The organism is Phyllobacterium sp. 22552 (assembly GCF_052044585.1).
Lineage (GTDB): Bacteria > Pseudomonadota > Alphaproteobacteria > Rhizobiales > Rhizobiaceae > Phyllobacterium > Phyllobacterium ifriqiyense.
Map to the genome: position 1 here is coordinate 115344 of NZ_JBQENG010000004.1, position 227335 is coordinate 342678.

A 227335-nucleotide genomic window follows, 5' to 3' on the forward strand; every position below is an offset into this window, starting at 1 on the left:
GGCCCGTCGCTACTACGAACAGGATGATGAAACAGCGCTGCCACGCGCTATCGCATCCTTTGCCGCCTTTGAGAACGCGATGACGCTCGATATCGCGATGGGCGGTTCGACCAATACTGTTCTCCACCTGCTTGCGGCGGCGCATGAAGGCGAAGTCGATTTCACCATGAGCGATATTGACCGGCTTTCCCGTCGCGTTCCCGTACTGTGCAAGGTGGCTCCTGCTGTTGCCAATGTGCATATGGAAGACGTACATCATGCGGGTGGCGTCATGGGCATTCTTGGCGAGCTTGATCGGGCAGGTTTGCTTGATACCTCAGTTTACTCCGTTCATGCAGCAAATCTCGGCGCAGCGCTTGATCGCTGGGATGTGATGCGCAGCAAGAACCAGTCTGTCCATGATTTCTTCAAGGCAGCGCCGGGCGGTGTTCCTACCCAGGTTGCATTCAGCCAGGATCGCCGCTTTGCCGATGTTGACCTGGATCGCGAAAAGGGCGTTATCCGCAATGCGGAACATGCCTATTCCAAGGATGGCGGTTTGGCTGTGCTTTACGGCAATCTTGCCGAAGATGGCTGTATCGTCAAAACGGCAGGCGTTGATGAGTCAATTCTGAAGTTCTCCGGTCCTGCGCGCATTTTTGAAAGTCAGGATACCGCCGTTCTTGGTATTTTGAACGGCGGCGTAAAGCCGGGCGATATTGTGCTGATCCGTTATGAAGGTCCTCGCGGCGGCCCCGGCATGCAGGAAATGCTCTACCCAACCAGCTATCTGAAATCCAAGGGCCTCGGCAAAGCTTGTGCCTTGATCACTGACGGGCGTTTCTCCGGCGGTTCGTCAGGACTTTCCATTGGCCACGTTTCTCCGGAAGCAGCCGAAGGCGGATTGATCGGTCTGGTGCAGGAAGGCGATGTAATCGACATCGACATCCCGAACCGCAAGATTCACCTTGCCGTCGATGATGCGGTCATTGCCGATCGCCGTGCGCATATGGAAGCCAAGGGCTCAGCCGCCTGGAAGCCTGAAGAAAAGCGCAAGCGCAAGGTCACAACTGCACTGCGTGCTTATGGCGCAATGGCAACAAGCGCTGCACGCGGTGCTGTAAGGCAGATTCCCGACCATTGGGAGTGAGATGATTGGCAGTAATATTGTGCGTGGTTCGAACCACGCACAACAAAAATGCAGCCCTTTTACCAAGGGCTGCATTTTTGACTTTTACTTCGCTGCATCAGTAACTTTTGTTGTCCAGGCACCTTCCGGCTTCTTGGTAATAACCGGGTCTGAACCACCACCAAGCAAGGTTTCCACAGTCCGGTCGGCAGCTGCCGTATCAAGCACGCCGTCTGAACCTTCCGTCAGCTTATTGATTTCAGCAACCATGCGCTTCTGGTGCTTCTCTGTCTGGGCCCCGCTGGCATCATTCTCAAGCACAATTTCAGCAGCTTCGTCCGGATTGGCCCGTGCATATTCCCAGCCCTTCATTGAAGCCTTGACGAAGCGGGCCAGCTTTTCGACCATTGCCGGATCGTCGAGACTCTTCTGGAGCACATAAAGACCGTCTTCCAGCGTTGCTACTTTTTCATCCTCGTACTTGAAAGTGACGAGCTGATCTTCCGGAATGCCCGCATCAATTACCTGCCAATATTCATTATAGGTCATAGTGGAAATGCAATCGGCTTGCTTCTGGATCAGGGGATCAACATTGAAGCCTTGTTTGAGAACTGTGACGCCTTCCGGCCCGCCATCGGTCTTCAGGCCAAGATGGTTCATCCATGACAGGAACGGATATTCATTTCCGCCGAACCAGACACCCAGCGTCTTGCCCTTGAAGTCTTCAGGCTTGGTAATGCCCGTTTCCTTGCGGCAGGTCAGCATCATGCCGGAGCGCTTGAACGGCTGGGCAATATTGACAAGAGGAAGACCCTTTTCACGCGTGGCAAGCGCGGAAGGCATCCAGTCCACCACGACATCTGCGCCACCACCAGCAATGACCTGCGGCGGCGCAACATCTGGGCCGCCTGGCTTGATCTCGACGTCCAGATTGGCCTCTTTAAAGAAGCCCTTATCTTTAGCCACATAATAGCCAGCAAACTGCCCTTGCGTGACCCATTTGAGCTGAAGCGTCAGTTTATCGGCGGCCAGCGCCGAGCCGGCCATCAGGGTGCTGATGGCGAGTCCCAACGAGAGTGCAATGGTCTTCTTCATGTTTCAGTTCTCCTCTGTTCTTGTTTTTAAATGTTCAGGATCGGTAGGAAGGATGCCAGAAAGTGACGGCCCTTTCGATAAGGGTAATCAGTCCATAGGAAAGTGAACCAGCAAGGGCGGCAACAAAGATTTCCGCCCAGACCATATCGACATTCATGCGGCCAACTTCTGCGGAAATGCGAAAACCCATGCCGACAATGGGGGAGCCGAAAAACTCGGCAACAATTGCGCCGATGAGCGCCAAAGTCGAGTTGATTTTAAGCGCGTTGAAGATGAACGGCATGGCAGCGGGTAGACGCAGCTTGAGCAATGTCTGACCATAGGTTGAACCATAGGTGCGCATGAGATCACGTTCCATGGCGCCCGATGCGGCAAGCCCGGCAACCGTATTCACCAGCATCGGGAAGAACGTCATGATAACAACAACAGCGGCTTTGGACTGCCAGTAGGAACCGAACCACATGACCATGATCGGAGCAATGCCAACGACGGGCAGCGCTGCCACCAGATTGCCAATGGGTAAAAGCCCCTTGCGCAGAAAGGGCACGCGATCAACGACAATCGCGGCCAGGAAACCCGAGCCGCAACCCATGACATAACCGGTAATCGCGGCCTTCAGATAAGTTTGCTGGAAGTCTGCCCAGAGCGTCGGCACCGAAGCCGCGATACGCGCGGCAATCATTGATGGTGGCGGCAGAAGGATTGCAGGAACACCGAAGCCGCGCACCACCACTTCCCAAAGGATAAGCAGCCAAGCACCGAACAGCACCGGCAATGCCAGATTGATCAGACGCTGACCATCTGGCGATGAGACACGCCAGCTTGCAAGCCGCTGCACTGTCAGCCAAGCCAACAGCCATGCCGCCACAACCATGCACCAATAACCAAGCAGCGCTCCTGCCGGACCCATGAAACCGAGGAGCGTTATCAGGCACCAAGCCGCGACATGGATCAAAATGAGCAATGCAATTGTGGAGGAGACCGAGGTCGAGGCGAACAGCGCCACCGCGGCAGCGACAAAGAGCATGATCGGCGTTGCATAGGATAATGTGGTTTGAACATCCGCGCCTGTCGGGACCACAAGAACCGCAGCGGACAAGACAAAGGCAGCAATGGCCAAAGGAGAGCGCGAAAACCTCATGGCCGCACTCCCATTCGCCGGTTAACAAGCGTCGAGATAATCCCTATGAGGCTGACAAGAACGGCCGCCATGAGTGCGGCAGCGATAAGAGCAGCCCAAATTTGCACGGTCTGACCGTAATAGGAGCCGGCAAGCAGGCGTGCCCCGATACCCGCCACAGCTCCAGTGGGCAATTCACCGACAATGGCACCAACCAGACTGATGGCAACGGCAATTTTCATTGAGGTAAAAAGATAAGGCATGGAGGCGGGCCAACGCAGTTTCCAGAATATCTGTGCCTTCGACGCGTTATAGGTGCGCATCAAATCAAGGTGCATGATTTCGGGTGAGCGAAGACCTTTGACCATACCAACAGCCACCGGAAAGAACGACAGATAGGTCGAGATCATTGCCTTTGGCAAAAGCCCGGTAATATTGACCGCGTTGAGCACGACGATAATCATCGGGGCAATGGCGAGGATCGGCACGGTTTGCGAGGTGATGATCCAAGGCATCAGGCTTTTGTCGAGCGTGCGCGAATGCACAATAGCGATCGCCAGAAGAATACCAAGCAAAGTGCCGAATGCGAAACCGAGCAGCGTGGACGATAGAGTGACACCGCCATGATAGATCAGGCTACGCTTTGACGTTGGTGCAATATCGAAAACCGTCTTACGAATTTCAGCGGCAACTTGATGCGGAGCAGGCAAAACCGGCCGTTCCTGCGCCATCGTATTGGCAACCAACTGCCCTGTGGAAATGGTGGTATTGGCACGCGCTGCCTGGTCGCGTTCGAATGGCGCGTTGAGAATGATGGCAAAAACATACCAGAGTGCGATGATAACCAAAAGGATGGTTCCGACCGGGATCACCCTGTCGTGGAGCACGGCTGCAAGGCCTTGACGCTCCTTCATCACAGATGAGCCTCATCATAGGAATGACCGTGCCGCAAGCCTTCACGTACGCGGTGAGCGATTTCCAGAAATTCCGGTGTTTCGCGAATATCCAACGTCCGCTCAGAGCCGAGATTGCAATCGATGATTTCGTGTATCCGGCCCGGACGCGGACTCATCACAACGATTTTTGTCGAGAGAAAAACTGCCTCGGGAATCGAGTGCGTTACAAAGATGACTGTCTTTTGCGTTTTAGCCCAAAGCTTCAGTAATTGTTCGTTGAGGTGATCGCGGACAATTTCATCCAGCGCACCGAAGGGCTCATCCATTAAAAGCATATCGGGATCAAAAGACAGGGCGCGGGCAATGGATGCGCGTTGCTGCATACCGCCTGATAATTGCCATGGAAACTTCTTGTCAAAACCTGCCAGATTAACCAGCTCGAGATTCTTGGCGATCCGCGCCTTGCGCTCCTCCTTGGGTATGCCCATCACTTCCAGTGGCAGGGAAATATTGCCGCCAATGGTGCGCCAAGGATAGAGCGCGGCCGCTTGGAAAACATATCCATAGGCACGTTTTTCGCGCGCCTGCGATGGCGTCATTCCATTGACCGATATGCTACCCGAGGTGGGCTGCTCCAGATCGGCAATCACGCGCAACAAGGTGGTCTTTCCGCAACCGGAAGGGCCGATAAAGGAAACGAACTCGCCGCTGTTAACTGCAAGGTCGATGTTCGACAAAGCATTGACGGGGCCATCATTGGTCTGGAAGACCAGCGAAAGGTCTTTGACATCAATTACATTTTTTGGCGCCGCATCAGCCATTATTTTCGCCTTGGGTCGGAGCGCGACGACTGTCATCATACGCCTGCCGGAATGTTCTTCGGATCGCGATCCACTCTACGCGGTGCGGTTAGTTCCTTCCAAGTGGAAAGTGCGCGGCTGGCAGAGGGGTTGGCCTCACGCTCGACAAAGCGTCCGCTGCCCGTCGGCGCAAGCACTTCGCCATCCCTATAGGCAATCTCTCCACGCGAAATAGTGATGCGCGGCAGGCCCGTCACTTCAATGCCCTCAAAGACATTATAGTCGATGGCCGACTTCTGCGACTTTGCAGAAATGACCTTGGTTGCATTGGGGTCCCAGATAACAATATCCGCATCGGAACCCGGCAAGATCGCTCCCTTGCGCGGGTAGATATTGAGAATTTGGGCGATATTGGTCGACGTTACCGCGACAAACTCATTTGGCGTCAGGCGGCCGGTACGCACGCCTTTGGTCCAAAGCACGGGCATGCGATCTTCCAGACCACCAGTGCCATTTGGGATTTTGGTAAAGTCGCCGACACCAAAACGCTTCTGCTCGGTGGTAAAGGCGCAATGGTCTGTCGCCACGACCTGAAGACTTCCCGATGCAAGGCCAGCCCACAATCCATTTTGGTTGATCTTGTCACGGAAAGGCGGCGACATGACCCGGCGCGCGGCATAGTCCCAGTCCTCATTTTTATATTCACTCTCATCCAGAACAAGGTGTTGAATCAGAGGTTCGCCATAGACGCGCATACCCTTGGCACGCGCGCGGCGAATGGCTTCATGGGCCTGTTCGCAGGAAACATGCACGATATAGAGCGGCACGCCTGCCTGATCGGCGATCATGATGGCGCGGTTAGCCGCCTCACCTTCTATTTCGGGCGGGCGCGAATAGCCGTGAGCCTCCGGTCCGGTATTGCCTTCGGCGAGGAGCTTCTGCTGGAGATGGGCAACCACATCGCCATTTTCCGCGTGGACAAGCGGCATGGCGCCGATCTCGGCACAGCGCAGAAAGGAGGCGAACATTTCATCGTCGTCCACCATCAATGCGCCCTTATAGGCCATGAAGTGCTTGAACGTATTGATGCCGCGTTCAACGACTTTGGGCATTTCGTCGAAGATCTGCTTGTTCCATCCGGTTATCGCCATGTGGAAGGAATAGTCGGTGCGCGCCTTGCCAGCCTTCTGGAACCAGTCCTGCAAGGCGGCAAGCAACCCGTCTTCGCCGGGGAGCACAAAATCGACAACCATCGTTGTTCCGCCTGCCAGCGCCGCGGCGGTGCCGGTGTCAAAATCATCGCTGGAATGGGTGCCCATGAAAGGCATTTCAAGATGCGTATGCGGGTCGATACCGCCGGGCATGAGAAAGCAACCGGTTGCATCAATAATTTCGCAATTGGCGTCCTGGCCGGAAAGATCTGAGCCGATGGCAGCGATCTTGTCGCCATCAATCAGCACATCCGCTTTATAAGTGCGGTCAGCGGCAATAATTGTTCCGCCTTTGATCAGTTTCGCAAGCATTGTGTTCGTTCCCCTTTTTGGTCTTTTGCCGAACATGTTGCATATGTGGTTGCTAGGTCAGGCTTGAATCTCCGCCGTCTCCAGAACCGCATGCAACAGGACATCCGTACCGGCAGCAGCCCATTCCTTCGAAATCTCTTCATCCTCATTGTGGCTGAGGCCATCCACGCAAGGGCACATTACCATCGCCGTCGGCGCAACGCGGTTGATCCAGCAGGCATCATGTCCGGCGCCGGAAACAATATTGCGGTGACTGTAGCCAAGCCGCTCCGCAGCATTGCGCACGGCAGTGACGCAGCCTTCGTCGAAGGTAACGGGATCAAAATGCCCGGCTTCTTCAATCTCGATGCCGAGGCCAAGCTCCTTGGCAATCTTTGGTGCCTTCGCCTCAATTTCCGCTTTCATTGCGGAAAGCGTTGAAAGGTCTGGCGAGCGGATATCAACCGTGAACACGACTTTGCCCGGAATGACATTGCGGGAATTGGGATAAACATCGACATGGCCGATTGCCCCTACCGCATTTGGCTGGTGGGCCATAGCGACGGCGTGAACCAGTTCGGTAATGCGCGCCATGCCGAGGCCCGCATTCTTGCGCATAGGCATTGGGGTTGAGCCTGTGTGGCTTTCCTTGCCCGTCAATGTGATCTGCAACCACCACAGGCCCTGACCATGGGTGACAACGCCGATATCCTTGCCCTCAGCTTCCAGAATGGGTCCCTGCTCAATATGCAGTTCGAACAGCGCATGGATCTTACGGGCGCCGACTTTCTCGTCACCCTTCCAGCCGATTCGCTCCAGTTCGTCGCCAAACTTCTTGCCCTTGGCATCTTCGCGAACATAGGCCCATTGCTCATCATGGATGCCGGCAAATACACCGGAGGCCAGCATGGCAGGGGCAAAGCGAGTGCCTTCTTCATTGGTCCAGTTGACAACGACAATGGGATGCTTGGTCTTTATATTAAGATCATTGAGCGTGCGGATCAGTTCCAGCCCGCCGAGAACGCCCAGCACACCGTCATATTTACCGCCTGTCGGCTGTGTGTCGAGATGGCTGCCGACATAGACCGGCAGCGCATCCGGGTCTGTTCCTTCACGCGTGAAGAACATGTTGCCCATGGTGTCTACGCCCATGGTCATGCCGGCTTTCTCACACCAGGATTGAAACAGCCTGCGGCCCTCGCCATCCTCATCGGTCAGGGTCTGGCGATTATTGCCACCGCGCAGACCCGGCCCGATTTTGGCCATCTCCATCAGGCTATCCCAAAGGCGGTCGCCATTGATCCGAAGATTTCCCGTCAGCGACATTTGCCCGCTCCTATGCCAAGTTCTTCAACACATCGGCGAGCGTATCGAACAGATGATCGATCTGTCCTTTGCTGATTGTCAGAGGCGGAGACAAGGCGATGATGTCGCCAGTCGTGCGGATCAGCACGCCCTTTTCGTATGCATTGAGGAAAGCCTGGAATGCCCGTTTTGTCGGGGCGCCGTCGATGGGTTGAAGTTCGATGGCGCCGATCAACCCGAGATTGCGAATGTCTATGACATTCGGCAGTCCCTTCAGCGCATGCAGAGCATTTTCCCAATAATCGGACAGTTCCGATGCGCGGGTCAACAAGCCTTCTTCCTCATAGGTGTCGAGCGTTGCGAGAGCCGCTGCGCAAGCGACCGGATGGCCGGAATAAGTGTAGCCATGGAAAAGCTCTATCAGATTTTCCGGACCATTCATGAAGGCCTGATAGATGTCCGACGAAGCGAAAACCGCGCCCATCGGAATAACGCCACTGGTGATACCCTTGGCGGTTGTCACCAAATCAGGCACCACGCCGAAATAATCTACCGCAAATGGTGCACCAAGACGGCCGAAGCCGGTGATTACTTCATCGAAAATCAGGAGAATATCGTGCTTAGTGCAAATCTCGCGCAGGCGCTTGAGATAGCCCTTTGGCGGAATGAGAACGCCAGTCGAACCCGCCACCGGCTCTACAATGACGGCCGCAATATTTGACGCGTCGTGCAGCGCAATGACCTTTTCCAGATCATCGGCAAATTCAACGCCATATTCAGGCTCGCCGCGCGTATAGGCATTTCGCGCCAGATCATGCGTATGGCGAATATGGTCAATGCCACTTAAAGCATTGCCAAAGGTCTTGCGATTGCCGGAGATACCACCAACGGAAATACCGCCAAAGCCAACGCCATGATAGCCGCGCTCGCGGCCAATCAGCTTGACCTTGGTGCCATTGCCTTTAGCGCGATGATAGGCTAGCGCGATCTTCAGCGCCGTATCAACCGATTCAGAACCGGAATTGGTGAAAAACACATGGTCAAGCGGCGATGGCAGCATGGCAGCCAGGCGCGCGGCTAGTTCAAAGGCCTTGGGGTGCCCCATCTGGAATGCAGGCGCATAATCAAGCTCTGCAACTTGCTTTTGAACGGCTTCGACGATCTTGGGGCGGCCATGGCCCGCATTGCAGCACCAGAGACCGGCAGTTCCATCGAGGATCTCGCGTCCATCATGAGACTTATAGTGCATGTCTTTAGCACTGACGAGAAGGCGGGGATTTTGCTTGAACTGCTTGTTTGCCGTAAAAGGCATCCAGAACGCGTCGAGATTGTTTGTCCCCATTGCCGTTTTAGACATGTGACGAAGCCTCCTGATTGCGGATATTACCGCTTGTTTTGTGTTCCCGAATGATTGAACCTTTAAGGGGATTCAAAAACCAATTGCCAAAAACTTGACTAGTTGGTCAAAATGCAGGCTAGAAGAGCATAGTTAGGTGGTCAAGCGCTTTATAGGCATTTCAACCCGTTGCCGGGACAAGCGGAATTGCCATTTTGTCGCGGGTGGGTGGAGCAATTAGCAAATGGCGAAAGCTGCGAAGCAGAAAACGAATGGCGGCCCGGAACGAACAACCCGTATCCAGGAAATAAACCGCCGTTTGATCCTTGATGCGGCGCTTGATGTTTTTTCCACTTATGGGTTCCGCGGCACGACTATCGACCAGATTGCCGACAAGGCCGGCATGTCAAAACCCAATCTGCTTTATTATTTTCCACGCAAGCAAAATATCTATGTGACGCTGTTGGAAGAAACGCTGACGGAATGGCTTGCCCCGCTCGCTGATATTGATCCGGCGGGCGACCCGATCGAGCAATTGCGCAAATACATCACGCTCAAAATCAAAATGTCCGAAAGCCATCCGGAAGCATCGCGTTTGTTTGCCAATGAAGTGCTGCATGGCGCACCGGCAATCAGTGACTTTCTGGCCAAGCATTTGAAACCGCTGGTCGACGAAAAGGCCGTCGTCATTCGGCGCTGGGTTGGCGAAGGCAAACTTGCTCCGGTTGACCCCTATCATCTGATTTTCATGATTTGGGCAACCACCCAGCATTATGCGGATTTTGACGTACAGGTTCGCGCTATTATGGGTAGCCAAGTTGGCCGTCCAGGCTTTCGCGAACAAACCGCGCAGGCAGTTCTGAGCATAATTCTCAACGGCATCCGCCCGCGCGATTGAAATAAGATGGTGCCGCGTTCGATTGCATTGCTCTCCTGCGTGGTTCGACAAGCTCACCATGAGGAAAGTTGTAGGTGCTGCAAAGCCAGCCCTCATCGCAACAGAGCTGGGCTCCCTTGCCAATTACGACTTTCCTCATGGTGAGCTTGTCGAACCACGCACAAACTGGGTTGCCATAAGTTTAAATAGAACTACGGCTAACCCATCACTCCGCCGCAACTTTTGCCATTGGATTGTTAGGGTGCGTCGTCCAGTTGGCATAGTCTGGCTGAACCGGTGTTTTGGTGCGCGGATCGACTCCCGAGAGCATAGGCACCATATCGATGCAGTTCTCTACAGGGCAGACATTCACACACAGATTACATCCAACACACTCTTCATCAATGACTTCGAAGTGCCTCACACCATCGACCATGGATGTAATCGCCTGATGCGATGTGTCTTCGCAGGCGATGTGACAACGACCACATTTGATGCATAGGTCCTGATCGATCTGTGCCTTGGTGATGTAGTTCAGATTCAGATATTGCCAATCGGTGACATTGGGCACAGCCATACCGCGGAAATCTTCGATGGAGCGGAAGCCGCGTGAATCCATCCAATCGGACAGGCCCGAAATCATCTCCTGCACAACCTTGAAGCCATAGGTCATGGCAGCGGTGCAGACCTGAACATTGCCGCAACCCAGAGCGATGAATTCTGCCGCGTCGCGCCACGTTGTGATGCCGCCAATGCCGGAAATCGGCAGGCCGCGTGTTTCCGCATCGCGGGCGATTTCCGCAACCATATTCAGGGCAATCGGTTTGACTGCCGGGCCGCAATAGCCACCATGCGAACCGCGTCCATCAATGGAAGGGTTGGGCGCAAATGTATCAAGGTCAACTGAAACAATGGAGTTGATCGTATTGATCAGCGAGACGGCATCGGTTCCGCCAGATTTGGCAGCACGGGCTGGCTTACGCACGTCGGTGATATTTGGCGTAAGCTTGGTGATGACGGGCATGCGCGTATATTGCTTGCACCAGCGCACCACCATCTCGATATATTCCGGTACCTGCCCAACCGCAGCGCCCATGCCACGCTCGGACATGCCGTGCGGACAGCCGAAATTCAACTCAATCCCATCGCATCCGGTTTCTTCGACACGTGGAAGGATGGCCTTCCAAGCCTCTTCCTCACAAGGCACCATAATGGACGCGATCAGCGCGCGATCCGGCCACTTCTTCTTGACCTCGGTCATCTCGCGCAAATTGACCTCCAGTGGGCGGTCCGTGATCAGTTCGATATTATTGAGACCAAGCAAGCGCCGGTCGGGACCATGGATTGCGCCATAACGCGGGCCGTTGACATTGACGACAGGAGGCCCTTCTTCACCAAGGGTTTTCCAGACAACACCGCCCCATCCTGCTTTAAAGGCGCGCTCGACATTATATGCTTTGTCCGTCGGTGGCGCAGAGGCCAGCCAGAATGGATTTGGAGATTTGATACCAAGGAAATTCGATGAAAGATCAGCCATGATGGTTTCCTTTAGCCGCTAATGTGGCCTGGATTGGCAGTGTGTTGCGCAGAGGTGGTCGCGGGTTCGGAATTACCGGCAATGACTGCCTCAGCAAAGCCACTGACCTTTTCCGGCTGCATCGATAAAGCGCGATGAATCGACTCAGCCGCGAGCTTGCCATCCTGCACACCTGCAACGGTCAAATCCTGACCACCGGCAATACAATCGCCGCCCGCCCAAATTCCTGGAATTGATGTACGGCGCTCCTCATCGACACTGATACGGCCACGCGAAAGCGCCATACCTGCTTCGGCAAGAATTTTTTCCGCGGGCATTTGGCCAATCGCCTTGAAAATCTGATCGCTGGCCAATGTGACGCTTTCGCCGGTTGTTTCCAGCCTGCCATCATTCATGGTCGTGTAGTCGAGGGTGATGCCGCAAACCTCGCCACGTTCATTGCGTGTCAATGCGCGCGGCTGCAGCCAATGGCGGATAATCACGCCATTCTTCAATGCAAGTTCCTGTTCGAACTCGCTGGCATTCATGCTTTCCGGACCGCGTCTGTAGGCAATGATGACGTTCTCCGCGCCGAGCAGCTTCGTCTGGACTGCAACGTCGATGGCAGTCATGCCACCACCGATGACGACGACATCCCGTCCAACGGCGATTTCCGAAAGGTCGTTGCTCTGACGCAGAACGGAAATGTAGTCCACAGCGTCGATGCAGCCTGCCGCATCCTCGCCATCAAGGCCAAGCTCATTGACACTCGGCAAACCCACTCCAAGGAAAACAGCATCAAAACCGGCACGCAACGCATCAAGGCTGATATCCCTGCCAAGTGCCTTGTCGTTCTGAATGGTGATACCGCCAATCTCCAGAATAAAATCCAGTTCTTTCTGGGCGAAATCATCGACGCTCTTATAGGCGGCGATACCATATTCATTGAGGCCGCCAGCCTTTGGGCGGGCCTCGAAAATCGTCACATCATGGCCATGCATGGCCAGACGATGAGCGGCAGAAAGCCCTGCCGGACCTGCGCCGACCACTGCCACAGACTTGCCGGTAGGAGCCGCGCGGGTGAAAGGGTGCTGGCCGTTTTCCATCAGGTAATCTGTTGCGTAACGCTGCAGCAGGCCGATCTTTACAGGCTTTCCTTCGGCCACTTCACGCACACAGGCCTGCTCGCAAAGGGTCTCTGTCGGACATACGCGGGCGCACATACCACCAAGAATATTCTCGCTCAGGATAGTCTTGGCCGATCCGGTGGGATTTCCCGCGGCGATCTCGCGAATGAAAAGCGGAATGTCTATCCCCGTGGGGCAGGCATTCATGCAAGGCGCATCGTAGCAGAAGTAGCAACGGTCAGACTCAACGAAAGCCTCATGCCGCGAAAGCGGCGGATGCAGATCGGAAAAGACCTCGCTATACTCACTGCTCGCGAGCCGGCCAGCCCTGACGTCACGGATTCCTGAATCCATCGATCCCATGAAATGGCATCTCCCATATCTGTGGCAGCGTCCGGTTCCCGTGGATCACAGCCATTTGCAGATGAGCCGGTTCGTCCGGCTCCGTTATTGAAAGAATGGCATATTTTTACAAAAGGTCAAATTTTTTATCAAATGGTCAAGAATCATATTCTTATGAGGGTGTTGTCGGTCTCACTACACTCCTACTGTGCGTGGTTCGACAAGCTCACCATGAGGAAGATAATATATGTTAAGGAGCCAGGCTCGGCGAGCTAGCGACTATCTTGCGAGCAACACATTCCTCATGGTGAGCCCGTCGAACCACGCACAACGCCATCCTGCAGTCAGAGTTAAAGTTTGTGGGCACTGGACGAAATATTTACTCGGCAGGGAGTTGTGCTTTTGTACTGACCTGCAGCAATTCACGCTGGAGCCTTGCCTCTTCCTCGGCCTTTGGCTTGGAGAACCCCGCCAGAAGAAGATAAGCGACTGGTGTGAGAAACAGCGTTGAGGCTGTAGCCAGACCAAGGCCACCGACGATGACCCAACCGAGCGCAATACGGGCTTCCGCGCCGGCACCGCTGGCGAGAACCAGCGGGACACCGCCAAGAATCGCGCAGAGCATTGTCATGACGACGGGGCGAAGACGGATCGTTGCCGCTTCCTCAATGGCCTGCCGGACATTGCGGCCCTGATCACGCAGATGGTTGGCAAACTCGACGATAAGAATACCATTCTTTGCCATGATACCGACAAGCAGCACCAAGCCGATTTGACTATAGACGTTCATGCTGGTCCCGGTGATCACCATGGCAAACACCGCGCAGGCAAGCCCAAGCGGAACTGTGGCCATAACGATCACAGCGCTGATGAAGCTTTCGAACTGGGCGGCGAGCACCAGAAGGATGATCAGGATGGCGAAGCCAAATGTGATGATCATGCTTGAGGAATTTTCGCCAAGTGTGGCAGCTTCGGCCAGAGGAATGAGACGATATCCAGCTGGCAGCAATGGCTCGGCAATTGCCTGCGCCTGCGCATAGGCATCGCCAAGGGCGAAAGAAGGCGACAGGCTTGCCGTGATGGCTACGGATCGCATTTGCTGTTCACGGGTCAGTGCGGGCGGCACAGCGACTTCCGTCAGTCGCGCAATCGTCGACATCGGTACAAAGCGGCCATCCTGGGTTCGCAAGAACACATTTTCCAGATCGGTTGGATCATTGATCGGATCAGTGGTGGAGACGAGTTTGACGTCGAAGCTGCGATCCTCGATGTATACGGAACCGATCTTGTAGCCGTCCAGTACCGACTGCAATGCTTGTGCCAGACCTGTGATGTCTATGCCCAGATCCGAGGCCCGTTCGCGGTCTATCGTAACAGCCAATTGCGGCTGGGTTGGTTCATTAGTCAGACGCGGCCTGTCAAATCTTGGATCTTTTTCCAGTTCGGAAACGATCTTGGCGGCAGTCGTGCCCAATTCGGCGTAGCTGGTTCCCACGACAGCAAACTGGAGACCGTTGCCTGCGCCGCGAATACCGAGCGAATTGGGTTGCGAGGCAAAAACCTGAATGCCCGGCACTGCGCGCACACGCTTGGAAACATCGGCCACGATCTCTTGCTGCGTCCTTGTACGCTCATTCCATTTGGCAAGGCTGAGCACCATGAAGCCGCGATTGGTGTTGCCATTCTGCCCGGCAATGGAGAACGTATTCTCGATTTCTCCCGAATCACGCAAAGGCTGGATCAATGTTTCGATCTGGCGCATCTCATCATTGAGATATTCGAGACTGACACCTTGGGGCGCCGTTATGCGCAGGAAGGTCGCCGCACGATCTTCTGTCGGCGTCAGCTCCTGTTTGAGCAGGGAGAATGCACCAAAGGCGGCACCGGCAAAAAGGATCGACACGATGACCACGATCCAGGGCGCAGCAAGACAGGCATGCAGCAACCATTTGTACCAGCCGCCAAAGCGATTGCCCATACGGCCAACCACACCCGGTGCATGGGCAACTTCATGATGACTTGCCTCGCTCGCGCTCAGCAGACGCGATGCGAGCATGGGACACAGCGTAAGCGCCACGACCGCCGAGAGAAGCACGCAGATGGCCAAAACAAAGCCGAATTCGCGAAACAGACCGCCTGTCTGGCCGGGAAGGAACGACAATGGCACAAACACCGCCGCCAATGTGACCGTTGTCGCGATGACCGCGAAGAACACTTCCTGCGTGCCAAGAACAGCAGCGGCGCGTGGGCCCATGCCCTGATTACGGCGGCGGACAATATTTTCCAGCACGACAATCGCATCATCCACCACAAGACCTGTCGCCAGAACCAGAGCCAAAAGCGTAAGAATATTGATGGAAAAACCTGCCAGATAGATCGCCGATATTGTGCCGATCAATGCAACCGGCATGCTGACCGCCGGAATCAAAGTCGCCCTGATGTCCCACAGGAACAGGTAGATGATGGCGATAATGATGATAACCGAAACGCCCAGCGCTATTTCCACCTCATGGACAGCGCCGTTGATGAAATCTGCATCATCGCTGGTAACGCGAATATCAACACCTTCCGGCAAGGTCTGCTGAAGCTGAGCGACTGCAGCGCGGACACCTGTCGAAATATCCAGCGTATTGGACTGTGCCTGGCGGATAATACCAAGGCCGATACCGGTCTTGCCATTGGCACGCAAACTTGACGTGCCAATGTCGGGGCCAAGTGTCACCGTGGCAACGTCACGTATTTTCGTGCGGCCTTTAATGATGATGTTTTCGAACTCTTCAGGCGTGGTAACGGGTGCGGTCGCCCGCACAACAATGCTTTGGTCATTGCTGTTCAGCTGGCCTGCCGGAGTATCAAAGGCCATGGTCGTCAGCGCATTGCGGATGTCGGCGACGTTCATGCCAAGGCTTGCAAGCTTGCCCTGATCGATATCGATCCGGAAAATCTTGTTGCGATCGCCGTTGATTTGCACATCGGCAACGCCGGGGACAGAGGCCAGTACATCTTCGATCTGATCTTCGACCAGCACTGTCATATCCTCAACCGCCATCGTATCGGACGTAACAGCAAGCCGCATAACTGCATCGGAATTCGCATCCGCCTTGACGATCTGCGGAGGATCGGCCTGTTCGGGCAGCGTGTTGGTGATACGGCTGATGGCGTCGCGCATGTCGGCAGCGGCAACGTTCAGATCAACGCCATCATTGAATTCGACGGTGACGCGGCTGCTACCAAACGAAGAACTCGAGGAGATGGATTTAACACCGGAGACACGTGACACGGCGCCTTCGATTGCAGAGGTCAGTTCCCGGTCAACTGTTTCGGCGGCAGCCGATTCAAATATTGTGGAGACGGTGACCACCGGCCTGTCCACATCGGGAAGCTCGCGGACGTCAACGCCATAATAGGCGGCCAAACCAGCCACCACGATCAAAGCATTGAGCACCAGCGCCATGACGGGACGGCGGATGAAAAGGGCGGTAAAACTTGTATCGAGATTGTCGTTCTGTTTTGTCATGACGTCCTCAGCCAGCTTTGCCGGCGGAGGCGAGAGGACCTTCTTCGCTGTTTTGTTTGGGCGCAGGTTGCCCTTTAATGTGAACGGTGCCACCTTCGCGGACCGACTGGACACCTTCGGTAACAATCGCGTCGCCCAGCTTAATATTCGCATCAACCAGAACATTGGCGGCATTGCGCTGGACAATACGAACCGGAACGCGGCTAGCTTTGTCGTCTGCAATCTTCCAGACATAGGCACCGTCAGTGCCCCACTGGATCGAGAGTGGGTCCACCGCAGCATAAATGTCGCCCGGGAATGCAATGGATATCTGGAAAGCCATGCCTTCGCGTAGCGTATCTTTCGGATTGGTGATGCGTGCCTGCACGTGCAGAGTACGGCTGGCGGGATCAACCCTGCTGTCGATCGCGCTTACCGAGCCTTGAAATGTTTCGCCGGGGCGCGCAATTGAGTTCGCAGATACGGGAGCGCCAACGGCAATCAACGGCGCAAAACGCTCCGGAACCCAGAAGTCGACAAGAACTTCTGAGCGGTCGTCAATCGTAGCGACCTGCGTAGAAACGGTAATATAATTGCCCGCATTGACAGGTAGAATACCGATTATGCCGCTGATGGGCGCCTTGATATCGCGCCGGTCCAAGGCCAGCTCTGCCTCGCGCAAATCCAATGCCGCGTTCTCCACCGCAAGTTCGGCATCAGAGACCTGAACGGCTGACACCGTATTGGTTGTACTGAGGTTTTCAGCGCGCTTCAGCTTGTTTTGCGCATCTTTGAGCGCACTTCTAGCCTTTTCCGCAATAATCGTCTCAGCTTCTGAATCAAGCTTGGCGATGACGTCACCGGCCATGACTTTTGACCCGGACTGGACAAGCAATTCCGTCATTCTGCCAGCTGCAAATGGTGTAACTGAAACGGAGCTTTTGGCTTTTCCGGTACCGATTGCTGAAAGCCGGTCATTGATCTTGGCTTCAGTTGCCGTTTTCACAACGACAAGCGGCAAACTCTGTCCGCCACCCCGCCTGCCGGAGCCTGCTGCGGTTTCGGCGGTTACATTGGAGGGCGGAACAACTCCCGCCTTCTTTAACAGCTCATTGGAACCTGGGGAAAAATACAACCAGCCAGCTCCAGCACCAACCAGAACCAATATGGCAATCAGAATTTGTTTCCAGGCCTTCATCCAACACTCCAAGGCCGGTTCCGGTAAGGAGCCAGCGAATACTTTCGTCAAGTGCATCTGCGATCCGCAGAGAGCAACTCTATCTGTTGCAGAGAATAAAGCGCTTTGATGTCGCCGTTAATGACAAATCGGTGAGATTACAAAGATTTAATTGAACGGTCCAAATCAACTTTGCCCGTGAAATGAAGTTTCTCCGTCGCTCTTCTTGATGAGTGGGGTCTGCCGTGCAACATGGCGGGCGACATATTCGTAAGGATGGCATTCGATGGCGACCAAAACCGATATAGCGCGGCGTGTTTTCAACCATACGTGGAAATTGGACCCCATCGTCCGCAGCCTGCTCGACACGGATTTTTACAAACTCCTGATGCTTCAGATGATTTGGGGCGTTTATCCCAAAGTGGATGCCACCTTCACGCTCATCAACCGCACCACTAAAGTGCGGCTGAGTGACGAGATTGACGAGCAGGAATTACGCGAACAGCTTGATCACGCGCGGGAAGTGCGTTTCACAAAGAAAGAGATGATCTGGCTCGGCGGTAACACGTTCTACGGCAAGCGCCAGATATTCGAGCCGGATTTCCTGAGTTGGCTGGCAAATTTCCAACTACCCGAATATGAGCTGATCAAGCGCGATGGCCAATATGAACTCAATTTTCACGGGCCGTGGATGTACACCACCATGTGGGAAATTCCCGCGCTTACAATCATCAACGAATTGCGCTCCCGCGCGGCGATGAAGCGTTTGGGGCGGTTTGAGCTTGATGTGCTTTATGCCCGTGCGAAGGCCAAAATGTGGACTAAGGTCGAGCGCTTGCAAGCTCTCCCCGACATCAGAATTTCCGATTTCGGCACCCGACGCCGCCACTCATTTCTGTGGCAGCGCTGGTGTGTTGAGGCATTGAAGGAAGGCATTGGCGCTTCATTTACCGGCACGAGTAATGTGTTGATGGCGATGGATAATGATCTGGAAGCGCTTGGAACAAACGCTCACGAACTACCGATGGTTCTGGCAGCACTGAGCAAAACCAAAGAAGAACTTCTGGCATCGCCCTATAAGGTGCTTCAGGACTGGAACCGCTATTATGGCGGTAATCTTTTGATAGTACTTCCCGACGCCTTCGGTACAGCGGCGTTTCTGCGCGATGCGCCGGATTGGGTTGCAGACTGGACGGGCTTTCGACCCGATAGCGCGCCGCCCATTGAAGGCGGCGAGAAAATCCTTGCTTGGTGGAAAGCCAAGGGTAAGGACCCGCGCGAAAAATTGCTGGTGTTTTCCGATGGGCTTGACGTCGATACGATTGAGGAAACCTATCGCCACTTCGATGGGAAAGTGCGTATGAGCTTCGGCTGGGGCACCAATCTCACCAATGATTTCGAAGATTGTGCGCCACGGTTCAACGACCAGTTAAATGCGATTTCGCTGGTGTGCAAAGTCAGCTACGCCAATGGCCGCCCGGCTGTAAAGCTTTCGGATAATCCCAAGAAAGCCACTGGCGAGCCTGCGGAGATAAAACGATATTTGGAGATTTTTGGCGCGGAAGATCGCGTGGAGCAGACTGTAAAAGTCTGACCCACGCGATCGGTTGGCTTTGCAAGCTCGAACGGAAAACCGGTGCCCACTTTTCCTGAGCTTGCTTTTACAACTACTGCAGCATCACCGTGCGCAATTCATGCTCCTGCGCGCCGACAAGAACGTTTTCGCGTTCATCGGAAAGCACAATAGGATCTCCATTGGCTGCAAAGAGCGCCCAAAGCTCAACACCAGGCGCCATCGGCGGAAGAGCCGGAAAGCTGGTGGCGAGATCATCGGTCTTTACCTTGCGCAGATAAGCTACCTGACCGGCGCCGAGACGGGAGAATTCAAGTTCGGTAAAAGGATTCGTTTGCATTATAGCCTCCTTATTTGGACAGTCTCTGGTGAGCCCTGTCCTGTTAGAGCCCTGATCAGTCTTCGACCGCAATATTGATGCGCTTGACCAATCGTTCAGGTTCCGGCCGGTCGAGGTCGATCGACAGTAGCCCATTCTTCAAAGTGGCATTGCTGACCCGCATTCCATCGGCAAGAACAAATATGCGCTGGAACTGGCGGGCCGCGATGCCGCGATGCAAATATTCGCGCGTTTCTTCATCGGTCTGGCGACCGCGAATAATCAGCTGGTTATCTTCAGTGGTAACTTCGAGATCGTCGCTGGAAAATCCCGCCACGGCGAGAATAATACGCAACTGCTCACGATCGTTATTGCAACGGATACGCTCGATATTATATGGCGGGTAGCCGTCGCCGGATTTGGCGATACGCTCCAACGTCTTTTCCATCGAATCGAATCCAAGCAGCAATGGGCTTGAAAAAGGTGTCATTCGTGTCATCCAAGCAGTCCTTTAGTAAAGCGACCTAAAGCAAAACCCGTAATTCAACAGCATTTCGCTCCTGTACTCAGATATGGTCTATCGACCTTGAGACTTCAAGAGAGTGCGGCATATAGATGAGAGAAACCGACAAATGGCACGTAAAATCATAATCGATACAGATCCGGGGCAGGACGACGCTCTCGCGATTCTTTTGGCTTTTGCCAGCCCGGAACTGGATGTGCTGGGTATTACAGCCGTTGCCGGCAATGTGCCGCTTGCCTTGACCGAGGTGAATGCGCGTAAAATCTCCGAATTGGCCGGGCGCTCCGATATGCGTGTCTTTGCCGGTGCGGATCGTCCGTTGATGCGCCCCTTGATCACGGCCGAACATGTTCACGGCAAGACCGGCCTCGATGGTCCCGACCTGCCTGAACCGTCCATGCCTTTGCAGGATCAGCATGCGGTCGATTTCATTATCGAGACTTTACGCAGTGAACCGGCGGGAACTGTCACGCTTTGCGTGCTTGGACCACTTACCAATATCGCCCATGTTCTGTTGCGCGCGCCAGAACTTGCACCGAGGATCAAGGAAATCGTCCTGATGGGCGGTGGCTTTTTTGAGGGTGGCAACATAACGCCGACTGCCGAGTTCAATATCTATGTCGACCCACAGGCTGCGCAAATCGTGTTGCAGTCAGGCGTTCCAATCGTAATTCTGCCGTTGGATGTGACACACCAGGCCCTGACCACTGCTAAACGCATCGATCGGTTCCGCGCTTTGGGCACCAGATGCGGCGACGCATCAGTCGCCCTGCTTGAGTTTTTTGAACGTTTCGACGAAGAAAAATATGGCAGCGATGGCGGACCTTTGCATGATCCCAATGTGATCGCCTATTTGCTCAAGCCGGAGCTCTATACGGGGCGTCACTGCAATGTCGAAGTGGATGCAGCTAACGAATTGACGTTCGGCATGACGGTGGTTGACTGGTGGGGGATTACTGACCGCCCGAAGAATGCTTTTTACATTCGGAACGTGGATTCTGATGGCTTCTTCGAGCTTTTGACCACCCGCATAGCAACGCTGCCATAAATCAGGCTGCAACGCTGTCCTTCTGAGTGCCTGGAGCGAGAGTAATCTCCAGGCCATTCAGTTCTTCCGTCATGATCAGCTGGCATGAGAGGCGGGAGTTCTCCTCGACGTGAAATGTCACGTCGAGCTGATCGATTTCTTCATCCAGCGGTGCAAAAAGCTTCTCAGTCCATTCCTCCTCGACATAGCAATGGCAGGTGCCGCAAGCAGCAGCGCCGCCGCATTCCGCCTTGATGTCGAGGCCCCAATCCCGAATGACTTCCATGACACGGAAGCCTTCCAAGGCCTCCAGCGTATGACGTTCGCCCTTCTGATCGGTGACGTGGATGTAAAGAGAATCAGACACTCAAGCTGCTTTCAGTTTCTTCTGGAGGGATGTTGAGGACGTCGTATACTGGAAAACGATACGTTCGCCAGGGGCCACGATCCGTTTTGCTGCATGGGACATCAAAGCCGCCTCATGGAAACCTGACAGGATAAGCTTCAGCTTTCCCGGATAGGTATTGATGTCGCCAATCGCGAAAATACCGGGCTCTGATGTCTCGAATTTCTCCGTATCGACCGCGATCAGATTCTGATCGAGGTTCAGGCCCCAATCCGCGATTGGACCTAGCTTCATTGTCAGGCCAAAAAATGGCAGCAAACGGCTGGCCTCGATAATTTCTTCCCCGGCTTCGCCGCCCTTCAGCAGCACCTTTGATATCTGGCCATCCGCGCCCTCAAGGCTACCAAGTTGCCCCATGCGGAATTTTACACGGCCTTCTTTTTCAAGCGCCCACATCTTGTTGACACTGTCGGGAGCGGCACGGAATTCCGGGCGGCGATGCACCAGCGTGACGGACTTGGCAACGGGCTCAAGATTTAATGTCCAATCAAGCGCAGAATCGCCACCGCCAACAATGACAACGTCATGGCCGCGGAAAGCCTCGATCTTGCGAACAGCATAGTGGACGCTGACGCCTTCATAATGTTCGATTTCCGGCACAGGCGGGCGCTTGGGCTGGAACGATCCACCACCAGCTGCAATGACAATGACCTTGGTCAGGAAAACTTCATCCGCATCGGTTTCCACACGGAATCGACCATCTTCAAGACGCGTAAGGGCAGTGACCATTGTGGAAAAATGGAATTGCGGATCAAAGGGAGCAATCTGCTTCAAAAGATTATCGGTCAGATCCTGCCCTGTCACTTCCGGCAGACCCGGAATGTCATAAATCGGCTTTTCCGGATAGAGTTCGGCGCATTGGCCGCCCGGACGATCAAGAATATCGATGACATGGGCGCGCAGGTCCAAAAGGCCAAGCTCGAATACGGCAAAGAGGCCAACAGGACCGGCACCGACGATAACGACATCTGTTTCAATAAGTTCTGACATATAAGTGCTTTCCAACAAACCGAATTGAATTTTATTGTTTCAGGCGCCCGGAACCCGGCGCCAGCTATAGGCGCCCGGTACGGTGTGCGAACCTCTACCGGGCTGATAATAGCCGGGTGCATCATGCAGATTGTGCTCCGCAAGGCGTGTCAGCGTTACGGCATGTGTAACCTTCATCGTATCGAAACCGGTACGCAACATGTAGGCGACCTGATCGATCAGCACATCGCCCACCGCACGCAGCTCTCCCTTGAACTGATGTTGGTTTTTCAAGATGTCCGCCTTCGAATAAGAGCGGCCATCGTTGAAAGCCGGAAACTGCAGCGCAATAAGCGGTATTGTATCCAGCAATGGCAGAAGAGGGTCGATACTTTCGCCCGGCGCGACCGATACCCCGATCTTGCGGTTGGTATTGTTGCGGATGCTCTCATCCAGGCCTAGCCATGCAGCCAGAGGAAGAATTACAGCCGGCGCATCACCTGTTTCTTCGAGTGTCTCAGCGGCAATGTAAGGATCTTCACGAAATCCTTCGCGACCCCAAAGTTCACCAGCTACGCTTTCAGAAATGTCACTCATAGGCTCGAATCCGTCAGGGAAATATTGCTCAATTGATCGGTAAGTCCCGTCAGGTGGATACCGCATTCTGTTTTGCCGCTGCCAGCCCAACGACCGGAACGCGCATCTTCACCTTCTTTCACCGGCTGCGTGCAGGGCATGCAGCCGATCGAACGATAGCCTTCTGCCACCAGCGGATGCGCAGGCAAGTGGTGCGCGACCATATAGTTTTGCAGATCAGCCGATGTCCATTGGGCCAGCGGGTTGATGCGAATACGCTCACCCACCGATTCAAACACAGGTAATGCATTACGCGTCGATGCCTGAAACTGTTTGCGACCGGTCATCCATGCCCGATAAGGCGCAACGGCCCGGGCCATCGGCTCCACTTTACGGATATAGCAGCAGCGATCCTTATTGGTCATCGACATGGCGCCATAGGGATCCTCATCCTTGAGCGTCTGCTGCAAGGGATGAATGTCATGAACATCTGTCATGCCCAATTCGCCAACAAGCTCGTCACGATAACGCAAGGTTGCCGGAAAATGTTTGCCGGTTTCCAGAAACAGAACCGGCGTGGCACGATCCACCTGCGCGATCAGGTGCAAAAGCACAGAGGATTCCGCGCCAAAAGAGGAGACAACAGCAATTTCTTCATTGAACAAATGATCAATGGCCAGCTCGATAATATCGGCCGGTTCAAGATTCCCATAGCGGGCTTGAAGCGCGCGCGCTTCGTCCGCCACGGTACGTTCATTTGTCTCAAGCAGCATTTGCAGTCTCGTTATAAAGCGCGTCCTTGAACGGTGCAGCGCCCAGACGGCGATAGGTTGCAAGGAAGTTTTCTTCCTTGTCCGTCCGCACCTGAAGATAGCGGTCAACTATGGTTTCCACCGCATCGACGATTTCTTCGGAAGAGAAGCCGCGACCGGTAATATCGCCAATCGTGCAAATCTCATCACCGGAGCCACCGAGCGAAATCTGATAAAGCTCTTCGCCCTTCTTCTCAACGCCGAGAATGCCAATGTGGCCGACATGATGATGCCCGCAGGCATTGATGCAGCCGGAAATCTTGATCTTGAGCTCGCCAATATCCGCCTGACGTTCCGGCTGGCCGAAACGCTCTGAAATGCGCTGTGCCACCGGAATGGAACGGGCATTGGCCAAAGCGCAATAATCAAGGCCGGGGCAAGCGATGATATCCGTGATCAGCCCGGCATTGGCTGTTGCTAGGCCATCGGTCAGCAGCAGATCATAAACAATGGGCAGATCAGCAATGGCGACGTGCGGCAGAACGAGATTCTGTTCATGGCTGACGCGGATCTCATCATTCGAGAACTTCTCGGCGATATCTGCCACCAGATCCATCTGCGCGTCTGTTGCGTCGCCTGGAATACCACCAATCGGCTTCAAGGAGATCGTCACGACCCCGTAGTCCGGATTCTTGTGCGGCGTTACATTTTGATCGACCCAGCGCGCAAAGGAAGGATCGGCCTTACGCGAGATCGCAAGCTGCGACCAGCCTTCGGGACGCTGCGGCAGGTTTGGCATGCGGAAATAATTGTCGATGGCATCAACATCCTGTTGCGGCATCTTCAAGTCGGTATCCTTGATTGCCTGCCATTCAGCCTCGACCTGACGGGTAATTTCCTCGGTGCCGGTTTCATGCACTAGGATTTTAATACGTGCCTTGTATTTGTTATCGCGGCGGCCATGCAGATTATACACACGCACGATTGCCGTCGTGTAGGTCAGCAAGTCCTCAATGGGCAGAAAATCCCGGATCTTTTTGGCAACCATCGGCGTGCGGCCCTGGCCGCCACCAATATAGACAGCAAAGCCAAGTTCTCCGGCTTCATTCTTTTTCAGATGAAGCCCGATATCATGGACCTGAATGGCTGCGCGATCCCGATCAGCACCGGTGACTGCGATCTTGAATTTGCGTGGCAGATAGGAAAATTCCGGATGCATTGACGACCACTGACGGAGAATCTCCGCATAGGGACGCGGATCGGCAACTTCATCAGCGGCGGCACCGGCAAAATGATCGGCTGTGACATTGCGGATGCAATTGCCCGATGTCTGCAAAGCATGCATTTCGACAGAGGCCAATTCATCAAGCACCGCTGGCATATCGCTCAAAGCCGGCCAATTATACTGGATATTCTGTCGTGTGGTGAAATGGCCATAACCGCGATCATAGTGGCGCGCAATATGCGCCAATTTATGCATCTGCCGACCTGACAATGTGCCATAGGGGATCGCAACACGCAGCATATAGGCATGCAGCTGAAGATAGACACCATTCATCAAACGCAGCGGGCGGAACTGCTCTTCAGTCAGCTCGCCAGCAAGACGCCGCTCAACCTGATCCTTGAACTGCTCGACGCGGGCAGAGACAAACGCGTGATCAAACTCATCGTAACGATACATTCTATGCGGACCTTCAGAAATTAGGCGGCGTTGGCGCTGGTTTTCTCGGCTTGCTTGCCAAGATCAAGACGGATTGTCGGGCCGAGCTGGCGGATACGTTCGCGCAGACGTAGCGGATATAGGTTTGTACCGCGTTCCTCAACATCAATGACATTAACGTCGATGACGAGATTGGACTTTATCGCGGCTTTACCGGCTTCCTCAAGCGCTGCCACAGCCTCGGCATGACGTGCGATAAGGGCACCATCAATAAGGTCGAGCCACTCACCATTGGCACCAAGCCAAACTGCTTCGCCATCGGTCAGGCGGTTCGCTGTTAAAACTTTGACACTCATGATCATCATCCTTGCGGTTCAGACAGCTTGCGCTGCCATGTGGCGCTCAGCCACGAAATCTTCAAACTTTGTCTTCGTTGCAGAAAGCGGTTCTGCCAGATGAATGGCGGCACCGGCGACAGCGTCGCCAATAACAACCATGACCGGCCCTTCCAGATCGCTGCGCTGTTCAAGTGCTGGCAAATCCTTCAATGTCCCGTGGAACATGCGACGTTCCGCACGTCCGGCATTTTCAATCACAGCAACGCCGGTATCCGCATGAAGGCCAGCCTCAATCAGGCGATTGGCAACGGAAGCGGCAACACTTCGGCCCATATAAACGGCGATGGTTGCACCGGAAATAGCCAGGCGTGCCCAATCCGGCAGTATATCGCCCGTCATATCGTGGCCAGTGGTAAAGACCAGCGAGGATGCAACGCCGCGCAATGTGAGCGGAAGCTGCATATCTGCTGCGGCAGCGAAGGCAGATGTAATACCAGGCACAATCTCAAAGGCGATACCGGCATCGCGCAAAGCGGCCATTTCTTCGCCAGCGCGACCATAAACCAGCGGATCACCAGATTTCAATCGAACGACGCGCTTGCCTTCGCGGCCAAGCGTTACAAGAAGATCATTGATCTCGCTTTGGCTCTTGGAATGGCAACCCTTGCGCTTGCCCACAGACAGTCTCGTGGCATCGCGGCGGCCCATGGCAACAACAGCCTCCGGCACCAGCGCATCATAAACAATCACATCAGCTTCCATCAGGACGCGGTGCGCACGCAAGGTCAGCAAATCCTCAACGCCGGGCCCCGCCCCTACCAACCAGACATAGCCTTTGGGAGAACCCTGATTTTCGAGCAGATTTGCGGCGGCGTCATGGGCTCCGGTCAGATCATTCTTATAAACATTGCTTGCTACATCGCCCGAAAAGAATGAGCGCCAGAAAATGCGCCGCGACAGTCCCTTTTTCACCAGCCGTTCAACGGCAGGCCGATAGGCATTGGCGAGACGGGCCAGATCCCCGAGACGCGGGGAGAAAGCCGCATCAATGCGTGCACGGATGAGCTGGGTCAGTACAGGGCCCGTACCCTCAGAGCCTATGGCAATGGCGATAGGCGCGCGATTGACAATGGCAGGTGTGTAGAAGTCACACAGATCAGGACGGTCAACGACATTAACAGGAATATTCTGGCGGCGCGCTTCATCGGCAATGGCAATATCCTGACCTTCATCGCCAGTGGCGACAAAGACCAGCTTTGCGCCGGTCAAATGCTTGGGAGCAAATTTTTCTACAATATGGTCGTAATTGCCGCTCCGCAAAAAGGCGGCAAGTTCTGGTTCCGGTTCGGCAGCGACTATGCGGATGGTGGCACTGGTTTGTGTCAGAAGACGGGCCTTGTTCAAGGCCTCTTCCCCATTGCCTATAACCACAAGCACCTCGTTCCGAACACGGAAGAAGGCTGGAAAGACAGATAGCTGGTTGGAACGAATAGGCATGAATCGTGGGTATCCCAATGGCTATGGGAATTATCCGATATCAATGACCTGATTATAAGAAACAGAAATGCGCCGTTTCACGCGCAGGAGCATATAATTTCTGAAAAACCGAAGGTAATCGGATTCTCTTTCTGCGCCATACATAGTTGCACCTCCCCTCGCTCCATAAAAGGAGGTGGGAAAGGCCAAAGGAACGCAGCCGCAAATGAACGGCGCTCGATACACGACCATTCTTATCGGGTTTAAATTCGATTGCAAGTTGTTTTTTATTTTTTCATGACTGTCGGGATCTGACAATTCTATTCGTCATTCGGAAGTGAGTTATCAAACAGAGAGGATTTTATCCCGATGCGTATGATTTTCGTAAACCTGCCGATCAAGAATCTTGCTGCTTCAAAAGCCTTTTTTGCGGCTTTGGGGTTTAGCTTCAATCCGGACTTCTCTGACGAGAAAACAACCTGCATGATTATCGAAGAGAATATTTTTGCAATGTTGATGGAAGAAGACCGCTTCAAGGACTTCATCAATAACGGCATTAGCGACGCAACGAAATCTCAGGAAGTGCTTATTGCGCTTTCGGCAGCAAGCAAGGAAGAAGTCGATGAGACTTTTGCAAAGGCGATTGCTGCGGGGGGCAAGGAATGGAAGCCAAAGCAAGACTATGAAGGCTTCATGTATGGATGTAGCTTTCAGGATATTGACGGCCATGTCTGGGAAATCGTCCACATGGTGCCGCAAGCCCAATGATGCTCAGGCGGTAAATATAGCCGGAACATGAACGGGCCAACGCCAAGGCAAGATCGCAACCAGATCAAAGCGAAGCGAAAGGCGGTCATGACCCGGCTGACGGGCCAGCCATTGGTCAGCGGCAGCCTCTATTCGGCGCATGGCGAGCGGATTGACCGAATCCATCGCCTGCTGAAGCGTACGCCGCGCTTTGACCTCAATGATGAGGACAATATTGCCGCGTCGCGCAATCAGATCGATTTCTCCGAGCTTCGTGCGATAGCGGCGATCCACAATCCGATAGCCTTTCAGAACCACAGCAAATGCAGCGAGGCGTTCGGCAGAGTGGCCGCGACGGTAAGCTTTATGACGCTTGTCCTTCGCGCCCATCGGCATTCCTACTTCATCGCCAGCAAACGTTGGTAAAGCTCGCCTTTTGGGCGGCCTGTCATGCGGGAGGCTTCCCCCGCCGCCTTTGCAGGCGACATTTCCTGACTGAGGGCTTTCAGCAATGCGTCAATATCCTCATCGCTGCGCGCCACATGTTCATCTTGCCGTGGTGGTCCGATCACCAGAACAACCTCACCGCGAATACGGTCTTCACCATCGAACTCCGCAGCAAGTTCTTTTAAAGGCAATGTAGTCACCGTCTCATATGCCTTGGTCAACTCGCGGCAGAGCGAGCCTTGGCGCTCAGGTCCGAAAGTCTCAACCATATCGGCCAGGGTCGCTGCGGCGCGATTGGGCGATTCGAAGAACACCAGCGCGGCATCCAATGTCTTCAACTGTTCCAGCTTTGCCCGGCGCTGGCCCTGTTTGGAGGAAAGGAATCCGGCAAAGTAAAACGCATCCTTGAACAGGCCAGAAGCAGTCAAGGCTGCAAGGACAGAGGATGCGCCAGGGATTGGCACGACACGAATGCCAGCCGCTTTGGCTTCAGGAACAAGCCGCCCGCCTGGGTCTGAAACCAGCGGCGTACCGGCATCGGAAATGAGCGCAACGCTCTTTCCGGCAAGGAGTGCCTCGATAATTTTGGGCCCTGCCATCTCGGCATTGTGCTCGTGATAGGCGTAGGGACGGCGGGAAATACCATAGCGATCAAGCAGGACGCGGCTGACGCGCGTGTCCTCGCAAGCGATAATGTCGGCTGCCGCCAAGGTCTCAATACCGCGAAGGGTCATGTCGCCAAGATTGCCTATGGGTGTCGCCACGATGTAGAGCGCAGGCTCAAGAGGCCGCGCACGATAGGACGAACTGCCAATCTGGTAGCTCCGGTCCTTTTCATCAGATTGGTGGGCCTCAGACACGCTTTATCCTCAAGCTGCGAGATCAGCGATAACGGCATTGAGCACGATAGCGCCTTCGGGTGTTGTGCGGATGCGACTATTACCGATATATTCGATAAGCCCCTGTTCCGCCAAAGAGATTACACGGCTTTCCTTGACACCATGGCCGGTCAGGCGCTCATAACGGGAAAGATCAATACCCTCTACCAGACGCAGGCCCATCAGCAGAAACTCGTCTCCCTCCTGCTCGCCCGTCAGAAACTCTTCTTCGACAATGCCATGGCCATCCGCCTCGACCTTCTGCATCCATGTTTCAGGATGACGCTCGGTGATGGTTACAGCACGCGTACCATTTTCGATAAAACGCCCATGGGCGCCTGGACCAACTCCAACATATTCACCATAGCGCCAATAAACGAGATTATGCTGGGATTCTGCGCCCGGCGCGGCATGGTTTGAAATCTCATAGGCTGGCAGACCATGCTTTGCAGTGACTTCTTGCGTTTCAGCGTAAAGTGCCGCCGCGTGGTCGCCGTCGGGCGTTATCAGTTTTCCTGCCTTCCATAGATTGTAGAAAGGCGTGCCCTCTTCAATTGTCAGCTGGTAAAGCGACAGATGATCTGCCGCATAGGAAATTGCTTTGGCAAGCTCGTCCCGCCACGCTTCGATGGTCTGGTCCGGTCTTGCATAGATCAGATCAAATGAGAGCCTTGGAAAAATCTCCCGCGCAAGCTTGATCGCAACCAGCGCTTCGTCAACATTATGCATGCGGCCAAGACGACGCAGATCAGGATCATTCAGCGCCTGAACCCCCAAGGACACCCGATTGACACCAGCCGCGCGATAGCCACGAAAACGATCCGCCTCAACGCTGGTTGGATTAGCCTCCAGCGTAATTTCGATATCGTCCGGCACATGCCAGTTGCGCGCGATCTCGTTCAGGACAGAGGCTACGGTTTCCGGCTGCATCAAGGATGGTGTGCCACCACCCAAAAATATGCTGGAGACTTTGCGCTGACCCGTACGCTCGCGCATGGTTGCCATTTCGCGGGCAAATGCCGCTGCAAAGCGTGGCTGGTCGACAGCTTGATGCCGGACATGCGAGTTGAAATCGCAATAGGGGCATTTCGCCATACAAAAGGGCCAGTGGACATAGATCCCGAAGCCGGATTCGGACCTATGGTCGCTATGACTCATGCAACGTCCAGACAATCTTTGGCAAATAGCTGAAAGGCGCGGGCACGGTGGGAGAGCGCCAATTCATCGCCGGGTTTCCAGCCATGTTTTTGTTCTGCGGTCATTTCACCGAATGTTGTGTCGTAGCCTTCCGGCCTGAAAACGGGATCGAAGCCGAAGCCAGCTGTGCCACGCGGCGGCCAGACGATTTCGCCTTCCACTTCACCGCGATAATAATTTGCTTCGCCATCGGGCCAAGCAAGGCAAATGACAGAAACAAATCGACCGCTACGGTCTTCAGCCTTGGTCACACCCGCATCCTGAAGCGCCGTTTCGACCTTCTGCATACCATGCGCAAAGTCGCGCTTGCCATCCGGCAATTCAGCCCAATTGGCCGTGTAGACGCCGGGATTGCCGTCCAAAGCATCGACACACAGGCCGGAATCGTCAGAAAGCGCCACCAGCCCAGTGGCTTTGGCAGCGGCAAAGGCCTTGATATAGGCATTCTCTTCAAAGGTCGTGCCTGTCTCATCCGGCTCGGGCAGACCTAGCTCTGCGGCAGAGACGACCTCAAAACCAAAAGGACCAAGCAGATCAATCATTTCGTTGATCTTACCCTGATTGTGGCTGGCAACCAGCAGCTTGCCCTTTTCGAGTGTTCTCATTTCAGATTCCATAATTTTGGTTCGGCGAACTCGACCGAATTACCGGCGGGGTCACGAAAATAAAGCGAATGTGCGCCACTTGGCCAATCGAATTCGCTTTCGATGGCAATGCCATGTTTCTCGAGATGGGATTTCCATGCAGCAATTTCATCCCGTGTGGCGCGAAAACACACATGACCCGGACCTTCCGCTCCATGCTTTGGAATAGGCAGCCCACCAGCGGGGCGCTGTTTCAGCTTTTCCGCGTTGAAAACGATGAGTACACCTGCCCCGCAGACGAAGAATGCAGATTCTTCCCCTGCCCGCAAAATGCACTCAAGCCCGAGAACGCCACTATAGAACTGCGCCGCAGCCTCGACGTCATCAACATAAAGCGCTGTTTCCAGAATAGATGATGGCTGCATGGTCATTACTCTTAGCTAACCGCCATTTTTTGCAGTGAGACCAGCCGCGTAATGCCATTACGGGCCAAATCCATCAGCGCCAGCAATTCTTCCTGTGAGAACGGTTCACCTTCGGCAGTACCCTGCACCTCAACAATTCCACCCTTGCCGGTCATGACAAAATTGGCGTCAGTCTGTGCCGTGGAATCTTCCAGATAATCGAGATCAATGACGGGCGTTCCGTTGGATATACCGCATGAAATCGCGGCAACATGATCCTTGAGAACCTTGTCAACTTTCAGCATCTGGCGTGTCTCCATCCAGCGCAAGCATTCATGCAAGGCAACCCAGCCCCCGGTGATTGCCGCAGTTCGCGTGCCGCCATCGGCCTGAATCACATCGCAATCAACCGTAATCTGCACTTCGCCCAGCGCCTGCAGATCAATGACTGCACGCAAGGAACGCGCGATCAGCCGCTGAATCTCAAGCGTGCGGCCGCCCTGTTTACCCGAAGATGCCTCACGGCGCATGCGATCACCCGTCGAACGGGGCAGCATGCCATATTCCGCTGTCACCCAGCCCTTGCCGCTATTACGCATCCAACCCGGTACTTTTTCCTCAAGGCTGGCTGTGCACAAAACATGGGTATCGCCAAATTTAACCAGGCACGAGCCCTCGGCATGTTTTGAAATGCCGCGCTCAAAGGAAATGGCGCGCATTTCGTCGGGGGCTCGTTTGGAGTGACGCATGGATAGACCTCTTGTTGATAAGCTTTCCGCCTTTTAACCGCGATGATGTTATGAAGCAAAGGCTTTGATGATTGCTCTAACAATGCTTATATCTATGGCACAGTCATGAGATAGATGAGGCATAATGAACAAAGCAGTCGCCCCGGAAGCACTCCAATCGCTCGATCAGAGATCACGCGATATTTTCCGGCGCATCGTCGAAAGTTATCTGGGCGACGGTGAACCTGTCGGATCGAGAAACCTGTCCCGCATATTGCCCGTCGCCTTGTCGCCGGCAACGATCCGCAATGTGATGAGCGATCTTGAACATCTCGGTCTCGTTTATGCGCCGCATATTTCCGCAGGACGCCTGCCCACACAGCTTGGGCTGCGTTTTTTCGTAGATGCCTTCATGGAGGTCGGCGATCTTTCATCTTCCGAACGCAATTCCATTGAGGCGCAGGTTCGTGCCGGTGATGCGCAGACCGCCGAGAACGTGCTGACACAAGCCAGCCAGATCCTGTCCGGCATGTCGCGCGGCGCGGGCCTTGTGCTCGCGACGAAGGTGGAAGGCGCGTTGAAACACATCGAATTTGTGCGGCTGGAACCAACCAAAGCCCTGGCGGTTCTCGTGACGCAGAATGGCGATGTGGAAAACCGTGTCATTGACCTGCCAATCGGTGTCACGCCCTCACAACTGATCGAAGCATCCAACTTTCTCAATGCGCATATTCAGGGGCGTACCATTACCGAGGCAAGGCAGGAAATCGCCCGCCTGAAGGATGAGACGCAACAGGCTCTCGATAGTCTTTCGCAGCATCTGGTGCAGCAGGGTCTGGCTATCTGGGGTGGTGACGGAGCTGGCCAGCCGGCACGCCTGATCGTCCGGGGCCGGGGTAATCTGCTCGATTCCATCCATGCGGAAGCCGATCTGGAACGTCTGCGCCATCTTTTCGATGATCTGGAAACCAAGGAAGGCACGCTGCAACTGCTCGATCTGGCCGAAGCCGGACCTGGTGTGCGTATTTTCATCGGTTCAGAAAACAAGCTGTTTTCGCTATCCGGCTCCTCTTTGGTAATTGCGCCCTATCGGGATTCCGAACAGCGTATCATCGGTGCGCTTGGTGTCATTGGTCCGACCCGGTTGAACTATGCCCGCATCGTACCGATGGTGGACTATACGGCACAACTTGTCTCAAGACTCTTGCGTTAGCGCGGTTTGCACTTGATTTTCGGACGCTAAACCTCGATATCCAGCGCAACTTACGAATATAGGACGGACTGGATAGATGACTGACGAAAAGAACAATCACGACACACCTGATCTCGATCAGCGCGATCTGAAAAATCCGCGTGATCGCGATGCGCTGAAACGCGCTGCCGATGATTTTCTGAAATCGCGCAAGGCCGAGGAATATGCTCTGGCCAATGAAGACGAAGTCGAGACAAATGCTCAAAACTGGGCCGAGCTGGACAAGCTGCGCGCGGAAAATGGCGACCTGAAAGATCAGCTTCTCCGCCTTGCCGCCGACATGGAAAATTTGCGCAAGCGCACCGCTCGTGACGTGCATGATGCGCGCAGCTATTCGGTTGCAAACTTTGCGCGTGATGTACTCTCGGTTTCAGACAATCTGAAGCGCGCGCTGGAGGCGATTCCCGCTGATGCGCTGGCGCAGGGTGATGCTGGCTTCAAGGCACTGGCTGAAGGCGTGGAAATTACCGAACGCTCGCTGATGTCGGCTCTGGAGCGCCACGGCGTCAAGAAGATTGAACCGCAGGGCCAAAAATTTGACCCGAATTTCCATCAGGCAATGTTTGAAATCCCAAATGCGGATGTTCCGCACAACACAGTGTTGCAGGTAGCACAGTCCGGTTTCGTTATTGGCGACCGCATGCTGCGCCCGGCTCTGGTTGGTGTTTCCAAAGGTGGCCCCAAGCAGGCCGCGGCTGAAGGTCAACCTGAACCCGGCCCAATTAATCCACAAGCGGAAAAAGACGCCTGAGCCAATCTGAGTGATTGAAAGAGCCGCATCCCCAAGGGACGCGGCTCTTTTCATTTTGGCCGCTGCGTGCTGTATCTTCCAGCCAGATAAATGCGCGGAGCACTGCCCATGACCATGATTCAGATATTCAATTATGCGGGCGTGTTTGTGTTTGCTGCCACGGGCGCGCTTGCCGCTTCCCGGCGACAACTCGATATAATAGCCTTTATCTTTCTGGCTGCTGTTACCGGGATCGGCGGCGGCACGTTACGCGATCTCATTTTGGGCGTTCCGGTGTTTTGGGTTGAGGACCCGGGCAATTTGCTCGTCTGCATGGCAGCTGCCTTCATTGTCTATTTCTCGGCAAACTTACTTGAGTCGCGCTATCGCTTGCTGTTGTGGCTCGATGCGATGGGCCTTGCGGCCTATAGTGTTCTTGGTGCTGCCAAAGGACTGGCTCTGGGCTTCGATTCCACAATCGCAGTTGTAACGGGAATTTTGACCGCAACCTTTGGTGGTATATTGCGTGATATCGTTTCTGGCGAACCGTCGGTGCTCATGCGCCGCGAGATTTACGTCACGGCGGCGTTGGCTGGCTCCAGCGCGTATACGCTTTTGTACAAACTCTCCGTTGCTCCCGAGATCGCAGCAGTTGCAGCCGCGCTCGCCGCTTTTGCCGTTCGCGGCGGAGCGCTATATTTCGGCTGGATATTACCCAACTATCACAAGCCCGGCCGCACCGATGAGGAACTCAAGCGGGACGGTTATATCCGCTCGGAATAGGTTTATAGCAACCCCGCCTGTTCAGCTGCCGTCTTCAGATTTTGTTGAGGGCGAGGACCGATCTGCTGGATTACGAGTCCAGCTGTCAGCGAGCCAAGTTTTGCACAGTCGGTCAATGACCGGCCACTGGTATAACCAAACAGAAAGCCCGCAGCATAAAGATCACCTGCCCCGGTTGTATCCACCAGTTCTTCAATTGCTATTGCCGGAACTGAAACGGTTACATCCCCCGACACGACGACCGAGCCTCTTTCGGAGCGTGTGATCGCAGCCAGCTTGCAATCCTTGCGGATCAACTCCAAACCGGTTTCGAAATCATCGGTTTGGTACAATGATTTCAACTCGGCTTCGTTGGCAAAGACTATGTCGACCGTGCCTGAACGCATCAAATCAAGAAATTCGTCACGATATCTGTCTACACAGAATGGATCCGAAAGCGTCATCGATACTTCGCGGCCATATTCGTGGGCGATTTTTGCGGAAAGCCGGATCGCTTCCTTCGCGCGGGGCGGGTCCCACAGGTAGCCTTCGAAATAGGTTACCTTTGCTTCAGAAACTTTCGAGCTTTCGACATCTTCCGGTCCAAGCTCAATGCAGGCGCCGAGATAGGTATTCATCGAACGTTCGCCATCGGGCGTTACAAAGATCATGGATCTGGCCGTGGGGGGCGGCGCCTGTAACACGCGCGTGTCGAATGCTACGCCTTGCGAGCGGATATCATGGGTAAAAATATGGCCAAGCTGATCATCGGCAACCTTGCCAAAATAAGCAGCACGGCCTCCAAGGCTAGCGATGCCAGCGGCGGTATTGCCGGCACTTCCGCCCGAAGCTTCGATCGCGGGGCCCATACGCCCGTAGAGAAATTCCGCACGCTCGGCATCAATGAGGTTCATTGCATTTTTGATGATGCCGTTCTTCACGATGAAATCGTCATCGGTGCGGGCAATGATATCGACAATAGCGTTGCCGATGCAAAGCACGTCATAGCTGGACATGAATTCTCCGGATTGCGAGGCCTTAGCGGCGATTACACCTTAAGTGAATATTCCGGAGCACTTGGTAGCGCGTCAGCAACGGCTTTACCACCCCCTCCGTTGCATGTTGCCTTGTCATCAACCATTACCGAACCTATGTCCCCTATATAGGAACAACTGGAGCACGGAACGCCATGATACTCGAAAGCGCTCGCGCTGCTGCTGGGCATCTATTCAGGCCGGAGTTCCGCTCCGTGCTGTGGAAATCGATCGGACTGACAGTTCTGCTGCTTGCTGGGGTGTGGTTTGGCTTGCGCGAACTCTTTGAAATTCTGGCTTGGCCATTTGTTGACCAAATGATGCCGGACCTGCCTTCCTGGGCTGGCTGGATCGGTTTTATCGCTGGGATTCTGGCAAGTCTGGGACTGGCTCTCGGACTGGCCTTGTTGATCGCGCCAGTGACCGCCATCGTTGCAGGCCTGTTTCTCGATGATGTTGCTGAAGTCGTGGAAAAAGAAGATTACCCGCTTGATCCCAAGGGAAAGCCTCTTCCGGCATTGCGCTCTTTTATTCTTTCGGCAAAGTTTCTGGGTGTCGTCATCGTCGGCAATTTCGTTGCATTGCTTCTGCTGCTGATCCCTGGCGTCAACATTATCGCGTTCTTCATGGTGAACGGCTATTTGCTGGGCCGAGAATTCTTTGAATTTGCCGCCATGCGATTCCGCCCTGAAATGGAAGCAAAGGCTTTGCGCTCCAAACATTCGACCACGGTATTTCTGGCAGGATTGGTGATTGCAGCTTTCATGGCCATTCCGATTTTGAACCTGCTGACACCCTTGTTTGCAGCAGCAATGATGGTGCATCTGCACAAGGCCGTTGCACAGTCCGAGCCTCCTGCGGCGGTGAGTTAAAAAACCTGAGGCGGCAGAGGCACCAGGGGCGCGGGTATTTCCGACGTCTTTTCGGCGGCCTTGCAGATATCGGCGATGACACAGGCAGGGCATTCCGGTTTGCGGGCCTTGCAAGTGTATCGCCCGTGCAGAATAAGCCAGTGATGAGCATGATAAAGATATTCCGCAGGAATAATCTTCATCAGTTTGTCTTCCACCTGTTCAGGGGTTTTGCCGGGTGCCAGACCAAGGCGATTGCCTATGCGGAAAATATGGGTATCGACCGCCATCGTTGCCTGACCGAAAGCCATTGAAAGCACGACATTAGCGGTTTTGCGCCCTACACCCGGCAGCTTGACCAGTTCATCCCTGTCATTCGGAACAACACTGCCATATTTGGTGATCAGCGTTTGTGAGAGCGTAATGACGTTCTTTGCCTTGTTACGCCAAAGGCCTATTGTTCGGATATATTCGCCGACTTTTTCTTCGCCAAGCGCCAGCATCTTTTCAGGCGTATCGGCAATTTTGAACAGCGCACGCGTCGCCTTGTTTACACCGACATCCGTCGCTTGTGCCGAAAGCACCACAGCAACAAGCAGCGTAAAGGGATTGACGTGCTCAAGCTCCCCCTTTGGTTCTGGCCTCTGAACCGCAAACCGCCTGAAAATTTCATGGATTTCCGCTGCAGTATAGCTCGTACCAGCCACGCGGCGAGGCTTGGGTGATACAGGGCTACTCACGCTAATCTGATCAATTTTATGCTTGGGATTTTCCATTTGCCTTCTATACTTATACACCATGAGCCAAACAATCGACCCAATTGACGCTGGCGCCCACAACGAAGAAGAGATTTTTCGCGCTCTTCTGGTGCCGCACCGTTCGCTCGGAAAAATGGGGTTTCTCGTGGTTATGGGAGCGCTGGGGATCAGCAGCTTTGTAACCGGTATTTTCTTCCTGATGCTGGGCGCTTGGCCGGTATTCGGGTTTTTCGGGCTTGATGTTCTGCTCGTCTATATTGCGTTCCGTCTGAACTACCGGTCTGCGCGTGCACATGAGGAAGTGAGCATCTCGCGCATCGCTTTGCAGGTCCGTCAGGTTGCGCCATCAGGGCGGAGCAAGTTGCATGAGTTCAACCCCTTCTGGACAAGGTTCCTCGTGTATCGTCACTCGGAGATTGGTATTACATCGATGCGGGTCGAGAGCCGTGGTAAAGCTCTGACCATAGGCTCATTCCTTAATCCGGATGATCGCGAAAGCTTTGCTTCCGCTTTTCAAAGGGCGCTGGCGACCGCCAAAAGCCGGTAGTGCAGAGCGTGCAAGAATCGGGTGGCGGCAAAGGCTTATCAATGGTCATATAGCCTCAACAACGAGGTACAGAACCATGAAACCACATGCCATACTTCAAAAGGACATCACGCCGGGCGGCGATGATTATGCCATTGTGAGCCATATCATCGAACGTATCAGCAAGGATTATCGCGATCAGCCTTCCCTTGAGACACTGGCGCGCGACACTGGCCTCTCACCAACGGGACTGCAAAAGCTTTTCACGCGATGGGCAGGCCTCTCGCCAAAAGGGTTTCTGCAGGCGGTAACAATCGATCACGCCCGGCGCCTGCTTGATGAGGGCATGCCTCTGCTGGAAACAGCTTATGAAACCGGCCTTTCAGGACCAGGTCGCCTGCATGATCTGTTCGTAACCCATGAAGGCATGTCGCCCGGTGATTACAAATCGCGCGGTGCAGGACTTACCATCCGTTACGGTTTCCTCATCTCACCCTTTGGTCAGGCTCTGATCATGGTGACCGAAAGGGGATTGGCCGGTCTGGCCTTTGCCGATCCTGGCAAGGAACGGGATGCTCTCGCCGATATGTCTTCGCGCTGGCCCAACGCCACCTATGTGGAAGACCTTGCCGCGACGGCCCCATATGCGGCACGTGTTTTCAATCCGTCAGAATGGCGCGCCGACAAACCCCTAAAGGTCGTAACCATCGGTACGGACTTTCAACTTCGCGTTTGGGAAGCGCTGTTAAAGATTCCCATGGGCAAATGCGTTGCCTATTCCGACATTGCTGCCGATATCGGATCACCCAAAGCATCGCGCGCCGTTGGCGCGGCGGTAGGAGCTAATCCGGTTTCCTTCGTCGTGCCTTGCCATCGGGCAGTGGGGAAATCCGGAGCTTTGACGGGTTATCATTGGGGCCTTACCCGCAAGCGGGCAATTCTTGGCTGGGAGGCAGGGCAGCTTGGCACCGGAGAAGAGATAAGCCAAGCAGGATGACGAATTAAGCAATTCCCGGTCATCCTGCCCTTGACCTTCCAGTTACTGGAAAGATTATCTTTGATGCACTATCTGGTTTCTAACCGAAAGCTGCATCATGAAACACGATCATAGCCATCATCATAATCACTCCTGCTGCGGAGGATCTCAGCCTCCATTGGATGCGGTTATACGCGATCCCGTTTGCGGAATGATTGTGGACCCGAATGCTGGCAAACTGTCGGCCACGCATGGCGGACGGGTGTTTCATTTCTGCTCCGCATCTTGCCATGCAAAATTCACAAAAGAGCCGGCAAACTATCTTGAAGCCACAGACCCTGTTTGCGGTATGAAGGTCGACCGCGCCAGCGCCAAACATTTTCTGCGGCATGAGGGCGAGAAATATTATTTCTGCTCAGCCAGCTGTATGGCGAAGTTTGAAAAGGCCCCGCAAGATTATCTTGGTGACCGCCCTGCGCCGAAGCCAATGCCTGCCGGAACGCAATATACCTGCCCTATGCATCCGGAAATCATCAGCGATGTTCCCGGCTCTTGCCCGCTTTGTGGAATGGCTCTGGAGCCAATGGGAATACCGACGGGTGATGAGGGACCCAATCCCGAACTTGTCGATTTTACCAAGCGCTTCTGGATCAGTGCACTTTGTTCAGTGCCGCTTTTGCTCATGACAATGGGACCAATGCTCGGACTGCCCTTGCGTTCGTGGATTGGAGAGGAACTTGCGATCTGGCTGGAATTTGCTTTAGCAACGCCAGTCGTCCTTTGGGCGGCAATCCCCTTCTTCGAACGCGCCTGGTCGTCCTTCGTCCATCGCAGCCCGAACATGTGGACGCTTATCGCCATTGGCGTTGGTGCGGCCTATGCGTTCAGTGTCGTTGCAACATTTCTGCCGGATATTTTTCCCCATTCCTTCCGCATGCATGGCGGTTCGGTGCCGGTTTACTTTGAAGCGGCAGCGGTTATCGTTACGCTTGTTTTCCTTGGTCAAATTCTTGAGTTAAAGGCGCGCGAGCGAACCGGCTCGGCGATCCGTGCCCTGCTTGACCTTGCGCCAAAGACTGCCAGACGCCTTGCCAAGGATGGCACGGAAACAGATGTCCCGCTGGATGACGTGATGGTGGGTGATCGTCTTCGTGTTCGCCCCGGCGAAAGCGTGCCGGTGGATGGCATTGTTGTTGAGGGCCGTTCGTCAATTGACGAATCCATGCTGACCGGCGAACCGCTTCCAGTTGAAAAGAACGTCGAGGACACTGTCACAGGCGGCACGCTCAATCGGAATGGCACTTTGCTGATCACGGCGGAAAAGGTGGGGGCGGATACTGTTCTGTCCCAGATCGTTGGCATGGTCGCGTCGGCACAGCGCTCGCGTGCGCCGATTCAGGGCATGGCAGACCGTGTCGCCAGTTACTTCGTTCCTGCCGTGGTTGTTGTTGCTCTCGTCGCATTCGCTGTCTGGGCTCTCATCGGACCAGAACCTGGCATGATCTATGGCCTCGTTGCAGCCGTTTCGGTGCTTATCATAGCCTGTCCCTGTGCGCTTGGGCTGGCAACGCCAATGTCAATTATGACTGCCACAGGGCGCGGTGCCCAGGCCGGCGTTCTCATCAAAGACGCAGAAGCGCTTGAACGCTTTGCCAATGTTGACACGCTCATTGTCGATAAAACCGGAACACTGACGGAGGGGAAACCGAAATTGACAGATATTGTAACCGTCGGTGGCATTTCCGAAAATGATTTGCTCGGCTTTGCGGCAAGCCTTGAAAAGGGCTCCGAGCATCCTTTGGCCGAAGCCATTATTGAAGGTGCAAAAGCACGAAATCTGACGGTTCAGAACGCGGCTGACTTCAATGCTGTCACCGGCAAAGGCATATCGGGCAAAATCGGCACCAGCAATGTTGCGCTTGGTAACCTTGCCATGATGCAGGATATTGGCGTCGATATCGCTGCCCTTACCCAACAGGCTGATGCCCTGAGAGCAGCGGGCAAAAGCGCGCTCTTTATTGCCGTCGACGGCAAGGCCGCTGGTATTCTTGCGGTCGCCGATCCCATCAAATCAACGACCATCGAGGCCATACGAAAACTGCATGATGCAGGACTTCGCATCATTATGGCGACGGGCGATAACAAGGTGACAGCGCTGGCGGTCGCCAAAGAGCTAGGCATTGATGAGGTTCGCGCCGATATGCTGCCCGAGACCAAAAAACAGTTAATCGACGAATTGCATGCCAAGGGATCGAAGGTCGCCATGGCGGGTGATGGCGTGAATGATTCTCCTGCGCTGGCAGCCGCCGATGTTGGCATCGCAATGGGAACCGGAGCAGATGTCGCAATGCAAAGCGCCGGAATAACCTTGGTAAAAGGAGACCTCAACGGTATAGTTCGCGCCCGGACGCTGGCTACGTCCACCATTCGCAATATCAAGCAAAACCTGTTCTTCGCCTTCATCTACAATGTGCTTGGCGTACCTGTAGCGGCCGGCGTGCTCTATCCGGTTTTCGGCCTCCTATTATCGCCGATGCTCGCTGCCGCAGCGATGAGTCTTTCCTCTGTTTCCGTAATCGCCAATGCGTTGCGGTTACGCACTATCAAACTGTGAGGTTTCCATGAATATTGGCAACGCTTCCGAACGCTCCGGCCTGCCGGCAAAGACAATCCGGTATTACGAGGATATCGGCCTGCTAAAACCAGACCGAGCCGATAATGGCTATCGCGACTACTCAATGTCCGATGTCCACAAGCTGCGCTTTTTGCAACGTTCGCGAGGGCTTGGATTTTCTGTGGAAGAGTGCCGCCAGTTGCTGGCATTATACGAGGATAAGGATCGTGCCAGCGCCGATGTCAAATCAATGGCGCAATCCAAACTTCAGGAAGTTGAGCGTAAGATCACTGAACTTCGTGAATTGCAGCATACGCTGAACCATCTGGTCGCCCATTGCCATGGCGACCAGAGGCCAGACTGTCCGATACTCGAAAATATTTCAGGCGAAGCTTAAAGCTAAAGCGTCGACACGACATCCGCAGAGATGCGCAGCTCGCGCATGGGTTTTACCAGCGCGGTCGTTGCCGAATATATGGGGTGGGCCTTGTAGGCTGCGAGCGCGGCGGCGTCCTCAAACTCGCCATAGACGACGACATCGATCTCATCGGAAACCGGATCTACCTTTGTGTTCTTCATCACCTCGAAGGCGGTTGAGTGCGGTATTTCACCAAGCTGTTTCAGCCCGGTGATGATTGCTTCAACATCATCTTTGTTACGGGCGCTGAAGAATACAATATGGCGGATCATAGCTGTTTCCTGATGCAATGGATTGCGCAGGACTTTTCATATCTGACCCCCGCCCGTCAATAGATGCGCTGTCGCAGGTTGGTCTCAAAGTTGATGGAGTGGGTCACGACTTCGTTTGCACGATGCTCGCCGTGACCCCGATAGGTTCTAGGGTCCGGACCCTAGCCCAAGGTTGAGTTGAACGCCCCGCCATCCAGCAAAAGATTTTGGCCTACAATGAAGCCGGAGAACTGGCTGCACAGAAAGGCGGCAGCAGCGCCGAACTCTTCTGCAGTACCGTAACGCCCAGTCGGATTTCCCGCATATGCTTCAGCGCGAGCTTCCTCCAAGGAAATTTTCTTGGCAGCGGCGGTGCGCTCGATAAAGCCTTTGGTCCGATCGGTATCGTGAGATCCGGGCAACAAATTGTTGATGATAACACCGTGTCGGGCGACCTGCCTTGCAGTCCCCGCGACGAAACCGGTGAGGCCGCTGCGCGCTGCGTTGGACAAGCCAAGCTGTGCGATAGGCGACTTCACCGAGCCCGACGTAATATTGACGACGCGGCCCCATTTGCGTTCGATCATGCCGGGTAAAATTGCGTTCATGAGCAGGATCGGCGTCAGCATATTATTATTGACGGCCTGCAGCCATTCTTCTTCGCCCCAATCAGACCAGACACCGGGAGGCGGGCCACCCGCATTGTTTATCAGAATGTCAGCGTTGGGTTCCGCCCGCAACAGGGCCAAGCGCCCTGCTTCCGTTGTTACATCCTCCGCAACAATCTGAACCGCAACGCCATACTTTCCTGCGATTTCATCCGCTGTGGCGCGCAAGGTCGATTCCGTGCGGGCATTAAGCGTGAGATTGACACCTGCTTCTGCCAGCTTCTCAGCAACACCCCGGCCAAGCCCCTTCGAACTTGCGCAAACAATTGCGCGCCTTCCCTTGATACCCAGATCCATACCATTACCATCCTTATTATCGATGATCCCTTATCGACAATTCCGGCATGCTTTGACAAGCTCCCGCAACGCAGATCAAAACCGGGAATCAGATCATGGCAACATTCGGAGCGACTATTTTATGGAATAGGGATGAAGGCACTGCTTTCACCGACAACAAATATAGCCGGGCCCATCTCTGGCAATTCGATGGCGGCGCAGAGGTCCCAGCCTCGTCTTCACCGCATATTGTGCGCCTGCCCTATTCCGTGGCCGAGAATGTCGATCCTGAGGAAGCCTTCGTTGCCTCGATTTCGAGTTGCCACATGCTGTTCTTTCTTGCCGGTGCGGCAAAAGCCGGATTTGTCATTGATGAATACCGCGATGAGGCGCAAGGCGAACTGGCAAAGAACGAAAAGGGGAAAGTCTATATCAGCCACGTGGTTCTGCGTCCGCATGTGACCTATGCCGGACAGTCACCGGACAAAGCCGCCGAAGCGGAATTTCACCACGCGGCCCATGAGCAATGTTTTATTGCCAATTCAGTGATTACAAAAGTCGATGTTGAACCTGCCTGACGTTGACGTTGGAGGAATATAATGCACACAGAACTCAAGATCGAGGACGCGATAAACACGACCTGTCCTTGGTCGGGCGATGCCATCAAGGAAGACAGCCTGACGCTTTATAATGGAGCCGTTGTCGGCTTCTGCAATCCTGGCTGCCGGGACAAATTCGAAAAAGCGATCAACCACTTCGACACGGAACTGGTCCATCGCCGGCATGAAAGTCTCTGATCTTATTGGTTCAGGCACCGTCGCCTGAACCGGCCACAACTGCTTCTGCTGGTCGCTTCATCCGGCCTTGCCGCTTTAATTGCTGTTCGCGGAAGAAGATGAACAGGCCTGATGCGATGATGAATCCAGAGCCTACGAGCATCGACATGCGCGGTACGTCGCCAAACACCATCCAACCAAACAGGATGGCCCAGAAGAGCAACGTATATTGCAGCGGCGCTACCGTGGCTGCATCGGCAAGTTTCAATGCCCGGTTGACCAGCACATGGGCAAGCATGGCGACAATCCCAAGTAGTCCGAGCAATAATAGATCGCGCATCGTCACCGGTGTCCACTCGAAACAAATCCAGGCGAGTCCCGCCAATCCTGCTCCAATAATCTGCCAGAACACCAAAGTCGTATCCGGCGTGCTGCGCAATGTGCGGCCCAGCAGCAGCATGAACGCAAAGGCAATACTGCCAAATATCGAAATGACCGCCTGCGGCGTAAGTGCCTGCGACGATGGTTCAAGTGCAATTATCACCCCGACAAAGCCAAGAATGATAGCGCTCCAGCGCCGCCAGCCAACCGGCTCTTTCAAAATGAAGGGAGAGATCGCCGCCACATAGATTGGCGCAGCGAGCCAGTAGGTCATGACATCGGCCAAGGGCAAATAAATGACTGCGAAGTAGAATGCGAAAACTTCAGCCGTCGAAAGAATGACCCGCGCTGCCTGTGTCCATGGTTGGTCGACCTGCACGATCTTCTTGGGGCCATTGAACCATATAAATGGCGCCAGCACGACCAAGGCGGCAATGCTGCGAATGAATACAACTTGCCCAACCGAGTAAGTCGAAACCAACCACTTTCCCATGACGTCATTAAGCGAAAACATTAACATGCCAAGCAACATGAGCAATATCCCGGTACGTGCTGTTGATGCTTCGGGAGAGTGGGCTACGGTTACCGGAGTCGAGGGCATTTGAGCATTTCCTGAATTAAGTCTTTTGTCCAAGCTCTGAGCCATTTTCGGCTTTCAATCCAGTATAAAAACGCCACTTTTGCTTTTGGCTACGAAGAATCCCGACCGAATTGCTTAGAATACGCTCAATTGGCTGGCTGGAATGGTTTTTGATTTGAGAGTATGTTCTTGGCTTGGGCTTCCGGGGGGACAATTATGCCTAAGATTTCTCAGCTCTTTTTCAAATCGGCGACGATTTTCTTCATCATTGGAGTCATGATGGGGCTTCATATGGGGTTTTCTGGTGATCACAGCCCTGTCCCCGCGCATGCCCACCTTAATCTTTTAGGCTGGGTAAGCAGCGCCATCTTTGCAACCTACTACGCCCTTAACCCCAAGAAGGCAGAGGGGAAACTGGTGATGTGGCAGTTTGCTGTCTACACGACCGGGATCGTGGTGATGATCCCCTCGCTCTATTTCATGGCGCTGGGAAACGCAGCTTTGGAGCCCCTCGTAGGCATAGGCTCATTGATCGTGTTTGCCGGCGTTCTACTCTTCGCGGTTGTGGTTTTCTCAAGCAAGAACTAGGGCCAATTGCCGGGCGCTGGCACGCAGCGGCTCCGCACTCTGGCTCGCCTTTGCCATCGCCATTGCACCCGAATAGCTGGCAACGACCAGCGTCGCCAAATCTTGCGCATCAGATGCACTCATTGCCGGCCTGTCGGTTTTAAGCCGCACGACAATCGCCTCGCGCCATTCATCGAACACCGTGCTCACCGCTTGGCGAAAATCACTATCAGCCAAGGAGAGCTCCAGAGCCAGATTGTTAAGCGGACAGCCGGACACCACCTGATTGCGATCCAAAGTCGTGGCGACATTATCGAGAAAAGTCGCGACACCCTCGCCGACCGATGCGGCTGTCGAGACTGGCTTGATTGCAGTTTCCTGAACCTCTGCCGCAACACGCTCGGCAATCACCGCCAGGCCGAGCGCTTTCTTTGTCGCGAAATGATGGTGCAAGGCCCCACCGGTGGTTGTCGCCGCCTGCACCACATCCTGAATGCTGGTGCCATTATATCCATTTTGTTGAAAAAGAGCGGCAGCCACGTCCAAAATCCGCGCTCGCATGGCCAGCGGATTGTTAGTTCTTTTCGGCTTCTCTTTCTGCATCAAAAGCTCTCACTGCGCGCAAATTTCAATCGCTGTGACCGGATTCGGACGGCTCCGTGATTCTCCGTTCAAGACTATCAAATTGACAAAACAGGACAACCGGTTTTATTAAACAGGATGATTGACCTGTTTTTGGAGAAGGCGATGACTGAACCAGCAAAGACATCGAACTACAGCCCCATTATCGAGCTGCGGCGCTATACACTTCATCCCAACCGGCGCGACGAGCTGATTGGCGTTTTCGATGAGCATTTCCTTGAAGGCCAAGAGCATTGCGGCATGAAGATCATTGGTCAGTTTACAGATATGGACGATCCTGATGCGTTCGTCTGGTTTCGTGGGTTTAATGATATGCGGGCAAGGCAGAAGGCTCTGACCGCGTTCTACGACGGACCGGTCTGGGGCGAGCATCGCCATATGGCCAATGCCACGATGGTGGATTCAGATGATGTCCTGTTGCTGCATCCTGCTTATGACGGCTTGGATTTCGAGCTGCCTGTGAGCCGCAACGCAAATCAAGAGGCCGCACCTGCTTCAAGCATATTCCGGATCGCAACATACAAGCTCCGAGCGTCCGCGGAGACAGGTTTTCTCGAATTCTACAAGACTGAGCTCGCACCTATTCTTGACGATTCTGGCGATAGACGGATCGCTCTTCTGGCTTCTGAACACAGTGAAAACAGCTTCACCCGCCTCCCGGTGCGTCTCGGAGAGAATGTCCTCGTCAGCGTCTCGCGGTTTGATTCTGCTGCGGAGGAGGCAGGTTTTGATCGTGCTTTGGCTGATCGCATGGATTTTGACCAAGCCAGACTTGCGACTTGGCTTATCGCACCGCTCGTTACTGCGCGATTGAAACCGACTGCCGGTTCATTATTGCGGTAAATTGAGAAATTTGGTGGAGCCAAGCGGGATCGAACCGCTGACCTCTTGCATGCCATGCAAGCGCTCTCCCAGCTGAGCTATGGCCCCATTCCAATCGACCCATTGGGCCGTGCCGGTAAACCGGCTTATATTCAACAAGGACTGGTAACCTTGTTCTGCCATCCGAAGATGGCGGGTTATTAGCTTCCGCTCACGCGAAGATCAAGCCCCGTTCGCCGCTTATTTCTCAGCGAACGGAACTTATTTTTAGAATCAATTCTCGTCGTCGTCGCCTATGCCGCCGCCAAGAATGTCAGTGACGTCGTCATCTTCGTCTTCTTCGTCGGTCGCGAGGAATGTATCGTCATCGTCCGAATCATCGACTTCAACATCGTCGCCCAAATCCGGAACATCACTGTCTGTGTCGCCATCAGCTTCTTCGAGAGCCACGAATTCCGGCTTCTCCAGTGCTACATCCAGCTCTTCAGTTTCTACTTCTTCCTCTTCCTCCCGGGCAGAGACCGTCGTCTCAAAATAGCTGAGTGGATAGGTCTTGCCTGTGAACGGCGAAACAATGGGGTCGCGGTTCAGGTCATAAAATTTCTGCCCGGTTTCCGGGTCAACACGCTTGGTGCCAAGTTTTGGATTAGCCACGTTCTGCCTCGTCTTGCTGCGCTTGCCTGCATTCGGCTGACAATCATTGCGCCATGTGCTCCCAGGGACCCACGTGCACGCAATAACACTTTGTATTGGCGCATAATCCTTATCCAAAATCGAATCGATTTTTGGGGTTATACGCTTGTTTCCTGAAGACGCAGCTTTGCCGACCGCACCTCATAAAAAAATTCGTGGTCCCATAAACGCAATTCGCCGCATTTGTCAAAGCGAAAAAAGCACTGCGTGAGGATTGAATTTGCAAGATGACCAAGGAACCAAGCTGTGTTAGAGCCTACCGAGTTTGCCCCGCCCACCCTATTTTTCGCGATTGACCCTTAATCATGTCCCACGATTCGCTGCCAAAACCTGCAATATCTCGCCGCTCAAACGCCCTTACAGGCGATATCCGTATTCCCGGCGACAAATCGATCTCGCATCGCTCTTTCATGTTTGGCGGTCTGGCCTCCGGCGAAACCCGCATTACCGGCCTGCTTGAAGGTGAAGACGTTATCAATACAGGACGCGCCATGCAGGCCATGGGTGCAACAATTGCCAAAGAAGGCGACGTTTGGATTATCAAGGGAACGGGCAATGGCTGTCTGTTGCAGCCTGAAGCGCCTCTCGACTTCGGCAATGCCGGCACCGGCGCACGTCTTACCATGGGGCTTGTCGGGACCTATGCCATGGAAACCACCTTCATCGGCGATGCATCCCTATCAAAGCGGCCGATGGGCCGCGTCCTCAATCCACTGCGCGAAATGGGCGTTAAGGTTTCCGCTGCCGATGGCGACCGGATGCCGCTCACCTTACGCGGCCCCAAAGTAGCCGCTCCTATCACTTACCGGGTCCCAATGGCTTCGGCGCAGGTGAAATCAGCTGTTTTGCTCGCTGGTTTGAACACACCCGGCATAACCACAGTGATTGAACCGGTGATGACCCGCGACCATACGGAAAAGATGCTGCAAGGCTTTGGCGCGAATCTCTCCGTGGAAACTGACAAGAATAATGTGCGCCATATACGCATTGAAGGCCAGGGCACATTGACCGGCCAGACAATCGATGTACCGGGCGACCCTTCCTCGACAGCTTTTCCACTGGTCGCCGCTCTGCTGGTTCCCGGCTCGGATGTCACCATCCGAAACGTCCTGATGAACCCGACCCGTACCGGGCTGATTCTGACCTTGCAGGAAATGGGCGCGAATATTGAAATCATGAATGCCAGACTTGCAGGGGGCGAGGATGTTGCCGATCTGCGTGTGAGATATTCTGAACTGAAGGGCGTGGAGGTACCGGCAGACCGTGCGCCGTCGATGATCGACGAATATCCCGTTCTGGCCGTTGCGGCGAGTTTTGCCAGCGGTGAGACGGTGATGAACGGGCTGGAAGAATTGCGGGTGAAGGAGTCTGACCGGCTTTCTGCCGTGGCCAATGGCTTGAAGGTCAATGGCGTCGATTGCACTGAAGGCACCGAAACACTGAGTGTGCGCGGACGCCCGGACGGCAAGACGATCGGCGGCGGTATAGTGGAAACCCACCTTGATCATCGTATCGCAATGAGCTTCCTCATCATGGGATTGGTTTCAGAAAAACCGGTTACCGTCGATGATTCGACCATGATTGCGACAAGTTTCCCTGAATTCATGGCGATGATGGCTGGCATGGGGGCACAGATCACTGAACTTGCTGCGCCAGCATGACGACCCAATGAATTCATTTTTTTCGGCTATTACAGTTTATGGGCTTTACGGAATGTCCAGTATCCCATTCATCGTGTGGGCCGCAAAGAGTGCCCATGCCGGCACGCTCGCCAGCAGGTCCGACCGGCGGTGGCCGGGTATAAGCTGTACGATTTTTCGTATCGTTCTTCCTTTACTGCTGATCTTCCTCTATGCGTGGAACATCTCCGAAGCTGTAGTTGCGAGCGAGTGGATGCCTTACCAGTTTCTCCTGCTGCCACCAGCACTTGGGTCGATAGCCGGTTACGGTATAGGGTTCTTTACAGGCAACAGGACAACCAACTGATGTATTTCCTGCTGGCATCAATTGCGATTACGGCTATCCCCTACGCTATAGAGCGCATCGGACTCAAAGTTCGCTTCGGGCTGTTCGCGCTGCTATTCTGGCTATTTGTTTTCCAGCTGTTTCTCATCCTCGCAATTGATACATTCCTGCAAAATCTGGCCACCTATCTGCCCGAGTGGCTCGAATCGATGATGACGACACTTGGCGGCTTTGCCTTTGTAACCATCGGCATTACACCGCTCATCACGCTGGTTCTGGCCGCAGCCTATCTGCTTTTTGCGCTCTGGCAGTGGTTCTTCGACAAGGATGAACTCGAATTATCGCCGCCGAAACATTTCACCATCGCCATTGATGGTCCAGCGGCCTCAGGCAAGGGCACGCTTGCACGGCGTCTCGCCCAATTTTACGGATATCATCATCTCGACACGGGTCTTACCTACCGCGCGGTGGCCAAAACCTTGCTGGATCAGGGCATGCCGCTCGACGATGAGTTTTTGGCCGAGAAAGCCGCACGTTCAATCGATCTGTCGACATTGGATCGTACCGTTCTGTCCGCACACGATGTTGGTGAAGCAGCATCAAAAGTCGCCATCATGCCGGCCGTACGCCGGGCGCTAGTCTCGGCACAGCAGGGATTTGCCTTGCTATCGCCGGGTGCAGTGCTGGATGGGCGCGATATCGGTACCGTTGTCTGCCCTGATGCTCCCGTGAAGCTTTACATTACTGCCTCGCCGGAAGCGCGCGCCAAGCGGCGGCATGATGAAATCAAAGCCAGCGGCAAGGACGTAAATTATCAGGATGTTCTCGACGACCTTACCCGCCGCGACGCGCGTGACATGGGGCGCACAGACTCTCCGTTGAAGCCGGCAGCGGACGCGCACTTGCTTGATACGACAGAAATGGATATAGAGACCGCGTTTCTTAATGCCAAAACTCTGATCGATCAGGCCTTGGCGCGGGAAGCCCGTAATACCAAGTAATACATTTGCAGTCAGCCCTCGCACCGGATTGCCCTCATACGGCGGGTTGGCATGTGAATGATCCGTAACTCGAACCACCGGTGCCTGTGTCCAAAAACCTTTCCTAAAAGCGGAAAGCCGGACACTTCAGGAGTATATATGTCTCAAGCCAATCCATCGCGCGAAGATTTCGAAGCTCTTCTCGCCGAGTCCTTTGCCACCAACGACCTTGCAGAAGGTTATGTTGTAAAGGGCCGTGTTGTTGCCATCGAAAAAGACATGGCGATCATTGACGCCGGTCTCAAGGTTGAAGGCCGCGTTCCGCTGAAGGAATTCGGCGCGAAAGCCAAGGACGGTTCGCTCAAGCCAGGCGATATCGTTGAAGTTTATGTTGAGCGCATCGAAAATGCGCTGGGTGAAGCTGTTCTGTCGCGCGAAAAAGCACGCCGCGAAGAGAGCTGGGTTCGCCTGGAAGAGAAGTTCAACCGCGGCGAACGTGTCGATGGCGTGATCTTCAATCAGGTCAAGGGTGGTTTCACTGTCGATCTCGATGGCGCCGTAGCCTTCCTGCCGCGCTCACAGGTTGACATCCGTCCGATCCGCGATGTTACCCCGCTTATGCACAATCCGCAGCCCTTCGAAATCCTCAAGATGGACAAGCGTCGCGGCAACATCGTTGTATCGCGTCGTACAGTTCTCGAAGAGAGCCGTGCGGAACAGCGTTCTGAAATCGTCCAGAACCTCGAAGAAGGTCAGGTCGTTGAAGGCGTTGTCAAGAACATCACCGATTACGGTGCGTTCGTTGACCTCGGCGGTATTGACGGTCTTCTGCACGTAACAGACATGGCATGGCGCCGTGTGAACCATCCTTCGGAGATCCTGAGCATTGGCCAGACGGTCAAGGTTCAAATCATCCGTATCAACCAGGAAACACATCGTATTTCGCTCGGCATGAAGCAGCTCGAAAGCGATCCTTGGGATGGTATCGGTGCGAAGTACCCAATCGGCAAAAAGATCACCGGTACGGTTACCAACATCACTGATTACGGTGCATTCGTTGAGATCGAGCCAGGCATCGAAGGCCTTATCCACGTTTCTGAAATGTCCTGGACAAAGAAGAACGTGCATCCGGGCAAGCTGCTCTCGACAACACAGGAAGTCGAAGTCGTTGTTCTCGAAGTGGATCCGGTCAAGCGCCGCATCTCCCTCGGTCTCAAACAGACACTCGACAATCCTTGGACCACTTTTGCTGAAAAGTTCCCTGTCGGTACGATCGTCGAAGGCGAAGTCAAGAACAAGACCGAGTTTGGCCTGTTCATTGGCCTCGATGGCGATGTAGACGGCATGGTTCACCTCTCCGATCTCGACTGGAATCGTCCAGGCGAACAGGTCATCGAAGAGTACAACAAGGGTGACATGGTCAAGGCGCAAGTTCTCGACGTTGACGTCGAGAAAGAGCGCATCTCGCTTGGCATCAAGCAGCTTACCGGCGACAAGGTCGGCGAAGCAGCGACTTCGGGTGAATTGCGCAAGAACGCCGTTGTAACCGTAGAAGTTACGGCGATCACCGATGGTGGCCTTGAAGTGCGTCTGGTCGATCACGACCTCGACACCTTCATCCGCCGTGCTGATCTGTCCCGTGACCGCGACGAGCAGCGTCCAGAGCGCTTCACTGTTGGTCAGAAGGCAGACGCGCGCGTCATCGCTTTCGACAAGAAGACCCGCAAGCTGCAGGTTTCCATCAAGGCGCTTGAAATCGCTGAAGAGAAGGAAGCTGTTGCCCAGTATGGTTCGACAGACTCCGGCGCTTCGCTCGGCGACATTCTCGGCGCAGCCCTGAAGAACCGCGAAAAGAACTAAGTCCACTTTCGGACTTGAGTTAAAAAACCCGCCGGTTCGCCGGCGGGTTTTTTGTTGCAAGGGCTTGTTCCTAAACTAGATCGTATCGAACTGAACGAGGATGAAAGCCATTTGAATGATTAGAGCTGCGACCAGAATTGCAAGTCGGGCTCTTCGGTTGCTGAAGTAAATCCCGGCACTGAGCAGCCCTATCAGCGCCAGATTACGCAAGGGATATTCAGGCCCGAGAGAGAGGAAGTGGGCGTGCCCCTTCATTGCGGTATCGATAAAATCGAAAACAAATATCGATATCATAATGCCGAAAAACCAGGCTCTGCGGGACATGAAGTAATCTTCATAGCCGTCATAGCCCTCCATACTGTCCGGAAACAGCATAGCGCATGCCAGAAAGTGCAAGCTGGCGAAAAAGATGACGAAGAGATAGGCCTCAAATTTCCATAGCACCAGCTGGTGAAGATAGAACTCAAACCACCAGAAATGGACCACCGTAAGCAGGGTAAAAAGCACCCAGCCCAAATGAACGACATAGATATTTCTGTGCTGCGGATGCTGGATGATCCGGGCAACACCGGTAAGCAGACGCGATACGCTGAGTCCGAGAATAATGCCTATGATGACCCGTACGTGTGTGAATACTTCCGGATTTGGTATTGCGCCTTCCATCAGTCAATCTCCATGCCATGTCTCTACGAAATCGACATTTGCGTAGTGCTGCGATGGTATGGGCGCAAATGTCATATTCACTCCTTAGCAGTCTGGATTTGAATACTATTTCAACAATATCGAATCTGGCAGCTAGAAATTTATTCCAGCATAGATTATTAAAACCTATTGGTTCAGATACGTGCATTAATCGGCTGGAAAAGTATTTATATGGTTTTTTGCAATCAATGAATTAACATTAGATCTTTAGCAAATGAATATCATCTCACTATACGCTTAATTGCTACTTTTACGAATATTTGTGCAACTGAAAGTTGCACAGTTTTGACCTCATTCATTTATCAGGACTCAGCCTGCAATTCTTTTTTTCGGATTGCCTGTGGTCCAAAAAGGAATTTAACCGATGCCCAAAGACATCAAAACTATGGAAGACTTTTCCGAATTTGCTGGTCTTTCGCGCCCGACAGTGTCGAAATACTTTAACGATCCATCGTCTGTCCGCAAAAGCACGCGCAAAATTGTCGAAGCCGCGATCCTTCGCTCCGGTTACAAGCCCAACCTTTTTGCCAGCAATCGAAGAACGCATATTCTTGGCGTGATCGTGCCTAATTCCAACGATCCATTCTATATGTCGCTGACACGTCGCATACAGGATTTGGCGGGTTTGGCAGGCTATATGGTTTTCATGCAAAGCTCCGAAGGACGACCGGAGCTTGAGCAGCGCGCGCTTGAAACATTCCAATCCATGAATGTAGCTGGCGTTATCATAGGCGCGCTCGGCTCGTCATCACATCAGGAAAAACTGGCAAAAGCCGCTGAGTCAGTACCCATTGTGTATATTGACTCCTCGCTTGATGATACGTCCCCCTTCGTGGGAACCGATAACAGGCAGAGCGTCAAGCTCATCGTGGATTATCTAACCAGATCAGGCGACGCTCCATGTTATTTTGGCATGCCGCCGCTTAACAATAATGTGCAGGGTCGCAGGAGCGCCTATGTCGCGGCAATGGATGATCTGGGCTTGGAGCCGCTTTTTGTGCCCGTGGATCCAGAAAACACATGGAACCTTGAAAAATTCGCCTTTGATGCCGCTATTCGAATCTTGCGAAACGGATCTTTTCCGACCAAGACCGTGCTATGCGGCAATGACCGCATAGCGGCAGGTCTTTCGGCCGCGGCCTATCAAGCGGGACTGAAGATTGGCCGGCGTCAGAATGATGACCTTCGCTTGGCAGGGCACGATGACCAGCCCTTTGCTCGTTATATGTGCCCGCCGCTCACCACTGTTGCGCAAAACCATAAGGAAATCGGTCGGCTGGCGGTCGAATTGATGTTTCAGAAGCTCGGCGAAACGCGTGACACCAAAACAGTATTACCGGCAAATGAGCGCATTCTTTTAAACGCCGAAATCATGCTGCGCATGTCGGCCTGACGATCTATATGGTTCAAAGCGCGGCAACGCGCCGCGAGATTCGTGAGACAACAGGCCTTTGCGTCGACATCAAAACGCATTAAACAGCATAGAAATAGCTGTTGTACGTTTTGACTGCTCAGGAGAGTTCAATGACAATCACCAAACCAAAACTGGTTACTGTTTTTGGAGGCTCTGGCTTTGTCGGTCGTCACGTGGTTCGCGCGCTCGCCAAACGCGGCTACCGGGTTCGGGTCGCGGTTCGACGCCCTGATCTTGCATTTCATCTGCAGCCATTGGGTGGCGTTGGTCAAATTCAGGCAGTTCAAGCCAATCTGCGCTACCGTTGGTCGGTGGATCGCGCAGTCGCCGGTTCTGACCATGTCATCAATCTGGTTGGCATCCTTTATGAGGGGGGCAGCCAGCGTTTCAGCACGGTACATGATTTTGGCGCGCGTGCTGTTGCTGAAGCTGCCCGTGCAGCAGGCGTTCCCCTCACCCATATGTCGGCGCTGGGTGCTCATTCGCAATCGCAATCCGCATATGCCAGTACGAAAGGGCGCGCTGAAGAAGCCGTTCTGAAAATTCTGCCGGAGGCGTATATTATCCGCCCGTCCGTTATTTTTGGACCGGAGGATGGATTCTTCAACAAGTTTGCGGGCATGGCGCGCATATCCCCGTTCCTGCCGTTGGTCGGCGGTGGTCATACAAAGTTTCAACCGGTTTATGTCGGCGATGTGGCCGAGGTGATCGCGCGTTCTGTCGACGGTGCCTTGCAGCAGGGCAGAATTTACGAATTAGGCGGCGGAGAAGTTCTGACGTTCCGCCAGTGCATGGAAGAAATGCTCCGTGTTATTGGCCGCAAGCGGGCATTCCTCCCCATTCCATTCTGGGTAGCATCCATACAAGGCTCGATCCTTGGGCTATTGCCAAAGCCGATGATTACTTCCGATCAGGTGATCCAGCTTAGAAATGACAATGTCGTTTCCGAACAAGCAAAGGCAGAAGGGCGCACGCTTGAAGGCCTCGGCATTCGTCCGCAAACCATTGAGACGATTTTGCCGTCATATCTTTGGCGCTTCCGCGTGCAGGGTCAGTATTCCAGCCAGAAGCCTGCTTGATTAGAGCAAAGTTTGCCCTAGCGGGCTGCTGCCAGAATTAGGTCAGCAGCTTTTTCTGCGATCATGATAACCGGCGAGTTTGTATTGCCAGAGACGATGGATGGCATCACCGATGCATCCACAATCCGCAACCTTTCCAGCCCATGCACCTGCAAGTCCGTATTGACGACCGCCATATTGTCACTGCCCATCCGGCACGTACCCACCGGATGAAAAATCGTCGTCGCAATATCACCTGCGCGATGAATTAACTCGTCATCGCTTTGATATTGCGTTCCAGGCAGCATTTCCTGTGGGTGGTATTTCATTGCAGCCTTGGTCGCCATCAGATTTCGGGCATGACGAATTGACCGGGCTGCAAGCAGCCTGTCGCCCACCGTCGACAGGTAGTTCGGCTTGATATTAGGTGGAAGGCTGGAATCAGCCTTGCTTATATGGACTGTACCTCTGCTTTCTGGCCGCAAATTGCAAACCGAGACGGTAACAGCGGGATAGCGATGCAGAGGCTCGCCCAGCCGATCTGTGCTGAGCGGTTGCACGTGGTATTCAAGATCAGGCGTTAGGAGTCCGGGATCGCTTTTTGCGAAAATGCCGAGCTGACTCGGGGCCATGGACAAAGGTCCTGAGCGGCGTAGCGCATATTCGAACCCCATGGCAGCCCGCGAGAAGAGATTGTGATAAAGTTGGTTCAATGTTCGCGCACCTTCGATGCGAAACACTGTGCGGATTTGAAGATGGTCCTGCAGATTTTCACCCACCCCAGGCAGATCGTGCAAGGGCGCAGCGCCGGCATCTTTCAAAATGGCAGGGTTTCCGATGCCGGACAGTTCCAGGATTTTCGGAGAGTTGATTGCGCCTGCCGACAGAATGATTTCGCCCGAAGCGCGTGCAATGCAGGCTCGGCCCTGCAAACGATAACCGATCCGCACGGCCCGCTTGCCTTCGAATTCCACCCGCTCCACTTCTGCCCCGGTCACGACCCGCAAGTTGCGTCGCTTCATGGCAGGGCGAAGAAACGCCTTGGTGGTATTCCAGCGTAAACCGCCACGCTGATTAACTTCGAAATAGCCCGAGCCCTCATTATCGCCGGTATTAAAATCTTCCGTTTTGGGAATGCCAAGCTCTTCCGCCGCAGCCCGAAATGCATCGAGAATGGGCCAGGATAATCTTTGACGTTCCACCCGCCATTCCCCGCCAGCTCCATGCAAGGCGGACTTTCCACGATAATTGTCTTCAGACTTGAGAAAATAGGGCAGCACGTCATCCCAGCCCCAGCCAGTATTGCCTGCCTGACGCCAGCCATCGTAATCGGCTGCCTGTCCGCGCATATAAATCATGCCATTGATCGACGAGCAGCCACCCAGCACCTTGCCGCGCGGATAGGGTAGCGTCCGGCCATTCAAACCTGGTTCAGCAGCGGTCTTCATCATCCAGTCGGTTCTGGGATTCCCCATGCAAAAGAGATAGCCGATTGGCACGTGTATCCAGTGGTATCGGTCGTTTCCGCCAGCCTCAAGCAAAAGAACGCGATGCTTTGGATTGGCAGAAAGCCTGTTGGCAAGAACGCACCCCGCCGAACCAGCCCCGACGATGATAAAGTCGTAGACGCCCTCATCGAAGGCTTGCTCGGTGCGATGCATATTCACGCTGCCACCTCGGTCGCGACTGCATTGCTTTCCGCCATTTGCCGCCAGATTGGAGCCATAGCTGCGGCAATCTCGAGGTATAATTGGTAGCGACGTTCATAATGCTTTGCTCGTTTTGCATCGGGCTTGTAGTGTCGCTCACTGGTGACCATTGCTTCAGCACCAGCAGAAAAATCTGCGAATATGCCAATTCCCGTTCCTGCCGCGATGGCAGCCCCCAGCGCACCCGTCTGGCTTGAGCGGGCAATGGATACAGGCAAACCCAGCACATCGGCGAATATTTGCGGCCAGATCAAGCTGCGCGAACCGCCACCGGAAAGCACGGCCTCGTTGAAGCTCGCTCCGGCGGCGCGCATCATTTCGATGTGCTGGCGATGGCCGAAAGCTACGCCTTCCAGCAATGCTCGAACCATATGACCTTTTGTATGCCAGCCTGCAACACCGTAGAAACCCGCCCGCGCATTACCGTCCTGTTGCGCGCCATAAAGAAAGGGATGGTAGATTGGATCATTTGCCGCTGGCTCAATTGATGATGCCAATTCGCAGCAGACATCGAATGGTGATTGACCATCCGGCTGCTCGCCATGGAAGAATTCACGCACCAGCCATTCAAGATTGGCTGCTGAAGTAGCACTCGATTCAATCGCCATATAGCGATCGCGATCAAAGGTCGATGACATGAACACCGGGCCTTCCAGGCGCGGGCGATCAATGATCACCTGGTTAATACTCCATGTTCCAGCAATGATGGAAGCGGCACCCGTGCGCGTGACCCCGGACCCGATGGCGGAAGCGATCACGTCAAAGAATCCGCCAATGACTGGCGTTCCAGCGGCCAATCCGGTTTCAGCAGCCGCCTTCGCTGTGACCGTTCCCGCAATGTCCGCACTTTCGATCAAAGGCGGCAGCATGTCCATGCAGTCGCCCAAACCGAACGCGTCCAGAATGTCTTGGTCATAGCGGCGTTCGGCAACATTCAACAATCCGCAACCGGTCATGTCGGACACTTCACTGACGCGCGCACCCGTCAAGCGATTGACCACGAAATCCTTGCACAGAAACACTGTCCCGATCTTGCGAAAGGTTTCCGGGCGATTACGCTTGATCCACGCCAGCAGGGTTGGGGTTTGGGATGGCCAGGGACGTTGCAAACCTATCGGATAGGTGCGATCTCCGACGCCTTCAGCCAATAATGACTCGACAAGTGGTGCTGCACGTGTGTCCAGCGACTGGATTGCGAACAATGGTTCACCGGAATGATCCAGCGTATAAAGCCCATTGCCATGTCCCGCACAGCCGATTGCTGCGATATCCTCAGGCTCGATCCCGGCCTGTTCGATGCAGGTTCTGATGACAAGCTTGGCATTCTCCCAAAGTTCCCCGAGACCCCGCTCCACATGCCCGGGAAAGGGCATCGCACTGTGCCCTTCCTGTGCAGCTGAAGCGATTTCACGGCCTTGCCTGTCAAAGATCACCGCCTTGATGATCGTGTTGCCAGCATCGAGCCCTAATAGATATTCTCCCATCCGGAACCCCTCCTCAGGTTCTATGCTTATACTCTGCCCTCTTGATAAAGCGCGTAGGCATCCTCGCCGCTGGCATCGTCATGGATTATGGCCATTAGTCCACGAACCACAGCGCCCGGATTTGCATGCTGGTAGATATTGCGGCCATAGACCATACCCATCGCGCCCTGCTGCATTAAAGCTGCCGATTTGACGAACACGTTCTTCAAGTCTTCTTTGCCACCACCGCGCACAAGAACCGGGCAGCGGGCAGCTTCAACAACGCGATGAAAATCCTCTGCATTGGTTGTCGGATCCGCCTTGACGATATCGGCCCCCATCTCGCGGGCAAGCCGTGTCAGCGTTACGATCTTATCCGCATCGCCATCAACCATATAGCCTCCCCGCTCGGTGACCGGCTGCATGACCAGCGGCTCAATCATCAATGGCAACCCGTATTTGTCGCAATCGGCGCGCACACGTGAAATGTTTTGAACACATTGCCGAAACAGGTCCGGCTCATCGGGCAGCATGAACAGATTGACGACGACGCAGGCTGCATCCATTTCGATCGCGCCAATCAGTGGCTCGGCTTCATTCTGCAAAACCGCCCACATATTGCGGTGACGAAACGGGTTGTAAGGATTGCCCATGTCGATACGCATGACCAATGCGGGCTTATCTTTCCCGTCCACGTTTTGCAAAAGATCGGCTTGGCCGTAATTCATCTGTATGGCGTCTGGAGCTGCAGCAACCAATGCCTTCACGACAGATTCCATATCCTCCAGACCATTCAGGAAGGTCGGCTCATTGCACACTCCGTGATCGATCGCCACGTCGAGGCAGCGCCCCTTGCCGAAAAGACGGTTCATCCGAACCTTGCTGTTGTTTCTCATGATAGTCTCCTTCTTCATTTCGTGCGCTTTGTGCGGCGATATCAGCGCCATGCCGCTCTGAGAGCAGGCATAAAAACTTCGCTCGCTCATCATTGCGGCGTGCAACAGACCATTCTTTTTCAGCGGCGAGCAGGCCCAGAACCGCGTCTGTCATCGATAGTGAAAGCTCTCCGCTGATCGCCAAGGTGGTGCGCCGCAGCAGGATGTCGTCCAAATGCTCAACCGCTTCGTTTCTGATCAGGAACAGAATCTCGCGCCTTGAGTAGCCTGGATGCGGCATTGCTTCATCGTTCCCCGCAGCAATGAATTGTGCGAGCACTTCAGCATCTGTTCCATATCGTTGGAACAATTGATCAATACGCTGTTCCTCAAGGCCGGCCAGGGCAGCGACACGCGATATCCATTCATCACTATTCGCCGGGAAAGCCCGGCCTCCGCCAATGGCGCGATCCTCTGTAGCCACTCGTCGCTCACGGCCAAGTTTGGACAGAGCCATATTGGCAGCCAGTTCGCCAAAGGAACGGAACGTTGTCCACTTGCCGCCGATCATGCAAAGGACAGGCGGGCCACTGTTGTGGTGCTCGACAAAAGTGCAAAAATGATCTCGCGGGATGCGCCCCGTAAACTGATCCTTGCTCGCAGGCAGCGGACGCACGCCGGAAAACTGATAGACGATTTCTTCCGGCCTTATCTTGATTGCCGGCAGCACGAAGGCCAAGGATTGCAGAATGTAGTCTCGTTCCTCCGGGGTGCAGGTGACATTCTCCGGGTTATCAACCCGAATATCCGTAGAGCCAACCAGCACCTTACCAAGATAGGGAAAGAGAATGCAGACGCGGCCATCCTCATTCTCGTAATAGATCATATGGCCATCAAGGGCTTTCAGAAGCTCGGCATTGTCGATGATGAGGTGAGATCCCTTGGTGCCGCCCATGAGCGGTGCAGACAAGGCATTTTTTGGAAACAATGTGGCGTTGGCCATATCTATCCAGCCGCCCGTAGCATTGACAATCAGGTCAGGCTTTATGGTTATGGCGGCTCCGCTGATATGGTCATGGACAGCAAAAACGCCCGACGCATCCCGGCGAAGTTCGGCATAATTGACCGCACGGGCCGAAGCATTGGCTGACATGCCATCCTGGAGCAGTTCAATTCCTATTCGCTCTGGATGGCTGACCCAAGCATCGTGATAGGTCGCCGAACTTTTGATGGCTGGGTTGAGCGCTGGCCATTTGCCAAGACTGGCTTGCCGCCCGCGAAATTGATGTTTGGGCATCAAAGCGCGCTTGCGTGTCAGAAAATCATAAATGCTTAAGCCTGCCTTTATGGCGAGAGCACCGCGCCTGCTTGGTTTGCGGGTCAGGCCAAGAAAACGCACAGCACCATTGGCAAGGCCAGAGAATAAACTGAAAACCGGCACGGTCGTAGGCAAGGGCGCGACCATATGTGGGGCGTTGCGAAGCAGGCGGTCGCGTTCAACCAGTGATTCCTTCACCAGATTGAATTCACCGTTTTCGAGATAGCGAAGACCGCCATGAACCATGCGTGAAAGAGCTGAGCTGGCGCCCGAACAATAATCATTCCTCTCGACAAGCAGAACATTGATGCCCTGCAGCGCCAGTTCACGGAACACGCTGAGGCCATTTATTCCGCCGCCGATGACACACACGTCCACCTTCGGGCTCCGGCGAAGCCCGTCAAATACTTCTTCACGCTTCATGATGCAGCCCGTTACCTGTCCATATTTGTCAGTTTCACTGCGATGGCCGCGTCAAGGGCCGCAAGGTCTTGCTCATCAAGTCTTATTGTTCCGGCTCTGGAATTTTCCAAAGCCTGTTCCGGATTTCGTGCACCGCACAGGGCAAATGTCACGCCGGGTTGTGCCAGCGTCCATGCAATCACCGCTTGGGCAACACTCGCCTGATGCTTTTCTGCTACGGGCTGGATTGCCTCGGCAAACTGTTTGGCCTTCAAAAGATTGCTGGTAGAAAAGCGGGGATTATCCTTGCGTTGATCATCACCCGAAAACACGCGATGCGGATCAATCGTCCCGGCAAGGAGCCCAAGCGCCAAAGAAGAATAGCTCAGTGTAGATACGCCTTGCTCTCGAGTGACCGGAAGTAGATCCGTCTCGATTTCGCGATCGATCATACTGAACCGTTCCTGTATGGCATCCAGCGAGCCGGTTGCGACATAGGCTTTGAGTTCGTTCTGGCTAAGATTACTTGCGCCGATTGCGCGGATTTTGCCGGCACTGCGCAAATCTTCCAGTGCCCGTACAGTCTCCTCGATGGGCGTCGTCGGGTCCTGCCAATGCGTGATATACAGATCTATATAATCGGTACCCAGCCTTTTGAGACTCTCATCGATCTCGTGGAAAATCGCATCGCGCCCGAGATAGCGATGAACCGGTTTTCCATCCTGATCGAAAAAATGCTGTCCCTTCTGCGTGTGCCAGACCAGCCCGCATTTGGTGGCAATGATTGCCTTGTCACGCCTTCCCTTCAACGCCCTGCCAACGATCTCTTCCGAGCGCCCAAGGCCATAGGCGGGAGCTGTGTCAATTAAACTGACACCGGCATCAAGGGAGGCCTGTATTGCGGCTATGGACTGATTTTCATCAGTGCCACCCCACATCCAGCCGCCGATGGCCCATGTCCCCAAGCCAACAGCCGAGGCATTTACACCGGACTTGCCAATGGCACGTATCAATTGCCCATTATTCATGCCCAGCTTCCTTCTGCCTCTGCAATTTCTAAAATACGCATACCCGTTGCTTCATCCGTCACCAGCGTATCCAGATGGTTGCCGCGCATAATGCTGAGAATTGGCTTTGCCTTGTTCGGCCCACTCGCCACGCCAATCTTTGTTGGAATCGAGGCGAATTCACTCAAGGTGAGTGAAACGAGGGAATCGTTTAAGCTGTAGCCGCAAACCTGCCCCCGGTCGTCCAGCAGATGGGCCAGCAGTTCACAGCTTGCACCGGAGCGCTCAATCGCTTCCCGGTCGGTACTCGACGATGGGTGCAAGTCATAATAGCTCGAATCATCGGTCAGGATGGAGCCAATACCGACAACTGCGACTTTGGCTTCCCGCGCACGCTTAAAAACATCCGCGACCGACCGCATATTGATAAGCATCGATCGTTCTGCCGCCGTATCTGCAAAGAGTGGCGCATGAATTTGATAAGCCCGTCCGCCGAGCTTGTCGGCCAACAATGTCGAAACGTGATTGACATCAGTGTAATGCTTGCCCTGGACACAGCCAGTTGCGGGCACAACCTCGATATTGAACGGCCGCGGCACCTGCAGCCCGGCAACAACGGCACTGACACCCTTGCCGCCTGTGATACAAATCGTATCGCCATCGGAGATTTGCTGCAGGAGCAACCTAGCCGCCGCTTCACCAACCGCCTGCAATGCTGTTTGCGGATTGTCCGACACTGTGGGCACCACGACAGCCCGATTGATACCCCCCAGCGCCAGCAACCGTTCTTCCAGATCGATAAGCGGTTCAACAGGTGACTTGATCTTGATTTCGACCAATCCGAGCTGACGCCCGCGTTTAATGAGGCGATTGACTGTCGGCTGTGATACCCCGAGCTGATCGGCGATCTGCGCTTGTGTCAGGCCTTCCACGAAGTGCAATACCAATGCCTGATGCATTTGCCTGGCAATGACAATCTCCTCGCGTGGTGCCGGAGATAGTTTTGCGTTGAGTCTGACGACAGTCATATCAGGAAGCCTTACGCTTGTGCAAAAAGTGGTCAATGGATACTGCGCCGAGTAGAATGCAACCCTTGATCATGTCCTGCCAGTAAACCGATATATTAAGCAGAACCAGCGAGCTTGTGACCACCGAAAGCAGGGCGATGCCGAGGATCGCACCAAGAATTGTTCCCGATCCGCCATTCAATGACGCGCCGCCAATAACAGCCGCTGCGATGATGTTCAGCTCCATGCCGACGCCGAATGTAGGGGTCGCCGCACCGAAGCGTGACATATAGATGACGCCTGCCACCCCGGCGAGCGTGGAACAGAGAACAGTCACCCAGAACTTGACCTGATTGGTCCTGATGCCTGAGTAAAGAGCGGCCTTTTCATTGCTTCCGGTATAGAAGACTTTTCGCAAAGCTGTTGCACGCCGCAACAGGAAGTCAAAAAGTACAACGACAGCAATGAAAATTATGATGACGTAGGGCACGCCGTGGAAACTGCCCTGCCCGATTGCCTTGAACGCGGGGGGTAGGGTGAAGAGCGAGAGCGGCGTTCCTTTGGTGATTATAAGGCAAAGGCCACGTACAATCACCATTCCGGCGAGCGAAGTGATGAAGTGATTAAGTCCGACAACGGTAACAAAGAAGCCCATCACGCAGCCAATCAGACTGCTTGCCAGAATACCGATAAGAGAGGCGCTCCACGGGTCCAGTCCCGCAAGGAAAAGCGAACCTGAAAGCACCATTGCGAAGCAGACTACGGAACCCACCGCCAGATCGATACCGCCGACGATGAGCAGAATTGTCATGCCAACCACAACAATGCCTTCAACGGAAAAGCTCATCAGCATGGCGCGGAAATTGCCGAGCGTCAGAAAATGCGGCGAAGCAAAGCTCATGGCAATGCACAGCGCCAGAATGATCGCGATCAGCCCAGCTTCCCGCATTGAACCCAGCCTTTTCCAGGACGGTGTCCGCGTAGCACTTACTCCGATTGTTTCAGCCACCATGTTATTTTCTCCCATAGACTTTTCAGGCAGCATGATCTGTCGCCAACCGTGTTTGTTCGCTTTGATTGACACCGGAAGCCAGCCGTATCACCGCCTCCTCCGTCATCTCATCTGCGCCGAGTTCACCCGCGATCTTTCCCTCCCGGATAACCAGCACCCGGTCACATAATCCAAGCAATTCCGGCAGCTCTGACGAGATGACAATGATTCCGATGCCGGACCTTGCCAGATCGCGAAGCAACAGGTGAATTTCGGATTTTGCGCCGACATCAATGCCGCGTGTCGGCTCATCCATCAGGATAACCTTCGGTTGAACCGCGAGCTGTTTGGCAATCGCGACCTTTTGCTGATTGCCGCCACTGAGCGCTGATACAGGCGTGTCGATGTTGGCCATACGAATATTCAGCCGCTGCGCGAATGCGTGGGCAAGCTGTGCTTCGCCCCGCGCATTAATCAGCCCCAGATGTCCCGTCAGCGCCTTGAGATTGAGAACGGAAATATTCTGGGCGATCGACATGTCGAGGAAAACGCCAGAACCTTTGCGGTCCTCGGAAAGATAGACGATGCCAGCCTCTACGGCATCCGTGTAAGTCTTGATTGCCTGTACCTGACCGTGCAAGCGGATTTCGCCATCCGTGATCGCCCGCAGACCGCAAATGCCCTCGGCAATCTCCGTGCGGCCAGAGCCGATCAGACCGCCAATGCCTAGTATCTCGCCTTTGTTCAACTCGATATTGATATCAAGGAAGCGGCTTCTGTCACCAAGGCCACGAACCGAAAGGATTGTCTCGCCTGACACCTCAGCGCTTTGCTGTTTAGGCGGATAGAGCTGGGTTATTTCCCGGCCCACCATACGGCGGACAACATCATCGGGCGTCACATCTGCCACCCTCTCCGTGGACACATATCGGCCGTCGCGCAGAACTGTGACACGGTCGCAGAGCGAGAAAATCTCAGCCATTCGATGACTGATGTAAATAATGGAAATGCCGTTCGCCTTCAGATCCCGAATAATATCGAACAATATGCGGGTTTCGGCTTCGGTCAATGCAGCTGTTGGTTCGTCAAAGATCAGCACCCGGCAATCCAGTGTCAAAGCCTTGGCGATCTCAACCAGTTGTTGGCTCGATATGGAAAGATCGGCAACCTTGCGACGCACGTCGATCGGTGCAAGCCGGTTCATGACTTCCTGCGCCTTACGTTCCAATTTACGATAGTCCATCAGGAACGATCGCTGGCGGCTCGTCGCGGCCATGAAGATATTTTCCGCCACGCTCGCATCAGGACAAAGCGCGATTTCCTGGTGCACAAGCCCCAGACCAAATGATTGGGCTATTGAAGGAGAGGCGATTTTCACCGCCTCACCTTCCACGAGGATTTCACCCTCATCCGGTTGCAGCACACCGGCAATGATATTCATCAGCGTCGATTTGCCGGCTCCGTTTTCGCCGCAGATCGCGTGAATTTCCCCGCGATGGAGGCTGAAACTTACATTCGTCAACGCCTTTACCGCACCGAAGTGCTTTGTGACGTTGTGGATGTCCAGAACCGGTTTCGGCATGATGACGCTCCTCCCCAATACTTCACAAGACGCTACCCGGACTTTGCAAATCCGGATAGCGGATTGCGAAGTCTACTCCTCGATCCCTTTGGTACCGCGACGCTTCAGGTACTTGTCCCAGAAGAAATCATCCGCATTTTCCGCTGTGACGATGGACAGACCATTGTCAACGAATGGAATACTCATCGGGTTGAACCCTGCCCGCTTGGCATCGTTCATAGGATCGATCAGTTCCGGATGCTTGGCCAACCAGAGCAGCATGAAACCCATATAGCCCTGCATGCCCTGATTGGGGTTGATTGAGCCAAAGACTTCACCGGCTTTGATCATGTCGAGAATATTGGCGTTGACGTCCGCGCACATGACGAGGATTTTACCGCCGCTTTCCTTATTTGCCTGGGCTGCGCCGATGGCCGAGTTGGCCTCCGGCATGAACACTGCACCAAGATTAGGATTGGCCTGCACGATACTCATCAAGCCTTGATAGGCTTTTGTCGGGTCCTGATTGGAGGCAGCGCGGCCAACCAATTTCATATCCGGCCACTTTTCCTTCATGCGGTCAACAAATGCCGTTACACGCTTGTCGTGATTATCCTGACCTGGATTTTCCAGCACCGCATATTCGCCCTTGCCACCAAGCTTGTTGGCAATGGCATCAGCCGCATAGGTGCCTTCACGAATATTATCCGAAGTGATGAACGATATGCGTTTTGACAATGGCGAGTCCGCCGCAAATGTCACGACTGCCGTTCCCTGACCGATAGCGCGGTTGATTGGCTCGATGAAGGGATCCGAGTTCATTGGGTGAACCAGAATGCCTGCCGGGTTCTGTGCCAATGCCTGATCAAAACTGGCGATCTGCTTGTTGACGTCATATTCCGGTGTTCCGGTATAGGCCGTCTCGCAGCCAAGCTGCTTGCCTGCCTGCTTGAACATCTCATAAACCGGGAACCAGTATTCGACACCCGACACCATGACGTTCATGACATATTTTTCGCCCGGCTTGCAGCGAAACGGCGATTCCGTGTCAGCCTTGGCTGGCGATGCAAATAATGTTGCTGCAAGGACCGCCATCGCGGTCGTGCCCAAAAAAGTACGCAAGTGTCCTCCTCGAGGCCGAAGCCCCTCCCATTTGTCCGCGGCGCTTCGAATGCAGCCACTTTACTTTGCGAAAACCGGCACTCCTCCTCGAATGCCAGCATGGGTAACTAATCTCAAAGAAAAGAGACTGTCAATAAAATTCATCACGTGAATAATAATTCATATACTTTGCAAAAAACCTCTGGCGGGCGGAAATATTCCGCCCATTGGCTGTCTTCAGTCTATGGAAAAGCAGCGACTTAGCGCATCAATATCAAAGCGACCAGGCCCACCGTACCGACAACAAGCCGCCACCAGGCAAAAAGGCCATAACCGTGGCGAGATACGTAACCCAACAGATAACGCACTACGAGCACGGCGGAGATAAAGGCTGCAAGGAAGCCGACGCCGATCAACGTCACATCATCAAATGTCAGGATATTGCGGTTCTTGAAAAGGTCGAGGGCAAAAGCGCCTGCCATGGTGGGCATGGCAAGAAAGAACGAGAACTCAGCCGCCGAACGCTTATCAGCGCCCAAAAGCAAAGCTCCGACAATGGTCGAGCCAGAACGCGACGTGCCGGGGATCATGGCAAAGCACTGGAAAAGGCCGATTTTCAAATAGAGCGGCAATGGAAAATCCATCGCATCCGTATAACGTGGCTTCAGGTCGAGCCTATCCACCCATAGAAGGATAAGCCCACCCAGTATCAGCATCGTACAAATCAACATTGGCGATTCAAACAGGATTGCCTTGATCAACCCATGAGCAAGAACGCCAATGAAAACGGCGGGCAGAAATGCAATCAGCACACCGATTACAAAACGCCGGGCCTTCGGATCATTGGGCAAATCACGTGCTATTTTCAGAAGGCGTGCGGAGTAAACAGTCAGAATAGCAAGGATAGCACCGAGCTGGATCAGCACTTCGAAGGTCTTACCATTTGACTCGAAACCGAGAAAATGGCCTGCAAGCAGCAGGTGTCCTGTAGAAGAAACAGGGATGAATTCGGTAAGCCCCTCCAGCAATCCCAAGAAAAGCGCTTCGACAATTGTCTGAGTTTCCATGTTTATGCTTACCGCTTTCTTAATCCGTATTGCGGTTCCCGCCCCGCCAAAAGGGCACCGCTACAATTGAATACACTGCACAATTTTTGTCTTAACCGATTCTCGTTTAAGAAATTATTCAGCGATAAGAGCCCGCCTGTTAAATCGTGTTTACTTGTCTCATGCCGCCGTTGCGCCTATAGCATTGGCCCGGTGTCTGCCATGTTCGCAATACGATGCCGACCCGCAAAATGCCAGTTCGAAAGATTTAGAATATCTGCCATGTTGACGCTTTTTCATCATCCCATGTCCACCGGCTCGCGATATGTGCGACTGATCCTCAATGAATATGACATTGAAGTGCAGTTGATCGAGGAAAACAGTTGGGCACGCCGCAAGGAATTTCTGTCGCTCAATCCCGCAGGTACATTGCCCGTATTGCTTGCAGAAGGCGACGTGCCTGTGGCCGGGGCATCGGTGATTGCCGAATATATTGACGAAACACGTGGCGCATTAAAACGCAGCCGCCGTTTGTTTCCGGAAGACTCGCTCAATCGCGCAGAGGTACGCCGGCTTGTTGACTGGTTCTTGAGCAAGTTTGAAAATGAAGTGACACGGCATATGGCGCGTGAACGCATCTTCAAGTTGCATATGACAGCCGAGCAGGGTGGAGGCGCACCTGACAGCGCTGCCATCCGCGCCGCCCGGGCAAATATTACCCAGCATATGAGATATATTGACTGGTTGACCGCCACACGCAATTGGCTGGCTGGACCTGCACCGACCTATGCAGACATGGCTGCTGCGGCCTCCATCTCCATTCTAGACTATCTTGGAGAGATAAAATGGGCCGAGTATCGTGCGGCACGCGATTGGTATACCCGGATGAAGTCCCGACCCTCCTTCCGCCCGCTTCTTTCGGACCGCGTGCGCGGCTTGCCCCCTGCATCGCACTATGGTGATCTGGATTTTTGATCTTATAGGGTATTTAAGTTCTCATGCACGGTTGTCATGCAAATGAACCTAAATCAGCAAGAGCGGCTTAAACAATTCATTATCGAAGAATCGCGGGCTGCTGGCTTCGATGTCATCGCGATCACTAGTCCGGACTCAATCCCACAAGCTGAAGAGCGGCTGCGCGAATATTTGTCGCTTGGGCGTCACGCAAGCATGGAATGGATGCGGGAAACCGAGGAGCGTCGAAGCAGTCCGCAAGCTCTTTGGCCGGAAGTTCGCTCGATCATTGTTCTGGCCATGAATTACGGCCCCGACAGCAATCCACTCACTATCCTTGAGCAAAAAGACAAGGCAGCGATTTCCGTCTACGCGCAGAACCGTGATTATCACGACATTATAAAGGGCAAGTTGAAAGGCGTAGCCAGCCGGTTTGCCTCGCGGGCCACTGGCGAAGATCTTAAAGTGTTCGTTGATACGGCACCTGTCATGGAGAAGCCACTGGCAGAAGCCGCAGGACTTGGCTGGCAAGGCAAGCATACCAATCTGGTCAGCCGGACACATGGGTCCTGGCTCTTTCTAGGCACCATCTTCACAACAGCAATGCTCCCTGTAGACACCAAAGAGCAGGACCACTGCGGCTCGTGCCGTGCTTGTCTCGATACCTGTCCGACCTCGGCTTTTCCTGCTCCCTATCAGCTCGACGCACGCCGGTGCATTTCCTATCTCACTATCGAGCATAAAGAACCGATCGCACTCGAGTTCCGCAAGGCGATGGGCAACCGTATCTATGGTTGCGATGATTGTCTTGCCGTATGTCCGTGGAATAAATTTGCTGAAACTGCACGCGAGTCCAAGCTGCGTGCCCGCGACGATCTTCGCTCGCCCTCTCTTGCTTACCTGCTGACCTTGGATGACCCTACATTCCGAACCCTGTTCTCAGGCTCACCTATCAAGCGCATTGGTCGCGATCGCTTCCTGCGAAATGTATTGAACGCCTGCGGCAATTCCGATGATCCGAATTTGATAGAACCGGTCAAGCGGCATCTGTCCGATCCTTCGCCGCTCGTGCGCGGCTCAGCGGTGTGGGCTTTGAGCCAGCTCCTGAACGCAGAAAGCTTTTCAAACCTCAGATTGATCCACGCAGTGAAGGAAAATGATGCTGGCGTCTTGACCGAATGGCACAATGGCGCGAACAATCAGCTATGAAGATTTTCCTGTTTGGTGCCGGTTATTCAGCGCGCGCCTTTGCCAGAGCAATTGCTCCCACAGCCGAGTTTATTGGCGGGACGACGCGTGACGGAACGAAGTTGGCGACACTCGACAACGAAGGTATCACGCCTTTCCTTTTCCATGGCACCCACGCATCGCAGGAGATTGCAGACGCGCTGGAAACCATCACTCATCTGGTTATTTCAACATCTCCAGCAAAAACCGGCGATCCCGTGATCGCGCTGTTCGGAGAGACGATCCGTCGCGCCATGCCAAAGCTGCAATGGATCGGCTATCTATCGACAGTAGGCGTCTATGGCAATCATGCCGGTGCCTGGGTGGACGAAACAACGCCCTGTAGCCCGGTTTCAACGCGTTCGGTTGAGCGTGTCGATGCGGAGCATAGCTGGCAGGCTTTGGCGGATGCTCGCGGCGTTCCGCTGGCAATATTGCGGCTTTCGGGAATTTACGGACCGGGGCGTAATGCTTTTGTCAATCTCACCAATGGAACAGCGCGGCGTCTCAACAAAACCGGGCAGGTTTTCAACCGCATTCATGTGGATGACATTGCCGGTGCCCTTCAGTTCCTCAGCATGCACAACCAGGGTGGCATATTCAATATTACCGATGACGAACCGGCTCCGCCCCAGGATGTTGTCGCCTATGCCGCCGAGTTAATGGGCGTGGAGCCACCGGAAGAGTCTGACTTTGAATCAGCACAACTGACGCCGATGGCCCGCTCATTTTATGGCGAGAACAAGCGTGTTTCCAACAAGCGCATCAAGTCTTTGGGTTTCACATTCCGCTATCCCGACTACGGCACTGCCTTCGCGGCCATGTGGCGAGACGGCAGCTGGCGTTAACGCCTGCATTTAGCGAAAACTCGTAATTACATTGATTCCGATGCCTTCAAAGCGGTCCATCGCCATCAGGGCCGCTGGCGCGTCATCCAAGGTGATTTCCTTGCCAATCAATCTTTGAGGTTTGAGCTTGCCAGTCTCCAGCATGTCCATCAGGGCATTATACCGAAAGGCCTGCATGCCATGGCTGCCATATATTTCAAGCTCATGCGCAATGACCTTATCCATGGGAATGGGAGAGTGTGCGTGACCACCAAGCATTAGTCCCACCTGCACATGACGGCCACGGCGACGCAGATTCGCGATTGAATTAAAGCATGTTGTGGGGTGCCCCAGTGCGTCTATGGAAACATGGGCACCACCCTTGGTAATCTCTCGGATTACGCCAATAACATCTTGTTTCTCACGTCCATTGACAGAAGCGACAGCCCCTAATTCTCGGGCAAAAGCAAGCTTCTCTTCGGACAAGTCGACCGCAACAACATTCGCGCCCATCGCAGTGGCAATCATAATTGCGGAGAGGCCCACCCCGCCGCATCCATGCACTGCCACCCATTCGCCTGGCTTCACTTTCGCCTGGTCGACAATGGCGCGGAAAGAGGTCACAAATCGGCAGCCAAGACTTGCCGCCGTGGCAAAATCCAGCGAATCCGGCAGGGCGACAAGATTGGTATCGGCGAAGTCGAGCGCGACATATTCCGCGAAAGAGCCCCATGCGGTGAAGCCGGGCTGAAACTGACTTTCACAAACCTGATGATTGCCCGAATTACACTCAAAACAATGTCCGCAACCGCCAACAAAAGGCACTGTTACGCGCTGGCCGATTTTCCATCCTGTCACATGTTTGCCAATAGCTTCAATTGTTCCCGCAAGCTCATGTCCTGGCACGTGCGGCAGAACAATATCCGCATCATGCCCCATCCAGCCATGCCAATCACTGCGGCAAAGTCCGGTCGCTTCAACTTTCACCACAACGCCGCTTGCGGCAGGTTCGGGATCCATAACGTTCTGCACGCGGGGCGGATGTCCAAACTGCTCGAAAATGACTGCTCTCATAATGCGGACCCCACCGAATCAAACCTAAATTTGTTTCCATATTGCGGGTTTCATGCGAATCTTGCCATCATAAAGCTCGGATGACCGAAGCAATTTTGCTTCCCATCCATTGGACAATAAAATGATATCAAAAACTCTGCTCTCCTTTGCTGTTGGCATATTAGTTTCGCTAGCAAGCACACTCAATGCTGTCGCCGAAGACGGGCCTGCAAAGCGCTTGTTCGGCTCGCAATCATTGCCCAGTCTCGGAGCACCGCAATCAACCGGTTTTTACGCCAAGGGTTGCCTTGCAGGCGGCGTTGCATTGCCCGTGGATGGACCGGCCTGGCAGGTCATGCGTCTGTCGCGAAATCGCAATTGGGGCCATCCGCGCATGATCGCCCTTCTGGAACGGCTAGCCCGTGATGCTTTCGCCAAGGACGGCTGGCCCGGCCTACTGGTTGGCGATATTTCGCAGCCACGTGGCGGTCCGATGTTGACCGGTCATGCTTCGCATCAGGTAGGGCTTGATGCCGATATCTGGCTGACTCCGATGCCGAAACGCCGCTTCACCAATCAGGAACGTGAGACGGTGGAGGCGAAGTCCATGCTTCAAGGGGACACGCTTTTTGTTGACCCTGATAAATGGAGTGCAAGTCGCACGGCTCTTTTGAAACGCGCTGCGAGTTACCCTGAGGTTGAGCGGATTTTTGTCCACCCCGGCATCAAGAAAAAGCTGTGTGACGGCGTGCAGGGCGACCGTAGCTGGCTGAACAAAGTACGTCCCTATTGGGGTCACTATTATCATTTCCATGTGCGCATCAAATGCCAGCCCGGATCTCCCGAATGCAAAGCACAGGAGCCGACAGGGACTGATGATGGCTGCGGCAAACCTTTGGCCTGGTGGTTCACCGATGAGCCGTGGAAGAAAGCACCTCCACCCAAAAACCCGGTCAAGCCCAAGGTCATGATGCTCTCGGACCTACCGAAGCTTTGCGCCCAGATATTGAATGCACCCGGGCCAAAATCGGTTGAAGAGGTTACGCTTGGCGTTGGTGCGAAGGTTCCACAGGCATCTACAGATACCAGCCAGGACTTTCCAGAAGACGTTCCGGTTCCCGGTCAAAAGCCTTGAGGTCTTTTTGTGCTCTGCCCTTTTCACGGCGACGTGAATTGTTTATAGAGTTTCAATCGATTTAGGGCCCCACCCGAAAAAGAGTTTTGATGACACAGCCATTCCGCCTTGCGTTGATTGCCCATGACCAGAAGAAGGACGACATGGTGGCGTTTGCGCGCAATTATGAGGCCTTGCTTGCACCATGTGACATCGTCGCGACCGGCACGACCGGCCGCCTGATACAGGAAGCGTGTCCCTCACTGACAATCGCCCGCGTAAAGAGCGGACCGCTTGGCGGCGATCAGCAGATCGGTGCGTTGATTGCGGAAGGACGAATTGACGGGCTTATATTTTTCGTCGACCCGTTGTCACCTTTGCCACACGATGTTGATGTAAAAGCACTGATGCGGCTTGCCAGCGTTTACGATATTCCCATGGCATTGAACCGGGCCACAGCTGAGGTTCTGGTACAAAAAAGAGGCTTGCTACGGGATGACGCGGCCGACAATACATTGATGCGCCATGTGTCCGATCGGGATAAAGGCACGCGTGGCATTTAAGACAGGAAAGCGATAATGGTTACACAGGCAGATACCGACCACATCATGAAATTTCCGATTCTGGTCGGGGATATTGGCGGTACCAATGCGCGCTTCGCAATCCTTGTCGATGCCTATGCAGAGCCGAAGGAATTTCCGGTTCTGCAAACTGCCGATTTTTCAACTATTGATGAAGCTATCCAGAACGCGATCCTTGACCACACCTCGATCCAGCCACGTTCTGCAGTGCTTGCCATTGCTGGTCCTGTCGAAGGTGACGAGATCGACCTGACCAATTGCGCCTGGGTCGTCAAGCCGCGCCAGATGATGGAGACACTTGGCCTCTCGGACATTACCGTCATCAACGATTTCGAGGCGCAGGCACTCGCCGTTGTTTCGCTTGAGCCAAAGCATCTTGAAAAGCTTGGCGGTGGCGCGGGTGATCCGCATGGCAGCCGTGCGGTGCTCGGGCCCGGCACTGGTCTTGGGGTTGCCGGCATGGTTCGTTCTCGCGCAAGCTGGGTTCCTGTTCCTGGTGAAGGTGGTCATGTGGATATGGGTCCGCGTACTGAACGCGATCTCGAACTTTTCCCTCATATCGAGCATATTGATGGCCGCATTTCCGGCGAACAACTGCTTTGCGGGCGCGGACTGCAGAATATCTATCGCGCCATTTGCAAGGTTGGTGGAACGGAACCAGCGCTTGAAACGCCTGCCGACATAACTGCCGCTGGTCTTTCCGGTGAATCTCCGGAAGCGAAGGAAACCCTGGCTCTTTTCGTCACCTATCTCGGCCGTCTGGCGGGCGATTTTGCGCTGACTTTCATGGCGCGCGGTGGTGTATATCTCGCCGGTGGTATCGTTCAAAAGATCGTGGAGCCGCTAAAAAATCCGGCCTTCCGCGAAGCTTTTGAAGATAAGGCCCCGCACCAGCAAATATTACGCGAAACACCGGTTTACATTATCACGCATCCTCTGGCAGCCTTAAGCGGTCTGTCTGCATTTGCCCGCACGCCAGCCCGATTCGGCGTTGCTACTGAGGGTCGTCGCTGGCGCCAAGGCTGAGCTGTTCGCTGAACCTTTCTGGGGCATCAAGGCAACACTGCCCGCCGCATTCCGCCAAACGGGGCAAAACCGATAGGCAAGGCGAGGCAATAACGCTATAGGGACAAGATCACGCGGCAAACTTCCTGCAAAAGGAGGTTTGCCTGACATTTTAGTACCAGCGAGTTGCCGCCTGTCATGAATGGTGTACCCAAGAAGAACAAAATCGACCCGACCGAGGCCAGGCGCGTCGTCGGCAGGGTGCTTGGCGAGAATGTCCGGCAGCACCGCTCTTCATACACTGTTGCAGTTTTCGCAATGCTGGCCGTGGCGCTAAGTACCGCTTTTGTCGCCTATATCTTTAAGGATGTAATCAACAAAATCTATTATGAGCGCCGCGAAGACCTCATCATACCGATCAGCCTCGGCATTCTTGCCGCGTTCGTTATCCGCGGCGTCGCGACCTATGTACAATCAGTAACGATGGCAAAAGTCGGTAACAGCATTGTGGCGCGTTACCAGCATCGCATTTTTGACCATCTTATGAAGCTTGGGCTCGACTTTTATCACGATACGCGTTCCGCACAGCTGGCGGCGCGGATCAATCAGAATATTGGTGGCGTTCGTGAGCTTCTTGATATTGTGGTCACGACAATCGGCAAGGATATTCCAACCCTGATCGCTCTTGTCGGCACAATGATCCTGCTCGACCCGCTGCTATCGCTGTTCGCTTTGCTGATCGGCCCACCAGTGCTCCTCACCGTCCGTTACCTGACCAAGCGCCTGCGGGTCATTCATCGTGAATCAGTGACCCTGAATTCACACCTTTTGGGCGCGATGCAAGAGGCTACGCAAGGGATAGCCATCGTCAAGGCTTTCACCATGGAAGACCAGTTGCGCGGCAAGATCAGCAAATTGATCACACGCGCCGAGGAGCGAGCCAATAAGATTTCACGCGTGTCCGAGCGGCTGACTCCCGTGACAGAGCTCATTGCGGGTACAGCCATTGCATCAATGATCATGTATACGGGCTTCCGCGCCGTTTATGATGCACAGCCTCCCGGCGCCATGTTCAGCTTTATCACCGCTGTGCTCCTCGCCTATGACCCGGTTCGCCGTCTTGCCCGTGTGCAGGTTGGCCTTGAGCGCTCGCTCGTTAACGCCCGCATGATCTATGAAATTCTCGACATTGAGCCGCGTCAGGCAGATAGCATCGGCGCCGTGCCGATTACGGTGCCCAATGGCGAGGTTCAATTCGATAATGTGAGCTTCGGTTATGGCAATGGCATTCAGGTTCTCCACAATGTCAGCTTCACCGCAGATGCAGGCAAGACCACCGCAATTGTCGGTGCATCGGGCGCCGGTAAATCGACACTGATCGGTCTCGTTCAGCGCTTCTATGATATTGATGGTGGACGTATTCTGGTTGACGGCCAGGATATTGCCCATGTCAGCAAGCGGTCGCTGCGCCAATCCATCGCTTATGTCTCGCAGCAACCCTATTTATTCGAGGGCACTATTGCCGACAATATTCGCTACGGACGACCCGACGCGACTGATGAAGAGGTTATCGAGGCGGCCAAACTTGCCAATGCCGATGAGTTCATTATCAAGCAGCCGCAAAGCTACGGCACCGAAGTGGGCGAAAACGGTATAACGCTTTCAGGCGGTCAACGGCAGCGCCTTTCCATCGCGCGCGCCATTGTCCGCAATGCGTCCATTCTCCTGCTCGATGAGGCCACTTCAGCGCTCGATAATGAATCCGAAAAGCGCGTACAGCAGGCTCTTGAACGCAGCATGCAGGGCCGCACAACCATCGTCATCGCCCATCGTCTTTCGACTATTGTCAACGCGGATCATATTGTCGTTATGGAAGCGGGACGGGTTGTGGAAGAAGGCGTTCATGAAACCTTGCTTGCCCGGCCAAATGGCGTTTACGCGCGCTTCTATCAATTGCAGGGCAAGGATGAGTCACCCATTATTCTTATGGATGAAGACGAGACTGCCGAACGCATGGGACCAACGGAATGAGCATAGAAAATCCGATGAAGCTTGCCGTAACCGGTGCTGGCGGGCGCATGGGGCAGACCTTGATTCGCATCATACAAGCGACACCGGGCGCCACACTTGCCGGTGCCATAGAGCGCTCTGGCTCGCCGCATATCGGTCAGGATGCAGGCGAACTTGCCGGCGTTGGTCACCTCGGTATTCCAATTACCGATGACGCGCTTTCTGTTTTTGTCGGCGTTGAGGGCGTGCTTGATTTTACCACCCCTGCCGCGACCATTGAATTTGCCGAATTGGCTGCACAAGCGCGTATCATTCATGTGATTGGCACAACAGGCTGCTCCGCTGAGGATAATGCTAAGATTGATGCCGCAGCGCGCCATGCAGTGGTCGTCAAATCAGGCAATATGAGTCTTGGTGTCAATCTGCTTGGCGTTCTGGTCAAACAGGCAGCAAAAGCACTCGGTGAAGAATTCGATATCGAGATTCTTGAAATGCACCACAAACATAAGGTCGATGCGCCATCAGGCACAGCCCTGCTGCTTGGAGAAGCGGCTGCCGATGGCCGGGAGATCGGCCTTAGCCAGCACAGTGTTCGCGTGCGCGACGGACATACCGGCCCCCGACAGACTGGGACGATCGGTTTCGCCACCTTGCGCGGCGGCTCGGTGGTCGGTGACCACTCTGTCATTCTTGCGGGTGAAGGCGAGCGCATCACGCTGTCCCACCATGCGGAGGACCGCACTATCTTTGCGCGCGGCGCAATCAAGGCCGCACTTTGGGGCAAAGGCCGCAAGCCTGGTCTTTACTCCATGCTCGATGTGCTTGGCCTCAGCGATCAAAGCATTTCCAACTAAATACTGCCTTAAAAGGAGTCTTCAGAATGTCCGGAACCCTCGTCCTCGTTCGCCATGGCCAGAGCGAATGGAACTTGAAAAATCTTTTCACAGGCTGGCGTGATCCGGCTCTGACTGAGCTCGGCCACGAAGAAGCCAAGGACGCCGGCAAACGCTTGAAGGCCAAGGGTCTGAAATTCGATATTGCTTACACTTCCGTCCTTTCGCGCGCGCAAAACACCCTACAGCACATACTCGAAGAGGTTGGTCAGACCGGTCTTCAAACCATCCGCGATCAGGCCTTGAATGAACGCGATTATGGCGATCTCTCCGGTCTCAATAAGGATGACGCGCGCGCCAAATGGGGCGAAGATCAGGTGCATATCTGGCGCCGTTCCTATGACGTGCCACCACCCGGAGGCGAGAGCCTGCGCGATACCGGCGCTCGCGTTTGGCCGTACTATCTTCACGAGATTCAACCCCACGTCCTGCGCGGCGAAACAGTTCTGGTGGCTGCGCATGGCAATTCATTGCGCGCGCTGATCATGGCGCTCGACGGCCTGACAGGCGAAGAGATCGTAGCGCAGGAACTCGCCACAGGCGTACCGATTGTCTACAAGCTCAATGCCGACTCGACGATCGCATCGAAGGAAGTGCTAGTAGGGTAATCGTTCAAGCGGCTGAGCGATTCCGCCGCTTCACCATGCAAACAGCGCTCGGGAATCATGTATTGCGTTTCTGAAATTGTCCCACACTTGTCGTGGCATTCAATTTAACAATGAATGCCCGATATTGGCCAATATATGCATTGACAGACTCTTGAGCGCCCCTTAGATGAGACGCGCTGCCCAGATGGCGGAATTGGTAGACGCGCACGGTTCAGGTCCGTGTGCCGCAAGGCGTGGAGGTTCGAGTCCTCTTCTGGGCACCAAATTCCAATTCACAGACGTTCACCAACGTCCGTAAGTGACTAGAAAAGCCCCGTTAATTCGGGGTTTTTTCTTGTTTACCGTCCACCGGCGTTCATGGCTGGTTGTTGGCATCCACAAATTTTGTTGGTATATTCGGGGTGCTTTCCTGAAAAAGCCAACATCGGATTAGTTGGATACCAACAAGTGCCTTTGACCGATACGCAAATCAAAGCCATCAAAGCTAGCGATAAACCCGTCAAATTCAGCGACGGAGGTGGGTTGCATCTGCTGGTTACCTCGCAAGGCTCAAAGCTTTGGCGTCTTGCATATCGCTTTGATCGCAAGCAGAAAACGTTAGCGCTCGGTTCTTATCCAATAACGTCCCTTGGCGATGCTCGTAAGAAGCGAGACTCGGCCAAGAAACTGTTGGCATCCAACATAGATCCATCGCAGCAGGCCAAACTCGATAAAATCCATCGACAGACATCGAATGCCACAACATTCAACGCGGTTGCTGACGACTTTCTGAAAAAGGTTAAACAGGAAGGCAAGGCTACAGCTACGATGACTAAAAAGAACTGGTTGATCGACCTAGCAAGGCCCGACCTTGGCCACCGACCGATTTCTGAGATTAGCTCGGCTGAGGTACTCGTTCCTCTGAGGAAAGTTGAGAGCCAAGGCAATTACGAAACTGCGCGTCGGCTTCGTTCGACCATTGGGCAAGTCTTCCGCTTCGCCATAGCTACCGCCCGTGCGGAAAATGATCCGACAGGTGGGCTGCGTGGAGCGCTGACAATACCTGTTGTCACCCATCGACCCGCCATTACCAACCAAAAGGCCCTAGGAGGTCTATTGCGGGCGATATGGGGTTACGATGGCACACCCGATACCAGGATTGCGCTGGTGCTAATGGCATACCTCTACCCACGCCCTGGCGAGTTACGCCAAGCTGAATGGAGCGAGCTTAATTTGGATGAGGCCGTGTGGACTATACCCGCTGCCAGAGCGAAGATGCGCAGGGAGCATCGCAAGCCGTTACCGAAACAGGCCATAGTTGCGCTCCGCGATCAATACGAACGGACTGGTGACGGCAAGTTAGTATTCCCATCGATAAAATCTCGGATGCGCCCCATGAGCGAGAATACGTTAAACGGGGCATTGAGGAGGCTAGGCTTTACGAGTGATGAGGTCACATCACATGGCTTCCGCGCGACAGCATCAACGCTGTTGAATGAGAGTGGCCGATGGTCACCCGACGTCATCGAAGCGGAACTTGCACACATTGGTGCTGATCTAGTACGCCGGGCCTACCATCGCTCACTCTACTGGGACGAGCGAGTTAAAATGGCTCAATGGTGGGCAGATAAGCTTGATGTTATCCGCCAGGAGAGCCCAGAGCAGTTAACCCCCTCCTGATCCTTCTGCATTTCTTTTTCGCATAGCCGCGATGTGCTTTCTCACAAAATCGGGAAGCTGTTGAGCGAGCCTATGGCCGCTCTGGCGCTTTAATAAAATGGAGGAAGCTTGACCAACTACATTTAAAAATCAAAGCACAGCGCCGATTCGCCCGCTGGGGAATCATGAAACAATGAGGAAATCAAGCTCCTCATGTTGTTCCCAACTCTATCCACCATTCATAGAGATGTATGCGTGTTCGCAGCTTGCCATTGGGACTTGCTTCAGTGATTCTACTTACACGTGATTAAGAAAATTACGTGAGCGCAACAATTTTCAAGGAAGCATGGCAAGTGGAAAGCAAGGTCGCAATAACCATTCAAGACTTCTGCCAGAATTACGGAGTTGGCAGAACGTTTGTATTTAATGAAATCAAATCGGGTCGTCTTCCGATTAAGAAGGCCGGTCAGCGCACTCTCATTCTCCGAACGGACGCTGATGCGTGGTTGTCGGCCCTACCGGCTGGGAACAAAACGGGAATAGCCGCATGAAAAAATACGCAACATTACAAATAGAAACTCCGTTGACGGTCGTCCAGTTTGGCGACGAGCGACTGTCAACGGAGCGTAAACTGAACCTTCTCCCAAGAAAGCAACAGCACGATGATAGTACCATTTACTAGCAATTCCACAACCGCAAAGCGCGGTGCATACAAGATTTGCGCTGCCATTAGAGACGAGGGTAAGTCGTTTATCCTCACAGGTCGCGTAGCTTGGACAGCAGAGCAATTGGTCAAAGCTGGCAGCCAGGGAATTACCACTATGCAGTTCCCAGGCGTTCGGCTCTCTGAGCATGTCCGCGTCCTACGGCATGATTTTGGCATCGAGATTGAAACGATTGTCGAAAAACATGATGGCCCCTTCCCCGGCTCACATGGAATTTACAAGCTTGTAACTGAGCTTGTTATTCTCAAAGAGAGCGAGGTGGCCTGATGGACACACCTCCGTTAAACGCCAAAACACTGGGAGCTAGCCAATGGCTAGCTCTTCAGTTGAAACCACTAGATAACACTGTCGTTGAATTGCGTGAGCGTTTTGGGTTGACGCCTCTTGAAGCCTGTTTGGCTATTCGCCACGCTCGAGGAATCGGGAGGGCTAGCTAATGGCCGTATACTCCGAACGTGAAAAAACACGAATCGTTACGCCCAAGAAAGAGGCCCGGGTAATCAAGCATAATGCTCCTGAGAAGGATAGCCCATGGATCTGGCTATCTGAGGAACTTATGTTTTCGCCCTCGTTCACCAGCCTGTCAGTTAATGCTCATAGATGCCTATTCCGAATACTTGGGGAACATTCGATCAAAGGCCGGAAATGCAATGGTCAGCTAATAGTCACCCATCCGGACTTTGAGCGTTATGGAGTAACCCATCGATTTATTGCTGATGGTTGTGATGAGCTGGTCTTTAAGGGCCTGCTGGCGAAAAGGATGGGTCGCGCTGCTGATGGAACTGCCCATCCCAATCTGTACCGGTTGACGTTCTTGGGTGACCATGAGGGCAACCCACCTACTCACGAATGGAAGAACGTTGATGACGCCAAAGCGGCCCATTGGAAAAAAGTGAAGCCACAAAAAGCAGAAGAACGGTCAAAGGAACATGGTCGTAAGAAAAAACGCTCGCTACACAAAAGTGAAATCACCCGCTTCCCCTTTGTGAAATCGGATGCCAGTTTTGAAAGGAAGGCATCATGAAAAACTCAATGAAATCAACACACCAACCAATTTCACAATTGTGTAGTGCTTATCAGAGTTTGGCAGGGGGTATAAAAGCTTATGGATAGCACCTTCATCCGTGGACTCCCCCTGATCAATTCAGCCAATCCATGCAAAATCATCCTTTTCCCACTTACGCATCGCGTCGGAAAAGTCCGTGACGTCGCTGAAAAGCTTGTCGAAAAATCGTCCGCTCGCGCTGCTGACTACTACAGGTCGCAAGTGTCTGATGCCTTGTTCAAGCATCTGGAAAAATTAGGCCTGTCGGAAGACGAACAAGACGAGCAGGTAGGGGCATTTTTTGCCGCAGTCGATGTTGAGGCGGAACGTCTCGTGTACTGGTGGAACCAGCCAGGAGGCAAATCGGCATGAGCGCTAGCAAGACAATATCGCTCTACGATGCATCTTTAATCGCCAAGAAATCTGAGGACACGGTTGCCCGTTGGGCCAAAAGGTACGGCATAGGTAAGCAACTACACAAAGGTGCTTCTTGGCACATTGATCCGGTAGGACTGGCGATTGTTCTCTCTGCGGACGCAGATGCTCTGACAACGTATCAAAGAGAAAGGGAGCGTCGATGAAATCAGAAATCCATATAGTTCAGATCGACAACCCCTCCTTCTCTCCGCAGCATGCTGGCGAGAAATGGAACACTCCCAAAACCACTGCTCGAAAGAATATTCGCGAGAGTGCTGTAGAAACAATGTTTGCTCGGAAAAGCATTGATGCCGCCCAGAAGGAAGCAGCAGACAGATTCAGAGCCCTGTGCGAGGCAATGGGCGCGGCAGGGGCAAGGGCCTTCGACTACACCCGAGTTCGCGTAGATGGGGGATTACGCGGTCAAGCTGAGGCGGACAAAGCTCTCGATGCAGGAGCAGCAATGAAGCGATGCCACGATGTTCTGGATAGGATAGATCGGGGTGCATTCAACTTGCTCTGGCGTATAGTGGGCACAGGTTCCGCCCTGTCTGAGTTGGGTCTATCGGTTCGTGACCAGCGATGGGCACGAGCGTTACTCAGTAGCGGTCTAGATGCCCTCGCGGTCCATTGGGGGTTAAAGACAGCGGAAACAGAACTGCCCCGCCCCTACTCACCCATGTCCAAGGCTCCAGAGTCAATTTCCGTCCGAGATGCGGCAACCCTGGCGAAGAAATCCCCCGACTGCATTAAGCGATGGATTTTACGGTATGGCATTGGCTACCGGATAAGTCCGGAAGCCCCCTGGCGGGTGGACCCCATTGGGCTTGATATTGTGCTCTCTGCGGATGCTCTGGCCCTTACCGACTATCAACGCTCTGCACGATAAGAACACGCGGAATTTGAGGAATTTAAGCGTTGCTTCGGTCTGAGTTTCACTCGATAGTGGCATAGTGGAAAACCGCGCAGAAGCGAGAACGGATTCCACATATAGCGTTTCCCGCAACATGTACTTCGAAACGCAACTAAATCTAGATTATTATTCAAGGATTCTGACATGGCTGCTATTCGCAGATGCCATCCGATGGTGGAGGCTGTGCATGCTCGTGTTTCATTGGAAGAGCGCCAGCTATTCGAAAGAGCTGCTCGCAAGCGTGGGCAAACCCTGGCTGACTTCGCCCGTGATGCTTTGACTCTCAAAGCCTTGAGCGAACTCGACCTCGTCTAACAGTGGAGCAATATCGTGCCGATATTAGATATTCAGGGCAAGCGAGTGGAGGTTGATGACAGCTTTCTACGTCTAACGCCCGAACAGCAAAATGCGACGGTTGATGAGATTGCCGGTCAAATAGGTATTCAGCCACAGCAGCCCGTTTCGGATAGTCAAATTGTGGTTATGCCAGATGGGGTAAAAGTGCGCTTTCCCGCAGATATGCCGAGAGAGCAAATCCGTGGGATGATTTTGCAAAAGTTCCCAGAATTGCAGGATGGGAGCGCTCTACCCGAAATGCAGGGGGCAAACCCTGAACTGTCCGGGATGACGACCGATTTCCAGAATGCACCAAAGGAAGATACCGACCGCTTTGTTCGTGCCAATCTTGAGGCATCCAAAATCAATGAAATGCAAGGCGAGCGCGGCCTAATGCGTCGTGCCGCCGATGCGACAAGCGCCAATCTTCCCTTTGCTGACGAAATGTATTCTGGAACAGTTGGCGGCTTGGCTCGTATGGCCCGTGATGGTGTTGGCTATGGCGAGGCATATAAGCGCGAACAGGCTCTACAAGCGGCTCTAAAGGAAAAACGCGGCACTGCTGCCAATTTGATTGGCGATGTGGCTGGCGGGCTTGCCTTGGGCGCTGGCGTTACATCTGGTCCCCTTACAATGGGCGGTGTTGGCGCTGTTACTGCCTCGCGCCCCGCATGGGGTGGCGCAACGCTTATGGGTCGTGCATCCAGTGGTCTAGGCAAGACGGCGGCGGCAGGGGGTGAGGGTGCTACATATGGCGCACTTTATGGTGCTGCCAATGCAGAGGAAGGTCAACGGCTGCAAGAAGCGGGTAGAGGCGCAGCTATCGGGGCACTAACAGGTGGAGTGTTCGAAGCGGGCGGCAATCTTATATCACGCCTTCGCGCACCCAAGGCCATGGATCCGGCTCCCGGTGTGGATGAGCTAGCGAATGCCTCTCAGGCTCTGTACGAAAAATCACGTGCTGCGGGGATAGCCATCAAGCCCGGATCATTCGACAAGCTTGCAAACAACGTGGCGATGGCTGCTGGTCGGCCCAATCCTACCCTCCGTCCAAACACACTTGGAATTATCGAAGATGTTGCCTCTATGCGAGGTAAACCTGTGGACCTCCAAACTCTGGATGAACTTCAGCAGTCGGTGCGCATGGCTATGAAAAATGCTCAGCCACAGGACAAATTTACCCTGGATCGTGTTCAGAAGGTCATCAATCACTATTCAGATAACGTGAACGCAACGGACATCACTGGCGACATTCGAGGATTTGGCTACGTAAAAGATGCTCGCAAACTGTGGGCTCAAAAATCCAAAACACAGACGATTGAAGACCTGCTTGACTTAGCTGATGTCGACACTGGCAAGTACACACAGTCAGGTATGGCAAATACTATCCGCCAGCGTATGTCGCAGCTCTATACCCAGATCAAAAAGGGTAAAGCCACGTCTAGCTGGTCTAAAGACGAAGTTGCGCTTATCCGCCAGATGGCAAAGGGTGGGTCCAACTCACAGATGGTCAACTGGCTGTCGAAGCTGGCACCACGCGGCGTGATTAGCGCCTCGTTGCCGCAGACGGTCGGCGCTACATCTACTCTGGTGCTTGGACCGGCTGGACTGCTTATCAATGCGGCTGCACCTATTGCAGGTCATGTTGCCGGAAGAGCTGCGGACAGGGGTGCTGTTACAGCGGCTAATACTCTGCGTGATGCAGCGGCACGTGGTTTTGTCTATAAAGCCCCACAACTACCTAATCATCTGCGCCGCGCAATTAGTGGGGCCACAGCAGGGGCCACAGGGCTTCTATAATTGTCCGCGCAATAAGAAAACTCCCTATTGCGAGCGGAATGGCCCAAAGAAATTGTTTGCCGTTTGGACCAAGTACCGGCTCATGTTTGCCGGTTCTTTTCCATTCGGATTCATGCAGATCAATAATTGGCTTCTGCTGTTTGTCGCTCATAAAACCCCGTTTTCTGTCCTGTACGCGCAATATCGTCCTTCCGAGGCTTTAAAACAATAGTCGCCTAATCATCGCGATTTCGAACTCTGTAGAAAAGGAAAACACATCATGACCGACGTTAACAGCGGCGTTCCCTCCGCCGTGTCTGCGATTCAGTTTGCAAAGCAAGCAGCAGCTTTAGGCATGTTTGGTATCTGGCCCGCGACAGAAATCGTACATCGCAACTGCCCGCGATTGGAGACGGCATTCCACCACGATTACGGGAAATCTCCTGCCGACATAGACGAGTTTTTTATCGCAGCAGCTCAGCTTTAACCCCTCTCCCCTTTATGGCTTTCAAGCTAGCAACATACGAAGTTAGGATTTTATCATGCCGGTAGCAGCTTGGTCTTCAACGGCCTCTTCAAACACCGAAGTGGGCGGACTCTCCACGGACGGCACTATCCAGGTTGTCAGTAATATTGATGCCATGTTTCGCGGAATGATGGCAGACATTGCCACGGCTCGCGATGACGGCACGATGACCACCTACGCGCCTCGTGGTTATCTTCATGGCCTAACGCTGTCCAACAATGTCGGGGATGCTGTCAATGACCTCGATATTGCGGTTGGTGAATGCGCCGCCGACACCTCGCCCTATAGAAAACTGACATTGGCTTCTGCCATTACCAAACGGCTTGATGCTGGTTGGGCAGTTGGGTCAAACCAAGGGGGGCTGGACACCGGGTCCATAGCCGATGGCACTTACCATATCTGGCTTATACAACGATCAGATACGGGTGTTGTGGATGCCCTGTTCTCCACCTCTGCGACTGCTCCGACGATGCCAACCAATTACGACCGCAAGCGACGGATTGGTTCTATTATACGCGAAGCGGCAACGATTATAGGGTTTCATCAAAAAGGTGATAAGTTTAAACGCCGTGTATCGGTAACACCATACAATAGCACTGCTGCGGTATCTCCACCCGTTTTAAGATTACTTTCCGTTCCCGATGGCATTGTTGTTGAGCCTATTATGCAGGTCAACCTCGTCGTTAATCCATCTTCAAATGCCTTCAATACTTTTGGGGATGCTGAAAACGGTACGGCGGGCGTAACTGTGGTCCAGAATGTTGCCGCTCCAGCCGGAGCAAATGCTACGTCCGGTAACTGGATTGAGGGCGGTTTTTTTACTGATACTTCCCGTCAGTTGTATCACGGCGTCGGTATTCCCGCAGGTACGATATCCTCTAACACCATTAATATGTGGGGGTGGATTGATACAAGAGGGCGGGTATGATGAGCAGTGACGACAAGATTAGTGGCAGACCATCTATTTACAGCGACGAGCTGGTAGCCAACATATGCGTTGCCTTGGCCTCGGGCCGTTCTCTGCGTGATGTATGCACCGACAAAGGCATGCCAGCCGCTAGCACCGTATTCTTGTGGCTTTCAAAGCATCCCGGCTTTTCGGAGCAGTACGCGCGCGCAATGGAGGCTAGAACTAATGCCCTGGCAGAAGAGATACTGGAGATTGCCGACGATAGCGCTGGAGATGTTGGTATCACCGCGGACGGACGTGAAGTCGTGAAATCAGATGTCATTGCCCGAGCACGTCTGCGAGTAGACACAAGGAAGTGGCTCATGAGTAAGATGGCACCCAAAAAATATGGCGACAAAATTTCTCAGGAAGTTTCAGGGCCAGATGGAAAGCCCGTTGAGACGGTCACGCGCATCGAGCGCATTATCGTCAAGTCAGCGGACAGAAATGAATCCAGTGAGACGTAGTCCGGGATTTGGATACTGGGGTGTAAGTCGATGAATAAAATAGGCGAAAATACGGGAAATCGAGGCAAAGGGCGGCCAGCCGGTTCACCGAACAGAATCAGCGCGTTACTCAAGGATGCCATACTGAAGGCGGCTACTGATGCGGGTAATGGCGATATGGTTGCGTACCTTACAAAGCAGGCAAGAGACAACCCTGGTCCCTTCATGGCCTTGCTTGGCAAGGTGCTTCCTCTCCAGATATCGGGGGATGCTGATAACCCATTGTCGGTTGTTACTAGGATAGAGCTTGTTGCTCCAGAACGTGAAGGTCCGCAGCAGCGTTAGGCGCTATCGACCTTTATCATAGATTGACCGCCTGAATAATAATTGGATTCTCGGGGAGTAATCGCAAATGAATATTGGCTCAAATACAGACAACGGCATCTTCGGTACATGCATAAACCGAAATTCTTCTTCCACCGCGTAAAGAGAGGGTTTCGTGAATGCTACCTTCTTTAGGTGTGCTGAAACTCCAAACGCAGAATATGCTGCGTTTGCTCCAATAACATCAGTTGTGGTATCGCGTGAACCGTACGCTACTGGTTGCCCCACCCATTGCCCCCGACCAATTTTCTTGGCCAGCGCAGCTAAAGCAATTTTGAACTTCGTGACGTTGATTACAACAAAGGATGTAACCTCTTCATTCTTCTCGTATTCGTCGCTTCCCTCAACCATCCCGCGATGACGAGCCTCATTGTAGCCCCCTCGTGAACTGCAAAATATGTGCCCGTCCGTTACTGTGTTGTAGCTGATTGCGTTCCCCGAAGTTCCTAAATAGCTATCACGAATATTGGCTCCGAACGATGTAGTAAGTTGGCTGATAAAGTGGGGGCCCGGCAGATTGATCGCGCCTACCCCTTCGTCCGTATCGGACATCAAACCGGTGCCGTCCTTGCGATTGGCATACACCCTTATAGTTCCAATTTTGAAATGCCCCACGAGCATTCGCTCGCGATCTATTGGCTTGCAGTGTTTTGTAATAAGCATGATATCGTCATCCATCTGCCGCTAACTTGTCTCCATTCGGGCATCCGATGGCAAGATAGCTTGTCTCACCAAGACAACAGAGTGGAAGAGGTGTTACCCAATTAGCTTCTGAGCGAGCTCGTATCGGATAGTAAGGGACGCGCCCTGACCGCCGGCAGGTTCGAAGATGATTGATCCCCTGCCTTTCGCCAATTCCTCTCGCATTACTTTACAGCACGTCGGCATTGCGTGGTCATGACTTGGATAACCACCTAGTATACGATGGAGCTCGCCAGCATTTATTTCAACATGTGAACGGCCTTGCTTTTGAGCACGGTCTAGTTGTGCAATCAGCTCACTTCGGAAATCGTCGGTCGTGGGCATTTCTTGTTTTTCCCGTTGAAGTTCGTTCACTTAAACTGGCTGGACAGGCGATAGCAAATGAATCGAGCAATGCGCCCCGCTCAGGCCTACCTCTTGGAGAAATCCTTTGAGGGATACACTAGACACCAGGCCAACGATAATCGGTTTTCGCTTTCCCTGAGCACGTGTATTCGTAAGCAAACTGACCCGTTGTGATATCACGGCAAGCCCACACAAGCTGACCATACTGGTTGTAGAACATATCCCAATCGGAGCCCGCGTTTTATCCTCCTCCACCTCTGCAACCACTGCTGCTGTTTGCGCATGCAACCGCAACCGCGCCGACCAGTAGAACCGCCGCTCCAGCAGCGATGGCAGTGTTTTGCGCCTGAACAATTGAAGGGCAATTGAGTGGAGCAATCCCGCGCCGAGTAAGCTCCATCTCAAGATCGAGCCTGAATGTCGGGTCTTGCGCCTTCAGGTAGGCACGGCAGATAGAAGTTTTATCCCCTTTGGTCTTATCCTTGTAGAAGCTTTCGCTTGAAGTCGTGCAGCCAGCAGCAATCGCCGCCACCATTAGCAGCGAGCAAATTCTTTTCATTATGCGTATCCCCATTCGTTCCCCAGGGACAATCAATCGGTATTGGAGGCTCCGCACAAGTAGGAGGCGAGTAGTTAGGCTAACCACTTCTAGCTAGTTTGTACGTTTTTCGATATTGAGCTCGTATTGATGAGAGGAAGGGATAGTTGCAGCTGGCCTTAGGAGCCTCAATCTTTCGTTTTACTTGGTGACGGTAATATGAGCCGTCACATCCTGCGTAAAGCCCACACCAAGATTGCGGATGGTGACACTATCATTTCCTACAAACCCCGGCTTGGACATGTACACGGCGTTGATATGCATCAACTTCTTGTTGTTGCAATGATAAAATTTAGCGCTCCGTGGAAGCGTCACTGGTTGGTTTCTAACCGTTGAAAATCCAATTTTGCCGTTCTTCGGTAGTTTTATTACCTTCATCGAGACAGGGCCACCTTCACGACATGCCTCATCATATGAAAGCAATTGATCGACGTACGTCATGCGCCCTGACTTTACCGTTACATTACCCGATACCTTCGAAGCGTCGGTTAACCCGCGTCCTTCATACGTTGTCGCACAACCCGTAGTTGCCAATGTTAAAAAGCACACCACTACCTTTGATAGTTTCAATGATTTATCCCCTTGAGGTCATCCCTCTGCCCCGGGAGCAATTGATACCTGAATTCCTCCTGCAGTAAAGCGCAAGCCAAATTTTCATCGACGGTCGCAAAGTCAGATTGGTAAGGGGTTGATCCAGTTGATGGATTAGATGACCATTCCTCAACCACTTCGCGGTAGGCATGAAATTGGTCAATAACCACCTAGCGTCACTTTCTCACCTTATCGACTTCTGCGTATGTGATTGCACAACTCTCATCGCAGATCTGAATAATCTTGGTATGGCGCGTTATTACATTGTTTTTTACAGAGAATTAAATCGCAGCAAAGACTATATTGCCGAAATCACTTTGCGACTGGTAGAGTACACCTCTAAACTATGGATACTCGGGAGGGGTAATGGATAGTTTTATTGGTCGAATACTTGCCAGCGCCGATGCACAAGACGGTGATCTACCGGGCTTTCCGCCACCAGAAGTGCAGGCTCGGTTTGTGGGGCGGAGCGGTCGCGATGCGCTAAGTGAAGTGGTGCCGTTCGTCTCGCTTATTCAGGACTATTCGTCACCTTCGAACAGCACGCAAGTGCTGGATTTTGGTTGTGGGTGGGGCAGAATTGCTCGTTTCTTTCAAAACTCTGTAGACGCAGAGGCCCTGAAACTGGCTGATGTCGATCCGGAGGCGTTGAATTGGTGCAAGGACAGTGGCGTAAAAGGAACAAGGTATCTCTTGGAGCCAACCGGAAATCTGCCATTTAACAACAATTCCCTCGATGTCGCTTATTCCTATTCTGTGTTTTCCCACCTGTCGGAAGGGTCTGCTGTCCATTGGTTGAATGAGTTACATCGTGCGCTTCGACCAAACGGTATATTGATCTTCACGACGCAATCTATGCGGTTCCTACAATTGGTTTTGGCCTGTAATCAAAAGACCGATCCGAGCGCAATGGAAGCTAGCATTGGGACATACATGGGACGGAATCCTCAAAGATCCGTCGAACAGTTCCAGTCCGGTCAACACGCGTATTCTGATGTGAATGGCTTAGGCGGCGGTGGGATGTTAAGCGGGGACTTCTACGGATGGGCTGCCATCCCTCAGAAATGGTTTGAAAACCACTTTAGGTGGGCCTTTCATGTCGAAGAGTACATTGATGATCCAGCTGTGCTCGAACAAGCCGTCTATGTTGCGCGTAAAAAGTAACCAACGACAGACATTCAGCTAAGGAGACATGCAGGATCAATTCTTAATGACCGACCAACCAATCAAAGATCCAGAGAGTGGCCGTTTCCTAACGGGAAATATCGGGGCGGCAGGCCGAAGGGTTCCCGCAATAAGTTGGGTGATATCTTCGCATTCCTGACCACTGACGCCCGCCCTATGACGACTATTCTTCAAGAAAACGTGTGATTGAAGGTCTGCCGTGCCAGTCTGATATTTGGACTGATTGAGGACATAACTCATTTTGATTGTAAGGCGTTGGAGGGTCTTCCATAATTGACCCCCATTTCAGCACTGTTTGGGAAACACCATAAATAATCACCGAGTTGTTATGTTGGATGTAAATGAACCACACTCCTTCACTTGCATCAGTTTCAATATACTTCACGGGGATATCACGAAAAAATTTATCGATGTTTCTGTTTGGCCCGACTCCATCTGCACTGACGCAAACTTTATCAGCAATAGACGACAACGAAGCTATTCCACCATTGCGTTTGGCATCATTAATCAAAATCTCTGCGATTTCATCTCCACTTTGATAAGGGAAGTTCCATCGTTCAATTTTATCCATGACCAGATCAATAATTAATAGGATCGGTATAAAAGACAAAAATGCAAAGACTGAGGAAATGAAGACGATTTTGCCCCATCTAATCCACACGTTAAATTCTTTCCATATTAAAGGACTATTCTAGATCTACGCGAGTATCATACAACGGCAAGTCATTATTATGTAATTGAACACGAAAATGGATGTTGAGGGTTTAGTGTCGACGATTGTAGAAGAATGGCGTTTTCTGGATCGAGCGGGGCTGCAATTTTTCTACTATAAGTATTCACCACCGCTGGGGGCTATAAGAATGACCAAATTCGCATGCTTAGTTTGCCTCGCAGTTTTTTGTTTTTTATTCATTTCAGTGGTTGGTCTAACAGCGTATTATTCTGGACAAGACGGCAGTCCACCACATTCGGTTGAAGTACTCTTCACTGTTATATCTTTGGCAGTGGTGGGGTTATTCCCTTTCAGTATTGCAAGTCTCTTACTTACATTGGGATGGCCATTAATAGCGCGCGATAGCTTGTTCTCTAAAAATGCAGAAAACCACCCAATTACTTGGTTCGTCTGGCGTGAAGTGCGCAATAAAAAATGGCGCTGACAACGTCCTTGTGGCTGATCAAAACGTAGCGCAGTCCGTCATCTATTTGTCGAAATCAAAGAAGAAGCCTGATGTCTGAAAAACAAGACGAAGAGATTGAGGCGGTGTGGGCTGATAAATCTCAAGAGTCCAAGGTGGTTTGGCCGAACGGCTATTATCAACTTGGGTTTATTTGCGTCGCAATGGTCCTGTTGGTCATGGTCATACTTGCCTTGGAATATGACCCAATCTTATCGAAAAAGTTCTGATGTCTGAAACACCGCCCTCGCCTAAGCCCGAATACCCGTCGCACCGGATGCGAACAACCGTTGCTGAGTTCCAGATTATCCTTTCACTAGCAGCCCCGCCTCTGTCATTTGGTCTAAAATGCGCTGGGATGACTCATGACCGTTTGCAGCAGCCTTTCTAAACCATTCGGCAGCTTTGCTGGTGCTTTGTTCAACACCGTCACCTCTATAGTACACCCCACCTACATTGTATTGAGCATATGCGTCGCCTTGATTGGCCGCTTTCTCAAACAGTTCCAATGCACGTTTGTAATCGACAGGTACTGACCGGCCGTCGTGGTGCATGAGACCTAGAGCGTTTTGGCAGTTTGACAAATTCAATTCTGAGCATTTTTCAAGCCAAGCATAAGCCTTGGCGTCGTCTTGAGACACCCCCAAACCGTTAAGATACATGCTTCCAACATTGTACATCGATTCCGGCACGCCGCCGTTCGCTGCCTTTTCATACCAGTTGAAGGCAGTAGCATCATTTTTTGCCACCCCTAGTCCAGCATCATAAGCCCCACCGAGCTTGTATTGAGCGAACGGATAATTGCCGTCAGCGGCCAATCGATACCAATATAAGGCTTGGCTCCGATCACTTGGCACCCCCTGACCAGTTTCATAAAGCAAACCTAAATTAAACTGAGCAACGGTATCGCCTTTATTTGCGGCCTTCCGATAAAGGTCCGTCGAAATATTGAAGTTTACATCCACGCCCAGACCGGTGTGGTACATGTATCCGAGATTAACCTGAGCTTGCGCTACGCCGTTTTCTGCGAGCGGCGTGAGAAGGCGCAGTGCTTCGGCATAGTCTTTCTTTTCCAGGGCGACTTGAGCATCAGTTAGGCCTCTCACGGTGGAAGCAAAGAGATACCAGACAGTACCGCCGAGACATACAACCGCCACAACGATAATCAGAATAAATCTCTTCAAGACCCCCTCCCGACGTGCGCAATGCAATTCGCACTAGAAACATAATAACGCAATTCTGCTTTAAGCATAAGCACGAAGGCAAGGTTTAGCGGAACTGATCCGCCGCAAGAGTCGTTCACCGACTCATGGAAGATAAACCCTTCAAAGAAGTAACCGTAATGACCCGCCAACTCGGCATGATGAAGGTAATAACCTCCATCATGCAGGCCGCAGAGTTCATTGTGAATGAGTGGCCTGGCACGGATACTGAAAGGCTCGATATCGCCAAGCATGCACTGCTGGAATGTTATGACGGGAAGCTGTCGCCCGGCGTTGCGCGAATGGCTTTCATTGAGGCAGCTAAAGAAGCTGACATATACATCGAGGCCATTGGCCGCCCGCCATCAACCGGCAAGGTTGATAAGTGGCGCAACGGCAAGATGAGGCGCAGGGCATGAGGCGGCGTTACCGAGCGGAATTGGTAGAGACAGCTTCATTATTTCTTGCCATAGTCCGATACCGAAATGGGAGGGAAACAAATGTACGAAGCGCTCGACAACTTCTTTGACACTGAAAACTGGCATTCAAACCATGCAATCCAAGATAGGGAGTTTGCACGGGCTCTCCATGAGGTGGTGCACAAAAAAGATTTCAGCCCTGAGGAAATGCGCAATTATATCCGTCAGAAGCACGGCCTGACAGGCGAGACCAACAGTGAAAAGGATCGCGCCGTGGACCGGTTGGTTGCCAAAGCATGGGCGGTTCGCGAGTATTTTGATGCAAATGGGGAAAAGGGTTTGCGGTCATGAAGAACGCGCAAATAACTTGGCTGGAAAAAGAGATCGACATTTTGCATGGCAGGATCACTGCCATAACGGGTGGCGCGAGATTTTCTCATTGCCATCACGGACCGGGTTCCGAAGTTGATACTACGGATGCGGATTTAGCGAAAGCTCAAGCCGACCTTCCGATGCTCCAGGCAATGCTCGCTAGATTGAAGGAATAAGTCCCGAAGGCCGTGAAAATCAATTGAAAAATATCGATATCAAAACGCTTCGCAACTTGAGCGTCATGCTAAACGGTGTCGCGATCCCCGCACGATCTCTCGAAAATGTACTCAACAAATACGTTACCAATCTTGTCGTTTACAACGAACACCCAGTTTACAAGGTAACTTTGAAAGGCTCGGCCTTACCTGTCTACTACAGGGGACGGTATTTTCTTGTGTGCGCCGGGCACCAATTAAAGGACGTGGACCCCGAGCACGTCTCGATGTTCACAAATGACGGAAAATATTTGGTATCCAGTGGGGGTGTAAAGCACTTCAACTTAACCGGACCTTCTGAAACAGACCATCTGGACGTCGCTGCGTTTGACTTCACGGAGCCTTGCGCTGCGCACCCCGAATTGAGGTCCCGATTCTTTGGTTTAAATCGTATTCCTCCGAGCGGTTACAATGATGATATTTTATGCGCAGTGGTCTGCGGGTTTCCTTCCATGGACCAGAAGTATGAGCTGGAAGAGAAGAACCATCTAGGATTGGTCAAGCGGACAATAATTTGCCGACTAGGCAGGCAGCCCGCCGATAATTCGACCGTAATATTGAAGATTGACCCACCACTCGATTTCGATCCGGATGGATTGAGTGGTGGCACTGTCTTTATTATTCAGATGCATCCCAACCAGCCAGCCGCCTATCTGGCAGGTATGGTCTTACGGGGCGGACGAGAACATCTTTACATACTGAAAATTGGCAATATCGTCGCGTTCTTGGATAGTGTTATGTGAATGCCCGCCCATGCCTAAAAAAGCAAATATTTTTCCGGCCCAAAGAGCAGGACAATAAATCGGATGGCATCTTTTTTCTTCGACGTTCGATCTTACAAGCTCCACTTCGGATTGGACCTACTTCAATCAAGTTTCGAAATTTCGATGGAGGCGCTTTATGAGCGGATACGATCTGCCGAGGCTAAATTAGCGCATTACATGGAGAATGGAGGTATCGTCGAACGTGATGCAGAAGGGAACGTAATTTTTGACGAGGTCATTGTTCACGAGTTTGAGCTAGAAGAAGCGACCGAATGTGCCAATACTTTCAGAAAGTCGTTTATGATGTCAATCTATCACCAATGGGAGCGGTACGCTCGGTCAGTTGTGGGAAGCAATGAATTCACACATCCAAAGCTCATTGCGAAGCTGGACGCAAAAGGAATAGTGACCGATCCTTCAATTACGGAGATCCATTGTCTTGTAAACGTTATCAAGCACAACTCTCGGGCCTGGGCAGAGAAGCTCTTCGATAAAAACCCGAACCTTTTTTCAACTTTGTTTGCAAAACTGCCGGACAAAGAAATCGATTGGTATGAGGCTTTGATTTTGACCGACAACGACGTCATGCGTCTGATCGGTATCATTAGGAACTCTGTGCCTTTGCCTACGGCTGGTTAGACCGCCGATTCGCGCTCTACTCGCTCCAGCCTATCCAACACCTGCATATTCAAATCACGCTGCCCGAAGAAGCCGTATTGTGTCTGATCGAATCGTGTGATGGCTTGCTTTAAGGCCAGTCTGCAAATAATCATTGCGTTCTGGAGCGGTGAAGGCGGGCACCAATTATGCGGGCAGGATTTCTCACATTTTTCGTGGCAGTATTTGTGGCCTCACCTGTCTCGGCAGATCGCTCATGTGCTGAGGTGAACAAGTTTTATGAAAACACCAGAAACGTCAGCCGGTACCAGACGACAATTACACATACACCACCCGGTTCGACAACACGTACTTTCCTTGTTGAGGCCAGATTTAACGGCTTGGACCGTTTTGAACGTGACGCCAATGGAAACTGGTCACTGCATCATAGAGACCTCATGGTGCTTGATCCCGACTACCCAACCTTTTCCAATTGCGCCCGCCAACCGGATGAAACCGTCAATGGGCAAAAAATAATTACATACGTCGGAGAATGGCAGCGCGGGCGCCGCCGCGCAAATATTGTGTTCCGAACGTCCGCTGATACCGGTCGGGCGATTGATGTCACTCGCGAAATGACATTGACCGACAAGGGATTTCCTTTCGATATAAAGGGGGCAAAGACAGTGGAGACATTCACGTATGATCGATCAGTGCCTAACCCGACTTCATATCGTTAGAACAGCGATACTTATTGCGAACCAGCGGCTTTCAAGTCGCCCTCTAATCTCTCCAGACGATCCCACAAATATGGTGCATTGGAATCCGCTCGCCGCGCCTTTCATCACACGCTCTATTTCTGTCCAAAAAAGTACTTGAAGCAACCGCTTACTGCTGTAATGTTCTTATAATGTTCCAGTTGCCGAGAAGCAAATAAGGGATCAAAAACAGGCACGATTTTCGGTGGCATTTATTCTCTAAACTGTTTTCAAGCCAGATGGGTGGGGCATGTCTTTGTCGGTACGTTATTTCCTTTTTCCAGAGGGTTCAGAGCCCTTGCGCCTCTCACAGAGGCTTATAGATGGGCTTGTTCGAGGAACCGACGCGCTCCCTCAGTTTGCAAACTCCTCCCAAAAAGTCATGGATGTCTTGCTGGAAAATGTGGATGGGAAAGCGGTGGAAATACACAGCGCTAGCGGCTCAATTTGGGCGTTCGACAAAGCTGGAGTGGTTTCTGCACACCTCCGCGAAGCGATGGCCGCATTCATGGATGTTGCCTCGCAGCGAACAGCAACGTCTTCCACGGTTGTAGCGCTACAACCTCGTCTAGACAAAAAACGCGTAGAAGAAAAATATCGATGGAAACCGACTCGCGTCCATATCGACCGTGTTGCCAAGGACATTTGGCCCAAAGTTAAAGGCGACCGTTTAAAGGACGCAAAGGGCGTAGCCGGGCGCCGACCGCCCCTTACTTATGATGCCAAGAACGCCATTGAAAAAGCCTCGGCAGAATTTTGGAAAATCGCCAACGAAATTGAAGATTTAAAACCGCCAAGCTTAAAAGGCTTCCTGTACGAAGTACGCCAACGTTTCTCCAATGACCCAGATTATCGGCACCTCTATGAGGCTTTAGCGAAGATGGGTGAAGATCAATTGGAGCTGTTAAAGCGCCGAGAGAGTGGTAACGGCGTTTGGTACGCTGTCGTAGAGGTTTGGCGTTCTACAGGCGCGCATTCCAGCGATGTCATCCAAGTATTTCACCGTAGATGTGAGGACCGCCAAAAGGCAGTTATTGCAACCCGAGAACTTCTTGCGAAACACGCTGGCCTTTTTGATGACGGTATCACTTTAGAGGCCAGCGTTATGACGGACACTGAATGGAAATCGCATCCGCATGCAAAATGACAACTCACGCATCTACAGCGCGAGGGGTCCAGTCGCACATCGTGCGTACGAGCCAATTGTACCACGCTTTAAGCTTGGCCTGCACGACTGGAGCGATTACGATAAGTTCGTGCACTATGCCGCCTCCTGCTTTGAGGATGCTATATACTCTTTAATCTGAAGGTCTGAGAAATCGCTTACAAACTTTGAAACTTCTTCGCTTGCAACTATGGCGTGGTGAATCGTTTCTGCGATGTCGCTTAAAATATCTTCGGCTATTCCTCCCGAGTTGACCCCCAGCCGCAACGCGTAGGCACACACATGCAATGTTGAGGTAATTTGATTGCACTTATCTGTCGGGGCATGGATTTCATAGAATGGGGCGCTTTTGCGTGCAGTTACCTTGAGGGCCATTATGCATCCCTCCGCACGACAACGGCTGTGCCTGCCTCTGGTGTGATTTTAAAATCATAATTACCAGGAGCGAGTTTCTCCATCGCAGCCTTGAGGTTCATCGCAGCGACCTCCGCTTGTTTTTCGGGGCGCAACTCAAGGTGCGAGGCGATAAATCCAACTGACCATTCACCTTTAGAGTTGGTAGGGTGAATAACGGCATGCATCGACCCATTGCAATAATCATTGAGGGCCTCTGCCAACCCCCATCCTAAACGGCTGACCCGATCAACTGGCAGCTCTGTAGTAACGGGCGTAGCGTGTGCATTAGCCGCGACAAGGGTTGCCGGGATAGTGGACGCGATCGCACACCGCAGTAGCGAGCGGCGATCCATTTTAGTGGAGTTAGTGTTATCAACCTGTACATGTTGTCCCATAGTGGGGCTCCTTCGTTGTAACTTTTGTTTATAAATGCTATCTTTCTAAAAACATAAGTTATGAATTTGAAACTTGCAAGCTAAAACTTACGAAAAAGGAAAGTTATGATTACATCGGAACAATGCAGGGCGGCCCGTGCGCTCCTAAACTGGACGCAAGCGGATTTGGCAGAACGGGTTTCGATTAGTCCAGTCTCGATACGAGCATTCGAAAAAGGGGGGGAGATGCGTGGATCCAACCGCAAGCTAATACGCTTAACTTTGGAACAGGCAGGCATAACATTTATTGCAGAAAACGGCGGCGGGGCAGGCGTACGGCTCGCCAATCCTAAAAATATGAAATAGCAAGGCGTGCTTCTGACTATTGGAACATGCCTAGCCCAATCTTGTCTGAAAACGAGTGGCGGTTAATTGCAATCGCTTGGTGTGATGGAGAAAGAACGCTTACTTCCGTGGATTGTATATTCATAGACTACAGAAGAAAGCTCTTTCGACGAAAATGAACTTCTCCAGGTATTGCACATTCCAACCAGCCCCGAAGTCTTCACCTCATTGATATCTGCATCTGCCGGTACACTGTCATCAATAGCGAAATGATAGAAAAACGATCCGTTTGAATAACTGACAGAATTCAACGTAGTGACATTATCTATCTGTTTCGGCATTGTTTTGTTCATCTCGGTGACGGTGCGATAGACATTAACCTGAGGCAGGACGAGGTATTTGGTTATTTGGGGTGAGCAAACGCAAGCAATCAATATCAAGCCACTCTTTACACCTTTATGGGTAAGTGGAATGCCAGCCAAAACGCCCACTCCCCCACAGGCCGCTCCCACAATTGCGTAAATAGCTATGTTCGGTAGCGCTGCCAGATACTCCATGAATCCCCCTGATAAATAGCCCCACTGAAGTAGCGCAATTTTCTCGCCAGTTGTCCAGTTAAGTTAACTGCGACCCGATTGTGATGCCCGCGCGCACGCACGACTCGTCAGCTCTTGCGGGACTTACAGAGGGCTCATCCAAAGGGAAGGCATTGGCAGATAATACAGCCTAAATACAGCCAGCGGCGAGAATTGATCTAGTGAATGGATCGGCCCCTTTTCTCTGTTAAAACAGAGGAAATACAGAGAGGCGGTTACTAACGGGAACCTTACAAAACCTGACATTCAACACGTCATTGCAATTACTGGCTGCATGGCTTTAAACGGAGGCTAGCGGGGTTTATGTTCAATCGGAAGCGACGAAATTATATGAACAGATGGAACATTCCAGCGCCTCCAGAATGCTAACAAATGCTAACATTCCAAACTCACTCCAATGATGACATTTCAGGGAGGGGGTTAAAATACGATTGCTGTTTGTTTTAATGATTTGGGCATTTTAAAATGGGTCAAAAAGGTTCGGCCCGATGATATTAAATGATATGGAAGCGGGAGTTATTGACTTGGACCACTTGGTACTGATGCCACAAGGATACGGGAATGCACGTCAAAAACTGGGATGATTACAAAGAACGCTTGCGGTTTAAGTATGGTCCCCGGCTTGCAACTGCCCTTATCAATCTTTCTACATTGCAAACTCGCTTGAAACTAAAGGGTAAAAAACCTGTCCGCGTATTAGTGGACAACAGCGTGCTTCAACACGGCATTACACATGAAACAGCGTGGGTCTCTACTGGTGAGAAAAAGTGGGGTGACATCGATGTCCCGACTGGCTACTCCGCAAGAATTCCCGTCCACGCTCATGACGACAACTCCGTGGACTATGGGAACGTCCAGTATCTGCCAGGAATTGCATACTTGGCAAAAAGGGGGCAGCTGGAATTAAAGACTTCGGGGGAGCTTCAAAATGAGCGGCTCAGTAAGCCTTCTGGGATGTTTAGCGGATATGGCTACTCGGATTTCAATGTTTTTCGAGATGTTCCCATGGAAAGCATTGGCGAACTAGCCTTCCCAACAATGGGTCCAAGTAGTTGGGGACTCCCCAGCGCGGCGGAGCAACAGCGCGAGCGGCTGAGCCAATCCACTGATGCGCGCTATCAAGCATTGGTTAAACAACTAGGTCAAAAAAACAGCCAAGATGCATGGCACATTCGAACAGCAGAAATTCACGCTTGTTTTTGCTTTCTTACAATGGACTACAGGCTCATACGAAATCTGTATAGTGCCAGGCTGGCCGAGCCAACTAAATCCCTGCAAACGCGGGTAATGACCCCTCAACAATTTGGACAACACTGGGGTTTGCTTCCCGTCCCCCCGCGCATTCTAAGTTACAATAATCCCGTGTTTGGTGTTCGTGCTGACCTGAACATGCCCGAGAGCCGTCGCCGGCCAAAACGCCGCTACAGCAAAAGTTCAAATTAGCCGCACTCCGGTTCCTCGAAAGGCTGTCGCCCATCGACGCTAGTAGCCCGCGAAGTCGACATTCCCGCGAAGCTTCGGATAATAGGACCGATCATCAGCAAGTATGTGGGTAGACTGAACGTATGGCCCGTATGGATCGGAATCGCTGTGTATGCGTCTGACGGCCATACCTGGAGCATGGAAGAACAGACAGCTATCTTCACCCATATTTTTCGCTGTTGCGTCTACTACACAATGTGCAAATATTCTTCGATCGTATAGTTGGGCTGGGCTAAAAGAGGCAATAGTTCCAAATTCAGTGACCCAGACATATCGAGGTAGATCAGTTTCGTTGAGCAGTTCATGCGTAGCGTTTGTTAGCCTGTTCCGGAGCATTCTGTGTTTGTATTTCCAGCCATAAGTGAGATAAGTCCGAGCCACTACAGTACCCGTATCGTGGCATAGTACAAACTCATCGCCCAATTCTTCGGAAGTTCCTAATTGAACTCCTGGAATTGCCTTTACATCTTGCCAAGTTGCCACATATTTGCCGAGCAAATCCCAAGCAAAGAGCTCAGCTTTTTCAGCCGGAAGAAAAACTTTGTCGGGGAGAGGAATTATGAGAAATTGAACGTTTTGCTCAACCGTGTAGGGTGTTTCACCAACAGCGTCACCAGCCACTACTGCCATACGAAGATTGGGACCTCGTTGATCGTCATTGATATAAAAAGCTGAGCAGAACGCTGCCCGAGTTGGACGCGGCGGCAGGTTCTGCGGCACCTGTTGCGAGAAAACTTGCCCCGAAGCTATAACAGCGTGGCCAATCGACCCCTCTCCACCCAATCCTACAATTACGGGGATACCTGAATCAACGTAACGATTTATTACATCCGCAGGCCTGATGCCCTGCCAATTTGCTTGCCCCGGTCCAGTACCCATGTAGATTAGAGGCTTGCGACCTGAAATTCGCAGGGCAGAAACCATTCCGCTAAGGCTGAGAAATTCCGAGCCATTGGGAAGTGTCGAGCTAACCGTGAACACTTCCTGCGCCATGGCAGCGTCGGTAACGCCAACCATCGAAACCCAAGCTCCACGATGTCGGACGTGAAAGTGACGAGCAGCAGACCAAATTGCCGCCTGAGCACACGCGCCGATCCTCTGGTCCTGCTGCGTCATCGGTAATGCCTCGATAAACAGCTCAGCTCCGAGGACGTGGACATAATACCGGCCCTTCACTAATGAGTGTTGTTCGTTTCCTACCGGAGGCGGAGGTGGCTGTAAGATAGCACTCGCAATCGGAGCCTGATGGACTGGTCGAAGAACAATATACCCAATGTAATGTGGTCCACATGCGTGCAATGCAATTGCAAGCTGTGAGGTTGTGGGCTGGTTGAAGATGTCTGCAAGACTGCATTTGAAGAAGTGAATGCGCTTACAAATCTTGCTGTGGCGTTTAAAAAGCCGCGAGTAGTAGGAAGAAAATGCGTCCGTAAAATCGCGGTCAATATACTCATCTTCCATCAAGAATGAGTTTGCGCCAACGTCGCGCAACTGCCGGATTAAGTTTGGCGTTAAATATGGATTTGCTTGATCTTGATTTAATAGGTTCGTTAGTTGCGCCCAACCATCTGCGTCCAACAGAACTGCGGTTATGGCCATTAAACGGCGGCTTCTATCTTGGGCCGCCCTTTACTAGGAAACAAGCAGTTGACCTGCCATTTTTTCTGCCAATCGAATATTGGCATCGACTTGTTTCAAGGCCTCAGCGGTTTCTGTTGAAATCCGGGTATCGAAGTTTTGAATCTGGTATTGGCCTGGCTTAGGCTGATTTCGTTGAACCGAATCATTGATGCGCTTCAGTTCCATGGCTCCGCTCCCTGCGTTTTGGTCGCTAAACTGTTGATGTGACTCGGTAATTCCCATAATCCAATGCTTGGAATCTGTTTAGAATCAAGGAGTTACAAGGTTTCAGCTTTTTGTAGTATGCATATAGCATCTAAAGAATCTACTAAAAACCTTGACAAGCGACCATTTTGCTCAGGCGGAGAACAGGGATTCGCATTGCAAATTACTCCGACATTGCCCGAGCGCAACCAAAATGGCTGTCGGAGTGCCCCCGACCCGGGGTGCCCTGAAACTTTGGATGCGCCACCTCGATTAACGATTAAAGCCCTAGCACTTTGAAAGAATTATGCTATCCACGGAAGGCTCCGCAACGGTGTTGTCAGCTTTCAAGATTCCGGACTCGATCAATGCCAGCCGATAGACTTCGATAAACTGACTTGCAATGCCCCACTCTTTGCTGGGCGGCGTCCCGCCGATGATCAAAGCCAAGACCCACAAAAGGTCGTGATATGCCTGCTCAAAATATTTCCGCAGATCAGCGAGCTTGTCTTCCATGCTTGCTGAGCCGGCATCGGTGGCATAGAGGAGATGGTTCCGGAATTCGGCGCGTGCGGTAAGAAATTCACGTAAAGTCGCTGTGTGCTGCTGCTTGATCGTCCGGCTTAAATCGGCGAGTAACATTTTCGCAGTATCCTTTGCGCGCACGTCATCACGCGAGATAACAATCGCGAAAGGGTCGCTTCTTAAAAGCTCTTCACCATTTGCGCCGATTAGCGCCAATTTGATTTGCTTACCGTCCACAACCGGCTTCGCGTTGAAGTTTATCACACCTTCTAGGCCCTCAAGCGTGAAGCCGTCCTTAAGCATGTCTGAAATTACAAATCGGAACTGGAGAAGAATAGGATAGAAAGCAAGTTTAACGATATGGTTTTTGAACTTCCGGACAAAATCCTTGTGCTCGGGAAAATTGTCCGCCTTAAGTTTAAGCCACTCAAAAATTGCAACGACAAGCTCCTCCTCACCCGCGATCAGACGGATAGCGCCCATTTCCTCGTCTACTCCGTCGAGTTTTTTCGAACGCTCATAATGTTCAAGCGCGCGTGCAACACGGGTCGCAACTTTTCGGGGCGCATGATTGAAGATGAAGTTGGCAACATCCTCCCCCACCAATGCCGAAAAAGGCGAAATGTCGATTTCAACTTTGTGGTCATATTTGATTTGCAACCTATTTGTCTCCCGGTGGAATCTCTTGTGTATTCCCTATTTCAACCAACTCAATTAAAATCATTCAAGCCGCAACAGGGTAATAGCTCTGTGCCCATCTTATTTGCTGGTATTTTTGTTGGCATTGTAAATAATTTTTTCAAATTAATTGCTTTAAATCAGATAGTTAATTGATGTATATGATGCCTCTTCTGGCACCAATTCTCTTTTCAGACAGGTCCCATGACCTGTTGGAAACACTCAAAAGGCCCGGTTTATCCGGGCTTTTTTGTTACCTGCTGATGTCTTAACCGAGTTTGGACGATTGATCCGCAACAGGGTTGCTTGTTGTCATGCGTCAGCTCGGCCGGACGGCAATCAACTACCATCCGGCCGAGGTACCCGATAAACACTATCCTTCAAGCCATTTAACCTCTTCCGGCGTCAATTCTATATTGAGCGCCGACAGGCTGTCTTCGAGTTCATCGAGATTGCGGGGTCCGATCAATGGGATAACGGGAAAGGGTTGTGCAAGCACATAGGCGAGCGCTATGTGGATAGGGCTGCGACCAAGCTTTTTGGCCAGCTCATATGCCCTTTCACGTCGGTCGAAATTCTTTTCAGAATACCACACCCGCACAAGCTCTTCGTCATCACGCTTGTCGCGCCCTGCCCGCTCTGTGAAAAAGCCGCGTCCCTGGCTGGACCAGGCGAAATTGGGAATCTGCGTGGCATCAAGCCAATTTTTCCATGTATCATCCGATGCTGCTACACAACCATCCCATATCGGCACAAGCATTTCAGCGAGGGAAAAATTATTGGACAATGCCGCTGGCGCTGTCTTGCCGTTCTTTTCGGCATAGGCGATGGCTTCGTTCATCCGCTCGCGGGTCCAGTTCGAACCGCCAAAAGGTCCGCGAATACGGCCTGCTTTTACCTCTGCATCCATCGCATCGACAAATTCTCCAACCGGGATATCGATATTGTCGCGATGCATGAAATAGATATCGACATGATCTGTTTTGAGCCGGTCAAGCGAACGGGATAATTGCTTGCCAATCATGTCTGGATAGCAGAGTGGAGAATGTGCACCTTTTCCTATCATGACAATCTCTTGCCGTGGAATGCCTCGACTGGTGTGCCAGTCACCCAGAATCGCCTCAGTCTTGCCATTGGCATAAATATAGGCCGTATCGAAAAGATTTCCCCCGGCTGCGTAATAGGCATCAAGGGTTAGGGAGCCTGCCGCAAAGTTTGGGAAGAACTCGAAACCGAGCGCGACAGCAGATAGAGGTTTTTCGAGGCCAGCTATGGTCCGTTTCGGTACAGTGTTGCCGGGTCTGAGCACATCACCAGAAATAGTTTTTGTGCGAGAAGTGGCTTTTTCGGCCGTATATTCGAGACCAATTGCCGCCCGCCACTGATCAAGCACCCGCAAATTGCCGATAGAATCAGCCCATTCCATACCCGGGGCAGCAAATTGTTGATGTCCCCCATGGATAGCATCGCTTACCGCATCAACTTCGAACGAATAAAGCCAGCGTTCCTCTTTTATCTCAATCGTTTCATGCGTCCCATCGGACTTGAACAATTCCAGCTTGCCAACACCACCCTTTTGACCAGAGGCATACCAGAAATCCTTGACTTCAATCCTGCCGCGCGAACCGATAATGCGAAGCGTATTGTCCTGCTCGGCCATAATGGAGCAGGAAACTTCGGCGATCACGCCATTTGGAAACTTGAGAATGGCTGAAGCCCATTCATCGACGCCTGTCTCGCCAAGATGGCCTGTGCCGAATAGAACTTCAGGCTCAAGGAAATTCTTCCCTTCTATACTTCCTGCAATCAGGCGCGCCATAGAGACCGGATAACAACCAACATCAAGTATGCCGCCGCCCGCGGTAGCATTTGCAAAGAGGCGATGATCCGGTTGTACACGCCCCATATTGAACCCGAAACTTGACCGGATGATGCGAAGATCGCCAATGGCTCCTTCTTTGATGAGCTCTATCAATCTTCGGGTTTGTGGATGAAACCGGTACATAAACGCTTCGCCGGCAAACTTGCCTGCCTTTCGTGCCTCGTGGAAAATGGCTTCCGCCTCGAAGGCGCTCAAGCCTATGGGCTTTTCCACCAGCACATGCTTGCCCGCACGCAGAGCCTTAATCGCCCACTCCGCATGGCCGGTATGGGGCGTCGCGATGTAGATCGCATCTATGTCGGACTCATTCAACAGAGCCTCATAGCCGTGGACAATACGGGCGTTTGGGAAACGCTCCACAAGCAGAGGGTTGTCCGGGTTACGCGAACCTATGGCGATGAGTTGACCGGAGTGGGAATGGGCAATGCCATCGGCGAAGGTTCTGGCGATGCTGCCTGGGCCGATAATGCCCCAGCGGATCAGCTTTGTATCATTCATGATATGTCCTCCTTGGGACTTTTGACGGGTTTTGCCTTGGGAGTTGGCGCGGCTGGACTTAGATCGCCGGATTCTGACGGAGGCAGAGTGGCGATCGTGGGTGCAACGGAATTTCCGAAGTCGTGCCTAAGTTACGGCCCGATTTTTAGCGGATTCTGTTGCCGGTAGTGTCGAACAGGAAGACGTTGCTTGCCCTGACGGCGATCGTGAGAGTGTCGCGATTGCTTTCATTGCGGGATTCCTCGCGTTCGATGATGATTTGTTCGCCGCTGCTCACATTGGCGTAGACGTAGCTGGTATTGCCAAGATGTTCGGCGACATCGACCTTGATCGTCAGATCTGCATCGCCTTGGCCGGCTTTGAAAAAATGTTCAGGACGGATGCCAAGTGTCACTTTCTCGCCGATACGGGGTTCGAAATTTTCAACCGGCAGGGTGATTGGTACATTTCCCTGATTTGAGAGAGCGACAGTAATTGTTTGACCCTGCGCTTCGATGACCGCTCCGCTCATGAAATTCATCTTGGGCGAGCCGACAAAACCGGCCACAAACTGGTTGGCGGGATTGTCATAAAGATCGAGCGGCGCACCGATCTGCTCAATATTGCCACCCCGCAGCACGACGATCTTGTCAGCCAGCGTCATCGCTTCCGTTTGATCGTGGGTAACATAGATCATTGTCGCCCCAAGTTCCTTATGGAGTCGGGCAATCTCAACACGCATTTGCACCCTCAATTCCGCATCGAGGTTGGAGAGTGGCTCGTCGAACAGAAACACTTGCGGTTCGCGCACAATAGCCCGGCCAATGGCAACACGCTGACGCTGACCGCCGGAAAGTTGCCTTGGCCGCCGGTTCAACAACTCCTTGATCTGCAAAATGTCGGCAACACGCTGGACCCGGCGCTCGGTATCTTTCTTCGGGTTTCCCGTCATGCGCAATCCGAAGGCCAAATTCTCTTCGACCGTCATGTGCGGGTAGAGCGCATAGGATTGAAAGACCATGGCAATGCCGCGATCAGCAGGCTCCACATCATTGACGATTGTCCCGCCAATGTGGATTTCTCCGCCCGATATGGTTTCAAGCCCGGCGATCATGCGCAACAAGGTAGACTTGCCGCAACCGGACGGGCCGACGAAAACGACGAACTCGCCATCGGCCACGTCAAGGCTGGCATTGTGGATAATTTCATAAGTACCGAAACGTTTGACAACATTTTTGAGAGCAAGTTCAGCCATGCGGCGGTCTCCGATTATTTGATTGCGCCAGCGGCTATGCCGGCGATGAAGTGGCGCTGCAATAAAACGAAGATGACGAGAATTGGCGCGGTGAGCAGGACGGCGCCAGCCATGATACCGCCCCATGAAACCTTGGTAAGACCAATCAGGGTTCCAAGCGCCACCGGCGCTGTCATCATGTTCGGCCGTGAATTAATCAGCAAAGGCCAGAGATAATTGTTCCATGACGCAAGAAAGAGAATGATCGCAAGGGCGGCCATCGTCGGCCGTGCCAAAGGCAATGCGATGCGCAGGAAAATCTGCCATTCCTTGACGCCTTCAACACGGGCAGCGTCAAATAATTCTGCCGGCATCATCGAAAAGGACTGCCGCATGAAAAGAACGCCAAGCGAGTTGAACAGTGGCGGCACGATGAGCGCGGCCCATGTGTTCGCCATTTTGAACTCGCGCGCCACCATGATGAATTGGGGAATGACCACGACAAAATAGGGCAATGTGATCGTGCCCAGAATGATGCCGACCACGACGGATTTTCCCAGAAAATGGTATCGGGCGAGCGCCCAACCGGCCATGGAAGTCAGCAGAACCGACAAGAGCGTGTAAATAAGCGCGACGCCGATAGAGATCATCAAGGCACGGATGAAATTCGTGTCCGCTTGCAGATTGCTCACATTCTCGAAAAAATGTGTTGAAGGCAGAAGTTCAACCCCAGGGCTGAAAATGCCGTAATCGGGCATCGTCGCGAAGATGAACATCATCCATAGCGGGAATAACCAGATAATGGCCAATGGAATAAGCAAGGCATGCAGCGACACGGAGCGAATAAAGGTGGATTTGGATTGTGATCTCATTTTGGTTCACGCCCCAGCCAGAGGTTTAAAAGTGAAATCACGATCGCCAGCCCTGCCATTGTGTAGGCAATGGCCGATGCATAACCAAAGTTCAGTGAAGCGAAGCCTTGCCTATACAGGAACAGGCCAAGCGTTTCAGTGCCCCCGCCTGGCCCACCTCTGTTGGTGATCAGGAACGGTTCAGTGAAAAGCTGCATGGAACCGATAATCGACAGAACCACGCAAAACAGAATCACGGGTCTGAGCAGGGGCAAGGTAATATAAATGAACTGCTTGAACTTGCTTACCCGGTCGAGCGTTGCTGCCTCATAAACATCTTCGGGGATCGATTGAAGACCGGAGAGAATGATGATGGCGTTGTATCCCGCCCAGCGCCAGGTCACGGCAATAATCAACAAGGCCATGGCAAAAGGAGCGTCGGCGAACCAGGATATGGAAGGGATCCCGATCTTGTTCAGCAGCTTGTTGATGATGCCGAAGTCAAGGTTGAACATAAGCCGGAAAACCGCTGCATAGGCGACCTCACCCACAACCACCGGCGCAAAGAAGGCAAAACGAAAAATGCCTCTGGCTTTCAAGAGCGGTGAATTGAGAAGAACCGCGATAACAGTTGCAAGCGTGATCATCACGGGCACCTGAATGACAAGGATGATCATCGTATTCTTCAGCGCATTGTAAAACGCCGGATCAGAAAACAGGCGCCCCCAGTTCATGCCGGGGTTGAAGACCCACGGATTTACGCGCGTGTTCTGAAATGACATCCAGAACGAACTGATAATCGGCCATATCCAGAAAATGGCAAAGATCAAGAGATAGGGCGCCAGGAACCCATAGGCGGCGCGGTTTCGCAGCTGCATCATTTCTCCCCTTGGCGTGAATGCCAATCGACAGACAACCGGACAGGCATACTGCCCGCCCGGTGATGAGGATTATTCCGCGACCGGAAGGCCGGTCGCCGATGCAATCTGAGCTGCCGCATCGCCCAGAGCTGTCTTTGCATCTGGATATCCACCTTCGAAGTATTTGATCTGGGTTGCCTTGAATATATTATCAGCATCCCCCTGGAACGCCGTTCCGCGGCTTGGCACGATTTTGGGGAGCGTAGCCAGAATATCAGACCAGATCGCCTGCCCGCCCCAATAGGGCTGGGGTTGCGAAATGAAAGGATCACTGGCAGCACTTAACAAAGAAGGCACAAGGCCATATCCTTTGAGCATGGCGACCTGCCCCTCATTGGTCCCAAGGGCATGATTGAGATACGCCCATGCCGCCTCCTTGTTTTCCGAAGTGCCGCTGATAGCCAGTGCTGAACCGCCTATATTGGCGGCGTGCGGACCATCAGCAGTCAGGCTCGGCATGGGATAAACACCCCATTTGCCATCCAGCTTGGGAGAATTGGAGCGAATAGTGCCTTCGTACCAGCCGCCGTAAAGCTGACTTGCGACTGTACCCGCCGTGCTGGACTGAATCTTTTCATTCCAATTGCCGGCTGCCAGCGTACCGGCGCTTTTCATCTCCTTCACCTTTTCCAGCGCCGCCACGCATGCCGGTCTATTGATCGTAATAGACTGACCATCCGTGGAAAAATATCCACAACCTTGCTCATTCGCGAGCATCCGGAACCATTCGCTATCGCCATTGAAATCGGCTTGCGCCATGCTGACGCCGGAATTGGCGGCAGCGATTTTTTTACCCGCCTCGATAAAATCATCCCAGCTCTTGATCGATGCCGGATCAACACCGGCCTTTTCATAGAAATCCCGCCGATAGAAAACCGCCACCGGCCCAGAATCCCAAGGCATAGCATAAGCGACATCGCCGACTTCCAGCTCAGTACGTTTAAACTCCGGAAATTTGGCCTGTATATCGGCCGTATAGCCCAGATCCTTCAAATTGCTGAAGCAATCGGGAAAGCGGTTCCATATAATTTCAGCTTCGAAATTTTCGACTTGCACAATATCGGGCAGTCCCGCGCCACCGGCAGCACAGGCGGCCAGCGTCTTGTCGAACACTTGCTGATTGCCCAAATCCTGAACGTCAACCTTGATATCGGGAAACTTCTTGTTGAAATCCTCAAGTACCAACTTCAAGGATGAAGCCGCTACATCCCATGCCCAAATTGTTATATTGCCGGATTGCGCCAATGCCGGCGCGGTGCTTAAGCCAAGTATCGTGACAATCGCTGTCACGCAAAAAGATTTGAAGCGCATTGAAATTCCTCCCTTTTCAATTGCTCGCTCTTTGCAAACATGGCTACAGTAGCGGCAAGGGAGCGCCTGTCTCCTAAAAAGGACACATGAACTGGGCGGAAAGTAAGATGCGGGAAAGGCCGGTTTACCATCCCGGAGCAAGCAGCGTCGAGGGAATGCCGACTTCGTTGCAGATGTTTTACAACCACCCCGCAACTATGACTATGCCTCATTGGCATGCGCAGGTAGAAGTCAACTATATCATCAGCGGCACAGTTCATTATCGAATGAATGATCATGCCATTCGCCTCAATGCAGGCGATATGTGCCTGTTCTGGGGTGGACAACCCCATCAAATGGACGATTCATCCGACGATGCGATCTATGCAGGTGCGCATCTGCCGCTTGTGCATTTTTTTCGGATGCATCTGCCCGAAACCGTACCCAGCCAATTGATGCAGGGCCGAACATTGGTCACATCGGCGACTGATGCCGCCGACAAAGAGAATTTTGTACGATGGTTTCGTTATGCGCGTTCCGGCAACCCCTCCAAAGAAGCGCATGCGGTCAGCGAGTTATTGCTTCGAATTGAGCGCATCTGCTTCGATCCCTATCGAATGGTTCCTGAAAAGCCGGTTGGGGCGTTCGAAGCTTCGTCCATTCAGCAGTCGGCGCGTGCAGTCAGCCGCATGTGCGATTTCATATCCGCCAATTTCCTGGAAGATATCGATTCCGTCGATATCGCTGTCTCGGCCAATCTGCATCCAAAATATGCGATGAGCGTTTTCAAGAAATCGACAGGCATGACGCTCAATAATTATGTCACTTTGCTACGGCTTTCCTATGCACAGGCAATGCTCCTCCGGCAGGAAGTCAATGTCTTGCAGGTGGCTATGGAGAGCGGGTTCGGTTCGTTGAGCGCTTTCAACAAGTCATTTCGCAATATTGCCGGCATGTCTCCGTCGGACTTCCGCCGCGATGTGAAGTGCCGAACATAGCAACGTCAGCCTGGAATCCTATTGCTAAAAAAATCAAAACCCATGTCGGGAAAGGCAAGGCTTGTTCGTCCTAGTTTCATACAACCCAAAGTGAGGAACACAGACATGAGAAAGATCATCGCAACAGCCTTCCTGTCACTCGACGGTATAATGCAGGCGCCAGGCGGCCCCGAGGAGGACACGGATGGCGGCTTCAAATATGGCGGCTGGACATTTCATTACTGGGACGAAATCATGGGTGAGGTCATGGACAAGGCCATGGCTACACCTTTCGATCTTCTGCTTGGCCGCAGAACATATGATATTTTTGCAGCACATTGGCCACGAGTCGAAGCGGGTGACCTTATTGGTGACAAATTCAACGCTGCCACAAAATATGTAGCCACCTCTTCCCCCGATACGCTCACCTGGAAGAACACTGTCGCACTTGATCCCAATATAACCGAAGCAGTGCGCAAACTCCGCCAATCTGATGGTGCCGACATACTTATTCAAGGCAGCAGCCAGCTCGTGCACGCATTGCTGGCGGATGATCTTATCGATGAGCTGAACCTTTGGGTTTTCCCGATTGTGCTGGGCAAAGGCAAAGCCTTTTTCAGCGCGGAGGCCAAGCCCGGCGCACTGAAACTGGTTGGTTCGAAGGCTTCAACGACCGGCGTGGTCATTAACACCTATCATAGGGCCGGTGAAATCAAGACTGGTTCCTTCGCGCTGGAATAGTCAATCCTGTGCAGATGCCACAGTGATAAGACAGAACCAAGGGAACGCTATTGCTTATAAAGCGTTTCCTTGAGCAAGCTGGGGAATTGACTGTTTATCGGAGGAGACGAAAATCATGTTGAAGAAATTGTTTATTATTGGTGCGGCATCCCTTGTGGCACTCACGGCTGTGCCACAGACTTTCGCGCAAAGTATCCAGTTGGGCCCCGATGGTGTGCGTATCGTTGAGCCGGATCGTATGGACCGGCGCGACCGCAGAGACCGGGATCGCCGCGAGATCAGCGAGCGCCAGGCCGTTCGTATTGCGCGCGCTGAAGGGGTGAGGACCGTCGATGAAGTGAAAAGAACACGCTCGCGCTATGTGATTGAAGGCCTTGATCGTCGCGGCCGGGATATCGAAGTCAGTGTTGACCGTCGCACGGGAGATGTTCTTTCTGTCGATTGATAAGGTTTGATCGGAACAGCCAAAGGATGCGTGCATTCTTTGGCTGAACTTTCAAGATCGGCCAACTTTAGCACGACACGGCGGTCGTCAGGGCTTTCAGGCTAATCCATTAGATTGAGCACCAAGTATAAAACCTTCCGGCAGGAACCAATCCGCACAGAACGGCCACTTTTAAAAGGCGCGCCATATCAATTATTTACGGAGCAAGGCAGCGCCGTTCAAAGCGTTGTCCGGATGGCTTGCCTTCAACAGGATATGACAAAAAGCGCCGAAAATTACATCATCACTATTGCGGAAGTGCGAAAGTTCAAATTTTAACCATATATTAACAATGGCGGGATCGTGGCGCCATTGTGATTGACTCATGGTCCACTCCGACATTAACGTTTTGTTAATGATCGGCAGTCGGTTGGAGTTAAGAATGTTTGCAGCAGTCAACAAAATGAAATCCTTGGGCTTTGCCCTTGCGCTTTTCACTGCTGCATTTTGTGCAAATCCTGCCGCCGCCGCGGAGCCTTTCATGCAGACGGGTGGAATGACATCACAGCCGATCGGTCATTACGAGTTTTGCAAAAGAGTTCCCGCAGAATGTAACATCAAAAGCCGGAATGTAATGCCGGAAACGATGAATCATGATTTCTGGCAGCTCATTGTCAGCGTCAACAGCAATGATAACCAGAAGATCAAGCCACTGACCGATATGGAAATCTATGGTGTTGAAGAATTCTGGGCTTATCCCGATGCGGTCGGCGATTGCGAAGATTACGTTCTTTTGAAGCGTCGCGATTTGATGGAAGCTGGTATTTCGCCAGCCAATCTTTTGATAACTGTCGTTCGCAAGCCTGATGGCGAAGGTCATGCCGTCTTAACCGTACGCACCGATCGCGGCGACTTCATCCTCGACAATCTCGTTGATGGCGTGAAGAACTGGTCGGAAACCGATTACACCTATCTGAAGCGTCAGGCCTCCAACAATACAGGCCGTTGGGTCAGCATTGAAGCCCCAAGCAACATTCTGGTCGGTTCAGTTCAGTAACAGCGTTCAACCCATCTTTAAGTAAATCGCTCTGTTGAACGAGAAGGCTCTAGCTAAAAATATCCGCATTGCGTTCGACCTGATGCCAATGTTGGTTCACCGGTAAGTCTTTAGCGCGTTGCCTGATCATATCAATGCGGACCGGCATGAAATTCCAAACATCGATACCAACATTAATGCTGTTACACGAACCCTGCCAGTGTTGGTAGACATGCCCGAACAGCTGAATTGCTCCACATCTTGCATGGCTCCAGGTAATCATAGGATAGTGACGCAAGGTCAGGCTCTGCTCGCCGTCCTTGATTTCAATCAATTGGGAAATGGATGCCCAGCCGAGTGTTTTCACCTGTCTATTGTCATGATTACCGGCAACCAGATGCTTCTTTCCCGGAACTCGTTCAAATAGCGATCTTAAATAACCTTCCTTATCCTTTAGCCGACCATGGCTGAAATTTCCAATGATCCAGAATTCATCATCTGGCATCACGCATTGCGCATAATTGGCCAATATCGCCGCGTCATTTCGCTGGCGCAGGATGTTTTCATGACCGAAATGGGGATCAGCCGTTTATCAATGTGCCATCAATAACCTCTTATACTTTCATGCTGCGTCGTCGCCATATCTGCACCCATTCGGTATGAGATAGCTTCGGCGAGATGGATACGACCGATTGTTTCCTGTCCTTCCAGATCCGCCAAAGTTCGCGCTACCTTGAGCACCCGGTGATAGGCCCTGGCCGAAAACTTCATCTGCTCGCTGGCTTGATGCAGCAGGGCCGTGCCTGCTTTGTCCGGTTGAGCTATTTTCTCGATTATCGCGACAGAACATTGCGCATTGGTCGTAATGGCCGAAACCCCCAGCTGCTCGAAACGCAGCTTCTGCATCGTGCGGGCGCGCGCAACGCGTTGCGCCACCACTGCGCTGCTTTCCGAAGCCGAAGGCTTGATAAGATCAGCCGCGCTCACGGAAGGTACGTCAATCCTGATATCAATACGATCCAGCAGCGGGCCTGAAATCCGCGCCTGATAGTCCTCGCGGCATCTTGGGCCTCTTGCACAACGGTGCCCCGGTTCACTCGCCATGCCGCATTTGCACGGGTTCATGGCAGCAATCAGCTGGATTTGCGCCGGATAGGATATGCGATGGTTGGCCCGGGCAATCATGCACTCTCCAGTCTCCAGCGGTTGCCGCAGCGAATCCAGAACTTGCGGTGTAAATTCGGGAAACTCATCGAGAAACAATATGCCGCGATGGGCGAGCGAGACCTCGCCCGGTCTCGCCCGTATTCCTCCCCCCACCATCGCCGCCATGGATGCAGAGTGGTGGGGCGCACGGAAGGGACGTCGGTCGGTCAGCTTACCACCCATCAGCTCGCCTGCGATGGAAGCTATCATCGATACATCCAGTAATTCGCGCGGCAATAATGGCGGCAGGATTGAGGGGAGCCGTTGCGCCAGCATGGATTTTCCGGACCCTGGAGGGCCCGACATCAGCATATTGTGTCCGCCGGCAGCTGCGACCTCCAAAGCACGCCGGGCACTCTCCTGCCCCCTTATATCGGTCAAATCCGGCAAGCCCGTCGCACTGGCCTGCATTGCAGGTTCCGGGCGCGACAAAACCTGCGTGCCACGAAAGTGATTAGCGAGGGCAATCAGGCTGCGCGGCGCGAGTATATCGATCTCCGAACCAGCCCATGCCGCTTCTGGTCCACAAGGCGCAGGACATATGAGGCCACGATCCTGCCGGTTCGCCGCAATGGCAGCGGGCAGGACGCCTGCAACATGCGTTATTGTGCCATCAAGTGAAAGCTCGCCCAGCACGACATAGGATTGCAGCGCATCAGCCGGAATAGCTCCAAGGCCAGCCATAAGCCCAACCGCAATGGGCAAGTCATAATGACTGCCTTCCTTGGGCAAATCTGCGGGTGCAAGATTTACGGTAACCTTCTTGACGGGCATCGAAAGTCCGGATGCATGCAAAGCTGCCTGTACGCGCTCGCGGCTTTCGGCAACAGCCTTGTCCGGAAGACCAACAATATGCATCCCCATTTTCCCGGGAGCGATCATCACCTGCACATCGACGGGCTGGGCCTCAATGCCCTGAAAGGCGACCGTACGGACACGGGTAACCATGCAATGATCCTTGAAAATACAATAATCCAAAATGAAAACGTGCTAATGTTTTCACATCAGCACGTTTCATCACGCATGACAAGAACATTGAGTGAACAGGCGGATTTTATCGCCGCTTGGCTTCCACTGAATCCCAGAACAAAGCCGCAATATCAGCACCGCCGAACTTTTTGACTTCCCTTACGCCGGTCGGAGAAGTCACATTGATTTCGGTCATATAGTCGCCAATGACATCGATCCCGACGAGGATGAAACCTCTTTCACGCAATGACGGGCCGATCCGGGCACAAATTTCGCGCTCGCGGTCTGTCAGCTCGGTCTTCTCGGCCCGCCCGCCAACATGCATGTTGGACCGTGCATCGGTTTCGGAAGGAACCCGGTTGATCGCGCCCACTGGTTCACCGTCAATCAGGATGATGCGCTTGTCGCCGGCGCGGACATCCTTGAGATAGCGCTGCGCGATAAAGGGTTCGCGGAACATCTGGCCGAACATTTCCAGCAGCGATGTCAGATTGCGGTCACCATCAGCCAGATGAAATACGCCTGCGCCGCCATTGCCGTAAAGCGGCTTCAGAATAATGTCGCCAAACTCTTTACGAAAATCAGCGATTTCCTGTGGGTCTTTGGTGATAAGCGTTTCCGGCATGAGATCGGGAAACTCGGTAACGAAAATCTTTTCCGGACTGTTGCGCACCCAGGCAGGGTCATTGACAACGAGCGTCTTCGGATGAATGCGCTCCAGCATATGGGTTGTTGTGATGTAGTTCATGTCAAACGGCGGATCTTGCCGCAGCAACACCACATCCATCTCTGACAGGTCGCGGGATATCTGCTCACCAAGCGTGAAGTGGTCACCCTCTATGTCGCGAACACTCAGCTCTTCAACCCGCGCATGGACAACACCATCGCGCATGCTCAGCCGGTCGGGCGTATAGTGATAAAGCTCATGACCGCGCTTTTGCGCTTCAAGACAAAGCGCGAAGGACGTATCGCCGCCGATCCGGATAGAATTGATATGGTCCATCTGGACCGCGACTTTCAGTGCCATGGAACGCCCCCGATTTTAACGCGAATGTTCACATGGCGATGTCACGTTCAACGATCAAGGTCAATGCCGAGATTATTGGCGCATTTATTAGAGACGGGCCATGCAGATATTTGTGTGACCCGCACCGACAAAGCCCAGACGGTTTGCAGCTCCCTTTGAAAGATCGATCACACGACCTTTGATGAACGGACCCCGATCATTGATACGCACGACGATGGATTTGCCATTGCGCTGATTGGTAACTTTAACCTTGGAGCCGAAAGGAAGCGTGCGATGTGCAGCTGTGAGAGCGGAAGGGTTCATGCGTTCGCCTGAGGCGGTTTTGGAGTGAAGTGCATACCAGGAAGCGCCACCGCATGCGGCATTGGCGGAAGCCGCACCAAACATTAAAAGAACAATGGAGGTGACGAGTACCGAACGGATACCTGCAAAAGAGATCATAAATAAATCGCACTTTAAATGGCCCACGGCAGAAACGCCTGATGAAGAAACACGCTCGGAAATGATCTTGGGCAAGTAGATCGCAGCGCGGATGATGCGCCTCTTCTATTTTGTAGAAATGTGGCACCGAGGTGTCGCGATTGATAAGAACAGTTGAGTCTATCTGAATAGAAATGCCAAGTTACTAAAAAAACTTGTCTTATTGTGACTCAAAACGTGATCACGGTTGCTTATCTGGGGTTTAGATATGCCTCTGGGGCTTTCGAACTATGGCGATAATGTGATGATTTATGATCGAATTATTAAACAGGATGCCATTAAGATGTGGGTTGGCGCGAAAAGGATTAAAAACCATTAAGTCTTTAGATGTAGAAAACCCCGGCTCGATTTGAACCGGGGCTGAAGAAAATCCAAAATGTGATCAGATTTAAACGAGTGCGCTCGCGTCCAGAGCGTGAATAATACCGCGCAGCTCGGCAAGCCCCCGCAGACGACCGATTGCAGGGTACCCGGGGGTAACTTCCTTGTTCAGATCATCAAGCATGCGATGACCATGGTCCGAGCGGAAAATAATGCTGTCCGACTTGGCACGCTTCCTATCTTCGGCGAGCAATTCGCGCAACACCGCAACCATATCAACATCGCCTTCCAAATGCGCTGCTTCATGGAAACTGCGCCCATCGCCCTCACGCGTTGTTGCACGCAAATGGGAGAAATGAATGCGCGAGGCAAAGCGCCGCGCAATCTTTGGCAAATCATTATCGGCGCGTACGCCAAGGCTCCCTGTACAGAAACACATGCCATTTGCAGCAGATGGCACAGCGTCGAACAAGGCGGCATAATCGGCTTCCGTCGAAGCAATACGCGGCAAGCCAAAGAGCGAACGGGGCGGATCATCCGGATGCAAGGTAAGCTTCACGCCAAGATCGTCGGCCACAGGCGTCACAGCTTCAAGAAATTCGATCAGATGCTTGCGCAAACGCGGTGCATCAATGCCGGAATAGGCTTCAAGCTTGTCGCGGAAGGCAGGAATAGTAAGCGGTTCAGTAGTCGACCCTGGAAGCGCACTCGCAATATTGCGGGTGAGGTCAGAAATCTCCTGTGCGCCCATGGCTTCGTAAAGATCGCTGGCGATTTCACGATCGGCAGCAGAATAGTCTTTTTCAGCGCCGTTACGCTGCAGGATATGCAGATCGAATACGGCGAAGCTGTTATGGTCGAAACGCATGGCCGTCGAGCCCGTGGGCGTTACATAATCAAGATCTGTACGGCACCAATCGACGACGGGCATGAAGTTGTAGCAAATGACCTTGATGTCATTGGCGCTAAGCGCCTCCATGCTGGCGATCCACGCGGCAATTTCGTGCTTTGCCGCGCCACCAAGACGCTTTACGGCATCAGGAATTGGAATGCTTTCCACCACGGACCATGTGAGCGGTGTACGATCCGATGGAGTCGATTCAATTAATGATTTACGAGCGCGAACCTGATCTGTCGTCCAAGCCTCGCCGATTGGCACTTCATGCAGGGCAGATACAATATCGGTCGCGCCTGCCTGACGCACATTATCCAGCGAAACCCCGGCCTTGGGTCCAAACCATCTCCATGCCTGACGCATTATTCCTCCGTCAAATTTTCGTATTCCAACCGCGGATCAGACAAATGATCCAGGGTGGGTTTTTCTCAATGTTTCAATGTCGGGAATGACGGCATTCAAATGCTGCTTCATTGCCGCGCAAGCGGCGGGAACGTCATGGCTTTCAATCGCGTCGCGAATGATCTTGTGTTCGGAAAGAACATGGTTCATGCGGCCCAGACCCGGCAGCGTCATACGCCGTGCCCGGTCAATCTGCACTTTCACGGGTTTTAAATAGTGCCAGATGCCAGGATGTCCGGATATTCCCGCGATGGCCTCATGAAAGGCCTCATCAGCTTCGTGGAATGCGCTCATATTCTGCCGATCGGCAAAGAAATGCTGGCGGGCGAGTATCTCGTCCAGCCATTCCACATCCTTCGCCGTCGCAACCGCCGCCGCGCGTTCGACCGTAGCGCCTTCAAGCGCCTGCCGGATGATCACCGCTTGCGGTATCAATGCTACAGGAATACGGGCAACGAAAGTTCCCGATTGCGGAAACACGTCGACAAGTCCGTCTTCAACGAGGCGGATCAATGCTTCGCGGACAGGCGTGCGGCTCACACCGAAACGCTCCGTCAAAACTTTCTCGTTAAGTGCGGTGCCAGGCGTCATTTCCATGGCGACAATGGCTGCATGAAGTTCGCGATAAATAGCCATCGCGGTGGTCATACGCCCTGCCGGAGCGCCTCTCGAACTGGATCGCGCAGCTTGAACGGCGCGATCAGGCTTGGATTCCGGCGCTGGCGATGCTAGCTCCGCAGTCTTCCCCCCGACATTCTCTGCTGTCATTTCAGCACTCCATTTCCACCTATCACAGACCGTCAGTCTCATTGAATGATGGAATTCCGTATAAATTCATAGTCCAATGGCATCGTTATCCGGCGATATAAACGCGATCGCACGCTGTTGACATACTAATATATTATTATTTACTCTTCGCCAAGATCATCGTTCACATCAATTGAACGGCGGCGAGGAACATCCATGGCACTCCACCCAGACAGACTATTCCCAATTGAATCTGACGCGCGTTTGATTGCGAGACGCTTGTTCGACGCAGTGGAGCGTCTACCTATCATCTCACCACACGGCCATACGGATCCATCATGGTATGCCAAGGATAAGGCTTTTCCCGATCCTGCCAGCCTTTTTGTAAAGCCCGACCATTATATTTTCCGCATGCTTTACTCGCAAGGTATCCAGCTTGAGGATCTTGGTGTGCCAAGACAGGATGGCGGGCCGGTCGAGACCGACGGGCGCAAGATATGGCGCTTGTTTGCGAAACATTTTTATCTGTTTCGAGGCACTCCATCACGACTTTGGTTCGAGCATGCACTCGAAACCGTATTTGGGATTGAAGAGCGCCTTACGGAGAAAAATGCAGACGCGCTCTATGACAAAATCGCTGGTCGGTTGGCTGATCCATCAATGCGTCCCCGGGCCCTCTACAAACAGTTCGGGATTGAAGCCATCTCCACCACGGATGCCGCTACAGACGATCTGGCCGCACATGATGCGATACTAAAATCCGGCTGGGATGGCCGCGTGGTGCCAGCCTATCGCCCCGATGCCGTGATTGACGCATCGCGTCCGGATTTCCGGAGCAATGTTGAGAGCTTCACCGCTTTGGCTGGCACGAAGCTTGATTACCAGGGTTATCTTGAAGCTCATCGCATAAGGCGAGCCTACTTCAAGAAGCGTGGCGCTACATCATCAGATCATGGCCATCCGAACGCGCGTACCGCCAATCTTTCGGCTTCGGAAGCTTCGGCATTGTTTGAGCGTGTATTGAAGAACGCCTCAGTGGCCGATGCGGATCTTTTCCGAGCTCAAATGTTGACCGAAATGGCGCGCATGAGCACCGAAGACGGGCTGGTCATGCAGATACACCCGGGTTCCTTCCGAAACCATAATGCATCGGTGTTCGAGCGCTTTGGCATGGATAAGGGTGCCGACATTCCGCGATCAACAGGCTATGTGGAGGAATTGAAGCCGCTATTAGACGCATTCGGCAATGATAGCCGCCTGACACTCATTCTGTTTACGCTGGATGAGACAAGTTACAGCCGGGAACTTGCACCTTTGGCAGGTCATTACCCTGCCCTGCGGCTCGGACCTGCATGGTGGTTTCATGATAGTCCTGAAGGGATGCGCAGGTTTCGTGAATTGACGACTGAAACCGCTGGTTTCTACAATACGGTCGGCTTTAACGATGACACGCGAGCTTATCTCTCCATCCCGGCGCGGCACGATATGGCGCGTCGTGTCGATTGTTCATTTCTTGCCCGGCTTGTTGCCGATCATCGACTGGACGAAGACGAGGCGCATGAAGTCGCCCATGACTTGGCCTACCGCCTGGCAAAACAAGCCTACAAGCTTTGACTGAAAGAATACAAAAATGACTAAACCAGCACGTCTTTCCAACGCTACGCTTTCACATCTGTCAAAGGAGGTGACGCGCCCTGGATATGATCGAAGCCAGACAAAAATCGGCATAGTTCATCTTGGCATTGGAGCTTTTCATCGCGCGCATCAGGCAGTTTATACGGATAGCGTATTGGCCAGCGGCGATAATAGCTGGGGTATCCTCGGCGTGTCTTTGCGCAGTGGTGATACACGTGATGCTTTGGAGCCACAGGACGGGCTTTATACCGTTGCAACACGCAGTGGAGATGAAGACAGCTTCCGTGTGATCGGAAGCATTGGCGGGCTTATGGTCGCCCCGGAAAATCCGGCTGCCGTTCTCGACGCCATGACGAATGCGGCGGTTCGGATTGTCTCGCTTACCGTGACCGAAAAGGGCTATTGCTATTCACCGGCTTCCGCAGCGCTCGACGAAGCTCATCCCGACATTGTTCACGATCTTGCGAACCCCGCTGCTCCGAAATCGGCGATAGGCTTCATCGTTGAAGCTATTTCTCGTCGGCGCGCCAATAAGATCGAACCTTTTACGCTTCTATCGTGTGACAATCTTCCCGCAAATGGCGAGACGTTGCGACGTGTCGTGACACGCTTTGCTGAACTGCGCGATTCCGAACTTGCAAATTACATCAAGGAGAAAATCGCCTTTCCATCAACGATGGTTGATCGCATTGTTCCAGCGACCACTGAAGCTGACCGCGCAACGACTTTGAGCGCAACAGCGCTGGTTGATGCCTGGCCGATTATGACCGAACCCTTCACGCAGTGGGTTATAGAAGATCATTTTCCGGCTGGCCGACCAGCTTGGGAAAATTTCGGCGCAACCTTCGTGGAAGATGTCGATGCTTTTGAACTGATGAAGCTTCGGCTCCTGAATGGCAGCCACTCCACATTGGCATATCTTGGCTATCTGGCCGGCCATGAAACGGTCTCGGACGTTATGAAAGCTCCAGGTTTCAGCGAACTCATCAAAGCGATGATGGATGAGGAAATTTCCCCTACGCTTCCACCGCTTCCGGGCTTCGATCTGGAGGCTTACAAGGCGCAATTGCGTGAACGCTTCTGTAATCCTGCTCTTAGGCATCGTACGTGGCAGATTGCCATGGACGGCTCACAGAAACTGCCCCAACGCCTTTTGAATACTATCCGCAAATGTATCGACAACGGCTTGCCGTTTGATCGTCTGGCGCTCGGAGTAGCAGCCTGGATGCGATACGTGACTGGCGCAGACGAAAAAGGCGACACTATCGACGTTCGCGATCCGCTTGCATCTGAACTCAAGAAGCGCGCAGCGAACAAGAACAATGCCGAGGAGTTGGTGACCGCCCTTATCGGAATGGACCAAATATTTGGACAGGATTTGCCAGAAAATGAAGCATTCGTTCAATTGGTAAAGACCCAACTTGCGAAGGTGATGCGACTTGGAGCAGCAAAAACCGTTACACAGATAGTCTAAGATGAAGGCCCTTGCTATCTCCATCTGATAGATTAATATATTAGACAATACTGACCAGTCGGGAAGCTGGTCGTGCCCGAAAATAGGGCGAGAGAATTAAACAGGGAGGAAGTCATGATCCGCATTACACGCAGGCACGCTATTGCCGGATTGGCGGCGGTTGCCACCTTGCCGGCAACACGTCTTTTTGCTCAATCCAAACTGGCTTTGCCGAGTTCACCCATCACATTGAATATTGCTGACGTGGCGGGCAACCTTGCACTGACGCAAACGGCGATCGAAAACTACGCCAAGGCAAAACCGGAACTCGTTTCTAAGATCACCTTCACGAAAGCGCCGGCACCGGAACTTCCCGGAAAAATCAAGGCGCAGCAGGCCGCAAACAGGCTCGATATCGATCTTGTATTGACGGGCACAGATGCGCTTTCGGCGGGTCTTGACCAGGATTTGTGGGTCAAGCTTTTGCCTGATCATTCGGCTTCCTTGCCCGATCTTGCTAAAATCTATCTCGAGCCTGCGCACCGCATGCTCGCCTTGGGCAAGGATCACGGCGTAATCGTAACCTATTACCCCTCTGGGCCGCTCCTCGAATATATGCCAGAGCGTGTGAAAAAAGTTCCAACGACCGCCGAGGAACTGCTTGCGTGGGCAAAGGAAAATCCAAACAAGTTCCTCTATGCGCGCCCCGCAAACTCCGGCCCGGGCCGTACATTTTTGATGGGCCTGCCCTATTTGCTGGGCGATATCGACCCGCGAGATCCGGTCAAAGGCTGGGACAAGACCTGGGCCTATCTTAAGGAATTGCACAAATATATTGAATACTACCCAACCGGCACGGGCGCCTTGATGAAGGAACTCGGCGAAGGAACGCGCGACATGACCGTTTCCACCACCGGCTGGGATATCAATCCACGTGTGCTGGGCGTTGTCCCGAAGGAAGCCGCTGTTGCACCGTTGAAAGGTTTCCATTGGGTCGCTGACGCGCATTACATGTGCGTGCCAAAAGGTATCGCCGATGAGAAGCTTGCTGTTCTGCTTGATCTGATGAGCTTCCTGCTTACACCAGAGCAGCAGGCATATACTTATGATCAAGGTTACTTCTATCCGGGTCCTGCGGTGAAGGATGTTCCCATTACGATGGCCCCCCAGGAAAGTCAGGATGCCATCGCTGAATTCGGTCGTGCCGAATATGCTGACTGGATCGCCAATAACCCGGTCGAAATTCCCCTCGAGCCATCATCCATGGTCGTGGCTTTCCGCCGCTGGGATGAAGAAGTCGCAGCCAAAAAGTCCTGATCCCTAGACGAACATGGAGCCATCCGGTGAGACCGGATGGCTTATAATTATGAGGTAATCGATGCTGCTTGCGTCATCCCCGTTCAAGGAAATCCGTCTCGATCGGATGAGCCGTGCCTTCGGTTCGCACAATGCGCTTAAAGATGTTTCTCTTTCGATCCGAAAAGGAGAATTCATCGCTTTGCTCGGCCCTTCCGGCTGTGGCAAATCCACGGCGCTGAACTGCATCGCCGGTCTTCTGTCCACTACGGGTGGAGGTATCTTCATTGACGACAAGCGCATTGACACGTTGAAGCCCGAGGATCGCGGCTTTGGTATGGTGTTTCAGAACTATGCGCTTTTTCCGCATATGACCGTCAGACAGAATATCGGCTTTGGATTAAAGATGCGCCGCGTGCCCAAGGCTGAGGCTGAAAAGCGCATCGAAGAAGCCTTGAACCTGGTGCGGTTGCAAGGACAGGGACATAAATTGCCAGGCCAGCTTTCCGGCGGTCAACAGCAGCGTGTCGCCATTGCCCGTGCCATTGTCATCGAACCGCCTTTGGTGCTGATGGACGAGCCGCTTTCAAATCTCGATGCGAAGCTGCGCCTTGAAATGCGCGCCGAAATCCGCCGTATTCACAACCAGCTTGGTGCGACAACCATCTATGTAACGCATGATCAGGATGAAGCTTTGTCGCTTGCTGATCGGGTTGTCGTGCTGCGAGATGGCGAAATCCGTCAGGTTGGCGTGCCGAGCGATCTCTATGAGCGTCCCGACCATTTGGATGTGGCTGAATTCATGGGATATCGCAATCGCCTGACCGGGAAAGTCATTGCGGTTGACGGAGATAAGACCAGCATTGCCGTTGGCGCTTCAACGCTATCCGGAATTGCCCGAGACACGTTGAAGGTTGGTGACACTGCAGTTGTGGCAGCTCGTGCCGATGATGTTGTCGCGGGGACGAAATCCGGAACGACTGTCGAAGCTGTCGTCGAAACCATCGAATATCGCGGTCGTGAATTCGTTGGGACCGCTCGCACTGCTGAAGGGCTTGAGCTTGTATTTCATGCCCCTCAGACGGCTGCACTTGGCAGCGCTATCTGGCTTTCAGTCGATCCGGCGCGCGCGCTGGCTTTTGCGGCGTGACAGCCATGATCAGTGTGACCTCAACGCCTTCGGTCAACCATTTATCTTTGCGCCAGCGGCTCGCCCTGCGCGGGATTGACGGTGTGACATTGCTTGTCTTGCCTGCGGTTATTTTCCTGCTGGCGGTTTTTATCTACCCGTTCATTTACGGTCTTATCCTCTCCTTTGAACCCAAAGAGGGAGGCATGTTTGCCAATTATCAGAAATTCTTCTCCGACCCGTTTCTCTATGACACGATCCTGACGACGCTTTGGCTTGCGGTGCCGGTTACCCTGATAAGCATTGCCATAGCCCTGCCGGTAGCCTTCCGTGTTCGTCTGATGACCCACCAGCGTTTGTTGACGACGATACTGGTTTTGCCAGTTACGCTTGGCACGGTGCTAGTAGCAGAAGGATTATTGAACTACCTTGGTCCGCAAGGTTGGTTCAGCCGTACATTGATGATGATCGGCATGATCGACAGTCCGGTAAAGCTCACCAATAATTATTGGGGCGTTTTCGCATCGCTGATCATTACCGGCTTTCCATTCACCTTCCTGCTGACCCTGTCCTATGTTTCAGGCATCGACCCGGCATTGGAGCAGGCTGCCGCCACGCATGGCGCAAAAAGTTGGCAGCGTTTTCGTTATGTGATGTGGCCTTTGCTTGTGCCCGGCCTCACCATTGCGTTCTGTCTGTCCTTTGTGCAGGCCTTCGCAGTCTTTCCTTCAGCCGTTCTGCTTGGCGCGCCGGCAGGACCCACCCGCGTTATTTCCATTGCAGCCTATCAGGCAGCTTTCGAGCAGTATGACTATTCAATGGCATCGGCCATCGCCATGATCATGGCAGCCGTCCAGTTACTGATTGTGGTGTCACTGCTCTCTATTCGTAACTTGTTCTATCGCGGCTCGACCGCTGGCGGAAAGGGCTGACGATGATCCGCGATACGACCATTGGAGCAAAGCTCTGGATCACTGCCGTATGGGTGGTGGTCGCCTTCTTCATCATCAATCTTCTGGCGATGATCGCAACAGTCGTCATATCCTCTTTCGGCACCCGTTGGCTTGGCACTTGGCTACCCGCCGGATGGACGACAAAATGGTATTTCACCGCATGGTCGGAATTCCAGCTTAGCGACGTGCTGATCGTTACATTCCAGATTGTCTTCACGGTGGTAGCGCTTTCGGGCCTGCTCGGCGTTACGGCTGCCTATGCTTTGGCGCGCCGCAACTTTCCCGGCAAGAAACTGATCATGCTCCTGTTTCTTTTGCCGCTGCTTGTGCCGCCGATTACCTTTGGTATTCCACTGGCCACGGTGCTCTATCAAGCGGGCGTAGGCGGCACTTTCTGGGGTGTGGTTCTTGCCAATCTGGTGCCGACAGTGCCCTTCGTTATTCTGGTGATGATCCCCTTCATAGAGCAGATCGATCCGAAGGTTGAAGCTGCCGCACGGGTGTTTGGAGCCGGCACATTCCAATTGTTCCGATATGTGCTGCTGCCAATGCTCCTGCCCGGCATACTAGCAGCGCTGCTATTGGTACTGGTGCGCACGGTGGCTATGTTCGAGCTGACCTTCCTGACCGCCGGACCAACCAGCCAGACGCTTGTGGTCGCCCTTTACTACTCTGTATTTGCATCCGGCGTTCGTGCTGTGCAGTCCATCGACGCGATGGCGGTTGTCTATATGGTCACCACGCTGGTCTGGTTGCTTATCGCACTGCGTTTCGTCAACCCGACACAGATCGTGGCACGGGCAAAGACACAACAGACAACGGCCTGATCTGCACATGCAAAACCCGCCGGAATCATTCCGGCGGGTTTTCATTTCAAAGCTGCTCAAACTGGCTGGAAATTGGACGGATCCGCCCGGATGATATCCGCGATAAATTTTTGGGTCGCCAGAGCTTCTTCCCCTGTCACTATTGGGTCCCGTTTTTCGGCGACTGCGGCCAGAAAATCCGCAATGAGCGCCCGATGCGCATCATGGGGGAAATCCATGATATTCGCCCCACTGCCGGACTTGCCTTCCGCCTCGATGATTTCCTCGTGTCCATCCAACCAGGAAAGCTTCAAGGCGCCGCCCGCAAGATGAGCCGAACCAAGCGATCCGGTGATTTCCAGCGTTTCCGGAAAACCCGGAAAGGCGGCTGTCGTGGCCAAAAGAGATGCAGGCGCGCCATTGGCCAGGGTCATTAAGGCTGTAACATGATCTTCCGATTCCATGCGATGCAGCGCGGTCGTTCGTACCTGGGAAGCCACAATAGTGCTGATGGGAAGAAGCGAACGGAACAAATCCAATGCGTGGATTGCCTGCGATAGCAGCACGCCTCCCCCATCGCGAGCGAAGGTTCCCCTTCCACCTTCATCATAATAACTCTGCGGACGCCACCAGGGTACGCGTAGCGACGTTGCCTGCACATCACCCAGACTCTTGTCTTCCAGCGCTTGGCGTAGCCTGAGGCTGGCGGGCCTGAACCTGTGCTGCAATACAACACCGAATGTCAGCCCGCCGGCACGGCCGCGTGAAACAATCTGCTCCGCACGTTGCAACGTAATGTCCAACGGTTTTTCCAGAAGCACATGTTTGCCAGCGGCAAAACTCTTCTCGGCGATTTCAAGGTGGGCATTGGCCGGTGTCAACACCAGCACAATGTCCACCGCAGGGTCTGCGATGGCAGCATCAACATCGTTGGTCACCGGAAAAGGAAAACTCTTCGAAAACTCTTCCGTACGCTCCTTTGTCCTGCTGGCCGCCCATATCACATCCACCTTGTCCTGAAGGTCGACAAGGCTTTTCGCATGGGGCAGCGCCGCGGGCCCAAGGCCGATGATTGCAAGGCCGGGCATTTTCATTGCTTGTTCTCCTGCGGTCGAAACGCGGGGCGGTGCGCGAGGATGGTCGCGCGTTTTTGTGCGTCAAGCGCCAGTCTGCTCACGGTAAAGACGTGGCTTTGCTTCATCGTGGTTTCACTGCGCTCGCGCACATCCGTCAGAAAGGTCCTGAAGTAAGTGATCGGTTCCCGGCTGGCATCCATATGTTTTGTGCCCTTGCCGTTCACGAGGAACACGTGGTCCGTCCCGTCGCGACCGGCAATATCGACATATTTACGCAGCTCGATCGTGCCTTCTGTGCCAAGTATGATCAGCCTGCCGTCGCCCCAGGTGGAAAGCCCATCGGCGGTGAACCAATCCACGCGAACATAGCCGGTTGCCTGATCGCTGCGCAGTAACACTTCGCCAAAATCCTGAAACGCCGGAATATCGTCGGCACCAAAATGGCCAATTGCGCTGGATATGATCTCCGCAGTGTCAGACCCTGTATAGGTCAGAAACTGATCGATCTGGTGCGAAGCAATATCGACCAGAATGCCGCCGTAAAATGCAGAATCGAAGAACCAGTCAGGCCGAATGGGGCGGTTCAGTCTATGGGGTCCAAGACCGATAGTCTGGATTACACGCCCGATGGAACCCTCATCAATCAGCTTCTGCGCCACTCCGGTTGCTGGAACAACGAAACGCTCCGAAAAGCAGATGGAAAATATGCGTCCCGTTTCCGCTACGACCTTTTCGATCTCTGCAAGCTGTGCGTAATCGGTGATCCCCGGCTTGTCCGACATCACGTCCTTGCCAGCCTTCATGGCCGCAATGGCAATTGCTGCGCGCTCACTTGGCACTGCCGCTGTAACGATTATATCAATCGATGGATCATCGATAAAAACCCGGCCATCGGGTACGGATTTGAGGTCGGGAAAACGCTCGGCAATGCCTTCAAGAATTTTCCCGTCTGATGTTTGCGAAACGAAACCGGCGCACTCAGCGCCGGCTTCAATCAGACCATTGATCATATGGTAGATATGACGATGATCAATGCCAATGACGGCAAACCGCATGACTTTTACCTGCTACTTGTTCATCTTATTGGCACCGACTTCACGGTCCCATTTTTCAAAAGCTGCAACAAGCAATTGCGGCTTCAAGGGAGCCTCCACCGGATATTTCGCGATCAAATCTTCATAGATTGGGCGCCCAAACTCGGCGATGACATCCTGGCTTTCCTGCGGCGCCATATTGAGCGGAACGTCCTTTACTGCCGGACCGGGATAGAAATAGCCCTTGTCATAGGTATAGGCCTGCTGCGCCGGTTCGAGCATGTAGGACATGAGCTTGAGCAGCACGGCAACCTTGTCATCACCAACCCCGCGCGGAATACACATGAACTGGGTGTCCGGAACCCAATGGGTGCCATCAAGCGCAAAGGTTTCTGCTTCCTTGGGTACTACGCCAAGGACGCGCGGATTAATATCCCAACCGAAGGTGGACACGATCATATCACGCGTGCCTTCAGCAAACTCCTTCATGGTCGCGGTGGTGCCGGGTGGGTAATAATCAATGCCCTGATCGAGTTCTTTCAAATATGCCCATGTCTTTTCCCAGCCATTGATGGGATCGCTGGGGTTTTTATCGCCGAGAATATAGGGCATGGCCATCAAGAAGGTCCATCCGGGTCCCGAATTAACCGGGCGCGCGTAACAAAAACGGCCGGGATTCGCCTTGACCCAAGCGAGCAATTCTTCCGCATTCTTTGGCACTGTTTTGACGCGATCCGGCGCATATTCAAACAATGGTCCGGAGGGTGAGTAGACGACAGCCACGCCTTCATTTTGGCCGAAATTCTTCTGCATCATGAGTGCCTTCTCATGATAGATTTCATCTGCTTTCGGCAAGAGGTCCGGGTATTTCGTCCAGACATCGATCCAAAGACCTTGTGTAATGCCATCTGACATAGCGCCGGGGCCTGTCAGCACCAGATCAATATCGACCCGGTTGGCAGTCTGCTGCGCCTTGAGCTTGGCCGGAAGCTCCGGTGAAGGGGCGCGCGAGAAAATCACTTTCGATATAAGTGCTGGATTTTCCTTGGCAAACTTCTCGATTGCCGCCTGTGTCAGCTGCAGATTTCCAGCTACATCGATGATGTTCAGCGCAACAGGTGATGATGGCAGAGGTAGTGATTGCGCAAAAGGAAAGCGCGGCAATGCAGTTATTCCGGCAATGCCAGCCAATCCCCCGATTGCTTGTCTGCGATTAATTCGGATCATTATTTTCCTCCCAGAAATGACCGATTATTCTTATTTCTCCCAAAACAAGAATAATCATATTAGTATATTAATCGGAGGAAAAGCAACCCGGCCTCAATATTCGCCTAAGTCGGGAATTCCATAAAAAAGGGAGCCCCGGCTCCCTTGATTTAACTCATTTCTTTGGAGAGACCTTACATTGTGGCCCCGATTTGCCATGGCACGAATTCCGCATCGCCATAGCCCAGGGCCTCGGATTTGCTGCGCTCACCTGAGGCGATCTTCAGGATATGCTCGAATATTTCGCGTCCCTTGTCTTCGATGGAGACACCGTCGATGACGTCACCGCAATTGATATCCATATCCTCGATCATCTGCGTATACATCGGGGTATTGGTGGCGAGCTTGATGGAAGGCGTCGGCTTGCAGCCATAGGCAGAACCACGGCCCGTGGTGAAGGCAAGAATATTGGCACCGCCTGCCACCTGGCCCGTCGCGGAAACTGGATCGTAGCCGGGAGTATCCATGAAAACCAGACCGCGCGCCGTAACTGGTTCCGCATAGCCATAGACCGCTTCGAGCGGCGTTGTGCCAGACTTTGCCACCGCGCCAAGCGACTTCTCAAGGATGGTGGTCAATCCGCCCGCCTTATTGCCGGGTGAAGGATTATTGTTCATTTCCATGCGGTTACGCGCCGTGTAATCTTCCCACCAAGCGATGACCGATTGCAGGCGTTCGACCGCTTCAGGGTTTGAAGCGCGCTCAATCAACAGGTGTTCTGCACCATAAATCTCCGGCGTTTCGGAAAGAATGGCGGTGCCACCCTGCTGCACCAGAAGATCAACGGCCGCGCCCAACGCCGGATTGGCGGTGATGCCGGAATAACCGTCCGAGCCGCCGCATTGCAAGGCGAGCATGAGTTCCGATGCGGGAATGGTTTCGCGCTTCACATTTGCCGCTGTCGGCAGCATGTCACGCACGGCAGCGACACCCGCTTCCATGGTCTTACGCGTGCCGCCTACCTCCTGAATTGTCAGGCTGCGGAATGTGTCGCTTTCGACAATATTATAGGCTTCTTTCCAGCGTCCGATCTGGAATCCCTCGCATCCAAGGCCGACCATGAGCACTGCGGCGATATTGGGATTGGTTGCATAGCCCCACTGGGTACGCTTCAAAACCTCGTAACCCTCACCCTTCACATCAAGCGCGCATCCACCGCCATGAACCAGCGGAATTATGCCGTCAACCATCGGATATTCGTCAAGAATACCGGACTTTTGCACTGCCTCAGCGATGAACCGGGCAACCGAAGCGGAGCAGTTCACGGAGGTCAAAACGCCGATATAATTGCGCGTTCCGGCACGCCCATTGGCGCGGCGAAACCCTTCAAAAACAGCACGTTGGCTAATGGGCAGTACGCCATGCACGGAGGTCGCGTGAGCCGCATCAGGTTCGCGCGCGAAATCGCTGTAGTCGAGATTATGTTCATGCACCCATTGGCCTGGCTCGATCTGCTTGGAAGCAGAACCAATGATCTGGCCAAATTTGCGAACCGGCTCACCCTTGGCAATCAACCGCGAAGCGAGTTTGTGGCCGCGCGGCACGCGATCCGTTACGGTAACATTTTCAATGCGTTGCCCGACCTGAAACGTGTCGACAGCAACGACGACATTGTCGCTGGCATGCAGGCGCAAATGCCGCGGTGCAGTGAGGGTGTCCATGTAACTCTCCAATTGGTCAATTAATATATTAGTCGCGTCGCGCTGGCTTGCAATGTGTCAAGATGAAACAGCGGAAACATTCCGGGTTAAAAGGCTGAGCTCACGGTGAATTATCAACCGATCACAACTAAAACACACGCTGCGATAGAGAATATTCGGCAAAAATTTCCAGTTTTTGGGGAAAAATCGGCAAACATTGCGAAATTTCCAACCGATATGGTCAAATCACGCAGGAGACAAAGCTTTCTTTTCAATTTTCCAGGAAGCAAAATTCACAGACCCCCCATGAATTTCGGCGGCCATGGCCAAACTTTTTTTCGGAGGCAATTGGCGGCATAGGGCTCCGTACCCTTCGTTACTCAAACCTGCGTTCGTTGAAAGATAAGCGAAATTCCAAATATATTTTAATTCAACTTTTGAAATATATTGAAGCTATATTTCAAACATACTTTGTCATAAAAATTTGGGTTGGAATAGAACCAAATTTGTAGTTCATATTCAAAATATATCCAAGCTTATCTGAGTTAAACTCTCCAATCGAGGACTGCCATGGCGCTCAATCAATCCCTGCTCGACCTTTTGAATATTCATCCGGAAAATGGTCTCGACGAGGTCATTGTCGGCAATAATGGCGACGACACAATTTTCGGTGGAAGCGGCAACGAATATATCGAAGGTGGAAGCGGAACCGATTTGCTGTTCGGCAATGAGGGTATCGACACGCTGGGTTATGCCGGTTCGAAAGAAGGAGTCATGGTACGTCTGGGCGGACTTGACGGTTCGGGCACGCTCGGCGGTTGGCATGGCGATGCGGAAGGTGACCGGCTTGCCGTCGGTTTCGAAAACGTTGTGGGTTCCGGTTTCAACGATGTCATTTCCGGCGATGCCGGAGACAATGTTCTGGCTGGCCTCGACGGGGATGACGGCCTTGGCGGCGGCGGCGGCAATGACACATTGGTCGGCGGTGCCGGCAATGACTGGCTGGACGGCGGAACAGGCGACGACAAGCTGCTCGGCGGCGAAGGCGAAGATTACGCCTATGGCGGCGCTGGCAATGATGTTCTCGACGGCGGCAATGGCGATGACCGGCTTAGTGGCGACGAAGGCGACGACCAATTGCTCGGCGGTGCCGGTAATGATTGGCTCGACGGCGGTACGGGAAATGACTATCTCAATGGTGGTCTGGGCGATGATCATATTCGCGGCGATGCTGGCGACGACACACTGATCGGCGGCGCTGGCGATGACGTTCTGAATGGCGGCGACGGCGACGACCGCATCAGTGGCGGCACCGGCAATGACGCGATTGACGGCGGCGAAGGAACCAACTGGATTGATGCCGGGGCTGGTGATGACGAGATCCACACCAGCGGCGCTGCAAACTGGGTCAATGCTGGCGACGGCGATGACAAAGTGTTTGGTGGCTCCGGCGATGACAGGATCAGCGGCGATGGCGGCGATGATCAGCTGAATGGTGGAGCCGGCACGGATTGGATTGATGGCGGCGATGGCAATGACACGCTGTTAGGCGGCGAAGGCGATGATTTCCTTCGTGGCGGCTCAGGCGACGATGTCCTGAATGGCAGTGCGGGCGATGACCGCTTGAACGGCGGCGAAGGCAACGACATTCTTAATGGTGGCGACGGCAATAATTGGCTGAGCGGTGGGTCTGGAGCAGACACGTTTATCTTCGAGACGTTCGGGCGGACTGCCCACATTACCGACTTCAGCGCAACTGACGGTGACAAGATCGATCTGAGCCGTCTCGATGCGGATACAAATACCGCTGGCAACCAGCCTTACCATTTCATTGGCGAAAGCGACTTCTCCGGTGCGGCAGGCGAATTGCGGATCGTGGTGCCGGAACAGGCAAGCGATACGCAATATCTGCATATCGAGGCTGATAGTGACGGCGACGGAATTGCCGACCTTATCATTGAGGTCAATAATACGGACCATGACTGGTCGGCAAACGACTTCAATCTGTAATGGAAATGAGAAAGGGCCGCTGAACAAGCGGCCCTTATCTTATGGACTATTTGGATGATGCGGCTAATTTTGCCAGAGCGCCGGGCGCTTTGTAAGTCGGCGAACTAATCTCTGCCCCGCCCGACGTTTCCGCTCGTATCAAGCGCGTCGCGTGATGGGTGTTACATTTGATTGACGTTTTGCCTGTGCGTGGTCATTGACGAATTTGACGATCCGCGGCGCGATTTCAGCGCGGAATCTCGACCCATTGAAAACGCCGTAGTGGCCAACCTTGGGCTGTAGATAATGTAGCCGCATGTCTTCAGGGATATTGACGCATAGCGTTTGCGCGGCCTTTGTCTGACCCACACCCGAAATATCGTCGTTCTCTCCCTCAACAGTCAGAAGCGCCACATTGCGAATCGCAGATGGGTCAACCGGCAGGCCGCGATGCGTCATCTCCCCTTTTGGTAAAGCCTGGCGCACAAAAACCGTATCCACAGTCTGCAAATAAAACTCAGCTGTCAGATCCATAACCGCAAGATATTCATCGTAGAACTCCCGGTGCTTGTCTGCGGAATCGCCATCTTCCTTGACCAGATGCACAAAAAATTCCTTGTGGGCAGTAATATGCCGGTCGAGATTCATGCTCATGAACCCGGAAAGCTGTAAAAACCCTGGATATACATCGCGCATGAAACCGGCATGCGGCCATGGAACAGACATGATTACATTTTCGCGGAACCAGTCGATGCCCTTTTCTTCGGCAAGTTTGTTCACCGCTGTCGGATTCTTGCGGGTATCAATTGGCCCGCCCATCAGCGTCATGCTCGACGGGGCAAACCGATCGCCATTGGCTTCCATGACTGCCACGGCAGCAAGCACAGGCACAGAGGGCTGGCAGACAGCGACAACGTGAGTATCCTCACCCAATGCATGAATCATTTCAATGACATAGTCGATATAGTCGTCAAGATCGAAAGAACCATCGCTCAAAGGAACAGTGCGCGCGTCGACCCAATCGGTAATGTAAACCTCGGCATCCGGCAGCAAGGCCTCGACTGTGCCGCGCAGCAAAGTCGCATAATGCCCGGACATGGGAGCCACGATCAAGATCTTGGGATCGGCAGCCCGTTTTGCCGACAATGAGCGCTTGAAATGAACCACGTTGCAGAAAGGCTTTGACCAGACCGTTTTCTCGCGAATCTCCGTTTCAACGCCATCAACGACAGTCGTCGGAAGGTTGAACTTTGGTTTTGCATAGGCTCTCGTGGCGCGCTCAAACAGCTCGCAGCCAGCAGTAATCGAACGCCCTAAAACCGTTTGTGACAATGGATTCAACGGGTTGTCGTAAAACAACTTGGTAGCGTCAGCCAGAGCGCGATAGGGCTGAAGCGCCGCATGGTTGAGTTCATAAAGCTGGTAAAACATTCCACCGTCCGATCCATCAGCACAACTGCAACCTAAAGAGCATCTCACTCACAGGTGAAAAAGTTCTTGATTGATCAGTGAGCCTATCCGGTTTTGGTAATATTGCAATGCAACAAACGGCTAAGGCCGGATAAAAATGCCTTAGCCCGGTATGGCTAGAAACCATTGAAATTATTAGCTAAAGTTTCAAACGCCCTCGACAATCAGCATTTCAGCATCAGCTACGCTTTGCCGAATTGCTTTAGCCGCCTGATATTCCGGCGAATTGTAACAATCCAATGCTGCTTGGACCGACGGAAACTCGATCACGACATTGCGGCCACGGGCTTGCCCTTCCAATGTGTGAAATGGACCGCCCCGTGCCAGGAAATTGGCGCCAAACTTTTCAAAGGCCGGTTTTGCCGTCGAGACGTAATCCTTGTACCGTTCAGCATCCCGAACGTCGACACGTGCTATCCAATATCCCTTGGCCATAGTCCCTCTACCTTTTGCAATTGGTTACTCTTACAGCTTGAGACTGTGCTCTCATTTCCAGCCATTAGCTCGATTTGAGAATCACATCCCATCCTAATCGAGCTTATGCTGGCGCAAATCCGTTTGCCATTTCGCTCAATATCGATTCAGCCGCTGAACGCCGATCTTGCGCGGCAATAATTGGACGCCCGACCACAAGATGTGTCGCCCCGCCACGAAGCGCATCCGCAGGTGTCATTACCCGTTTTTGGTCTCCAACATCCGCACCTGCCGGGCGAATACCCGGTGTCACAATATTGAGTTTCGGCCCGACAATCTCGCGTACACCCGATGCTTCGGCAGCAGAGCACACAATGCCGCCCATGCCGGCGTCGGCGGCCTGTTTTGCGCGCTTTAGAACAAGAGCTTCGGGACTGTCGGCGTAACCGGCCTCAATGAGGTCTTGCCCATCCATCGAAGTCAGAACAGTGACACCGAGCAAGCACAGATCCGATCCGTGTGCTGCTTCGACCGCTGCCCTCATGGCCTTCGGATAAGCATGCAGGGTGAGCATCGACACGCCCATTTTAACAATATTCTCGACGCCCTTGGCGACAGTATTGTCGATATCGAGAAGCTTCATATCCAGAAAGACTTTTTTGCCCGACCGGACCAGGTCAGATGCAAAATCCAATCCCCCGGCAAATACCAGCTGATAGCCGATTTTATAGAAGGTCACCATATCGCCAAGTTCGCCGACAACCTCATTGGCCACTTCAACCGTAGGCACATCAAGGCCCACGATCAGGCGCTCGCGCAAAGCCGCATTCGTCATGACAAATCACCTTTTCTGTTGATCGTATTCCAATCGCACAGAAACGGCCAACAGGAAAGAACCTAATCGGCGCGCCGATACACCCAAAGCCGGGCTGGCGGCACATTGCGGATAATGAAGTCGAGATGTTCGACCTTGTAATTACCGCGTCCAGCAGGAACAGGCGACATGGGGCCATAGGTAATCTGAACAACCGGGCGGCCATGGGGGATACGGCGCAACAGATCTTCGATGATTTTAACGCGGTCGCCGACGGGGAAGTTCAACAAGGGCACCGCCGAAATGACCGAATCAAACTTCTGGTCACGCTTGTCGCCAAGGGTCGTATCCAGATCGAAAGCATCGCCTTCGATAATGTTCACACCAGGAAAATCTTCTCGCAAATGTTCAGCAAAATCCGCTGAATATTCAACGCAGTAAAGGTCGGATGGCTCTACACCGCGCTTCAAAATGGCTTTGGTGATAACGCCCGTGCCCGGCCCCAACTCCAGCACAGGAAGGCCGGAATGCGGATTGATGACGCTTGCCATGCGGCGAGCCGTGACAGAACTTGTCGGCAAAATTGACCCGACAGCCTTCGGCCCATGCATCCAACCCTTGAAGAAGCGGATTTCCTCGCCGAATTTTTCGGCAAACTTCTTGCCCAGTGGTCGTGACATGCCATTCCTCCGTCGCAGCAAGAACAATTTATGACGCAACCGACGATAGATGCAAGGCTGCAACTTGCGAAAAACTCAATAAACTACTCGCTCAACCCCTCAAAGAAATCCTTCATGCGGGAAAAGAAGCCTGTCGATTGCGGGCTATTGTCCTGCGAAGAAACGCGTTCGAATTCTTCCAGCAATTCGCGCTGCTTCTTGTTGAGGTTTTGCGGGGTTTCAATTGCGATCTGAATATAGAGATCGCCCATGGCGGGTTGCCGTAGAACCGGCATGCCCTTGCCTTTCAGGCGGAACTGCTTGGCGTTTTGCGTACCATCTGGAATCTTGACGCGCGTCTGGGTGCCATCCAGTGTCGCCACCTCGAACTGTCCGCCAAGCGCGGCTGTAGTCATCGAGATCGGCACTTTGCAATAAAGATCGGCACCATCGCGCTGGAAGAATTCATGTGGCTTCAGCGAGAGGAAAATATAAAGATCGCCTGAGGGGCCGCCGCGAAGTCCTGCCTCGCCCTCACCCGTGAGGCGAATGCGTGTTCCATCTTCAATGCCGGCTGGAATATTGACCGAGAGAGAACGCTCTTCGGTGATACGTCCCTGGCCGCTGCATTTCGGGCAAGGGTCCTTGATGATCTGGCCGCGGCCATGACAGGTCGGGCAGGTGCGTTCAATGGAAAAGAAACCCTGAGCTGCACGCACGCGGCCGGAACCGCTACAAGTGCCGCATGTGACCGGTTGCGTGCCGGGCTTGGCACCACTGCCGGAGCATTCGTCGCAAGTAATCGATGTCGGGACATGGATTTGCGCCGTCTTGCCTGCATAGGCTTCTTCAAGCGTGATTTCCATATTGTAGCGCAGGTCCGCACCGCGCTCGCGGCCACCGGAACGGCGCTGGCGTCCGCCGCCCATCATCTCGCCAAAAATGTCTTCAAATATGTCGGCAAAGCCACCGCTGGCGCCGCCACCGAAACCACCGCCGCCCATGCCGCCATTTTCAAAGGCAGCGTGACCGAAGCGATCATAGGCCGCGCGCTTTTGCGGATCTTTCAGCGTTTCATAGGCTTCGCCGATTTCCTTGAACTTGTGCTCGGCATTGGCATCGCCCGGATTCTTGTCAGGGTGGAATTGCATTGCCAGTTTACGGAAAGCGCTCTTCAGCTCTTTCTCATCAGCGCCTTTGCCTACGCCGAGGGTTTCGTAATAGTCAGCCTTCATCCAAATACTCGTTCCATGGGATCGCCAGAACTTCCGCAGAAGCTCGTTTAAGAGCGGTATTTAGGTGCTCACGCCCGTAAATGCCATAGTTAACTTACATTGATTCTAATCAAATGGCGCATATTTGCTTTTTAAAGCGTTTATGTGGCAACAATCTGGGCCAAGCCAGCCAATCAATAACGCGGCAAATCGAACGACCAAAATTTTCTTGAACTTCGAAGGCCGTCCAAGCTTGTCCACTGAGCAAACAAAAAGCCCGGCTCAATGGCCGGGCTTTTCGTTAAACGCAGGGCGTTAGGATCAGGCAGACTTCTTCTTGCCGTCTTCGTCGATCTCTTCGAAATCGGCATCGACAACATCTTCATCTGCCTTTGCAGTTGCATCGGCTTCAGCACCTTCGCCAGCTTCCGCAGCCTGTGAGGCTTCATACATGGCCTGACCAAGTTTCATCGAAACTTCGGCAAGAACTTGCGTCTTGGCCTTGATGTCTTCAGCGTCATCGCCTTCGACAGCGGTCTTCAGCTCGGCAAGGGCGGTCTCAATGGAGCCCTTGTCTTCAGCCGAAACCTTATCGCCATAATCCTTCAGCGACTTTTCAGTCGAGTGGATCAGAGCTTCAGCCTGGTTCTTCGACTCAACGGCCTCGCGGCGCTTCTTGTCGCTCTCGGCATTGGCCTCGGCGTCCTTGACCATCTTCTCGATATCGGCGTCGGAAAGACCGCCCGATGCCTGAATACGGATCTGATGTTCCTTGCCAGTGCCCTTGTCCTTGGCCGAAACGTTGACAATACCGTTCGCATCAATGTCGAAACCGACTTCGATCTGCGGAATGCCGCGTGGTGCCGGTGGAATGCCAACGAGATCGAACTGACCGAGCGACTTGTTGTCGGCAGCCATTTCACGCTCGCCCTGGAAGACGCGGATCGTCACGGCGGACTGATTATCTTCAGCCGTAGAGAAAGTCTGCGACTTCTTGGTCGGGATCGTGGTGTTGCGTTCGATCAGACGTGTGAACACGCCGCCAAGTGTTTCGATGCCGAGTGACAATGGCGTTACGTCGAGCAAAAGAACGTCCTTGACGTCGCCCTGCAGAACGCCAGCCTGAATGGCAGCACCCATGGCCACAACTTCGTCCGGATTCACACCCTTGTGTGGTTCCTTGCCGAAGAAGGCTTTAACGATTTCCTGGATCTTCGGCATGCGGGTCATACCGCCGACGAGGACCACTTCATCGATTTCGCCAGCCTTGAGGCCTGCATCCTTGAGCGCGGCCTTGCAAGGCTCAACCGTGCGCTGGACCAGATCGTCAACGAGGCTTTCGAACTTCGAGCGCGACAGCTTCATGGTCAAGTGCTTTGGACCCGAAGCATCTGCCGTAATGAATGGCAGGTTGATTTCAGTCTGCTGCGACGAGGAAAGCTCGATCTTGGCCTTTTCGGCAGCTTCCTTGAGGCGCTGCAAAGCAAGCTTGTCGTTCTTCAGGTCGATGCCCTGTTCTTTCTTGAACTCGGCTGCGAAATATTCGACGAGACGCATGTCGAAATCTTCACCGCCAAGGAATGTATCGCCATTGGTGGACTTAACTTCGAAGACACCATCGCCGATTTCCAGAACGGACACGTCGAATGTACCACCGCCAAGATCGTAGACGGCAATGGTCTTGCCTTCCTTCTTGTCGAGGCCATAGGCCAGAGCAGCAGCAGTCGGTTCGTTGATGATACGCAGAACTTCAAGACCGGCAATCTTACCGGCATCCTTGGTTGCCTGACGCTGGGCATCGTTAAAGTAAGCCGGAACGGTGATAACGGCCTTTTCAACCTTTTCGCCCAGATAGGCTTCGGCTGTTTCTTTCATCTTCTGCAGGATCATTGCAGAGATCTGCGAAGGCGAATACTTCTTCTTGTGCACTTCTACCCAAGCGTCGCCATTATCGCCTTTGACGATTTCATAAGGAACAAGCTTCTTGTCCTTGGCAACAGTCGGGTCTTCGTAGCGGCGGCCGATAAGGCGCTTGACCGCAAAAACGGTTCCTTCCGGATTTGTTACAGCCTGACGCTTGGCCGGCTGGCCAGCAAGGCGCTCATCACTATCCGTAAAAGCGATGATCGAAGGCGTTGTACGTGCACCTTCTGCATTTTCGATGACCTTCGCGCTCTTGCCGTCCATAACGGAAACGCAGGAATTGGTCGTACCCAGATCAATACCGATAACTTTAGCCATTACTCTTCTCCATTCAGCAGGCTGCCGGGACCTCTGCCGAGCATTCCATACGGGCAGCCCCTAGGGTTTAACAAAATCAGGGCTGCCGGGGCGGGCAGTTCCTTACAGTGTTGAGGGCTATATAAGAAGGGGTAAATTGCCATGCAAGTAAGAAGCAGTGCAATTTACACCCTTAATAGCCCAAAAAGACACATAAAATGGGGTTTTCAGCCCGTTTTATGCGGTTACTTATAAAAGTCGTCAGACGGTTTCCCACTTGCCGCTCTTGTCGGAGCGATAAACGGCATCAATGAGCTTTTGATTCCGTGCCGAATCTTCCAGCGAAAACACACCGGCCTTCTCGCCTTGGGCCTCGCGGGCAAATGCCTCGACCTGCAACCTGTAGTGGTTGACGCCACCAAAGTTGAATTCCTGCGCACCGTCATGTGCCGCGTTATGCAGCCAAACCTTTGCGTGGTCGTACTTGCCTGTGTTGAACGGCGCCAAGACCTCGATATAGCCCTTGTCGCCATGAAAAACGATGGACTGGCGCGACGCAAGCTGGGTCCCGACATAGAAACCCAGTTCAAAACCATCAAAATCAGCACGGACGCTGGCATAGCGGTCCGTGCCGAAATCCGGGTCGCGCTCGACTGTGGCGCTCACCCGAAGCGGCTCCTTGCCGGTGACGAAACGCGTGACAACAGTCGGATAGACGCCAATATCGGGCAAGGCACCGCCACCCAGCGATAGCTGATTGCGCATATTGCCCGCATCCTTGTTGAAATAGGTGAACGCTGCCTGAACCCGACGCAAGGTTCCGATGGCTCCACCCTGCACGAACTCACGAACTTTCAGCCATTGCGGATGATAGGTGACCATGAAGGCTTCTGAAATCAAGACGCCATGCGTATCGCGGGCATGCTGCAAGGCGGCGATCTGATCGGCATGCAGCGAAATCGGCTTTTCGCACAGGACATGCTTTCCAGCTTCGGCTGCCTTCAACGACCATTCGACATGCTGCGAGGTCGGCAAGGGAATATAGACGCCGTCAATATCCTTGGAGGCGAGCATTTCCTCGTAGGAGCCGAATGCATGGGGAGCGCCAAAACGATCCGCCACCGCGCGTGCTTTCGACAAGTCACGGCTGGCAACGGCCGATAGAACCGAATTTTCCGCATCGCAAATGGCGGGAATAACCACGGTGACGCCAATTTTGGCAGTAGACAGAATACCCCAGCGAAACATGCAAACTCCTTCTATGACCGGCCCGATAGGCGGTCAGCACCCTATTGTATTTCGGTTACGGAAGGAAAGACCGCTCAACCGGTATATTTGAAGAAATCGATAAATGCGCGCAGTGCCGGACGCATTTGCCTGCGGCTGGGGTAATAAAGATAGACGCCGGGAAATGGCGTGCACCAATCCTCCAAAACGCGTTGCAGCCGCCCGTCGGCAATTGCTTTGGGCACCATATGCTCCAAAAGAAAAGCAATGCCCACGCCGCCAAGCACTGCTTCAAGAACCAGCGTGTCATCACCCAGAATAAGCGGGCCATCGACATCAAGGACGATTTCTTCCACGCCTTTTTCAAACTCCCAGCGATAGACTTGGCCGCTGGAAAACCGGCGGCGGATACAGCGATGATTGAGCAAGTCTCTCGGGTGTAACGGCACCGGATTGCGTTTGAAATAGTCCGGCGTAGCAACGACACTTCCAGAAATCGTATCGCTCATGCGCACAGCGATCATATCCGATTCCAGGCTCTCTCCAAGCCGCATGCCCGCATCCATGCCAGCGGCAACGATATCATTGAATTGTTCCTCTACCCGCAATTCCAGCGTGATTCCGGGATAGGTCTGGCTAAAATCCGCGAGTCTTGGACCCAGCAGCCAATGCGCGGCGAAGGGCGGTACGCTGAGCCGCAGATTGCCTGCCACACGATTATTGGCTTCTTTAACTGCACCCAGCGCCAAGTCGATCTCACCAAGGGCAGGCTTCAAGCGCTTCAGCAGCATCGCCCCTTCATCCGTCAGGGCGACACTGCGCGTGGTGCGGGTCAATAATCGAACCCCCAGCGATTGCTCCAGCGCGGCTATGGCATGACTGACCGCCGAAGGCGCAATGCGAAGCTCCTTGGCGGCACCGCGAAAACCACCGCAGGCGGCGACAGTGGTGAAAATGGCGAGTTGGGGCAAATGAGAACGATCCATTGATCTATAATATAGAACAAGCTGTGAAATTTTAAGCGAATTATCGAACAGCAATTTACGACCTATGTTTGCTTCACCACACCAGGCAATTTCAGCGAAGCGGTTTTCCGTCAGGAATTGCGTAAAAGGAGATAAGTGATGGAACAGCGTAAACTTGGAACCAATCTTAACGTATCAGCGGTCGGTCTCGGCTGCATGGGCATGACATTTGCCTATGGCGGACAGGACGAAGCGGATGCGATCCGCACCCTTCACCGCGCTATCGATATCGGCGTTACATTCTTCGATACTGCCGAGGTATATGGTCCGTTCGACAATGAAATTCTGCTTGGCAAGGCTTTCAAGGGCCGCCGCGACGAGGTTGTGATCGCCACCAAATTCGGATTCAAGATTGCCGATGAGGGTGAAGGCGCCGCCCGCATGATAGGCGTCGATAGCCGACCGGAACATTTGAAGGCTGTTGCCGAGTCCTCGCTCGGACGACTGGGTATCGAACAGATTGACCTGTTCTACCAACATCGGGTGGATCCCAATGTTCCTATTGAGGAAACAGTCGGAGCCATGGCCGAACTGGTCCAGCAGGGTAAGGTGAAGGCGCTGGGCCTATCGGAAGCAAGCGCCGCCACGATCCGCCGCGCCCACAAGGTGCATCCCATTGCTGCGGTCCAAAGCGAATATTCCCTATGGAGCCGCGAGCCGGAAGACGAAGTATTTGCAGTTTGCCGTGAGCTCGGAATCGGCTTTGTGCCTTACAGCCCACTTGGCCGTGGCCTCTTGACCGGGACGATCAACAAGCCTGACGAACTTGGCGCTGACGATTGGCGCAAGACATTGCCGCGTTTTCAAACGGAAAACATGAACGCCAATGCCGCACTGATCGCAACATTGAAGGGGCTGGCTGCCGATAAGGGCGTGACAGCAGCGCAATTGGCGCTTGCCTGGGTGCTCCACCAGGGTGACTTCATCGTGCCTATTCCCGGTGCCCGCAAGATCAAGCACCTGGAGGAAAACACTGCCGCCGCCGACATCAAGCTGACAGAAGCTGAGCTGATCCGCATCGGCGGTGCTTTAACGCCGGATCGGGTGGCCGGGAGTCGCTACACGGAAGCTGCATTGGCCTTGGTGAACGGCTAAACGACAAATGCGGGGCGCTGGGCAATCAGCGCCCCTGCTTATTTTTGAATCTCTGTCGGATCAAGCGGAATACTGTTGCCGTCCGGATCGACAAGCGCCTTCTTTATGGCGTTGAGAAACATTTCGGGATCGTCAATGACAACCCTGACGCTCCTGTGTTTCTTGAACGGATTCAGACCAGAGAACTTTAATGTCGCTGTCCTTTCGTCATATCGAATTTCCTGCAATTCGCGGATACGCATGTCGCCAAGATCCTTGCTCTAGCATTTGCAGCTAAGCTTTTCCGAACCTTGTGTCACAATCAAGTCCGGCAATAGGTAGCGCGATTTGAAGACCTGTCTATACCGCGAGAAACACACCGGAAATGGTTGTGAGCATCAATGCGCCACCAGCCACTCCGGCGGTCTGCTTCCTGTTTAAAACCACATGGGACGCTGCAAATTCAACAGCGACAAGAAACACGATAATTGCCAACACCGGATTTGAGGCAAGGCTGGGATAAATGACCGACATGATGATGTAGAACAGCTCAATGGCAGACAGGCCGAACACGCCGATCAAACCACCTTGCCAAAATTGGGCCCCCGTCTGGATTGCACCAATCATACTTCCAAGCACCGTGGTAACGGCCAGCACGAATAGTAAAACATGCATCAACTCACTCCTGGTTTCAGGCGTGTATCTGCACCGGCAAGCTGACAATGCGCTGAACGATCAGCCGCCCGTACTATCGGCAATGGCGCGCGTTGCATCATCGGCAGGAAAATACTGCTCGATGAAAATTCCCTCCGTCAAAACCTCTTGCGCTGAACCGAATGACGTAAGCGTCGTGATCCAATTTGTCTCCGTATCGCCAAGCCGTAATCGGGCTGTGATAATTGGCGGTGGATTTCTCTCGCCTTCATCGTTGCGTAATAAAGCGGAAATCTCCGTATCATTTTCATAGACCGCCAGGCGCTGCGCCAAACCGCTTTTCGGCCCATAAAGACGGGCTTCATTCCGCGCTCTTTTCAGGAAGAGCAGGGCAACTTCCGGCCAGTTGGTCATTGCCTGCCGTACAGGACCCGGCTCAAGCACGAGCGCCAGAATGTTTATTCCCGGCGCGACCGATATGCCGAGCGCACCCGCCAAAGCAGCAAACCCCGCATTGGCAGCAAGAATATCGTGGTCGGCATCAAAAGCGACGGCGGGCCATGGTTCATGTTTTGTCAGTATCAGATGCAGCGTGTCGCGGACCAGAACGGGCAATCCTGCCAGTCCGTCCCGCTCCGCCGAGAAATAACGCGGCGCGAAACCGGCAGCACTGAAGAGCTCGTTCTGTATTCTGTAAGGCAGGTCAAGCGCTTCGCAAATGCGGATGATCATGCCTTCCGAGGGCCGGGAACGTCCGGTTTCAAGAAATGACAAGTGCCGGGAGGAAATGCCCGCCTCGAGGGCAAGGTCCATCTGGCTCAGGTGCCTGTGCGAGCGCCATTGCTTCAGATGATCGCCGAACTCCATGCCATTCTCCTTTTGGCAAACCTGACTTAGGCCCGCTGGGATATCCATTACCTCCAAGGTAATTGTTTTGCTTACGTCAAATTGACATGCTTGCCTCATCAACGCAACAAAGGAGAGCGACATGATACAGATCAATCTGAAAGATGGCATGATGACCAATGCCGTTTTGACCGGTGTAACCGGACTTGGACTTGCCGTATTTTCCGAGCTTGCCACGCAATATCTCATGCCCGGCGCACCGAGCTGGCTGGTCCTGGGACTTGGCATTGCGCTTCTGCTTTTCGCCGCTGACGTTGGCATGATAGCTCAGTGGAAAACCCGGTCGCGACCTCTCGTCGGCTTTGTCTTTATAGCGGACTTGCTGTGGGTCATCTGCGTCCCGGCGATCCTGGTGCTGATGCCCTCTGCCTTTACGTCGCTGGGTGTGGTCGCAACTGTTGCCGTTACTGCCGTGGTTGCTGTCTTTGCCTTGATCGAATGGAACGGATTGAAGCATTTGCAAGCGGCCTGAATTGCCTAAGGCAGATGAGCAAACCAGCCGCTCGTCTGCCTTAGTCTTGCCAGAAACCGGCCGCACTCATATTCACCGCCGCTGTTCTGTTTCGCTTTGGAGTCAGCGCGCAATATACAAAAATTTATTGTCCTGTTTGTCCCCAACATACGCCAGCCACCCCTGTATATTCATCGATGGTCGGGCCTTCAAAAGCTGGAATATCATGGAAAAATCCACCAGAAAGTCACTTCGGCGCTGGATTGCCGGAATCGTAATTCTCACCTTTCTCGCCTTCTTCATTCCTTATCTCGAATTTTTCTATCTCGCCTGCGGTCTTTATGATCTGGCCCGTAACAAAAACCTGAAACTCCAGGTCGTCGAACAATATTTCTTTGGCAATGGACTGTTCACCTGGCTGCTATCGCCCTTGAACATCCTGCTCGATATTCTTTCTTTGCCCTACAGGAACAAGGGCGTTTACAAATTGCAGGATCTGCCGCCAGCCTATCAGGCGGAAGTGAAGCGCCTGATCAGCGCGACACAGAAGGAAAACATTATAGGACAATTGCAGCAGCGGGCAGAACAGCAAGGCCGCAGCATGTTCTTCTTCAAATGGTATGGCAAAGACCAGCCAAGCTTTGCCAATGTCCCTTCATTTTATGAGCACTATGACTTCGTGAAGACGATTGGCGTTTCTGTGTTCAACAAGAAGAACTCGACTTCAAAGCATTTCGGCCCGATCCGGGCAACAATCCGCGTGCTTTACAATATCAACGATATGAATGACCGGACTGCCTATATCTGGTGCGGCGATACCACCAGCTACTGGAAGGATGACAAGCTGTTTATTTTTGATGACACGCTGATGCATCAATCCGTCAATCAGACCGATCAGACGCGCTATTGCCTATTTGTCGATATATTGCGCCCGTCATACATGCCGGGTTTTTTTGCCGCGATCGTCACATTCATGGGTGTGATCCTGAAAGGCAGCAACTCGATATTCTACAAGAACTGGAAGGTGATCCAGAAATAGTATCAGCAGGGTAAGAGAGGGGGGTGATTTGCCCCCTCTCTCACAATTTCTCTCCCCCGATGGGGAGCAAGGCTTACCCGCGCAATACGCCGCCTGTCTGCTTGGCAACGCTTTCGACCACGCGTTTAGTCAGCGCGTCGAGATCCTCATCGTTCAAGGTGCGTTCCTGTGGTTGGATCGCCACTTCGATAGCCACGGACTTCTTGTCCTCGCCCAGTGAAGCGCCCTCGAACAGATCAAATACCTGCACGCCGACAATCAGCTTCTTGTCGCTGCTCAATGCCGCACGGACAATGGTGCCAGCTTCGACAGATTTGTCGACGACGAAAGCAAAATCGCGGCGTAGAAGCTGCAAGTCAGAAAGGTTGAGCGCTGGTTTCGTCCGGGTGGCTTTCTGCTTCGGCTCCGGTATCGCATCAATGAAGATTTCGAAGCCGCAAAGATTGCCGCCGACATCCAGTGTTTCCAGAGTTTTCGGGTGGAATTCGCCGAATGTGCCAAGAATCACTTTTGGACCGAGCTTGATCGTGCCGGACCGGCCTGGATGATACCATGCTGAACCGCCTGCCTCGATCTGCAACTTGTCGACGGGTGCACCGCATGCCTCCAGAACCGCAATGGCATCGGCCTTGGCATCGAATACGCCAACGGGCGAAGCATTGCCTGACCAGTGGCGACCAGTTCCCTCGAAACGAGCCGTGCCACGACGAACACCTGCCGCAACGCGGCGCTGGTCTTCCGGAGCATTGCCTTCATAAGTGCCGGAAACCTCGAACAATGCGAGATCGTTGAAACCGCGATCCGCATTGCGTTGAGCAGCGGCAAGCAGGCCGGGTAACAAGGAAGGACGCATGTCGGACATATCGGCGGCAATCGGATTGCTCAATTTAAGCTCCGGCTTTCCGCCACCAAAGGCTTTAGCAGCGCTTTCCGAAATGAATGACCATGTGACAGCTTCCATCATACCGCGCGACGCGAGTGCTCGCTTGGCATTGCGCGTGCGGATCTGCAAAGTCGTCAAAATCTTGCCATTGACTGCGGCGTGGCTGACCAGCGGCTGCGGCTCAATCAGATTGATACCGTGAATACGCATGACTTCTTCAACCAGATCGGCCTTGCCATCCACATCCGGGCGCCATGACGGCACCACGACATCAACCAATTCGCCTGTACCCTGAGGCACGAAACCCAGGCGGGACAAGATATCGAGACTGGTCTTGGTCGGCACGTCGATACCAGTCAGGCGCTTGACTTCAGATGCGGGGAACTTGACCGTCTTAGGAGTGTGGCCCTTGTAGCCCACAACCTTGGTTTCAGACGGCGTGCCACCGCAGAACTCAAGAACCAGTTGCGCAGCAAGTTCAACACCCGGGATCATCTGCTCAGGATCAACACCGCGCTCAAAGCGATAGCGGGCATCGGTGATAATACCGAGCGTGCGGCCCGTGCGAGCAACGTTCATCGCGTCCCATAGCGCGGACTCAATGACGACATTGACCGTGTTTTCGTCACAACCGGAGTGCTCGCCGCCCATGACGCCAGCAATGGATTCTACCCCGTTGTCGTCAGCGATAACGACATTCTCCGGGCTCAAAGTATAATCCTTGCCATTGAGACCAAGGATCGTTTCACCGTCGCGGGCGCGGCGGACCGTCAGCTGGCCCTTGACCTTATCCGCATCGAAAACATGCAGCGGGCGGCCACGGTCGAACGTGACGTAATTGGTGATGTCAACCAGCGCATTGATGGGACGCAAGCCAATAGCGATAAGACGTTGCTGCAACCATTTCGGGCTTGTGCCATTCTTGACACCCTTGACGGTGCGCCATGCAAAGCCCGGGCACAGATAGTCTTCGCCTTTAAGATCGAGAGCTACCTCGACCTGCGGCGCGCCTGTGCCTTTTACAGGTTCAATCGCAGGTGTTTTCAGCGTGCCAAGACCAGCGGCAGCCAGATCGCGGGCGATGCCATAGACACTGGTACAATCCGGGCGGTTCGGTGTCAGGTTAATCTCGATGACCGGATCATCAAGGCCAGCATAGGCGGCAAAGCTCGTGCCGACGGGGGCATCAGCAGGCAGATCAATAATGCCATTATGTTCATCGGACATTTCCAGCTCACGCTCGGAGCACATCATGCCGTGGCTCTCCACGCCCCTGATCTTGCCGACCGAAAGCGTGATATCGATACCCGGCACATAGGCGCCCGGCGCTGCAAAGGCTCCGATTAATCCGGCACGCGCGTTGGGTGCACCGCATACAACCTGAAGCGGCTTGCCGTCGCCCGTATCAACGGTGAGCACCTGCAGCTTGTCCGCATCCGGGTGCCTTGAAGCGGTCAGAACCTTGGCGATGACAAATGGCTTAAGCGCTGCCTTGTCGTCGAGAGACTCGACCTCAAGACCGATCATGGTCAGGGTTTCGACGATTTCATCCAGCGAGGCTTGCGTCTCAAGATGATCTTTCAGCCAGGAGAGTGTGAATTTCATGATTTCACTCGTTTCTCAATATTATTCGGGCTAGGCCCGATATCTCGGTCGGTTCTGCCGCGCCTTAAGCGCTCAGACCTCCAAACAGGGTTGGCATGTCGAGCGGACGGAAGCCGTAATGCGACAGCCAGCGTACATCGGCATCGAAGAAGGCACGAAGATCGGGCATGCCATATTTGAGCATGGCAATGCGATCAATGCCCATGCCCCAGGCAAAGCCCTGATACTCATCCGGGTCCAATCCGCCATGACGCAGTACATTTGGATGCACCATGCCGCAGCCGAGAATCTCCATCCAGTCATTGCCTTCACCGAACTTCACTTCCTTGCCGGAGCGGTCGCACTGGATATCCACTTCCAGCGATGGCTCGGTGAAAGGGAAATAGGACGGGCGGAATCGCATCTTCAAGGATGGGACCTCGAAGAAGGTTTTGCAAAATTCTTCAAGCACCCATTTCATATTGGCGACATTGGCCGTCTTGTCGATGACCAGCCCCTCGACCTGATGGAACATGGGCGAGTGGGTGGCATCGGAATCCATCCGGTATGTCTTGCCCGGAATGACAATGCGGATCGGCGGCTTCTGCGCTTCCATGGTACGGATCTGCACTGGGCTCGTGTGGGTACGCAGCACACGCCGGTCATTCTTCTCATCTGGATTGAAGAAAAACGTATCGTGCATTTCGCGAGCCGGATGGCCTTCGGGAAAATTGAGCGCCGTGAAATTATAGTGATCGGTCTCGATATCCGGACCTTCGGCAATAGCGAAACCCATATCGGCGAAGATCGCCGTGATTTCGTCAATGACCTGACTGATCGGATGAATACGACCGCGCTCTGCTGGAGAAGCTCGCAAGGGAAGCGTCACATCAAGCTTTTCCCTGGCAAGACGCTCGGTTATTGCAGCATCCTTGAGCATCGTCTTGCGAGCGCTAAGTGCTTCAGTAATGCGATTCTTCAAGCCGTTGATTGCCGGGCCTTGGCTCTGGCGCTCTTCCGGCGACATGGAACCAAGCGATTTCAGCTTTTCGGAGATAGACCCCTTTTTGCCCAGCGCCGCTACGCGAACGGCCTCAATCGCGGCTTCATCGTTGGCAGCATCGATCTGCGCGGCAAGGGCGCTTTCCAATTGTGTAAGCTCATCCATGGCTTTTCACCTGTTATTCTACAGTGACATGTCGGATGCCGCTTTTTCCTTGCAGAACAGAGCGGCGTTAAAAATCGAAAAACCCGCGCCAGCCGAGCCAGCGCGGGTTTCCCAAACTTAAATTTTCGAATGCTTTGGGAGCGGCGGCTGGACTTAGCGGACAGCGCCTTCAAAAGCGTTCGGTGTGGTATCTTTAAGATATTCGAGCGCCTTCTTGGCAGAAGCCACGATTGCACCGAATGCTTCAGGCTCGTGGATCGCGAGATCCGAAAGAACCTTACGGTCAACTTCGATGCCCGACTTTGTCAGACCATCGATGAAGCGGCTATATGTCAAACCATGCTCACGCACAGCAGCGTTGATGCGCTGTGTCCAGAGAGCGCGGAATGTGCGCTTCTTGTTCTTGCGATCGCGATAGGCATATTGCTTCGAACGATCGACAGCAGCCTTGGCGGTCTTGATTGTATTCTTGCGGCGACCGCGGAAACCCTCGGCCTGCTTCAGAACTTTTTTATGCTTGGCGTGGGACGTAACGCCCCGTTTTACACGTGCCATGATATGATCTCCTTAACTTAGGATGGATAACGTTGCCCGGATCAGAGACCGTTAGGCAGGAACTTCTTCACGATTTTCGCATCGGCATCAGCAAGAACCATGGTTCCGCGAGCGTCACGAATGAATTTGTTCGAACGTTTGATCATGCCATGGCGTTTGCCAGCGGCGGCGGCTTTGATTTTGCCAGTTCCGGTAATCTTGAACCGTTTCTTGGCAGCAGATTTGGTCTTCATCTTGGGCATTTTGCTACTCCTGATTTATTGAGGCTTGCGTCATTTCAAAGAAACAACCACCTCTTGATTGACTTCAGGCCGACCAAAGCCTGAAAGCATGTAAAACCGCCACGGCATGCCCTGCCGGGCGGTTTGAACGGGTGCTTCTTACCAGAAGACACCAAAAGCGCAACTGTTGAATCGTGCAGCGCTGCCGAATTTATCAATAAAGCCGCAACAAAACCGGCAAAACATGGGTCGATTGCAGATATTCAACAAATTCCAACAAGGGGTATCACACAAAAAATACCAGCCCGTCAGCCAGCGTCTTATACAGCATGGATGCCCTGACGCTCAATAATTCACTTTCCCTATAAATGGATAGATTCGGGAAAAATCGCGGCACAGCGCGTTTATAGGATATGTAGGTCTCGCCAAAATTCCGCTCAAGGTAGCCTTCCTCGGCAAGAATGACAAAGTGGAAGGCCGCATAACAGATGAGGGAAAGAGCCACCCCCACGATCAGACTACCGGTCATCATGCCGATACCCGCAGCGCCCAGCGCAGAAAACACATAAAGCGGGTTCCGGCTGATCGAATAGGGGCCGAGCCGCACAATTTCAGCGCTCTTGCGCCCGCCAATATAGAGCGTGCACCACATTCGCCCGAGAATTGACAGGACGATCATGCCCACGCCGATATCCTCGATATATTCATGCGCCCAATCATCCAGCCATGCCGAACGGATTGTCAAAAGAGCCATGAGGACAAGTGCAGTGATGCCCGCAACAACCAAACGTCTGCGCCGCTGAAAACGCGACATGTCTTTCGGGGAATTCAATGCCATGGGGGTGTCATCCATTTGCCAGGCATTATGCCATGAACGGAAAAAGCCGCCCGAAGGCGGCTTTTCAAAGGCAGTAGATCGATTTTAGCGAGGTGCCAGAACCATCATCATCTGGCGGCCTTCAAGCTTGGGCTCGGCTTCCACTTTGGAAATCTCCACGGTGTCTTCCTTGACCTTGTCGAGGAGACGCATGCCGAGTTCCTGGTGGGCCATTTCACGGCCACGGAAACGCAGTGTTACCTTGACCTTATCGCCTTCTTCAAAGAAACGCTTAATCGCGCGCATTTTCACGTCATAATCATGCGTGTCAATGTTCGGGCGCATCTTGATTTCTTTGATTTCAACTGTCTTCTGCTTCTTGCGAGCTTCCGCAGCCTTTTTCTGGCCCTGGTATTTCAGCTTGCCAAGATCAACGATCTTGCAGACCGGCGGCTCAGCATTTGGCACGATCTCGACAAGGTCGAGTCCCGCCTCGTCGGCCATCGCCAACGCTGCCTGAATCGTTACGATACCGTGGTTTTCACCTTCGGCATCAATGAGCTGTACCTGGGGTACCCGGATATCACGATTGGAACGTGGTCCATCTTTCTGGACCACCTGGGCTCTAAAGGGTCGGCGAATGGCAGTAGTCTCCTTGAATTATTTCGGACCCGCAAATAGCATCACACGGCCTTCGCCGCAATGCTTATGCTGTGCTGGCGGGCATCAATGTTACTATTTTCAGGATAAATCACTCAAATTAGAGATAGGAATATTTCAGTTTTATGCAATGGGGCAGGCTTTATCGTTCTGTTTTCCCATGCAAGAAGAAGAATATCGAGAGTGAGTCCCGCCCATGACACAATCCCCGCCCGAGTTTCTTGAGCTGAACGGAATCAATATCGCCCTGCGAAAGCGTGCCGGAGCCAATCCTGGCATAGTCTGGCTGGGCGGATATCGCTCGGACATGCTCGGTAGCAAAGCAAATTTTCTGGACGAATGGGCCACGAAACATGGGCATGCTTTCCTGCGCCACGATTATTCCGGCCATGGGGAATCGGGCGGCGAATTTCACGACGGAACCATCTCGCTCTGGCTTGAACAAAGCCTTGCAGTTTTCCGGCAGTTCTCATCGGGCCCGCAAATTATCGTCGGCTCCTCCATGGGCGGCTGGATTGCCCTGCGTCTACTCGCAGAATTGCAAAGGCTCGGAGAAGGCGGCCGCATTGCCGGTCTGGTGCTGATTGCACCGGCACCGGATTTCACGTCAGAACTGGTGGAGCCAAAACTGACCAATGACCAGCGCCGCCAGATTGCCGACCGCGGTTATATGGAAGAGCCATCCGAATATTCGGACCAACCCTATATCTACACAAAGGCCTTGCTTGAAGATGGCAGGATCAATCAGGTCCTGAAAGGCGTTATCCAGACCGATTGCCCGGTGCACATACTGCAGGGCATGCAGGATGAAGATGTGCCTTATAGCCACGCAATGAAGCTCGTAGACCATCTTCCCGTCGATGATGTAACGATTACGCTTATTCGCGATGGAGATCACCGGCTTTCGCGACCACAGGACCTTGAACTTTTGGGTCGTACCGTGTCTTCAATGGCTGGCAGTATCCAGCCCACTCCCTCTGTTCAATAATCAGGTCCGCCATGCGCTTTTCCGTCATCGCCTCCGCTGTCGTTGCTGCCGTCGTCGGATTTGGCGGAACTTTGGCTCTTGTCATTGCGGCAGCCAACGCTCTGGGCGCTACCCAGGCCGAAACAGCAAGCTGGGTTACGGCAAACTGCCTCGCCATGGTTGCAGCCACGGGCTATCTGAGCTGGCGATATAAAATGCCGATCATCAGCGCGTGGTCGACGCCTGGCCTTGCACTGATTGGCAGCTCAATCGGCTTTACCATGCCGCAAGCCGTTGGTGCATTTATCGTTACGGCGATCGCCATTATTCTTACGGGGCTAATCAAGCCCATATCCACCTTTGTATCGAAGATACCTGCATCGATCGCTTCAGGAATGCTGGCGGGCGTGCTCTTTGCCTTTCTGACGGGAGCCGCCCGCACGATCCCTATTGATCCCTTGTTCGTCTTGCCGCTCATTTTGCTGTTTTTCGTCATCAGGCTTTTCAACCCGGCCATGGCGGTGCTTGCGGTTCTTTTCGGCGGCGTGATTTTTGCTTTTCTCAGCGGGCGCGTGGCCAGCGTTCCGGCGATTGAACTATCCACGCTCACGCTTATCATGCCGGTATTTGATATGCAGGCGATGATCGGCCTCGCCTTGCCACTCTACCTTGTGACAATGGCCTCGCAGAATCTGCCGGGATTTGCGGTAATGCGTGCTGCAGGTTACGAGCCGCCTACAGCGGCCGCACTGCAGGTGACAGGGCTTGTATCGCTGCTCACCGCACCCTTTGGAGCGCACACCAGCAACATGGCGGCAATTTCCGCCGCGATATGCACCGGGCCGGATGCTCATCCCGACCCGGCCAAACGCTGGCTGACCGGGCCGTTTTATGCATTAAGCTATCTTGTATTTGCAATTTTCGGGGCCTCGCTGGTTGCGCTTTTCGCGGTTCTTCCGGCGCCCTTGATTGCGCTTGTGGCTGGTCTTGCCCTCATTGGCGCATTCGTTAACGCGCTGACTCTGTCGTTGAAAATCGAAGAGGAGAGACTGGCGGCAATTGTCACTTTTGCCGTGACTGCATCCGGCATTGCCATTGCCAGTATTGGTGCTGCATTTTGGGCTTTGGTGGCAGGACTACTCGTTGCCGGACTGGAGCACGCAAAGAAACGGGCCTGATTTCAAACTCTTAGAGTAATTGAAATCACGTTTTCTTGAAAAGCCGCAAAGTTTTTCCCATGTCGTTCATAATCGACCAATTGGGGTCGGGGTTCTTAAGAAGGAAGGGCTCAATATGAACAATGCTGCTTTGATCCGGCCGGGCTGGACTCCCGCGACCATCGCTCTGATGATTATCGGGTTCATGTTATTCTGGCCGCTGGGTTTTGCCATGCTCGCCTATATTCTCTGGGGCGATCGCCTTGAGGGTTTCAAGCAGGATGTAAATCGCAAGACTGACAGTTTCTGCGGTGCGTTTCGCCGCAACAAGCGTTCGGCACATTTTGGCCGCGCTCCCTTTGGCACAGGCAATGCTGCTTTCGACGAATGGCGTGACAAGGAATTGGAACGTCTTGAGGAAGAGCGCCGCAAGCTTGACGAAATGCGCGCGGAATTTGAAGACTATGCCAATGAGCTTCGTCGCGCCAAGGATCGCGAAGAATTCGATCGCTTCATGGCAGAACGCAACGCAGTCTCCAAAAAGCCATCTGGCACCGTGCCCGATGTGAATGAAGACCAGCAATAATCCGCTTTGTTAAAATCCAAAAAGCGGCGGCGGAAATTTTTTCGTCGCCGCTTTTGCTTGTCGAACCACGCACGATGATTTTGCCACCGAATCATTTAATATCATCATCATGATCCTATCCTTGTTTCGGGCTTCACCTCCCAAACCGGTCAAGAAATCAGCCACACTGAGGGCCGAGCGGAGCTATGAAGTTGCGGGCCGAATTTTGCCCTTGCGCGTGGTGGAAAATGCACGGGCGACACGGCTGACCCTGCGCATTGATGCGGGGGGCAAGGGTTTACGCATCACCGTGCCTCCCGGCGTTCTATCACGCGAAATCGACAAGTTTCTTGTGCGCCATGAGGGCTGGATTGAAACGCGTGTTGCCAAAATGCCGGATCAGCCCAAGGTGCGGCCCGGCGTAAAAATACCGGTGCGCGGTGTGCCCCATCTTATCGTTCACGAGCCGGCGGCGCGTGGAACTGTGCGGCAGGAAAACGGTGCTGAAGGCCCACGCCTCATCGTTTATGGCGACAGACCTCATCTCGCTCGGCGTGTTGGCGACTTTCTCAAGCGTGAAGCCAAGCGCGATCTCGAAATTCTTGTGGCACGGCACACGGCAACGGTTGGGCGGCGCGCCAAAGTCATCCGCATCAAGGACACAAAAAGTCGCTGGGGCTCGTGCACATCCGATGGCACGCTGGCGTTTTCCTGGCGTATCATGATGGCTCCGCCGCCGATTATCGACTATCTGGTCGCGCATGAAGTGGCGCATTTGAAAGAAATGAATCACGGCCCGAAATTCTGGAAGCTGTGCGGCGAGCTTTGCCCCGATACCGAACGCTGCAAGGCTTGGCTGAAGCGCAATGGCGGCTCTCTGCAGGCGATCGATTTCACCTGATGTCTGCTGCTGTTTCACCCGCCGTGCTTGGGGCAAGCCGCGTGCTTTGGGATTTTCACCTTGTCTATGACGAGCTTTCCCCGGCAGATTTGATTATCGGGCTTGGCAGTTATGATCTGCGTGTTGCGGATCATTGCGCAAAGCTATTGCATCAAGGTTTGGCCAACCGGATTTTGTTTACCGGAAAATCAGGCAATTGGACGGGTCGGCTTTACCCGACATCGGAGGCAGAAGCCTTTGCCGCGCGCGCCGAGGAGCTTGGTGTTTCCAGCAAAGCAATATTGATCGAGCCCAATGCAACCAATATCGGGGAAAATATCCGCTATGCCCGCAACATGGCGGGCGATGCTACCAAGCGCATTATCATCGTTACAAAACCGCAGACGCAGCGCCGCGCTTTTGCAACGGTTCGGGCGCAATGGCCGAATGTCGAGGCGATGGTAACGGCGCCGCCGACTTCATTCGAGCAGCAGCCTACCAATGCCTATCCCCTGGACAATTTCATCAATGAAATGGTGGGCGACGTGAAGCGCCTGATCGATTATCCCGCCAAGGGCTATCAAATTACGCAATCCATCCCGGCGCATGTCGCGGATGCATTCGATTTTCTTGTTAAAGCCGGTTACGACAACCATCTATAATTGGTGGCTGCAAAAGCGTTTTGCACCAAAATCCTCGACTTTGACGCATTTTCATGCGAGTTGCGCCCTATGAACCTTGATATCAAAATATGCGGATTGAAAACCGACGATGCAGTTGCTGCAGCGCTGGATGGTGGCGCATCGCATATTGGCTTTATTTTCTTTGCAAAAAGCCCGCGCAATATCGATCCGGTTGAAGCAGGAAGGCTGCGAAAAGCAGCCATTGGCAGGGCAAAGGCAGTTGCCGTGACTGTTGACGCCGATGATGCAACGCTTGATGCGATTGTTGCTGCGATGAAACCGGATTTCCTGCAATTGCACGGGCACGAAACTGTAGAGCGTGTTGCCCAGGTGAAGGCGCGTTTCGGGCTGCCTGTAATCAAGGCTTTTGCCTTACGCGAGCGCGATGATCTTGACCAGATCAAACCTTATGATGGCGTGGCCGATATGTTTCTTTTTGACGCCAAGCCGCCCAAGGGATCTGAGCTTCCGGGCGGAAATGGTGTTTCTTTTGACTGGCAGCTGCTCAGCGCGCTTGGCGGGCAGGTTCCATACATGCTTTCCGGCGGGCTGAACGCGGCTAATATTGGCGCGGCGCTGCAAGCGACGAATGCGCGCGGTATTGATATTTCATCGGGTGTGGAGTCCGCTCCGGGCGTTAAAGATGTTAGCCTGATCAAAGAGTTTTTTCAGGCGGTACGCGCCGCTCAAAGCGTGAATGCGGTATGACAGGGAGTATGGTGGTGGACAAGGTGGCGGAACCCAATTCATTTAAAACAGGCCCCGATGAAGAGGGCATGTTCGGTATATTCGGCGGACGGTTTGTTGCCGAAACCCTGATGCCATTGATCCTTGAATTGCAGCAGGCCTATGACGATGCCAAGAACGACCCTTCCTTCAAGGCGGAGCTGCAGGAACTCTCCACCCATTATGCCGGACGGCCTTCAAAGCTCTATTATGCCGAAGGTTTGACCAAGCATGTTCGTCAGCTTGCCAAAGATCAGGGTCTTGATGGCGGTGCCAAGATTTACTTCAAGCGCGAAGACCTGAACCATACGGGCAGCCACAAGATCAATAATTGCCTCGGCCAGATTCTTCTCGCCAAACGCATGGGCAAGACCCGCATCATCGCGGAGACTGGTGCTGGCCAGCACGGTGTCGCTTCGGCTACGGTTTCTGCGCGCTTTGGCCTGCCTTGCGTGGTCTATATGGGCGCAACCGATGTTGAGCGCCAAAAGCCGAATGTCTTCCGCATGAAACTGCTCGGCGCTGAAGTGAAGCCCGTCTCATCGGGCCACGGCACGCTGAAAGATGCGATGAATGAAGCGCTGCGCGACTGGGTTTCGAATGTCGATGACACATATTACCTGATCGGCACTGCCGCAGGTCCACATCCTTATCCAGAACTTGTGCGCGACTTCCAGTCTGTCATCGGATCGGAAGCGCGCGAGCAGATCCTGGAGCGTGAAGGCCGCCTGCCCGACACGATTATCGCTGCTGTTGGCGGTGGTTCCAACGCAATCGGGTTGTTCCATCCATTCCTTGACGACAAAGGTGTCGAGATCATCGGTATTGAAGCAGGAGGCCGTGGACTGGACGGCGAAGAGCACTGCGCTTCGATGAGCGCTGGCCGCCCGGGCGTGCTACATGGCAATCGCACCTATTTGCTGCAAAATGCCGATGGCCAGATTCTCGATGGTCATTCGGTTTCCGCCGGTCTCGATTATCCCGGCGTCGGTCCCGAGCATTCATGGCTGCGCGACACGGGCCGTGTCTGCTATGTGCCTATCCTCGATGATGAAGCGCTGGACGCTTTCACGCTGACAACGCGCACGGAAGGCATTATTCCTGCGCTGGAATCGGCGCATGCGATTGCCCATGCGGTGAAAATTGCGCCCAAAATGGCGCAGGACAAGATCATGATCGTCAATCTTTCAGGCCGCGGCGACAAGGACGTGCATACTGTCGGCCAATTGCTTGGAATGGATATCTGACAATGGCGACACGTATCGATGCAAAATTCGCGGCTTTGAAGGCTGAAGGCCGTCCGGCACTGGTCACCTATTTCATGGGTGGCGATCCGGACTTTGAAACCTCACTCAGGATCATGAAGGCCTTGCCGGGTTCCGGTTCGGACATTATTGAGCTTGGCGTGCCTTTCTCCGATCCGATGGCCGACGGTCCGGCCATTCAGGCTGCCGGTCTTCGCGCCCTTAAAAAGGGCATGTCGTTGACTAAGACGCTTGATCTGGCGGCGCGGTTCCGGGAAACGGATAATACGACGCCAATCGTCATGATGGGTTACTACAACCCGATCTATATTTATGGCGTTGACCGCTTTCTGAAAGATGCGGTTGCCTCGGGCATTGATGGTCTAATCATCGTTGACCTTCCACCGGAAATGGATGAAGAGCTTTGCATTCCTGCAATCAAGGCCGGCATCAATTTCATCCGTCTTGCCACACCCACGACTGATGAAAAGCGCCTGCCAAAGGTTTTGCAGAATACATCCGGCTTCGTTTACTACGTTTCGATGAATGGCATTACCGGTTCAGCTTTGCCGGACACGACAAGGATTGCCGCAGCCGTTCACCGGATCAAACAGCACACGGATTTGCCTGTCGTGGTTGGTTTCGGCGTCAAGACTGCCGAGCAGGCCAAGGTCATGGGGGCTTCCGCTGACGGCGTTGTGGTCGGTACCGCAATCATAAACGCGGTGGCCAATACGATTAATCCGGATGGTTCGCTTGTAGCCGATCCTGCCGAAGCTGTAGCGACGATGGTTCAGGGCCTGTCGAGCGGCGTACGCGCAGTGCGACTTGCAGCAGCCGAATAGAAGTCTTAAATCAACATTCCGATAGATAAAAAACAGGACCGATCATGAACTGGATCACGAACTACGTCCGGCCGAAAATCAATTCGATGCTTGGACGTCGTGAAATGCCGGAAAACCTCTGGATCAAAGATCCCGAGTCCGGCGAAATGGTCTTTCATACGGATCTGGAAAAGAACCAGTGGGTTGTGCCATCGTCCGGCCACCACATGCGTATTCCAGCCAAGGATCGTCTGAAGTTCTTCTTCGACAATGGCGTTTACGAAACATTGGAACAGCCGAAGGTTGCAACCGATCCGCTGAAATTCCGTGACGAAAAACGTTATGTCGATCGCCTGAAGGAGCACCGCTCCAAGACCGGACAGGAAGATACAATCATCAATGCGCTTGGCACGATTGAAGGTCTGCCGGTCGTCGTTACAATCCACGATTTCAACTTCATCGGCGGCTCGCTCGGCATGGCAGCCGGTGAAGCCATTATCAAAGGCTTCGAAACTGCTATCGCCCAGAAGAAGCCGCTCGTTCTCTTCGCTGCATCTGGCGGCGCGCGCATGCAGGAAGGCATTCTTTCGCTGATGCAATTGCCGCGCACGACAGTAGCGGTGGAAATGCTGAAAGAAGCAGGTCTGCCCTATATTGTTGTTCTTACCAACCCCACGACAGGCGGCGTTACTGCTTCCTACGCCATGCTTGGCGATATTCACATTGCCGAGCCTGGTGCGCTTATCGGCTTTGCCGGACAGCGCGTTATCGAGCAGACTGTACGCGAGAAGCTTCCTGAAGGTTTTCAACGGGCAGAATATCTCAAGACGCATGGCATGGTTGATATGGTCGTTCCCCGCACGGAGCTGAAAACGACAATTGCAAGGCTTTTGAAGATGTTGATGGGCGAACCGGCAACGGAGAAAGTTGTTGAGCCGGAAGCGGAAACGCCAGCAGTTCCGGCAATAGCTGAAGCGCAATCTTGACGGGTTTCGGTTTATTGGAAACCGCATTTTGATGTCATCACGCGCGTCACAGGAAATAGAGCGGCTTCTCGGACTGCATCCTAAAGGTTTTGACCTTTCGCTGGGCAGGATTACCCGGCTTCTGGATACGCTCGGTAATCCCCATTTGAACCTGCCGCCGGTCATTCATGTGGCTGGCACAAATGGCAAAGGCTCTGCCACCGCCTTTTCCCGCGCATTGCTGGAAGCGGCGGGCTATACGGTCCATGTTCATACGTCCCCGCATCTTGTGCGTTGGCATGAGCGTTATCGCCTTGGTGCGCCCGGAAAGGGCAAGATTGTCGATGACGATACGCTGTTCGAAGCGGTTCGGCGTGTGGCTGATGCCAATGCAGGGCAGCAGATTACGGTCTTCGAAATTCTGACCGCCGTGACTTTTGTCCTTTTCGCCGAGCACCCCGCCGATGCCGTCCTCCTTGAGGTTGGGCTTGGGGGACGTTTCGATGCAACCAACGTCATTCCAGAGCCTGCCGTCAGCGTTATCATGCCGATTTCGCTCGATCATCAGTCCTATCTCGGAGATCGAGTTGAGCTGATTGCCGCCGAAAAGGCCGGTATCATCAAGGCGGGTTGTCCGGTTATTATCGGCGCACAGGAACATGATGCGGCACGCACAGTGTTGATCGAGACTGCCGAGCGCCGTGATTGCCCTTATAGTGTCTATGGTCAGGATTTCCTGAGTTTCGAAGAGCGCGGACGCATGGTCTATCAGGACAATGTAGGCTTGATGGATCTGCCTCTGCCCAACCTGCCCGGCCGCCATCAATTGGCAAATGCCGCCGCAGCGATTCAGGCGGTCAGGACTGCGGGCTTTACCATTCCCGACCACGCCGTTGAAACAGCGATGGGTACAGTTGAATGGCCCGCCCGGATGCAGCGCCTGACCAAGGGCAACCTGGTCGATATGGCAGTGCCCGGCTCAGAAATCTGGCTCGATGGCGGGCATAATCCCGGAGCTGGCATGGTGATCGCTGAGGCAATTGCCACGTTGGAGGATCGCAGCCAGCGTCCGCTATTTTTGATTACCGGAATGATCAATACCAAGGACCCTGTAGGGTATTTTGAGGCTTTTACGGGCATGGCGCGGCATGTTTACACGGTGCCGATCAGATCAAGCGATGCAGGCATTCCCCATGAGGAACTCGCTCTGGCAGCGCAAGAAGCCGGACTTTCCGCCGAGCCTGTTTATTCGGTGGGAAACGCCTTGAAAATCCTGCGCGATAGCTGGGACAAGTCCGAGCCCGCTCCACGGATATTGATTGGCGGATCGCTCTATCTGGCTGGCGACGTGCTTTCAGAAAACGGAACGCCGCCGCAGTAACTTCCAATAACAAAAAGCCCGCTTTGCAGCGGGCTTTTCGATGAATATCAGAACTGATCAAGCAGCCGAGTTTTTGATCCAGTCGGAAAGCTTGCTCTTTGGAGCAGCGCCAACCAGATTGGCAGCGAGCTCACCATCCTTGAACATCAGCAAAGTCGGAATCGAGCGCACGCCAAACTGGGCAGCCAATTCAGGGTTCTCATCAATATTAACTTTGGCGATTGTAACTTTGCCATCCATTTCCGCAGCGATTTCTTCAAGCGCCGGTGCAATCATCTTGCAAGGGCCACACCATTCTGCCCAAAAATCCACAACGACAGGCTGACCGGCCTGAATTACATCGGACTGGAAATTGCTGGTGTCAATTTTGACGGTGGTAGCCATGAAGCTGTTCCTTAACCTTGTGAATGTGTTGCCCATCATGTGGTGAGTCTGCTGTGCCTAGTCAAGCCGACTCATGTCACGATTCAGTGCAATCTGTCACCTGACGGCTTTCAACCCTGCGTTTGTTGCTCAAAGCACTACTTCAATCGTATTTCGTCAAGCAGTTTGAGGGCGAAGCAGCAGCACGGATCCAGCCAGTGCACCAGAGAGATGGCCTCCCTGGCTGAGGCATACGGCCATATGCCCTCAAACTTGGAGCAATAGATATGTGGTATCTGCCAATGTCTATTACCTTTGAGGTACGAAAAACCCGGACCAGCTGGACACTGACAATCCGGGTTTCATTCGTAACATCATAGGGAAGTGGGGTGGGCAAAGCTCACCCCACACTCCAAAATCAATATAGCAGCTTTCTTGCCAATTCCAAGACGGGAACAATCCTGTCCAGTTTCAAGCCATTCGCTCAAGAGCAATCTGCATGGCGTGCACCGGTATGTCGATAAGATGGGGACCTTCGGTGAAAAGCAAAGCCGCTTCTACTGTCTTGCCGGGATAAAGCGGCTCAAGTAGCTTCCGGTAAAGGGCAAGCTGAGCGATATAGGCATCTGGAACCGTCGACAGATTTTGCGGCGGAGGACGGTTAGTCTTGTAGTCGACAATTACAACCCGGCTTTCGCTCACAGCAAGCCTGTCAATAATGCCGGAAACCGCATGATCCTTGCCGCGAATATGCAGCGTTCCCATGATTGCGACTTCCGCCAATGAACCTGGCGCGAAGACCGGCGCAAAATCGGCTGAATTCAGCACAGCAAAGACCGAGTTAAGCGCCTTCTCGATCTCCTCCGGTTCCCAATCATAAGCGGCGCGGCTGAGATAACGCTGAGCCGCCTGCGCACGTTGTTCGTCCGGAATATCGGGCAAAGTCTGCAACAGCGCGTGGATGACCGTGCCGCGGCGGATGGCGAAAGCGGGATTCTTTCCATCTGTCAGTAGCACCGGCGAACCTGTGACCAGCGGCGCCTCATCATCGGGCTCGATCAGCACCGATACGCCCGATGGTGCAAGGGGCCTTGGCAAGCCCGCTTCCCGAGGCATCGGTATGCGATAGGTAGGAGGAAAGGGAACGGCCCTTGGCTCAAGGGGAAGCTCTAGTTCGATAGGCGTAGCGGCTGCGGGTTCAGTCAACCGGTAACGCTTGGCGATGACAGACTCGACAGGATGTTGCACTGGCTCGCTCGTGTCACCGAGTGCTGCCTCCACAAGCCCATGCCATGTATCCGGCACCTGCCGCGAACCGCGATAACCACAAATGATGAGTCTATCTTCAGCACGTGTCATGCCGACATAAAGCAGGCGGCGATATTCTTCTTCTGCCCTTACCTTCAGCTTATCGACAAGGCCCGCCGAGAAAGCAGTCGCATAGGCCTTTCCGGGTACGAACAAAAACCCTTTGCCCTCCCAGCCGCTATATTCTCTCATATCGAAAGAAAGCAGATTGGACATACGCCCGCCTGAAGAAGCCGAACTGCCGGAATCGACGAGGAATACCACGGCGGCTTCAAGGCCCTTTGCAGCATGCACCGTCATGATGCGGACTTCATTACGGCTTTGATCCAGCTCCCGCTTGATTTCCGGCGTTACTGCTTCCAGCGTTTCCAAAAATGCCTGCAAGCCCGGCAAACCGGTTTTTTCGGTTGCGATTGCGTAGTTTTGGAACTCATCGATAACATCGCCCGCCTCATGGCCAAGACGTGCAAGAAGCTCACGGCGCGCGCCGCCGCGTCCAAGAATATCCGCATAAAACTCGAAGACTGGTACAGTATCGGCACGGTTGCGCCACTCCTGAAGACGCGCGGCAACCGGAGCCAGCAACAGATCATCCTTTGCCTGCGCCAATAGCCGCTCATAAAGCGTTTCATTAGCCGCCCGCTCATAACCGAGCGTAAAGAGCTGATCGTCATCCCACTTGAACAGGGGGCTTTTGAGGAGTGCCGCCAAAGACAGATCATCGGATGGCAAAAGCATGAACCGCCCAAGCGCCATGAGATCCTGGACTGCGATGTGATCCGTCAATTTCAGACGGTCTGCACCGGCGACCGGAACATGGCGCTTCTTTAATTCGCGCGACAAAGCCGGCATGAACTGGTCACGCTTGCGTACCAGCACCATGATATCGCGCGCTTCAAGGCGCCGGTTCTGCCCTTCAATGATTTCACCATTCTTCAACCAGTGCTCAATGGTTCGGGCAATTTGCTCCGCAAGACGCACGGGTGGTGCTGGCAAACTATCAACTGGTGTTCGCCAGTCATCCTCTTCCGGTGTTGTTTCCGGTGTCAGCATATCCCAGATCTGCACTTCGCCCGGATCATGGTCGCGAATGGCTGTATGGACAGTCGGACCGTGATCGACACCAAAGCCGCGATGGGCTTCCGGCCGCTCGAACACCTTGTCCACTGCAGACAGAACGTCCGGTGCAGAGCGGAACGAGAAGTTGAGATTGACGCGTTCAAAGGTCAGTTCAGCTTGGCCGGTTTTTTGCTCCGTCGCCTTGCCGTGCCTGGCAAAATCCTCCGGAATCGCACCTTGAAACGAGTAAATCGATTGCTTTTCGTCGCCGACTGCAAAAAGGGTGCGCCGCACATTGCGTGCGGTATTGCCGGTAAAGAATTCCTCGCTGAGAAGCCTTATCACGTTCCACTGGTTTGGGCTGGTATCCTGCGCTTCGTCGACGAGAATATGGTCAATTCCCTTGTCGAGCTTATATTGCACCCAAGGCCCTGCATCCTGCCGCGCAAGCAATGCCACGGTCCTGACAATGAGATCGTCAAAATCGAGAAGTCCGCGATTTCTTTTCATGTGCTCATAGCGGCCGATAAGGTCATCGACCACCACCAAGGCTGAAAAAGTCAGCCGGAGAAGGCGCAATTGCTTTAATTTATCCAAACCCTCGAACACGCGCTGTGCAGCGCGGTCGAATCGCTCGATGAAATCCGGGAACCGCTCTGTTACCCCTTTGGACCCAATGAAAGACCCGCTTTTGGGCTCTCCTGTCGCCTTGATAAACGCGGTTCGCAATGCCTCTTCGCGTTGGTCAGACTCGGGCCCAAACTTGGCGTCGAGCAGGATCATCGCAAATTCCTGCGCTCGTGCGGCACTCTTTTGAATATCGAGGATCGAACGCAGCATTTCCCGGTCAAATTCCTGAACCGGCCACAGTGCAGAAAGGATATCGTCTTCTGTTTCAGTGCCGGTAAATCCGAAATGGGAGTAGAACGCCGTCCTGCGCAGGTCGTCTTGCCCGACTTCTCGGATAAAGCGGGTAAGATCATTGCGCTTGGTGACCGCCTCATCAAGAAGCTGTTGCAGGCCGAACTCCCCGGCAGCGTCAAGCACATCCGCAAAGGCTGAAGCAAGCTCGACATTATGATCAAGACGCGCTGCTTGCAGCACCTGCCGCCGCGCTTCGCCAATAAGCGCAACCTGCATCATGTCGTCCATCAGTTCGAAATGACCGGCAATATTCGCCTCTAACGGAAACTGATGCAGAATGGCTTCGCAAAAGGCGTGAATGGTTTGTATCTTGAGGCCGCCGGGGGTCTCAAGCGCCCGCGCAAACAAGCGGCGCGCCTGAGCCAGCCGCTTTGGTCCCGGCCGTGCACCGTCAATGTCCTCAATGATTTTTGCCAGCGCGTCGCCATCCATGGTTGCCCAATCGGAAAGGCGTGCAAAGACACGGTTTTGCATCACCGCCGCAGCAGCTTTCGTATAGGTCAGGCACAGGATTTTCGACGGGTCGGTGCCATCCAACAGCAAGCGGATGACACGATCCGTCAAGACATAGGTTTTGCCGGAGCCCGCATTTGCCGACACCCAGACAGAGTCCTTTGGATTTGCTGCCCTGCTCTGGTTGCGCGTGGTTTCCGGCGGGATGGTTCGAGGCTTTCTCATTCGCCCTCCCCTCCCTCTTCAGCGCCACCAGCCGACCACTCCAAAACGCGGGCCAGATGGTCATAATCGCCGGTCAAGTCACTTTCCCTGAATGGCAGAGCACGGGACAGATAGCCCTTATGCGGATCACCATAGGCCGTCAGCAATTCGTTGAGGCGCAACCAGGACAATTCGCTCAACTCCGGCGCAGTTTTTTCACTTCCATTGGCAGCCGTGCCGATTCTTAAAATGGATTCCGGATCGACTTTTCCATTTGGCCGTAACCGCACATAGAGAAGATCAGCGGCTTTGCGTGGGCCCACCTCGTGAAACGCACCCCGTGCCAGCAATGCGGCTTCCAGCGCTAGCTGCGGCGACAAAAGAACATGGGCCTGCCGCTTGGATGGTGTTGATCCGGTCTTGTAGTCAATGATGTCAACCGTACCGTCGCGGCGCAAATCCACTCGGTCTGCCCGGCCTGAAAGTGTGACGCCAGTTGCTTCGACGACAATCTTTTTGGAAGCAATTTCGGGATGACGTTCGGAAATCAGATGGTCTCGTAGCCGCTCCCAGTTCAGATATTCCGGCACCAGCGATTGGAACCTGGGCCACCAGACTGCATCGATTTCTTCCGGTAGCGCGATGTCGTCAAAATACTGCCTGCCTATTTCCAGAAGACGTCTGGCGGCATTCGCATCAAGAGGATCAATGCCCTGTTCCGTGAAATGCGCGAGGATATTGTGAAAGAGCGAACCGCGCTCAGCCACGTCAGGATCACGGATCAATGGCTCAATGGGCCGCAACCGCAAAATGCGCTTGGCAAAGATGGCATAGGGATCGCGCCGGAGCGTCTCTATTTCTGTAACTGAGAAGTGCTTGGGGCGGGCTGTTAAAGGCGGCTTCGGTTCCGGTCGTTTGACAAAATCCTCATCCGGCGCGTGGTCGATTTCCCGCGCCCATCCAAGGTACTTTGCCCCACGCCTGCGCAGCTCTCCGGTAGCGTCATTGCCAAGAACCGTCTCCAGCCTTTGCAACCAGCGCGAAGCAACCGTTGGCGCATTTGCTGAGCGCTGTGCACGTGTAAGAATGACCTGGTCCATTCCCAGCGCCATCTGAAAATCGTGCGCGGCAAGGCCGGTGCGCCGCTCCGGCGGATCAAGATTTATAATGGATTTCATCGGTCGTGACATGAACGGATCATTGCGCGTTTTACCCGGCCATGAGCCCTCATTCAGTCCGCCGATAATCATCGTATCGACCGTTTGCAATCGCGCTTCCAGTGCGCCCCAGATAAACAGGCGCGGATGCGCGCCCGCTTTTGGTTTTACAACCTCTCCCGCAATCAAAGCTTCCATCATTGCGGGGAATTCGCCGACAGAAAAATCGAGCTGCGAATCCGCCGAGATCAGATTGCGCAGGAAGGCGGCGAATTGTTCACCGGCCGCTCCACTATAAAGTGCAGCAATATCTCCCTGATCATCCCGCACCAGATTTTCCAGACTGGCAACAACCGCCTGAATGATCTGCGGCAGCTGTACAGATTCCGTGACTCCAACAAAATGAATCAAGGGTTCCATCGCACCGCTAAGCGCCTTGCAGACGATATGCGCGGACTCAATTCTTGCAGCGCTGATCTGGCGAAGCCAGGCCGGTTCAAATGGCGTAGATCCTGTTTCGGCAAGGCGTCTTTCGAAATGTTGCTGGAAATCCGATAGGGTGGCTCGCCCTGTACCACCACGCAGCGCAACCAGTTCAATAGTTTCTGCAGCCTGGCGAACCCTGACACGATCAAGGCCAAGCCGCGTCAGTGGATGTTTTAGCAAAGCCAGTAACGCAACCGGATCCCCGGGATTGAAAACAATATCCAGGACCAGTCGCATCAAAGCCGCAGGTTGCGTTTCGCGCATGGCATGTCCACCGGAATCATCAGCGGCAATATTGAACCGCGCGAGTTCCGTTGACACACGGCGGGCAAGATCGCGATCGGCGGTAATCAGAGCTGCGGTCTTGCCCGGTTGTTCTATGGAATCGCGCAAGGCCACTGCGATGCTCAGCGCTTCCTCGCGCTCATTTGAGGCTTCAATCAAGGCAATGGAGGCAACGGCGGCGGAAAACTGACCGCTGTTCCGGTTAATTTGCGCCCACGCCTCACTCGTGTCGGCGGGGCGCATCGCCTCGGCCAAAAGGTTTTCGCGTTGGCGTTTTTCTGGAGTGACGCCGCCCAGCACAATCACATCCTGACGCAGCACACCCAGTTCACCGAGCAGTTTGCGCAGTCCATATTGCGGGTGACCAAAAATCGAAGGATTGTCTGCGGTGCTTGCCAAAACATCCCAGCTGACGGCATCCATATCGCGATCAAGCCCTGGAAGGACAAGGGCGCCCATGGGCAATGAAGCAATAGCAGCCAAGAGCTTTGCCGTTGCAGGTATGGATCCAGTAGAGCCCGCCGCAATGACAGGACCCTGCGACGCCTTGCGCAGGAGCCTTTCGGCTTCAAGCTCGATCAGGCGGTTACGGTGGGCAGCGGGGTTGGAACGTCTGCGTTCAGCCAGAATATCGGGCCAAAGGCTTGTGACGATGTTTAGAAAATCGAGAGTGACCTGCCACCAATTCGGCAGTTCTTCAGAAACAATATTGGAAAGCGTTGACCATCCGGCAGCTTCAGTCTCAACCTGATCCATGAGTCCGGCAAGATCGCGGGCAAGCCAGATCGCATCGGCGGTCGTTGCCGGAATGGCAATTTCCTCATTTCCAAACAAGGCACGCACATGTTCTGGCAGGCGTTCGCGCCAAGGCCGGACCAGTCGCGCTAAAAGCAAAAGTCTCTCGACACTGCCTATTGCCGGCAGAAGGTCGAAGAAGGCATCGGAACCCATGTCGAACATGGCTGCATCTTCATCGACATCGCCCAATGCTCGGATTACTGGCAGGATCGCTGATTTAACCGGGCTTTTCTCGACAAGTAGCGAACGCAGCGTTCGCGCTGCACGACGGGTCGGCACATAGATTGTAGCATGGGCCAGCGCCATTGGATCATTGGCGTTTGCAGGATAACCCGGAATCAAGGCTCCCGATTGCAGCGCATCCACAAGCGCCGGAAGAAAAGGCGTACCCGGCGCTATGGAGAAAATATTCGGATTCTGGCGCTCAGCCATGAATCCCCTGCTTGGCAATAGCGGCATCTGCCTCTTCTATTGCATCCGGCGTGCCGACTGTCAGCCAAATGCCATCCATCGGCAGTCCAAAGAGCCTGTCAGCTGCAATCGCTTCATCGAAATATCGGTTCAATGATACTTTACCCGATGGAGCATTCGCGAAAATGCGCGGATGGATGATCGCCGCTCCGGCATAAATATAGGGCGATGTCTCACCCGGCTTCAAACGGCGCAATTGCCCGGTATTGCTCATGCTGAAATCGCCACCACCTTCGCGTCCAACAGCCTGATTCATATGGGCAATCATCAAGAGAATATCCATGCTCGCATCATTCCACCCTTCGGCAAGCAGGACAAGATTGGGTTTGTCGCTATCGGTCCAGAAAGTATCGGCATTCAAAACATAGAATGGTTCAGAGCCAATTTGCGGCAGGGCTTTGATGATACCCCCCGCAGAGTCGAGCAACTGCTCTCTTTCATTGGAGATTTCGATCAATGGCGCCGTGCGCTCCATCAGATGCGTTTCAAGCTGGTCGGCAAGATAATGCACATTGACCACGGCGCGTCGCACGCCAGCGCCGGCAAGCGAATCCAGCCCCCAATCAATCAATGATTTGCCGGCTACCTTTACCAAAGGTTTTGGTATTGTATCGGTTATCGGTGCCATGCGTTTTCCCAAACCGGCAGCGAGAACCATAGCTGTATGCGGTGTCATGCCTTAATCCTTTGGGCGAGTATTCCATTCTTTTCGCACCAATCCTTGACTGGCGCCAGAGCCGGATGATCAATAACCCGCTCCAGATAAGTTTGAATACGCGGAAGATGCCTCAAATAAAATGGTTTGCCGTCGCGCTCATCGAGCCGAACGAATATGCCAAGAATCTTTGCATTGCGCTGCGCCGCCATAATGGCAAAGGCTTTTTTGAAACCGGTCTCATCAAAAGCTGTGCTTCCCGCGCGACGCTCTTCAATATAGGCCGCAAGCAACAAATCCTGCATGTCGGGCTCAATCGTCACGCGCGCATCCATGATGAGAGATGCGACATCATAGGCCGAAGGACCGAGCATCGCATCCTGAAAATCAATCAGGCCAACGCGTTCAATACCTGATCTATGAGCCTGCCAAAGGATGTTGGGTGAGTGAACATCGCGCAGAAGCAGGGATTGCTCGGCATTACTAAGCTGGCTAAATACATTATCCCATGCAGCGATATAACTGCTCTTCAAATCGGGACTTATCACTGTTCCGTTCATGCGCGGCACATACCAGTCCGACAAAAGCTCAACTTCAATCATCATCGCATCCCGGTCGAAATGATGCAGACGATGCGTAGCTCCATTTCCTACGGGGATATCCTGCGGCCATATGAATTGATGGAGTTTGGCCAGCAAGCGCACAGCAGCCTCATAGCGCTCGAAGATGGGCGCTCCATCCTTATCAAGAATACCATCACTGCCGAGATTTTCGATGACGAGAAAACCATGCTCCAAATCTTCGGCGTTGATATGCGGGACATTGAAGCCTTTGGACGCCAGGAGACGATCCAAGGCCACGAAAGCATTCACTGACTGGGAAAGATGCGCAATCTGCATGTAGGTTTTGCCATCGCGCAGGATTGGACCGCCCGGATTATAGGGTGAGTTCATCAGGATGAGCGGGGTTCCGCTGCCCGTCGACAAGGTCTCATAGCCCCGGGCGGATGCATCGCCGAGAAGATAACGCCGTTCAGCATGCGCTAAACCCGATCTTGCCAGAAAAGAGCGGATGGCCAGAGAACGTTCCAATCGCGCCAGAACATCAGGGGGCCCTTCAATGAAGGCTTTGCGGCCACTTCCATGATCCTGCAACGTGATGCTCAAGCTGACCGGCGGCAAAAACCCGTCAGCGCGTTCAGGCCATTCGATCAGTACAATTCCATCAAGCAGCGCCTCGTCGAGCCCCAACTCGTCAATCTCATCGGCAGTGGAAAGACGGTACAGGTCGACATGGCTAATGGGCAGCCGCAATTCGGGATAGGATTGCACGATAGTAAAAGTCGGGCTTGGTACGTCATAATCCGCATCATCAGCGATCGTACGGATTAAACCACGGGCAAATGTCGATTTGCCCGCACCAAGATCGCCGCTCAAAGCAATGAGATCCCCTTTGCGTAGGGACAGACCAACATCTTGGCCCAAGCGTGCCGTATCTTCAGCGTTCGCAAGTTCTACAGAAAACGGGGTCATTCAGACTATTCGGCAGCGAGGCTGAAGGACCGTGCCTCCAGCGGGAATCGACAGGTAACCAGCGTGCCCTTGCCTGCAGAACTGTCTATATCAACTGTTCCACCATGCAATTCGACAAAGCCCTTCACAATGGACAGGCCCAGCCCCGCACCGCGTTTGCGCCCGCCATTCGGGTAAGGCTGGAAGCGCTTGAAAATGCTGTTGAGCACATAATCCGGCATTCCGGGGCCATTATCCATAACACTGAACACCATTTCCGTCTGTTCGCGCCAGCACTTGAGCGTAATCGTGCTGCCTTCCGGAGCATAGTTAGCCGCATTGCTCAAAAGATTGGACAGCACCTGCTTGATACGGGCTGCATCGGCACGGAACGAACCTGTGCCTGTCTCAATACGCGTATCGAGCAGAATATTATGTTCCTTGAGCCGGTCGGCGACTTTCTCCGATGCAACAGTGACGGCATCGGTGACGGAAACATCGCTGATATCGAGCTCCATGATCCCCGCATCCACAGTGGCCAGATCAAGAATGTCATTCACGATGGTCAAAAGCACTGATGAAGAAGTGCCGATATGATCAAGATAGTCCCGTTGACGGTCGTTCAACGGTCCCGTCATGGGCGTTTGGAGAAGCTCGGTAAAGCCCATAATATTGGTCAGCGGCGAACGCAGTTCATAAGAGACATGCTGGACAAAATCATTCTTCAGCTCGTCAGTACGCTCCAGCGCTTCGTTCTTTTCTTTCAGCGCACGCTCAACCTGAACAGAATCCGTCACATCGACGAAGGTGAGCATTGTCTGGCCATTGGGCAGTGGCGCCGTTGCATAAGACAATATTTTACCCGTTGTCAGCTCTATATGGCCGGAGAGCGAGCGGCGCTCATCATCAAAACCAGTGACTGTCGTTACAAAGGATTCCCAATTATCCGCGTCCGATACAGGTTCGCACACCCGCCGGATTGCGGAAATATGCGTGCCTTCCGCTACCTGTTCGCTCTTCAGCGACCACAGGGATGCAAAAGCAGGATTGGCAAGACGTACTTTTCCGTCTGACCCAAACACCGCAACACCTTCAGCAAGGTAGTCCAGCGTCTGGCCTTGCACTTTGATCAGCGTGTTATAACGGCTTTCGAGTTCAAGCTTTTCAGTCAGGTTCTCGAACACCCAGGTAACGCCGCCCTTCGGCTGGGGATTGACGATAACCCGCAATGTGCGGCCATCGGTCAGGTGCCAGACATATTCCTGCGATTCGATAGAATGATAGGCGGAAAGAACCTGTTCCTTCCAGCGCCGCCAATCCGGCTGCTCGGGCAATATGCCATCGCTGCGGAAACGGTCGAGCAACATGGCATTGTCAGGATTGCTCTCAAGGAATGGTGTCTCGAGGCCCCACAATTTGGCGAATGCCTGATTGAAGAATTGCAACTTTCGGTTGGCATCAAACATTGCGACAGCCGAATTCAGCTGATCCAACGTATCCGAATGATTGAGGACAGTCCGTTTAAATTCCTCCCGGATCAACTCAGCTTCGCTGATATCGATTGCCATACCGGCAGATCCATTGCTTGCGGCAATATCGGTAACGCTGAATACGTGCCTGTCGCCGCCAACTACGGTCGAGAGTTGATCGTGGAATTTACGGTTCAGTGTCTTGTCGCGCTCTATGCGTTCGCGCGCCTGAATACCGAAAAGCTCGCGACCATCGCGAACCGCGCTATTGGGGTCGCGCTCGTCGACAGCCTTTGCATAGGCCAGATTAACCCAATTCAACTGACCTTCACTGCTGCGGCTCCAGGCTGGCATATCGATTGCATCCAGCAGACCACGCAGCGTCGCGACAGCTTCGCTCAAATGATAGTTTTCGGCTTTAAGCATGGCTTGAGCGGCACGAACTTCGCCTGGATTGATGAAGCGCACGATAGCATATCCGCCAGAAGTGCGGCCCTGCACTTCCAGCGGCGTGCCTTTCGAGGTCTCGATGGCTATGTCGAAAGGACGGGCTTTCTCGCGCAGCGCCGATACTGACCGGTCCAAAAGCGTGACGGATTCAACCCGCAACCAGCGGCCAAAGGCCAGAAAAAGCGAGCGGCTTTCGGGCACGCCGATTTCAGGCGGCAGACTGCCGATGAGCACGGGAGTCGACGAGCTTCCCTCCCAAACTATAACGCGCTGATCCTTAAGATTGAGCAGGGCTTCGTTGCGCTGAACCGTGACATTCAGATCGGCAACCTTGTCACGCAAATGGCGGTTCTCATGGGCAATTCGGCTGCGCTCCCGAATGAGCCAGCCCGCGGAGAGCAGGGCAGCACCCATGGCACCAAGAAACATTGCGAACTGAACGACTTCAAACGTGCCGACTTTCATCCCGAAGGGAGTATCGATCAGGCCAAGCATATCTTCAGCGTGAGCAGAGAAGGAGGCAGTCAAAAGGATTGGCAGCGCGGAAACTGCGCTCAATGCCCGGGTTTGCAGCCTGCTCAGCACGGATCGTTTGTGTGCTGCATCTTCACTGCGAACATCACCTTTAATTCTCATGTCAACCGTCGCAGCCCCATCCAGACGAATGACGATCCTCTTTTCCATCCGGCTTATCACCATTTGGCCCATCAAGAGCAACGTCATCCCGAATCACTACAATAAACCTTGAGGGAATCGACGGGAAGAACTATGCGCAAAAAAGAAAGCCGGAGAATTTGTCACTTCTCCGGCTTCTATATATTGTAGGTATATTCTAGCTATATCAATATCTGTAGTGGTCAGACTTGAATGGACCCTTTGGAGTCACCCCGATATAGGCAGCTTGTTCTTCCGAAAGAACCGACAATTTCGCTCCGAGCTTGTCGAGATGCAAGCGCGCAACCTTTTCGTCGAGATGTTTCGGCAAGACGTAGACTTCATTCTTGTACTGATCACCACGGCTATAAAGCTCGATCTGGGCCAGAACCTGATTGGTGAAGGAGGCTGACATAACGAAGCTTGGATGGCCTGTTGCATTGCCCAAATTCAATAGGCGGCCTTCGGACAGAAGCAAAAGACGCTTGCCGTCTGGGAACGAAATCATGTCGACTTGCGGCTTGATGTTGTTCCATTTGAGATTGCGCAGGGCCGAAACCTGGATCTCGTTGTCAAAGTGTCCAATATTGCCAACAATGACCATGTCTTTCATCTGACGCATATGGTCGATGGTGATGACGTCCTTATTGCCGGTCGTGGTGATGATAATATCAGCCGTTGGTGCTGCATCTTCCAGCGTGACGACTTCAAAACCATCCATGGCTGCCTGCAAAGCACAGATCGGATCGACTTCAGTTACCTTGACACGAGCACCGGCACCCAGCAGCGACTGGGCCGAGCCTTTGCCGACATCGCCGTAACCGCAAACAACAGCGACCTTACCGGCCATCATGACGTCGGTTGCGCGGCGAATACCGTCAACCAGCGATTCCTTGCAGCCATATTTATTGTCGAATTTCGACTTGGTAACACTGTCATTGACGTTGATTGCGGGGAAAGGCAGCAGGCCCTTCTTTTGCAACTGATAGAGACGGTTAACGCCCGTTGTGGTTTCTTCGGTAACACCCTTGATCGCATCGCGCTGCTTGGTGAAGAAGCCCGGAGTTTCCTTCATGCGCTTCTTGATCTGCGCGAAGAGGATTTCCTCTTCTTCGCTTTCCGGCTTCGAAAGAACATCTTCGCCAGCTTCGGCGCGCGCGCCGATCAGAATATACATTGTGGCGTCGCCGCCATCATCGAGAATCATGTTGGATGGCTGACCATCCGGCCACTGGAAAATCTTATCCGTATAGGTCCAATATTCTTCGAGCGACTCGCCTTTAATCGCAAATACCGGCGTGCCGGTTGCGGCAATGGCTGCTGCAGCATGATCCTGGGTAGAGAAAATATTGCATGATGCCCAGCGCACTTTTGCACCCAGCTCCTGCAAAGTCTCGATCAGAACCGCTGTCTGAATGGTCATGTGCAGCGAGCCGGTGATGCGCGCGCCTTTGAGCGGCTGCGACTTGCCGAATTCTTCACGGCTGGCCATCAGACCTGGCATTTCGGTTTCAGCAATGTCCATTTCCTTGCGGCCCCACGCGGCCAGCTCAAGGTCCTTGACTACGTAATCCTGCTTATCGGCCATCTTTTTTCAGCTCCGTCTTTGTTATTTGGATCGGCAAGGCCCAGTTTTTCAGACCGCCGGAGATGCGCTTGACTAGCAGATATGCCATCCGCATACAATGGGATATAAAGAAATCCTTATGCGTGCATATGCGGCATCAAGCAACTGCGCCATTTCTGTTGATGATTTTGATTTTACCGGAAGCGCAGGTTCTCGCGGGAAAGCTGATCAATGGAGGTGCAGCCCATAAGCTTCATGCCTCTTTCAACCTCTATTCTCAAGAGATCGACAGCGCGATCGACCCCTTCCTGTCCTGCGGCAGCGAGCGGAAACAAATAATACCGGCCGACACCCACCGCCTTTGCGCCTAGGGAAAGCGCCTTCAAGACATGCGTTCCCCGCTGAACGCCGCCATCCATGATCACGTCAATCTTGTCGCCGACAGCATCGACAATTTCGGCCAGCTGATCAAAGGCAGCGCGCGATCCATCCAGCTGGCGGCCACCGTGATTTGAAAGGATGATACCCGTGCAGCCGATATCGACTGCTCTTTTTGCATCGGCCACCGACATGATGCCCTTAAGACAAAACTGCCCCGACCAGAGCTTGACCATTTTTTCCACATCATCCCAATCCAAGGACGGATCGAGCATCTCCGTAAAATATTTGCTGATCGACATGGCTCCGCTTTCCATCTGCACATGCCCTTCAAGCTGCGGCAGCCTGAACTTTTCATGTGAAAGATAGTTCAACGCCCACATCGGCTTGATGGCGAATTGCAGCATTCCTGCCAGATTGAGTTTGAAAGGAATGGAAAAACCGGTCCGCTTGTCACGTTCGCGGTTTCCGCCGGTAATACTATCGACGGTCAGCATCATCACTTCAACGCCCGCACCCTTGGCGCGCTCCATCATGGCGTGGTTGAGCCCGCGATCCTTGTGAAAATAGAATTGATAGACCTGTGGGCCGCTATGCTGCTTGCGCAACTGCTCAAGATCGACAGTTCCTAGCGAGGAAACACCAAACATTGTGCCATATTTGGAAGCGACATTGGCCACGGCATGTTCGCCGCGATGATGGAAGAGACGCTGCAAGGCTGTTGGAGACAAATAGAATGGCAGGGCCAATTTCTGTCCCATAATCGTTACCGACATATCGACGGATTCAACGCCGCGAAGAACGCTTGGGAGAAGGTCGCAATTTTCAAAACTTGCAGCGTTGCGGCGCAGCGTAACCTCATCATCAGCCGCTCCATCGATATAGTCGAAGATGGGGCCGGGCAGACGCCGCTTGGCCAAGGCTCTGAAATCATGGAAATTATAGCAATCGCGCAGACGCATCGAAACCTCGTATCGGGCTCAGGAAAAGTGATCTCTCAGCGATCGAGGCTCAGGCTTCTTCACCAAATTTATCCGCAATCAAAACGCCAAGCGCTTTCATGACTTCGGAAGCCTGGCGACCAGAGGCGCTGACTTTGATGCAGCAACCGGGCGAAGCTGCCAGCATCATCAATCCCATGATTGAGGTGCCGCCGACGGTCATTCCATCTTTTTCGACACGCACATGAGCATCATATCCGTCAACCAGTTGGACGAACTTCGCAGAAGCACGCGCATGCAAGCCACGCCTGTTGACGATCTCGAACAATTCAACGAGCGCGTTTTCCGCATTAAATGTGCCAGTCGTTTCGGCAGTCAGACGCATTTACTACCTCTATTTGGCTGTCAGCACCTGGCTGGCAACATTAATGTACTTGCGTCCGGCATCCTGACTTTCCTTCAAGGAGGCAGCCATGTCGTTGGTAAGCCGAACACTGGAAAGCTTGATCAGCATTGGAAGATTAACGCCGGCGATAACTTCCACACGTCCAGCTTCCATTACCGAAATTGCAAGGTTGGAAGGTGTTCCGCCAAACATGTCGGTGAGGATAATGACGCCTGAGCCATTGTCAGCGCGAGCGACAGCATCAACGATGTCCCGCCGGCGCTGCTCCATATCATCATCTGCACCGATCGAGACGGTCTCCAGATATTCCTGCTGCCCGACCACATGCTCAACCGCATGATGAAACTCTTCGGCCAGTCTTCCGTGCGTCACAAGCACGAGTCCGATCATTCTGAAACTGCTCCTGTCGCGCCAGCCCGTTTAAGAGTAGGCTTTTTCTGCGCTCTAAAATGCCCCGTTTGGCAGGTGTCGCATTCTGGCAGGACGAATCGCGAAGGCAAGCAGAAAATGTCATCCACATGGCAGTCAGTCATTTTATCGCAGGATAACTCGTTAACCCGCTGAATCCACCAGCTTATTTTTCCATTCTGGCTTGAATAACCATGCCTCAACCGAACGGCAGGCGGATTCAACTTCACCCGCAGGTAGGTCCAAATGCGCAATTGCGACACCTTGCAGTTGTATATGGGTGTTTTCATGTAATCGCACAACCTGCGCGGGCTCAACCAGACGTACCATAAGGTGAATCACCGCGTGCGGTTCATAGGCAAATGCGTGCAATCCTGAGCCGCGCACTTCCATTCCACCGCGTAGCGTATCGGGAGGCGAGCAAATCAATCGTCCGGAAACGGCTCGCACCAGACATTGATCATCACTGACCAATGTTGCATAGCGGCCCTCGGCAAAGGCTCTTTGCAAAAGAGCATGGGCGAGAGACGATTTGCCGGAACCCGAAGCCCCGATGATTATGATACCCCGATCACCAATCACGACAGCAGTGGCATGAATCAGTTCGGACATCCGATTATGCCTCGACCGGCAAAATGGCTATGAACCGTGCGCCAAGGTAATTTTCCGGATTTTTCGGATCAATGATATTTTCGGCATTCAACGTGCCGCCATGGGCTTCGATGATCTGGCGGCTGATCGAAAGACCAAGTCCTGAGTTTTGTCCAAAGGCCTCACCCGCTGGTCGATCCGTATAGAAGCGCTCAAAAATGCGGTCTATCTGTTCGACGCGAATACCGGGGCCATTGTCTTCAACGAGGATGCGGATTCGGTCGCCCAAATGCTGGAGCGTGACTGTGATGACGCCATTTTCAATGGGAACAAACGAGCGGGCATTTTCAATAAGATTTGACACCACCTGCCCAAGCCGCAAATCATGGCCAACGACAAAAAACCCTTTTCGGTTATTTGGCAGCTTGTCCACGACGAACTCGATACGTGTATCTTTCTTGTTCCGCCGAACCTCGCGCGCGGCTACCACCAGATTGCCCAACAGGAATTTGAGATCCACATGCTCGGAATCTTCACGGGCAAGTTCTGCATCAAGCCGTGATGCATCGGAAATGTCCGTGATCAAGCGATCAAGACGGCGCACGTCGTGCTGAATGACATCCATCAACCGTTTGCGGGAATCATCATTCTTGGCCAATGGCAAGGTTTCAACAGCACTACGCAGGGATGTGAGCGGATTCTTCAACTCGTGGCTGACATCGGCAGCAAAGCTTTCGATCGATTCAATCCGCGCGTAAAGCGCATTTGTCATGTCACGAATTGAGGTCGAAAGGTGCCCGATTTCATCCTGCCGCTCGGAAAAATCAGGGATTTCCTCGCGGTTTTTCACACCATGGCGAACGCGATCCGCGGCCGCAGCAAGCCGACGCAACGGATTGGCAATTGTCGAAGCCAGAAACAGGGAAAGAATGGCCATGACCAGCGCTGCAACCGTGAATACACGGATAATTGCATAGCGTTCACCTTGGACGATCTTATCAATGTCACCGCCTTCGGTCGACAGGAGCAAAACGCCGAGCACAGCACGAAAACGCTGGATCGGTACGGCAACCGATACGATCTGCTCGCCTTTTTCCGTCATGCGCACGACAGTTGCCGGTTGTCCCGTCAGGGCTTTAACGATTTCCGGATAGGACGAGCCATTACCGCCGGGCAATTCCTGGTAGATCGGCAAATCGCTTCGACGCAAGAGCCGTGTCATGCGATTGGTAAGACGCTCGAAAAAACTGGGCTCTTCCCCATCAATGGGTGGGAGGTCATAACGGAGCACCTGCCCGCGTGAATAAAGATGACGAGAATCGAGCAGGAGATTCGAATCCCGGTCATAAATGCGAGCACGGGTGCGTGTGGGAGAAATCAGCCGGCGCAGGACAGGAGCCACGCGTTCGGGATTGATGGGAAAATCGAGATTATCGAGAACGTCAGGGGAAGGCGTGATGCTTTGCCCTGCCTGGAGCTCCAGCAGTTTTTCCGGATCAATCGCAATGGAATTTGTATCCACAGTGGCCGATGAGGCAATTGCACCAGCGATGATCTCGCCCTGCGTCATTAAGCTTTCGACGCGTGCATCAATCAACCCGTCGCGAAATTGATTGAGATACATGATGCCGGAGAGCAGCACGGCCAAACCTGCGAGATTCAGGAAAAGAATGCGCCGTGTCAGGCTTGAGAAGAGATAGTTTCCAAAGACCCGATTGAGCGGCTTGAACAGCCGACGCAAGGCAACCGAGCGCTTCCGGCGCATGACGGCGCTCTTGCGCGTAATATTGCCGCCTCGCAGTTCGGCTACCATCTTTGCCTCAAAACATCAGGAACGGGTTGTCTCATCGCACTCATATCACGTTGAGACAACCGAATTTTACAGCCGATTGGTCGGCTTTGAAAGCAGGCTTGCCCGCAATCAGGTTTCGCGGAAGCGATAACCAACGCCATAAAGCGTTTCAATCATATCGAAGTCGTCGTCAACGACCTTGAACTTCTTGCGCAGGCGCTTGATGTGACTGTCGATTGTACGGTCGTCAACATAGACCTGTTCATCATAAGCAGCATCCATCAAAGCATCGCGGCTTTTCACAACGCCGGGGCGCTGTGCCAAGGAATGCAGAATGAGGAATTCGGTGACTGTCAGGGTTACCGGCTCACCCATCCATGTGCAGGTATGGCGTTCCTGATCCATGACCAATTGGCCGCGCTCAAGCGACTTGGCCTGTACGCTGCCTGGCTTGGCGGTATTTTCACGTGCGGCGACCCGGCGCAAAACTGCCTTCACACGCTCGACGAGCAGGCGTTGTGAAAACGGCTTGGTGATAAAATCATCCGCGCCCATCTTCAAACCGAACAGCTCATCGATCTCATCGTCTTTCGATGTGAGAAAGATAACGGGCAGATCCGATTTCTGACGAAGGCGGCGCAAAAGTTCCATGCCATCCATGCGCGGCATCTTGATATCGAAGATCGCGAGGTTGGGTGGACGTGCAGTCAGGCCATCCAATGCCGAAGCACCATCTGTATAGGTCTCTACGCGATAGCCTTCCGACTCCAGTGCGATGGATACGGATGTCAGAATGTTGCGATCGTCATCAACGAGCGCAATAGTCTGCATTGCGGGTACTTCCCTCATGCCCTGCCTTCCTGTGTGCTACAAACCTGTGCGCTTGTGCCGGACAAATTAGGTACAAAATGTGGCACAGATCGCAAACCTTGTCATCCAATCACTTTTACAGGTGTTTTTTGCTGGTAAATAAGGCGGGCTTGCCTCTTCGCAACTAAACCGATTTAAAAAAAATTAAAATCTTTAAATCGATTAAACGTTTGAAACTATTTGATTTTTCTGCTTTTGACCAATTCATGTCGCATTTTACATTGAACATGTAGAGTGAGATTAACCAAAAGTTTGACCCATGCACCTTCTTAAACAATGGCGGACAGATGATTAGAGAGATCGGCATCCACAACGCGGCAATCGCGCTCGGCAACTCAGGTTTAAAGGGCGTTTCGGCGGCCTATTATAATCTTGGAACTGCTGAACTCTATGAGGAAACATTGCGCCGCGGCGAAGCTGTCTTGACGGCGCAAGGCGCACTCGTCGCCCGCACCGGCCAGCATACGGGCCGCTCTCCCAAGGACAAGTTCGTCGTTCGCGATGCCTCCACGGAGGGTAATGTCTGGTGGGACAACAATTCGGCAATGTCGCCTGAGGCGTTCGAATTGCTTTATGCGGACTTCATGGAGCAGGCAAAGGGCAAGGAACTCTTTGTTCAGGATCTCGTCGGCGGCGCTGACGAAGATTACAAGCTTAATACGCGCGTGATCACCGAGTTTGCTTGGCACTCCCTGTTTATCCGCAATCTTCTCATTCGTCCGGAACGCGAGGCTTTGGCCGATTTTGTTCCGCAAATGACCATTATTGATCTGCCCTCTTTCCGCGCTGACCCGGCGCGGCATGGCACGCGGACAGAGACGGTCATCGCCGTCGACCTCAATCGACTTATCGTTCTGATCGGCGGCTCGGCCTATGCCGGTGAAATGAAAAAGTCAGTCTTCACGGCGCTCAACTATATTCTACCGGGTAAAGGCGTCATGCCTATGCATTGCTCGGCCAATGAGGGCCCTGATGGCGATACTGCGGTGTTCTTTGGCCTTTCCGGCACCGGCAAGACAACACTTTCGGCTGACCCCACCCGCACCCTGATTGGCGATGACGAGCACGGCTGGGGTGAGCACGGCGTTTTCAACTTCGAAGGTGGCTGCTACGCCAAGACCATTCGCCTCTCCGCGGAAGCCGAACCGGAAATTTTCGCAACGACACAGCGTTTTGGCACTGTTCTGGAAAATGTCGTTCTGGATGACAAGCGCCAGCCCGACTTCAATGATGGTTCGTTGACGGAGAACACGCGCTGCGCCTATCCGCTCGATTTCATTCCCAATGCATCGAAAACCGGCAAGGCGAGCCATCCAAAGAATATCATCATGCTTACAGCCGATGCTTTTGGCGTCATGCCGCCAATTGCCAAGCTGACACCCGCCCAGGCAATGTATCATTTCCTTTCCGGATACACCGCCAAGGTTGCGGGCACCGAGCGTGGCGTTACCGAGCCGGAGGCGACATTCTCTACCTGCTTCGGTGCGCCATTCATGCCTCGGCATCCTTCGGAATATGGCAATTTGCTCCGTCAACTGATCGCTGACCACAATGTTGATTGTTGGCTGGTAAATACCGGTTGGACAGGCGGTGCCTATGGCGTTGGCAAGCGCATGCCGATCAAAGCAACGCGCGCACTTTTGTCCGCCGCTCTAGACGGCTCACTAAAAAGCGCTGAATTCCGCACAGACCCGAATTTTGGTTTTGCGGTGCCTGTTTCTGTAAATGGCGTTGACAATGCGATCCTCGATCCGCGCTCAACATGGTCGGACAAGGCAGGCTATGACGCCCAGGCGAAGAAGCTTGTCGACATGTTCATTCGCAACTTCGACAAATTCGAAAGCCATGTCGACAGCGATATTAAAGCCGCTGCCCCACACACGCCGGTTGCAGCGGAGTAAGGGTAGCGGTCCCATATTTGAAGGCCCCGCTCACCATGCGGGGCTTTTTTTATGGTTCTTCCAGAGAATCAAAGTTTGGGCTACCAATCTGTCATGGAAGAAAGCCGTAACCGCATAAAGATCAACAACCGAATCTGGATCGACGAGAGCGATCTGGAAGAGAATTTTATTCGCTCGGCAGGTCCCGGTGGGCAGAATGTCAATAAGGTTTCCACCGCCGTTCAACTGCGCTTCTATGCTGTGAAAGCAGGTTTGCCGGAGGAAGTTCTGGCAAGGCTTATCGCGCTGGCTGGTCAGCGGGCAACCAAAGACGGCGAGATTCTGATTGAAGCAAATCGCTTTCGTACACAGGAACGCAACCGTCAGGATGCGCGCGAGCGCATGGTGGCGCTGATTGCAAAAGCTGCCGAACCGCCACCGCCACCGCGCAGAAAAACCCGGCCCACAAAGGGTTCAATAGAACGCCGACTGAAAGAAAAGTCGGGCCGTTCCGGGGTTAAAAAGATGCGCGGGAAGGTTCAAGGCGATTGATAGGGATCAATTGGCTCATTACCGCGTTATGGTTCGGGTTCAAATCATCCTTTCCAAAGCAGGTATGAAATGTCACAACAATGCCTGTCGATTTGAACAATCAACAAGGAGCCAGTTATGGGACTATTTGATTTCGTAAAATCCGTAGGCAAGAAAATCGGTATTGGCGATGAAGAGCCTAGCGCCGAAGATCTGAAGAAGGAACTCGATTCCCACAAGCTCGGTACCGAAAACGTTGAAGTGGCAATCGAAGGTGACAAGGCAGTGCTCAAGGGCAATGTCACCAATCAGGAAATTCTTGAAAAGGCGATTATTGCGGTTGGCAATTCGCTCGGTGTCTCGAAGGTGGATACGGGCGGACTGACTGTTGACCAGACGACGACAGGTTCTGTCGCCAAGACGCCCGTCTTCTATACTGTGAAGAAGGGCGACAATCTTTGGAAGATCGCAGAGTCCCAATATGGCAAGGGTAAGGGCGCGAAGAACACGCTCATTTTTGAGGCCAACAAGCCAATGCTGAGCCACCCGGACAAGATTTATCCAGGCCAGGTGCTGCGTATTCCTGAACTTGGCTGAGTAAAGCTTCATGAACCCACAAACCCGGTGCATGGCGCCGGGTTTGTTTTTTGAGGTCGCAGGTCAATGATATTGCTCGCGCCGGGCATCCGCTACTTTCCTGATTATTTCACCCAACAGCAGCAGACCGCGCTGCTGGAAGAAATCCGGACTGTAGTAGCGGCAGCGCCGCTTTATGTTCCGGCAATGCCGAGAACCGGCAAGGAAATGAGCGTGCGCATGACCAATTGCGGCTCACTGGGCTGGGTTACTGACAAAGAATTCGGCTATCGTTATCAGCCGACACATCCCGTCACGCAGCAACCTTGGCCCGCGATACCACAATCGCTAGTCGAGCTTTGGCTCAGCGTTGGCGATTATCCGCAGCCTCCTGAGGCCTGTTTGATCAATTTCTATTCCGAAACAGCAAAAATGGGACTTCATCAGGATCGCGATGAGCAGAATCTTGAGGCACCCGTTGTCTCGGTTTCCTTGGGGGACACGTGCCTTTTCCGTTTTGGTGGGACGAACCGGAACGACAGGACGCAATCCATCAAGCTTTCAAGTGGCGATGTTGTTGTGCTGGGCGATGAAGGCCGATTGGCATTTCATGGGGTAGATCGTATTTATCCCGGAACCTCTACTTTGCTGAAAAGCACAGGCCGGATTAATCTGACACTCAGGCGCGTTACAGCTTCCTGAGCGCCACCTCTTCCACAAGGTGATTATCGCCCTTGCGCAGGATAAGGTCCGCACGGGGCCTCGTCGGCAGGATGTTTTCGCGCAGGTTTTTCAGGTTGATATTTGCCCAGAGGCTTTCGCCAATTGCCCTGGCGGAATCATCGGAGATTGTCGAATAGCGATGGAAGAATGAGCTTGGGTCCTTGAACGCTGTCTCACGCAAGCGCATGAAGCGATCAATGTACCATTTGTGAATTTGCTCTTCATCCGCATCAATATAGATCGAAAAATCGAAGAAATCCGAGACAAACGGCACCATCTTGCCATCTTCCGGCAAGTCACGCACCTGCAGCACGTTGATGCCCTCGAAAATCAGGATGTCTGGCGCATCGACAGTCTGAAATTGCCCCGGCAATACGTCATAAGTTAAATGGGAATAGAGCGGCGCATTGACGTTGCGCTGGCCTGCCTTGATCTGCGAGAGGAACCGCAGCACCATGCCGACATCATAGCTCTCCGGAAATCCCTTGCGTTCCATCAGGCCTTTGGTCCGCAAAACATCATTGGGATAAAGAAAGCCATCCGTCGTTACGAGATCAACTTTCGGGCTTGAGGGCCAGCGCGCCAGCAGCTCTTTCAATACACGCGCCGTGGTCGATTTACCCACCGCAACCGATCCCGCAACGCCAATGATGAAGGGGGTCTTGAATGCGTCATCCGTATTGAGAAACTGGCGGCGCTGGTAGAACAGTAATTGACTGGCCTCGACATGGGCCGAAAGCAGACGCGAGAGCGAGAGATAGATCCGGCTCACCTCATCAAGATCAATCGGATCGTTCAACGAACGCAGGCGCTTGATTTCTTCATTGGTGAGGGTAATTGGCGTATCGGCGCGAAACTCAGCCCAGCGTTCTGCACTGAAGAAGTGGTACGGAGAAAATTCGCTGGGTGCCAATTGATCCACGACGTCGCCCTCCACAGCTATGATCGCCTGCCTGCCGCTTGCCGGGCCCGTGAACATGGTCAGCCCTGCCCCCGCGCAGCTTTCTCCTCAAGTCCGGTCTGTCTTGTCCGATGTTCCAGCTCTTGCAGAACCTCATCGAGCTTGACGCCGGAAATTCCCAGGACGACCAGCAAATGATAGAGCAAATCCGCGCTCTCGGAAACAACGCCTTCCCTGTCGCCGGAAACTGCCGCAATGACTGTCTCGACGGCTTCCTCGCCAAGCTTCTGGCTGGCCTTGCCAATACCTTTGGCATAAAGGCTGGCGGTATAAGACTGGATATCCGTGGAGCTGGCGCGCGTTGCAACGATACGTTCCAGATCCGCCAAGGTGAATGCAGTCATCAAAATTCTCCAGTCAACGAACGGGGTCCAACCGCATCGGGATTCCCGCAGCGGCCATATGCGCCTTCGCTTCCGCAATCGTATAGGTTCCGAAATGGAAAATGGATGCAGCAAGCACCGCTGATGCATGGCCTTCCCTGATGCCCTCAACCAAGTGATCGAGATTGCCCACGCCACCAGACGCTATGACAGGGACACGCACGGCATCAGCGATGGCACGCGTAACAGGCAGGTCGTAGCCGATCTTCGAGCCATCGCGATCCATGGAGGTCAGCAGAATCTCGCCTGCCCCCAGATCGACGACCTTGCGGGCAAATTCGACGGCATCAATGCCCGTTGCATTGCGGCCGCCATGGGTGAAAATTTCCCAGCGATCCACTTCGTTGCCGGTTGATACTTTTTTGGCATCTATGGCGACCACGATGCACTGATTGCCGAATTTGTCCGCGGCCTCGGCGATAAAGTCGGGATTTACCACCGCAGCCGTATTTATCGATACTTTGTCGGCTCCGGCCAGCAACAATTTGCGGATATCGGCTACGGTCCGAACACCGCCCCCAACTGTCAGCGGCATGAAACATTGCTCCGCAGTGCGGGCAACAACGTCGAAGATCGTCTCGCGATTGTCCGACGACGCCGTAATATCGAGGAAACAGAGTTCATCTGCCCCTGCGGCATCATAGGCTTTTGCCGCCTCCACGGGATCACCGGCATCAATGAGGTCAACGAAATTGACGCCCTTGACGACACGCCCATCCTTGACATCCAGGCAGGGAATAACGCGCGCTTTCAAGGTCATGCTGCGCGCTCCCGTGCCTGGCGAAGTACATTCAACGCTTCTTCAGGATCGATGCGACCGTCATAAAGCGCGCGACCTGAAATAGCGCCCTCAAGCCTGCGAGCATCCGGCATGGTCATGCGAACAATATCGGCAATCGAGGCGAGACCACCTGACGCAATGACCGGGATGGAAACGGCTTCTGCAAGCTGCAATGTCGATTCCCAGTTAATACCGGCGAGAATGCCATCCCGGTCTATATCCGTATAGATAATCGCGGCGACGCCAGCGCCCTCGAACTTTTTCGCAAGCTCGATGACGCCAAGTGTTGATGCCTCTGCCCAGCCCTCGACAGCAACTTTGCCGCCTTTGGCATCAATGCCGACAGCCACTTTGCCCGGGAAATGTTTACAGGCTTCGACAACAAGTTCCGGATCACGCACAGCAACTGTCCCCAGAATGACACGGGACAGGCCCTTTGCCAGCCAAGCTTCAATATGATCAAGGGTTCGGATACCGCCACCGAGTTGCACGGGATTTTTCGTCGCCTTGAGAATTGCTTCTACAGCCGCGCCATTGACGGACTCCCCGGCAAAAGCGCCGTTAAGATCCACCACATGCAGCCATTCAAAACCCTGATCTTCAAATGCCTTCGCCTGCGCGCCTGGATCGGTATTGTAAACCGTTGCCTGATCCATATCGCCAAGCCTCAAGCGGACGCATGCTCCGTCCTTCAGATCAATCGCCGGAAAAAGGATCATGGGTTCCACCTCAAGAAATTGCCTATAAGCGCAAGGCCAAGGGCTTGGCTCTTTTCCGGATGAAACTGTGTTCCAGCCATATTGTCGTTGGCAACTGCCGCGGTCACTGGTCCACCATAATCGGTAATAGCAAGAACATCATTTTCTATCTCCGCATCGAGGAAATAGGAATGGACGAAATAGGCATGCAGCCCCTTCGGTCCGGTTTCGATACCGTCGAACAGCGGATGCGGCCGGGTCAAACGAATGGTATTCCAGCCGATCTGCGGGATTTTCAAGTCCTGGTCGGACGGCACCATTTCGCGGACATCGCCCTTGATCCAGTCAAAGCCGGTCGAAATGGTCTTTTCGAGGCCACGTGACGACATTAATTGCATGCCCACACAAATGCCGAGGAAGGGTCGCGCTTTTTCAACGGCTACCTCATGAATGGCCTCGACCATGCCCTCTACCGCGTGGAGCCCGCGACGGCAATCAGCATAGGCGCCAACGCCGGGGAGTACGATGCGATCGGCCGTTCGCACACGTTCCGCATCCGATGTCAGATCAATGGTCGCATTGATCCCATTTTCATGCGCCGCACGTTCAAAGGCCTTCGTGGCCGAGCGCAAATTGCCCGAACCATAGTCAATAATCGCAACGCGCATGTTCAGTTCTCTCCGCGATGGCTTACAAGCCCGACCATTCCATCAAGCGCTAGCGTCGTGCTTGAACGATAGGCCGGCAGGTCGGTCTTTGGCGCCGGTTCGCTCAACGGCTCGGCCATAAAATCAGGTCCATGAAAATAAGCGATTTCTGCGTCAGCCGCAGTTTCTGCATCAATGACGGCACGCTGCTCGAAACCATTGCGTTCAAGCTTTGCATAACGCCAGCGGCGCGCCTCGAGCCCAACGAACAGGGAAAGAAGCGCAGTGATGAGAGTCGCCAGACCTGCATGGTTCGTATAGTTTCCAACCAGCGAGATGATTATTGTTGCCACAAACACCAATGCGGCCTCAAACCACAGACGTTGCAGCACGAGCCACGGCACGGGGAAAATGAACCCAAGCCATGCAAATCCGTCACGGATGAAAACCGTGCGGTCATCATCCCGTCGACCGTTACGTAACTGCGGCGTCAGTACAACAAAGCTGGCCATAACTCAGCCTTTCAGACTGCCCTTCGTTGAAGGAATAGCATCCTTCTGGCGCGGGTCGGTTTCTATTGCGTGCCGTAACGTACGGGCCACGGCCTTGAAGCAGGTCTCGGCAATATGGTGATTGTTTTCGCCGTAAAGATTGGCGACATGCAATGTAATGCCGGCATTTTGCGCCAGAGCATGGAAGAATTCGCGTACCAGTTCCGTATCAAACGTGCCGATCTTATGTGCCGAGAATTTTACGTGCCAGACAAGATAGGGCCGCCCAGAGACATCCAGCGCCGCGCGCGTCAATGTTTCATCCATGGCCAGATCGAGCGAAGCATAACGATTAATGCCACGGCGCTCACCCAGAGCCTTGGCGATGGCTTGGCCGATAGCAATGCCGGTGTCCTCAACGGTATGATGATCATCGATATGCAGATCGCCATTGGCCTTGATATCCATGTCTATCAGGGAATGCCGCGACAATTGCTCCAGCATATGGTCAAAGAAACCGACACCGGTTGCAATATTGAATGCACCGGTTCCGTCCAGATTGACCGAAACGGCAATGCTGGTTTCCTTGGTTGTCCGCTCTACCTTCGCTTCACGCGTGCTGACGCTTGTCATGCCTCTATCCCGCTTGGAGAAATACCTTTAATTGTGGCCTTCTAAAACACGAATGCCGAATCTCCAAATGCTTTGATGGCTTAGGGTTATAGACTCATTTGCATTTCCGTAGCGGCATCATACATAAGTGGAACAGAAGGGGTTCGCTGCACTGCTTTGATTAGGGTACAGGCGAACGCGCTTAAGGAGTTAATATGCAAGAACACAACCCCTCCACCATGTATGGAACCACCATCGTAACTGTCCGCAAGGACGGTAAGGTGGTGATCGCCGGCGACGGACAAGTCAGCCTCGGCAATACTGTTATGAAAGGCAATGCCCGCAAGGTACGCCGTATCGGCAAGGGCAATGTCATTGCCGGTTTTGCCGGTGCTACAGCAGATGCCTTCACATTGCTTGAACGGCTCGAATCCAAACTTGAACAATATCCTGATCAGTTGATGCGCGCATGTGTCGAACTTGCCAAGGATTGGCGTACAGACCGGTATTTGCGCCGCCTCGAAGCCATGATGCTGGTCGCCGACAAATCGGTTACGCTCGCGCTTACCGGTAATGGCGATGTGCTCGAGCCTGAGTATGGCGTAATGGCCATTGGTTCTGGTGGCAATTTTGCCCTGGCAGCAGCAAAGGCATTGATCGATACGGACAGGAGCGCAGAAGAAATCGCCCGCCGTTCCATGCAGATTGCAGCTGATATCTGCATTTACACAAATACAAGTGTAACGCTTGAGTCGCTTGATGCCGCCTGAACTAGAATCCGGACAGAAGTTTCGTTACCGCTTCATCCCGGTTGAACCACGCCATCTGAATATGATTTCGCAATGGCTGGCAGAACCGCATGTGGCACAGTGGTGGAACGAAGATCCTGAAAAGGAATTGGCCGACATCGCGGACCATATGGATAGTATTTCGGTTGAGCCATTCATAATCATGCTTGGTGACGAGCCTATCGGCTATCTCCAGACCTATGATCCACATCTTGAGGATGATCATCCTTACCAGGATCAGCCGAGCGGAACACTTGGGATCGACCTGATGATTGGTGAGCCGGACCTTATCGGCCAAGGGCATGGTGCACGGCTGATCGATGAATTCGTATCGCTCCTGTTCGAAGAAGGGGTGCCACGCGTGATCGTCGATCCGGACCCGGCCAATAAGCGGGCAATCAGGGTCTATGAAAAGGCTGGCTTTGCGGCATTTGATACGAGGACGTCAATTTATGGTCCCGCCCTTATGATGGCACGGGATAATTTGGAAATTTGGCCCGAAGACGGGCAGGAAGAAACGAGAATCCAATGACAACATTTTCTCCAAGAGAAATCGTCTCCGAACTTGATCGTTATATTATCGGCCAGAATGACGCAAAACGTGCCGTTGCTATTGCGTTACGTAACCGTTGGCGTCGCCAGCAGCTGGAAGGCCAGATGCGCGAAGAGGTCATGCCCAAGAACATTTTGATGATCGGACCGACTGGCGTCGGCAAAACGGAAATCTCACGTCGTCTCGCCAAGCTTGCGGGCGCGCCGTTCATCAAGGTTGAAGCAACCAAGTTTACCGAAGTCGGCTATGTGGGCCGTGACGTTGAACAGATTATTCGTGATCTGGTCGAGGTTTCCATCGGGCTTGTACGCGAGAAAAAGCGTGAAGATGTGAAGGCCAAGGCCCATGTCAATGCGGAAGAGCGTGTACTTGACGCACTGGTCGGCAAGACCGCCAGCCCTGCAACCCGTGACAGCTTCCGCAAGAAACTGCGGGATGGCCTGATCGACGACAAGGAAATCGAAGTCGAGATTGCCGACTCCGGCTCGCCAAGCTTTGAACTACCCGGCATGCCCGGTGCAAATATCGGCGTCCTCAATCTCAGCGACATGCTTGGCAAAGCTATGGGCGGACGCACCAAGACGGTCAAAACCACCGTCAAGGAGTCCTATGGTGTCTTGATCAATGACGAGTCGGATAAACTTCTCGATCAGGATCAGATCACACAGGAAGCGCTACGGTCCGCCGAGAATGACGGCATCGTCTTCCTTGACGAAATCGACAAGATTGCAGCGCGTGACGGCGGAATGGGTGCAGGCGTATCGCGTGAAGGCGTGCAGCGCGATCTGTTGCCGCTCGTGGAAGGAACGACGGTCGCGACCAAATATGGTCCGATCAAGACCGATCACATCCTGTTCATCGCGTCAGGGGCGTTCCATGTGTCCAAGCCTTCCGATCTGTTGCCGGAATTGCAAGGCCGCTTGCCCATCCGTGTCGAGCTTAGCGCCCTTACACGCGATGACATGCGCCGCATCCTGACGGAGCCGGAAGCAAGCCTGCTCAAGCAATATATTGCGTTGATGGCGACTGAAGAGGTCAAACTCGATATTACCGATGATGCAATTGATGCATTGGCCGATATTGCCGTTGATCTCAATTCGACCATCGAGAATATCGGAGCACGGCGTCTGCAGACGGTTATGGAGCGCGTGCTGGATGAGATTTCGTTCAATGCGCCGGACAAATCCGGAGCTGAGTACACGGTCGATGCCAAATATGTGCGCGAGACTATCGGCGACATGGCTAAAAACGCTGATCTTTCGCGTTTCATTCTCTAGCATTGCAAATAAGGGAAATCGCGATGGAAAACCATCGCGATTTCTTATTTAATGGGCGAGTCGCAACAGGAGATATCCCATGCGTTTCTTGCAATCCGTTCTGACGCTCATCATACTTTTCACGACCGTGCCTGCTGCCCTTTCGGCTGAATCCTGTGACAAGCCTAATAGCAGCCAAGCGGATCTCAACGAATGTTACAGCAATACCTATAAGCACTCAGACACCCAGTTGAATGCGCTTTACAGACAGATTACTGCTCGCCTGAAAGACGATGCGCAAACAACGAAACTGCTTGTGACTGCTCAAAAGGCTTGGGTTGCCTTTCGTGATGCAGAGTGCAATTTTTCAACATCGGGAAGTGCAGATGGCAGCGTATACCCCATGATGCAGTCCATATGTCTGAACGGTTTGACTGCATCACGCATCGAAGATCTGAAATCCTATTTGAAGTGCGAGGAAGGCGACATGAGTTGCCCAGTTCCCGCACAGTGAACTGACTTGATATCCAGATTGAGGTTTTTCTGGCTTTCGTCTGAACAAGCCGCTATTGCGGGCTTCTGACTGGATTTCTGGATCGATGATGAAACGAACCCTTTGCCTTTTTGCAACCAGCTGTTTTTTGCTGTTTTCCGTAACTGCCCAATCCGCATTGGCCGTAACCATGGTTCCGGAGGGCAATCGCAATGCAAGTCAGCCTGGCGTGCCAGCCGCTTCCGCCAAACGGACGCGCGAGATGAACACCACCTATGAGGCCAAATATCAAAAAATTTACGGCCTGCTGAAGAGCGACACGAAGCTGCGATCAAAAATTGCCAGCGTTTCCAGAACCTATGGCATTGATCCCGTTCATGTTGCCGGCGCCTTGGTCGGTGAACACACCTACAATGTCGATGCCTATGACAGGTTGCAGACCTATTACGTCAAGGCGGTTTCATATCTGAAACAAGGCCTCAGCTTTGACTATAAGGGAGAAACCATTGGTGATTTTGTCAAGCGACCCCAGTTTGCTGAATGCAATAAGTTTAAGGACAGCCTGCGCCTTTGGTCATGCCGGGAGAATGTCTGGGATACTACTTTTCGCGGGAATAATGTCGGCGGGATCAGCTACCCGAACAATCGCCTGAGCGCGGTTTTCTTCCAGCCATTCTATGCCGGCCAGAGTTTCGGCTTAGGCCAGCTCAGCCCGCTTGTCGCATTGCAAATGACGGACATGGTCAACCGCTATTCGGGATTGCCGCGTCTTGATGCGGATAATGCCAGTGAAGTTTACAAGACAATCATGGATCCTGACCTGACGTTGCCCTATATGGCGGCAACATTGAAACACTCGATCGATGTGTATAGGCGGGTTGCGGATCTCGATATATCCAAGAATCCCGGTTTGACAGCGACACTTTATAATACAGGCGGCGCGGATGCGCGCGCTCGGGCTCTGGCAAATATCAACGCACAACGTGTTGCCAATGGCGAACCGCTGCAAATGCCGGAAGAAAACTATTATGGTTGGCTGGTCAATGAGAAGGCTGATCAGCTTAAGGCGCTTTTCTAAAGCATTTCAAGCAAACAGGCGCAGGCAAGCTAGCGTTTGCGTCTGGGGGGCAGCAGTTTCAACTTGCCAATGAACAACTGCGTCGTTTCCTGATCCATATCCTCAATCCGCATGGCAAGCAGATTTGCAAGCTCAGTTACAGACGGCGAAAGCCCACCCGTATCGATCGTTACACGGGGTTGCGAAATCAGAGCCAGTCTCTGCAATTCCTCCGCCTCATCCCAGATAATATTGAAATACTGAATGATGCGCTGGAGCTTGTCCCATGTCGGTTGGCCACGACGCCCATGTTCAAGCGCCGAAAGATAGGCCGCTGAAACGCCTATGGCTTTCGCCATGTCCTTTTGCGAGACGCCGCGTTCCTGGCGCAAATCCCGCAACCTTTGACCAAAGGGGGTCATGATGCCTCGCGCCGCAGACGGACATAAATCGCTCCGGTCCCGCCATGATTGCGCGCAGCATCCTCATAGCCATTGACCAGAATGCGAAAAGCCGGGGTTGTAAACCATAAAGGCACGGCTTGGCGAAGCACACCATCACTTCCGAAAGATGATCCTTTGCCCGTGATGACAAGCACATGACGTAGTTTCCGCAAATGAGCACGCTGCAGGAAACCGAGCAGCAAACCATAGGCCTCGCTTTGCGTCAGCCCGTGAAGATCAATGCGACCTTCTATGACCACGCGGCCCTTGGCGATTTTCTTATGGGTAGGTTTGTCGATTGGATGGAGCAGATGAGGTCTGGGTGCCGGTTTTGCAGGAAATACGGGTACCTGTTGTTTTGGCCTTTCGGGAGCAGAAGGTTGCTGTTCCGTATTGTCAGCTTCATCCGCCACGAAAATCGGCTTATCCTTACCCTTGAGAGGGCGCGCTGTCTTGGCAACCGTTTCCCAAAGTATCCGGTCTTCAAGCGTGGCAAATTCTGGTGTTGCCTTTTTTTTCATTGGCTTGGACCCAACACGCTACGCGGCACCAGTACATAGAAATCCGCATTGTGACGAATAACACCAGCTATCTCGCCAGCCTCATCACCGGAACCTGCGAAAAGATCGCCGCGGGCGGGTCCGACAATTGCCGATCCGGTATCCTGCGCGATCATAAGACGGGAAAAACTTTTGCCTCCAAATGCGTCCAGGTCGGGAGCATGAATATAAAATGGCGTGCCAAATGTATGGAGAAGCCGGTCAACAGCCATGGAACGGCCACCCATGAGCGGCACCTTTGCCGCTGCAATTGGCCCGAGATCTCTCTCAACAACCGGCGCTTCCCGGAAAAAAATGTAAGAGTGGTTGTTCCACAAGAGTGCCTGCGCCTGTTCTGGATTATCTGCGAGCCATTTGCGGATCGACTGCATCGAAATGTTTTCGGGTTCGATTTCCCCGCGATCCAGCAATATCTTGCCGACGCCCGTGAAACGATGTCCGGACTTTGCCGCATAGGTTATACGGCGCAAACTGCCATCAAGCATCTTAAGCCGTGCGGCACCTTGAACATGGATAAAGAACGCATCGATAATACTGTTCACGAAAGCGATTTCGAGCCCTTGCCCGTCAAGGGCACCGCTTTCGATCGCCTGGCGATCGAAATATTCGACAGGTCCATCCCGGGTCTGCCGGGCAAAAGCAAAATAGGGATCGAGCCCGGCGGGGCGGTTGTCATCATCTATATCGATCAGATCGGCGGGCCGCCTGAGAAATGGAACGGGATATTCCCGGGTGCGGATCGGGGATGCAATAACTTCCGGTTCATAAAATCCGGTAACAAAACCGCTTGCCGAATTGTCAGGTTTTATAAAAGCGGGCCGGAACCATCTGGCGAAAAATTGGCGGGCTTGCGCGTCTGTTTCGACAATTGTTTCACGTGAATCAGCGAAAATTGGCTCAAGCGCTTCAAATGAAATGCCAAGTGATCCTGATTTATAGGGCTTTTCCAGAACATGGTGGGCTGAGCGCCGAAAGGCTTTGAACGCCTCTAGCTGATTATCCTCCTCCCAACCGGGGCAATTATTAAAGTCCACCGGTTGCAACAGGGGCGATAACATATTCTCTGATCTCAAAAGGTCAGTCTTCGGCTTCAGTGGCTACAAGCTTCCAGTTCGGATCTTTGGATTTGGTGTCACGGGCAAAGGTCCACACATCCTTCACTTCAACAACGGCTTCCTTATCGCCATCAATGACCGCGTCATCCTTGTCCAGCGTCGCCGAGATAAGCTCGCTAATGATGCGAACAGTGACGTGGGATTCATTACCTTTCATCTCGGCGCCAATAATTTCGGCCTTATTGATACCGACGAAGGATGACTGAACCTTCTCCCCGCGCGACTCGCGGTCGGTGATAGCTGAGACAAAGCCGTCAAAGACTTCTCTCGACAGCAAGGATTTCAAGGTTTTGCGATCACCATCGGCGAATGACATAACAATCATTTCATAAGCCATCTTTGAACCATCAAGGAATTTTTCCGGTTCGAATGTGGGGTCCGCAGCTTGAATTGCGCGCAAACCATCGTTCAATGGCGTCCCCGGCTTTGCCAGACTATCGATTTTCTCGAAATCGTTCGCTTTGGCTTCACCGCGCCTGGGCAATGCAACAACATTGTCACCGGGCTTCGCCTTGTCGTCTGCTTCCGAGGTTCGCGTATAGGGATTGAAAGGTGGACGTTCGCTTCCGGTGCGGCGGCCAAGGACTTTGCGCAACTGGAGAAAGATCACCACAGCCGCTACGAAGAAAAAGATTGTTCCAAAGTCCAGATATTCCATATCGCTTGCCACTCATCCAGATGTTCGTTTCCGCTTTCGATCTTTCGTCGAAATATCAAAAACATATAGATTGCCAATTGCAATCATACAAATACTCTTCACGCTTACCTATATAGGCATGAAATTGACATGAGCTATCCATAATAGCCGGATATGTCCTTTGAAAGGTAAAATAGTTTGCGATCTCTTATTCCTCTGTTCCTGCTGGCGCTGCCATTTCTGGAAATAGCCGGCTTCATCCTCGTTGGAAACGAGATTGGTGTTCTGGCAACGCTCGGCCTGATTATTCTGGCAATGTTTGTCGGTGTATTCCTGTTGCGCTTGCAAGGCTTTGGCCTGATCCAGAAAATACGCGAGGAAACGGCTGCTGGACGCTCTCCAAAACGAGAGCTTGTCCATGGCGTGATGCTATTTTTTGCTGCGCTGCTGCTGATAATTCCCGGTTTCATCACGGACATTATTGGTTTGCTGTTGTTCATTCCAGCTGTGCGGGATCTGGGTTGGCGCTGCATCAGTGACAGGGTCGTGGTGGTGAATTCCGGTGGCCGGCGGCCAACTGGCACACGGCAAACACGGATCAAGGAAAATGTCATTGATCTCAACCCGGAAGACTATACCAGCAAGCCTGATCCCGAATCTCCTTGGAAGGCCGATAAGTAAGGTTTGCCCGATATATGGGACGATAGGATTAGAGCGGGCAGCTTGCCTCGCCAAACAACACATGCTAGCCAGCCACCATTGATTTTCTAGACCGCTACGGCGGATGCAACATTAAAAGGTTTCCAGACAATGGCTGATGAAAACGCAGAGAACGGCAATGGCAACGGTACTGTCCAGCCACAGACCCTGAATATCCTGGCGCAATATGTGAAGGACCTTTCCTTCGAAAGCCCTGGCTCGCCGCTGTCGCTGCGCCCGCGTGACAAGGCTCCTGGCATCAGCATCAATGTCAACGTGAATGCCAATCCTATTGCCGAGAATGATTTTGACGTTGTTCTGACCCTTTCCGCCAAGGCTGCGGAAGGCAAGGAAGTTCTGTTCAACGCAGAATTGGTTTATGGCGGCGTGTTCCGGCTTGAAGGCTTTCCTCAAGAGCACCTTCTGCCATTGCTTTTCATTGAATGCCCTCGCCTGCTGTTTCCTTTTGCACGCCAGATCATCGCTGAAGCCACCCGCAATGGCGGTTTCCCTCCACTCATGATCGACCCGATTGATTTCGCGCAAATGTTCCAGCAGCGCATGGCTGAGGAACAGGCCAAGGCCAAAGTCAGCTAAAATCTGACAGGATGAGTTATTAAACCCGGGCTGGTCCCGGGTTTTTTATTGCGCTTCTATGCGCTCGTTCCAGATGGCTTTTTCGCCAAGTTTGGCCACAAGGGCGGCATGCGCAAGCTTTTCTGCTTCGCTCAACCGTGACGGCAAAGCCACCTTGCGTTGCATGATAACGATCGCGGCGCTTTCCCCTGCCTCGTTCCGGTTTTTTGTCTGGTCGGAGACTGTCAGACCCAGCGCCGTTTGTTTGCCGCCAATAAGCTCAATGTAAACTTCGGCCAGCAACTGAGAATCCAGAAGCGCACCGTGCATGGTGCGATGGCTATTATCGATGCCGTAACGCCGGCACAAAGCATCAAGCGAGTTTGGCCCCATAGGGTGCTTGCGACGCGCCAGCGCCAGCGTATCGACAACGCGATCATTGTGGATTGGTGGATGTCCCAACCGGTTCAGCTCGGCGTTGATGAATCCCATATCGAAGGTCGCGTTGTGCGCGATCAACTTTGCGCCATCGATGAAATCGAGAAAATCCTGAAGAATTCCGGCGAACAAGGGTTTGTCGAGCAATTGTTCATTGCTGATTCCATGAACCGCCAGTGCTTCTGGATTAACCGCTCTTCCTTCAGGATTGATAAAAACGTGAAATGTGCGCCCTGTCGGAAATCGGTTAACAAGCTCTACGCCGCCGATTTCGATGATGCGATCATCCAGCCGGTCGAGACCTGTCGTTTCCGTATCAAATATAATTTCGCGCATGGAATCACCTTTGGCCTAAATTCCACGACTTTCTCAACTCTTGCAAGGCTGTGGTGTCACAGGGTGGTTAGTCCGCAGACATATCCACCAATGAGTGTATGATTTGTTGAACATGCACACGCGCTGCTACAAGCCCCTGACTTGTATCAATGATAAAGTCGGCGCGGTTGCGCTTTTCAGCATCAGGCACTTGCCTGGCGAGTATGGCCTCGAATTTATCCGCCGTCATGCCTTCGCGGGCAAGCACTCTTTCCCGCTGTACTTCTTTGGGCGCGGTAACAACCAAAACCTTATCCACCCGCTTTTCGGCTCCAGTCTCAAAAAGCAAAGGAATATCCAGAAGGACAAGTTTGGCTCCGCTATTTTCTGAGTCCTGCCGAAATCTGTTCTCTTCGGTGCGAACAAGCGGATGAACGATCTCCTCCAGCCGTTGCAATGCCTCCGGCTTACCCATAACGGCTGCCGATAATTTTGCGCGGTCAACCTCGCCATCGCTTGTCGTGCCAGGAAAGTCCTGTTCGATCAGAGGAGCGGCCTTTCCACTGTAAAGCCGGTGCACAGTTTCATCGGCCGAATAGACAGGAACTCCTGCATCCAGAAACATCTGGGCAGTCGTGGATTTTCCCATGCCGATTGATCCGGTTAAACCAAGGACGATCATGGTTTCTGGCCGCCCTTCATGTCGGCGAGGATAACGTTACGCAACTCCGCAGTCACCTCTGGTCGAACACCAAACCAATGTTCAAATCCTGGCACCGCCTGATGCAAAAGCATGCCGAGACCATCAACGGTCTTTAATCCAGCCATGTGGGCAGCCTTTAGCAATGGCGTTTCAAGCGGGACATAAACAATGTCCGTTACCAGCGCATCCCGCCTTACATCAGAAAGATCGATTGACAGGCTCTCCTTGCCCTCCATTCCCAACGATGTTGTATTCACGATGAGGGAGACATCCTGCAGCAGTTCCGGCACGGCAATCCATTCATGCGCGCTGATCCCTGAGCCAAATCGATCGGCCAATTCTTCAGCCCTTGTCAGAGTCCGGTTGACGATTCGGATATCTGTCAGTCCACGTTGTTTAAGAGCGTAAATAATTGCCCGGCTCGCTCCTCCGGCCCCAAGTACCAACGCGGTTTTGTGTTTATCCCATCCGGGGCTGCTGGCATCGAGATTTGCGAGAAACCCGTAAGCATCGGTATTACCGCCGCAAAGTTGTCCGCCTTCAAACCATAATGTATTGACTGCACCGATCTCTTCGGCTGCCGGTTCGCGTCTCTGACATAAAGCAAACGCCATTTCCTTATGCGGAATGGTGACATTGCCGCCGACATAATCATTGTCTTTTAAACTGTTGAGAAAAGCAGGGAAGCTGTCTGGGGCTACTTCAATGGCTTCATATGAACCTGGAAGATCGTATTTTTTCAGCCAATGGCCGTGAATCAAGGGCGACCGGGAGTGTTTGATCGGAAATCCGGTTACGAAAGCTTTACGCATCAATTGCTCCTTGCTTGCGCAGTTCCGCAAGCAGCGGCAGAAGCGGCAATCCTACAATAGTAAAGTAGTCGCCATCGACTCTCTCGAACAATTGCACCCCCTCGCCCTCGAACTGATAAGCGCCAACGCTTTGTAATGCCACGGACCCTACACGAGACAAATGCCGGCCAATGAACTCTGGTGTTAGATTGCGCAATGTCATCCGAGCCACTGACACATGCCTCCAAAGGGTCTGACCATCTTTGCAAAGCACCACAGCGCTATTGAGATGATGGGTCTGGCCGGAAAGCTTCAACAATTGGCGGCGGGCTGCCTCCATATCTTCAGGCTTATGCAAGACTTCGTCGCCAAGCGACAATGTTTGATCCGAACCAATAACCAGCGCCGATGAATTGCGTTCACTGACATCAAGTGCCTTTGCCTCTGCCAGTACCAAAGCAACATCTTCCGGTGTTGCGCCGCTATTATAGAGAGGAGCTTCGACTGCGCGTTCGTCAATGTTTGCTGATTGCGCCGTGAACTTCACCCCGGCATTTTGCAGCAACATTGCACGGAAAGGGCTTTTTGAGGCGAGTATAATGTCCATGTTTTTCTCTTGTGTCATGTTCAGCTACCGACCTTGCGCCCGTAGAGCGAGCACGGCGGCAGCTGTTTCTTCAATTGAACGCCTCGATACGTCGATCATTGGCCAATTGTGCCTGTGACAGATTTGGCGAGCATAGGTCAATTCCTCGATGATATTTGCCCTGTCGAGATAATGATCGGCATCAAAGCCTTGAGTAGCCCCAAGCACACGGTGTTGGCGAACCTGGGAAATACGCTCCGCCGATGCGACCAGCCCCACAATCAGGGGCTTTTGTGAGTTCACAAGAGCATCAGGCACCGGTACGCCGACAACGATTGGCACATTGACCGTTTTGATGCCCCGATTGGCAAGATAGATGCTTGTGGGCGTTTTTGATGTGCGCGAAATACCGATCAGAATGACATCTGCTTCTTCAATATCTGGCGGCAACTGCCCGTCATCATGTTCCATCGTGAAGTTGAGTGCATCAATTCGCTGAAAATATTCAGCATTGAGCACATGCTGTGCGCCTACCCTGCGTCCAGCGGGAGCGCCGAGATAAGATTGAAACAGCGTGAGCACGGGTTCGAGTACGGAAACGCAAGGCACGCCCAGTTCAGCGCAACTGTCATCAATCATCGCCGCAAGCCTTTGGTCGACAATCGTGTAAAGAACAATTCCGGGTTCCGCATCGATACCCTCAAGCACTTTGCGTATCTGTTTTTCCGTCCGAATGAGGGGATAAACATGCTCAATAGCCCGTGCATGGGCATATTGCGCTGATGCGGCCCGCCCCGCTGCGATGAGAGTCTCTCCGGTCGCATCAGAAATCATGTGAAGATGAAAGTAGTTAACCGGTTTCGTCACAGAAATTTCCATGTCCTGTTGATGAATGGGGACAAATAGGCAGAACTTTCCCAAGAGATGGCAGCCATGTGGATTGTTGGCAAGTCATCCACAATGAGCTCACCTGTGCGCAACATCGCCGTTGGCATTCGGATACTGTGGATTGTTGCGACTTTTCGTCTATTATTGGTCCATTATCCACAATGTATTCAGAACCAATATCATTGTAACAATTTGAAATTGTTTATAATTTTGTTTTTTCCCTGCTATCCTGCCATTAGGGTGTAATTGTTTCCTCTTGGAACAGCGCTGATTGTTTGCTGTGGGAAAATTCTGACAATGTGTTAATTCCCGCTACTAACAGACTCTAAGAATCAGAAAATCCAAAATAGATCTGAATTTCTTTTTTAAGAAAGGCCAGGGAGAGGGATCACCTAATGACCGATCGCAAAGTGATGAAAGTCCTGAGAGGTGAAACTGTTTTCCCACCTCCGATCTGGATGATGAGACAAGCAGGTCGTTATCTTCCCGAATATAGGGAAGTCAGAAAGAACGCCGGGACGTTTCTCGACCTGTGCTATTCTCCCGATCTGGCAGTTGAAGTGACGTTACAGCCAATTCGCCGTTTTGGTTTTGATGCAGCCATCCTGTTTTCAGATATTCTTGTTGTACCTCATGCTCTTGGCCGAGACCTTCGTTTTGAAGAAGGGCGTGGCCCTTTGATGACGCCGATCGATAAGGATGGAATATTCTGGCTGGAATCTGCCGGTGCTGCAGACAGGCTGGAGCCGGTCTATGAGACGGTTCGTCTGCTGAGACAGCAATTGCCTGCTGAAACAACACTCCTCGGCTTCTGTGGGGCTCCCTGGACCGTAGCGACCTATATGATCGCGGGTCACGGCACGCCGGATCAGGCTCCGGCTCGGTTGTTCGCCTATCGGGAACCTGAAGCCTTCAGGAAGCTGCTTAATGAGCTTTCGGATGTTTCGGCAGAATATCTGATACGTCAGATCAATGCAGGTGCGGATGCGGTTCAAATCTTTGACAGCTGGTCAGGTGTGCTTGACGAGGCCTGCTTTGAGGAATTTTGCATAGCGCCAGTCGAAAAGATTGTCAGAAAGGTACGCGCTGTACATCCGAATGTTCCGATTATAGGCTTTCCAAAGGGAGCCGGGGCGCTCTACACCAATTATAGGCAGCGTACTGGTGTGACCGCGCTTGGACTGGATTGGACCGTACCGCTTTCAATGGCTTCATCATTGCAAGGCGATGGTGCAGTCCAGGGAAATCTTGATCCATTGCGCGTTGTTGCAGGCGGAAAAGCAATCGATGCCGGTGTGGATGCCATATTGGAGTCGCTGGGTCATGGACCGCTTATCTTCAATCTTGGCCATGGCATTACACCCGATGCACCTGTTTCCCACGTCGAACAAATGATTAATCGCGTACGCCTGACGCATAGATAGGGAGAGAGTTTTGACCAGTTCATCAGACACAAGCCAAAATGTCCCTGTTTTACCGCGCCTGATCATGGCGGCAGTGGCTATTGCAGCAGTTGGCCTGGTTTTAATCTATCCGGACAGAGCATATCTTTGGGTCAAGGCAATCCATGTCATTGCGGTCATATCGTGGATGGCGGGCATGCTCTATCTTCCACGTCTTTTCGTTTATCACTGCGCTGCTGAAACTGGCTCCGTTCAGTCTGAGACATTCAAACTGATGGAGAATCGACTTCTCAAAGCGATTATAAATCCAGCCATGGGACTGACATGGATTGCAGGCCTCTGGCTGGCCTGGCAAAGTCAGGCATATCTGGACGGCTGGTTTCACGTGAAGTTTCTGGCAGTCATTCTTCTATCCGGCGTACATGGCTTTTTCACAAAGGCGGTCCGGTTATTTGCAGAAGATCGGAATGAAAAATCTGCGCGTTTCTGGCGGTTGATGAATGAAGTACCTACATTGCTCATGATTGTTATTGTGATCATGGTCATTATTAGGCCATTTTGATTCATCATAAAAACAACAGTCTTATATCAATAAGACTCATGAAACCTCTTGCCCTTGGCTGGTCTATTAGCTAAATAGGGGCTCTTCCTACGGAAATACCGCCATAGCATCACCGGCCATGTCATCATGGCACTGCATTCAGGCATCGTCATTTCCCTTCCCCATTTCAAACAACAAGAATTAGAGTTCCGCACACATGCAGGAAATGAAACTACAAGAACTTAAGAACAAAACCGCGGTAGATCTTTTGGCTTTCGCGGAGACGCTGGAAGTGGAAAACGCCAGTGTCATGCGCAAACAGGAATTGATGTTTGCGATCCTCAAAAAGCTTGCTGCTCAGGAAGTTGAGATTATCGGCGAAGGCGTGGTTGAGATTTTGCAGGACGGGTTCGGCTTTATGCGCTCCGCCAATGCAAACTATCTCCCGGGCCCCGATGATATCTATATCTCACCCTCGCAGATTCGCCGCTTTTCCCTGAAGACGGGCGATACAGTTGAAGGTCCGATCCGCGGGCCAAAGGAAGGCGAACGATATTTCGCGCTTCTGAAAGTAAATACAGTCAATTTTGAAGACCCTGAAAAGATCCGTCACAAGATCCATTTCGATAATCTGACACCGCTTTATCCAAATGAACGATTCAAGATGGAGTTGGAAAATCCGACTACCAAGGATCTTTCGGCTCGTGTCATTGATCTTGTGGCACCACTTGGTAAAGGTCAGCGCGGGCTTATCGTTGCACCGCCTCGTACTGGTAAAACTGTTCTTTTGCAGAATATTGCCCACTCAATTACTGCCAATCATCCTGAATGTTATCTGATTGTCCTGCTGATCGATGAACGCCCGGAAGAAGTGACAGACATGCAGCGTTCCGTGAAGGGAGAAGTTGTCTCTTCCACTTTCGACGAGCCGGCATCCCGTCACGTGCAAGTTGCGGAAATGGTCATAGAAAAGGCCAAGCGTCTTGTCGAACACGGGCGCGACGTTGTCATCCTGCTCGATTCGATCACGCGTCTCGGCCGCGCCTACAACACTGTCGTGCCATCATCCGGTAAGGTCTTGACTGGTGGTGTTGACGCTAACGCATTGCAGCGCCCCAAGCGTTTCTTTGGTGCTGCCCGTAATATTGAAGAAGGTGGTTCGCTGACCATTATCGCGACGGCTCTGATTGATACCGGTAGCCGTATGGATGAAGTCATCTTTGAAGAATTCAAGGGCACGGGCAACTCGGAAATCGTGCTTGACCGTAAGGTTGCCGACAAGCGCATCTTCCCGTCAATGGATATTCTCAAGTCCGGTACGCGTAAGGAAGACCTGCTGGTTCCACGTCAGGATCTGCAGAAGATTTTCGTCTTGCGTCGTATCCTTGCTCCAATGGGCACAACAGACGCGATCGAATTCCTTATCGACAAGTTGAAGCAGACTAAGACCAACAGCGACTTCTTCGACAATATGAATACCTAAAAGCTGGATCGCAACAGCTCTTCGAGCTCTGCTTCTGTCTCGACCGGTGGAAGACAAACAAACCCGCGGCACAAAAATGCTGCGGGTTTATTTATTGTAACCTCACCACCGCCGGCAACCAACTCAATCTTCCGGTTTTCTCTATGTTCGATCCATAGATCAATCCGGCGTGGATCGGCAATGCGATCGGCCATCCTCATGAGAGGATGATCTTTGTCTGGTGTTACGATTACAAGCTTTATCTGGTCGAGCATCAGCCCGGTACTATTGAGGATTCCTGCTTGTCCGTAACGTTGTTGCAGGATGCGCCCGAGGGCTTTTTCTGTGATCGAAATGGTGCGCAACCGCAGCTCGTCATCGCTTGTTACCAATGCCAGCCGCGCCAAAGCTTCGATGATCTGGCTTGTGGCGCTTGGCACAGCCTCATCCTGATCGCCTCGAACCCGGATGATAGTGTCCGTACTATCGTTAGCACTAAGGGAATAAAGCCCATATTCGTCTTGATGCCAGCGGTCCAGCATATCCTTCCAATGCTTTGCATGATTGATAAAATCAGCGTTCTGTGTTGCCTGGTGGAGTGATATTGCGGCATTTATCATGGCAGCGTAGTCAGATGACAGCGCAGGAAACAAACGCGAATTTCCAAGTACCGAGTGCGGCAGTCGCCCGTCCACCATCGATTCGAATATGGAACGGTATGCGTCTGTCGCAATATTAATCCAATCACTTCTCTCAAATGTACGCCCGGCCTCTGCAAGAGCCCGTATCATTAGCCCGTTCCAATCGGTTAAGGCTTTGTCATCACGGCCAGGACGAATGCGCGCTTCGCGTGCTTTGAAGAGTCTGTCACGGGCTTTTGCCAGACTTTCCTCCGACGCAGCATCCAGGAGGTTGATGGACTGCAAGCGATTAAGAATGTTCTTGCCTTCCCAATTGCCCTCTTCAGTAACATCATACACTTCACGAAAGTGTTGGAATTCATCTGTTGTCGGAATTTCGGCGTCTTGCCAAACATAAAAGCGTCCCTCTTCGCCTTCACTGTCCGCATCAAGACTGGAAGCAAATCGGCAATCGACAATCATCTCGCGCTGGAGCCAAGCAACCGTCTCGTCGATTCGCTGACGAAACAAATAATTTCCTGTCTGGCAAAAGGCATAGGTGGCATGTCTTATAAGCTGCGCATTGTCGTAAAGCATTTTTTCAAAATGCGGCACAAGCCATGCATCATCGACAGAATATCGGGATAGGCCGCCACCGAGATGATCGTAGATTCCTCCTTGAAGCATGGTCTGGAGGCTTTTCAAAAAGATATCCCGGTGCGTTGAATCGCCAGTGCGGAGCCACGAAAGCCAGATTGTGTCCATGAAAGGGGCGCTCGGAAACTTGGGAGATCCGGTCAGACCGCCTTTGACAGTATCCATTGCTCCGAAAATGTTAGACGCGAACTGGTTGATCAAAGCCGGATCAAGCTTTGTTTCTTCTGCCTGGGCATTGAGCCGCGCACCAATGTGCTGGGTCAGGGCAATAACGTTCTGTTCCACGCGTTGGCGGTCATTGCGCCAGGCGCCGTCAATGGAACGTAAAACATCAAGAAATCCGGGCCTGCCATAATGGGAATGCTTCGGAAAATAAGTACCTCCCCAAAATGGCTTTCCCTCAGGTGTTAAAAACATTGTGAGCGGCCAGCCACCCTGTTCGCCCATGGCGCCGAGAGCCGCCATATAAATCTGATCAATGTCGGGCCGTTCCTCGCGATCAACCTTGATGTTGATGTAAAGCTCGTTCATTAGCGCCGCGACTTCATTGTCCTCAAAACATTCATGGGCCATGACATGGCACCAATGACACGCAGCATAGCCTACGGAGAGGAGAATTGGTTTATGCGTCAGGATAGCTTCGTCCAGCGCTGCCCTGCCCCAAGGCCGCCAGTGGACGGGATTATCGGCATGTTGCCGCAAATAGGGGCTGGATTGATTACCCAGCAGATTAGCTGCCTCGGACATGGATCACCTCACCCTTTCCCAACTACATTAAGAGGGTTATCAAGGCCTGTGTAGTAGGAACTGATTAAATGCATATTTTTGAAGATACCATCTTTGCCCTATCAAGTGGGCGCCTGCCCTCGGGCATAGCCGTCATACGAATATCAGGCTCGCGAACTCGATTCGTAGTCGAAACGATCTGTGGGAGCCTAACGGAACCACGCCTGACCAAGCTATCCTCCTTCAAGAACAGCGATGGCGATTTGATTGATCGCGGTCTGGCAGTGTTCTTCCCCGCTCCGCACAGTTTTACAGGAGAAGATTGCGCCGAGTTTCACCTTCACGGCGGCAAGGCCGTAGTGGATGCCATGATTACCGCTCTGTACGGATTTGACGGGTGCAGAATGGCAGAAGCTGGGGAGTTTTCCCGGCGAGCTTATGCAAATGGCAAATTTGATCTGACAGCAGCAGAAGGACTGGCAGACCTCATCGCGGCTGAAACAGACAGCCAAAGACGATTGGCTCTACAAATATCATCCGGCGCGCAGGCACAGCTATATTCGGGCTGGCGCTCGGAACTCATCCGAGCCCGCGCCCTCATAGAGGCTGAACTGGACTTCGCCGACGAGTCAGATGTCCCCGGTTCAGTTTCCGACTTGGTTTGGGAACAAATGGCAGATCTCGCCGGGCGTATTACTAAACATGTAGGTGACGGAAAACGTGGGGCAATTGTGAGAGATGGCTACAGAGTCGTTATTATTGGGGCTCCCAATGCTGGTAAATCTTCCCTGCTCAATATTTTGGCCGGTAGCGACGTTGCCATTGTGTCTGACGAGCCAGGCACAACCCGTGATCTGATTGAGATTAAGCTCGATCTTTCCGGGATCACTGTCCTGATTACGGATACAGCCGGAATTCGCAATACCACTGGAGCGGTGGAAATGATGGGCATAGAGCGAGCGCTTGACCGAGCTCACTCCGCTGATTTGATCTTGAGCGTCACAGATTTGTCCGATCCTATCCCGTTGGACGATGTGCCTTTGACGGAGAACGTATTAAGAATTGGCACGAAGGCGGATCTGGTGAGCGAGTCCGAAATGGGTGAGTATGATCTGGTGATCTCCACACGCTCCAATGTCGGCGTTGATGCTCTTTTGACGCTTTTATCGCAGAAGGCCGAAGCGGCGGCGGGGGACATTTCAGATCCACTCCCCACTCGGCGCAGACATATGGAATTGCTCAACGAGGCGGGCATTGAGCTTCGCGCTGCTATTGACGATATAGCAGCGCCCCTGGAAGTTCGCGCCGAATATTTAAGACGGGCTTCATACTCTCTGGGACGCATAACCGGGGATGTCGATGTGGAAGACATATTGGACGTTGTGTTTTCGCAATTCTGCATAGGGAAATGATTCACGTGAAACATTGGCAGTAGCTTTAGCCCCCGCTCCGGACAGGCTGCCGACGACGAGAAACATCCGGCGATGCCATACGATAATCTATCCAGAACTAGACAAATTGTTTCACGTGAAACACCATTCATCCGGTTATACTTGACTCAGGGCGCTGTTTTGATCATCAAGAGCTCAAATCGAATCCAGAAAGTTTTGCATCGTGCAGAGATCATTTGACGTCATCATTATCGGTGGTGGGCATGCGGGCTGTGAGGCTGCCGCTGCTGCTGCACGCTTTGGCGCGAATACGGCACTGGTCACTCACCGCGCAGACACTATCGGCGTTATGTCATGCAATCCCGCGATTGGCGGCCTGGGTAAAGGCCACCTCGTCAGGGAAATTGATGCTATGGATGGGCTGATGGGGCGCGTGGCTGACGCTGCCGGTATCCAGTTCAGGTTGCTCAATCGCCGCAAGGGGCCAGCTGTACGCGGCCCTCGCACACAAGCAGATCGCAAGCTGTATCGACTGGCAATGCAACGTGCGATCCAAGAGCAAGAAAACCTTACCGTTATTGAAGGCGGAGCAAACGACCTCCTTATAAGCGATGGTCGTGTGAAGGGCGTCCAGTTGATGGATGGACGTGTTCTCGATTGTGCAGCGGTTGTTTTAACTACCGGGACTTTCCTTCGAGGGTTGATTCATATTGGCGAGAAGAAAATTCCTGCAGGACGCATGGGCGAAGCCCCTGCCCTTGGATTGTCCGAGACGCTGCTTCAACAAGGTTTCGCACTAGGACGATTGAAGACGGGAACACCGCCCCGGCTTGATGGAAAGTCGATAGACTGGAAGAGTCTTGAAACCCAGTCGGCCGATGAGAATCCTCTGCCATTTTCCTTGATGACGGATAGGATTAACAATCCACAGATAGACTGCGGCATAACCCGAACAACTGCGGCCACGCATGAGGTGATCCGGGCGAATATTCATCGATCCGCGATGTATTCCGGCTCTATCGAAGGGATAGGCCCACGCTATTGCCCGTCGATCGAAGACAAGATCGTAAAATTCGGCGATCGGGATGGTCATCAGATATTTCTGGAGCCGGAAGGATTAGACGACGATACGGTTTATCCTAACGGAATTTCCACCTCCCTACCGGAAAGCGTTCAGCTCGATATACTCAAGACGATTCCTGGCCTCGAACATGCGACAATACTGCAGCCGGGTTACGCAATCGAATACGACTTTATTGATCCGCGTGAGTTGGACCGGACCCTGCAAACCCGCCGGGTCAGGGGATTCTTCCTGGCGGGTCAGATCAATGGAACGACCGGATATGAAGAAGCGGCTGCGCAGGGTCTCCTGGCGGGTCTCAATGCAGCCCGCCTGGCGAGTGGAACCGAGCCGATTATAATGCAACGCACCGACGCCTATATTGGCGTAATGGTTGATGATCTTACTTCTCGCGGCGTGAGCGAACCATATCGCATGTTTACGTCGCGCGCCGAGTTCAGATTGTCTTTGCGCGCTGATAATGCTGATGAGCGTCTAACTCCTCTGGCTTCTCGTCTCGGGATTTTGGGGAAAGAGCGTGAGCAACGCTTCAAGCAGCGTACTGAGGCGCTCGACCTTGCGCGTGATTTGGCCAAAAATTTGATGATTACGCCCTCCGCGGCTGCGAATATGGGATTGCGCCTAAACCAGGATGGCGTTCGACGCTCGGCTTACGATCTGATGGCTTTTCCCGATATTGATTTGCAGCGTGTGAAAGATATTTGGCCTGAGTTGGCTGTTATCGAGCCACGTATCGGCGAAGCGCTGGAAATTGAGGCGCAATATGCTGTTTATCTCGAACGCCAGAAAAGCGATGTCGCCGCCATGCAGCGGGATGAAATGCTGACGATTCCTGCGGGAATAGATTTCGAAGCCACCGCCGGATTATCGAATGAACTAAAACAAAAGCTTAGGCAACGGCAACCGAAGTCGATAGCTGAGGCACAACGAATTGACGGCATGACACCCGCGGCTCTAGCCCTGATCATTACGCAAATAAGACGCACGTCCACACGGAATGTGGCGTGACCAAAAATCGCGAAAAAAGCCTGCAAGAAATCCTTCCACATGTTTCACGTGAAACATTGGAGGATTTATTTGCTTTTGAGACACTTTTCAGAAAGTGGTCCAAAGCGATAAACTTGGCGTCGCCTTCCACCCTTGATCAACTTTGGGAAAGGCATATCCTTGATAGTGCACAGCTCTATCGCCTGGCCCCAGATGCTAAGGTCTGGCTTGATCTTGGCTCCGGCGGCGGATTTCCGGGTGTTGTCCTTGCTATTTTTCTGAAGCAATCAGTTGGTAGCAGGATTGATCTTGTCGAAAGCAATTCAAAGAAGGCCGCATTCCTGCGTACAGCTATTGGTCAAGCTTCTGCTCCAGGCACGGTTCACGCGGCCAGAATTGACGCAGTATGGCAGAAGATTGCTACTCCTGAGATAATAACGGCCCGCGCCCTCGCCTCTTTGAAAGAGTTATTCGTGCTCGCTGAACCTTGGCTAATCGGAGGAGCAACAGCACTTTTTCAAAAAGGTAGGGATTACCGCCGGGAAATCGACGAAACTCGTGACGACTGGACCTTTGATCTGGTAGAACATAGAAGCGTTGTCGATAAAGATTCTGTGGTTTTGCAGATAAGCAATCTCTGCAGACTTTAAAAACCGCGCCACCTAATGCTCCATTTTATCGGCAACGAACAGTTTAGTGTTCAGGAAAAGCCAATGAATAACCAGACTCGCATTATAACAATAGCAAATCAGAAGGGCGGCGTGGGTAAGACGACGACCGCGATTAACCTCGCGACCGCGTTGGCGGCAATCGGCGAAAATGTGCTCATTGTTGATCTTGATCCGCAGGGAAATGCGAGTACCGGTCTAGGCGTTGATCGAAAGAGCCGGGCGATATCATCTTACGATGTCTTGATGCAAACGGCCACGGTGGAAGAAGCTGCCGTGCCTACGGCTGTGCCAAGCCTTTCCTTGATACCCTCAACTTTGGATCTTCTTGGTGTTGAAATGGAAATCGCTAACGCGGCTGATCGTGCGACCCGGCTACGGAAGGCTTTTAGAGGCAATTCGTCAACATCAGCTTTCACCTATATCCTTATAGACTGTCCGCCATCGCTCAATCTGTTGACGATGAATGCCATGGCGACCGCGGATTCGGTGCTTGTGCCGTTGCAATGCGAGTTTTTCGCTCTCGAGGGCTTGAGCCAATTGCTCGAGACCGTTAGTCAAGTGCGTACGTCGCTTAATCCCGCACTAATGATTCAAGGCATTGTTCTAACAATGTATGATGGGCGAAACAATTTGGCGACCCAGGTGGTCGACGATGTCCGATCCTTTATGGGCGATAAGGTCTATCGGACGGTAATTCCGAGGAATGTCCGTGTTTCTGAAGCGCCCTCTTATGGAATTCCTGCCATTTTGTATGACTTGAAGTGTGCCGGCAGCCAGGCCTATTTGCAGCTGGCGTCGGAAGTCATACAGAGAGAGCGTCATTTGCGCGCTGCCTAATCGATTCGTGAACGAAACATTTTTGAAGAGCCTATGACAATGAATGAAGATCTTTCAAAGAAACGCTTGGGTCGTGGTCTGGCCGCATTGATCGGAGAGATGGATCGTGTGCCGGATGAGGCAGCTGCGCCTGTCGCAACGCTGGATCGGCAAATCCCTATTGAATTCATTGCACGCAATCCACGCAATCCTCGTAGACTGTTTACGGAAAGCGATTTGGAAGACTTGACGAATTCCATCCGCGAACACGGAATAGTGCAGCCTGTGGTCGTTCGTTTGGCCAAGGATTCGGCTGATCGATATGAGCTGATAGCCGGTGAGCGCCGGTGGCGCGCTGCGCAGCGTGCGGGTCTTACCACAGTTCCTGTCATCATCCGTGAGGTCGATGATCGCGTTGCCCTCGAGCTTGCCATTATTGAGAATGTGCAGCGCGCCGACCTTAATCCACTGGAAGAAGGTATGGGATATCAACAACTTATCGATGATCACGACTACACGCAAGCTGACTTGGCGCAGGTTATTGGCAAGAGCCGGAGTCATGTTGCCAATACGCTTCGGCTGCTGAAATTGCCAGAGCCGGTGCGCGATATGATCACCAATGGTTCGCTTTCTGCAGGGCATGCGCGCACATTGATCACTGCGGACAATCCTGCTGCTTTGGCCGATAAGATCGTCCGTGACGGCCTGTCGGTCCGCCAAGCAGAAGCTTTGGCGCAGGGCGAAGGCGGAAAACAGCCCTCACCCAAGGCCAAAACGGCTGATGAAAAGGATGCTGACACGCAAGCGCTTGAAAAGCTCCTTTCCGATGTGATGGGTATGCGCGTTACAGTCAATCATCTCAACAAGGGTGGCGACGTGCGTATTCACTACACCACGCTTGAGCAGTTGGATGAGATTTGCCAGCGTTTGCAGAACCGCACAAAATGGGGCGGCTTGGCCTGAGATTTGACTTCAGCCTTAGCGCCCGTTTGAGCGCCCAGCCCGGGCAGCTTCTGCCACAAGTGCGATCATTGTTTGACGAATGATTGGAACCGAGAGAGCAGCATTGCGCCTACTGTCGAGGACTGTCTTTTGCAGCCTCTCGATCGCTCTGGCACATGATGCCGTGGACCAGCGCTGAAGGGCTGTTTCCATGAGCTTTTTTCGTGCAAAGAAAACGGGCGGGCGCGCCGCGGCAACGGCGGAGGCCGCATTTTTATTTTCGGTTTCCATGCCGTAACGGAGCGTTTGTAACGCTTGAAACTGCCGTATGGCTGAACTGAGGATCAAAAAGCTGGGACTACCCGTGTTTACGACCCGGTCAAACGCCGAAGTAAAATCATTCAGATTACCCGTTATCATTGCATCGACGATGGTTTCGTAAGAGGTAGCGCTGACATCACCTATGATGTCACGAACATCTTCTACGGTTATCCGTTCCTTGCCATGAGCATAAAGACAGATTTTTTCCAGCTCGGCACGAGTCGCCAGTCTGTCGCCGCCCAGACTTTCTTTGAGCAAGTTACGGGCATCCAATGCGATCTGCAGGTTGTTTTTTGTCAACATGTCATCAATCGTGCTGTCAATGCCGCGCGCGTCGTCGCTGTAGCAGGGTAGCGCCATGGCGCTGGCACTTTGCTCGACAATGCCCCGCAAGCCTGCGCCTTTCTTGAGATCGCCAGCTTCAATGAGGATGAAGGTCGCAATCGGCGGATTTTTCGCCAAATGAGAAACAGCATCAGCCAGCCCCTTCTGGCCGGAAGCGTTTCGCACCCAGATCAACCTCTCTCCGCCAAACATGGATATTGTGTTGGCTTCGTCAGATAGCCGCCCAGGCTCCGCCTGAACAATATCAGCATCCAGCCGGATAACCGCGAAAGGGTCATCTTTCGCCAAACCAGTCATCGTGATGAAGAGGTCGGCTCTTTCGCTAACCAATCCCTTGTCGGGCCCGTAAAGAAGCACGATCGGATAACTGCGATCCAAACGCTTTAAAAACGAATCTACTTCATGAGCTTTCTTCTGTGCCATGGAGCAATGGTTTAGCTATTTAGCCGGACATTGCAAACATCATTCCAATGCTATGGCCCGTCAGAAGGAAATGGCAAATAGCTTCGCGATGGGATGAAGCGCGACATTCCACGGATGAATTTGATTCGATCCGGGACATTGCATAGCGATTAGCAATATTTGGTGTCAGATATTCCGAAAAGCAAAAAGGCCCAGGTAAACCTGAGCCTTTTGATCTTCGGACAACTGGAGCGGGAGAAGGGATTCGAACCCTCGACCCCAACCTTGGCAAGGTTGTGCTCTACCCCTGAGCTACTCCCGCATGTGCCAGTTAGTCTTGCGAAGCGGGTGCTATATGACCCAAGCGCAGACCAATTGCAACAGGGAAAATTGGACTTTCTTTCGATATCCGTAAAATTTACCGATTGTCTCACGAAGTCTCAGGGTTTTGCTTGAGGCAAGGCTCTCAAGCCATTAGACAGTTTTACAAATGCATGATGAATTTGAGGAGGATGCAGATGCCGAAGTCGTATGAAGAACTGATGCAATTTATCAGTGACCTTGGCATTGAGGTATCTACAGTTCGCCACGCCCCGGTTTTTACCGTGGTGGAAGCCCAGGCGCTGCGCGGAAAAATTACCGGTGCCCATACGAAGAACCTCTTCCTTAAAGACAAGAAGGACAATTTCTTTCTGCTGACAGTCGATGAAGAGGCAGAGGTGGATTTGAAAACCATTCACACCAAGATTGGCGCAGCGAGCCGAGTGTCCTTTGGCAAGCCAGAAAAACTGTTGGAGTATCTGGGTCTGGTTCCAGGCTCTGTCAGCGTGCTCGGTGTCATCAATGATGGGGAACGCAATGTGAAGGTCATCCTTGACGAAAGCCTGTTCCACCATGAAATGATCAATGCGCACCCGTTGACCAATGAAGCGACGACGTCGATACGCCCGGACGATCTTTTAAGATTTCTCAAAGAGACCGGGCACTCGCCTTTGATCTTGAAAATTGAAGCATAAAACCCGAACTGAGTGTTCTAGACATGCCGGCATGTCGGCAGTTAATTTATCAAGGTGACGGAGAATTTTATGAGCAATATAGATAATCCGTTCAGCGGTGGATATGGCAGCGAGTCAGCAGCAACGACGCTGACTTTCGGTTCCAATGAAGCCTCTGCACCGGCAGGCGATATCATAAAGGATACGACAACCGCTGCATTTTCGGGCGATGTTATTGCTGAATCAAAAAAACAGCCCGTCCTTGTTGATTTCTGGGCTCCGTGGTGCGGGCCCTGCAAGCAGCTCACTCCAATTCTGGAAAAGGCGGTTCAGGCGGCTGGCGGTCGCGTCAAACTTGTTAAAATGAACATTGACGATCATCCGGCGATTGCCGGGCAGCTGGGTATTCAATCAATACCTGCGGTGATCGCGTTTTCTGATGGCAAACCCGTAGATGGATTTATGGGCGCCTTGCCCGAATCCAAGGTGAAGGAATTCATCGATAAGATTTCCTCACCAAATGGTGGACGTGACGAAGCGATAAAGGATGCGCTTGCTGCTGCGGCTCAAATGGTCGAGGCTGCTGATTTTGAACAGGCCGGCCAGATTTATTCTGCTGTGCTTGCCGAGGTTCCCGATCATCTGGCGGCACTTGCAGGTCTTGCAAATTGCCTGATCGAGCTTGGGGATATCCCGACGGCACAGGCGACGCTGGACATGGTGCCGCCAGCCGGGAAAGAGGATGCGGGAGTCAGGGCCGCTCAAGCCAAAATTGCACTGGCCCTGCAAGTGGCTGAACTCGGAGATCCAACGGCCTTGGAAGCTCGCCTTGAGGCCAATCCGGCTGACCATCAGGCACGATATGATCTGGCCATGATACTCAACGCCAAGGATCAACGTGATGAGGCGGCTGACCATCTTCTCGCCATCATGAAGGCAGATCGTAATTGGAACGAGGACGGCGCGCGAAAGCAACTCTTGCAGTTTTTTGATGCGTGGGGAGCGGGCGATCCTGCTTCCATGAGTGCACGTCGCAAACTTTCCTCCCTGCTGTTTTCCTGACAAGTATAGTATACAGAAAAGCAGATTAAAGGGCTTGGCCCGGAGCTAGTTATGCAAGCTGGAAATGTACGCTATCGTACTTTGGACGATATTCCTGAAAGCGTTCCGATTTTTCCTCTTTCGGGAGCGTTGCTGCTGCCAGGTGGGCAATTGCCGCTCAATATTTTCGAGCTACGCTACCTTGCGATGATAGATGCCGCGCTCGCCTCCAAGCGTATCATCGGCATGATTCAACCTCGCCTTGACCAAGAAGATGAGGAAGGTCTTGAGCTGAGCGAAGTGGGATGTCTTGGAAGAATAACTTCGTTTGCAGAAACCGGTGATGGCCGGATCTTGGTTACGCTCCAAGGTATTTGCCGGTTCCGAGTTGTGAAAGAGCTCTCAACACGCACGCCTTTCCGTCAGTGCAAGATTGCGCCCTTGCGTGCGGATCTCGACGAGGCGGACGATAGGGAGGTGGACAGGGCTGCATTGCTGCGTGTTTTCCGCGCCTATCTGGACGCGAATAGCTTGGAGGCTGATTGGGAAGGTATTTCTCGGGCTGGCAATGAAACACTGGTTAATGCGCTTGCCATGATGTCTCCCTTCGGCGCAGCGGAAAAACAGGCTTTGCTGGAAGCGACAGATCTGAAAACAAGAGCCGAAACCTTGATCGCGATTACCGAGATAGCTCTTGCGAAGGATCAGGACGATTATGAATCAAGCCTCCAATAGGACGCCGCTATGACAGAAGCTGATCGTGAAACACCCCTTGATCGCAAGTTGCTGGAGCTTCTGGTTTGTCCTTTGACAAAAGGACCACTCACCTATGACAAGAAAAAATCTGAATTGATTTCCAAAAAAGCGCGGTTAGCCTATCCCGTGCGAGACGGTATTCCCATCATGCTTCCCTCCGAGGCGCGTGCGCTTGAGGATTGATGCCCTCGCATACATGCTGCTGACGCACTATATAGGGCCATAAACACCTTATCAGGAATTGTGATGGCCAGAAGTAACCAAACGGCTGACTGGGCGAACCGCCTTTCGCCTTCAATCGCTGAAATTGAATCACTGGCAATTGATGCCTATGCCCATCTGCCGGAAAATTTCCGCAGTCTGTGCGGTGAAATCACCATGCAGGTTTCTGACTTTCCCGATGATCAGATTATTGAAGATATGGGGTTGGAATCGCCTTTCGATCTCATGGGCCTTTTTGAGGGCAATGGTATCGGTGAACGTTTTTCATTGCAGACAGGCGACCAGGTCAATCGCATAACGCTTTATCGACGGGGCATTCTTGATTATTGGGCGGAATATGAAGAGGCGCTTGGCGATATTGTCACGCATGTCCTTATCCACGAAATCGGGCATCATTTCGGATTGTCCGATGAGGAGATGGAACGTATAGAGGCTAGCGTCGAATAGCTATCACAGGGGATTGCCTTGACCGCCGATTACTCAACGCCATACGGGCTATATGAGAGCCTCAAATCCGCATGGAGCAGGGAAAGCTCAGCCTCCTGGTCGGCTGAAAACCCCGCAAAAGGCCAGTGCAGCGTAACATCACTTATTGTGCAGGACATATTTGGCGGCTCGATCCTCAAGACAAAGACCTATGGCGGCACTCACTTTTACAATCTGATCGATGGCGTTCGCTGGGATATGACCATTAGCCAGTTTGACCGGCCCATTCCGTTTGAGGACAGACCAGCCACGCGCGATGAAGCCATGGCTGATACGTCAGAACCGCAATATCAGGCGCTCAAGCGTCGGTTGGGTGTCTAGTGATCGCTGAGCTTTGTTGTGCCGGGTATATAGTCGACGCCATCGACATCTTTGACCACAGCCTGCCCGCATTGCATGATGCCGGTTACAGAATTGAACGCATATGTCGGTGAGCCATAAATATGCCAGCCCTTGTTAAGAGCGGCTGTTACCTTATGGCAAAAGCTCGCATCATCGGGACCAGTCAAAAATCTGTAGAGCTTCATAGTGAATTCCCATTCTCGTGCTTGTCTGATTTGCACTAATTTGAATGATTGATTGTTTCAATCCTTGCCAGCAATTTTTGGGCGGTTTCAAGATGCATCCGCTCCACCATCCGGCCATTCAACGAAATTGCGCCCTTGCCTGCATTTTCGGCAAGGTCGAAGGCTTGGACAATAGAGCGGGCATCAGTCACTGCCTCGGAACCGGGGGTAAACGCTTTGTTTGCCGGTTCAATTTGCGATGGATGGATAAGGCTTTTCCCATCAAACCCCATTTTGAAAGACTCGCCGCATTCACTTTCAAAGCCGGACATATCGTTAAAGTCGTTGTAGACGCCATCAATAATATCAAGATGACCGGCTTTGGCGCATAGCAGAATCTGCATGAGCCACGGTGTGAAAAAATGCCGGCCTTTTTCCAGAACAGTTCCGGTTTCTTTGGCAATGTCATTCGTGCCTACGACAAAACAATCCAGTCTTGAGGTTGATCGCAGGCCAAGCTCGGCAATCTCGTCGGCATTGATGATGCCGCGTGCCGTTTCGATCATCGCCCATAAACGCACGTTTTCTGATGCGTCGGTTTCTTCCAAGACTTCCGCCACTCCGGTCACATCCTGCAGATTCTCTACCTTTGGTAGAAGGATCGCATTGGGCTTGCAGGCGCGTGCGGCCAGAAGATCTTCGCCGCCCCATTCGCTGGTGAGATGATTGATACGGATGATGCGCTCAGCCTTGCCTGCAGGATTGGCTGCAAAATAAGCGCGCAGAGCTTCGCGGGCATCTTCCTTGGCTTCCGGAGCGACCGCATCCTCGAGATCGAAAATAATCGCATCGGCATTGAGCGACGCCACTTTAGCCAAGGCTTTCGGATTGGAGGCCGGAACATAAAGTACAGATCGACGCGGACGGAAAAGCTTGCTCATGACAACTTTTTGCCCCGAAGACAGAAGCAAGGCAAGGGCTGAGATTTGCCAAGCATAAAGTGCCACAGGCGAAAAGCTTTGATTCATGGCCGAGCTGGTGTAAAGCCAAGGATAAATCTCACCTACGCATGGACCGTACAGGCAGCTATTATGGATAAATTCACCCAGCTCACGGGCGTTGCCGCCCCACTGCCCATCATCAATGTCGATACAGACATGATCATTCCCAAGGACTACCTTAAAACGATCAAGCGCACTGGCTTGGGTACGGGGTTGTTCGCTGAAATGCGTTACAACGAAGATGGCAGCGAGAATCCTGATTTCGTTCTCAACAAGCCAGCTTATCGCAAGGCACAGATTCTCGTCGCTGGTGACAATTTCGGTTGCGGCTCAAGCCGCGAACATGCACCGTGGGCTTTGCTGGATTTTGGTATTCGTTGTGTCATCTCAACGAGCTTTGCTGATATTTTCTACAATAACTGCTTCAAGAACGGTATCTTGCCGATCCGGGTCAGCCAGGAAAATCTTGATAAGCTCATGGACGATGCGCAGCGCGGTTCCAACGCCACGGTATCAATCGATCTTGAGGCCTTGACCATCAAGGGGCCGGACGGTGGAACAATCAGCTTTGAGATTGACGAATTCCGCCGCTACTGCATGCTGAACGGTTTGGATGACATTGGTTTGACGATGGAAAAGGCATCGAAGATCGACAGTTTCGAAGCGTCCAATGCGCAAGCGCGTCCTTGGGCCTGACCATTCTTAGGTCAGTATTACCAAAGCCCGGTTTTTGCCGGGCTTTTTCGTGCCTGACAGGCGCGCATATCGGTGAGGGGATTTAAGATAATTTCCCAAAACGCTTTTCTTCTTTGCTCAAGTTGCGCTAAGTACGCGCCATTCCCACGAGAGCCAATCACATAACGAGGTTTCCAGCATGGCATCGAAAAAGCTTTTCCTTCTTCCTGGCGATGGTATCGGTCCTGAGGCAATGGCCGAGGTCCGCAAGATCATTGCCTATATGAATGCCGAGTTGAAAAGCGACTTTGAGCTGGACGAAGGTCTGGTCGGTGGCTGCGCTTATGATGCCCATGGAAAGGCCATTTCCGAGGCAGATATGGAAAAGGCATTGGCATCGGATGCCGTGCTGTTCGGTGCCGTTGGTGGTCCAAAGTGGGATAGCGTTCCCTACGATGTTCGGCCGGAAGCCGGTTTGCTGCGCCTGCGCAAGGATATGGAGCTGTTTGCAAATTTGCGCCCAGCCATTTGCTATCCTGCACTTGCCGATTCATCTTCCCTGAAAAAGGAAATCGTCGAAGGTCTGGATATTCTCATTGTGCGCGAGCTGACTGGTGGCGTGTATTTCGGGGAACCGAAGGAAATTCGCGACCTTGGCAATGGTCAGAAGCGCGGCATTGATACTCAGGTTTACGATACATATGAGATCGAGCGGATTTCCGGAGTTGCCTTCGAGCTCGCCCGGACGCGTGGCAACAAAGTCACCTCAATGGAAAAGCGCAACGTCATGAAGTCGGGCGTCTTGTGGAATGAGGTTGTTACTGCAACCCACAAGGCAAAATATTCGGATGTCAAACTCGATCATATGCTCGCTGACGCCGGTGGCATGCAGCTCGTACGTTGGCCGAAACAGTTTGACGTTATCGTAACAGACAATCTGTTCGGCGACATGCTTTCCGATATTGCGGCAATGCTGACGGGTTCTCTGGGCATGCTGCCCTCAGCCTCGCTTGGTGCGCCCGATGGCAAGACAGGAAGCCGTAAGGCTCTGTATGAGCCCGTACACGGCTCTGCACCGGATATTGCTGGTACTGGGGCGGCCAATCCAATTGCGATGATCGCCTCGTTCGCCATGTGCCTGCGTTATTCGTTCAATATGGTGGCTGAAGCGGATCGGCTGGAAGCGGCTATTGCAGGTGTCCTCGATGACGGAATTCGCACCGCTGACATTATGTCCGATGGTATGACCAAAGTCGGAACCGTCGAAATGGGCGATGCCATTCTTGCGAAGTTCAAAGCGCTGGCCGCCTGATATATAGCGGCTGAAATAAAAAGCCCGGCGCGAGTGATCGCGCCGGGCTTTTGTATTTGTGAGGATGCTATTTTACTTCATCCAGATCGGTATCTTTTGTATCGCGAACGAAGAGCAGACCGATGATCAGCGTCATCGCGGCAATCACAATCGGATACCACAGACCGTAATAGATATCGCCTTTGGCAGCGCTCATCGCGAAGACCGTCGCCGGTAGCAGACCGCCGAACCATCCATTGCCGATATGATAGGGCAGGGACATGCCGGTATAGCGGATACGGGTTGGGAACATTTCAACCAATATTGCTGCAATCGGCCCATAAACCATCGTCACATAAAGGACGAGGATAAACAGAATACCGATAATCATTGTCCAGTTGACCGCTGCCGGGTCGGCTACCATCTTGAATGCACCAGCTTTTGGCACGCTATAAACGGTAACTTCGGTGGCACCTGCCGCCTCTTCTGCTGTTATCAGCTTGTCTTTGATAGCTTGAGCCACAGGCACAACCGTCTTTTCGCCAGCACGGATTGCAGCTGCATCCAATGCCAGTTTCGGATTGCTTGCAACCAAGGCATCAAGCTTGCTGTCTGCAACCTTTGCTGGATCGCGAACCAGCGGGTAACCAGCATCCTGAAGCGCAAGGTTTACGCCTTTTTTGAATGCACCATCCTTCGCGGCAGCTTCAGCACCCGCAGCGGTTGCATCGTAGGATTCAACCGTTTCCTGGCCAATTTTGACTGTTGCGGCAGATCCGGCCGGAGCCGTTGCTGCGATGTCATAAGGAATGGAGTTTTTAGCCAGGAAGTCAGTTGCGATATCGCAGGATGTGAGCGGCTTTCTTGTACCAACCGGATTGAACTGGAAGTTACAATCTCCAGGTGCCGCAGTTACAGTTGCACGCACATTCTGCTGAGATGAGGCCAGCGCTGGATTGGCGGCCCAGGTCAAGGCCTTGAACAAAGGGAAGTAGGTAAGAATGGCAAGTGCCAGACCAGCCATGATGATTGGCTTACGTCCGATCTTATCCGACAACCAGCCGAAGAAAACGAAAAAGCCAGTGCCGAGCAAGAGCGCAATGGCAATCATGATATTGACGGACTGCCCGTCAACTTTCAGGACGTTCTGCAGGAAGAACAGGGCGTAGAACTGACCTGAATACCAGACGACCGCCTGACCGGCTGTAAGACCAAAAAGCGCCAGCAATGCAATCTTTGCATTCTTCCATTGTCCAAATGCTTCAGACAGCGGTGCCTTTGATCCCTTGCCTTCTTCTTTCATCTTTTTGAAGGCTGGCGATTCGCTAAGCGACAAGCGGATCCAGACCGAAACGCCCAAAAGAACGAATGACAGAATGAAAGGAATGCGCCATCCCCATGCGGAGAACGCTTCTTTCGTCATCGAATTCTGGATGATGAGGATAACGATAAGTGACAGGAAAAGTCCGAGCGTTGCTGTCGTCTGAATCCATGATGTATAGAAACCGCGCCGGTTGCTTGGCGCGTGTTCAGCAACGTAAGTTGCCGCACCACCATATTCGCCGCCGAGCGCAAGACCTTGAAGCATGCGCAAAGCGATCAGAATGATCGGCGCTGCGATACCCCAGCTCGCGGAACCTGGCAGAATACCGACCAGAAATGTCGACAGACCCATGATCAGGATTGTGACAAGGAAAGTATATTTGCGGCCGACGAGATCGCCGATGCGTCCGAACACCAGTGCGCCGAACGGACGAACGAGAAAGCCCGCGGCAAATGCAAGCAAAGCAAAGATGTTGCGCGTTGCTTCCGGATATTCACTGAAGAAGGCGGCGCCAATAAAGACAGCCAATGAACCGTAAAGGTAAAAGTCGTACCATTCAAAAACGGTGCCGAGAGAAGAAGCGAAGATCACCTTCTTTTCTTCCCGCGTCATCCCCCGGCTGGTAGTGCCGGACACGGTAGTGGATGCCATTTCTATTCCTCCCAGTAAATAGCAATTAAGCCCAAAGTCAAAGAGACATGCTCAGCCCAAACCTTTTGTCATGTCCCCACTATCGATAATTTCGCGCGTCATTTTTGCTTAGCTTGTTGCTAATGCACATCGCGCGCCAGCCAATGTCCTTGTGAATTTCTTTCCCCCCAAGGTCATACAACCCAATGCACTATTCAATTGTTGACTAAATATTGAAGAAAGCAAAGCCCGTAACTTATACCAAATGTCTAAAATTGTGCGTAACACGACATATTCTTGCCCTTTAAAGATGTAATTGACTCTTTTTGGAAACCGCGTACAAGCACAGGCGGAACAGGAGAGCCTTCGGTGCGCAGCGAATCAACGTCGCTATTTTTGCTGAACAGTTCCGGCATTATCGCCGGATGTGTCGGTGTGCCTGCTTTCCAGACCAAAATTTCGGCCAAAAAACTCTCGAAAACGACCACTAAAACGGTCTGATTTCCCTTGGCCTGCTCGCCCCCTCCCGAGCCCGGCTCGGGGGATAAGACCCGCGGTGGCCAGCGGGTTCGAAGCAGCGGAGAGGGACAGGAGAATACATAATGAGTTTCAAGGTTGCGATTGTTGGTGCCACAGGCAATGTGGGCCGCGAAATGTTGACAATACTGGAAGAGCGCGGCTTTCCCGTGAGCGAAGTTGTTGCTCTGGCTTCACGCCGGTCGCAGGGGACTGAAGTTTCCTACGGGGACAGGACGCTGAAGGTTAAAGCGCTCGATACCTATGACTTTTCCGATACCGATATCTGCCTGATGTCTGCAGGTGGCAATATTTCGAAGGAATGGTCGCCGAAGATTGGCGCACAGGGATGTGTCGTTATCGATAATTCATCCGCTTGGCGCTATGATTCCAACGTGCCTTTGATTGTGCCTGAAGTAAATCCTGATGCGATTGTCGGTTTTAGCAAGAAGAACATTATTGCCAATCCCAATTGCTCCACGGCGCAACTTGTCGTTGCCTTGAAGCCATTGCATGACAAGGCGCGCATCAAGCGCCTCGTGATTTCCACCTACCAGTCCGTATCTGGGGCAGGCAAGGATGGCATGGATGAACTTTTCCAGCAGTCACGCGCAGTTTTCGTTGCAGATCCGGTGGAAGCCAAGAAGTTTACCAAGCGAATTGCCTTCAACGTTATTCCACATATCGATGTATTCATGGAAGATGGATACACGAAGGAAGAATGGAAGATGGTTGCTGAAACCAAGAAGATGCTTGATCCAAAGATCAAGCTCACAGCAACCTGCGTGCGGGTGCCTGTTTTCATCGGCCATTCCGAAGCAGTGAACATTGAGTTTGAAAGCCCAATGAGCGCTGAAGAAGCCCGGGATATTCTGAGCGATGCGCCTGGCTGCCTTGTCATTGATCGTCATGAAGACGGCGGTTACATCACACCTTATGAAGCGGCTGGTGAAGACGCCACCTACATTTCACGTATCCGCGAAGACATAACGGTCGAAAACGGCCTGTCGCTCTGGATCGTCTCTGACAATCTTCGCAAAGGCGCGGCCTTAAACACCGTTCAGATCGCAGAACTCCTGGTTGCACGTGGGCTTATCCAGCCCAAAAAGATTGCCGCATAATCTAAACGCACATGGAAACCTGAAAGGGCGCTGGTGACAGCGCCTTTTTTATGCGTTGTCGATACTTGCCACGAGATTGTCACGCAAGCTGATAAGTTCAGCCCGCATGCCACGTGCTTCGTCCATCGTGCAGCCAAATGCCTGCCCCATGGCAAGGGGCACTGATTCGGCGCGGGCTCGCAAGGCGCGCCCCTCTTCTGTCAGGTTTATCAGCACTTGACGCTCATCGGTCTTGTCACGTTGGCGCGATATGAGACCGGCTGTTTCCAAGCGCTTCAAGAGCGGCGTCAATGTGCCGGAATCCAGACTGAGCTTATCTCCGATTGCCCTGACAGTCTGGTTCTCTTCTTCCCACAATACCACCATCACAAGATATTGCGGATAAGTCAGCTTTAACGCCGACAGCCGAGGCTGATAGGCACGTGTCACGGCGTTGGCGGTGGAATAAATGGCGAAGCAAAGGAAATTCTCCAGCTTCAACTGCGATTCCGGTTTTTGCGTTCCAGCGTTCATTTGTCTTCCTTCCCAAAGGCTCGAGCTATAATAGCCACGCGTATTCAATTGTGCATCATTTAATTTTTCATCATTTATAAAATAAATATTGCACACAATTTAATTGTGTGCAATTTAATAGGCATTGAGGAAATCAACTTCGAAAGGAAAACGAGATGAGCATTCTTTATACAACCAAGACGACGGCAACAGGTGGACGCGACGGCAGCGCGAAGAGCGAAGATGGCCGTTTGGAAGTAACGCTCTCAACCCCCAAGGAACTGGGCGGCAATGGTGCGCAGGGCACCAATCCTGAGCAACTGTTTGGAGCAGGGTATTCGGCTTGTTTTCTTGGCGCGTTGAAATTCGTTGCTTCCCAGAAGAAGATCAAGCTTTCGGAAGAGACCGCCGTAACAGCAACCGTCGGCATCGGTCCTCGCGAAGATGGCAAGGGTTTCGGGCTGGACGTTGCTCTGGCTGTCACATTACCCGGTATCGAGGCTGGGCAGGCACGCGAGCTTGTGGATGCAGCACATATTGTTTGCCCTTATTCGGAAGCAACGCGCAGCAATCTCGACGTACGCATTTCGATTAATTGACGCAAAATTTGCTCCAGCGTCATGATCAACAGCCTGAAGAAATTGACCTCGCGCCGTTCTGTTTTGACGGCGGGTATTGGAGTGGCGGCTGCTATCAGCCTCCCTTCCATTCCCGCGATGGCCACCGATAAATCCAAGCAACTTAAGTCTAATCAGCCAGTAAAGGGACAAAAGACAATGACCACGATCACCACGAAGGACGGCACAGAGATTTACTACAAGGATTGGGGAACAGGGCAGCCTGTAGTTTTCAGCCATGGCTGGCCGCTCACTTCGGATGCCTGGGAAGATCAGATGTTCTTTCTTGCATCCAATGGCTACCGTGTGATTGCTCATGACCGCCGGGGCCATGGCCGTTCCAGCCAACCTTGGAATGGCAATGACATGGACACCTATGCCGATGATCTGGCCGAACTATTCGAGAAGCTCGATTTGAAAGACGCGATCATGGTTGGGCATTCAACTGGTGGCGGCGAAGTCGCCCGCTATATCGGCCGTCACGGTACGAAGCGTGTCGCCAAGGCCGTTCTTGTGGGGGCAGTGCCACCTCTGATGCTGAAAACCGCTGCAAATCCTGAAGGTCTGCCTATCGATGTTTTCAACGGCATTCGTGATGGCGTGATTGCCGATCGCTCACAGTTCTTCAAGGATCTGTCGCTGCCCTTTTATGGCTACAATCGGACTGGCGCCAAAGAGTCTGAAGGCATTAGAAACGCTTTCTGGCTGCAGGGTATGATGGCCGGAATGCCAGCCTCGTATTTCTGCATCAAGGCGTTTTCAGAAACGGATTTCACAGAAGATCTGAAGAAGATTGATGTGCCGACATTGTTTATCCACGGCGATGATGACCAGATCGTGCCCATTGATGACACGGCCCGCAAAGCCGTGAAGCTTGTAAAGAACGGCACTTTGAACGTCTATGCCGGTGCGCCGCATGGTTTGGCTACGACGCACAAGGACAAGCTGAACGCGGATCTTCTGGCTTTTGCCAAGTCCTGATTACAACCGCTTAAAGCCCACGCTTTTCGATCATCGCATCGGGCGTGGGCATCTTGCCCCGGAAAGCCTTGTAAAGCTCTTCGGGATCTTTGCTGCCACCAGCTGAATAGATGTATTTTTTCAGCTTCGCGGCGAGGGCACCGTTGAATGTATCGCCGGTTTCCTCAAAAGCCTTGAATGCATCGGCATCCAATACTTCTGACCACAAATATGAGTAATATCCTGCGGAATACCCATCGCCGGAGAACACGTGCTTA

At 53.0% G+C, this 227335-nt stretch carries 232 protein-coding genes, 3 tRNA genes and 2 pseudogenes (2 of these 237 only partly in view); 110 read left to right on the plus strand and 127 right to left on the minus strand.

From position 1 onward, the window contains the following. On the plus strand, positions 1-1129 hold the 3' portion of the coding sequence (ilvD, locus tag ACTJI9_RS10680; RefSeq protein ID WP_115054645.1) for a dihydroxy-acid dehydratase. 725 nt of this gene lie to the left of the window's left edge; 1129 of the gene's 1854 nt are visible here — the last part of the coding sequence; its start codon lies beyond the left edge, outside the window; it ends in the stop codon at positions 1127-1129. Between the two features lie 84 nt (positions 1130-1213). Here the strand turns inward: ilvD and ACTJI9_RS10685 are convergent, their stop codons facing one another. From ACTJI9_RS10685 to ACTJI9_RS10715, 7 genes are read right to left on the minus strand one after another with little or no spacing between them, the layout of a single operon-like run. Next, positions 1214-2203 carry an ABC transporter substrate-binding protein gene (locus ACTJI9_RS10685; RefSeq protein ID WP_440807875.1) on the minus strand — a complete coding sequence of 330 codons (990 nt, stop codon included), beginning with the start codon at positions 2201-2203 and terminating at the stop codon, positions 1214-1216. A gap of 34 nt (positions 2204-2237) precedes the next feature. Further along, on the minus strand, positions 2238-3344 hold the full coding sequence (locus ACTJI9_RS10690; protein ID WP_440807878.1) for an ABC transporter permease: 1107 nt from the start codon (positions 3342-3344) through the stop codon (positions 2238-2240). Beyond that, on the minus strand, positions 3341-4237 hold the full coding sequence (locus tag ACTJI9_RS10695; RefSeq protein WP_440807880.1) for an ABC transporter permease: 897 nt from the start codon (positions 4235-4237) through the stop codon (positions 3341-3343). Before ACTJI9_RS10695 ends, ACTJI9_RS10690 begins: the two co-directional genes overlap by 4 nt. Beyond that, positions 4237-5076 carry an ABC transporter ATP-binding protein gene (locus ACTJI9_RS10700; protein WP_115054811.1) on the minus strand — a complete coding sequence of 280 codons (840 nt, stop codon included), beginning with the start codon at positions 5074-5076 and terminating at the stop codon, positions 4237-4239. Before ACTJI9_RS10700 ends, ACTJI9_RS10695 begins: the two co-directional genes overlap by 1 nt. Further along, positions 5076-6542, minus strand: coding sequence for a dihydropyrimidinase (gene hydA, locus ACTJI9_RS10705; RefSeq protein WP_440807882.1), 1467 nt, complete (start codon positions 6540-6542; stop codon positions 5076-5078). Before hydA ends, ACTJI9_RS10700 begins: the two co-directional genes overlap by 1 nt. Positions 6543-6599: 57 nt before the next feature. Continuing rightward, positions 6600-7847 (minus strand): Zn-dependent hydrolase, encoded by a 1248-nt coding sequence (locus tag ACTJI9_RS10710; RefSeq protein WP_336440233.1) that lies wholly within the window; start codon positions 7845-7847, stop codon positions 6600-6602. Positions 7848-7857: 10 nt separating this feature from the next. Then, a complete protein-coding gene (locus ACTJI9_RS10715) occupies positions 7858-9183 on the minus strand; it encodes an aminotransferase class III-fold pyridoxal phosphate-dependent enzyme (RefSeq protein ID WP_115054641.1) in 1326 nt (441 codons plus the stop codon). Positions 9184-9406: 223 nt separating this feature from the next. On the opposite strand from ACTJI9_RS10715, the gene rutR reads away from it, so the two are divergent. Next, positions 9407-10060, plus strand: a complete 654-nt coding sequence (gene rutR, locus ACTJI9_RS10720) for an HTH-type transcriptional regulator RutR (protein ID WP_115054640.1) — start codon at positions 9407-9409, stop codon at positions 10058-10060. A gap of 205 nt (positions 10061-10265) precedes the next feature. On the opposite strand, the gene preA is transcribed toward rutR, so the two are convergent. The 4 genes from preA to ACTJI9_RS10740 form a co-directional block, all read right to left on the minus strand. Beyond that, positions 10266-11576, minus strand: a complete 1311-nt coding sequence (preA, locus tag ACTJI9_RS10725) for an NAD-dependent dihydropyrimidine dehydrogenase subunit PreA (RefSeq protein WP_115054639.1) — start codon at positions 11574-11576, stop codon at positions 10266-10268. Between the two features lie 11 nt (positions 11577-11587). Then, positions 11588-13045, minus strand: coding sequence for an NAD(P)-dependent oxidoreductase (locus ACTJI9_RS10730; RefSeq protein ID WP_440807887.1), 1458 nt, complete (start codon positions 13043-13045; stop codon positions 11588-11590). A 358-nt stretch (positions 13046-13403) separates the two neighbouring features. Continuing rightward, positions 13404-16541: an efflux RND transporter permease subunit gene (locus ACTJI9_RS10735; protein ID WP_115054637.1), complete on the minus strand. Its 3138-nt coding sequence runs from the start codon at positions 16539-16541 to the stop codon at positions 13404-13406. Positions 16542-16548: 7 nt separating this feature from the next. Further along, entirely contained in the window at positions 16549-17718 is a 1170-nt protein-coding gene (locus ACTJI9_RS10740; protein WP_354342955.1) for an efflux RND transporter periplasmic adaptor subunit, read from the minus strand. 265 nt (positions 17719-17983) lie between these two features. On the opposite strand from ACTJI9_RS10740, the gene pncB reads away from it, so the two are divergent. Then, a complete protein-coding gene (gene pncB / locus ACTJI9_RS10745) occupies positions 17984-19291 on the plus strand; it encodes a nicotinate phosphoribosyltransferase (protein ID WP_115054635.1) in 1308 nt (435 codons plus the stop codon). 73 nt (positions 19292-19364) lie between these two features. On the opposite strand, the gene ACTJI9_RS10750 is transcribed toward pncB, so the two are convergent. Together ACTJI9_RS10750 and ACTJI9_RS10755 are read right to left on the minus strand one after the other, a co-directional pair. Then, positions 19365-19610: a DUF1150 family protein gene (locus ACTJI9_RS10750; protein ID WP_115054634.1), complete on the minus strand. Its 246-nt coding sequence runs from the start codon at positions 19608-19610 to the stop codon at positions 19365-19367. A gap of 55 nt (positions 19611-19665) precedes the next feature. Further along, positions 19666-20088 (minus strand): Hsp20 family protein, encoded by a 423-nt coding sequence (locus tag ACTJI9_RS10755; protein WP_115054633.1) that lies wholly within the window; start codon positions 20086-20088, stop codon positions 19666-19668. 133 nt (positions 20089-20221) lie between these two features. On the opposite strand from ACTJI9_RS10755, the gene ACTJI9_RS10760 reads away from it, so the two are divergent. Further along, positions 20222-21160 (plus strand): nucleoside hydrolase, encoded by a 939-nt coding sequence (locus ACTJI9_RS10760; protein ID WP_440807890.1) that lies wholly within the window; start codon positions 20222-20224, stop codon positions 21158-21160. Between the two features lies 1 nt (position 21161). Here the strand turns inward: ACTJI9_RS10760 and ACTJI9_RS10765 are convergent, their stop codons facing one another. From ACTJI9_RS10765 to cysG, 7 genes are read right to left on the minus strand one after another with little or no spacing between them, the layout of a single operon-like run. Beyond that, the gene (locus ACTJI9_RS10765; protein WP_307281840.1) at positions 21162-21506 is read right to left on the minus strand and encodes a 2Fe-2S iron-sulfur cluster-binding protein; all 345 of its coding nucleotides are present in this window, start codon (positions 21504-21506) and stop codon (positions 21162-21164) included. Next, on the minus strand, positions 21507-22535 hold the full coding sequence (locus ACTJI9_RS10770) for an NAD(P)/FAD-dependent oxidoreductase (RefSeq protein WP_307281838.1): 1029 nt from the start codon (positions 22533-22535) through the stop codon (positions 21507-21509). A 39-nt stretch (positions 22536-22574) separates the two neighbouring features. Continuing rightward, positions 22575-23102: a DUF934 domain-containing protein gene (locus ACTJI9_RS10775; protein ID WP_370878847.1), complete on the minus strand. Its 528-nt coding sequence runs from the start codon at positions 23100-23102 to the stop codon at positions 22575-22577. Positions 23103-23107: 5 nt separating this feature from the next. Beyond that, on the minus strand, positions 23108-23863 hold the full coding sequence (locus ACTJI9_RS10780; RefSeq protein ID WP_440807895.1) for a phosphoadenylyl-sulfate reductase: 756 nt from the start codon (positions 23861-23863) through the stop codon (positions 23108-23110). Beyond that, positions 23853-25523 (minus strand): nitrite/sulfite reductase, encoded by a 1671-nt coding sequence (locus tag ACTJI9_RS10785; RefSeq protein WP_440807898.1) that lies wholly within the window; start codon positions 25521-25523, stop codon positions 23853-23855. Before ACTJI9_RS10785 ends, ACTJI9_RS10780 begins: the two co-directional genes overlap by 11 nt. A 20-nt stretch (positions 25524-25543) precedes the next feature. Further along, complete coding sequence (locus tag ACTJI9_RS10790; protein WP_440807900.1) at positions 25544-25858, minus strand: DUF2849 domain-containing protein; 315 nt, start codon at positions 25856-25858, stop codon at positions 25544-25546. 18 nt (positions 25859-25876) lie between these two features. Continuing rightward, positions 25877-27337: a siroheme synthase CysG gene (gene cysG, locus ACTJI9_RS10795; protein ID WP_440807903.1), complete on the minus strand. Its 1461-nt coding sequence runs from the start codon at positions 27335-27337 to the stop codon at positions 25877-25879. Between the two features lie 348 nt (positions 27338-27685). On the opposite strand from cysG, the gene ACTJI9_RS10800 reads away from it, so the two are divergent. Then, positions 27686-28084, plus strand: a complete 399-nt coding sequence (locus ACTJI9_RS10800; protein WP_115054625.1) for a VOC family protein — start codon at positions 27686-27688, stop codon at positions 28082-28084. A 3-nt stretch (positions 28085-28087) separates the two neighbouring features. Here ACTJI9_RS10800 and ACTJI9_RS10805 read toward each other — a convergent pair whose 3' ends face one another. The 6 genes from ACTJI9_RS10805 to rph are packed head-to-tail and all read right to left on the minus strand — an operon-like array spanning position 28088 to position 32322. After that, complete coding sequence (locus ACTJI9_RS10805; RefSeq protein ID WP_440807906.1) at positions 28088-28453, minus strand: YraN family protein; 366 nt, start codon at positions 28451-28453, stop codon at positions 28088-28090. A gap of 8 nt (positions 28454-28461) precedes the next feature. Next, positions 28462-29325: a 16S rRNA (cytidine(1402)-2'-O)-methyltransferase gene (gene rsmI / locus ACTJI9_RS10810; protein WP_440808464.1), complete on the minus strand. Its 864-nt coding sequence runs from the start codon at positions 29323-29325 to the stop codon at positions 28462-28464. 54 nt (positions 29326-29379) lie between these two features. Further along, positions 29380-30546, minus strand: a complete 1167-nt coding sequence (gene hemW, locus ACTJI9_RS10815) for a radical SAM family heme chaperone HemW (RefSeq protein WP_115054623.1) — start codon at positions 30544-30546, stop codon at positions 29380-29382. After that, positions 30543-31190, minus strand: a complete 648-nt coding sequence (rdgB, locus tag ACTJI9_RS10820; RefSeq protein WP_354342968.1) for an RdgB/HAM1 family non-canonical purine NTP pyrophosphatase — start codon at positions 31188-31190, stop codon at positions 30543-30545. Before rdgB ends, hemW begins: the two co-directional genes overlap by 4 nt. Further along, the gene (locus ACTJI9_RS10825; protein ID WP_440807910.1) at positions 31187-31594 is read right to left on the minus strand and encodes a VOC family protein; all 408 of its coding nucleotides are present in this window, start codon (positions 31592-31594) and stop codon (positions 31187-31189) included. The genes rdgB and ACTJI9_RS10825 overlap by 4 nt, the downstream gene beginning before the upstream one ends. 11 nt (positions 31595-31605) lie before the next feature. Then, positions 31606-32322 carry a ribonuclease PH gene (gene rph, locus ACTJI9_RS10830; protein ID WP_307281811.1) on the minus strand — a complete coding sequence of 239 codons (717 nt, stop codon included), beginning with the start codon at positions 32320-32322 and terminating at the stop codon, positions 31606-31608. A gap of 124 nt (positions 32323-32446) precedes the next feature. Here rph and hrcA point away from each other — a divergent pair, with 124 nt between their 5' ends. The 3 genes from hrcA (at position 32447) to ACTJI9_RS10845 (ending at position 35066) form a co-directional block, all read left to right on the plus strand. Continuing rightward, positions 32447-33514: a heat-inducible transcriptional repressor HrcA gene (hrcA, locus tag ACTJI9_RS10835; RefSeq protein WP_115054620.1), complete on the plus strand. Its 1068-nt coding sequence runs from the start codon at positions 32447-32449 to the stop codon at positions 33512-33514. A gap of 76 nt (positions 33515-33590) precedes the next feature. Continuing rightward, positions 33591-34304, plus strand: coding sequence for a nucleotide exchange factor GrpE (grpE, locus tag ACTJI9_RS10840; protein WP_115054619.1), 714 nt, complete (start codon positions 33591-33593; stop codon positions 34302-34304). Positions 34305-34412: 108 nt separating this feature from the next. Next, entirely contained in the window at positions 34413-35066 is a 654-nt protein-coding gene (locus ACTJI9_RS10845) for a trimeric intracellular cation channel family protein (protein WP_115054618.1), read from the plus strand. A gap of 2 nt (positions 35067-35068) precedes the next feature. Here the strand turns inward: ACTJI9_RS10845 and ACTJI9_RS10850 are convergent, their stop codons facing one another. Further along, positions 35069-36061, minus strand: a complete 993-nt coding sequence (locus ACTJI9_RS10850; protein WP_115054617.1) for an adenosine kinase — start codon at positions 36059-36061, stop codon at positions 35069-35071. Positions 36062-36234: 173 nt separating this feature from the next. On the opposite strand from ACTJI9_RS10850, the gene ACTJI9_RS10855 reads away from it, so the two are divergent. Continuing rightward, positions 36235-36951, plus strand: a complete 717-nt coding sequence (locus tag ACTJI9_RS10855) for a sulfate transporter family protein (protein ID WP_440807914.1) — start codon at positions 36235-36237, stop codon at positions 36949-36951. Here the strand turns inward: ACTJI9_RS10855 and nth are convergent. Further along, positions 36948-37706: an endonuclease III gene (gene nth, locus ACTJI9_RS10860; RefSeq protein WP_440807917.1), complete on the minus strand. Its 759-nt coding sequence runs from the start codon at positions 37704-37706 to the stop codon at positions 36948-36950. The two genes, ACTJI9_RS10855 and nth, sit on opposite strands and share 4 nt — an antisense overlap. Before the next feature lie 22 nt (positions 37707-37728). Between nth and ACTJI9_RS10865 the strand changes: the two genes are divergently transcribed. From ACTJI9_RS10865 to cueR, 4 genes are all read left to right on the plus strand, one after another. Then, positions 37729-38235 (plus strand): DUF2244 domain-containing protein, encoded by a 507-nt coding sequence (locus tag ACTJI9_RS10865; protein ID WP_440807919.1) that lies wholly within the window; start codon positions 37729-37731, stop codon positions 38233-38235. Positions 38236-38311: 76 nt separating this feature from the next. Next, positions 38312-39211, plus strand: coding sequence for a methylated-DNA--[protein]-cysteine S-methyltransferase (locus tag ACTJI9_RS10870; protein ID WP_440807921.1), 900 nt, complete (start codon positions 38312-38314; stop codon positions 39209-39211). Positions 39212-39308: 97 nt separating this feature from the next. Continuing rightward, on the plus strand, positions 39309-41804 hold the full coding sequence (locus ACTJI9_RS10875) for a heavy metal translocating P-type ATPase (protein WP_440807923.1): 2496 nt from the start codon (positions 39309-39311) through the stop codon (positions 41802-41804). Positions 41805-41811: 7 nt separating this feature from the next. Next, positions 41812-42201 (plus strand): Cu(I)-responsive transcriptional regulator, encoded by a 390-nt coding sequence (gene cueR / locus ACTJI9_RS10880; protein ID WP_115054611.1) that lies wholly within the window; start codon positions 41812-41814, stop codon positions 42199-42201. Positions 42202-42203: 2 nt separating this feature from the next. On the opposite strand, the gene ACTJI9_RS10885 is transcribed toward cueR, so the two are convergent. Then, complete coding sequence (locus tag ACTJI9_RS10885) at positions 42204-42494, minus strand: Dabb family protein (protein ID WP_115054610.1); 291 nt, start codon at positions 42492-42494, stop codon at positions 42204-42206. Positions 42495-42655: 161 nt separating this feature from the next. Further along, on the minus strand, positions 42656-43438 hold the full coding sequence (locus ACTJI9_RS10890) for an SDR family oxidoreductase (RefSeq protein WP_307281781.1): 783 nt from the start codon (positions 43436-43438) through the stop codon (positions 42656-42658). Positions 43439-43533: 95 nt separating this feature from the next. On the opposite strand from ACTJI9_RS10890, the gene ACTJI9_RS10895 reads away from it, so the two are divergent. Together ACTJI9_RS10895 and ACTJI9_RS10900 are read left to right on the plus strand one after the other, a co-directional pair. Next, entirely contained in the window at positions 43534-43995 is a 462-nt protein-coding gene (locus tag ACTJI9_RS10895) for an OsmC family protein (protein WP_115054608.1), read from the plus strand. A 21-nt stretch (positions 43996-44016) separates the two neighbouring features. Next, on the plus strand, positions 44017-44214 hold the full coding sequence (locus ACTJI9_RS10900) for a glutathione S-transferase (RefSeq protein WP_440807927.1): 198 nt from the start codon (positions 44017-44019) through the stop codon (positions 44212-44214). 10 nt (positions 44215-44224) lie between these two features. Here ACTJI9_RS10900 and ACTJI9_RS10905 read toward each other — a convergent pair whose 3' ends face one another. Further along, positions 44225-45175: a DMT family transporter gene (locus ACTJI9_RS10905; RefSeq protein ID WP_336440247.1), complete on the minus strand. Its 951-nt coding sequence runs from the start codon at positions 45173-45175 to the stop codon at positions 44225-44227. 195 nt (positions 45176-45370) lie between these two features. Here ACTJI9_RS10905 and ACTJI9_RS10910 point away from each other — a divergent pair, with 195 nt between their 5' ends. Continuing rightward, positions 45371-45742: a hypothetical protein gene (locus tag ACTJI9_RS10910; protein WP_307281771.1), complete on the plus strand. Its 372-nt coding sequence runs from the start codon at positions 45371-45373 to the stop codon at positions 45740-45742. Here ACTJI9_RS10910 and ACTJI9_RS10915 read toward each other — a convergent pair. Continuing rightward, the gene (locus ACTJI9_RS10915) at positions 45728-46324 is read right to left on the minus strand and encodes a TetR/AcrR family transcriptional regulator (RefSeq protein ID WP_115054605.1); all 597 of its coding nucleotides are present in this window, start codon (positions 46322-46324) and stop codon (positions 45728-45730) included. The genes ACTJI9_RS10910 and ACTJI9_RS10915 overlap by 15 nt on opposite strands. A 144-nt stretch (positions 46325-46468) precedes the next feature. Here ACTJI9_RS10915 and ACTJI9_RS10920 point away from each other — a divergent pair, with 144 nt between their 5' ends. After that, positions 46469-47206, plus strand: coding sequence for an NIPSNAP family protein (locus tag ACTJI9_RS10920; RefSeq protein WP_440807931.1), 738 nt, complete (start codon positions 46469-46471; stop codon positions 47204-47206). An 11-nt stretch (positions 47207-47217) separates the two neighbouring features. Here the strand turns inward: ACTJI9_RS10920 and ACTJI9_RS10925 are convergent. Next, positions 47218-47293 (minus strand) — tRNA-Ala (locus ACTJI9_RS10925). Positions 47294-47458: 165 nt separating this feature from the next. Further along, on the minus strand, positions 47459-47839 hold the full coding sequence (locus tag ACTJI9_RS10930; RefSeq protein WP_115054805.1) for a TIGR02300 family protein: 381 nt from the start codon (positions 47837-47839) through the stop codon (positions 47459-47461). Positions 47840-48183: 344 nt separating this feature from the next. On the opposite strand from ACTJI9_RS10930, the gene aroA reads away from it, so the two are divergent. The 4 genes from aroA to rpsA all read left to right on the plus strand — a co-directional run bounded on the left by aroA (position 48184) and on the right by rpsA (position 52683). After that, the gene (aroA, locus tag ACTJI9_RS10935) at positions 48184-49539 is read left to right on the plus strand and encodes a 3-phosphoshikimate 1-carboxyvinyltransferase (RefSeq protein ID WP_440807934.1); all 1356 of its coding nucleotides are present in this window, start codon (positions 48184-48186) and stop codon (positions 49537-49539) included. A 7-nt stretch (positions 49540-49546) separates the two neighbouring features. After that, positions 49547-49864 (plus strand): hypothetical protein, encoded by a 318-nt coding sequence (locus ACTJI9_RS10940; RefSeq protein WP_440807936.1) that lies wholly within the window; start codon positions 49547-49549, stop codon positions 49862-49864. Between the two features lie 341 nt (positions 49865-50205). Beyond that, positions 50206-50844, plus strand: a complete 639-nt coding sequence (gene cmk, locus ACTJI9_RS10945) for a (d)CMP kinase (RefSeq protein ID WP_307286316.1) — start codon at positions 50206-50208, stop codon at positions 50842-50844. 138 nt (positions 50845-50982) lie between these two features. Continuing rightward, positions 50983-52683 (plus strand): 30S ribosomal protein S1, encoded by a 1701-nt coding sequence (gene rpsA, locus ACTJI9_RS10950; protein WP_115054601.1) that lies wholly within the window; start codon positions 50983-50985, stop codon positions 52681-52683. Between the two features lie 75 nt (positions 52684-52758). Here rpsA and ACTJI9_RS10955 read toward each other — a convergent pair whose 3' ends face one another. Further along, the gene (locus ACTJI9_RS10955) at positions 52759-53346 is read right to left on the minus strand and encodes a hypothetical protein (protein ID WP_115054600.1); all 588 of its coding nucleotides are present in this window, start codon (positions 53344-53346) and stop codon (positions 52759-52761) included. 403 nt (positions 53347-53749) lie between these two features. Between ACTJI9_RS10955 and ACTJI9_RS10960 the strand changes: the two genes are divergently transcribed. Continuing rightward, entirely contained in the window at positions 53750-54778 is a 1029-nt protein-coding gene (locus ACTJI9_RS10960) for a LacI family DNA-binding transcriptional regulator (protein WP_307281752.1), read from the plus strand. Between the two features lie 131 nt (positions 54779-54909). Next, entirely contained in the window at positions 54910-55878 is a 969-nt protein-coding gene (locus ACTJI9_RS10965; RefSeq protein ID WP_115054598.1) for a complex I NDUFA9 subunit family protein, read from the plus strand. 17 nt (positions 55879-55895) lie between these two features. Here the strand turns inward: ACTJI9_RS10965 and ACTJI9_RS10970 are convergent, their stop codons facing one another. The 10 genes from ACTJI9_RS10970 to ACTJI9_RS11015 all read right to left on the minus strand — a co-directional run bounded on the left by ACTJI9_RS10970 (position 55896) and on the right by ACTJI9_RS11015 (position 68358). Then, on the minus strand, positions 55896-57518 hold the full coding sequence (locus ACTJI9_RS10970; protein WP_440808467.1) for a GMC family oxidoreductase: 1623 nt from the start codon (positions 57516-57518) through the stop codon (positions 55896-55898). 2 nt (positions 57519-57520) lie between these two features. Beyond that, positions 57521-59050 carry an FGGY-family carbohydrate kinase gene (locus tag ACTJI9_RS10975; RefSeq protein ID WP_440807940.1) on the minus strand — a complete coding sequence of 510 codons (1530 nt, stop codon included), beginning with the start codon at positions 59048-59050 and terminating at the stop codon, positions 57521-57523. Between the two features lie 26 nt (positions 59051-59076). Then, complete coding sequence (locus tag ACTJI9_RS10980; RefSeq protein WP_440807942.1) at positions 59077-59925, minus strand: class I fructose-bisphosphate aldolase; 849 nt, start codon at positions 59923-59925, stop codon at positions 59077-59079. Beyond that, on the minus strand, positions 59837-61645 hold the full coding sequence (locus ACTJI9_RS10985; protein WP_440807944.1) for an FAD-dependent oxidoreductase: 1809 nt from the start codon (positions 61643-61645) through the stop codon (positions 59837-59839). The genes ACTJI9_RS10980 and ACTJI9_RS10985 overlap by 89 nt, the downstream gene beginning before the upstream one ends. An 11-nt stretch (positions 61646-61656) precedes the next feature. Then, positions 61657-62652, minus strand: coding sequence for an aldo/keto reductase (locus ACTJI9_RS10990; RefSeq protein ID WP_115054593.1), 996 nt, complete (start codon positions 62650-62652; stop codon positions 61657-61659). Then, a complete protein-coding gene (locus ACTJI9_RS10995; RefSeq protein WP_115054592.1) occupies positions 62649-63659 on the minus strand; it encodes a sugar-binding transcriptional regulator in 1011 nt (336 codons plus the stop codon). Before ACTJI9_RS10995 ends, ACTJI9_RS10990 begins: the two co-directional genes overlap by 4 nt. Position 63660: 1 nt before the next feature. Then, positions 63661-64650: an ABC transporter permease gene (locus tag ACTJI9_RS11000; RefSeq protein WP_115054591.1), complete on the minus strand. Its 990-nt coding sequence runs from the start codon at positions 64648-64650 to the stop codon at positions 63661-63663. 22 nt (positions 64651-64672) lie between these two features. After that, entirely contained in the window at positions 64673-66211 is a 1539-nt protein-coding gene (locus ACTJI9_RS11005) for a sugar ABC transporter ATP-binding protein (protein ID WP_440807948.1), read from the minus strand. Between the two features lie 72 nt (positions 66212-66283). Beyond that, the gene (locus tag ACTJI9_RS11010; RefSeq protein WP_440807951.1) at positions 66284-67312 is read right to left on the minus strand and encodes a substrate-binding domain-containing protein; all 1029 of its coding nucleotides are present in this window, start codon (positions 67310-67312) and stop codon (positions 66284-66286) included. A gap of 239 nt (positions 67313-67551) precedes the next feature. After that, positions 67552-68358 (minus strand): undecaprenyl-diphosphate phosphatase, encoded by an 807-nt coding sequence (locus ACTJI9_RS11015; RefSeq protein WP_307281727.1) that lies wholly within the window; start codon positions 68356-68358, stop codon positions 67552-67554. A gap of 261 nt (positions 68359-68619) precedes the next feature. On the opposite strand from ACTJI9_RS11015, the gene ACTJI9_RS11020 reads away from it, so the two are divergent. The 3 genes from ACTJI9_RS11020 to ACTJI9_RS11030 are packed head-to-tail and all read left to right on the plus strand — an operon-like array spanning position 68620 to position 71366. Further along, positions 68620-69312 (plus strand): glutathione S-transferase family protein, encoded by a 693-nt coding sequence (locus tag ACTJI9_RS11020; RefSeq protein WP_115054588.1) that lies wholly within the window; start codon positions 68620-68622, stop codon positions 69310-69312. Positions 69313-69348: 36 nt separating this feature from the next. Then, the gene (gene queG, locus ACTJI9_RS11025; protein WP_440807954.1) at positions 69349-70500 is read left to right on the plus strand and encodes a tRNA epoxyqueuosine(34) reductase QueG; all 1152 of its coding nucleotides are present in this window, start codon (positions 69349-69351) and stop codon (positions 70498-70500) included. Next, a complete protein-coding gene (locus ACTJI9_RS11030; RefSeq protein WP_115054802.1) occupies positions 70497-71366 on the plus strand; it encodes an SDR family NAD(P)-dependent oxidoreductase in 870 nt (289 codons plus the stop codon). Before queG ends, ACTJI9_RS11030 begins: the two co-directional genes overlap by 4 nt. A gap of 9 nt (positions 71367-71375) precedes the next feature. Here ACTJI9_RS11030 and ACTJI9_RS11035 read toward each other — a convergent pair whose 3' ends face one another. After that, positions 71376-72419, minus strand: a complete 1044-nt coding sequence (locus ACTJI9_RS11035) for a zinc-dependent alcohol dehydrogenase family protein (protein WP_115054586.1) — start codon at positions 72417-72419, stop codon at positions 71376-71378. Between the two features lie 121 nt (positions 72420-72540). On the opposite strand from ACTJI9_RS11035, the gene mepA reads away from it, so the two are divergent. From mepA to ACTJI9_RS11125, 18 genes are all read left to right on the plus strand, one after another. Then, positions 72541-73533, plus strand: coding sequence for a penicillin-insensitive murein endopeptidase (gene mepA, locus ACTJI9_RS11040; protein ID WP_440807957.1), 993 nt, complete (start codon positions 72541-72543; stop codon positions 73531-73533). Positions 73534-73622: 89 nt separating this feature from the next. Continuing rightward, a complete protein-coding gene (locus ACTJI9_RS11045) occupies positions 73623-74075 on the plus strand; it encodes a methylglyoxal synthase (protein WP_307281711.1) in 453 nt (150 codons plus the stop codon). A 15-nt stretch (positions 74076-74090) separates the two neighbouring features. Further along, positions 74091-75119 carry a glucokinase gene (locus ACTJI9_RS11050; protein WP_115054583.1) on the plus strand — a complete coding sequence of 343 codons (1029 nt, stop codon included), beginning with the start codon at positions 74091-74093 and terminating at the stop codon, positions 75117-75119. A gap of 177 nt (positions 75120-75296) precedes the next feature. Beyond that, positions 75297-77129, plus strand: a complete 1833-nt coding sequence (locus ACTJI9_RS11055; protein WP_115054801.1) for an ABC transporter ATP-binding protein — start codon at positions 75297-75299, stop codon at positions 77127-77129. Further along, on the plus strand, positions 77126-77962 hold the full coding sequence (dapB, locus tag ACTJI9_RS11060) for a 4-hydroxy-tetrahydrodipicolinate reductase (RefSeq protein WP_115054582.1): 837 nt from the start codon (positions 77126-77128) through the stop codon (positions 77960-77962). The genes ACTJI9_RS11055 and dapB overlap by 4 nt, the downstream gene beginning before the upstream one ends. A gap of 26 nt (positions 77963-77988) precedes the next feature. Continuing rightward, the gene (locus tag ACTJI9_RS11065) at positions 77989-78609 is read left to right on the plus strand and encodes a 2,3-bisphosphoglycerate-dependent phosphoglycerate mutase (RefSeq protein ID WP_440807963.1); all 621 of its coding nucleotides are present in this window, start codon (positions 77989-77991) and stop codon (positions 78607-78609) included. Between the two features lie 178 nt (positions 78610-78787). Next, positions 78788-78872, plus strand: a tRNA-Leu gene (locus ACTJI9_RS11070). 184 nt (positions 78873-79056) lie between these two features. Beyond that, entirely contained in the window at positions 79057-80268 is a 1212-nt protein-coding gene (locus tag ACTJI9_RS11075; RefSeq protein WP_440807964.1) for a tyrosine-type recombinase/integrase, read from the plus strand. A 641-nt stretch (positions 80269-80909) separates the two neighbouring features. After that, complete coding sequence (locus ACTJI9_RS11080; RefSeq protein WP_440807967.1) at positions 80910-81239, plus strand: winged helix domain-containing protein; 330 nt, start codon at positions 80910-80912, stop codon at positions 81237-81239. A 169-nt stretch (positions 81240-81408) separates the two neighbouring features. After that, positions 81409-81996, plus strand: a complete 588-nt coding sequence (locus ACTJI9_RS11085) for a hypothetical protein (protein ID WP_440807969.1) — start codon at positions 81409-81411, stop codon at positions 81994-81996. 81 nt (positions 81997-82077) lie between these two features. Then, positions 82078-82389 (plus strand): DUF6074 family protein, encoded by a 312-nt coding sequence (locus tag ACTJI9_RS11090; protein WP_440807971.1) that lies wholly within the window; start codon positions 82078-82080, stop codon positions 82387-82389. 205 nt (positions 82390-82594) lie between these two features. Then, entirely contained in the window at positions 82595-83323 is a 729-nt protein-coding gene (locus ACTJI9_RS11095) for a hypothetical protein (protein WP_440807972.1), read from the plus strand. Positions 83324-83491: 168 nt separating this feature from the next. Further along, entirely contained in the window at positions 83492-83662 is a 171-nt protein-coding gene (locus ACTJI9_RS11100) for a hypothetical protein (protein WP_440807974.1), read from the plus strand. Positions 83663-83677: 15 nt separating this feature from the next. Beyond that, entirely contained in the window at positions 83678-85483 is a 1806-nt protein-coding gene (locus ACTJI9_RS11105; protein ID WP_440807977.1) for a hypothetical protein, read from the plus strand. Between the two features lie 259 nt (positions 85484-85742). Continuing rightward, entirely contained in the window at positions 85743-85949 is a 207-nt protein-coding gene (locus ACTJI9_RS11110; RefSeq protein WP_440807979.1) for a hypothetical protein, read from the plus strand. A 55-nt stretch (positions 85950-86004) separates the two neighbouring features. Continuing rightward, the gene (locus ACTJI9_RS11115; protein ID WP_440807981.1) at positions 86005-86916 is read left to right on the plus strand and encodes a hypothetical protein; all 912 of its coding nucleotides are present in this window, start codon (positions 86005-86007) and stop codon (positions 86914-86916) included. After that, positions 86913-87404, plus strand: coding sequence for a terminase small subunit protein (locus ACTJI9_RS11120; RefSeq protein WP_440807984.1), 492 nt, complete (start codon positions 86913-86915; stop codon positions 87402-87404). The genes ACTJI9_RS11115 and ACTJI9_RS11120 overlap by 4 nt, the downstream gene beginning before the upstream one ends. A 30-nt stretch (positions 87405-87434) precedes the next feature. Next, entirely contained in the window at positions 87435-87728 is a 294-nt protein-coding gene (locus ACTJI9_RS11125) for a hypothetical protein (RefSeq protein WP_440807986.1), read from the plus strand. A 3-nt stretch (positions 87729-87731) separates the two neighbouring features. On the opposite strand, the gene ACTJI9_RS11130 is transcribed toward ACTJI9_RS11125, so the two are convergent. From ACTJI9_RS11130 to ACTJI9_RS11140, 3 genes are all read right to left on the minus strand, one after another. Continuing rightward, positions 87732-88445 (minus strand): hypothetical protein, encoded by a 714-nt coding sequence (locus tag ACTJI9_RS11130; protein ID WP_440807988.1) that lies wholly within the window; start codon positions 88443-88445, stop codon positions 87732-87734. A gap of 610 nt (positions 88446-89055) precedes the next feature. Next, positions 89056-89373: a hypothetical protein gene (locus ACTJI9_RS11135; RefSeq protein WP_440807991.1), complete on the minus strand. Its 318-nt coding sequence runs from the start codon at positions 89371-89373 to the stop codon at positions 89056-89058. A gap of 180 nt (positions 89374-89553) precedes the next feature. Beyond that, positions 89554-89982, minus strand: coding sequence for a hypothetical protein (locus ACTJI9_RS11140; protein ID WP_440807994.1), 429 nt, complete (start codon positions 89980-89982; stop codon positions 89554-89556). 387 nt (positions 89983-90369) lie between these two features. On the opposite strand from ACTJI9_RS11140, the gene ACTJI9_RS11145 reads away from it, so the two are divergent. Further along, entirely contained in the window at positions 90370-91167 is a 798-nt protein-coding gene (locus tag ACTJI9_RS11145; RefSeq protein WP_440807997.1) for a class I SAM-dependent methyltransferase, read from the plus strand. A gap of 184 nt (positions 91168-91351) precedes the next feature. Here the strand turns inward: ACTJI9_RS11145 and ACTJI9_RS11150 are convergent, their stop codons facing one another. Then, the gene (locus ACTJI9_RS11150) at positions 91352-91759 is read right to left on the minus strand and encodes a hypothetical protein (RefSeq protein ID WP_440807999.1); all 408 of its coding nucleotides are present in this window, start codon (positions 91757-91759) and stop codon (positions 91352-91354) included. A 178-nt stretch (positions 91760-91937) separates the two neighbouring features. On the opposite strand from ACTJI9_RS11150, the gene ACTJI9_RS11155 reads away from it, so the two are divergent. Continuing rightward, positions 91938-92345, plus strand: coding sequence for a hypothetical protein (locus tag ACTJI9_RS11155; RefSeq protein WP_440808001.1), 408 nt, complete (start codon positions 91938-91940; stop codon positions 92343-92345). 71 nt (positions 92346-92416) lie between these two features. After that, complete coding sequence (locus tag ACTJI9_RS11160; RefSeq protein ID WP_440808003.1) at positions 92417-92593, plus strand: hypothetical protein; 177 nt, start codon at positions 92417-92419, stop codon at positions 92591-92593. A 75-nt stretch (positions 92594-92668) separates the two neighbouring features. On the opposite strand, the gene ACTJI9_RS11165 is transcribed toward ACTJI9_RS11160, so the two are convergent. Continuing rightward, positions 92669-93547 carry a tetratricopeptide repeat protein gene (locus ACTJI9_RS11165; protein WP_440808006.1) on the minus strand — a complete coding sequence of 293 codons (879 nt, stop codon included), beginning with the start codon at positions 93545-93547 and terminating at the stop codon, positions 92669-92671. A 158-nt stretch (positions 93548-93705) separates the two neighbouring features. Here ACTJI9_RS11165 and ACTJI9_RS11170 point away from each other — a divergent pair, with 158 nt between their 5' ends. The 7 genes from ACTJI9_RS11170 (at position 93706) to ACTJI9_RS11200 (ending at position 97837) form a co-directional block, all read left to right on the plus strand. Then, positions 93706-93984: a DUF982 domain-containing protein gene (locus ACTJI9_RS11170; RefSeq protein WP_440808008.1), complete on the plus strand. Its 279-nt coding sequence runs from the start codon at positions 93706-93708 to the stop codon at positions 93982-93984. Positions 93985-94065: 81 nt separating this feature from the next. Further along, on the plus strand, positions 94066-94335 hold the full coding sequence (locus ACTJI9_RS11175; protein ID WP_440808011.1) for a hypothetical protein: 270 nt from the start codon (positions 94066-94068) through the stop codon (positions 94333-94335). Continuing rightward, positions 94332-94532 carry a hypothetical protein gene (locus tag ACTJI9_RS11180; RefSeq protein ID WP_440808013.1) on the plus strand — a complete coding sequence of 67 codons (201 nt, stop codon included), beginning with the start codon at positions 94332-94334 and terminating at the stop codon, positions 94530-94532. Before ACTJI9_RS11175 ends, ACTJI9_RS11180 begins: the two co-directional genes overlap by 4 nt. Positions 94533-94555: 23 nt before the next feature. Further along, positions 94556-95314 (plus strand): hypothetical protein, encoded by a 759-nt coding sequence (locus ACTJI9_RS11185; protein ID WP_440808015.1) that lies wholly within the window; start codon positions 94556-94558, stop codon positions 95312-95314. A 63-nt stretch (positions 95315-95377) separates the two neighbouring features. Further along, a complete protein-coding gene (locus tag ACTJI9_RS11190; RefSeq protein ID WP_440808017.1) occupies positions 95378-95974 on the plus strand; it encodes a hypothetical protein in 597 nt (198 codons plus the stop codon). 167 nt (positions 95975-96141) lie between these two features. Beyond that, positions 96142-96672: a hypothetical protein gene (locus ACTJI9_RS11195; RefSeq protein ID WP_440808020.1), complete on the plus strand. Its 531-nt coding sequence runs from the start codon at positions 96142-96144 to the stop codon at positions 96670-96672. Between the two features lie 268 nt (positions 96673-96940). Then, positions 96941-97837 (plus strand): hypothetical protein, encoded by an 897-nt coding sequence (locus ACTJI9_RS11200; RefSeq protein WP_440808023.1) that lies wholly within the window; start codon positions 96941-96943, stop codon positions 97835-97837. 114 nt (positions 97838-97951) lie between these two features. Here the strand turns inward: ACTJI9_RS11200 and ACTJI9_RS11205 are convergent, their stop codons facing one another. Both ACTJI9_RS11205 and ACTJI9_RS11210 read right to left on the minus strand, forming a co-directional pair. Continuing rightward, on the minus strand, positions 97952-98230 hold the full coding sequence (locus ACTJI9_RS11205) for a hypothetical protein (protein ID WP_440808026.1): 279 nt from the start codon (positions 98228-98230) through the stop codon (positions 97952-97954). Then, entirely contained in the window at positions 98230-98646 is a 417-nt protein-coding gene (locus tag ACTJI9_RS11210) for a hypothetical protein (RefSeq protein ID WP_440808029.1), read from the minus strand. Before ACTJI9_RS11210 ends, ACTJI9_RS11205 begins: the two co-directional genes overlap by 1 nt. A 105-nt stretch (positions 98647-98751) precedes the next feature. On the opposite strand from ACTJI9_RS11210, the gene ACTJI9_RS11215 reads away from it, so the two are divergent. Continuing rightward, positions 98752-98991 carry a helix-turn-helix domain-containing protein gene (locus tag ACTJI9_RS11215; protein ID WP_440808031.1) on the plus strand — a complete coding sequence of 80 codons (240 nt, stop codon included), beginning with the start codon at positions 98752-98754 and terminating at the stop codon, positions 98989-98991. Positions 98992-99053: 62 nt separating this feature from the next. On the opposite strand, the gene ACTJI9_RS11220 is transcribed toward ACTJI9_RS11215, so the two are convergent. Further along, positions 99054-99527, minus strand: coding sequence for a hypothetical protein (locus ACTJI9_RS11220; protein WP_440808034.1), 474 nt, complete (start codon positions 99525-99527; stop codon positions 99054-99056). A 600-nt stretch (positions 99528-100127) separates the two neighbouring features. On the opposite strand from ACTJI9_RS11220, the gene ACTJI9_RS11225 reads away from it, so the two are divergent. Beyond that, positions 100128-101009 (plus strand): hypothetical protein, encoded by an 882-nt coding sequence (locus ACTJI9_RS11225; RefSeq protein WP_440808036.1) that lies wholly within the window; start codon positions 100128-100130, stop codon positions 101007-101009. A gap of 39 nt (positions 101010-101048) precedes the next feature. Here ACTJI9_RS11225 and ACTJI9_RS11230 read toward each other — a convergent pair whose 3' ends face one another. The 8 genes from ACTJI9_RS11230 to ACTJI9_RS11265 form a co-directional block, all read right to left on the minus strand. Continuing rightward, positions 101049-102647: a hypothetical protein gene (locus ACTJI9_RS11230; RefSeq protein ID WP_440808039.1), complete on the minus strand. Its 1599-nt coding sequence runs from the start codon at positions 102645-102647 to the stop codon at positions 101049-101051. A 33-nt stretch (positions 102648-102680) separates the two neighbouring features. Then, positions 102681-102854 carry a hypothetical protein gene (locus ACTJI9_RS11235; RefSeq protein ID WP_440808041.1) on the minus strand — a complete coding sequence of 58 codons (174 nt, stop codon included), beginning with the start codon at positions 102852-102854 and terminating at the stop codon, positions 102681-102683. Between the two features lie 306 nt (positions 102855-103160). Then, complete coding sequence (locus ACTJI9_RS11240) at positions 103161-104057, minus strand: hypothetical protein (RefSeq protein WP_440808044.1); 897 nt, start codon at positions 104055-104057, stop codon at positions 103161-103163. A 391-nt stretch (positions 104058-104448) separates the two neighbouring features. After that, positions 104449-106455: an aldo/keto reductase gene (locus ACTJI9_RS11245; RefSeq protein ID WP_440808046.1), complete on the minus strand. Its 2007-nt coding sequence runs from the start codon at positions 106453-106455 to the stop codon at positions 104449-104451. A 145-nt stretch (positions 106456-106600) separates the two neighbouring features. Next, the gene (locus tag ACTJI9_RS11250) at positions 106601-107689 is read right to left on the minus strand and encodes an ABC transporter ATP-binding protein (RefSeq protein ID WP_440808048.1); all 1089 of its coding nucleotides are present in this window, start codon (positions 107687-107689) and stop codon (positions 106601-106603) included. 14 nt (positions 107690-107703) lie between these two features. Continuing rightward, on the minus strand, positions 107704-108540 hold the full coding sequence (locus tag ACTJI9_RS11255; protein ID WP_440808050.1) for a carbohydrate ABC transporter permease: 837 nt from the start codon (positions 108538-108540) through the stop codon (positions 107704-107706). Then, positions 108537-109397 carry a carbohydrate ABC transporter permease gene (locus ACTJI9_RS11260; protein WP_337354113.1) on the minus strand — a complete coding sequence of 287 codons (861 nt, stop codon included), beginning with the start codon at positions 109395-109397 and terminating at the stop codon, positions 108537-108539. The genes ACTJI9_RS11255 and ACTJI9_RS11260 overlap by 4 nt, the downstream gene beginning before the upstream one ends. A gap of 72 nt (positions 109398-109469) precedes the next feature. After that, the gene (locus ACTJI9_RS11265; RefSeq protein ID WP_337354114.1) at positions 109470-110750 is read right to left on the minus strand and encodes an ABC transporter substrate-binding protein; all 1281 of its coding nucleotides are present in this window, start codon (positions 110748-110750) and stop codon (positions 109470-109472) included. 86 nt (positions 110751-110836) lie between these two features. Here ACTJI9_RS11265 and ACTJI9_RS11270 point away from each other — a divergent pair, with 86 nt between their 5' ends. From ACTJI9_RS11270 to ACTJI9_RS11280, 3 genes are all read left to right on the plus strand, one after another. Next, entirely contained in the window at positions 110837-111727 is an 891-nt protein-coding gene (locus ACTJI9_RS11270) for a helix-turn-helix domain-containing protein (protein ID WP_440808053.1), read from the plus strand. Between the two features lie 105 nt (positions 111728-111832). Then, positions 111833-112447 carry a dihydrofolate reductase family protein gene (locus tag ACTJI9_RS11275; protein WP_354343026.1) on the plus strand — a complete coding sequence of 205 codons (615 nt, stop codon included), beginning with the start codon at positions 111833-111835 and terminating at the stop codon, positions 112445-112447. A 115-nt stretch (positions 112448-112562) separates the two neighbouring features. Next, entirely contained in the window at positions 112563-112892 is a 330-nt protein-coding gene (locus tag ACTJI9_RS11280; RefSeq protein ID WP_440808056.1) for a PepSY domain-containing protein, read from the plus strand. 192 nt (positions 112893-113084) lie between these two features. Here the strand turns inward: ACTJI9_RS11280 and ACTJI9_RS11285 are convergent, their stop codons facing one another. Further along, on the minus strand, positions 113085-113414 hold the full coding sequence (locus tag ACTJI9_RS11285; protein WP_336440506.1) for a hypothetical protein: 330 nt from the start codon (positions 113412-113414) through the stop codon (positions 113085-113087). Here ACTJI9_RS11285 and ACTJI9_RS11290 point away from each other — a divergent pair. Continuing rightward, positions 113314-113928, plus strand: a complete 615-nt coding sequence (locus ACTJI9_RS11290) for a transglutaminase-like cysteine peptidase (RefSeq protein ID WP_115054572.1) — start codon at positions 113314-113316, stop codon at positions 113926-113928. The two genes, ACTJI9_RS11285 and ACTJI9_RS11290, sit on opposite strands and share 101 nt — an antisense overlap. Positions 113929-113977: 49 nt before the next feature. On the opposite strand, the gene ACTJI9_RS11295 is transcribed toward ACTJI9_RS11290, so the two are convergent. The 6 genes from ACTJI9_RS11295 to ACTJI9_RS11320 all read right to left on the minus strand — a co-directional run bounded on the left by ACTJI9_RS11295 (position 113978) and on the right by ACTJI9_RS11320 (position 119975). Continuing rightward, a complete protein-coding gene (locus ACTJI9_RS11295; protein ID WP_440808060.1) occupies positions 113978-114436 on the minus strand; it encodes a metallophosphoesterase in 459 nt (152 codons plus the stop codon). A 74-nt stretch (positions 114437-114510) separates the two neighbouring features. Then, positions 114511-116061 (minus strand): YifB family Mg chelatase-like AAA ATPase, encoded by a 1551-nt coding sequence (locus tag ACTJI9_RS11300; protein WP_336440291.1) that lies wholly within the window; start codon positions 116059-116061, stop codon positions 114511-114513. Positions 116062-116167: 106 nt separating this feature from the next. Continuing rightward, a complete protein-coding gene (gene gshB, locus ACTJI9_RS11305; protein ID WP_115054570.1) occupies positions 116168-117109 on the minus strand; it encodes a glutathione synthase in 942 nt (313 codons plus the stop codon). An 87-nt stretch (positions 117110-117196) separates the two neighbouring features. Continuing rightward, a complete protein-coding gene (locus ACTJI9_RS11310) occupies positions 117197-117550 on the minus strand; it encodes a septal ring lytic transglycosylase RlpA family protein (protein WP_307281671.1) in 354 nt (117 codons plus the stop codon). A gap of 427 nt (positions 117551-117977) precedes the next feature. After that, the gene (gene uxuA / locus ACTJI9_RS11315; protein ID WP_307281668.1) at positions 117978-119168 is read right to left on the minus strand and encodes a mannonate dehydratase; all 1191 of its coding nucleotides are present in this window, start codon (positions 119166-119168) and stop codon (positions 117978-117980) included. A gap of 36 nt (positions 119169-119204) precedes the next feature. Further along, positions 119205-119975 carry a GntR family transcriptional regulator gene (locus ACTJI9_RS11320; protein WP_115054567.1) on the minus strand — a complete coding sequence of 257 codons (771 nt, stop codon included), beginning with the start codon at positions 119973-119975 and terminating at the stop codon, positions 119205-119207. Between the two features lie 195 nt (positions 119976-120170). Between ACTJI9_RS11320 and uxaC the strand changes: the two genes are divergently transcribed. From uxaC to ACTJI9_RS11350, 6 genes are all read left to right on the plus strand, one after another. Further along, on the plus strand, positions 120171-121568 hold the full coding sequence (uxaC, locus tag ACTJI9_RS11325) for a glucuronate isomerase (protein ID WP_440808062.1): 1398 nt from the start codon (positions 120171-120173) through the stop codon (positions 121566-121568). A 16-nt stretch (positions 121569-121584) separates the two neighbouring features. Further along, positions 121585-123063: a mannitol dehydrogenase family protein gene (locus ACTJI9_RS11330; RefSeq protein ID WP_440808064.1), complete on the plus strand. Its 1479-nt coding sequence runs from the start codon at positions 121585-121587 to the stop codon at positions 123061-123063. A 117-nt stretch (positions 123064-123180) separates the two neighbouring features. Then, on the plus strand, positions 123181-124359 hold the full coding sequence (locus ACTJI9_RS11335; RefSeq protein WP_115054800.1) for an ABC transporter substrate-binding protein: 1179 nt from the start codon (positions 123181-123183) through the stop codon (positions 124357-124359). Positions 124360-124420: 61 nt separating this feature from the next. After that, positions 124421-125488: an ABC transporter ATP-binding protein gene (locus ACTJI9_RS11340; RefSeq protein WP_115054564.1), complete on the plus strand. Its 1068-nt coding sequence runs from the start codon at positions 124421-124423 to the stop codon at positions 125486-125488. Positions 125489-125493: 5 nt separating this feature from the next. Next, entirely contained in the window at positions 125494-126399 is a 906-nt protein-coding gene (locus ACTJI9_RS11345; protein WP_440808066.1) for an ABC transporter permease, read from the plus strand. Positions 126400-126401: 2 nt separating this feature from the next. Beyond that, positions 126402-127247, plus strand: a complete 846-nt coding sequence (locus ACTJI9_RS11350; RefSeq protein ID WP_307281657.1) for an ABC transporter permease — start codon at positions 126402-126404, stop codon at positions 127245-127247. Between the two features lie 56 nt (positions 127248-127303). Here the strand turns inward: ACTJI9_RS11350 and ACTJI9_RS11355 are convergent, their stop codons facing one another. The 4 genes from ACTJI9_RS11355 to ACTJI9_RS11370 form a co-directional block, all read right to left on the minus strand. Next, on the minus strand, positions 127304-128320 hold the full coding sequence (locus ACTJI9_RS11355; RefSeq protein ID WP_440808069.1) for a Gfo/Idh/MocA family protein: 1017 nt from the start codon (positions 128318-128320) through the stop codon (positions 127304-127306). Beyond that, positions 128317-129357 carry a Gfo/Idh/MocA family protein gene (locus ACTJI9_RS11360; RefSeq protein WP_337354126.1) on the minus strand — a complete coding sequence of 347 codons (1041 nt, stop codon included), beginning with the start codon at positions 129355-129357 and terminating at the stop codon, positions 128317-128319. Before ACTJI9_RS11360 ends, ACTJI9_RS11355 begins: the two co-directional genes overlap by 4 nt. Before the next feature lie 12 nt (positions 129358-129369). Next, a complete protein-coding gene (locus tag ACTJI9_RS11365) occupies positions 129370-130560 on the minus strand; it encodes an ABC transporter substrate-binding protein (protein ID WP_440808471.1) in 1191 nt (396 codons plus the stop codon). Positions 130561-130736: 176 nt separating this feature from the next. Further along, a complete protein-coding gene (locus ACTJI9_RS11370) occupies positions 130737-132263 on the minus strand; it encodes a UxaA family hydrolase (RefSeq protein WP_440808071.1) in 1527 nt (508 codons plus the stop codon). Positions 132264-132812: 549 nt separating this feature from the next. Between ACTJI9_RS11370 and ACTJI9_RS11375 the strand changes: the two genes are divergently transcribed. Continuing rightward, positions 132813-134252: a calcium-binding protein gene (locus tag ACTJI9_RS11375; protein ID WP_440808073.1), complete on the plus strand. Its 1440-nt coding sequence runs from the start codon at positions 132813-132815 to the stop codon at positions 134250-134252. A gap of 138 nt (positions 134253-134390) precedes the next feature. Here the strand turns inward: ACTJI9_RS11375 and ACTJI9_RS11380 are convergent, their stop codons facing one another. From ACTJI9_RS11380 to ACTJI9_RS11415, 8 genes are all read right to left on the minus strand, one after another. Beyond that, positions 134391-135662 carry a polyhydroxyalkanoate depolymerase gene (locus tag ACTJI9_RS11380; RefSeq protein ID WP_354343045.1) on the minus strand — a complete coding sequence of 424 codons (1272 nt, stop codon included), beginning with the start codon at positions 135660-135662 and terminating at the stop codon, positions 134391-134393. 186 nt (positions 135663-135848) lie between these two features. Continuing rightward, entirely contained in the window at positions 135849-136136 is a 288-nt protein-coding gene (locus tag ACTJI9_RS11385) for a DUF1330 domain-containing protein (RefSeq protein WP_440808075.1), read from the minus strand. 103 nt (positions 136137-136239) lie between these two features. Then, the gene (gene pyrF, locus ACTJI9_RS11390) at positions 136240-136950 is read right to left on the minus strand and encodes an orotidine-5'-phosphate decarboxylase (protein ID WP_115054555.1); all 711 of its coding nucleotides are present in this window, start codon (positions 136948-136950) and stop codon (positions 136240-136242) included. Between the two features lie 62 nt (positions 136951-137012). After that, a complete protein-coding gene (gene pmtA, locus ACTJI9_RS11395) occupies positions 137013-137609 on the minus strand; it encodes a phospholipid N-methyltransferase PmtA (protein WP_115054554.1) in 597 nt (198 codons plus the stop codon). Between the two features lie 83 nt (positions 137610-137692). Beyond that, entirely contained in the window at positions 137693-138823 is a 1131-nt protein-coding gene (gene dnaJ, locus ACTJI9_RS11400) for a molecular chaperone DnaJ (protein ID WP_440808078.1), read from the minus strand. 300 nt (positions 138824-139123) lie between these two features. Beyond that, positions 139124-141043 (minus strand): molecular chaperone DnaK, encoded by a 1920-nt coding sequence (gene dnaK / locus ACTJI9_RS11405; RefSeq protein WP_440808081.1) that lies wholly within the window; start codon positions 141041-141043, stop codon positions 139124-139126. A gap of 240 nt (positions 141044-141283) precedes the next feature. Next, positions 141284-142270 (minus strand): Gfo/Idh/MocA family protein, encoded by a 987-nt coding sequence (locus tag ACTJI9_RS11410; protein ID WP_440808082.1) that lies wholly within the window; start codon positions 142268-142270, stop codon positions 141284-141286. 74 nt (positions 142271-142344) lie between these two features. Further along, positions 142345-143235 carry a LysR family transcriptional regulator gene (locus ACTJI9_RS11415; protein WP_115054798.1) on the minus strand — a complete coding sequence of 297 codons (891 nt, stop codon included), beginning with the start codon at positions 143233-143235 and terminating at the stop codon, positions 142345-142347. 138 nt (positions 143236-143373) lie between these two features. Between ACTJI9_RS11415 and ACTJI9_RS11420 the strand changes: the two genes are divergently transcribed. Further along, the gene (locus ACTJI9_RS11420) at positions 143374-144369 is read left to right on the plus strand and encodes an aldo/keto reductase (protein WP_337354132.1); all 996 of its coding nucleotides are present in this window, start codon (positions 143374-143376) and stop codon (positions 144367-144369) included. Positions 144370-144407: 38 nt separating this feature from the next. Here ACTJI9_RS11420 and ACTJI9_RS11425 read toward each other — a convergent pair whose 3' ends face one another. From ACTJI9_RS11425 to ACTJI9_RS11435, 3 genes are all read right to left on the minus strand, one after another. Further along, positions 144408-144611 carry a hypothetical protein gene (locus ACTJI9_RS11425; protein ID WP_307281622.1) on the minus strand — a complete coding sequence of 68 codons (204 nt, stop codon included), beginning with the start codon at positions 144609-144611 and terminating at the stop codon, positions 144408-144410. Between the two features lie 97 nt (positions 144612-144708). Then, positions 144709-145023 (minus strand): hypothetical protein, encoded by a 315-nt coding sequence (locus tag ACTJI9_RS11430; protein ID WP_115054548.1) that lies wholly within the window; start codon positions 145021-145023, stop codon positions 144709-144711. A gap of 60 nt (positions 145024-145083) precedes the next feature. Then, the gene (locus ACTJI9_RS11435; protein ID WP_440808085.1) at positions 145084-145869 is read right to left on the minus strand and encodes an MmyB family transcriptional regulator; all 786 of its coding nucleotides are present in this window, start codon (positions 145867-145869) and stop codon (positions 145084-145086) included. A gap of 121 nt (positions 145870-145990) precedes the next feature. Between ACTJI9_RS11435 and ACTJI9_RS11440 the strand changes: the two genes are divergently transcribed. Together ACTJI9_RS11440 and ACTJI9_RS11445 are read left to right on the plus strand one after the other, a co-directional pair. Next, positions 145991-146380, plus strand: coding sequence for a hypothetical protein (locus ACTJI9_RS11440; RefSeq protein WP_162802601.1), 390 nt, complete (start codon positions 145991-145993; stop codon positions 146378-146380). A 205-nt stretch (positions 146381-146585) separates the two neighbouring features. Next, the gene (locus tag ACTJI9_RS11445) at positions 146586-147398 is read left to right on the plus strand and encodes an aspartyl/asparaginyl beta-hydroxylase domain-containing protein (protein WP_115054545.1); all 813 of its coding nucleotides are present in this window, start codon (positions 146586-146588) and stop codon (positions 147396-147398) included. 73 nt (positions 147399-147471) lie between these two features. Here ACTJI9_RS11445 and pheT read toward each other — a convergent pair whose 3' ends face one another. The 6 genes and pseudogenes from pheT to infC form a co-directional block, all read right to left on the minus strand. Beyond that, positions 147472-149886, minus strand: a complete 2415-nt coding sequence (pheT, locus tag ACTJI9_RS11450) for a phenylalanine--tRNA ligase subunit beta (protein ID WP_440808088.1) — start codon at positions 149884-149886, stop codon at positions 147472-147474. A 64-nt stretch (positions 149887-149950) separates the two neighbouring features. Continuing rightward, a complete protein-coding gene (gene pheS / locus ACTJI9_RS11455) occupies positions 149951-151033 on the minus strand; it encodes a phenylalanine--tRNA ligase subunit alpha (RefSeq protein ID WP_336440306.1) in 1083 nt (360 codons plus the stop codon). Positions 151034-151186: 153 nt separating this feature from the next. Beyond that, positions 151187-151588 (minus strand): 50S ribosomal protein L20, encoded by a 402-nt coding sequence (gene rplT / locus ACTJI9_RS11460; protein WP_008127401.1) that lies wholly within the window; start codon positions 151586-151588, stop codon positions 151187-151189. A gap of 41 nt (positions 151589-151629) precedes the next feature. Next, positions 151630-151830 (minus strand): 50S ribosomal protein L35, encoded by a 201-nt coding sequence (gene rpmI, locus ACTJI9_RS11465; RefSeq protein WP_008127399.1) that lies wholly within the window; start codon positions 151828-151830, stop codon positions 151630-151632. Between the two features lie 193 nt (positions 151831-152023). Further along, positions 152024-152641: pseudogene (locus ACTJI9_RS11470) on the minus strand (methyltransferase family protein). Positions 152642-152731: 90 nt separating this feature from the next. After that, on the minus strand, positions 152732-153268 hold the full coding sequence (gene infC, locus ACTJI9_RS11475) for a translation initiation factor IF-3 (RefSeq protein ID WP_040855885.1): 537 nt from the start codon (positions 153266-153268) through the stop codon (positions 152732-152734). 214 nt (positions 153269-153482) lie between these two features. Here infC and ACTJI9_RS11480 point away from each other — a divergent pair, with 214 nt between their 5' ends. From ACTJI9_RS11480 to ACTJI9_RS11525, 10 genes are all read left to right on the plus strand, one after another. Then, positions 153483-154274, plus strand: coding sequence for an alpha/beta hydrolase (locus ACTJI9_RS11480; protein WP_440808092.1), 792 nt, complete (start codon positions 153483-153485; stop codon positions 154272-154274). Positions 154275-154285: 11 nt separating this feature from the next. Further along, positions 154286-155431, plus strand: coding sequence for a benzoate/H(+) symporter BenE family transporter (locus ACTJI9_RS11485; protein WP_440808094.1), 1146 nt, complete (start codon positions 154286-154288; stop codon positions 155429-155431). A gap of 115 nt (positions 155432-155546) precedes the next feature. Next, positions 155547-155996, plus strand: coding sequence for a DUF2852 domain-containing protein (locus ACTJI9_RS11490; protein ID WP_115054540.1), 450 nt, complete (start codon positions 155547-155549; stop codon positions 155994-155996). A 109-nt stretch (positions 155997-156105) separates the two neighbouring features. Continuing rightward, positions 156106-156876: a M48 family metallopeptidase gene (locus ACTJI9_RS11495; RefSeq protein ID WP_440808098.1), complete on the plus strand. Its 771-nt coding sequence runs from the start codon at positions 156106-156108 to the stop codon at positions 156874-156876. Continuing rightward, entirely contained in the window at positions 156876-157517 is a 642-nt protein-coding gene (locus ACTJI9_RS11500; protein ID WP_440808100.1) for a YdcF family protein, read from the plus strand. Before ACTJI9_RS11495 ends, ACTJI9_RS11500 begins: the two co-directional genes overlap by 1 nt. Positions 157518-157586: 69 nt before the next feature. After that, the gene (locus ACTJI9_RS11505) at positions 157587-158246 is read left to right on the plus strand and encodes a phosphoribosylanthranilate isomerase (protein WP_440808101.1); all 660 of its coding nucleotides are present in this window, start codon (positions 157587-157589) and stop codon (positions 158244-158246) included. Continuing rightward, on the plus strand, positions 158243-159511 hold the full coding sequence (gene trpB, locus ACTJI9_RS11510; RefSeq protein WP_440808103.1) for a tryptophan synthase subunit beta: 1269 nt from the start codon (positions 158243-158245) through the stop codon (positions 159509-159511). The genes ACTJI9_RS11505 and trpB overlap by 4 nt, the downstream gene beginning before the upstream one ends. Before the next feature lie 2 nt (positions 159512-159513). Continuing rightward, positions 159514-160353: a tryptophan synthase subunit alpha gene (gene trpA, locus ACTJI9_RS11515; RefSeq protein ID WP_307281572.1), complete on the plus strand. Its 840-nt coding sequence runs from the start codon at positions 159514-159516 to the stop codon at positions 160351-160353. 44 nt (positions 160354-160397) lie between these two features. After that, on the plus strand, positions 160398-161318 hold the full coding sequence (gene accD / locus ACTJI9_RS11520; protein WP_115054534.1) for an acetyl-CoA carboxylase, carboxyltransferase subunit beta: 921 nt from the start codon (positions 160398-160400) through the stop codon (positions 161316-161318). A 31-nt stretch (positions 161319-161349) separates the two neighbouring features. After that, a complete protein-coding gene (locus ACTJI9_RS11525) occupies positions 161350-162678 on the plus strand; it encodes a bifunctional folylpolyglutamate synthase/dihydrofolate synthase (protein WP_440808107.1) in 1329 nt (442 codons plus the stop codon). Positions 162679-162735: 57 nt separating this feature from the next. Here the strand turns inward: ACTJI9_RS11525 and trxA (ACTJI9_RS11530) are convergent, their stop codons facing one another. The 13 genes from trxA (ACTJI9_RS11530) to ACTJI9_RS11590 all read right to left on the minus strand — a co-directional run bounded on the left by trxA (ACTJI9_RS11530) (position 162736) and on the right by ACTJI9_RS11590 (position 181857). Beyond that, positions 162736-163062 (minus strand): thioredoxin, encoded by a 327-nt coding sequence (trxA, locus tag ACTJI9_RS11530; protein ID WP_115054532.1) that lies wholly within the window; start codon positions 163060-163062, stop codon positions 162736-162738. 450 nt (positions 163063-163512) lie between these two features. Then, a complete protein-coding gene (addA, locus tag ACTJI9_RS11535; RefSeq protein ID WP_440808110.1) occupies positions 163513-167010 on the minus strand; it encodes a double-strand break repair helicase AddA in 3498 nt (1165 codons plus the stop codon). Then, positions 167007-170147 (minus strand): double-strand break repair protein AddB, encoded by a 3141-nt coding sequence (gene addB / locus ACTJI9_RS11540; protein ID WP_440808112.1) that lies wholly within the window; start codon positions 170145-170147, stop codon positions 167007-167009. Before addB ends, addA begins: the two co-directional genes overlap by 4 nt. After that, the gene (locus ACTJI9_RS11545) at positions 170140-170862 is read right to left on the minus strand and encodes a nucleotidyltransferase family protein (RefSeq protein WP_440808114.1); all 723 of its coding nucleotides are present in this window, start codon (positions 170860-170862) and stop codon (positions 170140-170142) included. Before ACTJI9_RS11545 ends, addB begins: the two co-directional genes overlap by 8 nt. Continuing rightward, entirely contained in the window at positions 170859-172373 is a 1515-nt protein-coding gene (tsaE, locus tag ACTJI9_RS11550) for a tRNA (adenosine(37)-N6)-threonylcarbamoyltransferase complex ATPase subunit type 1 TsaE (protein ID WP_440808116.1), read from the minus strand. Before tsaE ends, ACTJI9_RS11545 begins: the two co-directional genes overlap by 4 nt. 5 nt (positions 172374-172378) lie before the next feature. Continuing rightward, positions 172379-174907, minus strand: a complete 2529-nt coding sequence (locus ACTJI9_RS11555; protein WP_440808475.1) for an ATP-binding protein — start codon at positions 174905-174907, stop codon at positions 172379-172381. 205 nt (positions 174908-175112) lie between these two features. Continuing rightward, complete coding sequence (ahcY, locus tag ACTJI9_RS11560) at positions 175113-176513, minus strand: adenosylhomocysteinase (RefSeq protein WP_115054527.1); 1401 nt, start codon at positions 176511-176513, stop codon at positions 175113-175115. 173 nt (positions 176514-176686) lie between these two features. After that, entirely contained in the window at positions 176687-177832 is a 1146-nt protein-coding gene (locus tag ACTJI9_RS11565; RefSeq protein WP_115054526.1) for an alpha-hydroxy-acid oxidizing protein, read from the minus strand. A 49-nt stretch (positions 177833-177881) separates the two neighbouring features. After that, a complete protein-coding gene (locus ACTJI9_RS11570; protein ID WP_115054525.1) occupies positions 177882-178196 on the minus strand; it encodes an HPr family phosphocarrier protein in 315 nt (104 codons plus the stop codon). A gap of 9 nt (positions 178197-178205) precedes the next feature. After that, positions 178206-178607: a PTS sugar transporter subunit IIA gene (locus ACTJI9_RS11575; protein WP_115054524.1), complete on the minus strand. Its 402-nt coding sequence runs from the start codon at positions 178605-178607 to the stop codon at positions 178206-178208. 162 nt (positions 178608-178769) lie between these two features. After that, positions 178770-179237, minus strand: coding sequence for an HPr kinase/phosphorylase (locus tag ACTJI9_RS11580; RefSeq protein WP_307281543.1), 468 nt, complete (start codon positions 179235-179237; stop codon positions 178770-178772). A gap of 4 nt (positions 179238-179241) precedes the next feature. Continuing rightward, positions 179242-181029, minus strand: coding sequence for a sensor histidine kinase (locus tag ACTJI9_RS11585; RefSeq protein ID WP_115054522.1), 1788 nt, complete (start codon positions 181027-181029; stop codon positions 179242-179244). A 108-nt stretch (positions 181030-181137) separates the two neighbouring features. Further along, positions 181138-181857, minus strand: a complete 720-nt coding sequence (locus ACTJI9_RS11590) for a response regulator transcription factor (RefSeq protein WP_162802600.1) — start codon at positions 181855-181857, stop codon at positions 181138-181140. A gap of 311 nt (positions 181858-182168) precedes the next feature. Here ACTJI9_RS11590 and ACTJI9_RS11595 point away from each other — a divergent pair, with 311 nt between their 5' ends. The 4 genes from ACTJI9_RS11595 (at position 182169) to ACTJI9_RS11610 (ending at position 185567) form a co-directional block, all read left to right on the plus strand. Next, positions 182169-183779 carry a phosphoenolpyruvate carboxykinase gene (locus tag ACTJI9_RS11595; RefSeq protein WP_440808476.1) on the plus strand — a complete coding sequence of 537 codons (1611 nt, stop codon included), beginning with the start codon at positions 182169-182171 and terminating at the stop codon, positions 183777-183779. Positions 183780-183872: 93 nt separating this feature from the next. Next, positions 183873-184310 carry an alternative ribosome rescue aminoacyl-tRNA hydrolase ArfB gene (gene arfB / locus ACTJI9_RS11600; RefSeq protein WP_115054794.1) on the plus strand — a complete coding sequence of 146 codons (438 nt, stop codon included), beginning with the start codon at positions 183873-183875 and terminating at the stop codon, positions 184308-184310. A gap of 117 nt (positions 184311-184427) precedes the next feature. Next, on the plus strand, positions 184428-184886 hold the full coding sequence (gene lysM, locus ACTJI9_RS11605; protein ID WP_115054520.1) for a peptidoglycan-binding protein LysM: 459 nt from the start codon (positions 184428-184430) through the stop codon (positions 184884-184886). Positions 184887-184952: 66 nt separating this feature from the next. Next, positions 184953-185567, plus strand: a complete 615-nt coding sequence (locus ACTJI9_RS11610; protein WP_115054519.1) for an alpha-ketoglutarate-dependent dioxygenase AlkB — start codon at positions 184953-184955, stop codon at positions 185565-185567. Here ACTJI9_RS11610 and coaA read toward each other — a convergent pair. Genes coaA through hisB form a run of 7 tightly spaced genes read right to left on the minus strand, consistent with a single transcriptional unit; the run spans position 185554 to position 190182 of the window. Continuing rightward, positions 185554-186567 carry a type I pantothenate kinase gene (gene coaA / locus ACTJI9_RS11615; RefSeq protein WP_440808124.1) on the minus strand — a complete coding sequence of 338 codons (1014 nt, stop codon included), beginning with the start codon at positions 186565-186567 and terminating at the stop codon, positions 185554-185556. The genes ACTJI9_RS11610 and coaA overlap by 14 nt on opposite strands. A gap of 2 nt (positions 186568-186569) precedes the next feature. Then, complete coding sequence (locus ACTJI9_RS11620) at positions 186570-186893, minus strand: phosphoribosyl-ATP diphosphatase (protein WP_336440320.1); 324 nt, start codon at positions 186891-186893, stop codon at positions 186570-186572. 13 nt (positions 186894-186906) lie between these two features. Then, positions 186907-187692 (minus strand): imidazole glycerol phosphate synthase subunit HisF, encoded by a 786-nt coding sequence (gene hisF, locus ACTJI9_RS11625; RefSeq protein ID WP_115054517.1) that lies wholly within the window; start codon positions 187690-187692, stop codon positions 186907-186909. Next, positions 187689-188432 carry a 1-(5-phosphoribosyl)-5-[(5-phosphoribosylamino)methylideneamino]imidazole-4-carboxamide isomerase gene (hisA, locus tag ACTJI9_RS11630; RefSeq protein ID WP_115054516.1) on the minus strand — a complete coding sequence of 248 codons (744 nt, stop codon included), beginning with the start codon at positions 188430-188432 and terminating at the stop codon, positions 187689-187691. The genes hisF and hisA overlap by 4 nt, the downstream gene beginning before the upstream one ends. After that, positions 188429-189079, minus strand: coding sequence for an imidazole glycerol phosphate synthase subunit HisH (hisH, locus tag ACTJI9_RS11635; protein WP_440808129.1), 651 nt, complete (start codon positions 189077-189079; stop codon positions 188429-188431). Before hisH ends, hisA begins: the two co-directional genes overlap by 4 nt. 2 nt (positions 189080-189081) lie before the next feature. Continuing rightward, complete coding sequence (locus ACTJI9_RS11640; RefSeq protein ID WP_440808130.1) at positions 189082-189570, minus strand: DUF2628 domain-containing protein; 489 nt, start codon at positions 189568-189570, stop codon at positions 189082-189084. Positions 189571-189573: 3 nt separating this feature from the next. Further along, entirely contained in the window at positions 189574-190182 is a 609-nt protein-coding gene (gene hisB, locus ACTJI9_RS11645) for an imidazoleglycerol-phosphate dehydratase HisB (protein WP_440808132.1), read from the minus strand. 194 nt (positions 190183-190376) lie between these two features. On the opposite strand from hisB, the gene hslV reads away from it, so the two are divergent. From hslV to ACTJI9_RS11670, 5 genes are all read left to right on the plus strand, one after another. Next, complete coding sequence (hslV, locus tag ACTJI9_RS11650) at positions 190377-190931, plus strand: ATP-dependent protease subunit HslV (protein WP_336440322.1); 555 nt, start codon at positions 190377-190379, stop codon at positions 190929-190931. Continuing rightward, a complete protein-coding gene (locus ACTJI9_RS11655; protein ID WP_336440323.1) occupies positions 190921-191481 on the plus strand; it encodes a GNAT family N-acetyltransferase in 561 nt (186 codons plus the stop codon). The genes hslV and ACTJI9_RS11655 overlap by 11 nt, the downstream gene beginning before the upstream one ends. Further along, positions 191478-192779 (plus strand): ATP-dependent protease ATPase subunit HslU, encoded by a 1302-nt coding sequence (gene hslU / locus ACTJI9_RS11660; protein WP_115054510.1) that lies wholly within the window; start codon positions 191478-191480, stop codon positions 192777-192779. Before ACTJI9_RS11655 ends, hslU begins: the two co-directional genes overlap by 4 nt. A 79-nt stretch (positions 192780-192858) precedes the next feature. Continuing rightward, positions 192859-193272 carry a lysozyme inhibitor LprI family protein gene (locus ACTJI9_RS11665; RefSeq protein WP_307281511.1) on the plus strand — a complete coding sequence of 138 codons (414 nt, stop codon included), beginning with the start codon at positions 192859-192861 and terminating at the stop codon, positions 193270-193272. Between the two features lie 88 nt (positions 193273-193360). Beyond that, the gene (locus tag ACTJI9_RS11670; protein WP_115054792.1) at positions 193361-194329 is read left to right on the plus strand and encodes a DUF1402 family protein; all 969 of its coding nucleotides are present in this window, start codon (positions 193361-193363) and stop codon (positions 194327-194329) included. 29 nt (positions 194330-194358) lie between these two features. Here the strand turns inward: ACTJI9_RS11670 and ACTJI9_RS11675 are convergent, their stop codons facing one another. Genes ACTJI9_RS11675 through ACTJI9_RS11690 form a run of 4 tightly spaced genes read right to left on the minus strand, consistent with a single transcriptional unit; the run spans position 194359 to position 197084 of the window. Then, positions 194359-194730 carry a helix-turn-helix domain-containing protein gene (locus ACTJI9_RS11675; protein WP_115054508.1) on the minus strand — a complete coding sequence of 124 codons (372 nt, stop codon included), beginning with the start codon at positions 194728-194730 and terminating at the stop codon, positions 194359-194361. Next, on the minus strand, positions 194727-195272 hold the full coding sequence (locus tag ACTJI9_RS11680) for a Smr/MutS family protein (protein ID WP_440808138.1): 546 nt from the start codon (positions 195270-195272) through the stop codon (positions 194727-194729). The genes ACTJI9_RS11675 and ACTJI9_RS11680 overlap by 4 nt, the downstream gene beginning before the upstream one ends. Continuing rightward, a complete protein-coding gene (gene mltA / locus ACTJI9_RS11685) occupies positions 195269-196369 on the minus strand; it encodes a murein transglycosylase A (protein ID WP_440808140.1) in 1101 nt (366 codons plus the stop codon). The genes ACTJI9_RS11680 and mltA overlap by 4 nt, the downstream gene beginning before the upstream one ends. A 19-nt stretch (positions 196370-196388) precedes the next feature. Beyond that, positions 196389-197084, minus strand: a complete 696-nt coding sequence (locus ACTJI9_RS11690; RefSeq protein WP_337354151.1) for a Tim44/TimA family putative adaptor protein — start codon at positions 197082-197084, stop codon at positions 196389-196391. A gap of 177 nt (positions 197085-197261) precedes the next feature. On the opposite strand from ACTJI9_RS11690, the gene ACTJI9_RS11695 reads away from it, so the two are divergent. Next, a complete protein-coding gene (locus ACTJI9_RS11695) occupies positions 197262-197744 on the plus strand; it encodes an FxsA family protein (protein WP_440808144.1) in 483 nt (160 codons plus the stop codon). Between the two features lie 129 nt (positions 197745-197873). Next, complete coding sequence (secB, locus tag ACTJI9_RS11700) at positions 197874-198359, plus strand: protein-export chaperone SecB (protein WP_008127318.1); 486 nt, start codon at positions 197874-197876, stop codon at positions 198357-198359. Positions 198360-198404: 45 nt separating this feature from the next. Here secB and dnaQ read toward each other — a convergent pair whose 3' ends face one another. The 5 genes from dnaQ to ACTJI9_RS11725 all read right to left on the minus strand — a co-directional run bounded on the left by dnaQ (position 198405) and on the right by ACTJI9_RS11725 (position 202038). Next, a complete protein-coding gene (dnaQ, locus tag ACTJI9_RS11705; protein ID WP_440808146.1) occupies positions 198405-199112 on the minus strand; it encodes a DNA polymerase III subunit epsilon in 708 nt (235 codons plus the stop codon). Between the two features lie 67 nt (positions 199113-199179). Continuing rightward, positions 199180-199773 carry a dephospho-CoA kinase gene (coaE, locus tag ACTJI9_RS11710; RefSeq protein WP_440808149.1) on the minus strand — a complete coding sequence of 198 codons (594 nt, stop codon included), beginning with the start codon at positions 199771-199773 and terminating at the stop codon, positions 199180-199182. Next, positions 199770-200606 carry a shikimate dehydrogenase gene (locus tag ACTJI9_RS11715; protein ID WP_440808152.1) on the minus strand — a complete coding sequence of 279 codons (837 nt, stop codon included), beginning with the start codon at positions 200604-200606 and terminating at the stop codon, positions 199770-199772. The genes coaE and ACTJI9_RS11715 overlap by 4 nt, the downstream gene beginning before the upstream one ends. Next, positions 200599-201192: a Maf-like protein gene (locus ACTJI9_RS11720; protein ID WP_440808154.1), complete on the minus strand. Its 594-nt coding sequence runs from the start codon at positions 201190-201192 to the stop codon at positions 200599-200601. Before ACTJI9_RS11720 ends, ACTJI9_RS11715 begins: the two co-directional genes overlap by 8 nt. A 24-nt stretch (positions 201193-201216) precedes the next feature. After that, positions 201217-202038: a pyruvate, water dikinase regulatory protein gene (locus ACTJI9_RS11725; RefSeq protein WP_307281482.1), complete on the minus strand. Its 822-nt coding sequence runs from the start codon at positions 202036-202038 to the stop codon at positions 201217-201219. Positions 202039-202454: 416 nt separating this feature from the next. Here ACTJI9_RS11725 and hemE point away from each other — a divergent pair, with 416 nt between their 5' ends. The 3 genes from hemE (at position 202455) to rho (ending at position 205486) form a co-directional block, all read left to right on the plus strand. Then, the gene (gene hemE / locus ACTJI9_RS11730; protein WP_440808157.1) at positions 202455-203483 is read left to right on the plus strand and encodes a uroporphyrinogen decarboxylase; all 1029 of its coding nucleotides are present in this window, start codon (positions 202455-202457) and stop codon (positions 203481-203483) included. 64 nt (positions 203484-203547) lie between these two features. Next, positions 203548-204024, plus strand: coding sequence for a protoporphyrinogen oxidase HemJ (gene hemJ / locus ACTJI9_RS11735; protein ID WP_336440497.1), 477 nt, complete (start codon positions 203548-203550; stop codon positions 204022-204024). A 196-nt stretch (positions 204025-204220) separates the two neighbouring features. Next, positions 204221-205486, plus strand: coding sequence for a transcription termination factor Rho (gene rho, locus ACTJI9_RS11740; RefSeq protein ID WP_115054498.1), 1266 nt, complete (start codon positions 204221-204223; stop codon positions 205484-205486). On the opposite strand, the gene ACTJI9_RS11745 is transcribed toward rho, so the two are convergent. Next, entirely contained in the window at positions 205483-207489 is a 2007-nt protein-coding gene (locus tag ACTJI9_RS11745; RefSeq protein WP_440808160.1) for a thioredoxin domain-containing protein, read from the minus strand. The two genes, rho and ACTJI9_RS11745, sit on opposite strands and share 4 nt — an antisense overlap. A 68-nt stretch (positions 207490-207557) precedes the next feature. Here ACTJI9_RS11745 and mnmE point away from each other — a divergent pair, with 68 nt between their 5' ends. From mnmE to ACTJI9_RS11770, 5 genes are all read left to right on the plus strand, one after another. Then, on the plus strand, positions 207558-208880 hold the full coding sequence (gene mnmE / locus ACTJI9_RS11750; RefSeq protein ID WP_440808163.1) for a tRNA uridine-5-carboxymethylaminomethyl(34) synthesis GTPase MnmE: 1323 nt from the start codon (positions 207558-207560) through the stop codon (positions 208878-208880). Between the two features lie 202 nt (positions 208881-209082). Next, on the plus strand, positions 209083-210948 hold the full coding sequence (gene mnmG / locus ACTJI9_RS11755) for a tRNA uridine-5-carboxymethylaminomethyl(34) synthesis enzyme MnmG (protein ID WP_440808166.1): 1866 nt from the start codon (positions 209083-209085) through the stop codon (positions 210946-210948). After that, positions 210945-211577, plus strand: coding sequence for a 16S rRNA (guanine(527)-N(7))-methyltransferase RsmG (gene rsmG / locus ACTJI9_RS11760; protein WP_440808168.1), 633 nt, complete (start codon positions 210945-210947; stop codon positions 211575-211577). The genes mnmG and rsmG overlap by 4 nt, the downstream gene beginning before the upstream one ends. 63 nt (positions 211578-211640) lie before the next feature. Continuing rightward, positions 211641-212435, plus strand: a complete 795-nt coding sequence (locus tag ACTJI9_RS11765; protein ID WP_115054493.1) for a ParA family protein — start codon at positions 211641-211643, stop codon at positions 212433-212435. Between the two features lie 39 nt (positions 212436-212474). Beyond that, complete coding sequence (locus ACTJI9_RS11770; RefSeq protein ID WP_115054492.1) at positions 212475-213377, plus strand: ParB/RepB/Spo0J family partition protein; 903 nt, start codon at positions 212475-212477, stop codon at positions 213375-213377. Between the two features lie 15 nt (positions 213378-213392). Here ACTJI9_RS11770 and holA read toward each other — a convergent pair whose 3' ends face one another. Next, complete coding sequence (holA, locus tag ACTJI9_RS11775; RefSeq protein WP_440808172.1) at positions 213393-214445, minus strand: DNA polymerase III subunit delta; 1053 nt, start codon at positions 214443-214445, stop codon at positions 213393-213395. A 226-nt stretch (positions 214446-214671) separates the two neighbouring features. Then, positions 214672-214746 (minus strand) — tRNA-Gly (locus ACTJI9_RS11780). Between the two features lie 196 nt (positions 214747-214942). Between ACTJI9_RS11780 and ACTJI9_RS11785 the strand changes: the two genes are divergently transcribed. The 6 genes from ACTJI9_RS11785 (at position 214943) to ACTJI9_RS11810 (ending at position 218245) form a co-directional block, all read left to right on the plus strand. Further along, complete coding sequence (locus tag ACTJI9_RS11785; RefSeq protein ID WP_440808173.1) at positions 214943-215440, plus strand: prolyl-tRNA synthetase associated domain-containing protein; 498 nt, start codon at positions 214943-214945, stop codon at positions 215438-215440. A 69-nt stretch (positions 215441-215509) separates the two neighbouring features. Then, positions 215510-216481 carry a thioredoxin gene (trxA, locus tag ACTJI9_RS11790; RefSeq protein WP_440808176.1) on the plus strand — a complete coding sequence of 324 codons (972 nt, stop codon included), beginning with the start codon at positions 215510-215512 and terminating at the stop codon, positions 216479-216481. A gap of 51 nt (positions 216482-216532) precedes the next feature. Beyond that, positions 216533-217195 (plus strand): LON peptidase substrate-binding domain-containing protein, encoded by a 663-nt coding sequence (locus ACTJI9_RS11795; RefSeq protein WP_115054488.1) that lies wholly within the window; start codon positions 216533-216535, stop codon positions 217193-217195. A gap of 9 nt (positions 217196-217204) precedes the next feature. Next, on the plus strand, positions 217205-217399 hold the full coding sequence (locus tag ACTJI9_RS11800) for a Trm112 family protein (RefSeq protein ID WP_115054487.1): 195 nt from the start codon (positions 217205-217207) through the stop codon (positions 217397-217399). A gap of 63 nt (positions 217400-217462) precedes the next feature. Beyond that, the gene (locus ACTJI9_RS11805) at positions 217463-217885 is read left to right on the plus strand and encodes a metallopeptidase family protein (RefSeq protein WP_337354159.1); all 423 of its coding nucleotides are present in this window, start codon (positions 217463-217465) and stop codon (positions 217883-217885) included. Positions 217886-217903: 18 nt separating this feature from the next. Beyond that, on the plus strand, positions 217904-218245 hold the full coding sequence (locus ACTJI9_RS11810; protein WP_115054485.1) for a YunG family protein: 342 nt from the start codon (positions 217904-217906) through the stop codon (positions 218243-218245). Here the strand turns inward: ACTJI9_RS11810 and ACTJI9_RS11815 are convergent. Together ACTJI9_RS11815 and ACTJI9_RS11820 are read right to left on the minus strand one after the other, a co-directional pair. Continuing rightward, positions 218242-218451 (minus strand): DUF1737 domain-containing protein, encoded by a 210-nt coding sequence (locus ACTJI9_RS11815; RefSeq protein ID WP_115054484.1) that lies wholly within the window; start codon positions 218449-218451, stop codon positions 218242-218244. The genes ACTJI9_RS11810 and ACTJI9_RS11815 overlap by 4 nt on opposite strands. A 35-nt stretch (positions 218452-218486) precedes the next feature. Beyond that, positions 218487-219371 carry an HpcH/HpaI aldolase/citrate lyase family protein gene (locus ACTJI9_RS11820; protein ID WP_336440335.1) on the minus strand — a complete coding sequence of 295 codons (885 nt, stop codon included), beginning with the start codon at positions 219369-219371 and terminating at the stop codon, positions 218487-218489. A 150-nt stretch (positions 219372-219521) separates the two neighbouring features. Here ACTJI9_RS11820 and leuD point away from each other — a divergent pair, with 150 nt between their 5' ends. Beyond that, positions 219522-220127: a 3-isopropylmalate dehydratase small subunit gene (gene leuD / locus ACTJI9_RS11825; protein WP_115054483.1), complete on the plus strand. Its 606-nt coding sequence runs from the start codon at positions 219522-219524 to the stop codon at positions 220125-220127. 178 nt (positions 220128-220305) lie between these two features. Beyond that, the gene (gene leuB / locus ACTJI9_RS11830) at positions 220306-221418 is read left to right on the plus strand and encodes a 3-isopropylmalate dehydrogenase (protein ID WP_307281434.1); all 1113 of its coding nucleotides are present in this window, start codon (positions 220306-220308) and stop codon (positions 221416-221418) included. Positions 221419-221485: 67 nt separating this feature from the next. On the opposite strand, the gene ACTJI9_RS11835 is transcribed toward leuB, so the two are convergent. After that, the gene (locus ACTJI9_RS11835; RefSeq protein ID WP_115054481.1) at positions 221486-223372 is read right to left on the minus strand and encodes an MFS transporter; all 1887 of its coding nucleotides are present in this window, start codon (positions 223370-223372) and stop codon (positions 221486-221488) included. A gap of 581 nt (positions 223373-223953) precedes the next feature. Here ACTJI9_RS11835 and ACTJI9_RS11840 point away from each other — a divergent pair. After that, positions 223954-224988: an aspartate-semialdehyde dehydrogenase gene (locus ACTJI9_RS11840; protein WP_115054479.1), complete on the plus strand. Its 1035-nt coding sequence runs from the start codon at positions 223954-223956 to the stop codon at positions 224986-224988. Between the two features lie 48 nt (positions 224989-225036). On the opposite strand, the gene ACTJI9_RS11845 is transcribed toward ACTJI9_RS11840, so the two are convergent. Then, positions 225037-225501, minus strand: a complete 465-nt coding sequence (locus tag ACTJI9_RS11845; RefSeq protein WP_115054478.1) for a transcriptional regulator, SarA/Rot family — start codon at positions 225499-225501, stop codon at positions 225037-225039. Positions 225502-225656: 155 nt separating this feature from the next. Here ACTJI9_RS11845 and ACTJI9_RS11850 point away from each other — a divergent pair, with 155 nt between their 5' ends. Further along, positions 225657-226079, plus strand: coding sequence for an organic hydroperoxide resistance protein (locus ACTJI9_RS11850; protein ID WP_440808183.1), 423 nt, complete (start codon positions 225657-225659; stop codon positions 226077-226079). 177 nt (positions 226080-226256) lie between these two features. Next, positions 226257-227078 (plus strand): alpha/beta fold hydrolase, encoded by an 822-nt coding sequence (locus tag ACTJI9_RS11855; RefSeq protein WP_115054788.1) that lies wholly within the window; start codon positions 226257-226259, stop codon positions 227076-227078. 10 nt (positions 227079-227088) lie between these two features. Here ACTJI9_RS11855 and ACTJI9_RS11860 read toward each other — a convergent pair. Further along, positions 227089-227335: pseudogene (locus ACTJI9_RS11860) on the minus strand (M3 family metallopeptidase); it runs 1801 nt beyond the window's last position.

Coding starts and splice junctions, on each gene's coding strand:
- ACTJI9_RS10685 (WP_440807875.1), bottom strand. CDS start 2,203: ATGAAGAAGACCATTGCACTCTCGTTGGGACTCGCCATCAGCACCCTG.
- ACTJI9_RS10690 (WP_440807878.1), bottom strand. CDS start 3,344: ATGAGGTTTTCGCGCTCTCCTTTGGCCATTGCTGCCTTTGTCTTGTCC.
- ACTJI9_RS10695 (WP_440807880.1), bottom strand. CDS start 4,237: ATGAAGGAGCGTCAAGGCCTTGCAGCCGTGCTCCACGACAGGGTGATC.
- ACTJI9_RS10700 (WP_115054811.1), bottom strand. CDS start 5,076: ATGACAGTCGTCGCGCTCCGACCCAAGGCGAAAATAATGGCTGATGCG.
- hydA (WP_440807882.1), bottom strand. CDS start 6,542: ATGCTTGCGAAACTGATCAAAGGCGGAACAATTATTGCCGCTGACCGC.
- ACTJI9_RS10710 (WP_336440233.1), bottom strand. CDS start 7,847: ATGTCGCTGACGGGAAATCTTCGGATCAATGGCGACCGCCTTTGGGAT.
- ACTJI9_RS10715 (WP_115054641.1), bottom strand. CDS start 9,183: ATGTCTAAAACGGCAATGGGGACAAACAATCTCGACGCGTTCTGGATG.
- rutR (WP_115054640.1), top strand. CDS start 9,407: ATGGCGAAAGCTGCGAAGCAGAAAACGAATGGCGGCCCGGAACGAACA.
- preA (WP_115054639.1), bottom strand. CDS start 11,576: ATGGCTGATCTTTCATCGAATTTCCTTGGTATCAAATCTCCAAATCCA.
- ACTJI9_RS10730 (WP_440807887.1), bottom strand. CDS start 13,045: ATGGGATCGATGGATTCAGGAATCCGTGACGTCAGGGCTGGCCGGCTC.
- ACTJI9_RS10735 (WP_115054637.1), bottom strand. CDS start 16,541: ATGACAAAACAGAACGACAATCTCGATACAAGTTTTACCGCCCTTTTC.
- ACTJI9_RS10740 (WP_354342955.1), bottom strand. CDS start 17,718: ATGAAGGCCTGGAAACAAATTCTGATTGCCATATTGGTTCTGGTTGGT.
- pncB (WP_115054635.1), top strand. CDS start 17,984: ATGGCGACCAAAACCGATATAGCGCGGCGTGTTTTCAACCATACGTGG.
- ACTJI9_RS10750 (WP_115054634.1), bottom strand. CDS start 19,610: ATGCAAACGAATCCTTTTACCGAACTTGAATTCTCCCGTCTCGGCGCC.
- ACTJI9_RS10755 (WP_115054633.1), bottom strand. CDS start 20,088: ATGACACGAATGACACCTTTTTCAAGCCCATTGCTGCTTGGATTCGAT.
- ACTJI9_RS10760 (WP_440807890.1), top strand. CDS start 20,222: ATGGCACGTAAAATCATAATCGATACAGATCCGGGGCAGGACGACGCT.
- ACTJI9_RS10770 (WP_307281838.1), bottom strand. CDS start 22,535: ATGTCAGAACTTATTGAAACAGATGTCGTTATCGTCGGTGCCGGTCCT.
- ACTJI9_RS10780 (WP_440807895.1), bottom strand. CDS start 23,863: ATGCTGCTTGAGACAAATGAACGTACCGTGGCGGACGAAGCGCGCGCG.
- ACTJI9_RS10785 (WP_440807898.1), bottom strand. CDS start 25,523: ATGTATCGTTACGATGAGTTTGATCACGCGTTTGTCTCTGCCCGCGTC.
- ACTJI9_RS10790 (WP_440807900.1), bottom strand. CDS start 25,858: ATGAGTGTCAAAGTTTTAACAGCGAACCGCCTGACCGATGGCGAAGCA.
- cysG (WP_440807903.1), bottom strand. CDS start 27,337: ATGCCTATTCGTTCCAACCAGCTATCTGTCTTTCCAGCCTTCTTCCGT.
- ACTJI9_RS10800 (WP_115054625.1), top strand. CDS start 27,686: ATGCGTATGATTTTCGTAAACCTGCCGATCAAGAATCTTGCTGCTTCA.
- ACTJI9_RS10805 (WP_440807906.1), bottom strand. CDS start 28,453: ATGGGCGCGAAGGACAAGCGTCATAAAGCTTACCGTCGCGGCCACTCT.
- hemW (WP_115054623.1), bottom strand. CDS start 30,546: ATGAGTCATAGCGACCATAGGTCCGAATCCGGCTTCGGGATCTATGTC.
- rdgB (WP_354342968.1), bottom strand. CDS start 31,190: ATGAGAACACTCGAAAAGGGCAAGCTGCTGGTTGCCAGCCACAATCAG.
- ACTJI9_RS10825 (WP_440807910.1), bottom strand. CDS start 31,594: ATGCAGCCATCATCTATTCTGGAAACAGCGCTTTATGTTGATGACGTC.
- rph (WP_307281811.1), bottom strand. CDS start 32,322: ATGCGTCACTCCAAACGAGCCCCCGACGAAATGCGCGCCATTTCCTTT.
- hrcA (WP_115054620.1), top strand. CDS start 32,447: ATGAACAAAGCAGTCGCCCCGGAAGCACTCCAATCGCTCGATCAGAGA.
- grpE (WP_115054619.1), top strand. CDS start 33,591: ATGACTGACGAAAAGAACAATCACGACACACCTGATCTCGATCAGCGC.
- ACTJI9_RS10845 (WP_115054618.1), top strand. CDS start 34,413: ATGACCATGATTCAGATATTCAATTATGCGGGCGTGTTTGTGTTTGCT.
- ACTJI9_RS10850 (WP_115054617.1), bottom strand. CDS start 36,061: ATGTCCAGCTATGACGTGCTTTGCATCGGCAACGCTATTGTCGATATC.
- ACTJI9_RS10855 (WP_440807914.1), top strand. CDS start 36,235: ATGATACTCGAAAGCGCTCGCGCTGCTGCTGGGCATCTATTCAGGCCG.
- nth (WP_440807917.1), bottom strand. CDS start 37,706: ATGGAAAATCCCAAGCATAAAATTGATCAGATTAGCGTGAGTAGCCCT.
- ACTJI9_RS10865 (WP_440807919.1), top strand. CDS start 37,729: ATGAGCCAAACAATCGACCCAATTGACGCTGGCGCCCACAACGAAGAA.
- ACTJI9_RS10870 (WP_440807921.1), top strand. CDS start 38,312: ATGAAACCACATGCCATACTTCAAAAGGACATCACGCCGGGCGGCGAT.
- ACTJI9_RS10875 (WP_440807923.1), top strand. CDS start 39,309: ATGAAACACGATCATAGCCATCATCATAATCACTCCTGCTGCGGAGGA.
- cueR (WP_115054611.1), top strand. CDS start 41,812: ATGAATATTGGCAACGCTTCCGAACGCTCCGGCCTGCCGGCAAAGACA.
- ACTJI9_RS10885 (WP_115054610.1), bottom strand. CDS start 42,494: ATGATCCGCCATATTGTATTCTTCAGCGCCCGTAACAAAGATGATGTT.
- ACTJI9_RS10890 (WP_307281781.1), bottom strand. CDS start 43,438: ATGGATCTGGGTATCAAGGGAAGGCGCGCAATTGTTTGCGCAAGTTCG.
- ACTJI9_RS10895 (WP_115054608.1), top strand. CDS start 43,534: ATGGCAACATTCGGAGCGACTATTTTATGGAATAGGGATGAAGGCACT.
- ACTJI9_RS10900 (WP_440807927.1), top strand. CDS start 44,017: ATGCACACAGAACTCAAGATCGAGGACGCGATAAACACGACCTGTCCT.
- ACTJI9_RS10905 (WP_336440247.1), bottom strand. CDS start 45,175: ATGCCCTCGACTCCGGTAACCGTAGCCCACTCTCCCGAAGCATCAACA.
- ACTJI9_RS10910 (WP_307281771.1), top strand. CDS start 45,371: ATGCCTAAGATTTCTCAGCTCTTTTTCAAATCGGCGACGATTTTCTTC.
- ACTJI9_RS10915 (WP_115054605.1), bottom strand. CDS start 46,324: ATGCAGAAAGAGAAGCCGAAAAGAACTAACAATCCGCTGGCCATGCGA.
- ACTJI9_RS10920 (WP_440807931.1), top strand. CDS start 46,469: ATGACTGAACCAGCAAAGACATCGAACTACAGCCCCATTATCGAGCTG.
- aroA (WP_440807934.1), top strand. CDS start 48,184: ATGTCCCACGATTCGCTGCCAAAACCTGCAATATCTCGCCGCTCAAAC.
- ACTJI9_RS10940 (WP_440807936.1), top strand. CDS start 49,547: ATGAATTCATTTTTTTCGGCTATTACAGTTTATGGGCTTTACGGAATG.
- rpsA (WP_115054601.1), top strand. CDS start 50,983: ATGTCTCAAGCCAATCCATCGCGCGAAGATTTCGAAGCTCTTCTCGCC.
- ACTJI9_RS10955 (WP_115054600.1), bottom strand. CDS start 53,346: ATGGAAGGCGCAATACCAAATCCGGAAGTATTCACACACGTACGGGTC.
- ACTJI9_RS10960 (WP_307281752.1), top strand. CDS start 53,750: ATGCCCAAAGACATCAAAACTATGGAAGACTTTTCCGAATTTGCTGGT.
- ACTJI9_RS10965 (WP_115054598.1), top strand. CDS start 54,910: ATGACAATCACCAAACCAAAACTGGTTACTGTTTTTGGAGGCTCTGGC.
- ACTJI9_RS10970 (WP_440808467.1), bottom strand. CDS start 57,518: ATGCATCGCACCGAGCAAGCCTTCGATGAGGGCGTCTACGACTTTATC.
- ACTJI9_RS10975 (WP_440807940.1), bottom strand. CDS start 59,050: ATGGGAGAATATCTATTAGGGCTCGATGCTGGCAACACGATCATCAAG.
- ACTJI9_RS10980 (WP_440807942.1), bottom strand. CDS start 59,925: ATGAGAAACAACAGCAAGGTTCGGATGAACCGTCTTTTCGGCAAGGGG.
- ACTJI9_RS10985 (WP_440807944.1), bottom strand. CDS start 61,645: ATGAAGCGTGAAGAAGTATTTGACGGGCTTCGCCGGAGCCCGAAGGTG.
- ACTJI9_RS10990 (WP_115054593.1), bottom strand. CDS start 62,652: ATGAATAATGGGCAATTGATACGTGCCATTGGCAAGTCCGGTGTAAAT.
- ACTJI9_RS10995 (WP_115054592.1), bottom strand. CDS start 63,659: ATGACTGTCGTCAGACTCAACGCAAAACTATCTCCGGCACCACGCGAG.
- ACTJI9_RS11000 (WP_115054591.1), bottom strand. CDS start 64,650: ATGGTGGCTGAAACAATCGGAGTAAGTGCTACGCGGACACCGTCCTGG.
- ACTJI9_RS11005 (WP_440807948.1), bottom strand. CDS start 66,211: ATGCCGAAACCGGTTCTGGACATCCACAACGTCACAAAGCACTTCGGT.
- ACTJI9_RS11015 (WP_307281727.1), bottom strand. CDS start 68,358: ATGGAAACTCAGACAATTGTCGAAGCGCTTTTCTTGGGATTGCTGGAG.
- ACTJI9_RS11020 (WP_115054588.1), top strand. CDS start 68,620: ATGTTGACGCTTTTTCATCATCCCATGTCCACCGGCTCGCGATATGTG.
- queG (WP_440807954.1), top strand. CDS start 69,349: ATGCAAATGAACCTAAATCAGCAAGAGCGGCTTAAACAATTCATTATC.
- ACTJI9_RS11030 (WP_115054802.1), top strand. CDS start 70,497: ATGAAGATTTTCCTGTTTGGTGCCGGTTATTCAGCGCGCGCCTTTGCC.
- ACTJI9_RS11035 (WP_115054586.1), bottom strand. CDS start 72,419: ATGAGAGCAGTCATTTTCGAGCAGTTTGGACATCCGCCCCGCGTGCAG.
- mepA (WP_440807957.1), top strand. CDS start 72,541: ATGATATCAAAAACTCTGCTCTCCTTTGCTGTTGGCATATTAGTTTCG.
- ACTJI9_RS11045 (WP_307281711.1), top strand. CDS start 73,623: ATGACACAGCCATTCCGCCTTGCGTTGATTGCCCATGACCAGAAGAAG.
- ACTJI9_RS11050 (WP_115054583.1), top strand. CDS start 74,091: ATGGTTACACAGGCAGATACCGACCACATCATGAAATTTCCGATTCTG.
- ACTJI9_RS11055 (WP_115054801.1), top strand. CDS start 75,297: ATGAATGGTGTACCCAAGAAGAACAAAATCGACCCGACCGAGGCCAGG.
- dapB (WP_115054582.1), top strand. CDS start 77,126: ATGAGCATAGAAAATCCGATGAAGCTTGCCGTAACCGGTGCTGGCGGG.
- ACTJI9_RS11065 (WP_440807963.1), top strand. CDS start 77,989: ATGTCCGGAACCCTCGTCCTCGTTCGCCATGGCCAGAGCGAATGGAAC.
- ACTJI9_RS11080 (WP_440807967.1), top strand. CDS start 80,910: ATGATAGTACCATTTACTAGCAATTCCACAACCGCAAAGCGCGGTGCA.
- ACTJI9_RS11085 (WP_440807969.1), top strand. CDS start 81,409: ATGGCCGTATACTCCGAACGTGAAAAAACACGAATCGTTACGCCCAAG.
- ACTJI9_RS11090 (WP_440807971.1), top strand. CDS start 82,078: ATGGATAGCACCTTCATCCGTGGACTCCCCCTGATCAATTCAGCCAAT.
- ACTJI9_RS11095 (WP_440807972.1), top strand. CDS start 82,595: ATGAAATCAGAAATCCATATAGTTCAGATCGACAACCCCTCCTTCTCT.
- ACTJI9_RS11100 (WP_440807974.1), top strand. CDS start 83,492: ATGGCTGCTATTCGCAGATGCCATCCGATGGTGGAGGCTGTGCATGCT.
- ACTJI9_RS11110 (WP_440807979.1), top strand. CDS start 85,743: ATGACCGACGTTAACAGCGGCGTTCCCTCCGCCGTGTCTGCGATTCAG.
- ACTJI9_RS11115 (WP_440807981.1), top strand. CDS start 86,005: ATGCCGGTAGCAGCTTGGTCTTCAACGGCCTCTTCAAACACCGAAGTG.
- ACTJI9_RS11120 (WP_440807984.1), top strand. CDS start 86,913: ATGATGAGCAGTGACGACAAGATTAGTGGCAGACCATCTATTTACAGC.
- ACTJI9_RS11125 (WP_440807986.1), top strand. CDS start 87,435: ATGAATAAAATAGGCGAAAATACGGGAAATCGAGGCAAAGGGCGGCCA.
- ACTJI9_RS11130 (WP_440807988.1), bottom strand. CDS start 88,445: ATGGATGACGATATCATGCTTATTACAAAACACTGCAAGCCAATAGAT.
- ACTJI9_RS11135 (WP_440807991.1), bottom strand. CDS start 89,373: ATGAAAAGAATTTGCTCGCTGCTAATGGTGGCGGCGATTGCTGCTGGC.
- ACTJI9_RS11145 (WP_440807997.1), top strand. CDS start 90,370: ATGGATAGTTTTATTGGTCGAATACTTGCCAGCGCCGATGCACAAGAC.
- ACTJI9_RS11150 (WP_440807999.1), bottom strand. CDS start 91,759: ATGGATAAAATTGAACGATGGAACTTCCCTTATCAAAGTGGAGATGAA.
- ACTJI9_RS11155 (WP_440808001.1), top strand. CDS start 91,938: ATGGATGTTGAGGGTTTAGTGTCGACGATTGTAGAAGAATGGCGTTTT.
- ACTJI9_RS11160 (WP_440808003.1), top strand. CDS start 92,417: ATGTCTGAAAAACAAGACGAAGAGATTGAGGCGGTGTGGGCTGATAAA.
- ACTJI9_RS11170 (WP_440808008.1), top strand. CDS start 93,706: ATGACCCGCCAACTCGGCATGATGAAGGTAATAACCTCCATCATGCAG.
- ACTJI9_RS11175 (WP_440808011.1), top strand. CDS start 94,066: ATGTACGAAGCGCTCGACAACTTCTTTGACACTGAAAACTGGCATTCA.
- ACTJI9_RS11180 (WP_440808013.1), top strand. CDS start 94,332: ATGAAGAACGCGCAAATAACTTGGCTGGAAAAAGAGATCGACATTTTG.
- ACTJI9_RS11190 (WP_440808017.1), top strand. CDS start 95,378: ATGGCATCTTTTTTCTTCGACGTTCGATCTTACAAGCTCCACTTCGGA.
- ACTJI9_RS11195 (WP_440808020.1), top strand. CDS start 96,142: ATGCGGGCAGGATTTCTCACATTTTTCGTGGCAGTATTTGTGGCCTCA.
- ACTJI9_RS11200 (WP_440808023.1), top strand. CDS start 96,941: ATGTCTTTGTCGGTACGTTATTTCCTTTTTCCAGAGGGTTCAGAGCCC.
- ACTJI9_RS11205 (WP_440808026.1), bottom strand. CDS start 98,230: ATGGCCCTCAAGGTAACTGCACGCAAAAGCGCCCCATTCTATGAAATC.
- ACTJI9_RS11210 (WP_440808029.1), bottom strand. CDS start 98,646: ATGGGACAACATGTACAGGTTGATAACACTAACTCCACTAAAATGGAT.
- ACTJI9_RS11215 (WP_440808031.1), top strand. CDS start 98,752: ATGATTACATCGGAACAATGCAGGGCGGCCCGTGCGCTCCTAAACTGG.
- ACTJI9_RS11220 (WP_440808034.1), bottom strand. CDS start 99,527: ATGGAGTATCTGGCAGCGCTACCGAACATAGCTATTTACGCAATTGTG.
- ACTJI9_RS11225 (WP_440808036.1), top strand. CDS start 100,128: ATGCACGTCAAAAACTGGGATGATTACAAAGAACGCTTGCGGTTTAAG.
- ACTJI9_RS11230 (WP_440808039.1), bottom strand. CDS start 102,647: ATGGCCATAACCGCAGTTCTGTTGGACGCAGATGGTTGGGCGCAACTA.
- ACTJI9_RS11235 (WP_440808041.1), bottom strand. CDS start 102,854: ATGGAACTGAAGCGCATCAATGATTCGGTTCAACGAAATCAGCCTAAG.
- ACTJI9_RS11245 (WP_440808046.1), bottom strand. CDS start 106,455: ATGAATGATACAAAGCTGATCCGCTGGGGCATTATCGGCCCAGGCAGC.
- ACTJI9_RS11250 (WP_440808048.1), bottom strand. CDS start 107,689: ATGGCTGAACTTGCTCTCAAAAATGTTGTCAAACGTTTCGGTACTTAT.
- ACTJI9_RS11255 (WP_440808050.1), bottom strand. CDS start 108,540: ATGAGATCACAATCCAAATCCACCTTTATTCGCTCCGTGTCGCTGCAT.
- ACTJI9_RS11260 (WP_337354113.1), bottom strand. CDS start 109,397: ATGCAGCTGCGAAACCGCGCCGCCTATGGGTTCCTGGCGCCCTATCTC.
- ACTJI9_RS11265 (WP_337354114.1), bottom strand. CDS start 110,750: ATGCGCTTCAAATCTTTTTGCGTGACAGCGATTGTCACGATACTTGGC.
- ACTJI9_RS11270 (WP_440808053.1), top strand. CDS start 110,837: ATGAACTGGGCGGAAAGTAAGATGCGGGAAAGGCCGGTTTACCATCCC.
- ACTJI9_RS11275 (WP_354343026.1), top strand. CDS start 111,833: ATGAGAAAGATCATCGCAACAGCCTTCCTGTCACTCGACGGTATAATG.
- ACTJI9_RS11280 (WP_440808056.1), top strand. CDS start 112,563: ATGTTGAAGAAATTGTTTATTATTGGTGCGGCATCCCTTGTGGCACTC.
- ACTJI9_RS11290 (WP_115054572.1), top strand. CDS start 113,314: ATGTTTGCAGCAGTCAACAAAATGAAATCCTTGGGCTTTGCCCTTGCG.
- ACTJI9_RS11285 (WP_336440506.1), bottom strand. CDS start 113,414: ATGAAAGGCTCCGCGGCGGCGGCAGGATTTGCACAAAATGCAGCAGTG.
- ACTJI9_RS11300 (WP_336440291.1), bottom strand. CDS start 116,061: ATGGTTACCCGTGTCCGTACGGTCGCCTTTCAGGGCATTGAGGCCCAG.
- gshB (WP_115054570.1), bottom strand. CDS start 117,109: ATGGCACTGAAAGTCGCGGTCCAGATGGACCATATCAATTCTATCCGG.
- ACTJI9_RS11310 (WP_307281671.1), bottom strand. CDS start 117,550: ATGATCTCTTTTGCAGGTATCCGTTCGGTACTCGTCACCTCCATTGTT.
- uxuA (WP_307281668.1), bottom strand. CDS start 119,168: ATGCGTCAGGCATGGAGATGGTTTGGACCCAAGGCCGGGGTTTCGCTG.
- ACTJI9_RS11320 (WP_115054567.1), bottom strand. CDS start 119,975: ATGACAGCAGAGAATGTCGGGGGGAAGACTGCGGAGCTAGCATCGCCA.
- uxaC (WP_440808062.1), top strand. CDS start 120,171: ATGGCACTCCACCCAGACAGACTATTCCCAATTGAATCTGACGCGCGT.
- ACTJI9_RS11330 (WP_440808064.1), top strand. CDS start 121,585: ATGACTAAACCAGCACGTCTTTCCAACGCTACGCTTTCACATCTGTCA.
- ACTJI9_RS11340 (WP_115054564.1), top strand. CDS start 124,421: ATGCTGCTTGCGTCATCCCCGTTCAAGGAAATCCGTCTCGATCGGATG.
- ACTJI9_RS11345 (WP_440808066.1), top strand. CDS start 125,494: ATGATCAGTGTGACCTCAACGCCTTCGGTCAACCATTTATCTTTGCGC.
- ACTJI9_RS11350 (WP_307281657.1), top strand. CDS start 126,402: ATGATCCGCGATACGACCATTGGAGCAAAGCTCTGGATCACTGCCGTA.
- ACTJI9_RS11355 (WP_440808069.1), bottom strand. CDS start 128,320: ATGAAAATGCCCGGCCTTGCAATCATCGGCCTTGGGCCCGCGGCGCTG.
- ACTJI9_RS11360 (WP_337354126.1), bottom strand. CDS start 129,357: ATGCGGTTTGCCGTCATTGGCATTGATCATCGTCATATCTACCATATG.
- ACTJI9_RS11370 (WP_440808071.1), bottom strand. CDS start 132,263: ATGGACACCCTCACTGCACCGCGGCATTTGCGCCTGCATGCCAGCGAC.
- ACTJI9_RS11375 (WP_440808073.1), top strand. CDS start 132,813: ATGGCGCTCAATCAATCCCTGCTCGACCTTTTGAATATTCATCCGGAA.
- ACTJI9_RS11380 (WP_354343045.1), bottom strand. CDS start 135,662: ATGTTTTACCAGCTTTATGAACTCAACCATGCGGCGCTTCAGCCCTAT.
- ACTJI9_RS11385 (WP_440808075.1), bottom strand. CDS start 136,136: ATGGCCAAGGGATATTGGATAGCACGTGTCGACGTTCGGGATGCTGAA.
- pyrF (WP_115054555.1), bottom strand. CDS start 136,950: ATGACGAATGCGGCTTTGCGCGAGCGCCTGATCGTGGGCCTTGATGTG.
- pmtA (WP_115054554.1), bottom strand. CDS start 137,609: ATGTCACGACCACTGGGCAAGAAGTTTGCCGAAAAATTCGGCGAGGAA.
- dnaJ (WP_440808078.1), bottom strand. CDS start 138,823: ATGAAGGCTGACTATTACGAAACCCTCGGCGTAGGCAAAGGCGCTGAT.
- dnaK (WP_440808081.1), bottom strand. CDS start 141,043: ATGGCTAAAGTTATCGGTATTGATCTGGGTACGACCAATTCCTGCGTT.
- ACTJI9_RS11410 (WP_440808082.1), bottom strand. CDS start 142,270: ATGTTTCGCTGGGGTATTCTGTCTACTGCCAAAATTGGCGTCACCGTG.
- ACTJI9_RS11415 (WP_115054798.1), bottom strand. CDS start 143,235: ATGGATCGTTCTCATTTGCCCCAACTCGCCATTTTCACCACTGTCGCC.
- ACTJI9_RS11420 (WP_337354132.1), top strand. CDS start 143,374: ATGGAACAGCGTAAACTTGGAACCAATCTTAACGTATCAGCGGTCGGT.
- ACTJI9_RS11425 (WP_307281622.1), bottom strand. CDS start 144,611: ATGCGTATCCGCGAATTGCAGGAAATTCGATATGACGAAAGGACAGCG.
- ACTJI9_RS11430 (WP_115054548.1), bottom strand. CDS start 145,023: ATGCATGTTTTACTATTCGTGCTGGCCGTTACCACGGTGCTTGGAAGT.
- ACTJI9_RS11435 (WP_440808085.1), bottom strand. CDS start 145,869: ATGGAGTTCGGCGATCATCTGAAGCAATGGCGCTCGCACAGGCACCTG.
- ACTJI9_RS11440 (WP_162802601.1), top strand. CDS start 145,991: ATGATACAGATCAATCTGAAAGATGGCATGATGACCAATGCCGTTTTG.
- ACTJI9_RS11445 (WP_115054545.1), top strand. CDS start 146,586: ATGGAAAAATCCACCAGAAAGTCACTTCGGCGCTGGATTGCCGGAATC.
- pheT (WP_440808088.1), bottom strand. CDS start 149,886: ATGAAATTCACACTCTCCTGGCTGAAAGATCATCTTGAGACGCAAGCC.
- pheS (WP_336440306.1), bottom strand. CDS start 151,033: ATGGATGAGCTTACACAATTGGAAAGCGCCCTTGCCGCGCAGATCGAT.
- rplT (WP_008127401.1), bottom strand. CDS start 151,588: ATGGCACGTGTAAAACGGGGCGTTACGTCCCACGCCAAGCATAAAAAA.
- rpmI (WP_008127399.1), bottom strand. CDS start 151,830: ATGCCCAAGATGAAGACCAAATCTGCTGCCAAGAAACGGTTCAAGATT.
- ACTJI9_RS11480 (WP_440808092.1), top strand. CDS start 153,483: ATGACACAATCCCCGCCCGAGTTTCTTGAGCTGAACGGAATCAATATC.
- ACTJI9_RS11485 (WP_440808094.1), top strand. CDS start 154,286: ATGCGCTTTTCCGTCATCGCCTCCGCTGTCGTTGCTGCCGTCGTCGGA.
- ACTJI9_RS11490 (WP_115054540.1), top strand. CDS start 155,547: ATGAACAATGCTGCTTTGATCCGGCCGGGCTGGACTCCCGCGACCATC.
- ACTJI9_RS11495 (WP_440808098.1), top strand. CDS start 156,106: ATGATCCTATCCTTGTTTCGGGCTTCACCTCCCAAACCGGTCAAGAAA.
- ACTJI9_RS11500 (WP_440808100.1), top strand. CDS start 156,876: ATGTCTGCTGCTGTTTCACCCGCCGTGCTTGGGGCAAGCCGCGTGCTT.
- ACTJI9_RS11505 (WP_440808101.1), top strand. CDS start 157,587: ATGAACCTTGATATCAAAATATGCGGATTGAAAACCGACGATGCAGTT.
- trpB (WP_440808103.1), top strand. CDS start 158,243: ATGACAGGGAGTATGGTGGTGGACAAGGTGGCGGAACCCAATTCATTT.
- trpA (WP_307281572.1), top strand. CDS start 159,514: ATGGCGACACGTATCGATGCAAAATTCGCGGCTTTGAAGGCTGAAGGC.
- accD (WP_115054534.1), top strand. CDS start 160,398: ATGAACTGGATCACGAACTACGTCCGGCCGAAAATCAATTCGATGCTT.
- ACTJI9_RS11525 (WP_440808107.1), top strand. CDS start 161,350: ATGTCATCACGCGCGTCACAGGAAATAGAGCGGCTTCTCGGACTGCAT.
- trxA (WP_115054532.1), bottom strand. CDS start 163,062: ATGGCTACCACCGTCAAAATTGACACCAGCAATTTCCAGTCCGATGTA.
- addA (WP_440808110.1), bottom strand. CDS start 167,010: ATGAGAAAGCCTCGAACCATCCCGCCGGAAACCACGCGCAACCAGAGC.
- addB (WP_440808112.1), bottom strand. CDS start 170,147: ATGGCTGAGCGCCAGAATCCGAATATTTTCTCCATAGCGCCGGGTACG.
- ACTJI9_RS11545 (WP_440808114.1), bottom strand. CDS start 170,862: ATGACACCGCATACAGCTATGGTTCTCGCTGCCGGTTTGGGAAAACGC.
- tsaE (WP_440808116.1), bottom strand. CDS start 172,373: ATGACCCCGTTTTCTGTAGAACTTGCGAACGCTGAAGATACGGCACGC.
- ACTJI9_RS11555 (WP_440808475.1), bottom strand. CDS start 174,907: ATGAGAATTAAAGGTGATGTTCGCAGTGAAGATGCAGCACACAAACGA.
- ahcY (WP_115054527.1), bottom strand. CDS start 176,513: ATGGCCGATAAGCAGGATTACGTAGTCAAGGACCTTGAGCTGGCCGCG.
- ACTJI9_RS11565 (WP_115054526.1), bottom strand. CDS start 177,832: ATGCGTCTGCGCGATTGCTATAATTTCCATGATTTCAGAGCCTTGGCC.
- ACTJI9_RS11570 (WP_115054525.1), bottom strand. CDS start 178,196: ATGCGTCTGACTGCCGAAACGACTGGCACATTTAATGCGGAAAACGCG.
- ACTJI9_RS11575 (WP_115054524.1), bottom strand. CDS start 178,607: ATGATCGGACTCGTGCTTGTGACGCACGGAAGACTGGCCGAAGAGTTT.
- ACTJI9_RS11580 (WP_307281543.1), bottom strand. CDS start 179,237: ATGTCCGAACTGATTCATGCCACTGCTGTCGTGATTGGTGATCGGGGT.
- ACTJI9_RS11585 (WP_115054522.1), bottom strand. CDS start 181,029: ATGGTAGCCGAACTGCGAGGCGGCAATATTACGCGCAAGAGCGCCGTC.
- ACTJI9_RS11590 (WP_162802600.1), bottom strand. CDS start 181,857: ATGAGGGAAGTACCCGCAATGCAGACTATTGCGCTCGTTGATGACGAT.
- arfB (WP_115054794.1), top strand. CDS start 183,873: ATGGAAGAAAGCCGTAACCGCATAAAGATCAACAACCGAATCTGGATC.
- lysM (WP_115054520.1), top strand. CDS start 184,428: ATGGGACTATTTGATTTCGTAAAATCCGTAGGCAAGAAAATCGGTATT.
- ACTJI9_RS11610 (WP_115054519.1), top strand. CDS start 184,953: ATGATATTGCTCGCGCCGGGCATCCGCTACTTTCCTGATTATTTCACC.
- coaA (WP_440808124.1), bottom strand. CDS start 186,567: ATGTTCACGGGCCCGGCAAGCGGCAGGCAGGCGATCATAGCTGTGGAG.
- ACTJI9_RS11620 (WP_336440320.1), bottom strand. CDS start 186,893: ATGACTGCATTCACCTTGGCGGATCTGGAACGTATCGTTGCAACGCGC.
- hisF (WP_115054517.1), bottom strand. CDS start 187,692: ATGACCTTGAAAGCGCGCGTTATTCCCTGCCTGGATGTCAAGGATGGG.
- hisA (WP_115054516.1), bottom strand. CDS start 188,432: ATGATCCTTTTTCCGGCGATTGATCTGAAGGACGGAGCATGCGTCCGC.
- hisH (WP_440808129.1), bottom strand. CDS start 189,079: ATGCGCGTTGCGATTATTGACTATGGTTCGGGCAATTTGCGCTCGGCC.
- ACTJI9_RS11640 (WP_440808130.1), bottom strand. CDS start 189,570: ATGGCCAGCTTTGTTGTACTGACGCCGCAGTTACGTAACGGTCGACGG.
- hisB (WP_440808132.1), bottom strand. CDS start 190,182: ATGACAAGCGTCAGCACGCGTGAAGCGAAGGTAGAGCGGACAACCAAG.
- hslV (WP_336440322.1), top strand. CDS start 190,377: ATGCAAGAACACAACCCCTCCACCATGTATGGAACCACCATCGTAACT.
- ACTJI9_RS11655 (WP_336440323.1), top strand. CDS start 190,921: ATGCCGCCTGAACTAGAATCCGGACAGAAGTTTCGTTACCGCTTCATC.
- hslU (WP_115054510.1), top strand. CDS start 191,478: ATGACAACATTTTCTCCAAGAGAAATCGTCTCCGAACTTGATCGTTAT.
- ACTJI9_RS11665 (WP_307281511.1), top strand. CDS start 192,859: ATGCGTTTCTTGCAATCCGTTCTGACGCTCATCATACTTTTCACGACC.
- ACTJI9_RS11670 (WP_115054792.1), top strand. CDS start 193,361: ATGAAACGAACCCTTTGCCTTTTTGCAACCAGCTGTTTTTTGCTGTTT.
- ACTJI9_RS11675 (WP_115054508.1), bottom strand. CDS start 194,730: ATGACCCCCTTTGGTCAAAGGTTGCGGGATTTGCGCCAGGAACGCGGC.
- ACTJI9_RS11680 (WP_440808138.1), bottom strand. CDS start 195,272: ATGAAAAAAAAGGCAACACCAGAATTTGCCACGCTTGAAGACCGGATA.
- mltA (WP_440808140.1), bottom strand. CDS start 196,369: ATGTTATCGCCCCTGTTGCAACCGGTGGACTTTAATAATTGCCCCGGT.
- ACTJI9_RS11690 (WP_337354151.1), bottom strand. CDS start 197,084: ATGGAATATCTGGACTTTGGAACAATCTTTTTCTTCGTAGCGGCTGTG.
- secB (WP_008127318.1), top strand. CDS start 197,874: ATGGCTGATGAAAACGCAGAGAACGGCAATGGCAACGGTACTGTCCAG.
- dnaQ (WP_440808146.1), bottom strand. CDS start 199,112: ATGCGCGAAATTATATTTGATACGGAAACGACAGGTCTCGACCGGCTG.
- coaE (WP_440808149.1), bottom strand. CDS start 199,773: ATGATCGTCCTTGGTTTAACCGGATCAATCGGCATGGGAAAATCCACG.
- ACTJI9_RS11715 (WP_440808152.1), bottom strand. CDS start 200,606: ATGCGTAAAGCTTTCGTAACCGGATTTCCGATCAAACACTCCCGGTCG.
- ACTJI9_RS11720 (WP_440808154.1), bottom strand. CDS start 201,192: ATGGACATTATACTCGCCTCAAAAAGCCCTTTCCGTGCAATGTTGCTG.
- hemE (WP_440808157.1), top strand. CDS start 202,455: ATGACCGATCGCAAAGTGATGAAAGTCCTGAGAGGTGAAACTGTTTTC.
- hemJ (WP_336440497.1), top strand. CDS start 203,548: ATGGCGGCAGTGGCTATTGCAGCAGTTGGCCTGGTTTTAATCTATCCG.
- rho (WP_115054498.1), top strand. CDS start 204,221: ATGCAGGAAATGAAACTACAAGAACTTAAGAACAAAACCGCGGTAGAT.
- ACTJI9_RS11745 (WP_440808160.1), bottom strand. CDS start 207,489: ATGTCCGAGGCAGCTAATCTGCTGGGTAATCAATCCAGCCCCTATTTG.
- mnmE (WP_440808163.1), top strand. CDS start 207,558: ATGCATATTTTTGAAGATACCATCTTTGCCCTATCAAGTGGGCGCCTG.
- ACTJI9_RS11765 (WP_115054493.1), top strand. CDS start 211,641: ATGAATAACCAGACTCGCATTATAACAATAGCAAATCAGAAGGGCGGC.
- ACTJI9_RS11770 (WP_115054492.1), top strand. CDS start 212,475: ATGAATGAAGATCTTTCAAAGAAACGCTTGGGTCGTGGTCTGGCCGCA.
- holA (WP_440808172.1), bottom strand. CDS start 214,445: ATGGCACAGAAGAAAGCTCATGAAGTAGATTCGTTTTTAAAGCGTTTG.
- ACTJI9_RS11785 (WP_440808173.1), top strand. CDS start 214,943: ATGCCGAAGTCGTATGAAGAACTGATGCAATTTATCAGTGACCTTGGC.
- trxA (WP_440808176.1), top strand. CDS start 215,510: ATGAGCAATATAGATAATCCGTTCAGCGGTGGATATGGCAGCGAGTCA.
- ACTJI9_RS11795 (WP_115054488.1), top strand. CDS start 216,533: ATGCAAGCTGGAAATGTACGCTATCGTACTTTGGACGATATTCCTGAA.
- ACTJI9_RS11800 (WP_115054487.1), top strand. CDS start 217,205: ATGACAGAAGCTGATCGTGAAACACCCCTTGATCGCAAGTTGCTGGAG.
- ACTJI9_RS11805 (WP_337354159.1), top strand. CDS start 217,463: ATGGCCAGAAGTAACCAAACGGCTGACTGGGCGAACCGCCTTTCGCCT.
- ACTJI9_RS11815 (WP_115054484.1), bottom strand. CDS start 218,451: ATGAAGCTCTACAGATTTTTGACTGGTCCCGATGATGCGAGCTTTTGC.
- ACTJI9_RS11820 (WP_336440335.1), bottom strand. CDS start 219,371: ATGAGCAAGCTTTTCCGTCCGCGTCGATCTGTACTTTATGTTCCGGCC.
- leuD (WP_115054483.1), top strand. CDS start 219,522: ATGGATAAATTCACCCAGCTCACGGGCGTTGCCGCCCCACTGCCCATC.
- leuB (WP_307281434.1), top strand. CDS start 220,306: ATGGCATCGAAAAAGCTTTTCCTTCTTCCTGGCGATGGTATCGGTCCT.
- ACTJI9_RS11835 (WP_115054481.1), bottom strand. CDS start 223,372: ATGGCATCCACTACCGTGTCCGGCACTACCAGCCGGGGGATGACGCGG.
- ACTJI9_RS11840 (WP_115054479.1), top strand. CDS start 223,954: ATGAGTTTCAAGGTTGCGATTGTTGGTGCCACAGGCAATGTGGGCCGC.
- ACTJI9_RS11845 (WP_115054478.1), bottom strand. CDS start 225,501: ATGAACGCTGGAACGCAAAAACCGGAATCGCAGTTGAAGCTGGAGAAT.
- ACTJI9_RS11850 (WP_440808183.1), top strand. CDS start 225,657: ATGAGCATTCTTTATACAACCAAGACGACGGCAACAGGTGGACGCGAC.
- ACTJI9_RS11855 (WP_115054788.1), top strand. CDS start 226,257: ATGACCACGATCACCACGAAGGACGGCACAGAGATTTACTACAAGGAT.